The sequence below is a fragment of the Massilia sp. Root133 genome (genome assembly GCF_001426525.1).
Taxonomy (GTDB): domain Bacteria; phylum Pseudomonadota; class Gammaproteobacteria; order Burkholderiales; family Burkholderiaceae_D; genus Telluria; species Telluria orientalis.
The window spans coordinates 57,672-282,180 of record NZ_LMEW01000001.1 but is presented as its reverse complement, the minus strand read 5'-3'; the positions used below and the strand labels follow the sequence as shown (position 1 = coordinate 282,180).

General features: G+C 66.5%; 215 protein-coding genes, 1 other RNA gene and 1 pseudogene (2 of these 217 only partly in view). 88 read left to right on the top strand and 129 right to left on the bottom strand.

Annotation, left to right across the window (positions count from 1 at the left end; genetic code table 11):
• Positions 1-293, top strand: partial view of a HipA domain-containing protein gene (locus ASD28_RS01320; RefSeq protein WP_056122770.1) — the end only. The gene continues 553 nt to the left of window position 1, outside the view; 293 of the gene's 846 nt are visible here — the last part of the coding sequence; its start codon lies off the left edge, out of view; it ends in the stop codon at positions 291-293.
• A gap of 2 nt (positions 294-295) precedes the next feature.
• Here the strand turns inward: ASD28_RS01320 and ASD28_RS01315 are convergent, their stop codons facing one another.
• From ASD28_RS01315 to rnpB, 3 genes are all read right to left on the bottom strand, one after another.
• Positions 296-799, bottom strand: a complete 504-nt coding sequence (locus ASD28_RS01315; protein WP_056122767.1) for a hypothetical protein — start codon at positions 797-799, stop codon at positions 296-298.
• An 81-nt stretch (positions 800-880) separates the two neighbouring features.
• Positions 881-2,374 (bottom strand): glycerol kinase GlpK, encoded by a 1,494-nt coding sequence (glpK, locus tag ASD28_RS01310; protein ID WP_056122764.1) that lies wholly within the window; start codon positions 2,372-2,374, stop codon positions 881-883.
• A gap of 30 nt (positions 2,375-2,404) precedes the next feature.
• Positions 2,405-2,744: RNase P RNA component class A (rnpB, locus tag ASD28_RS02760), an RNA gene on the bottom strand.
• 124 nt (positions 2,745-2,868) lie between these two features.
• On the opposite strand from rnpB, the gene ASD28_RS01305 reads away from it, so the two are divergent.
• Positions 2,869-4,569: a thiamine pyrophosphate-binding protein gene (locus tag ASD28_RS01305; protein ID WP_056122761.1), complete on the top strand. Its 1,701-nt coding sequence runs from the start codon at positions 2,869-2,871 to the stop codon at positions 4,567-4,569.
• Positions 4,570-4,622: 53 nt separating this feature from the next.
• Here ASD28_RS01305 and ASD28_RS01300 read toward each other — a convergent pair whose 3' ends face one another.
• Positions 4,623-5,324, bottom strand: a complete 702-nt coding sequence (locus ASD28_RS01300; protein WP_056122758.1) for a YjjG family noncanonical pyrimidine nucleotidase — start codon at positions 5,322-5,324, stop codon at positions 4,623-4,625.
• 54 nt (positions 5,325-5,378) lie between these two features.
• Positions 5,379-5,585, bottom strand: coding sequence for a hypothetical protein (locus ASD28_RS01295; protein ID WP_156403648.1), 207 nt, complete (start codon positions 5,583-5,585; stop codon positions 5,379-5,381).
• Positions 5,586-5,791: 206 nt separating this feature from the next.
• Here ASD28_RS01295 and ftsY point away from each other — a divergent pair, with 206 nt between their 5' ends.
• The 5 genes from ftsY to rpoH all read left to right on the top strand — a co-directional run bounded on the left by ftsY (position 5,792) and on the right by rpoH (position 10,720).
• A complete protein-coding gene (gene ftsY / locus ASD28_RS01290) occupies positions 5,792-6,946 on the top strand; it encodes a signal recognition particle-docking protein FtsY (protein WP_056122754.1) in 1,155 nt (384 codons plus the stop codon).
• Positions 6,947-6,954: 8 nt separating this feature from the next.
• Positions 6,955-7,620 carry a cell division ATP-binding protein FtsE gene (locus ASD28_RS01285; protein WP_056122752.1) on the top strand — a complete coding sequence of 222 codons (666 nt, stop codon included), beginning with the start codon at positions 6,955-6,957 and terminating at the stop codon, positions 7,618-7,620.
• Positions 7,617-8,537 carry a permease-like cell division protein FtsX gene (ftsX, locus tag ASD28_RS01280; protein ID WP_056122749.1) on the top strand — a complete coding sequence of 307 codons (921 nt, stop codon included), beginning with the start codon at positions 7,617-7,619 and terminating at the stop codon, positions 8,535-8,537. Before ASD28_RS01285 ends, ftsX begins: the two co-directional genes overlap by 4 nt.
• Before the next feature lie 299 nt (positions 8,538-8,836).
• Positions 8,837-9,409, top strand: coding sequence for a hypothetical protein (locus tag ASD28_RS30800; protein ID WP_200948754.1), 573 nt, complete (start codon positions 8,837-8,839; stop codon positions 9,407-9,409).
• 420 nt (positions 9,410-9,829) lie between these two features.
• Positions 9,830-10,720, top strand: coding sequence for an RNA polymerase sigma factor RpoH (gene rpoH / locus ASD28_RS01275; protein WP_056122746.1), 891 nt, complete (start codon positions 9,830-9,832; stop codon positions 10,718-10,720).
• A 47-nt stretch (positions 10,721-10,767) separates the two neighbouring features.
• Here rpoH and ASD28_RS01270 read toward each other — a convergent pair whose 3' ends face one another.
• Positions 10,768-11,373, bottom strand: a complete 606-nt coding sequence (locus ASD28_RS01270) for a UbiX family flavin prenyltransferase (RefSeq protein ID WP_056122743.1) — start codon at positions 11,371-11,373, stop codon at positions 10,768-10,770.
• Between the two features lie 182 nt (positions 11,374-11,555).
• Here ASD28_RS01270 and ASD28_RS01265 point away from each other — a divergent pair, with 182 nt between their 5' ends.
• Complete coding sequence (locus ASD28_RS01265; protein WP_056122741.1) at positions 11,556-13,127, top strand: UbiD family decarboxylase; 1,572 nt, start codon at positions 11,556-11,558, stop codon at positions 13,125-13,127.
• Positions 13,128-13,244: 117 nt separating this feature from the next.
• Here the strand turns inward: ASD28_RS01265 and ASD28_RS01260 are convergent, their stop codons facing one another.
• The 14 genes from ASD28_RS01260 to ASD28_RS01195 all read right to left on the bottom strand — a co-directional run bounded on the left by ASD28_RS01260 (position 13,245) and on the right by ASD28_RS01195 (position 27,758).
• Positions 13,245-13,973 carry an enoyl-CoA hydratase/isomerase family protein gene (locus ASD28_RS01260; protein WP_229411900.1) on the bottom strand — a complete coding sequence of 243 codons (729 nt, stop codon included), beginning with the start codon at positions 13,971-13,973 and terminating at the stop codon, positions 13,245-13,247.
• On the bottom strand, positions 13,960-16,281 hold the full coding sequence (locus ASD28_RS01255) for a xanthine dehydrogenase family protein molybdopterin-binding subunit (RefSeq protein ID WP_056122735.1): 2,322 nt from the start codon (positions 16,279-16,281) through the stop codon (positions 13,960-13,962). The genes ASD28_RS01260 and ASD28_RS01255 overlap by 14 nt, the downstream gene beginning before the upstream one ends.
• Positions 16,278-16,760 (bottom strand): (2Fe-2S)-binding protein, encoded by a 483-nt coding sequence (locus ASD28_RS01250; RefSeq protein WP_056122734.1) that lies wholly within the window; start codon positions 16,758-16,760, stop codon positions 16,278-16,280. The genes ASD28_RS01255 and ASD28_RS01250 overlap by 4 nt, the downstream gene beginning before the upstream one ends.
• 32 nt (positions 16,761-16,792) lie before the next feature.
• On the bottom strand, positions 16,793-17,302 hold the full coding sequence (locus tag ASD28_RS01245; protein WP_056122731.1) for a carbon monoxide dehydrogenase subunit G: 510 nt from the start codon (positions 17,300-17,302) through the stop codon (positions 16,793-16,795).
• Positions 17,303-17,327: 25 nt separating this feature from the next.
• A complete protein-coding gene (locus ASD28_RS01240) occupies positions 17,328-18,128 on the bottom strand; it encodes a xanthine dehydrogenase family protein subunit M (protein ID WP_056122728.1) in 801 nt (266 codons plus the stop codon).
• A gap of 10 nt (positions 18,129-18,138) precedes the next feature.
• On the bottom strand, positions 18,139-18,924 hold the full coding sequence (locus ASD28_RS01235) for an alpha/beta fold hydrolase (protein ID WP_056122725.1): 786 nt from the start codon (positions 18,922-18,924) through the stop codon (positions 18,139-18,141).
• Positions 18,921-20,261 carry a fumarylacetoacetase gene (gene fahA / locus ASD28_RS01230; RefSeq protein ID WP_056122722.1) on the bottom strand — a complete coding sequence of 447 codons (1,341 nt, stop codon included), beginning with the start codon at positions 20,259-20,261 and terminating at the stop codon, positions 18,921-18,923. The genes ASD28_RS01235 and fahA overlap by 4 nt, the downstream gene beginning before the upstream one ends.
• Position 20,262: 1 nt before the next feature.
• Positions 20,263-20,790: a VOC family protein gene (locus ASD28_RS01225; RefSeq protein ID WP_056122720.1), complete on the bottom strand. Its 528-nt coding sequence runs from the start codon at positions 20,788-20,790 to the stop codon at positions 20,263-20,265.
• A gap of 22 nt (positions 20,791-20,812) precedes the next feature.
• The gene (locus ASD28_RS01220) at positions 20,813-22,003 is read right to left on the bottom strand and encodes an FAD-dependent monooxygenase (protein ID WP_056122717.1); all 1,191 of its coding nucleotides are present in this window, start codon (positions 22,001-22,003) and stop codon (positions 20,813-20,815) included.
• 121 nt (positions 22,004-22,124) lie between these two features.
• The gene (locus ASD28_RS01215; protein ID WP_056122714.1) at positions 22,125-23,078 is read right to left on the bottom strand and encodes a LysR family transcriptional regulator; all 954 of its coding nucleotides are present in this window, start codon (positions 23,076-23,078) and stop codon (positions 22,125-22,127) included.
• 61 nt (positions 23,079-23,139) lie between these two features.
• A complete protein-coding gene (gene leuD, locus ASD28_RS01210; protein WP_056122711.1) occupies positions 23,140-23,790 on the bottom strand; it encodes a 3-isopropylmalate dehydratase small subunit in 651 nt (216 codons plus the stop codon).
• Positions 23,790-25,211 carry a 3-isopropylmalate dehydratase large subunit gene (leuC, locus tag ASD28_RS01205; protein ID WP_056123600.1) on the bottom strand — a complete coding sequence of 474 codons (1,422 nt, stop codon included), beginning with the start codon at positions 25,209-25,211 and terminating at the stop codon, positions 23,790-23,792. The genes leuD and leuC overlap by 1 nt, the downstream gene beginning before the upstream one ends.
• Positions 25,208-26,602 carry an MFS transporter gene (locus ASD28_RS01200; RefSeq protein WP_056122708.1) on the bottom strand — a complete coding sequence of 465 codons (1,395 nt, stop codon included), beginning with the start codon at positions 26,600-26,602 and terminating at the stop codon, positions 25,208-25,210. Before ASD28_RS01200 ends, leuC begins: the two co-directional genes overlap by 4 nt.
• A gap of 31 nt (positions 26,603-26,633) precedes the next feature.
• Positions 26,634-27,758 (bottom strand): porin, encoded by a 1,125-nt coding sequence (locus ASD28_RS01195; protein ID WP_371831805.1) that lies wholly within the window; start codon positions 27,756-27,758, stop codon positions 26,634-26,636.
• A gap of 399 nt (positions 27,759-28,157) precedes the next feature.
• On the opposite strand from ASD28_RS01195, the gene ASD28_RS01190 reads away from it, so the two are divergent.
• Positions 28,158-29,747, top strand: a complete 1,590-nt coding sequence (locus tag ASD28_RS01190; protein ID WP_056122706.1) for a methyl-accepting chemotaxis protein — start codon at positions 28,158-28,160, stop codon at positions 29,745-29,747.
• Positions 29,748-29,784: 37 nt separating this feature from the next.
• On the opposite strand, the gene ASD28_RS01185 is transcribed toward ASD28_RS01190, so the two are convergent.
• Complete coding sequence (locus tag ASD28_RS01185; RefSeq protein ID WP_056122703.1) at positions 29,785-30,669, bottom strand: dienelactone hydrolase family protein; 885 nt, start codon at positions 30,667-30,669, stop codon at positions 29,785-29,787.
• 38 nt (positions 30,670-30,707) lie between these two features.
• Entirely contained in the window at positions 30,708-31,847 is a 1,140-nt protein-coding gene (locus ASD28_RS01180; protein ID WP_056122700.1) for an acyltransferase family protein, read from the bottom strand.
• 133 nt (positions 31,848-31,980) lie between these two features.
• Between ASD28_RS01180 and ASD28_RS01175 the strand changes: the two genes are divergently transcribed.
• The 3 genes from ASD28_RS01175 to ggt all read left to right on the top strand — a co-directional run bounded on the left by ASD28_RS01175 (position 31,981) and on the right by ggt (position 34,821).
• The gene (locus ASD28_RS01175) at positions 31,981-32,577 is read left to right on the top strand and encodes a glutathione S-transferase (protein WP_056122697.1); all 597 of its coding nucleotides are present in this window, start codon (positions 31,981-31,983) and stop codon (positions 32,575-32,577) included.
• Positions 32,578-32,656: 79 nt separating this feature from the next.
• Positions 32,657-33,061, top strand: a complete 405-nt coding sequence (locus ASD28_RS01170) for a hypothetical protein (RefSeq protein ID WP_056122694.1) — start codon at positions 32,657-32,659, stop codon at positions 33,059-33,061.
• Positions 33,058-34,821: a gamma-glutamyltransferase gene (gene ggt / locus ASD28_RS01165; RefSeq protein WP_056122693.1), complete on the top strand. Its 1,764-nt coding sequence runs from the start codon at positions 33,058-33,060 to the stop codon at positions 34,819-34,821. The genes ASD28_RS01170 and ggt overlap by 4 nt, the downstream gene beginning before the upstream one ends.
• Positions 34,822-34,834: 13 nt before the next feature.
• Here the strand turns inward: ggt and ASD28_RS01160 are convergent, their stop codons facing one another.
• From ASD28_RS01160 to ASD28_RS01130, 7 genes are all read right to left on the bottom strand, one after another.
• Entirely contained in the window at positions 34,835-36,262 is a 1,428-nt protein-coding gene (locus ASD28_RS01160) for a hypothetical protein (protein WP_056122690.1), read from the bottom strand.
• Positions 36,259-37,131: an ABC transporter ATP-binding protein gene (locus ASD28_RS01155; RefSeq protein ID WP_056122687.1), complete on the bottom strand. Its 873-nt coding sequence runs from the start codon at positions 37,129-37,131 to the stop codon at positions 36,259-36,261. Before ASD28_RS01155 ends, ASD28_RS01160 begins: the two co-directional genes overlap by 4 nt.
• On the bottom strand, positions 37,128-37,520 hold the full coding sequence (locus ASD28_RS01150; protein ID WP_056122684.1) for a GntR family transcriptional regulator: 393 nt from the start codon (positions 37,518-37,520) through the stop codon (positions 37,128-37,130). The genes ASD28_RS01155 and ASD28_RS01150 overlap by 4 nt, the downstream gene beginning before the upstream one ends.
• A 174-nt stretch (positions 37,521-37,694) precedes the next feature.
• Positions 37,695-38,276 carry a TerD family protein gene (locus tag ASD28_RS01145; RefSeq protein ID WP_056122682.1) on the bottom strand — a complete coding sequence of 194 codons (582 nt, stop codon included), beginning with the start codon at positions 38,274-38,276 and terminating at the stop codon, positions 37,695-37,697.
• A gap of 20 nt (positions 38,277-38,296) precedes the next feature.
• Positions 38,297-38,992 carry a TIGR00266 family protein gene (locus tag ASD28_RS01140; RefSeq protein ID WP_056122679.1) on the bottom strand — a complete coding sequence of 232 codons (696 nt, stop codon included), beginning with the start codon at positions 38,990-38,992 and terminating at the stop codon, positions 38,297-38,299.
• A gap of 29 nt (positions 38,993-39,021) precedes the next feature.
• Positions 39,022-39,597 carry a TerD family protein gene (locus tag ASD28_RS01135; RefSeq protein ID WP_056122676.1) on the bottom strand — a complete coding sequence of 192 codons (576 nt, stop codon included), beginning with the start codon at positions 39,595-39,597 and terminating at the stop codon, positions 39,022-39,024.
• A 43-nt stretch (positions 39,598-39,640) separates the two neighbouring features.
• Positions 39,641-40,711 (bottom strand): DUF475 domain-containing protein, encoded by a 1,071-nt coding sequence (locus ASD28_RS01130; protein WP_056122673.1) that lies wholly within the window; start codon positions 40,709-40,711, stop codon positions 39,641-39,643.
• 122 nt (positions 40,712-40,833) lie between these two features.
• Between ASD28_RS01130 and ASD28_RS01125 the strand changes: the two genes are divergently transcribed.
• Both ASD28_RS01125 and ASD28_RS01120 read left to right on the top strand, forming a co-directional pair.
• Complete coding sequence (locus tag ASD28_RS01125; RefSeq protein ID WP_056122671.1) at positions 40,834-41,748, top strand: LysR family transcriptional regulator; 915 nt, start codon at positions 40,834-40,836, stop codon at positions 41,746-41,748.
• Between the two features lie 48 nt (positions 41,749-41,796).
• Positions 41,797-43,143: a hemolysin family protein gene (locus tag ASD28_RS01120; protein ID WP_056122668.1), complete on the top strand. Its 1,347-nt coding sequence runs from the start codon at positions 41,797-41,799 to the stop codon at positions 43,141-43,143.
• Between the two features lie 21 nt (positions 43,144-43,164).
• On the opposite strand, the gene ASD28_RS01115 is transcribed toward ASD28_RS01120, so the two are convergent.
• Complete coding sequence (locus tag ASD28_RS01115; RefSeq protein ID WP_156650874.1) at positions 43,165-43,557, bottom strand: hypothetical protein; 393 nt, start codon at positions 43,555-43,557, stop codon at positions 43,165-43,167.
• A 55-nt stretch (positions 43,558-43,612) separates the two neighbouring features.
• Complete coding sequence (locus ASD28_RS01110) at positions 43,613-44,437, bottom strand: AraC family transcriptional regulator (protein ID WP_056122663.1); 825 nt, start codon at positions 44,435-44,437, stop codon at positions 43,613-43,615.
• Positions 44,438-44,522: 85 nt separating this feature from the next.
• Between ASD28_RS01110 and ASD28_RS01105 the strand changes: the two genes are divergently transcribed.
• The gene (locus tag ASD28_RS01105; protein WP_056122659.1) at positions 44,523-45,140 is read left to right on the top strand and encodes a glutathione S-transferase family protein; all 618 of its coding nucleotides are present in this window, start codon (positions 44,523-44,525) and stop codon (positions 45,138-45,140) included.
• Here ASD28_RS01105 and ASD28_RS01100 read toward each other — a convergent pair.
• Together ASD28_RS01100 and ASD28_RS01095 are read right to left on the bottom strand one after the other, a co-directional pair.
• Positions 45,073-46,002, bottom strand: coding sequence for a DMT family transporter (locus ASD28_RS01100; RefSeq protein ID WP_307166723.1), 930 nt, complete (start codon positions 46,000-46,002; stop codon positions 45,073-45,075). The genes ASD28_RS01105 and ASD28_RS01100 overlap by 68 nt on opposite strands.
• Positions 45,999-47,042: a TlpA disulfide reductase family protein gene (locus tag ASD28_RS01095; protein ID WP_082579092.1), complete on the bottom strand. Its 1,044-nt coding sequence runs from the start codon at positions 47,040-47,042 to the stop codon at positions 45,999-46,001. Before ASD28_RS01095 ends, ASD28_RS01100 begins: the two co-directional genes overlap by 4 nt.
• A gap of 65 nt (positions 47,043-47,107) precedes the next feature.
• On the opposite strand from ASD28_RS01095, the gene ASD28_RS01090 reads away from it, so the two are divergent.
• The 5 genes from ASD28_RS01090 to ASD28_RS01070 all read left to right on the top strand — a co-directional run bounded on the left by ASD28_RS01090 (position 47,108) and on the right by ASD28_RS01070 (position 52,045).
• The gene (locus tag ASD28_RS01090) at positions 47,108-48,481 is read left to right on the top strand and encodes a PLP-dependent aminotransferase family protein (protein ID WP_056122653.1); all 1,374 of its coding nucleotides are present in this window, start codon (positions 47,108-47,110) and stop codon (positions 48,479-48,481) included.
• Between the two features lie 102 nt (positions 48,482-48,583).
• Entirely contained in the window at positions 48,584-49,054 is a 471-nt protein-coding gene (locus ASD28_RS01085; protein ID WP_056122650.1) for a nuclear transport factor 2 family protein, read from the top strand.
• An 11-nt stretch (positions 49,055-49,065) separates the two neighbouring features.
• The gene (locus ASD28_RS01080) at positions 49,066-50,145 is read left to right on the top strand and encodes a histidine kinase (protein WP_229412372.1); all 1,080 of its coding nucleotides are present in this window, start codon (positions 49,066-49,068) and stop codon (positions 50,143-50,145) included.
• On the top strand, positions 50,142-50,870 hold the full coding sequence (locus ASD28_RS01075; RefSeq protein ID WP_056122647.1) for a LytTR family DNA-binding domain-containing protein: 729 nt from the start codon (positions 50,142-50,144) through the stop codon (positions 50,868-50,870). The genes ASD28_RS01080 and ASD28_RS01075 overlap by 4 nt, the downstream gene beginning before the upstream one ends.
• Complete coding sequence (locus ASD28_RS01070; protein WP_056122645.1) at positions 50,867-52,045, top strand: acyltransferase; 1,179 nt, start codon at positions 50,867-50,869, stop codon at positions 52,043-52,045. The genes ASD28_RS01075 and ASD28_RS01070 overlap by 4 nt, the downstream gene beginning before the upstream one ends.
• Before the next feature lie 126 nt (positions 52,046-52,171).
• On the opposite strand, the gene ASD28_RS01065 is transcribed toward ASD28_RS01070, so the two are convergent.
• From ASD28_RS01065 to ASD28_RS01030, 8 genes are all read right to left on the bottom strand, one after another.
• Positions 52,172-52,792: a PEP-CTERM sorting domain-containing protein gene (locus ASD28_RS01065; RefSeq protein WP_056122642.1), complete on the bottom strand. Its 621-nt coding sequence runs from the start codon at positions 52,790-52,792 to the stop codon at positions 52,172-52,174.
• Between the two features lie 29 nt (positions 52,793-52,821).
• The gene (locus ASD28_RS01060) at positions 52,822-55,329 is read right to left on the bottom strand and encodes a cellulose binding domain-containing protein (RefSeq protein WP_082579091.1); all 2,508 of its coding nucleotides are present in this window, start codon (positions 55,327-55,329) and stop codon (positions 52,822-52,824) included.
• Between the two features lie 165 nt (positions 55,330-55,494).
• Positions 55,495-56,574 (bottom strand): AI-2E family transporter, encoded by a 1,080-nt coding sequence (locus tag ASD28_RS01055; RefSeq protein WP_056122637.1) that lies wholly within the window; start codon positions 56,572-56,574, stop codon positions 55,495-55,497.
• 30 nt (positions 56,575-56,604) lie between these two features.
• Positions 56,605-57,204 (bottom strand): SCO family protein, encoded by a 600-nt coding sequence (locus tag ASD28_RS01050; protein WP_056123588.1) that lies wholly within the window; start codon positions 57,202-57,204, stop codon positions 56,605-56,607.
• 8 nt (positions 57,205-57,212) lie between these two features.
• The gene (cyoE, locus tag ASD28_RS01045) at positions 57,213-58,112 is read right to left on the bottom strand and encodes a heme o synthase (protein WP_056122634.1); all 900 of its coding nucleotides are present in this window, start codon (positions 58,110-58,112) and stop codon (positions 57,213-57,215) included.
• The gene (locus ASD28_RS01040; RefSeq protein ID WP_056122631.1) at positions 58,109-59,266 is read right to left on the bottom strand and encodes a heme A synthase; all 1,158 of its coding nucleotides are present in this window, start codon (positions 59,264-59,266) and stop codon (positions 58,109-58,111) included. The genes cyoE and ASD28_RS01040 overlap by 4 nt, the downstream gene beginning before the upstream one ends.
• Before the next feature lie 6 nt (positions 59,267-59,272).
• A complete protein-coding gene (locus ASD28_RS01035) occupies positions 59,273-59,902 on the bottom strand; it encodes a redoxin domain-containing protein (RefSeq protein ID WP_056122628.1) in 630 nt (209 codons plus the stop codon).
• Positions 59,880-60,602 (bottom strand): SURF1 family protein, encoded by a 723-nt coding sequence (locus ASD28_RS01030; RefSeq protein ID WP_056122626.1) that lies wholly within the window; start codon positions 60,600-60,602, stop codon positions 59,880-59,882. The genes ASD28_RS01035 and ASD28_RS01030 overlap by 23 nt, the downstream gene beginning before the upstream one ends.
• Positions 60,603-60,642: 40 nt before the next feature.
• Here ASD28_RS01030 and ASD28_RS01025 point away from each other — a divergent pair, with 40 nt between their 5' ends.
• Positions 60,643-60,843: a twin transmembrane helix small protein gene (locus tag ASD28_RS01025; RefSeq protein WP_056122623.1), complete on the top strand. Its 201-nt coding sequence runs from the start codon at positions 60,643-60,645 to the stop codon at positions 60,841-60,843.
• 115 nt (positions 60,844-60,958) lie between these two features.
• On the opposite strand, the gene ASD28_RS01020 is transcribed toward ASD28_RS01025, so the two are convergent.
• From ASD28_RS01020 to ASD28_RS00995, 7 genes are all read right to left on the bottom strand, one after another.
• A complete protein-coding gene (locus ASD28_RS01020) occupies positions 60,959-61,816 on the bottom strand; it encodes a cytochrome c oxidase subunit 3 (protein WP_056122619.1) in 858 nt (285 codons plus the stop codon).
• 68 nt (positions 61,817-61,884) lie between these two features.
• The gene (locus tag ASD28_RS01015) at positions 61,885-62,106 is read right to left on the bottom strand and encodes a DUF2970 domain-containing protein (RefSeq protein WP_056122616.1); all 222 of its coding nucleotides are present in this window, start codon (positions 62,104-62,106) and stop codon (positions 61,885-61,887) included.
• Positions 62,106-62,699 carry a cytochrome c oxidase assembly protein gene (locus ASD28_RS01010; RefSeq protein ID WP_082577017.1) on the bottom strand — a complete coding sequence of 198 codons (594 nt, stop codon included), beginning with the start codon at positions 62,697-62,699 and terminating at the stop codon, positions 62,106-62,108. Before ASD28_RS01010 ends, ASD28_RS01015 begins: the two co-directional genes overlap by 1 nt.
• A gap of 7 nt (positions 62,700-62,706) precedes the next feature.
• Entirely contained in the window at positions 62,707-62,826 is a 120-nt protein-coding gene (locus ASD28_RS32585) for a cytochrome oxidase small assembly protein (protein ID WP_229411904.1), read from the bottom strand.
• Between the two features lie 7 nt (positions 62,827-62,833).
• On the bottom strand, positions 62,834-64,429 hold the full coding sequence (gene ctaD / locus ASD28_RS01005) for a cytochrome c oxidase subunit I (protein WP_056122613.1): 1,596 nt from the start codon (positions 64,427-64,429) through the stop codon (positions 62,834-62,836).
• Between the two features lie 96 nt (positions 64,430-64,525).
• On the bottom strand, positions 64,526-65,719 hold the full coding sequence (coxB, locus tag ASD28_RS01000; protein WP_056122610.1) for a cytochrome c oxidase subunit II: 1,194 nt from the start codon (positions 65,717-65,719) through the stop codon (positions 64,526-64,528).
• A gap of 402 nt (positions 65,720-66,121) precedes the next feature.
• Complete coding sequence (locus tag ASD28_RS00995) at positions 66,122-67,033, bottom strand: methyltransferase domain-containing protein (RefSeq protein WP_229411906.1); 912 nt, start codon at positions 67,031-67,033, stop codon at positions 66,122-66,124.
• A gap of 286 nt (positions 67,034-67,319) precedes the next feature.
• Here ASD28_RS00995 and ASD28_RS00990 point away from each other — a divergent pair, with 286 nt between their 5' ends.
• Both ASD28_RS00990 and trmL read left to right on the top strand, forming a co-directional pair.
• On the top strand, positions 67,320-67,898 hold the full coding sequence (locus ASD28_RS00990; RefSeq protein ID WP_307166707.1) for a ComF family protein: 579 nt from the start codon (positions 67,320-67,322) through the stop codon (positions 67,896-67,898).
• Positions 67,899-67,914: 16 nt separating this feature from the next.
• A complete protein-coding gene (trmL, locus tag ASD28_RS00985; RefSeq protein WP_056122601.1) occupies positions 67,915-68,385 on the top strand; it encodes a tRNA (uridine(34)/cytosine(34)/5-carboxymethylaminomethyluridine(34)-2'-O)-methyltransferase TrmL in 471 nt (156 codons plus the stop codon).
• A 3-nt stretch (positions 68,386-68,388) separates the two neighbouring features.
• On the opposite strand, the gene rfaE2 is transcribed toward trmL, so the two are convergent.
• Positions 68,389-68,868, bottom strand: a complete 480-nt coding sequence (gene rfaE2 / locus ASD28_RS00980) for a D-glycero-beta-D-manno-heptose 1-phosphate adenylyltransferase (RefSeq protein WP_056123581.1) — start codon at positions 68,866-68,868, stop codon at positions 68,389-68,391.
• 10 nt (positions 68,869-68,878) lie between these two features.
• Positions 68,879-70,069 carry a PilT/PilU family type 4a pilus ATPase gene (locus tag ASD28_RS00975; protein ID WP_056122598.1) on the bottom strand — a complete coding sequence of 397 codons (1,191 nt, stop codon included), beginning with the start codon at positions 70,067-70,069 and terminating at the stop codon, positions 68,879-68,881.
• 141 nt (positions 70,070-70,210) lie between these two features.
• Between ASD28_RS00975 and ASD28_RS00970 the strand changes: the two genes are divergently transcribed.
• Positions 70,211-71,155: a hydrogen peroxide-inducible genes activator gene (locus ASD28_RS00970; RefSeq protein WP_056122596.1), complete on the top strand. Its 945-nt coding sequence runs from the start codon at positions 70,211-70,213 to the stop codon at positions 71,153-71,155.
• Here the strand turns inward: ASD28_RS00970 and ASD28_RS00965 are convergent.
• Positions 71,133-71,654, bottom strand: coding sequence for a hypothetical protein (locus ASD28_RS00965; protein WP_056122593.1), 522 nt, complete (start codon positions 71,652-71,654; stop codon positions 71,133-71,135). The genes ASD28_RS00970 and ASD28_RS00965 overlap by 23 nt on opposite strands.
• Positions 71,655-71,821: 167 nt before the next feature.
• Between ASD28_RS00965 and ubiA the strand changes: the two genes are divergently transcribed.
• From ubiA to ASD28_RS00945, 4 genes are read left to right on the top strand one after another with little or no spacing between them, the layout of a single operon-like run.
• Entirely contained in the window at positions 71,822-72,676 is an 855-nt protein-coding gene (gene ubiA, locus ASD28_RS00960; protein ID WP_056122590.1) for a 4-hydroxybenzoate octaprenyltransferase, read from the top strand.
• 38 nt (positions 72,677-72,714) lie between these two features.
• Positions 72,715-73,035, top strand: coding sequence for a YqjD family protein (locus ASD28_RS00955; RefSeq protein WP_056122587.1), 321 nt, complete (start codon positions 72,715-72,717; stop codon positions 73,033-73,035).
• A complete protein-coding gene (locus ASD28_RS00950; RefSeq protein ID WP_056122584.1) occupies positions 73,035-73,436 on the top strand; it encodes a phage holin family protein in 402 nt (133 codons plus the stop codon). Before ASD28_RS00955 ends, ASD28_RS00950 begins: the two co-directional genes overlap by 1 nt.
• Positions 73,423-73,716, top strand: coding sequence for a hypothetical protein (locus ASD28_RS00945; protein WP_056122581.1), 294 nt, complete (start codon positions 73,423-73,425; stop codon positions 73,714-73,716). Before ASD28_RS00950 ends, ASD28_RS00945 begins: the two co-directional genes overlap by 14 nt.
• Here the strand turns inward: ASD28_RS00945 and ASD28_RS00940 are convergent.
• On the bottom strand, positions 73,713-74,348 hold the full coding sequence (locus ASD28_RS00940) for a hypothetical protein (RefSeq protein WP_082577018.1): 636 nt from the start codon (positions 74,346-74,348) through the stop codon (positions 73,713-73,715). The two genes, ASD28_RS00945 and ASD28_RS00940, sit on opposite strands and share 4 nt — an antisense overlap.
• 389 nt (positions 74,349-74,737) lie before the next feature.
• Positions 74,738-75,307: pseudogene (locus ASD28_RS32580) on the bottom strand (NUDIX domain-containing protein); the annotation flags it as partial.
• Between the two features lie 73 nt (positions 75,308-75,380).
• Between ASD28_RS32580 and ASD28_RS00930 the strand changes: the two are divergent.
• Complete coding sequence (locus ASD28_RS00930) at positions 75,381-76,142, top strand: DeoR/GlpR family DNA-binding transcription regulator (protein ID WP_056122571.1); 762 nt, start codon at positions 75,381-75,383, stop codon at positions 76,140-76,142.
• A 41-nt stretch (positions 76,143-76,183) separates the two neighbouring features.
• Here ASD28_RS00930 and ASD28_RS00925 read toward each other — a convergent pair whose 3' ends face one another.
• Together ASD28_RS00925 and ASD28_RS00920 are read right to left on the bottom strand one after the other, a co-directional pair.
• Positions 76,184-76,771, bottom strand: coding sequence for a DUF924 family protein (locus ASD28_RS00925; protein WP_056122568.1), 588 nt, complete (start codon positions 76,769-76,771; stop codon positions 76,184-76,186).
• A gap of 178 nt (positions 76,772-76,949) precedes the next feature.
• On the bottom strand, positions 76,950-77,357 hold the full coding sequence (locus ASD28_RS00920) for a hypothetical protein (protein ID WP_056122564.1): 408 nt from the start codon (positions 77,355-77,357) through the stop codon (positions 76,950-76,952).
• 136 nt (positions 77,358-77,493) lie between these two features.
• Between ASD28_RS00920 and ASD28_RS00915 the strand changes: the two genes are divergently transcribed.
• Positions 77,494-78,048 (top strand): DUF488 family protein, encoded by a 555-nt coding sequence (locus tag ASD28_RS00915; RefSeq protein WP_056122561.1) that lies wholly within the window; start codon positions 77,494-77,496, stop codon positions 78,046-78,048.
• On the opposite strand, the gene ASD28_RS00910 is transcribed toward ASD28_RS00915, so the two are convergent.
• Together ASD28_RS00910 and ASD28_RS00905 are read right to left on the bottom strand one after the other, a co-directional pair.
• A complete protein-coding gene (locus ASD28_RS00910; protein WP_056122558.1) occupies positions 77,999-79,378 on the bottom strand; it encodes an MBL fold metallo-hydrolase in 1,380 nt (459 codons plus the stop codon). The genes ASD28_RS00915 and ASD28_RS00910 overlap by 50 nt on opposite strands.
• On the bottom strand, positions 79,378-79,605 hold the full coding sequence (locus tag ASD28_RS00905) for a hypothetical protein (protein WP_036230067.1): 228 nt from the start codon (positions 79,603-79,605) through the stop codon (positions 79,378-79,380). The genes ASD28_RS00910 and ASD28_RS00905 overlap by 1 nt, the downstream gene beginning before the upstream one ends.
• Positions 79,606-79,663: 58 nt before the next feature.
• Between ASD28_RS00905 and ASD28_RS00900 the strand changes: the two genes are divergently transcribed.
• Entirely contained in the window at positions 79,664-80,047 is a 384-nt protein-coding gene (locus ASD28_RS00900; RefSeq protein WP_056122556.1) for a type II toxin-antitoxin system PemK/MazF family toxin, read from the top strand.
• Between the two features lie 9 nt (positions 80,048-80,056).
• Here the strand turns inward: ASD28_RS00900 and ASD28_RS00895 are convergent, their stop codons facing one another.
• Positions 80,057-80,947 (bottom strand): alpha/beta hydrolase, encoded by an 891-nt coding sequence (locus tag ASD28_RS00895; RefSeq protein ID WP_056122552.1) that lies wholly within the window; start codon positions 80,945-80,947, stop codon positions 80,057-80,059.
• A gap of 177 nt (positions 80,948-81,124) precedes the next feature.
• On the opposite strand from ASD28_RS00895, the gene ASD28_RS00890 reads away from it, so the two are divergent.
• The 3 genes from ASD28_RS00890 (at position 81,125) to ASD28_RS00880 (ending at position 85,501) form a co-directional block, all read left to right on the top strand.
• Positions 81,125-84,037: a TIM-barrel domain-containing protein gene (locus tag ASD28_RS00890; RefSeq protein ID WP_056122549.1), complete on the top strand. Its 2,913-nt coding sequence runs from the start codon at positions 81,125-81,127 to the stop codon at positions 84,035-84,037.
• 15 nt (positions 84,038-84,052) lie between these two features.
• Positions 84,053-85,054 (top strand): family 43 glycosylhydrolase, encoded by a 1,002-nt coding sequence (locus tag ASD28_RS00885; RefSeq protein ID WP_056122546.1) that lies wholly within the window; start codon positions 84,053-84,055, stop codon positions 85,052-85,054.
• Positions 85,055-85,123: 69 nt separating this feature from the next.
• Complete coding sequence (locus ASD28_RS00880) at positions 85,124-85,501, top strand: hypothetical protein (protein WP_056122543.1); 378 nt, start codon at positions 85,124-85,126, stop codon at positions 85,499-85,501.
• Here ASD28_RS00880 and ASD28_RS00875 read toward each other — a convergent pair.
• The 3 genes from ASD28_RS00875 to ASD28_RS00865 are packed head-to-tail and all read right to left on the bottom strand — an operon-like array spanning position 85,498 to position 87,553.
• Positions 85,498-85,989, bottom strand: a complete 492-nt coding sequence (locus tag ASD28_RS00875; protein ID WP_056122540.1) for a hypothetical protein — start codon at positions 85,987-85,989, stop codon at positions 85,498-85,500. The genes ASD28_RS00880 and ASD28_RS00875 overlap by 4 nt on opposite strands.
• 1 nt (position 85,990) lies before the next feature.
• The gene (gene proC / locus ASD28_RS00870; protein WP_056122535.1) at positions 85,991-86,809 is read right to left on the bottom strand and encodes a pyrroline-5-carboxylate reductase; all 819 of its coding nucleotides are present in this window, start codon (positions 86,807-86,809) and stop codon (positions 85,991-85,993) included.
• A gap of 42 nt (positions 86,810-86,851) precedes the next feature.
• Complete coding sequence (locus tag ASD28_RS00865; protein WP_056122532.1) at positions 86,852-87,553, bottom strand: YggS family pyridoxal phosphate-dependent enzyme; 702 nt, start codon at positions 87,551-87,553, stop codon at positions 86,852-86,854.
• A gap of 177 nt (positions 87,554-87,730) precedes the next feature.
• Here ASD28_RS00865 and ASD28_RS00860 point away from each other — a divergent pair, with 177 nt between their 5' ends.
• Complete coding sequence (locus ASD28_RS00860; RefSeq protein ID WP_056122528.1) at positions 87,731-88,774, top strand: type IV pilus twitching motility protein PilT; 1,044 nt, start codon at positions 87,731-87,733, stop codon at positions 88,772-88,774.
• A 15-nt stretch (positions 88,775-88,789) separates the two neighbouring features.
• Positions 88,790-89,926 carry a PilT/PilU family type 4a pilus ATPase gene (locus tag ASD28_RS00855; RefSeq protein WP_056122526.1) on the top strand — a complete coding sequence of 379 codons (1,137 nt, stop codon included), beginning with the start codon at positions 88,790-88,792 and terminating at the stop codon, positions 89,924-89,926.
• 10 nt (positions 89,927-89,936) lie between these two features.
• Here the strand turns inward: ASD28_RS00855 and ASD28_RS00850 are convergent, their stop codons facing one another.
• Entirely contained in the window at positions 89,937-90,368 is a 432-nt protein-coding gene (locus ASD28_RS00850) for a hypothetical protein (protein WP_056122523.1), read from the bottom strand.
• Between the two features lie 60 nt (positions 90,369-90,428).
• Between ASD28_RS00850 and ASD28_RS00845 the strand changes: the two genes are divergently transcribed.
• Positions 90,429-90,911: a glutathione peroxidase gene (locus tag ASD28_RS00845; RefSeq protein WP_056122518.1), complete on the top strand. Its 483-nt coding sequence runs from the start codon at positions 90,429-90,431 to the stop codon at positions 90,909-90,911.
• Positions 90,912-90,921: 10 nt separating this feature from the next.
• Here the strand turns inward: ASD28_RS00845 and ASD28_RS00840 are convergent, their stop codons facing one another.
• From ASD28_RS00840 to ASD28_RS00830, 3 genes are all read right to left on the bottom strand, one after another.
• The gene (locus tag ASD28_RS00840) at positions 90,922-91,929 is read right to left on the bottom strand and encodes a prolyl oligopeptidase family serine peptidase (RefSeq protein ID WP_229412371.1); all 1,008 of its coding nucleotides are present in this window, start codon (positions 91,927-91,929) and stop codon (positions 90,922-90,924) included.
• Positions 91,930-91,975: 46 nt separating this feature from the next.
• On the bottom strand, positions 91,976-94,018 hold the full coding sequence (locus tag ASD28_RS00835; RefSeq protein WP_056122512.1) for a glycoside hydrolase family 97 protein: 2,043 nt from the start codon (positions 94,016-94,018) through the stop codon (positions 91,976-91,978).
• Positions 94,019-94,081: 63 nt separating this feature from the next.
• The gene (locus ASD28_RS00830; RefSeq protein ID WP_229412370.1) at positions 94,082-95,011 is read right to left on the bottom strand and encodes a LysR family transcriptional regulator; all 930 of its coding nucleotides are present in this window, start codon (positions 95,009-95,011) and stop codon (positions 94,082-94,084) included.
• Between the two features lie 60 nt (positions 95,012-95,071).
• Between ASD28_RS00830 and ASD28_RS00825 the strand changes: the two genes are divergently transcribed.
• Genes ASD28_RS00825 through ASD28_RS00815 form a run of 3 tightly spaced genes read left to right on the top strand, consistent with a single transcriptional unit; the run spans position 95,072 to position 96,881 of the window.
• Positions 95,072-95,965, top strand: coding sequence for an NmrA family NAD(P)-binding protein (locus ASD28_RS00825; RefSeq protein ID WP_056122509.1), 894 nt, complete (start codon positions 95,072-95,074; stop codon positions 95,963-95,965).
• 8 nt (positions 95,966-95,973) lie between these two features.
• Entirely contained in the window at positions 95,974-96,210 is a 237-nt protein-coding gene (locus ASD28_RS00820) for a hypothetical protein (RefSeq protein ID WP_056122507.1), read from the top strand.
• Positions 96,207-96,881, top strand: a complete 675-nt coding sequence (locus tag ASD28_RS00815; protein WP_056122505.1) for a hypothetical protein — start codon at positions 96,207-96,209, stop codon at positions 96,879-96,881. Before ASD28_RS00820 ends, ASD28_RS00815 begins: the two co-directional genes overlap by 4 nt.
• Before the next feature lie 21 nt (positions 96,882-96,902).
• Here the strand turns inward: ASD28_RS00815 and ASD28_RS00810 are convergent, their stop codons facing one another.
• The 8 genes from ASD28_RS00810 to ASD28_RS00775 form a co-directional block, all read right to left on the bottom strand.
• Positions 96,903-97,592 carry a pentapeptide repeat-containing protein gene (locus ASD28_RS00810; RefSeq protein ID WP_056122500.1) on the bottom strand — a complete coding sequence of 230 codons (690 nt, stop codon included), beginning with the start codon at positions 97,590-97,592 and terminating at the stop codon, positions 96,903-96,905.
• Positions 97,593-97,596: 4 nt separating this feature from the next.
• Entirely contained in the window at positions 97,597-97,911 is a 315-nt protein-coding gene (locus ASD28_RS00805; RefSeq protein ID WP_229411912.1) for a hypothetical protein, read from the bottom strand.
• A 56-nt stretch (positions 97,912-97,967) separates the two neighbouring features.
• Complete coding sequence (locus ASD28_RS00800; RefSeq protein ID WP_056122494.1) at positions 97,968-98,768, bottom strand: STAS domain-containing protein; 801 nt, start codon at positions 98,766-98,768, stop codon at positions 97,968-97,970.
• 97 nt (positions 98,769-98,865) lie between these two features.
• Positions 98,866-100,521 carry an ATP-binding protein gene (locus ASD28_RS00795; RefSeq protein ID WP_056122491.1) on the bottom strand — a complete coding sequence of 552 codons (1,656 nt, stop codon included), beginning with the start codon at positions 100,519-100,521 and terminating at the stop codon, positions 98,866-98,868.
• Positions 100,508-102,022 (bottom strand): ATPase domain-containing protein, encoded by a 1,515-nt coding sequence (locus ASD28_RS00790; RefSeq protein WP_056122488.1) that lies wholly within the window; start codon positions 102,020-102,022, stop codon positions 100,508-100,510. Before ASD28_RS00790 ends, ASD28_RS00795 begins: the two co-directional genes overlap by 14 nt.
• Before the next feature lie 73 nt (positions 102,023-102,095).
• Positions 102,096-103,328: a glycolate oxidase subunit GlcF gene (glcF, locus tag ASD28_RS00785; RefSeq protein ID WP_056122485.1), complete on the bottom strand. Its 1,233-nt coding sequence runs from the start codon at positions 103,326-103,328 to the stop codon at positions 102,096-102,098.
• 6 nt (positions 103,329-103,334) lie between these two features.
• Positions 103,335-104,384, bottom strand: a complete 1,050-nt coding sequence (glcE, locus tag ASD28_RS00780) for a glycolate oxidase subunit GlcE (RefSeq protein WP_056122482.1) — start codon at positions 104,382-104,384, stop codon at positions 103,335-103,337.
• Positions 104,385-104,386: 2 nt separating this feature from the next.
• Positions 104,387-105,868, bottom strand: coding sequence for an FAD-linked oxidase C-terminal domain-containing protein (locus ASD28_RS00775; protein ID WP_056122479.1), 1,482 nt, complete (start codon positions 105,866-105,868; stop codon positions 104,387-104,389).
• Between the two features lie 74 nt (positions 105,869-105,942).
• Here ASD28_RS00775 and ASD28_RS00770 point away from each other — a divergent pair, with 74 nt between their 5' ends.
• The 3 genes from ASD28_RS00770 to ASD28_RS00760 are packed head-to-tail and all read left to right on the top strand — an operon-like array spanning position 105,943 to position 108,234.
• Entirely contained in the window at positions 105,943-106,497 is a 555-nt protein-coding gene (locus ASD28_RS00770; protein ID WP_056122476.1) for a cob(I)yrinic acid a,c-diamide adenosyltransferase, read from the top strand.
• A 10-nt stretch (positions 106,498-106,507) separates the two neighbouring features.
• Positions 106,508-107,542 carry a rhomboid family intramembrane serine protease gene (locus tag ASD28_RS00765; RefSeq protein ID WP_056122474.1) on the top strand — a complete coding sequence of 345 codons (1,035 nt, stop codon included), beginning with the start codon at positions 106,508-106,510 and terminating at the stop codon, positions 107,540-107,542.
• Complete coding sequence (locus ASD28_RS00760) at positions 107,539-108,234, top strand: 2OG-Fe(II) oxygenase (RefSeq protein WP_056122470.1); 696 nt, start codon at positions 107,539-107,541, stop codon at positions 108,232-108,234. Before ASD28_RS00765 ends, ASD28_RS00760 begins: the two co-directional genes overlap by 4 nt.
• Here the strand turns inward: ASD28_RS00760 and ASD28_RS00755 are convergent.
• The 4 genes from ASD28_RS00755 to ASD28_RS00740 form a co-directional block, all read right to left on the bottom strand.
• Entirely contained in the window at positions 108,227-110,149 is a 1,923-nt protein-coding gene (locus tag ASD28_RS00755) for an ATP-binding protein (protein WP_056122466.1), read from the bottom strand. The two genes, ASD28_RS00760 and ASD28_RS00755, sit on opposite strands and share 8 nt — an antisense overlap.
• Positions 110,150-110,286: 137 nt before the next feature.
• The gene (gene dxs / locus ASD28_RS00750; protein ID WP_056122462.1) at positions 110,287-112,155 is read right to left on the bottom strand and encodes a 1-deoxy-D-xylulose-5-phosphate synthase; all 1,869 of its coding nucleotides are present in this window, start codon (positions 112,153-112,155) and stop codon (positions 110,287-110,289) included.
• A complete protein-coding gene (locus ASD28_RS00745; RefSeq protein WP_056122459.1) occupies positions 112,156-113,052 on the bottom strand; it encodes a polyprenyl synthetase family protein in 897 nt (298 codons plus the stop codon).
• Positions 113,049-113,336: an exodeoxyribonuclease VII small subunit gene (locus ASD28_RS00740; protein ID WP_056123575.1), complete on the bottom strand. Its 288-nt coding sequence runs from the start codon at positions 113,334-113,336 to the stop codon at positions 113,049-113,051. The genes ASD28_RS00745 and ASD28_RS00740 overlap by 4 nt, the downstream gene beginning before the upstream one ends.
• Positions 113,337-113,805: 469 nt before the next feature.
• On the opposite strand from ASD28_RS00740, the gene ASD28_RS00735 reads away from it, so the two are divergent.
• From ASD28_RS00735 to ASD28_RS00725, 3 genes are read left to right on the top strand one after another with little or no spacing between them, the layout of a single operon-like run.
• Entirely contained in the window at positions 113,806-114,921 is a 1,116-nt protein-coding gene (locus tag ASD28_RS00735; RefSeq protein WP_056122456.1) for an aromatic ring-hydroxylating dioxygenase subunit alpha, read from the top strand.
• 13 nt (positions 114,922-114,934) lie between these two features.
• Positions 114,935-115,846 (top strand): DMT family transporter, encoded by a 912-nt coding sequence (locus ASD28_RS00730; protein WP_056122453.1) that lies wholly within the window; start codon positions 114,935-114,937, stop codon positions 115,844-115,846.
• A 9-nt stretch (positions 115,847-115,855) separates the two neighbouring features.
• On the top strand, positions 115,856-116,719 hold the full coding sequence (locus tag ASD28_RS00725) for a sulfurtransferase (protein ID WP_056122450.1): 864 nt from the start codon (positions 115,856-115,858) through the stop codon (positions 116,717-116,719).
• A gap of 117 nt (positions 116,720-116,836) precedes the next feature.
• Here ASD28_RS00725 and ASD28_RS31555 read toward each other — a convergent pair whose 3' ends face one another.
• The 4 genes from ASD28_RS31555 to ASD28_RS00710 all read right to left on the bottom strand — a co-directional run bounded on the left by ASD28_RS31555 (position 116,837) and on the right by ASD28_RS00710 (position 119,998).
• On the bottom strand, positions 116,837-116,980 hold the full coding sequence (locus ASD28_RS31555; protein ID WP_156403652.1) for a hypothetical protein: 144 nt from the start codon (positions 116,978-116,980) through the stop codon (positions 116,837-116,839).
• Positions 116,981-117,060: 80 nt separating this feature from the next.
• The gene (locus ASD28_RS00720; protein ID WP_229411932.1) at positions 117,061-117,762 is read right to left on the bottom strand and encodes a ZIP family metal transporter; all 702 of its coding nucleotides are present in this window, start codon (positions 117,760-117,762) and stop codon (positions 117,061-117,063) included.
• A gap of 159 nt (positions 117,763-117,921) precedes the next feature.
• Positions 117,922-118,728 carry a dienelactone hydrolase family protein gene (locus ASD28_RS00715; protein ID WP_056122447.1) on the bottom strand — a complete coding sequence of 269 codons (807 nt, stop codon included), beginning with the start codon at positions 118,726-118,728 and terminating at the stop codon, positions 117,922-117,924.
• Positions 118,729-118,792: 64 nt separating this feature from the next.
• Positions 118,793-119,998, bottom strand: coding sequence for a DUF4382 domain-containing protein (locus tag ASD28_RS00710; protein ID WP_056122444.1), 1,206 nt, complete (start codon positions 119,996-119,998; stop codon positions 118,793-118,795).
• A 214-nt stretch (positions 119,999-120,212) separates the two neighbouring features.
• On the opposite strand from ASD28_RS00710, the gene ASD28_RS00705 reads away from it, so the two are divergent.
• Positions 120,213-120,992, top strand: a complete 780-nt coding sequence (locus ASD28_RS00705; RefSeq protein ID WP_056122439.1) for an alpha/beta fold hydrolase — start codon at positions 120,213-120,215, stop codon at positions 120,990-120,992.
• Here ASD28_RS00705 and polA read toward each other — a convergent pair.
• Complete coding sequence (polA, locus tag ASD28_RS00700) at positions 120,986-123,748, bottom strand: DNA polymerase I (RefSeq protein WP_056122436.1); 2,763 nt, start codon at positions 123,746-123,748, stop codon at positions 120,986-120,988. The genes ASD28_RS00705 and polA overlap by 7 nt on opposite strands.
• A gap of 174 nt (positions 123,749-123,922) precedes the next feature.
• Here polA and ASD28_RS00695 point away from each other — a divergent pair, with 174 nt between their 5' ends.
• From ASD28_RS00695 to ASD28_RS00685, 3 genes are read left to right on the top strand one after another with little or no spacing between them, the layout of a single operon-like run.
• Positions 123,923-124,366 carry a DUF2782 domain-containing protein gene (locus tag ASD28_RS00695; protein ID WP_082577038.1) on the top strand — a complete coding sequence of 148 codons (444 nt, stop codon included), beginning with the start codon at positions 123,923-123,925 and terminating at the stop codon, positions 124,364-124,366.
• Positions 124,367-124,417: 51 nt separating this feature from the next.
• Entirely contained in the window at positions 124,418-125,377 is a 960-nt protein-coding gene (locus ASD28_RS00690; protein WP_056122429.1) for a homoserine kinase, read from the top strand.
• Complete coding sequence (locus tag ASD28_RS00685) at positions 125,374-126,141, top strand: BPSS1780 family membrane protein (protein ID WP_056122427.1); 768 nt, start codon at positions 125,374-125,376, stop codon at positions 126,139-126,141. The genes ASD28_RS00690 and ASD28_RS00685 overlap by 4 nt, the downstream gene beginning before the upstream one ends.
• A 47-nt stretch (positions 126,142-126,188) precedes the next feature.
• Here ASD28_RS00685 and ASD28_RS00680 read toward each other — a convergent pair whose 3' ends face one another.
• A complete protein-coding gene (locus ASD28_RS00680; RefSeq protein WP_056122416.1) occupies positions 126,189-128,507 on the bottom strand; it encodes a UvrD-helicase domain-containing protein in 2,319 nt (772 codons plus the stop codon).
• A gap of 237 nt (positions 128,508-128,744) precedes the next feature.
• Between ASD28_RS00680 and ASD28_RS00675 the strand changes: the two genes are divergently transcribed.
• Complete coding sequence (locus ASD28_RS00675; protein WP_082577021.1) at positions 128,745-129,287, top strand: SRPBCC family protein; 543 nt, start codon at positions 128,745-128,747, stop codon at positions 129,285-129,287.
• A 171-nt stretch (positions 129,288-129,458) separates the two neighbouring features.
• Entirely contained in the window at positions 129,459-129,971 is a 513-nt protein-coding gene (locus ASD28_RS00670; RefSeq protein WP_056122413.1) for a hemerythrin domain-containing protein, read from the top strand.
• Between the two features lie 110 nt (positions 129,972-130,081).
• Here the strand turns inward: ASD28_RS00670 and ASD28_RS00665 are convergent, their stop codons facing one another.
• On the bottom strand, positions 130,082-132,154 hold the full coding sequence (locus ASD28_RS00665; protein ID WP_056122411.1) for a M13 family metallopeptidase: 2,073 nt from the start codon (positions 132,152-132,154) through the stop codon (positions 130,082-130,084).
• A gap of 385 nt (positions 132,155-132,539) precedes the next feature.
• Between ASD28_RS00665 and ASD28_RS00660 the strand changes: the two genes are divergently transcribed.
• Entirely contained in the window at positions 132,540-134,147 is a 1,608-nt protein-coding gene (locus ASD28_RS00660; RefSeq protein WP_056122408.1) for an alpha-amylase family glycosyl hydrolase, read from the top strand.
• A gap of 4 nt (positions 134,148-134,151) precedes the next feature.
• Here ASD28_RS00660 and ASD28_RS00655 read toward each other — a convergent pair whose 3' ends face one another.
• From ASD28_RS00655 to ASD28_RS00645, 3 genes are all read right to left on the bottom strand, one after another.
• Positions 134,152-134,727, bottom strand: coding sequence for a hypothetical protein (locus ASD28_RS00655; protein ID WP_056122405.1), 576 nt, complete (start codon positions 134,725-134,727; stop codon positions 134,152-134,154).
• 147 nt (positions 134,728-134,874) lie between these two features.
• Positions 134,875-135,981 carry an S-(hydroxymethyl)glutathione dehydrogenase/class III alcohol dehydrogenase gene (locus ASD28_RS00650; RefSeq protein WP_056122403.1) on the bottom strand — a complete coding sequence of 369 codons (1,107 nt, stop codon included), beginning with the start codon at positions 135,979-135,981 and terminating at the stop codon, positions 134,875-134,877.
• 61 nt (positions 135,982-136,042) lie between these two features.
• Positions 136,043-136,681, bottom strand: a complete 639-nt coding sequence (locus ASD28_RS00645; protein WP_056122401.1) for an ANTAR domain-containing response regulator — start codon at positions 136,679-136,681, stop codon at positions 136,043-136,045.
• 315 nt (positions 136,682-136,996) lie between these two features.
• Here ASD28_RS00645 and ASD28_RS00640 point away from each other — a divergent pair, with 315 nt between their 5' ends.
• The 3 genes from ASD28_RS00640 (at position 136,997) to ASD28_RS00630 (ending at position 142,095) form a co-directional block, all read left to right on the top strand.
• Positions 136,997-138,571, top strand: a complete 1,575-nt coding sequence (locus ASD28_RS00640; protein ID WP_056122398.1) for a S8 family serine peptidase — start codon at positions 136,997-136,999, stop codon at positions 138,569-138,571.
• 121 nt (positions 138,572-138,692) lie between these two features.
• Entirely contained in the window at positions 138,693-141,491 is a 2,799-nt protein-coding gene (locus ASD28_RS00635) for a valine--tRNA ligase (protein ID WP_056122395.1), read from the top strand.
• Between the two features lie 70 nt (positions 141,492-141,561).
• A complete protein-coding gene (locus ASD28_RS00630) occupies positions 141,562-142,095 on the top strand; it encodes a DinB family protein (protein WP_056122392.1) in 534 nt (177 codons plus the stop codon).
• A 57-nt stretch (positions 142,096-142,152) separates the two neighbouring features.
• On the opposite strand, the gene ASD28_RS33130 is transcribed toward ASD28_RS00630, so the two are convergent.
• From ASD28_RS33130 to carA, 3 genes are read right to left on the bottom strand one after another with little or no spacing between them, the layout of a single operon-like run.
• Positions 142,153-143,889, bottom strand: coding sequence for a methyl-accepting chemotaxis protein (locus ASD28_RS33130; RefSeq protein WP_307166637.1), 1,737 nt, complete (start codon positions 143,887-143,889; stop codon positions 142,153-142,155).
• Positions 143,890-143,919: 30 nt separating this feature from the next.
• A complete protein-coding gene (gene carB, locus ASD28_RS00620; RefSeq protein WP_056122390.1) occupies positions 143,920-147,753 on the bottom strand; it encodes a carbamoyl-phosphate synthase large subunit in 3,834 nt (1,277 codons plus the stop codon).
• Complete coding sequence (gene carA / locus ASD28_RS00615; protein WP_056122387.1) at positions 147,746-148,915, bottom strand: glutamine-hydrolyzing carbamoyl-phosphate synthase small subunit; 1,170 nt, start codon at positions 148,913-148,915, stop codon at positions 147,746-147,748. The genes carB and carA overlap by 8 nt, the downstream gene beginning before the upstream one ends.
• Before the next feature lie 286 nt (positions 148,916-149,201).
• Here carA and ASD28_RS00610 point away from each other — a divergent pair, with 286 nt between their 5' ends.
• The 3 genes from ASD28_RS00610 (at position 149,202) to ASD28_RS00600 (ending at position 150,668) form a co-directional block, all read left to right on the top strand.
• Positions 149,202-149,633 (top strand): hypothetical protein, encoded by a 432-nt coding sequence (locus tag ASD28_RS00610; protein ID WP_056122384.1) that lies wholly within the window; start codon positions 149,202-149,204, stop codon positions 149,631-149,633.
• A gap of 81 nt (positions 149,634-149,714) precedes the next feature.
• A complete protein-coding gene (locus ASD28_RS00605) occupies positions 149,715-150,167 on the top strand; it encodes a DUF2147 domain-containing protein (protein WP_056122381.1) in 453 nt (150 codons plus the stop codon).
• Between the two features lie 96 nt (positions 150,168-150,263).
• Complete coding sequence (locus ASD28_RS00600; RefSeq protein WP_056122378.1) at positions 150,264-150,668, top strand: hypothetical protein; 405 nt, start codon at positions 150,264-150,266, stop codon at positions 150,666-150,668.
• A 6-nt stretch (positions 150,669-150,674) separates the two neighbouring features.
• On the opposite strand, the gene ruvB is transcribed toward ASD28_RS00600, so the two are convergent.
• The 10 genes from ruvB to tyrS form a co-directional block, all read right to left on the bottom strand.
• Entirely contained in the window at positions 150,675-151,742 is a 1,068-nt protein-coding gene (gene ruvB, locus ASD28_RS00595) for a Holliday junction branch migration DNA helicase RuvB (RefSeq protein ID WP_056122374.1), read from the bottom strand.
• Positions 151,743-151,757: 15 nt separating this feature from the next.
• Complete coding sequence (ruvA, locus tag ASD28_RS00590) at positions 151,758-152,336, bottom strand: Holliday junction branch migration protein RuvA (protein ID WP_036235449.1); 579 nt, start codon at positions 152,334-152,336, stop codon at positions 151,758-151,760.
• A 16-nt stretch (positions 152,337-152,352) separates the two neighbouring features.
• Entirely contained in the window at positions 152,353-152,898 is a 546-nt protein-coding gene (gene ruvC, locus ASD28_RS00585) for a crossover junction endodeoxyribonuclease RuvC (RefSeq protein WP_056122372.1), read from the bottom strand.
• Positions 152,899-152,991: 93 nt separating this feature from the next.
• Positions 152,992-154,578 (bottom strand): bifunctional phosphoribosylaminoimidazolecarboxamide formyltransferase/IMP cyclohydrolase, encoded by a 1,587-nt coding sequence (gene purH / locus ASD28_RS00580; RefSeq protein WP_056122369.1) that lies wholly within the window; start codon positions 154,576-154,578, stop codon positions 152,992-152,994.
• A 93-nt stretch (positions 154,579-154,671) separates the two neighbouring features.
• Entirely contained in the window at positions 154,672-154,905 is a 234-nt protein-coding gene (locus ASD28_RS00575; protein WP_036235444.1) for a helix-turn-helix domain-containing protein, read from the bottom strand.
• A gap of 194 nt (positions 154,906-155,099) precedes the next feature.
• A complete protein-coding gene (dusB, locus tag ASD28_RS00570; RefSeq protein WP_082577022.1) occupies positions 155,100-156,125 on the bottom strand; it encodes a tRNA dihydrouridine synthase DusB in 1,026 nt (341 codons plus the stop codon).
• A gap of 132 nt (positions 156,126-156,257) precedes the next feature.
• Positions 156,258-156,932: a histidine phosphatase family protein gene (locus ASD28_RS00565; RefSeq protein ID WP_056122362.1), complete on the bottom strand. Its 675-nt coding sequence runs from the start codon at positions 156,930-156,932 to the stop codon at positions 156,258-156,260.
• Positions 156,933-156,983: 51 nt separating this feature from the next.
• Positions 156,984-157,658 carry a YbhB/YbcL family Raf kinase inhibitor-like protein gene (locus tag ASD28_RS00560; protein ID WP_056122360.1) on the bottom strand — a complete coding sequence of 225 codons (675 nt, stop codon included), beginning with the start codon at positions 157,656-157,658 and terminating at the stop codon, positions 156,984-156,986.
• Between the two features lie 58 nt (positions 157,659-157,716).
• The gene (gene dtd / locus ASD28_RS00555) at positions 157,717-158,175 is read right to left on the bottom strand and encodes a D-aminoacyl-tRNA deacylase (protein WP_056122357.1); all 459 of its coding nucleotides are present in this window, start codon (positions 158,173-158,175) and stop codon (positions 157,717-157,719) included.
• Positions 158,172-159,446 (bottom strand): tyrosine--tRNA ligase, encoded by a 1,275-nt coding sequence (gene tyrS, locus ASD28_RS00550; protein ID WP_056122354.1) that lies wholly within the window; start codon positions 159,444-159,446, stop codon positions 158,172-158,174. The genes dtd and tyrS overlap by 4 nt, the downstream gene beginning before the upstream one ends.
• A gap of 168 nt (positions 159,447-159,614) precedes the next feature.
• On the opposite strand from tyrS, the gene ASD28_RS00545 reads away from it, so the two are divergent.
• Both ASD28_RS00545 and ASD28_RS00540 read left to right on the top strand, forming a co-directional pair.
• The gene (locus ASD28_RS00545; protein ID WP_056122351.1) at positions 159,615-160,973 is read left to right on the top strand and encodes a peptidoglycan DD-metalloendopeptidase family protein; all 1,359 of its coding nucleotides are present in this window, start codon (positions 159,615-159,617) and stop codon (positions 160,971-160,973) included.
• 71 nt (positions 160,974-161,044) lie between these two features.
• A complete protein-coding gene (locus tag ASD28_RS00540) occupies positions 161,045-162,136 on the top strand; it encodes an anhydro-N-acetylmuramic acid kinase (RefSeq protein WP_056122347.1) in 1,092 nt (363 codons plus the stop codon).
• Positions 162,137-162,140: 4 nt separating this feature from the next.
• On the opposite strand, the gene ASD28_RS00535 is transcribed toward ASD28_RS00540, so the two are convergent.
• Entirely contained in the window at positions 162,141-163,052 is a 912-nt protein-coding gene (locus ASD28_RS00535) for a LysR family transcriptional regulator (protein WP_056122345.1), read from the bottom strand.
• Positions 163,053-163,149: 97 nt separating this feature from the next.
• Between ASD28_RS00535 and ASD28_RS00530 the strand changes: the two genes are divergently transcribed.
• The 4 genes from ASD28_RS00530 (at position 163,150) to ASD28_RS00515 (ending at position 165,617) form a co-directional block, all read left to right on the top strand.
• The gene (locus ASD28_RS00530) at positions 163,150-163,785 is read left to right on the top strand and encodes an NAD(P)H-dependent oxidoreductase (RefSeq protein ID WP_056122342.1); all 636 of its coding nucleotides are present in this window, start codon (positions 163,150-163,152) and stop codon (positions 163,783-163,785) included.
• A 104-nt stretch (positions 163,786-163,889) separates the two neighbouring features.
• Positions 163,890-164,369: a hypothetical protein gene (locus tag ASD28_RS00525; protein WP_056122340.1), complete on the top strand. Its 480-nt coding sequence runs from the start codon at positions 163,890-163,892 to the stop codon at positions 164,367-164,369.
• Positions 164,369-165,268, top strand: coding sequence for a DUF2145 domain-containing protein (locus tag ASD28_RS00520; protein ID WP_056122334.1), 900 nt, complete (start codon positions 164,369-164,371; stop codon positions 165,266-165,268). The genes ASD28_RS00525 and ASD28_RS00520 overlap by 1 nt, the downstream gene beginning before the upstream one ends.
• A 37-nt stretch (positions 165,269-165,305) precedes the next feature.
• Entirely contained in the window at positions 165,306-165,617 is a 312-nt protein-coding gene (locus ASD28_RS00515) for a Dabb family protein (protein ID WP_056122332.1), read from the top strand.
• A gap of 9 nt (positions 165,618-165,626) precedes the next feature.
• On the opposite strand, the gene ASD28_RS00510 is transcribed toward ASD28_RS00515, so the two are convergent.
• The 7 genes from ASD28_RS00510 to rplM all read right to left on the bottom strand — a co-directional run bounded on the left by ASD28_RS00510 (position 165,627) and on the right by rplM (position 172,590).
• Complete coding sequence (locus ASD28_RS00510; RefSeq protein WP_056122329.1) at positions 165,627-167,858, bottom strand: beta-glucosidase; 2,232 nt, start codon at positions 167,856-167,858, stop codon at positions 165,627-165,629.
• Between the two features lie 13 nt (positions 167,859-167,871).
• Positions 167,872-169,326 carry a glycosyl hydrolase family 8 gene (locus tag ASD28_RS00505; RefSeq protein ID WP_082577023.1) on the bottom strand — a complete coding sequence of 485 codons (1,455 nt, stop codon included), beginning with the start codon at positions 169,324-169,326 and terminating at the stop codon, positions 167,872-167,874.
• A 193-nt stretch (positions 169,327-169,519) separates the two neighbouring features.
• Positions 169,520-169,891 (bottom strand): iron-sulfur cluster insertion protein ErpA, encoded by a 372-nt coding sequence (gene erpA / locus ASD28_RS00500; protein WP_056122323.1) that lies wholly within the window; start codon positions 169,889-169,891, stop codon positions 169,520-169,522.
• A 54-nt stretch (positions 169,892-169,945) separates the two neighbouring features.
• Complete coding sequence (locus tag ASD28_RS00495) at positions 169,946-170,359, bottom strand: polymer-forming cytoskeletal protein (protein ID WP_056122320.1); 414 nt, start codon at positions 170,357-170,359, stop codon at positions 169,946-169,948.
• A 108-nt stretch (positions 170,360-170,467) separates the two neighbouring features.
• Positions 170,468-171,505, bottom strand: a complete 1,038-nt coding sequence (argC, locus tag ASD28_RS00490; RefSeq protein ID WP_056122318.1) for an N-acetyl-gamma-glutamyl-phosphate reductase — start codon at positions 171,503-171,505, stop codon at positions 170,468-170,470.
• A 250-nt stretch (positions 171,506-171,755) separates the two neighbouring features.
• Positions 171,756-172,148 carry a 30S ribosomal protein S9 gene (rpsI, locus tag ASD28_RS00485; RefSeq protein ID WP_028102305.1) on the bottom strand — a complete coding sequence of 131 codons (393 nt, stop codon included), beginning with the start codon at positions 172,146-172,148 and terminating at the stop codon, positions 171,756-171,758.
• 13 nt (positions 172,149-172,161) lie between these two features.
• The gene (gene rplM / locus ASD28_RS00480; protein WP_036235400.1) at positions 172,162-172,590 is read right to left on the bottom strand and encodes a 50S ribosomal protein L13; all 429 of its coding nucleotides are present in this window, start codon (positions 172,588-172,590) and stop codon (positions 172,162-172,164) included.
• Between the two features lie 258 nt (positions 172,591-172,848).
• On the opposite strand from rplM, the gene ASD28_RS00475 reads away from it, so the two are divergent.
• The 4 genes from ASD28_RS00475 to ASD28_RS00460 all read left to right on the top strand — a co-directional run bounded on the left by ASD28_RS00475 (position 172,849) and on the right by ASD28_RS00460 (position 176,697).
• Positions 172,849-174,276 (top strand): alpha/beta hydrolase, encoded by a 1,428-nt coding sequence (locus ASD28_RS00475; RefSeq protein WP_229411914.1) that lies wholly within the window; start codon positions 172,849-172,851, stop codon positions 174,274-174,276.
• Between the two features lie 13 nt (positions 174,277-174,289).
• The gene (locus tag ASD28_RS00470) at positions 174,290-175,024 is read left to right on the top strand and encodes an ATP-binding cassette domain-containing protein (protein WP_056122311.1); all 735 of its coding nucleotides are present in this window, start codon (positions 174,290-174,292) and stop codon (positions 175,022-175,024) included.
• Positions 175,021-176,202: an ABC transporter permease gene (locus tag ASD28_RS00465; RefSeq protein WP_056122308.1), complete on the top strand. Its 1,182-nt coding sequence runs from the start codon at positions 175,021-175,023 to the stop codon at positions 176,200-176,202. The genes ASD28_RS00470 and ASD28_RS00465 overlap by 4 nt, the downstream gene beginning before the upstream one ends.
• Positions 176,203-176,274: 72 nt before the next feature.
• Positions 176,275-176,697 carry an OsmC family protein gene (locus ASD28_RS00460; protein ID WP_036235392.1) on the top strand — a complete coding sequence of 141 codons (423 nt, stop codon included), beginning with the start codon at positions 176,275-176,277 and terminating at the stop codon, positions 176,695-176,697.
• A gap of 9 nt (positions 176,698-176,706) precedes the next feature.
• On the opposite strand, the gene coq7 is transcribed toward ASD28_RS00460, so the two are convergent.
• Both coq7 and ASD28_RS00450 read right to left on the bottom strand, forming a co-directional pair.
• Positions 176,707-177,348, bottom strand: coding sequence for a 2-polyprenyl-3-methyl-6-methoxy-1,4-benzoquinone monooxygenase (gene coq7, locus ASD28_RS00455; RefSeq protein WP_056122305.1), 642 nt, complete (start codon positions 177,346-177,348; stop codon positions 176,707-176,709).
• A 38-nt stretch (positions 177,349-177,386) separates the two neighbouring features.
• On the bottom strand, positions 177,387-177,842 hold the full coding sequence (locus tag ASD28_RS00450; protein WP_056122302.1) for a hypothetical protein: 456 nt from the start codon (positions 177,840-177,842) through the stop codon (positions 177,387-177,389).
• Between the two features lie 226 nt (positions 177,843-178,068).
• On the opposite strand from ASD28_RS00450, the gene ASD28_RS00445 reads away from it, so the two are divergent.
• Genes ASD28_RS00445 through ASD28_RS00435 form a run of 3 tightly spaced genes read left to right on the top strand, consistent with a single transcriptional unit; the run spans position 178,069 to position 182,799 of the window.
• Positions 178,069-178,962, top strand: coding sequence for an ABC transporter ATP-binding protein (locus ASD28_RS00445; RefSeq protein ID WP_056122299.1), 894 nt, complete (start codon positions 178,069-178,071; stop codon positions 178,960-178,962).
• A gap of 3 nt (positions 178,963-178,965) precedes the next feature.
• The gene (locus ASD28_RS00440; protein WP_056122296.1) at positions 178,966-182,547 is read left to right on the top strand and encodes a M1 family aminopeptidase; all 3,582 of its coding nucleotides are present in this window, start codon (positions 178,966-178,968) and stop codon (positions 182,545-182,547) included.
• Positions 182,548-182,592: 45 nt separating this feature from the next.
• Positions 182,593-182,799 (top strand): addiction module protein, encoded by a 207-nt coding sequence (locus ASD28_RS00435; protein WP_056122293.1) that lies wholly within the window; start codon positions 182,593-182,595, stop codon positions 182,797-182,799.
• Positions 182,800-182,982: 183 nt separating this feature from the next.
• On the opposite strand, the gene ASD28_RS00430 is transcribed toward ASD28_RS00435, so the two are convergent.
• The 4 genes from ASD28_RS00430 to ASD28_RS00415 all read right to left on the bottom strand — a co-directional run bounded on the left by ASD28_RS00430 (position 182,983) and on the right by ASD28_RS00415 (position 188,782).
• Positions 182,983-185,658 carry a DNA topoisomerase III gene (locus tag ASD28_RS00430; protein WP_056122288.1) on the bottom strand — a complete coding sequence of 892 codons (2,676 nt, stop codon included), beginning with the start codon at positions 185,656-185,658 and terminating at the stop codon, positions 182,983-182,985.
• 232 nt (positions 185,659-185,890) lie between these two features.
• Positions 185,891-186,355 carry a DUF494 family protein gene (locus ASD28_RS00425; protein WP_036235377.1) on the bottom strand — a complete coding sequence of 155 codons (465 nt, stop codon included), beginning with the start codon at positions 186,353-186,355 and terminating at the stop codon, positions 185,891-185,893.
• Between the two features lie 122 nt (positions 186,356-186,477).
• Positions 186,478-187,659: a DNA-processing protein DprA gene (gene dprA, locus ASD28_RS00420; protein ID WP_056122285.1), complete on the bottom strand. Its 1,182-nt coding sequence runs from the start codon at positions 187,657-187,659 to the stop codon at positions 186,478-186,480.
• Between the two features lie 7 nt (positions 187,660-187,666).
• Positions 187,667-188,782, bottom strand: coding sequence for a LysM peptidoglycan-binding domain-containing protein (locus ASD28_RS00415; protein WP_056122282.1), 1,116 nt, complete (start codon positions 188,780-188,782; stop codon positions 187,667-187,669).
• Positions 188,783-189,034: 252 nt separating this feature from the next.
• Between ASD28_RS00415 and def the strand changes: the two genes are divergently transcribed.
• Both def and fmt read left to right on the top strand, forming a co-directional pair.
• Complete coding sequence (gene def / locus ASD28_RS00410; protein WP_056122281.1) at positions 189,035-189,562, top strand: peptide deformylase; 528 nt, start codon at positions 189,035-189,037, stop codon at positions 189,560-189,562.
• A gap of 11 nt (positions 189,563-189,573) precedes the next feature.
• A complete protein-coding gene (gene fmt / locus ASD28_RS00405; RefSeq protein ID WP_056122278.1) occupies positions 189,574-190,521 on the top strand; it encodes a methionyl-tRNA formyltransferase in 948 nt (315 codons plus the stop codon).
• Positions 190,522-190,666: 145 nt separating this feature from the next.
• Here the strand turns inward: fmt and ASD28_RS00400 are convergent, their stop codons facing one another.
• Positions 190,667-190,900, bottom strand: coding sequence for a BrnA antitoxin family protein (locus ASD28_RS00400; RefSeq protein WP_056122273.1), 234 nt, complete (start codon positions 190,898-190,900; stop codon positions 190,667-190,669).
• A gap of 350 nt (positions 190,901-191,250) precedes the next feature.
• Between ASD28_RS00400 and metH the strand changes: the two genes are divergently transcribed.
• The 6 genes from metH (at position 191,251) to crtB (ending at position 200,987) form a co-directional block, all read left to right on the top strand.
• A complete protein-coding gene (gene metH / locus ASD28_RS00395; protein ID WP_056123566.1) occupies positions 191,251-195,006 on the top strand; it encodes a methionine synthase in 3,756 nt (1,251 codons plus the stop codon).
• Positions 195,007-195,178: 172 nt separating this feature from the next.
• Complete coding sequence (locus ASD28_RS00390) at positions 195,179-196,135, top strand: polyprenyl synthetase family protein (RefSeq protein ID WP_082577024.1); 957 nt, start codon at positions 195,179-195,181, stop codon at positions 196,133-196,135.
• 1 nt (position 196,136) lies between these two features.
• Positions 196,137-197,393 (top strand): glycosyltransferase, encoded by a 1,257-nt coding sequence (locus ASD28_RS00385; protein WP_056122270.1) that lies wholly within the window; start codon positions 196,137-196,139, stop codon positions 197,391-197,393.
• On the top strand, positions 197,390-198,559 hold the full coding sequence (gene crtY, locus ASD28_RS00380) for a lycopene beta-cyclase CrtY (RefSeq protein ID WP_056122266.1): 1,170 nt from the start codon (positions 197,390-197,392) through the stop codon (positions 198,557-198,559). The genes ASD28_RS00385 and crtY overlap by 4 nt, the downstream gene beginning before the upstream one ends.
• Positions 198,556-200,043, top strand: coding sequence for a phytoene desaturase (locus ASD28_RS00375; protein ID WP_056122263.1), 1,488 nt, complete (start codon positions 198,556-198,558; stop codon positions 200,041-200,043). The genes crtY and ASD28_RS00375 overlap by 4 nt, the downstream gene beginning before the upstream one ends.
• Positions 200,040-200,987, top strand: a complete 948-nt coding sequence (gene crtB, locus ASD28_RS00370) for a 15-cis-phytoene synthase CrtB (protein WP_056122262.1) — start codon at positions 200,040-200,042, stop codon at positions 200,985-200,987. Before ASD28_RS00375 ends, crtB begins: the two co-directional genes overlap by 4 nt.
• Here the strand turns inward: crtB and ASD28_RS00365 are convergent.
• Positions 200,911-201,417 (bottom strand): sterol desaturase family protein, encoded by a 507-nt coding sequence (locus ASD28_RS00365; RefSeq protein WP_056122259.1) that lies wholly within the window; start codon positions 201,415-201,417, stop codon positions 200,911-200,913. The genes crtB and ASD28_RS00365 overlap by 77 nt on opposite strands.
• Positions 201,418-201,472: 55 nt before the next feature.
• On the opposite strand from ASD28_RS00365, the gene ASD28_RS00360 reads away from it, so the two are divergent.
• Positions 201,473-201,892 carry a DUF2141 domain-containing protein gene (locus ASD28_RS00360; RefSeq protein ID WP_056122256.1) on the top strand — a complete coding sequence of 140 codons (420 nt, stop codon included), beginning with the start codon at positions 201,473-201,475 and terminating at the stop codon, positions 201,890-201,892.
• 6 nt (positions 201,893-201,898) lie between these two features.
• Here ASD28_RS00360 and ASD28_RS00355 read toward each other — a convergent pair whose 3' ends face one another.
• From ASD28_RS00355 to rsmB, 8 genes are all read right to left on the bottom strand, one after another.
• A complete protein-coding gene (locus ASD28_RS00355) occupies positions 201,899-203,179 on the bottom strand; it encodes an EAL and HDOD domain-containing protein (protein WP_056123560.1) in 1,281 nt (426 codons plus the stop codon).
• 90 nt (positions 203,180-203,269) lie between these two features.
• Complete coding sequence (locus ASD28_RS00350; RefSeq protein WP_056122253.1) at positions 203,270-204,037, bottom strand: class II glutamine amidotransferase; 768 nt, start codon at positions 204,035-204,037, stop codon at positions 203,270-203,272.
• 152 nt (positions 204,038-204,189) lie between these two features.
• A complete protein-coding gene (locus ASD28_RS00345) occupies positions 204,190-204,447 on the bottom strand; it encodes a DUF3567 domain-containing protein (RefSeq protein ID WP_036235350.1) in 258 nt (85 codons plus the stop codon).
• A gap of 169 nt (positions 204,448-204,616) precedes the next feature.
• A complete protein-coding gene (locus tag ASD28_RS00340) occupies positions 204,617-205,024 on the bottom strand; it encodes a hypothetical protein (RefSeq protein ID WP_056122249.1) in 408 nt (135 codons plus the stop codon).
• Positions 205,014-205,766 (bottom strand): response regulator, encoded by a 753-nt coding sequence (locus ASD28_RS00335; RefSeq protein WP_056122245.1) that lies wholly within the window; start codon positions 205,764-205,766, stop codon positions 205,014-205,016. Before ASD28_RS00335 ends, ASD28_RS00340 begins: the two co-directional genes overlap by 11 nt.
• A 178-nt stretch (positions 205,767-205,944) precedes the next feature.
• The gene (locus ASD28_RS00330) at positions 205,945-208,233 is read right to left on the bottom strand and encodes an ATP-binding protein (RefSeq protein ID WP_056122242.1); all 2,289 of its coding nucleotides are present in this window, start codon (positions 208,231-208,233) and stop codon (positions 205,945-205,947) included.
• Positions 208,234-208,236: 3 nt separating this feature from the next.
• Positions 208,237-208,800 carry a DUF4390 domain-containing protein gene (locus ASD28_RS00325; RefSeq protein WP_056122239.1) on the bottom strand — a complete coding sequence of 188 codons (564 nt, stop codon included), beginning with the start codon at positions 208,798-208,800 and terminating at the stop codon, positions 208,237-208,239.
• 36 nt (positions 208,801-208,836) lie between these two features.
• Entirely contained in the window at positions 208,837-210,405 is a 1,569-nt protein-coding gene (gene rsmB, locus ASD28_RS00320) for a 16S rRNA (cytosine(967)-C(5))-methyltransferase RsmB (RefSeq protein WP_082577025.1), read from the bottom strand.
• A 197-nt stretch (positions 210,406-210,602) separates the two neighbouring features.
• Here rsmB and argS point away from each other — a divergent pair, with 197 nt between their 5' ends.
• Genes argS through ASD28_RS00285 form a run of 7 tightly spaced genes read left to right on the top strand, consistent with a single transcriptional unit; the run spans position 210,603 to position 216,819 of the window.
• On the top strand, positions 210,603-212,315 hold the full coding sequence (gene argS / locus ASD28_RS00315) for an arginine--tRNA ligase (protein ID WP_056122236.1): 1,713 nt from the start codon (positions 210,603-210,605) through the stop codon (positions 212,313-212,315).
• A 23-nt stretch (positions 212,316-212,338) separates the two neighbouring features.
• On the top strand, positions 212,339-213,049 hold the full coding sequence (locus ASD28_RS00310) for an SPOR domain-containing protein (protein WP_056122233.1): 711 nt from the start codon (positions 212,339-212,341) through the stop codon (positions 213,047-213,049).
• Between the two features lie 9 nt (positions 213,050-213,058).
• Positions 213,059-213,736 (top strand): thiol:disulfide interchange protein DsbA/DsbL, encoded by a 678-nt coding sequence (locus ASD28_RS00305; protein ID WP_056122230.1) that lies wholly within the window; start codon positions 213,059-213,061, stop codon positions 213,734-213,736.
• Positions 213,733-214,527: an SDR family oxidoreductase gene (locus ASD28_RS00300; RefSeq protein ID WP_056122227.1), complete on the top strand. Its 795-nt coding sequence runs from the start codon at positions 213,733-213,735 to the stop codon at positions 214,525-214,527. The genes ASD28_RS00305 and ASD28_RS00300 overlap by 4 nt, the downstream gene beginning before the upstream one ends.
• Complete coding sequence (locus ASD28_RS00295) at positions 214,524-215,288, top strand: biotin--[acetyl-CoA-carboxylase] ligase (protein WP_056122224.1); 765 nt, start codon at positions 214,524-214,526, stop codon at positions 215,286-215,288. The genes ASD28_RS00300 and ASD28_RS00295 overlap by 4 nt, the downstream gene beginning before the upstream one ends.
• Before the next feature lie 15 nt (positions 215,289-215,303).
• Positions 215,304-216,056: a type III pantothenate kinase gene (locus ASD28_RS00290; protein WP_056122221.1), complete on the top strand. Its 753-nt coding sequence runs from the start codon at positions 215,304-215,306 to the stop codon at positions 216,054-216,056.
• A 10-nt stretch (positions 216,057-216,066) separates the two neighbouring features.
• Entirely contained in the window at positions 216,067-216,819 is a 753-nt protein-coding gene (locus ASD28_RS00285) for an SPOR domain-containing protein (protein WP_056123553.1), read from the top strand.
• Here ASD28_RS00285 and lpxD read toward each other — a convergent pair.
• The 5 genes from lpxD to mrdA all read right to left on the bottom strand — a co-directional run.
• Positions 216,803-217,894 (bottom strand): UDP-3-O-(3-hydroxymyristoyl)glucosamine N-acyltransferase, encoded by a 1,092-nt coding sequence (gene lpxD, locus ASD28_RS00280; protein ID WP_056122218.1) that lies wholly within the window; start codon positions 217,892-217,894, stop codon positions 216,803-216,805. The genes ASD28_RS00285 and lpxD overlap by 17 nt on opposite strands.
• A gap of 188 nt (positions 217,895-218,082) precedes the next feature.
• Positions 218,083-221,160 carry a TonB-dependent receptor gene (locus ASD28_RS00275; RefSeq protein ID WP_056122215.1) on the bottom strand — a complete coding sequence of 1,026 codons (3,078 nt, stop codon included), beginning with the start codon at positions 221,158-221,160 and terminating at the stop codon, positions 218,083-218,085.
• Positions 221,161-221,583: 423 nt separating this feature from the next.
• Positions 221,584-222,588, bottom strand: a complete 1,005-nt coding sequence (locus tag ASD28_RS00265; protein ID WP_229411916.1) for a septal ring lytic transglycosylase RlpA family protein — start codon at positions 222,586-222,588, stop codon at positions 221,584-221,586.
• A gap of 52 nt (positions 222,589-222,640) precedes the next feature.
• Positions 222,641-223,756 carry a rod shape-determining protein RodA gene (gene rodA, locus ASD28_RS00260; RefSeq protein WP_056122207.1) on the bottom strand — a complete coding sequence of 372 codons (1,116 nt, stop codon included), beginning with the start codon at positions 223,754-223,756 and terminating at the stop codon, positions 222,641-222,643.
• A gap of 3 nt (positions 223,757-223,759) precedes the next feature.
• Positions 223,760-224,509, bottom strand: partial view of a penicillin-binding protein 2 gene (gene mrdA / locus ASD28_RS00255; RefSeq protein WP_056122204.1) — the 3' end only. It continues 1,230 nt past the right edge of the window; 750 of the gene's 1,980 nt are visible here — the last part of the coding sequence; its start codon lies off the right edge, out of view — the gene reads right to left on this strand; the stop codon is at positions 223,760-223,762.

The window sequence follows — 224,509 nt, the reverse complement described above, 5'->3', positions numbered from 1 at the left end:
AGGGCTGGCGCCTCGCACCGGCATTCGACGTCGTGCCGAATCCGGCAGAAACGCCGCGCCGCCTGGCCATGCAACTGTCCAGGGCGCGCTTCGACATCGCGCGGGACGCCGTCCTCGGCGACGCCGTCCGCTTCGGCTTCACAGCACGCGACGCCTGCGCGGCGTATCTCGACGCGCTGCTGGCGCGCATCGAGGCGGCGTTTCCGCTGGCCGCCGCGTGGCTCACGGACGACTGGCGCGCGACGCTGCACGCGCGGATGACGGCGAACCTCGCGATCCTGCGCGGCACGTAGCCCTACTCGTCCACCTTCGCATCCTCGCTCTTGGCCGCTTCCATCGCCTCCGGCTCGAGCACTTCCGCCGATTTGTTCATGCGGATGAACACGCCCCAGCCGGCCATCAGCAGCCCCGCCGCGACGAGCACCGACGCCGCGTGCGGCAGCAGTTCCGGTTCCTCGTGCAAGGCCTTGAACGTGCCGACCAGCCCTTCGATCGACAGTGCGACCACGACGACGACCATGAAGCGCGACAGGTAGCGGCGCACGCGCGTGGGTGCGCTGATGTGGGCGTCGCGCACGACTTCTTCCTCGGTGATGGTCTGGGCGATCTGCAGCGAGACGACGGCGATGGCCAGCAGGCCGATCGCCTCGATGGCCAATTCGGCGCTCTCTTCGGCCTCGACGCCGACCGCCTGCCAGCCGGTCTGCACGGCCAATACCGTGATCAGCACGGACACGAGCACGAACAGGAAGCCGAGCACCGCGTGCGCGGTCGAAAAGAAAAACTTCAGGAGTTTCAAGGACGCCTCCGGTCGCAACGCATCGATGACAATATTGCATCGATTGTGCCCGAACCGCGCCGGCGCGGCCGCACGCGAGCGTCAGTGGTGTTCCGGCACCGCCCACGCGCGCGCATGCGCGACCGCGCGCGACCAGCGCGCCATCATCTCGTCGCGCCGCGCGGCCGGCAGCTGCGGCTCGAAGCGGCGCTCGCTCTTCCACTGCGCCGCGATCTCGTCGCGCGACGACCAGAAGCCGACGGCGAGGCCCGCCAGGTAGGCGGCGCCGAGGGCCGTCGTCTCCGTCACCTGCGGCCGCACGACGGGCACGCCCAGCAGGTCGGCCTGGAACTGCATCAGGAGGTCGTTGCGCGCGGCGCCGCCGTCGGCGCGCACTTCGTGCACGACGCAGGCGGCGTCCTTCTGCATGGCGGCCAGCAGTTCCGCGCTCTGGTAGGCGATGGCTTCGACGGCGGCGCGCGCGATGTGCGCGGCCGTCGTCCCGCGCGTCATGCCGACGATGGTGCCGCGCGCGTACGCATCCCAGTGCGGCGCACCGAGGCCGACGAAGGCCGGCACGAGCATCACGCCGCCGCTGTCCGGCACCGACAGGGCGAGCGCCTCGACGTCGGCCGACTGCTTGATGATGCCGAGGCCGTCGCGCAGCCATTGCACGGTGGCGCCGCCCATGAACACGCTGCCTTCGAGCAGGTAGTCGGTGTGGTTGCCGACGGTCCAGCCGACGGTGGCGAGCAGGCGGTTGTGCGACTGCGGCGGCGTATCGCCCGCGTGCATCAGCATGAAGCAGCCGGTGCCATACGTGTTCTTGACCATGCCGCGCCGGTGGCAGGCCTGACCGAACGTGGCCGCCTGCTGGTCGCCCGCGATGCCCGCGATGGGGATCGCGCGGCCGAACCAGGCCGGGTCGGCGTCGGCGACGATGCCGGAACTGGGCACCACTTCCGGCAGCATCGATGCCGGCACCCCGAACAGGGACAGCAGTTCCGGGTCCCAGCGCAGGCTGTTGATATTGAAGAGCATCGTGCGCGCCGCGTTGCTCGCGTCCGTGACGTGGCGTCCCGTCAATTTATAAGTGAGCCAGCTGTCGACGGTGCCGAACGCGAGCTCGCCCCGCTCCGCGCGTGCGCGTGCGCCCGGCACGTGCGTGAGCAGCCATTGCAGCTTGGTCGCGGAAAAATAGGCATCCAGTTCGAGACCCGTCTTGCGCTGGATGAGCGGCGCCTTGCCTGCGGCCCTCAGGTCGTCGCAGAGCGCGGCCGTGCGCCGGTCCTGCCAGACGATGGCGTGGCACAGCGGTTCGGACGTGGCGCGGTCCCACACGACCGTCGTCTCTCTCTGGTTCGTGATGCCGATGGCGGCCACCTCGCACGCATCGATGCCGCCGTCCGCGAGGACGCGGCGCGCACACGCGAGCTGGCTGTTCCAGATGTCGAGCGGGTCGTGTTCGACCCAGCCGGGCTGCGGGAAATGCTGGGGATATTCCTGCTGGGCGATGCGCACCACCTGGCCCTGGCGGTCGAACAGGATGGCGCGCGAACTGGTGGTGCCCTGGTCGAGGGCGAGGATGTAACGCATCGTCGTCGAGCTCCCCGGGCCGTGAATCATGTGTAAAGCAGGCCGATAGGCCGGATTCTGTGTAACGTCCTTGCGGACGCTATGACAGCCATTCCTCTAGGCGCCGAATTACTCCGGCGCTCAAGCTTCCTACCCGCACGCTCCGCGAGCAACCTCAACGCGTGCCTATTTGGAATTGCTCCAGGTGGAGGTTACCGCGTTTCACCGTAACTTAATACGCTCGTCTCTGTGGCCCTATTCCTCGCCTTATACCCGGCTTGCGCCGGGCTTTCGGCGGACGGCCGTTAACCGTCACCCCGCTCTGTGGAGTCCGGACCTTCCTCCCGCCCACGACCTTGCGGCGTGGACCAGCGGCTGTCTGGCCTGCTTCACGGGCTGCATTGTACAGGATACGCCGCTGCCTTTTGTGAAAGGTCGTGTCGCTATTTGAAAAGCCAGCTCAGGGCGAGTTGCATAGAATGCCCGGATTCCATCGTGATAAGGATGACCTCACCATGACGCACCCCTCCCGCAGCGGCGGCCAGATCCTGGTCGATGCGCTCCAGGTCCACGGCGTGGACACCGCCTTCGGCGTGCCCGGCGAAAGCTATCTCGACGTGCTCGACGCGCTGCACGACTCGAACATCCGCTTCGTCATCAATCGCCAGGAAGGCGGCGCGGCGTTCATGGCCGAGGCCTACGGCAAGCTGACGGGCAAGCCCGGCATCTGCTTCGTCACGCGCGGCCCCGGCGCAACGAACGCCTCCATCGGCGTGCACACCGCGTACCAGGATTCCACGCCGATGATCCTGTTCATCGGCCAGGTCGGCACCGACTTCATGGACCGCGAAGCCTTCCAGGAAATCGACTACCGCCGCATGTACGGCCAGATGGCGAAGTGGGTCGCGCAGATCGACCGCGCCGAGCGCATCCCCGAATACATGGCGCGTGCGTTCCAGGTGGCGACGAGCGGCCGTCCCGGCCCCGTCGTCCTCGCGTTGCCGGAAGACATGCTCGTGGCCCGCGCGGAAGTGGCGGATACGCGCCGCTACCAGCCCACGCAGGGCGCGCCGTCGTCTGCGCAAATCGACCAGCTGCGCGCCATGCTGGCACAAGCGAAAAAGCCGCTGCTGCTGCTGGGCGGCGGCACGTGGACGGACCAAGCGTGCGCGGACGTGCAGAGGTTCGCGGAGGCGAACGCCCTGCCCGTCGCGTGCGCGTTCCGCTTCCAGGACCTGCTGGACAACGAGCACCCGCACTACGTGGGCGACGTCGGCATCGGCATCAATCCGAAGCTGGCCGCGCGCGTCAAGGAAGCCGACGTGCTGATCGCGTTCGGCCCGCGCCTGGGCGAGATGACGACGAGCGGCTACTCGCTGCTGGCAGCGCCCGTGCCGCGCCAGCGCCTCGTGCACATCCATCCGGATCCGGAAGAACTGGGCAGCGTCTACCAGGCCGAGTTGATGATCGCGAGCGGCGCGCCGCAGGCCGCATCGATGCTGGCGGCGATGGAACCGGTCGATGCATCGGCATGGCGCCACACGGTCGAGGAAGCGAAGGCCGAGCTGCGCGCGTGGCAGGAACAGCCGCCGATCTTCAAGGACGGCAGCGCGCCGCTCGATTTATGGCAGATGGTGCAGGACCTGCAGGCCGCCCTGCCGCGCGACACGATCATCACGAACGGCGCCGGCAACTACGCCACGTGGGCACACCGCTTCTGGCGCTACGGCGCCATGCGCACGCAGCTCGCCCCGACGAGCGGCGCGATGGGGTATGCGGTGCCGGCCGGCGTGGCAGCCAAGATCGTGCGGCCGGAGCGCACCGTCGTCACCTTCGCCGGCGACGGCGAATTCATGATGACGGGCCAGGAACTGGCGACCGCGGTGCAATACGGCGCCGGCGTCATCTTCCTGGTCTTCAACAACGGCATGTTCGGCACGATCCGCATGCACCAGGAACGCGAATATCCTGGCCGCGTGTCGGGCACGCAGCTGCACAATCCGGACTTCGCCGCGCTGGCGCAAGCGTACGGCGGCCACGGCGAGGCGGTCGAGACGACGGCCGATTTCGGCCCGGCGCTCGAGCGCGCCATCGCGTTCACGCGCACGCACAAGCTGCCGGCGCTGATCGAGCTGCGCTACGACGGCAACCTGATCACGCCGGGCGCCACCCTGGACACGATCCGCCGCAACGCCCAGGCGGCGAAAGGCGGCTGAAGCTCGGCGCGACGCGGGCGGGCTGCTCACATCGATATGTGACGGCCTGTTCCTCAGGCAATAGCGAGGCCGCGCAGCGCGGGGACGACGTCGTGCAGTCGCGCCACTTCGAAGGTGGGTAGCGCATGCGTGTCGTTGGCGAGGCCGCCGGGATTGAACCAGCAGCTTTCGATGCCGAAGCGGTTGGCGCCGAGGATGTCGGCATCGAGGCGGTCGCCCACGATGATCGTTTCCGCATGCGTGAACGCGCGCGCCATCCTGACAGTGTAGTCGAAGAAGCGGCTGTCCGGCTTCGCATGGCCGCACGCCTCCGACGTCGCCACGAACGACACATGGTCGCGCAGCCCGGCACTGACGATGCGGCGGTGCTGGATCTGCTCGACACCATTGGTGATGATGCCCACTTCGCCGATGGCGGCCAGCGTCGCGCAGAGTTCCTTCGCGCCGTCGATGAGGACGACCGTGTCCGACAGCGATTCGAGGTACAGGCGGCTGGCCGCTTCGGGATCGAGGTCGAGACCGCTGGCGGCGAAGGTCTGGCGGAAGCGGTCCACCTTCAGGAAATCCTTCGAGACAGTGCCCGTCTCGAAGCTTCGCCACAGTGCCGTATTGATGGCCTGGTAGCGGGCAAACAGCCCGTCGGGAAGCGCGGCCAGGCCCAGCGCGCGCATCGTGCGGTCGAACGATAATTGTTCGGAAGCTTTGAAGTCGAGCAGGGTGTCGTCGAGGTCGAAAAGAAAAAGTCTGTGTTTCATGGCGCTGCAACCGCAAGGTGTCCTTCGGAAATAACAGGATACCAGCAGCGCAGATTACATGCCGAGGTTGGTGTCGAGTCCCAGTTCGGCCGGCCACGGCACGGGCGCGTCGAAGGCGCTGGCGGGACTGGATGGATGGGTCAGGAACAGGGCGACAAGGGCGATGAAGAGCCAGACGATGACATTGCGCAGCGATGGCGCCGAGCTGCCCACCACGTGATCGCCGGCGATGAGCCTCTTGATAAACCTGGATACGTTCACGATCGTCCCTCGGTGACGCGTCTTCTTATCGATGCTCACAATCTACACCCGTTACGTACTAAATTCCAGCACGATGAGCGGATTGGCATTGTTGAGCTGTATTCTAGCCACAATATGGTCGAGCAGGCGCACCTCAGAAGTGTGTTCCCGCTCTGGTAGAATACGCGCGACCCTATCCGGCATTCCGCCGCCCTCCCGAATACACAATGTTTAGTTTCTTCAAAAAGAAAAAACCTGAAGCCGAGACGCCGGCTGCGGTCGAACCCGCAGTGCCCGTGGCCCCGGAGGCTGAAGCGCCGGGCGTCGCCACGCCAGCCGAGCAGCCGGGTTTCCTGCGCCGCCTGTTCGGCGGTGGCGATGACGCACCCGCCGCGCCCGAGGAAGTTGTTGCGGGCGCTTCGACGGCCTACGAAGGCCAGCTGTTCCCCGAAACCGCCGAACGTCCCGTCAGCGAAGCGGAAGCCAGGCGTTCCTGGATGTCGCGCCTGAAGGCCGGCCTGGCCAAGACGTCGAGCAACCTGTCGCTGCTGTTCGTCGGCGCGCGCATCGACGAAGACCTGTACGAGGAACTCGAATCCGCCCTGCTGATGTCCGACGCCGGCATGGACGCCACGCAATTCCTGCTGGACAACCTGCGCCGCAAGGTGAAGGAAGACAAGCTGCTCGACGCGGCCGCCGTCAAGGTGGCGCTGAAGGGCCTGCTGGTCGACCTGTTGCGTCCGCTGGAAAAGCCGCTCGAGCTGGGCCGCCATGAGCCGCTCGTGATGATGATCGCGGGCGTCAACGGCGCCGGCAAGACGACGACCATCGGCAAGCTGGCCAAGCACATGCAGCGCCATGAACAATCCGTGCTGCTGGCCGCCGGCGACACGTTCCGCGCCGCCGCGCGCGAGCAGCTGATGGTCTGGGGCCAGAGAAATAACGTCACCGTGATCTCGCAGCAGTCGGGCGATCCGGCCGCCGTCGCGTTCGACGCCGTCCAGTCGGGCAAGGCGCGCGGCGTCGACGTCGTCATGGTCGACACCGCCGGCCGCCTGCCCACGCAGCTGCACCTGATGGAAGAGCTCAAGAAGATCAGGCGCGTGATCGGCAAGGGCATGGAAGACGCGCCGCACGAAATCCTGCTCGTCATCGACGGCAACACGGGCCAGAACGCGCTGGCGCAAGTGAAGGCGTTCGACGACGCGCTGCAGCTGACCGGCCTCGTGATCACGAAGCTGGACGGCACGGCCAAGGGCGGCATCCTGGCCGCCATCGCACGCACCCGTCCGGTGCCGGTGTACTTCATCGGCGTGGGCGAAAAGCTGGAGGACCTGCAACCCTTCAGCGCCGACGAATTCGCCGAGGCGCTGCTGGGATAACACGCACGATGATCGAATTCCAGTCCGTCTCCAAGAAGTACTCGGATTCCGCCGACACGCTCGCGCTGTCCGACGTATCCCTGAACATCGCCAAGGGCGAGCTGGTGTACCTCGCCGGCCCGTCCGGCGCCGGCAAGTCCACGCTGATGAAGATGGTGGCCGCCATCGAGCGCCCGACGTCCGGCCGCGTGATCGTGAACGGGCAGGACGTCGGCCGCATCCGCAAGGCCGGCATCCCCTTCCTGCGCCGCAACCTCGGCCTGATCTTCCAGAACCAGCGCCTGCTGAACGACCGCCACCTGCTGTCCAATGTGATGCTGCCGCTGATCGTCACCGGTGCGCCCAGGGCGCAAGCCGAACAGCGTGCCCGCGCGGCGCTGGACAAGGTCGGCCTGCTCGACCGTGCCCTCGCCCTGCCGATGGAACTGTCCGGCGGCGAACAGCAGCGCGTGGCGATCGCCCGCGCCATCGTCAACCGCCCGCAGATCATCCTGGCCGACGAACCGACCGCGAACCTCGACCGCGCCGCGGCCGACAAGGTCATCGACGCGCTGCACGCATTCCACGCCGTGGGCGTCACGTGCGTCATCTCGACCCACGACGACCAGATCCTGGACAGCGCCGCCCGCGTGATCCGCCTCGAACACGGCCATGTGACGGGAGGTGGCGCATGAACGTCTGGTTCCGCCAGCACCGCTTCGCCTTCGGCGCCGCGCTGTCCCACGTGCGCAAGGCGCCGGGCAGTTTTTTGTTCAACGTGCTCGTCGTCGCCGTCGCGCTGGCCCTGCCCTTCGCGGGCGTCACCCTGCTCGACAACGCGCGCCCGTTATCGGAAGAACTGTCCGTCGATCCGGAAATCAGCCTGTTCCTCAAGACCGACACCCCGCGCGACCAGGCCCAGGCCCTCGCGCCGCAGCTGCAGCAGATCCTGCACGGCAGCCATGCGAAAGTCAGCTTCGTGCCGCGCGAACAGGCGCTGGCCAGCCTCAAGGAAAAGAGCGGTCTCACCGACGTGATCGAAACGCTGGGCGACAACCCGCTGCCGGACAGCTATGTGATGAAGCTGGAAGGCTTCGCCAGCGGCGCCGACGCCGCGCGCGTGGACGGCCTGGCCGAGCAGATGCGCGCCCTGCCGGATGTCGACTCCGTGCAGGTCGACTCGGCCTGGGTCAAGCGCCTCGCCGCCCTGCTGGGCGTGCTGCGCCTGGCGCTGCTGCTGCTCGCGATCACGCTGGGCGTCGTCGTGATCGCCGTCGTGTTCAACACGATCCGTTTGCAGGTGCTGACGCAGCGCGAGGAAATCGCCGTGTCGAAACTGCTGGGCGCGACCGACAACTTCATCCACCGCCCGTTCTACTACACGGGCGCCCTGCTGGGCCTGTGCGCGGGGGCGGTGGCGCTGGGGGCCGTTGCGCTGGCGCTGCGTCCGCTGAACACGGCCATCGCCGAGTTCGCCCGGCTGTATGCGTCGGAATTCCAGCTGACGCCCCTGCCGCCGCTGGGCATGGCGGCCTTGCTGGCGATCAGTGCCGGCCTGGGGCTGGTCGGGGCCATGTTGTCGGTGCAGAGGCATCTGGCGCGTCTGAAATAACTCCTCGACGCTGGGCCAAAAACAAAACCCGCCACGAAGGCGGGTTTTGTTTTGAATTCGGGGTGGTCCCGCGGAACGGGACCGAAAACTGACCTAGCGTCATCACCAGTATGGAGGCTGGGAGAGGACAAAACCTAGGGCTGCGTTCAGAGTATATCATCGTGAGCATGCCTGATCAAAAATGATGCGCGATGGACTAGAGCGACCTCGAAAAGCACTTTTCCGCAGCACGGTTGGGCCGTTATCGGGCCTCGTGCAATGGCGACGTCGCCAGGGCAGCAAAAGCATATGTGAACAACATGCTTCTGGCAGAAGCGACAATGCCGATGTTGAACGTGCTTGAAATCGCTCTGGAAAATGGCGTACATCAACGCCTGATTACCCTGTACAAACGATCCGACTGGTGGGACTCTTGGGTGAGCGACCCATCGTTTGCCTGGCAGGTTCGTGAGGTAGTCAGTGCGAAAGCAAAACTGCAACGCCGAGCCGAAGCGCTTACCCCGGACAAGATTATTGCCGAACTACCCTTCGGCTTCTGGAGTTCGTTATTCAACGTCCAGTTCCAGACCATCCTTTGGAAAGACCTGCGGCTGATTTTCCCGCGCTGCCCGAAGCCACAGCGTCAGCGCCATACTGTCTCGTCGGCACTTAACCAGATACGGGAACTGCGCAACCGTGTTTTCCATCACGAGCAATTACTTTGGCTAAGCCCTTCTCTCATTGACTTGCACGGTAAAGCTATCGAGGTCGTCGCGTGGATCGATCCAAAGCTACCGCCGTGGCTTGCCAGTTATGATCGTCTTCCCACTACCTGGGCCGCCATCCAGCCGATCCAAGTCAACCATTCAGGAATATCGAGGCCCGTTCCGTGAACCCGTCCGCTGCTGGCCAGTCAAATCCGGCAGCGGACGCGAGGCATTCACCTACATGGCAACGTGCGCCAGCCAACAGAAAGCGCAGCACGTGTCGCCTAACCTGTCTTCTACCGATTTCAAACGATACGAACGCCACATTTGAGCCGCATCAACTGAACCGCTCGTACCTGCTCTACAGTTGAATCGAACCCGTTTTTCTGATTCCTGCGGGCAATACTTTAATGAAACTTAAACCCATCGTAAGGGATATGGTGGCGCCTAGCACTCACCTCAAGAGAGTGCTAATATTACGTCAGACTATCGCGGGAAATGGTTTTGATAGCACCGTCAGCATCCCGACAACAAGCCAGCCAGCTGCGCCTTCGGGGCTCTGGAGATGGCGAGACGATGCAGCAGTTTATCTACGAGGGAGTGACTATGTCCGCACAATCCGCATTGGTTCCGGCCGGCAATCGTGCACTGGGACTGGGTTTCAGTGGCAATCTCGGTAATATCGACGCCTATATCTCGGCGGTGAACCGCCTGCCGATGCTGTCCCACGAGGAAGAAGTTTCCCTGGCTACGCGTTTGCAGGAAAAGAATGACCTGGACGCGGCCCAGAAACTGGTGCTGTCGCACCTGCGCCTGGTCGTGTCGATCGCGCGCGGCTACCTGGGCTATGGCCTGCCGCACGCCGACCTGATCCAGGAAGGCAATATCGGCCTGATGAAGGCAGTCAAGCGTTTCGACCCAAACCAGGGCGTCCGCCTGGTGTCTTACGCCATGCACTGGATCAAGGCCGAGATGCACGAATACATCTTGAAGAACTGGCGTCTGGTCAAGGTTGCAACGACCAAGGCGCAGCGCAAGCTGTTCTTCAATCTGCGCAGCAACAAGCAGGGCCTGGACGCCATGTCGCCGCAGCAAGTCGACGACCTGGCCAAGATGCTCGACGTGAAGCGCGAAGAAGTGATCGAGATGGAAACGCGCCTGTCCGGCCGCGACATCGCGCTGGAAGCGCCGACCGACGACGAAGACGACAAGTTCTCGCCGATCGCCTACCTGTCCTCGGACCAGCAGGAACCGACCAAGGTCCTGGAAGCCGAAGAAGTGGTGCGCCTGCAATCGGAAGGCCTGGAAACGGCCCTGTCGAAACTCGACCCGCGCTCGCGCCGCATCGTGGAAGCGCGCTGGCTGGCCAACGACGACGGCTCGGGCGCCACGCTGCACACGCTGGCCGAGGAATTCGGCGTGTCGGCCGAGCGCATCCGCCAGATCGAATCGGCCGCGCTGAAGAAGATGAAAACCGCACTGGCGGCTTACGTGTAAGCCATCCTGTCGGCTACCAACAAAGGCACCTTCGGGTGCCTTTTGTTTTATCGGTCACCCTCGCGGGCGGGATGGTTGCGCGGCGGGTTCCAGCGCGTCACCGTCTGCGTGTCGAGGCCGAACAGGTCGAGCACGCGTCCCAGGGTATGGTCGACCATCTGGTCGAGCGACTGCGGCCGCGCATAGAAGGCCGGCACCGGGGGATACACGATGGCGCCGGCTTCGGTGACCGTCGTCATGGTGCGCAAGTGACCAAGGTGCAGCGGGGTTTCGCGCAGCATCAGGACGAGGCGCTTGCGCTCCTTCAGCATCACGTCGGCCGCGCGCGCCAGCAGGCTGCCCGTCACGCCGGTGGCGATCTCCGACATCGTCTTGATCGAACAAGGCGCCACGATCATCCCTTGCACCTTGAACGAACCGCTGGAGATCGCCGCGCCGATGTCGGTGTTCGCGTGGGTGACGTCGGCGAGCGCCCGCACGTCGGCCACGCTCAGGTCCGATTCATAGGCCAGCGTGACCTGGGCCGACTTGCTCATCACGAGGTGTGTTTCGACGTCGAGTTCGCGCAACAACTGCAGCAGGCGGATGCCGTACACCACGCCAGAGGCGCCGCTGATGCCGACGATGAAACGGGGACGGGTTGACGCATGCATGATTGATGATCGCTGGTGAATAATCGATGGAAGCGCCGATGGTAGCAGACCGTTGCACACCACGGACGACCACCGAAATTAATTAGATTTTTCGATGAATCGATCATTTATTGTTGCTTCAGTTCTATGCGCGGGTGCATTAGATTCGCTGTGATAGCCACCATGACCCTCTGGAGACCACAGTGAATTCCCATTCCGATTTCAGCACGTCCGCTCAACGGCCGGCCGGCCCCGGTCCGGACCTCGAGCGCTTCGACCTGCGCCGCTTCGCCGCCTCGCTCGATGCGAGCGAGTTCGAGCGCCATGCCGGGCCGGTCGAGCTGGCCGACGTTGCCCGCCTCCTCGAAGGCAACCCGAAAGCCGTGCTGTTCGAACAACCCGGCGCCGACGCGATCCCGCTGTGCGGCAACCTCGCGGGCAGCCGGCAGCGCCTCGCCGCCGCCTTCGGCACGACCACCGACAAGCTGCTGGCGGAAGTGCTCGCACGCTTGCGCAAGAAAGCCGCCATCGAGCAGGTGTCGCGCACGGCGGCGCCGGTCCAGCAAGTGGTCCTGACCGGCGGCGACTGCGATTTCACGAAGCTGCCCGTCCACCTGCAGCACGGGCTCGACGGCGCCCCCTACATCTCCTCCTCGATCGACTTCACGGTCGACAGGACGACGGGCTGGACCAACGTCGGCGTGCGTCGCCTGATGCTGCGCGGCCGCCGCACCGCCGGCATCGACCTGATCGCACCGTCGGACCTGCGCGCGATCTACCTCGAGCACGCCGCGCGCGGGGAACCGCTGCCGATCGCCTTCGCCGTCGGCACGCACCCGATCGACCACGTCGCGGCGACGATGCGCTTGCCGACCGACGAACTCGAACTGCTGGCTTCCCTGCGCGGCGAGACGCTGGGCGTCGTCAAGTGCGTGACCAACGACCTGCTGGTACCGGCCGACGCGCAATTCATCCTCGAAGGCTACCTTGACCCGAACGGCCACGTCGAACCGGAAGGCCCGTACGGCGAGTTCCTGGGCTACTACGGCGGCGTCAAGCGCAACCCGCTCTTTCACCTGACCGCGATCACCCATCGCCGCGACGCCGTGTTCCAGACCTCCACGATCAGCGGCCGCGACATGGACACCACCGATACCGCCCAGCTGTGCGCCCTGCGCACCGAGGTGACCGTGTGGCGCGCGCTGGAAGTCGCCGTGCGCGAAGTGAAGGCGGTGTACGCCAGCGCCGCCAACGGCGGCATGTTCAACGTGCGCATCGCCATGCGGCAGCGCGTCCCGGGCGAGGCGCGCAACGCCATCGCCGCCGTGTTCGCATGCCTCGCCAACGTCAAGCACGTGTTCGTCGTGGATCCCGACATCGACGTCTTCTCGGACCGGCAAATGGACTGGGCGCTGGCCACGCGCTTCCAGGCCGACCGCGACCTGGTCGTGCAGGACCGCATGCGCGCGATGCCGCTCGACCCGTCGCTCGCCGGCACCCATCACACGGCGAAGGCCGGCTTCGACCTGACCCTGCCCTTCCTGCGCCCGGGCACGAGCCGCTCGATCGAGCACCGCGTGCCCGCTGCGCCGACCTTCGATGGCGCGCGCTTCGATTCGCTCGACGCGGCGCTGCGGCACGGTCCCAAGCTGTTCGCGGAACTGATGGCTGCCGTCGGCAGCCGCGACGGCCGCGAGATCGTGCGCTGGCTCGAAGACACGGGCGCGACCCGCGCCATCGGCCGCGACGACGAGGGCCGCTACCACTACGCCTGACCGCCACCGCCCGCCTCGGCCGTCCGGCAAAAACCGGACGGCTTTTTTGCGTCCGCACGGGACGAAAAAAGCCCCGTACGCTCGCGCGCACGGGGCTCAAGGCACTACCGGGGGAAGTTAGAACCGGATCGACAGCGCCGTCGCCGCCAGGTGACCGGCGAAGGCGCTGGCACTGGCCGGCGGCATGCCCGGCGCGACGGCCAGGAACTGTTTCACGGCGCGCAGGGTGACCGCGCTGTTGCCCAGCATGGTGTCGGCCAGCGCGGCGGCGGCGGCATCCAGCCGGGCCGCGGGGACCACGTGCGACACCAGCCCGGCCGTACGCGCATCCGCAGCGTCCAGCGGCGCGCGGCCATATACCATGTGCGCCAGCGTCTTGACGGGCACGCGGTCCACCAGCGCCGCCATCACCAGCGTCGGCGGAATGTCGCGCTCCATCTCGGAAATCTGGAAGACGGCGTCGTCCGCGCACACCACCAGGTCGGCCACGCAGGCCAGCGCGCAGCCCGCGCCCACGGCGCGCCCTCGCACGACGGCGATGACGGGCACCGGCACCGCCTTGATGGCGTCGTAGAGTTCGAGTGGCGGCAGCGCGACCTTCTGGCGCACCGTCTCGGCCGACGGCCTGGCGCCCAGCGTCGGGATCGGCGAATCGCGGCCGGTGCAGAAATCGGGGCCGGCCGCGCCGAGGCGGACGAGCTTGACGTCATCGTCGATGCCGCGCAGCGCGGCGACGATCGCCGCGCCCATCGGGGCGGTCAGCGCGTTGCCCTTGTCGGCGCGGTCGAGGAGGATGTCGAGGACGGCGCCGTCGCGCCGGATGTGGACGTGTTCACTCATGTGCATGACTTTCTCGGTGGATGGCATTCCAGATGACCGCCGGCGTGGCGGGCATCTCCAGTTCTTCGGGGGCATCCTCGCCGAGCGCGTCGGCCAGGGCGTTGAAGATGACTGCGGTGGCTGGCGTGATGCCGCTCTCCCCTCCCCCCTTCACGCGCAGCGGATTGCCGGCGGTCGGGTCCTCGGCGAATACGAGCGAGACCGGCGGCACGCGGCCGGCGCGCGGCACGCCGTAGTCCATGTACGAGCCGGACATCACCTGCCCGCTGTCGCGGTCGACGTAATACCCCTCCGACAGCGCCTGCCCGATACCCTGCGCCAGGCCGCCGTGCACCTGGCCCTCGACGATCAGCGGATTGATCGGCTGGCCCACGTCGTCCACGGACGCATAGTGCAACAGTTCGACCTCGCCCGTATCCGGGTCGATCTCCAGTTCCATCACCGCGGCGCCGGTCGGATGCGCCGCCATGCGGCCGTTGAACTCGGCGTCGGACGCGAGCGGGGGCTTGCCCGCGCTTTCCAGCCTGGCCGCCAGTTCGAACAGGCCCAGGCGCGTGTCGCCGGCAATGAACGTCCCGTCCTCGAAGCGGACGGTTGCCACGTCGACGCCGAGCAGGTCCGCCAGCGCCGCCTTGCCCTGCCCCACGACATGGGCCGCGTTCTGCACGATCAGGGTGCCGCCCAGGCGCATGCTGCGGTCCGAGTGCGTACCGCCGCCGACGCTCACGAAAGCGGTGTCGCCCGTGCGCAGCCGCACGGATTCGGGCGGTACGCCCAGCTGCGCCGCCACGACCTGGGCGAACGTGGTCGCGTGGCCCTGGCCCTGCGTCTGCGTGCCGGACACCAGGTCGACCACGCCCTCGGCGAGTACCCGCATCTCGATACGCTCGCGCGGCGCGCCGACGGGGGCCTCGACATAGTTGGCCAGGCCGATGCCGCGCAGCTTGCCGCGCGCGGCCGACGCGGCGCGGCGCGCCGCGAAGCCGTCCCAGTCGGCCAGTTCCAGCACGCGTTCCATGTTGCCGATGAAGTCGCCGCTGTCGTACGTCAGGCCCATCGCGCTGCGGTACGGCAACCGGCTGCGCGGCACCATGTTGCGGCGGCGGATCTCGACCCGGTCGATGCCGAGGCGGTGCGCGGCCAGGTCGAGCAGGCGCTCCATCATGTGGTGCGCTTCCGGCCGGCCGGCGCCGCGGTAGGGCGCCGTCGGCGCCGTGTTGCTGAGCGCCGCGCGGATGTGCACGGCCGCTACCGGCACGTGGTAGACGGTCGTCATGATGCGGGTGCCGTTCGACATCGGCACGTACGACACGGTGTGCGCACCCACGTTGCCCAGCCACTCGTGGTCGGTGGCGAGGATGCGGCCCTCGGCGTCGAAGGCCATGGCGGCGCGCAGCACGGCGTCGCGGCCCTGGTAATCCGCCAGGAACGCCTCGCTGCGGTCGCTCGTCCACTTGACCGCGCGGCCGCAGCGGCGCGCCGCCCAGACCACCGCCAGCTGCTCGACGTTGACCGAGCTGCGCGGGCCGAAGCCGCCGCCGACGTCCGGACAGATCACGCGCACCTTGTCGGCCGGTGCGCGCAGCGCGCCCACGAGCGACATCTTCTGGCGCACCGCGCCCTGGCTGCCCGAGATCAGCGTGTAACTGCCCTCGGCGGGATCGTACACGCCGATCGCGGCGCGCGGCTCCATCTGGCAATTCACCACGCGGCTGTTATGGAAATCGCGGCGCACGACGAGGTGGGCATCGGCGAACAGCCGCTGCGCGGCCGCGCGGTCGCCCAGCTGCACCTCGAAGCACAGGTTGCCCGGCGCATCGTCGTACAGCTGCGGCGCGCCGGGGGCCAGTGCGTCGTCGGCGCGCACGACGGCGTCGAGCACGTCGTAGTCGACCATGATCATCTCGGCGGCGTCGCGTGCGCGGGCCGCCGTGTCGGCGACCACCATCGCCACGGCCTCGCCGACGTGGCGCACGTTGTCCACGGGGAGCGGCAGGTGCAGGCGGCTGTAGGCCGGCACGTGCAGCGCATCGCGGAACGCCGGCGCCGTGGGGTCGATCGCGTCGAGCGGCATCGGCACGTGCTGCATGCCCTGGAAGCCGTCCGCGAGGTAGTCTGCGCCCGTCAGAACGGCGATCACGCCGGGTGCGGCCAGCGCGGCACCGATGTCGATGGAGACGATGCGCGCATGCGCGTGCGGCGAGCGCAGGAACGCGGCGTACGCCTGGCCCGGCACGTCGATGTCGTCCGTGTAGCGGCCGTTGCCCGTCACCAGGCGCCGGTCTTCCAGGCGCGGCAGGGGTTGGCCGATCATGCCGCCACCTCCGGATACAGCGCGCGCGCCGCGTGGCGCACCGCCTCGATGATGTTCACGTAGCCGGTGCAGCGGCAGATATTGCCTTCCAGCGCCGTGTGGATGGTCTCGTCGTCGAGCGCCGCCGGGCGCTCGCGCAGGAAGTACTCGATCGCCATGATCATGCCGGGCGTGCAGAAGCCGCACTGCAGGCCATGGCATTGCACGAAGGCCTGCTGGACGGCGCTCAACCGGCCGTCGCGCTCGAGATCCTCGACGGTGCGCACACTGCCGCCGTCGGCCTGCGCCGCCAGTACCGTGCACGACTTGACGGCCGCGCCGTCGAGGTGGACGGTGCACGCGCCGCACTGGGTCGTGTCGCAGCCGACGTGGGTGCCGGTCAGGCCCGCTTCGCGCCGGAGGAATTCGACCAGCAGCGTGCGGTCCTCGACCTCGCGCCCGACCTGCCGGCCATTGACTTGTATGTTTACTTGTACCACTTGTCACCTGCCTGTTCGTGTTCGATGCCGCGTCAGCCGCGCTGCCACCATTTCTTCGGTGCCGCTTCGGCCCCCTCTTCCGGCGCGGCCGCTTCGACGGGGGGCGCCAATTGTTCGCCGAAGCGCTTGAAGAACTCGTCCGCCATGCGGTTGGCCACCGACGCGACGAGGCGCGAGCCCACCTGGGCCAGCTTGCCGCCCACTTCGGCCGTGGCCGCATAGGTCAGTTCGGTGCCGCCGTCGGGCGCGTCGGCCAGCGTGACGACGGCCTGCATCTTGCCGAAGCCGGCGATGCCGCCCTCGCCCTTGCCGGCGATACGGTAGCCCTCGTCGGGGCGGCGTTCGGACAGCGTCAGGCTGCCCTTGAAACGCGCCTTGACGGGGCCCACCGCGGCCTGCACCACGGCTTCGTATTCGTCGTCGCTGCGCGCGCCGAACGATTCGCAGCCCGGCACGCAGGCCTGCAGCACCGCCGGGTCGTTGAGGGCTGCCCACACTTCGTGACGCGGCGCCGCGATCACCTGGGTTCCGTTGAATTCCATGCTTGTCTCCTTGTGGATGCCGGCGTCACGCGCCGGTCATGGCCGCGACCGCGCGGCGGGTGAATACCTCGACGAGGCTGGCGCGATAGCGCGCGGGAATGCGTTCGTCGTCGAGCATCCGGCCGGGATCCATCGCCACGCCGGCCAGCGCGTCCACCGCGCAGTCGCGCGCCAGCGCCTGCTCGGCCTCGTGCCAGCGGAACACCGACGGCGCCGCGCCCGTCACGGCGACCCGCACGCCGGCATCGCCGTCGGCGACGAACACGCCCGCGAGCGCATAGCCCGACGCCGGATGGCGGTACTTGCGGTAGGCCGCGCGGCGCGGCAGCGGGAATTCGATCGCGACGACGAGTTCGCCCGGGCCCAGCGCGGTCTCGAACATGTCGACGAAAAACGCGTCGGCCGGGATGCGGCGCGCGCTGGTCACGACCGTCGCGCCCAGGCCCAGCACGGCGGCCGGGTAATCGGCGGCAGGGTCGTTGTTGGCCACCGACCCGCCCATGGTGCCGCGGTTGCGCACCTGCGGATCGGCGATCAGCCCGGCCAGGCCGGCCAGCGCGGGAATCGCGCCGCGCACGACGCCGCTCGCGGCCACTTCGGCGTGGCGGGTGGCCGCGCCGATGCGCAACAGGTTTCCCTCCAGCGTGATGCCGCGCAGTTCGTCGAGGCGGGTCAGGTCGACCAGATAGGCCGGCGCGGCCAGCCGCTGTTTCAGGGTCGGCACGAGCGTCATGCCGCCGGACAGCGCCTTGGCATCGGGATGCTCGTCCAGGATGGCCAGCGCCTGCGCGAGCGTGGCCGGCCGGACATAGGAAAATGCGTACACGTTGTCTCTCTCAAGGCTGTTGCAAGAAATCGCCGACGGCGCGCGCCAGTGCCAGGGGCACCTCGAGCATCGGGTAATGGCCGCATCCGTCCAGCACCTCCAGCGTCGCGTTCGGGTACCAGGCGAGCCAGGTCCGCTCCATCAGCTCGCGCGTCAATGTCGGGTCGCAGGCGCCCGCCAGCACCATGACCGGCACCGGGTTGCCGCGCACGCGCTCGGAAAAGTCGACCGTGCCCCAGTCGCGCAGGTAGCCGGAAAACGCCTGCGGTGCCGTACACGCGGCCGAATCGAGCGCCTGGCGCCGCAGCCACACGGCGGGCAGCCGGCGGCCGGTCGAGAAATCGAGGATGAACTGGCGCTGCGCGACGTCGTGCGCGGCCTTGTCGAACATGGCGAGGCGCTGCGCGTCCATGCGCGATCCGCAGGCCGGCACCGCCGTGAGCGCGACCATGCGCTCGATCCGGCCCGGCGCCGCCGCCAGCAGCACGCGCTGGATCGCCACGCCGCCCATCGAATGGCCGACGAGAGAAAAGCGCCCCCACCCGAGCGCGGCGGCGAGTTCCAGCGCGTCCACGGCTGCTTCCTCGAAGGTATAGTTGCCGAGGGTGGCCCTGGCACGGCCGTAGCCGCGGTAGTCGAAGAACACCCAGGTGGCGGCATCCGGATCGAGCCCTTCGCAGAACGCGCGCCAGTCGCCGGAATGGCCGAAGGCGCCGCCGAACACCATTACCTTGCGCGGTCCGCGCCCGAATTCGTGGCCGAACTGCGCCAGCTGCGTCGTCGTCGGGGCGGTCATCGCGGCCTCCCCGCGGCGGCGACGGACAGCGCCGGCTCGATGCGGCCGCGGCATTCGCCAAACCCGATCGACACCGCACCCGGCCGTTGCGCACGGGCGCGCAGGACGATCTCGTCGCCATCCTCGAGCGCCGTGCGGAACTCGTCCGGCCCCACCTTCAGCGGATCGGCGCCGGCATTGGTCAGCTCCGTGATGCAGGCGCGCGCGGCATCGTCGGCGCCGGAAATCGTGCCGCTGCCGATCAGGTCTCCCGGCCGCAGGTTGCAGCCGTTGCTCGCATGGTGGGCCAGCATCTGGCCGAAGGTCCAGTACAGGTTCTGCAGGTGCGTGCTCGTGATGCGCAGCGGTCCCTCGCCGGCCGCGCGCCGGGACGGCGTCGACAGCCAGGCTTCCAGCGCGATGTCGATGCCGCCTTCGGCCCGGTCGCCCGCGTCGGTCAGATGCGGCAGCGGAGCCGGGTCGCCGTCCGGGCGCGCCGGCGCCGGCAGGCGGAACGGTGCCAGCGCTTCCTGGGTCACGATCCACGGCGAGATCGACGAGATGAAACTCTTGCCGAGGAAGGGGCCGAGCACCTGCTCCCACCACTGGATGCTCTTGGCCGACCAGTCGTTCAGCAGGCAGTAGCCGAAGATATGGTCGGCGGCCGCGCCGAGCGGGATCGGCTGGCCCAGCACGTTACCCTGGCCGACGAAGGCCGCGAGCTCCAGCTCGAAGTCGAGCATCGGCGCCGGGCCATATTCGACCGCGCCGTCCGGGTTGCGGTACTGGCCGAGCGGACGGCGCACGGGCGTCCCGCTGACGCGGATCGACGACGCGCGGCCGTGATAGGCGATCGGCAGCGACTTGAACGCCGGCGGCAGCGGGTCCTTCAGGCCCTTGTAGCGGCCGTGACGTTCCGTATGGTGCAGCGACGTGAGGAAGTCGCTGTAGTCGCCGATCGCGCACGGCAGCTGCATCGTGGCGCGCGCCATCGGCACCAGGATGTGTTCGCGCATGGCTTCGGCGCGGGCACGGCGTGCCCCGTCGCTGCGCAGCAGCTCGGACAGCGCGGCGCGCAGGGCCGATGCGTAATGCGGGCCGAGCGCCATCAGGCCGTTCAGGCGGCCGTCGGCGCAGGCACGCGCGGCCTTGGCGGCGTCGCCGTCGAGCAGGCCGGCGCCGAGCAGCGCATCGAGGTCGGCGATCTCGTCGCCGATCGCGACGCCGGCGCGCGTGCGGCGGGCGTCGGAGAACACGCCGAACGGCAGGTTCTGGATCGGGAACTCGGCGTCGGGCACGTTGGCGGACGCCACCCAGGCGCGGCGCGCGGGGTCGTGGGTCGGGTTCAGGTGCGCCATGTCAGTCCACCGCCCGGGCGGCGCGCGCCGCCTTTTCCGCGGTCCAGTCGTCGAGCTGGCCGCGCGCCTCGCTGCGGAACGCCGCGTGCTGCGCGGGCGTGCCGGTCGGCGTCGTGAACTCGAGGCGGAAGCCGTTCGGATCGAAGAAGTAGATCGACTTGACGAAGTGGTGGTCGACCGGCCCGATCACGTCCACGCCGGCGGCCTGCAGGCGCGCCTTCATGTCCTCCAGGCCGGCCAGGCTGTCCACGCGCAGCGCGATGTGGTTGACCCAGGCCGGGGTGTTGGCCGAGGGCTCGGCGCGGACGCCGTCGCCGAGGTCGAAGAAAGCGATGTTCGAACCGTCGCTCATCTCGAAGAACAGGTGAACGTACGGGCAGTACTCGCCGGTGCTGGGCACGCGGTCGAGGCGGATGACGTGCACCAGCGGCAGGCCGAGCAGGTCTTCGTAGAAGGCCCGGGTTTCCTCGGCGTCGCGGCAGCGCCAGGCGAAGTGATGCAGTCCGCGCACGGCGGGCGGCTTGGTCATGATGTCTCCTTGTACGGTTGGCTTACAGGGGAACGGCGTCGACGTCGTACTGGAACAGCCATTCGTAGCGTTCCTTGACGCGGTCCTCGCTCCATTCGGTGCCGACGTAGGCGGCGGCGCCCTCGGCATGGCCGAGCGCCGGGTTGTGGAAGCGCGCGGCGTTCGCCGCGGAGCCGCGCACGATGCGCGCGGTGCGCTCGTGGCGCGCGGCCTCGTAGCTGCGCAGCGCCTGGGGAACGTCACCGCGGTACTGGTCCAGCGCGCGCGCCAGGACATAGCCGTCCTCGAGGGCCATGCCCGCGCCCTGGGCCAGGAACGGCAGCGTGGGATGGCAGGCGTCGCCCAGCAGCGTCACGCTGCCCTGCGACCATTGCGGCATCGGATCGCGCACCATCAGGGCCCATTTGTACGGCACGTCGATGGCGCGGATCATCGCCTGCACATCCTCGTGCCAGCCGGCGAAGTCGCGCAGGCACTCCTCGTGCGTACCGCGCTCGGACCAGGACTCGACTTCCCAACCGCCGCCCTCGACGGCGCCGACGAAGTTCACGAGCTCGCCGCCGCGCAGCGGGTACTGGATCACGTGCGCGCCCGGCCCCACCCAGTTGCTGCCGTACGGTTCGCGCATGTGCGCCGGCAGGTCGGAGGCGCGGATCACGCCGCGCCATGCCATGATGCCGGAGAAGCGCGGCGCGTCCGGTCCGAACAGCGCTTCGCGGGTCCGCGAGTGAACGCCGTCCGCGCCGATCACGAGGTCCGCGACCACGGTCGTGCCGTCGGCCGCATGCACCGTCACGCGGCCGTCGTCGTGCTGGCGGTGGCCGTCGACCTTGACGCCGAGCCGGATCGCGTCCGGGCTGCGCCGGCGCACGCCGTCGGCCAGCACGGCGTGCAGGTCGGCGCGGTGCAGCGTGAAGTAAGGATAGCCATAGCGCTCACGCGACACGGCGCCGAGGTCGAACAGCGGCCAGGCCTGGCCGGTGTTCCACAGGCGCACGCGCTTTCCGGCCGGCTCGGAGGCGATGCGTTCCAGTGCCGGCCCGAGACCGAGCCGGTACAGCACGCCGGTGGCGTTCGCGCTGAGCTGGACGCCCGCGCCGATCTCCTTGAGTTGCGCGGCCTGTTCGAGGACGGTGACGTGGAAGCCCCGGTCGAGCAAGGCATTGGCGGCGGTCAGGCCGCCGAGGCCCGCCCCGATGATGACGATGTTCATGTGCTGTCTCGCTGAGTTCTTGTGCGACCCAATATAAAGAAAGGGCCAGGCGAGCGGAAGCAAAAAGAATTTATCGTTTAATCGGGAAAATCGAACAATATAAACAGTATGTATCGAAGCGTCAGGATGCCGGGGTGGCGCGCTTGCGGCTCTTCTTCAGCACGGGATTGCCACCGCTGAATTCTTGCGCGACCTGCTCGAACACGGCCGAGAGCTGGGACAGCGTCTCGTTGCTGGCGCGGCCGGCGCGCGTGATGCAGTAGAACGGCAGCTCGATGGCTGGACGGATCGGATGCAGGCGTACACGGTAGCGCTGGCACGCCGCCGCCGAGATAGACGGCACCACGGCCACGCCGAATCCCGCCTCCGCCATCGCGATCGCCGTCTCGAGGTGGCCGACGAACGTGCGTTTGCCGGTGGTGACGGCGGCCGCGCCGAGGCTTTCTTCGACCATGCGCTGGATCGGCGTGTCGCCGAGGAAGCAGATCAGCGGGACGCCCTGCAGCGCGCGCCAGGTTTCCTGCTCGGCGCTGAAGTCCGGCCAGTCGGTCTCCTGCAACCCGGTGGCGAGCATCAGCTGGGTGGGGAAGATCTGCAGCCGCTCGACGCCGGATTCCTTGCGGAAGAACGGGCCGAAGGCGGCGTCCAGCGCACCGTCTTCGACCATGCGCAACAGCTCGGACGGCGTGCTGTCGACGATTTCCACGCGCACCAGCGGGCACAGGGTGGCGAAGCGGCCGAGCACCGCCGGCATCAGGCTCACGGCGATGTGCGGCATCACGCCCACGCGCAGCAGGCGCTGTTCTTCGCGCCCGATCTTGCGCAGTTCGAGCGCCGCGTTCTCGATGGTCTCGACGATATGCGCCGCAGTGGGCAGGAACATGCGCCCCGCCTCGGTCAGGGCGACCGAGCGCGTCGTGCGGTCGAGCAGGCGGCACTGCAGCTGGGTTTCGAGTTCGCGGATGATGGCGGACAGCGCCGCCTGCGACAGGTGCAGGCGTTGCGCGGTCTTGGTGAAGCTGGCGGCCTGCGCAACGCCGAGGAAGACCTTGAGCTGCCTGAGGGAGAGGTTCATGACGCATACCGCCGGCCGCTGCCGGCAACGGATTCCGAAGCCCCCATTCTAGCAGCGCGGATCAGGTCTGGATCGACGCGGCCAGCCACGGGTAGCGGGCCAGCCGCTCGCGCTCGAACGCGGCGATGCGCTCGCGCCGGCGCAGGGTCAGGCCAATCTCGTCCTGGCCGCCCAGCAGGGCGTGACGCGCCGCGGGTGCGATGTCGAACGATGCCGCGAAACCGCCCGGCCCGGTCACGCGCTGGTGCTCGAGGTCGACGCGCAGGCGGCAGCCGCCCTCGCTTTCCGCCGCCGCGAACAATATGTCCAGCGCCGCGTCGCCCAGCTCGACCGGCAGCACCCCGTTCTTCGTGCAGTTCTGGCGGAAGATGTCGGCGAAGCCCACCGCGACGAGCACGCGAAAGCCGTACTGCAGCAGCGCCCAGGGCGCGTGTTCGCGCGAGCTGCCGCAGCCGAAATTGCGCCCGGCCAGCAGGATCGTCGCAGCGCGGTAGCGCGGCTGGTTCAGCACGAAATCCGGGTTCGGCCGGCGCATGGCCGGATCCTGGCCCGGTTCGCCCGGATCGAGGTAGCGCCAGCTGTCGAACAAATTGGGGCCGAAGCCCGTCCGCGCGACCGACTTCATGAACTGCTTGGGCAGGATCGCGTCGGTGTCGACGTTGTCGCGTCGCAGCGGCGCCGCCAACCCGTCGACGACGGTGAACGGTTCCATCACCGTCCTCCCCGCGCGAAGGCGCGCACGTCGACGAAGCGGCCGGCCAGCGCGGCCGCCGCCGCCATCGCCGGGCTGACGAGATGGCTGCGTCCCCCGGCGCCCTGGCGCCCTTCGAAATTGCGGTTCGACGTCGACGCGCAGCGTTCGCCCGGGGCGAGACGGTCGTCGTTCATCGCCAGGCACATCGAGCATCCCGGCTCGCGCCACTCGAAGCCGGCCGCCGTGAAGACGCGGTCCAGGCCCTCGCGTTGGGCCTGCTCGCGCACGAGTCCCGAACCCGGCACGACGAGCGCCTGGCGCACGTTCGGCGCGATGCGGCCACCCGCGGCCGCGAGCACGGCGGCGGCCGCGCGCAGGTCCTCGATGCGGCCGTTGGTGCAGGAGCCGATGAAGACCCTGTCGATCGGGATATCGGCGATGCGGGTGCCCGGCACGAGAGCCATGTAGTCGAGTGCCGCTTCCATCGCGCGGCGCCGCCCGGCGTCGCCCTCGTCGTCCGGGTCGGGCACGGCGGCGCCCACCGGCGCCACCATGTCGGGCGACGTGCCCCAGGTGACCTGCGGCGCCACCGCGGCGGCGTCGAACGCGAGCATGCGGTCGAAGCGCGCGCCGGGATCGGACACGAGGCCGCGCCAGACCTTCACCGCCGCGTCCCACTGCACACCGGCGGGTGCGTACGGCCGCCCGCGCAGGTAGTCGAGCGTCGTGTCGTCCACGCCGACCAGCGCCGTGCGTGCCCCCGCCTCGATCGCCATGTTACACAGCGTCATGCGGCCTTCCATCGACAGCGCGCGCACGGCAGCGCCGGTAAATTCGAGCGCGTGCCCGGTGGCGCCCGCGGTGCCGATGCGTCCGATCAGGTACAACGCGAGGTCTTTCGCGCTGCAGCCGGGTGCCAGGCCGCCGTCGATCCGCACGAGCATGGTGCGGCTCTTGCGGGTGGCCAGCGTCTGCGTCGCCAGCACGTGCTCGACCTCGGACGTGCCGATGCCGAACGCGAGCGCGGCCAGCGCGCCGTGCGTGCTCGTATGGGAATCGCCGCACACGACGACCATCCCCGGCAGGGTCAACCCCTGCTCCGGCGCGACCACGTGCACGATGCCCTGGCGCCGGTCCAGCATGCGGAATTGCGGGATCCCGTTGTCGTCGCAATTGCGCGCCAGCGTCTCCACCTGCAGCCGCGAGAGCGGATCGGCGATGCCGCCGGCACGGCCCGCGGTCGGCACGTTGTGGTCGCACACGCCGAACGTGGCGCCGGGGCGCCATACCGGGCGTGCCCCCGCGGCCAGGCCCGCGAACGCCTGCGGACTGGTGACTTCGTACACGAGGTGGCGGTCGACGTACAGCAGCGCGCCGCCGTCCTCGTCCAGGTCCACGAGGTGCTCGTCCCAGAGCTTGTCGTACAGGGTGCGCATCAGGGTGCGATTTCCTCGAGTGATTTCTGGCGTGTCTCCGTCATGCCGAGGGCCGCCAGCAGACCGAGCACGCAGACCCCGGCAAACATCAGGAACACGGGAGCGACGCCCTTGGTACCGAGCACCACGCCGACGATCGCAGGGCCGGCCGCCGATGCGGCGCGGAACCAGGACGTCGCCAGCGCCGTGCCGACGGCGCGCATCCGGGTCGGATAAATCTCCGGCGTGTAAAGGAACAGCAGGATGGTCGTCGTGCCGATCACGGCGTATGCGGTCGACCCCAGCAGCATCACGCCGTACGCCGACGGCGCGCCGGTAAAGTACAGTGCGGCGAGCAGCACGCCGGCGATCGAGAACGACGACATCACCCAGCGGCGGCGGCCCACGCGGTCGACGAGGAACGCGCACGCGAGGACGAAGATCACGCTGAGCACGTTCGACATCGACGCGAGGCGCAGCGCCTGGCCGAGCGGCAGGTGGTACACGGTCTTGTACAGGCTGGGCATCCAGTTGTTCAGGCCGTTTGCCACGAAGTAGGCGGTGCCCCACAGCGCCCACACGACGAACGTGCGCTTGCGGTAGAACGCGGAAAACAGTTCGCGCACGCCGGCCTTCCTGGCTGCCTGCGCGGGCACCCGCGGACGTGCCTTGACCTCGATGCGCTTGTCCGTGCTCGCCTCGATACGCTCGATGATGCGCTCGGCCTCGTCGAAACGGCCCTTGCCGATCAGCCAGCGCGGCGACTCGGGCAGGCACCAGATGAAGCCGACGATCAGCAGGCCGGGAATCCCGCCCACGAGGAACATCGACTGCCAGCCGACGTGGGGCACGAGCAGCGAGCCCGCCTGGGCGGCGGCCAGCAGGCCCAGCGGGAAGATCAGTTCGTACAGCAGGAAGAAGCGGCCGCGGTTGTGCGCCACCGACAACTCGTTGATGTAGACGGCCGCGACCGGATTGCCGCCGCCCACGCCGATACCCTGGATGAAGCGGCACACCATCAGTCCGTTGAAGTTGCCCGTCGCGGCGCACGCCAGGCTCATCACCGACATCAGGAGAATCGTCCAGAACTCGCTCTTGACCCTGCCGATGCGCTCGGCCAGCCAGCCGAAGAAGATAGCGCCGACCAGTTGGCCGATGTAGCCGGTGGCGATCAGCAAGCCGATTTGGCCGGGCGCCAAATGCCACATGCCGATCAACACCGGCAGCACGTAGGCCAGCGACAGCGCGTCAAAGGCGTCGAAGAACGTGGCGCTGCCCATGACGACACGGGCCCGGACGTGCCAGCGCGAGATCGGCACGCTTTCCATGCGGGCGATGAGGGCGGCGCCCCTGCCGTCCTGGTCGGCCGCTGCCGGGCTGGACGAAACCTTGACGTCGGTAATGCTGGATAACATGTGGCACCTTCTGTGATGAATACGAATCGGATCAGAACTGCACTTGTACGCCGGCGCGCGTCAGGGTCTGGGTGCGTCCGCTGGACGGCGTGTAGCCGAAGGCCGTCGCCCGGGCGCCGGGACCGGACGCGTGGACGTAAGCCGCGCCACAGTAGATCTGGACGGTCGGGCTCAGATACTGGCTCAGGAATGCGTTGTACTGGTTATACGTGATGGCTTCGAACGTGGAATGCGCCGTCGACAAGCCGAGGATGCGCGTCTTGCGTCCGCCGCTCAGGTCCGTGTTCACGCCAGCCTGCAGGTTACGCTGGATCACTTCGCCGCGCGCATTCTCGAGCTGGACCTGGGTAATGGTCGCGTGCGGGACGAAGATGCCGACCTGGTAACTGGCGCCCAGCACGCCGGTGCTGAAGCGGTCGGCATTGAACTGCGCGCCCGCCAGGCTCTGGCCGAGTACGTTCGTGACGCCGAAGATCGATTTCAGGTCGGCCGTCCGGTTGTGGAACATCGAGTACGAGCCGGCCAGCTTCAGGGCTGCGTTGTTGTAGCGGAAGCCGACCGAGTACGTACGCGACCGCGAGAAATTGGACGGATCCTCGCCGAAGCCGTTCATCACACCCACCTGCAGGCCCGCCATCACGGGCGTCTCGTAGCGGATGGCATTGTCCATGCCGAAGATGTTGGCCAGATTGTCGAGGTTGCCGGGCGAGTACGACCACGAGATGCCGGGCACACTGTTGTTCAGCACGCCCACGTAGTCGTAGGCGAAGTCGGGCATGTGGCCGAGGGTCAGCGTGCCGAAGCGCGTGCTGGACAGCCCGACCTGGGCGTAGCGGTTGAAGAACTTGTTCGGATTGGCCTGGTTGCCCAAGTCGGAATTGAAGCCGGTCTCGAGCTTGAAGAAAGCGTTCAGCCCGCCGCCCAGGTCTTCGGTGCCGCGAAAGCCGAAGCGGTCGGGCGAGCGCTTGCCCGCGTTGACGGCTTTCAGCGATTGGCCGCCGGCGTTGTTCACGTAATCCAGGCCTTCATCGACGCTGCCGTAGAGCTGGACATTGGTTTGAGCAAGCGCGGCGCCACAACTCAGGACACCCGCTACCAGTGCAAGGACGTTCGGTTTGATAATTTGTCTCCAGTATTTATAAACAACTGCGCACAATTTCATTGATTGTCGCGTTGGCCCGCCCACGCATTTCGTGTCGCTGCGCTCGTTGCAAGCGGGTCGTCGCCACGATTTCCCTCATGTGACGCCGAATCAATATAGGGCAAAAGTCAAGCAAGAATAAGCAAAAAGATTCTATTGATAAATCGAATAATTTTGACAATCGCTCCTATCAAATCAAAGACCTACCCTTTGGACTTATCCGAAAACCCGCATAATCACAATCTTTGTCTGCATCCCGTGCGCCACAGTTTTCACAAAATTTATACGAGGCATTTGCGTTTTCACCGCTCGCTGCGGCATCATTCATATTTCAAACAAGAAATTTTTTGTTGGATCGCGAAACAAGTTTTTTCTATTAATTGATAGATTTTTTCGATAAGTCGAGGTGGGGAAATGACGGGATGGTTGGCCAAGATGAACATTGCCGGACGGCTTGCCGTGGGCTTCGGGCTGGTGTTGGGCCTGGGCGTACTGACCACGGGCTTCAGCATTTGGCGCATGCACGACATCGCCCTGGCGGCGCAGGCGATAGCCGCGCCGCTGGCGAAGGAGCGCCTCATCGCCGAATGGAATATGCAAGTCTTCGGCGCGATCCGCCGCACCGGGGCCATCGTCAAGAGTAACGATCCCGGCGTCGCCGCATATTTCAAAGGTGAGATGGACGAGGCCATCAAGCGCTCGGCGGATCTCGCACGCCAGATCGAACCGCTGCTGACCACGCCCGACGAAACCGCCCTGCTGCGCCGCATCGACGCCCAGCGCCAGCGCTACCGCGCCATCACGGCCGCGGCGATGAAAGCCAAGGCCGCCGGCGACACCGCGCTGGCCGAGCGCCTCCTCAACGAATCCTTCGTGCCGACGGCGCGAGGCTACCAGGACTTGCTGGAGGCGCTGCTGGCCCTGCAGCATCGCCAAATGGATGCGCAAAACCATGACATCCTCGCCATCGAGGCCCGCAGCGCTCGCCTGTCCATGGCCCTGACGGCGGCTGGCGTGCTGGCGGGTGCCGCCTGCGCGTGGCTGCTGGCCGCCGGCATCGTGCGCCCGCTGCGCGCGGCCGTGGGAATCGCCCGTACGGTGGCGGCCGGCGACCTGACCCAGGCCATCGCCGTGCACGGCCGGGACGAGACCGCGGCCTTGCTGCGCGCGCTGCGCGACATGAACGACAGCCTGGCCGCGATCGTCGGCCGCGTACGCGACGGCACCGAGACGATCGCGACCGCGTCCAGAGAAATCTCCGCCGGCAACCTCGACCTGTCGAGCCGCACCGAACAGCAGGCCAGCGCCCTGGAGGAAACGGCGGCGTCGATGGAAGAGCTGACCTCGACCGTGCAGCGCAATGCCGGCCATGCGCAGGAAGCGAACCAGCTGTCACATGCCGCGTCGAAGGTGGCGGGCGAAGGCGGCGCCGTGGTCGGCCAGGTGATCGCGACCATGGCGGACATCGATGCGTCGGCGCGCAAGATCGCCGAGATCACAGCGGTCATCGACGGCATTGCCTTCCAGACGAATATCCTTGCCCTGAACGCCGCCGTCGAAGCGGCGCGTGCCGGCGAGCAAGGGCGCGGCTTTGCCGTGGTGGCGGGCGAGGTGCGCAACCTGGCCCAGCGTGCCGCGGCCGCCGCCAGGGAAATCAAGGACCTGATCGGGACATCGACAGCTCAGGTCGAAACCGGCACGCGGCTGGTCGGCCAGGCTGGCGCGACGATGGACCAGGTGGTCGCCAGCATCGGCCGCGTCAACGCCATCGTGAACGACATCGCCGCCGCGAGCCGGGAGCAAAGCAGCGGCATCGGGCAGGTCAGCCAGGCGGTGACGCAGCTGGACGCGGTCACGCAGCAGAACGCTGCCCTGGTCGAGCAGTCGGCCGCGGCGGCGGCGGCGATGCAGGAACAGGCGGCGCGGCTGGCGCAGGCGGTCCAGGTATTCCGGATCGGCGCGCCAATCGCCGCGCCATCGGGCACCGTCCGCCGCATTGCCTGAAGCCGAATGCCAACCTGACTGTTCGAAACAGGCTCCGCTACGCCAGCTTCGCCTTGAAGAACGCCATCGTCCGGCCCCATGCCAGTGTCGCGGCCGCTTCGTCGTAGCGCGGCGTCGTGTCGTTATTAAAGCCGTGCTCCACGCCCGGGTAGACGAAGTGTTGATAGTCGACGCGGTTCGCCTTCAGCGCGGCCTCGTACGCGGGCCAGCCGGCCAGGATGCGCTCGTCCTTGCCGGCGTCGTGGATCAGCAGGGGCGCGCGGATGCGGGCGACGTCGGCCGCGGGCGGCTGCATGCCGTAGAACGGCACGGCGGCGGCCAGGTCCGGCAGCTGCGTCGCGAGGTAGTTGGCGATGCCGCCGCCGTAGCAGAAGCCCACCACGCCCACCTTGCCCGTACCCTGCGGCAGCGCGGCCAGCGCATGAAAGGCGGCGATGAAGTCCGCGCGCGTCTTGGCCTGGTCGAGCTTGGGGAAGAGTTCGCGGGCCTTGTCCTCGTCGCCCGGATAGCCGCCCAGCGGGTACAGCGCGTCCGGGGCGAAGGCGACATAGCCGTCGAGCGCGACGCGGCGGGTAACGTCCTCGATGTGCGGATTCAGGCCGCGGTTTTCGTGCACGACGAGGATCGTCGGCAGCTTTCCTTTCGCGTGCGCCGGCTCGGCCAGGTAGCCGTGCACCTTGCCATAGCCCTGCGGCGACGGGAAGTCGACATACCGCGTCTTCAGGCGCGCGTCCGCCGGGGCAACGAGCGGCGCGGCGAACGACGGCGACAACTGCGCCAGCAACGCGGCGGCCGTCGTGCCGCCGGCGGCATAACGGCTGGCACGCGACAGGAAATCGCGGCGCGACACGCGGCCGTGCACATAGCCATCGAACAGTTTCAGTACCTCGGGGTCGAAATCCGCTGCGGTCAAACGTGTCATGTCCAGCCTCCTGTCGGGTCCAAGAGCGCCAGCATACTTCAGATCCGGATGACGATGCGCCGCTTGAACAGCTGCCATAGCCCCGCCCCCAGCACGAGCAGCAGCAACGCCGAATACGCGGCCGAGGCCACCCGCGCTTCGGGAATCGCCTGCGCCAGCCACGCGGCCAGCAGGTCGTGCAAGCTGCCCGCCCCGAGCGGCAGCTGCATCGCCGTATCGATCAGCGTGATGCCGACGAAGGCCAGCGTCGCATTGGTGCCGAAGGCGAGCACCGGCCGGGTCCACGCGGGCGCTTCCTGGCCGGGCGGCACGACGCGCATCAGCACGAGCAGCGACAGCAGCGTGAACCCGCCGGACGCCAGCGCAAAGCTGGGCGTCCACAGTTTTTTCACCATGGGCACGAGCGGATCGAGCAGGAAGCCGGCCAGCAGGCAGGCCACGCCGGCGATGGCGAGGGCCGTCAGCGTGGCGCGCTTGTGCGACCGCATCAACAGCAGCGACGCCGCCACGCCGAACAGCACGTTGACGAGCGCGCCCAGGGTGGACACGAGACCTTCCGGATCGAAGGTGACGACGGCGCCGGTCGTGCCCCACGGCCACAGGTGCGGGACGCCGAACACGGCGCGGTCGACGACGGCCGGCAGCGCGTGCATCGAGTCGAAACACGCGCGCCCGCAACCGGGCGCATCCCACGCGAGCAGCAGCGCGGCATAGCCGGCCAGCAGCGCCACGCTGGCCGCCACCGGCACCGAGACGCGCAGGCCGTCGCGCCGCAACGCCAGCACGCAGCCCGTGCCCACGATCGCATAGCACAGTCCGATGCGCTGCAGGATGCCCGGCAGGCGGACGTGGGCGAAGTCGAAGCCCGGCAGCAGGTTCAGCACGACGCCGAGCGCGACGAGCACGGCCGAGCGGCGCAGCACGTGGCCGACGAGGGCCGTCCTGCCCTGCCCCGCGCGCCGCGCGAGCGCATGCGGCAGCGCGGCGCCCGCGCAGAACAGGAAGGCGGGAAAGATCATGTCGGCGATGGCGAAGCCGCGCCAGTCGGCATGCGTCAGGAACGTGAAGCGCCGGTCCCAGCCGCCCGCGTACGCGACCATGATCATGCCCATCACGGCCAGGCCGCGCAGCAGGTCGATGGCAATCACACGCGGCGTGGAAAGTGCCGGCTTTTCCATCCTGTTCCCCATGTATGAAATCGATTTCAAATATGCGCCGGCGGACGCGCATCGTCAAGTCATGATGCATAACGCACATCACTATCCAGAAGGAAATAGAATGGAAGACCACCGCAACCCACCAGGAGATCCCATGCAACTCATCGGCATGCTCGATTCACCGTTCGTCCGCCGCGTCGCCATCTCGTTCGATCTGCAGGACATTCCGTTCGAACACAAGGCGCTGTCCGTGTTCCGCAACTTCGACGAATTCTCCGCCATCAATCCGACAGTCAAGGCGCCGACGCTCGTGCTGGACGACGGTTCCTTCTTGATCGATTCCACGCTGATGCTCGAATACGGCGACGCGCTGGCGGGCAACTCCCTGCTGCCCACCGCCCCGGCCGCGCGGGCCAGGGCGCTGCGTGCCATCGGCCCGGCGCTGGCGGCGTGCGAAAAGACGGCGCAGATCGTCTACGAGTATTCGCTGCGTCCGCAGGAAAAACAGCACCAGCCGTGGCTCGACCGCGTGCAGCAGCAATTGTTCGCCGCGCTCAGGCTGCTGGAAGCGGAGACGGACGCGTTCGACATCGCCGCACTCGACCAGGCCGCGGTCACGGCCGCCGTCACGTGGTCGTTCGTCCAGTTGAACGTGGCGCAGATCGTGAAGCCCGATGACTTCCCGCACCTGGCCGCCTGGACCGCGCGCGCGGAAGCACTGCCGGTCTTCCAGCGCTACCCGCTCGTTTGAGCGCCACCGAGCGGCAAGCGCGCCGGCCTCGACTGGCGATTTTGCTATGATTGGTTTCACACCAACAACCGGACGCTCCATGAAACTGCCGTCCCTGGCCGCCCTCGCGGCGGCCGTGTCGATGCCGATCCTGGCCGGCTGCGCCGCCCCTCCGCCGCAAGACGCCGTGTACCCGCTCCGGCCCGAGCAAAGCGTCGTCCTCGCGCGCGGCACCGTGCTCACGTACGACAGTTACAGCGACAGCCGCTGTCCCGCGAACACGCGCTGCGTCTGGGCCGGCCGGCTGATCTTCCGCTTCCTCATCGACGGCCCGAACGGCGCCGAAGAATTCACGCTCGGTCCCGACCAGCCGACGGCCACGCCCGCGTCGCTGCACGGGGCTCGCATCACGCTCGACACGTCCGCGATCCCGCCCGCGCGCGCGGCCGGCACGCTGCGCCCCAGCGACATCATTCCCGTCACGCTCAAGATCTCCACCAAATGACCACGTCGACCACTTCCGCCAAAACCCTCGCCTGCGGCCTGATCCTCTCCATCGTCCTGGCACCGCCGCTCGCGCTGGGCAAGACCCCGGTCACGACAGGCACCGGCGGCGCCGTCGCCACGATCAGCGAAAAGGCGTCGGCCTCCGCGCTCGCGATCCTCAACAAGGGCGGCAACGCCATCGACGCGGCCGTCGCGGCGGCGGCCACGCTGGGCGTCACCGATCCGTTCAGCTGCGGCATCGGCGGCGGCGGCTTCATGGTCGTGTACCTTGCGAAAGACAAGCGCGTCGTCACCATCGACCACCGCGAGACGGCGCCCGCGTCGTTCAGCCCATCCGTCTTCCAGGAAAACGGCAAGGCGATCGATTTCGACACGGCCGTCGCCAGCGGCGCATCGGTCGGCGTGCCGGGCACCGTGCGCGGCTGGCACGAGGCGCTGGAGCGCTACGGCACGATGTCGTTCAAGCAGGTGCTGGCGCCCGCGATCCAGGTCGCGACGAAAGGCTTCCCCGTCAGCGACACCATGCACGGCCTGATCGTCGAGAACGAGAAGAAATTCGGCATGTTCGAGACGACGAGCAAGCTGTATCTCAAGAACGGCAAGGCCCTGCCGGCCGGCACCGTCGTGAAAAATCCGGACCTCGCCAAGGCCTACCGCGAGCTGGCGGCGAAAGGCTACAAGGTGTTCTACGAAGGCCCGCTGGCGCAGGCCGTCGTCGCGGCCGTCAACCGCCCGCCCGTCACGGCCGGCGTCCAGGTCCGCCCCGGCACGATGAGCCTCGCGGACATGGCCAATTACGAGGCGCGCATCCGCCAGCCGATCCGCTCCACCTACCGCGGCTACGACATCTACGGCATGCCGCCGCCCAGCAGCGGCGGCGTGACGGTCGCCGAAGCGCTCAACATCCTGGAAGGCTTCGACCTGAAGGCGATGCCGCGCGTGAACGTCGAACACCTGTACCTGGAAGCAAGCCGCCTCGCCTTCGCCGACCGCAACGCCTTCCTCGGCGACCCGGAATACGTCGACGCGCCGATCGAAGGCGTGCTGTCGAAGCAGTTCGCGGCGCAGCGCCGGTCGCTGATCCGGCCGGACCGCGCGGCCGGCGTCGTCCCCGCCGGCGACGCCTTCCTGTACGAGAACGACCAGAGCTTTCCGCTGCGCCCGCAGCAGAACCTGATCATGAAAGAAGGCACGCACACGACGCACCTGACGGTGTCGGACAAATGGGGCAACGTCGTGGCCTACACCTTCACGATCGAGTCGTGGGGCGGCAGCGGCATCGTCGTGCCGGGCTACGGCTTCCTGCTGAATAACGAGATGACCGACTTCGATTTCACCGGTCCGGCGCCGAACGTCCCCGAAGCGGGCAAGCGCCCGCGCAGCAGCATGGCGCCGACGCTCGCCTTCAAGGACGGCAAGCCCGCCTTCACCATCGGCAGCCCGGGCGGCGCGACGATCATCACGACGGTGCTGCAGACGATCGTCAACTACATCGACCTCGGCATGACGATGGACCAGGCCATCGACGCGCCGCGGCTATCGCAGCGCAACGCGAAAGAGACCTCGGTCGAACCGGGTTTTACCGGCACCCCGCAGGCCCAGGCGCTGGAACAGTTCGGCCACAAGTGGGAAGCGAAGCCCGAAGAGATCGGCGCCGCGAACGCGATCGTGTTCAATCCCGACGGCACCGTGACGGCGGTCAGCGAAGGCCACCGCCACGGCATCGGCACGGCGCTCGTGCAGAAGCGCGCGCACTGAATCCACACCTTGATCAACCCAGCCGGCCGGCGGGAAAGGCCGGCGGCGCGGCGAGCATGCGGCGCCAGTCGAGCCGCAATTGCACGAGGCAGACGGCCAGCGAGATTTCGATCAGCCACGGCCACGCCGTGGTGCCGGTCAGCTTGCCGAGGGCCACGGCCGCGAGCGCCTGCACGAGCGCATACGCGCCGGCGCGCAGGCCCAGCGCCAGGTTCCAGCCGCCGCGGACGCTCGCGTAATCGCCCAGCAGCCCCATCATCGCCACCTGGCCGGCCAGGCTGCACAGGCCGAGCTGGCGCAGCAGCCCATCCGGTCCCGTGCCCAGGACGAACGACGCGCCCGTCAAGGCTGCCGTCAACAACACCCACACCGAGAGCGCCTGACGCAGCAGCCGCGTGGCGAGGCGGCGGTTCAGCAGCGCGGCGTTGCCGGCCAGCGGCGTCAGGCGCAGCAACGCCTGCTCGCCCTGCGTGCGGCGCAGCTGCTGGCCATACTGGGCCGTGCTGAATGCGACGACGAGCGCCATCATGCCCGGCCCGGCGTCCAGTAACACGCCGGCGAACGATTGCGCCGCCGCGCCGCGCGGCACGGCCAGCACGATGTGCACGATGACGCTGACGACCACGACCACGACGATGGCGCCGCCCCAGGAAGTCCAGTGCGCCATCGGTCCCAGCGCATGCATCAGCATCGTGCCCGGATCGGCGCGCCGGCGCTCGCAACGCAGCGCGACGCGGTACAACGACAAGTTGCCTTGCCACACCATACCGTCGGGCATGGGCTGTTGTTGTTCCTTGCGGAAAGCGAAGTGGTTCAGGCGCCTGATCTGGTCGCCGCGCCGCGCCAGGAAGGCGTCGCCGCCGGCCGGATACATCCAGCGCAGGCCCCACACCGCGGCGGGCAGGACCAGGATGCTCATGACCCAGAAGGCGGCATTGCCCGTCATCCGTTCGACCCACGCGGGCGGCAGCATGAAGTGCACCAGCCACGGTCCGTTGCCGCCCAACACGAGCAGGACCACGACGTACTTGTTCCCCGCCATCATCAACGCCATGCACAGCGTGCCGAGCGCGACGATCGGCAGCACGGCCCAGTTGCCGAGGCCGTACGCGATGCCGAGCGTGGCGATGCACAAGTACGCGGCCGTCATCTGCAGGAGGCGGCGGCGCTGGCGCGGCAGCAGCCATGCGTTCATTGGCGAATTCAGGCGGATGGAACCGGGCACGAAGAGGAAAGTCCAGATGAACGCCAGCGCCATGAAGACGACGGCGATGGCAAAGCGCAGCGCCTGCAAGGGAGACAGGTTGCCCAGCACGGCCACGATGATGCCGCATGAGGCGATAGCGCCGGCCACCAGGTAAACGCCGCGCAGCGAGCCCGGTTCGCGCTGCGCCGCGGCCGCGCGCCAGATCGTCCGAAAATCCTGCAGCGCGGCGTTCATTGCGTCACCTCGATGAACAGGTCTTCCAGCGTCAACGGTTCCACGCGCACGCCCGGCTCGCGCGCGAGGCGCGCGACGTCGTCGCCCGGCGCCTGCACGATCACGCTCGTCATGGCCCCCTCCTGGCGCCGCCGCACCTCGCCCGCCAGCGGCGCGCCGGGCAGCGTGGCGGCGGGCACGACGACGCGGCGCGCGCCTTCCAGCAGCGCGTCCGTCTGGCCCTGCAGCGCGATGCGGCCATCTTTCAAGAACGCGAGGTCGAACGCGACGCGCTCCAGGTCGGACAGGATGTGCGTGGAGAACACGACGGTCGTCCCCCACTCGATCACCTGGTCGACGAGCTCGCGCAGGAAGGCGCGCCGGCCGACCGGATCGAGCGCGGACACGGGTTCGTCGAGGATCAGCAGTTCCGGCTCGTGCGCCAGCGCGCGGATGATGGCCAGTTTCTGCTGCTCGCCGCCGGACAGGCGCTTGATCGGCTTGTTGCGCAGCTCCGGGCCGAAGTCCCAGCGCGACAGCAGGCCGTCGACCTTGCCGGTGTTCCAGCGCGGGTACATCGCGCGGAAATAGTCGAACATCTGCACGGGCGTCAGCCAGTCGAACAAATCGGTGCGCTGCGGGACATAGCCGATGCGGCCCCGCGCGTCGTCCGACAGCCCGGCCACGTCTTCGCCGAACAGCGTCACCGCGCCGCCGTCGGCCTCGCGCAACCCGAGCATGCATTCGAGCAGCGTGGACTTGCCGGCGCCATTGCGGCCCAGCAGGCCGACGACCTGGCCGGGCGCGATTTGCCAGTCGAGATCGGCAAGCACCCGCTGGCTGCCGAAGTACTTGCTGACCGAGGACATGCGAACGATGGCGGCACTCATTTTGTTTCCTTCAGAATGGTTGCGAACAGGGACAGGACGGTTTCTGGATCGAGCTCGAGCTGGCGCGCCTCGACGGCGGCGCGCTCGAGCGTGGGACGGAGCAGGCCGGCGCGGTCGGCCGGCTGCGTGGATGCAGACTCGGCGACCACCATGCCGAGGCCGCGCCGGCGCGCCAGCACGCCTTCCATCTCCAGCAGGCTGTAGGCCTTGGAGACGGTCATGGGATTGAGCGCCAGCGCCTGCGCGATCTCGCGCACGGACGGCATCTCGTCGCCGGGGCGGAGCTGGCCGCTCGCGGACAGGCGGCGCACCTGCTCGACGAGCTGGCGGTAGATCGGTTCGGACGAGCCGGTCGCGATCGAAAACAGGCTGGCAGTGTGTGTGGGCATGGTGTCTACTGTATTAATTGAGTAATACAGTACGCCGGCGGTGTATCGTCGTCAAGCGATATTTACAAAAAAAGACGGCTCCGCGAGGGAGCCGTTAAAGGGCGTGGGCGCCAAGCCGCCCACGTTGGATCTGCGGACGGAGACTGGTCCGCAGGGACGACAAAAAACGTTACATCAGAGGTGCGGGACGATCAGCGGCATGAGGTCGTCGAAGGTACGGCCGGTGCCGTTCTCGCCGATCGCATGCATCTTCCACTCGCCGTTATGGCGGTACAGCTTGGCCATGATCTGGGCCGTGTGCGAGCCCTGCACCGACAGGTCGTAGCGCGCGATTTCCTTGCCGTTGCTGGTATCGAACAGGCGGCAGAACGCGTTCTGGACCGTCGAAAAATTCTGGCCCGTGAAGCTGTTGACGGTGAAGACGAGCGACCTCACGCTCTCCGGCACCGTGCGCAGGTCGACGACGATCTGTTCGTCGTCGCCGTCGCCGGCACCCGTGCGGTTGTCGCCGGTGTGCGTGATGCTGCCGTCGCGGCTTTTCAGCTGGCGGAACCAGACCACGTCGACCGGGCGGTTCGATTCGTCGAACATCACGACGGAGGCGTCCAGGTCGACCGCCTGGCTCTTCGCGCCGAAGCCGAAGAAACCGCCGGACTTCGCGACGTCCCAGCCGAGGCCCATCGTCACGCGGGACAGGGCGCCGCCGGCTTCCTTCTCCAGCGAGATCTTCTGGCCCTTCTGCAGATTGACTGCCATTTGAATTACTCCTTTGCTTGTCAGCGTCCGGGCGCCTGCACCCACGCCTTGAACGTGGCGCGGTTGCGCGAACAGACATAAATCTTGCCGCGACCGGAGAAGCGCAGGACGAGGCCCTCGCCGCTGGTCTGGCTGTTGATCAGGTTACCCAGGAAGCCGCCGCTGGTGCCGGTCGTGATCGAGACCTCGTAGTGCAGGGTGCTGTCCCAGGCGACGACGTGCGAGTTGTCGATGATCGCGTCCTTGCCCGGTTCCACATCGAGCACGTTCATCGAGCCGAAGCCGGAGACGACGACCTGGCCGCTGCCCGAGGTCTCGGTCACGAAAAAGCCGCCGCTCTGGGCGAACAGCGCGTTGCCGAGACTCTGGGTGCGCACGCGCAGGTCGACGCCGGAGCTGGCCGCCACGAACGCGCCGTCGCTGATGATGAACTGGTTCGGGCCGCAGTCGACCACCTGCATGGCGCCCGGCAGCGTGGGAGACAGCAGGCAGTCGCCGTCGCCGCGGGTCGCTTCGATGTGCTGCTGGAAGAACGACTCGCCGTTGGCGAAGGTGCGCATCAGCGCGCTGCCCAGGCCCCCCTTCATCTTGCCCTTGAGGTCGAGCGTCGATTCCATCATGACCATCGCATCCGATTCGCAGTAGATGGTCTCTCCGCGCTTCAGCGACACATGCAGGAAGGGATCGACGTCCCCGGTCACGGTAAACACTGGCATTTGGCTTCCTTTCAGGCCGGCGTTTTAAATTAGACGCTCACGCCATAGTTCTTGGCGAGGGGGCCGAGGCCGCCGTTGAAACCCTGGCCCACTGCGCGGAACTTCCAGTCCGCGCCGTTACGATACACCTCGCCGAAGATCATGGCCGATTCGGTCGAACCGTCTTCGGACAGGTCGTAGCGGGCGATCTCGCTGTCGTTGGCCGCGTTGATGCAGCGGATGAACGCCTTGCCGACCATGCCGAAATTCTGGCGGCGCGTATCGCCCTCGTGGATCGTCACGGCCAGCACGATGCGCTCGACGTCGGCCGGGACCTTCGTCAGGTCGATGCTGAGGGTCTCGTCATCGCCCTCGCCGGCGCCGGTGCGGTTGTCGCCCGAGTGCGTCACCGAGCCGTCGGACGACTTGGCGTTGTTGTAGAAGATGAAGTCGGCATCCGAGCGGACCTTGCCCGACTGGTTCAGCAGGAACGCGACGCCGTCCAGGTCGAACGCGGCGCCATCGGTGGCGCGCACGTCCCAGCCGAGGCCCAGTTTCAGGCTGGACAGGCCCGGTGCTTCCTTCGACAGGTTGACGTTACCGCCTTTTTGCAAGCTGATTGCCATGATGATTCTCCTTCAGGTTGATAAGTACTGCCTTTTTCACGCTTCATTCGACGTGGGCGAACTCTTTGCTGCCCACACCCAACGCTTCCTGCTTCTTGCGATACCGGATCGACGACCACACCGAGGCACCGATGAAGGCGACACCCGCCAGGCCCGTGACCAGTTCCGGCACGTGGAACTTCATACTCGCCAGCATGATCAGGGCCAGGATGCCGATCGCGTAGTGAGCGCCGTGCTCCAGGTACACGAACTGGTCGAGCGTGCCCTTTTCCACCAGGTACACCGTCAGCGAACGCACGAACATCGCACCGATCGCCAGGCCCAGCATGATGATCACGACGTCGTTGGTGATGGCGAACGCGCCGATCACGCCGTCGAAGCTGAACGATGCATCCAGCACTTCCAGGTACAGGAAGCCGCCGATACCGCCGCGCTTGACCATCTCGCCGACGTCGCCGCCGCCCTCTTCCGACTTCTCGAGCAGGTTCGACAGCACGTCCACGCCGACGTAGATCAGGATGCCCCACAGGCCCGAGATCAGCACGACCATCTTCTGGGCTTCCGGCACCAGCGACAGGCTGGCCATCAGCGCACCGATCGAGATCATCACGGCGATCGACGACACCTTGCCGAGCGAGCCGAGCTTGGCTTCGAAGTGGCCGAGCCAGTGGTGTTCCTTCTCTTCATCGAACAGGAAGTTCAGGAAGACCAGCAGCAGGAACATGCCGCCGAATGCCGCCACTTCCGCGTGGTGGTTCGTCAGGTGCATCGAGTACTGCTTCGGATCCTGCAAGGCCATGTTCCACACGTCCATCAGGCCCAGGTCGGCCGCCACCGCGACGATCACGAGCGGGAACAGCAGGCGCATGCCGAACACGGCGATGATGATGCCGACGCCCAGGAACAGCTTTTTCCAGAACGCGTCCCACGTTTTCAGTACGGAGGCGTTGACCACCGCGTTGTCGAACGACAGCGAGACTTCCATGACCGCGAGAATCGCGGCGATACCCATCGCCGTCAGCGCACCGGCCACGCCGGCATGCTCGTAGCCCCACCAGGCCGAGCCCAGCAGGCACAGCGCCGTGACGATGAATGACACCCTAAAATGCTTCATTCTTATGTCCCTTCTTGGGATATGTGTTGTTGACAAGGCGCAGTGTAGAGGCGATGATCCAATCAAAAAAGCGAAGATAACAAGAGAATCACTTCGAAAAAACCTGCGTTATTCACGTGATAATGAAATCCGACATCAATTTCCGCCACCTGTACTACTTCTGGGTCGTGGCCAACGAAGGCGGCATCACGCGTGCCGCCGAACGGCTCGGCCTCGCCGTGCAGACGGTCAGTTCGCAATTGACGCTGCTGGAGCAAGCGCTGGGCAAGACGCTGTTCGCGCAGCAGGGCCGGCGGCTCGTGCTGACGGAAGCGGGCCGGCTGGCGCTGGGCTATGCCGACCAGATCTTCTTGCTGGGCGAGCAGATGCAGGAAGCGCTGAACGAGTTCGACAGCGGCCGCACGCGCCTCACGGTGGGCATCTCGGACTCGCTGCCGAAGCTGTCGGCCTACCGCATGCTGGAAGCCGTCACGCGCATGGACCGCCCCGTACGCATCGTCTGCTACGAAGACCAGTTCGAGGCGCTGCTGGCCGATCTCGCGCTGCACAAGCTCGACGTCGTGCTGACCGACCGCGAAGTGCGCGCCGGCGCGACCCTGAAAGTGTTCAGCCACCAGCTGTTCGACAGCGAGATGGTGGTCGTGGGCACGCCCGTGCTCGCCCAGCGCTACGGCGGCGCGGACGATGCGTTTCCACAGAATCTGAACGGCGCGCCGTTCCTGCTGCCGGCGCGCAATAATGCCCTGCGGGGCAAGATTGACGAGTGGTTCGTGCAGCACCACGTGCGGCCGGACGTGGTCGGGGAGTTCGAAGACAACGCGCTGCTCAACACATTCGGCCGGCGCGGCCTGGGCCTGTTCTTCGCGCCGGCCGCGCTGGCGGACGACGTCGCCGAGCAGTTCGGCGCCGTGCGGGTCGGGCTTGTTCCGACGGTGCGCGAACAGTTCTACATGATCTCGAGCGACCGCAAGATCATGCACCCGGCGGTCGAGGCCATCCTGGCGGGATCGCGAAAAGCGACTCCCCCGGCGGCCTGACCGTTACAATGCAGCTCGGCTTTTGCCTTTCGAGTAAACATACCTTCTATGCAAAACGTATTGCTCGTCGTTCTCGCGCTGCTGCTGGTGGCGCTGAACGGCTTCTTCGTGGCGGCCGAATTCGGCATCGTCACCCTGCGCAAGACCCGTGTGCGCGCCATCGCCAAGACCGGCGGCCTGCGCGGACGTATTCTCTACAAAGTCCACAGCCAGCTCGACGCTTATCTGTCCGCCTGCCAGCTGGGCATCACGCTCGCGTCGCTGGGCCTGGGCTGGGTTGGCGAACCCGCGTTCGCGAACCTGCTGGAACCCGTGTTCTCGCTGGTCGGCGTCACGAGCCCGCAGATCATCCACGGCGTGTCGTTCGTCGTGGCGTTCAGCGTGATCTCGTTCCTGCACATCGTCGTGGGCGAGCTGGCGCCGAAGTCGCTGGCAATCCGCGTGCCGGAAGCGGTGGGCCTGTGGAGCGCCATGCCGCTGTACGGCTTCTACTGGGCGATGTACCCGGCCATCTGGCTCCTCAACGCGAGCGCCAACCTCGTGCTGCGCGTGGCGGGCCTCTCGGGCGTGGGCGGTCACGAGACGCATTACTCGAACGACGAACTCAAGCTGATCCTGCGCACGAACACGGGCACGCCGGGCGAGCGCTTCACGCACGACGAGCGCCACATCCTCGCGCAGTCGCTGGAGTTCGCCCAGCACACGGTGGCGGACCTCATGCGTCCGATTAACGAGGTGAGCGCGCTGTACGCGAGCCGCTCGCTCGAGCAGAACCTCGACACGATGCGCCGCAACCGCTTTTCGCGCTACCCGTATTTCGACGAGGACGGCGAGGAAGTGCTGGGCGTGATCCACCTGAAGGACCTGTTCTTCGCCGAGCAGTCGGGCAAGGACGTCGACGACCTGACGGATTACCTGCGTCCCGTCGAACTGATCTCGGCGCGCACGCCGGCAATCGAGCTGTTCCGCCGGTTCCGCGGCGGCGCCCCGCACTTCGCGCTGATCGGAGAGAAAGGCAAGCGTCCGGTCGGCTTCATCACGCTGGACAACCTGCTGGGCGCCATCGTCGGCGAGATCCGCGACGAGTTCCGCCTCAACGAAAACGACTGGCTGCCGCAGGGCGACGGCACCTACATCGGCAAGGCGAGCCTGCCGATCGTCTCGCTCGAACGCGTGCTCGGCATCGACATCAACAACGAAGAGATGGGGCTCGATGAAGTCGAATCCGTCGGCGGGCTGTTGATGGCCAAGCTGGGGGATATTCCCAAGCAGGGGCAGCGGATCGAGTTTCCCAGGTTCGACGTCGTGGTCAAGAAGACCAACGGGCCACGCATCCTGCTCGTGAAAGTGATTCCGCAGCTGGAGCGCGGGGCGGATGAGGATGATCTGGACTGAAGGTGTTCGATACAATCAAGTTCATGCAGGATCGACATAACGCGCGGCTTCCGCCGAAAAGGCAAACGCATACAGCCACCAGCATTCGGCGACGATGACCAGGGTAGCGCCGGCCGCGAGTGCGGCGTCCGTCGCGTTACCCGCCTTCATGCCATCGATAAGGAAGCACAGGGCGGCGAGGCTGATGAGGATCAGCAGCGCGATGTAGGCCCCACCGATCCAGCGAACGACGCCCATGCGACGGCGCGCAGTCATCATGATCGTCAGTGACCACATGGACAACGCGAAGAATACCGAGAAGACGACTTGACCCATTGTCCCGTCGCCTCTGGGCGTTTCTCGTTGAGCGTACGCTGCCAGGCGTAGGCCGCCAACAAGCAAAGACGGCACGGCAAACGTCGTGATGAGCTGCATGAGCTTCCAAGCGACGGGCTTGCGGTCGACGGCACGATCGGTTGCGTTGCCCAATTCAAGCCCCACCCGCCTGCCGCGCCTCTTCCCGATACCGCCCCGGCGACTTGCCCACGAGCCGCCGGAAATCCGACGTGAAGTGCGCCTGGTCGAAATACCCGAGCCCCTGCGCCAGCGCAGCCAGGTCGACGTCGCCTCCCTGCGCGAGACGATCCGCCGCCTCGTGCAGGCGAAACCGCCGGATCGCCCATTTCGGGCTCACGCCCACGTACTCGCTGAACAGCTGCTGCAGGCTGCGCACGCCCATCTGCGCGACCGCCGCCAGTTCCTCCACCTGCGTCAGCCCGGGCGTCGATTCCACCGCACGCAGGATGGCCGCGATCCGGTCGACCTGCGGATCGGGCGCCGGCAGCATGGTTCGCAGCAGCGCCCCCGCCGCCTCGATCATCGCGGCGTCGTCCGCCGTGTCCAGCACCGCATCCTGCGCGGCCGCCGCGTCCCACGGGAACACGTCGCCCAGCGCCAGCACCTTGTCCGTGATCGTGTGCAGCGGCCGGCCCAGCAAACCGCGGAAAGCGCCGGCCCGGAAGCGCAGGCCGCACACCTTGCCCGCGTCCTGCAATGTGTAATCGAACGAGCCCGTCGTCAGGCCCCAGATGCCCGTGCGGGCGCGGTCGAACACGATGTGCACGCACGGGTAAGGCAAGGTGCGCTGCGTGTGTGCCGGGCGGCCCTGCAAGTCCCACTCGACGATCCAGTAGTGGTCGAGGAACGGCGCCAGGTCCGGCGGCGGCAGGTAGCGGCCGAGCCGGAACATCTTGCCGGCGAGGGCAGGCGCGACGACGCCCTTGGCGCGGTCGGTGACGGTGGGGAGATGGCTCATCGGGGCATTCTAGCATTCGCGTTTTTCCTAGACCGCGGCGGCAGGCAAGCCTAATCTGTCGGCTCACCGCCATCCCGAGGACCCCATGAACCCGACCCTGTTCCACGCTCCGAATTCGCGCTCCGGCGCGGCCCGCATCCTGCTCGAAGAACTCGGCGCCCCCTACGACCTGCACGTGCTGAACCTCAAGAAGAACGAGCAGCGCGCGCCGGAGTACCTGGCCATCAACCCGATGGGCAAGGTCCCCGCCATCCGCCACGGCGATGCCCTCGTCACGGAGCAGCCGGCCGTCTTCATCTACCTGGCCGACCTGTTCCCGCAAGCGGGTCTCGCGCCCGCGCTGGACGATCCGCTGCGCGGTCCCTATCTGCGCTGGCTCGCGTTCTACGGTTCGTCGTTCGAGCCGGCGATCACAGACCTCGCGATGAAACGCGAGCCCGCGCCGCCGATGATGTGCCCGTACGGCGACTTCGACACGATGCTGGCCGCGTTGACTGCCCAATTGCGCGCGGGCCCGTACCTGCTGGGCGAACGCTTCTCCGCCGCCGACGTCCTGTGGGGCATCTCGCTCGGCTGGGCCACGATGTTCAAGCTGGTGCCGGAACTGCCCGAGATCATGGCCTACATCGACCGCGTCAGTTCGCGTCCGGCCGCGCGCCGGGCCGCGGAAGCGGATGCGCTGCTGGCCGCCGCGCAGGGTTGATCAGGCCAGTGGCCAGCGCCGTCCCCATCACGATCAGGGCGCTGCCGGCCGCCATCGCGGTCGTGAAAGTCTCGCCGAGGAACAGCACGCCCCACAGCACGCCGAACGCGGGTACGAGGAACGGCACGGCCATCGTCCGCGCCGCGCCCACGCGGGCGATCAGGCGGAAGAACAGCACGTACGCGAGCGCCGTGCACAGCGCGCCCAGGCACAGCAGCGCGCCCCACGCACGGGGCGACGGCGGCGTGGCCGGATGCAGGGCCAGTGCTGCCGGTGCCAGCATGAGCGCGGCGGCCAGCTGGCTGCCGGCGGCGACGGCCAGCGGCGGCACGGTCGCGAGATAGTGCTTGCTGAAGTGGGCGGAAAACGCGTACAGCATCGTGGCCGCGACGCATGCCAGCATGGCCCATCCGGTTGCGATTGCACCTGCGCCGGGCGTGAAGCCGGCGTTATCCGCGGCGAGCCACACCACGCCGCAAAAGCCGAGCGCCAGCCCGGCGGCACGCGTGCGGCCGATGGCCTCGCCCAGCCACACGCGCCCGATGACGGCCGCGTACAGCGGCGTGGCCGCGTTGAAGATCGCGGACAGGCTCGCGTTGATGCCCAGCGCCGCCAGCGCGAACAGCACGAACGGCAGCGCGGAATTCGTCAGGCCCACCAGCAGCACCGGTTTCCAGTGCCGGCGCAACGCACGCCAGTCGCCGCCGAGCAGCGGCAACAGCAACACGGCGGCGATGGCGGCGCGGGCACCGGCCAAGGTCATCGCGCCGAACTCGCCGGCGCACACGCGCATGAACAGATACGATGCGCCCCACAGCGCGGCCAGCGCCGTCAGGCAGGCAATGTCGCTCTTCTTCATCATTGCCCCCTCACCGCGCGCAGCGCCGCATCGAGGCCGCGTTCTTCTGGTCCCAGCACGCGCGCCACGCGGCCCTCCGCATCGACCAGCACGACGCTCGGGATCGCGCGGATGCCGAAGGCGGCGAAGGCGGCGCCGTCGCGGTCGAGCGCCACCCGCGGCGTGCCGGGATGGGCCTTGGCGTAGGCCGCCAGTTCGGCGGTCGACGTCCACAGCGGCGCGGCGACGGCAAGCCAGTCCACGCCGCCCCGTTTCATCAGGCGCGTCGCGTCCTCGCGCACGCGCCGGCAGGCCCGTGCGGTGGCGGGACGGGTCTCGCGCAGATATGTTTCGCACCACGGCGAAAAGAACACGAGCGCGCGCGGCTTGCCGGCCGCGCCGGCCGGGAGATCGAGGCCCGCCACCTTGTCGCCGACCCGGAACACACGCGCCGCCTGCGCTTGCGGTGCCAGCGCGACCGGTTGCGCCGCGACCCGGCCTTGCGCAGCGCGATCCAGCGCCGCATGCAGGGCCGCATCGTCGAGATGGCCTACGTAGGCGATGCGGCCGTCGGCGCCGATCAGCACGTGCTGCGGCGTCACGCGCAGGTTCAGGCGGCGCCCCAGGCTGCCGTCGTCGAGCGCGATCGGCATCGTGAGGCCGTGGCGGGCGCGGTAGGCGCGCACGTCGGCCTCCGTGTCGCTGAAACCCGCATTGACGGCGATGACGTCGATGCGCTTGCCGTACTGCCGGTGGATGCGTTCGAAGCCCGGCATCTGCTGCAGGCACGGCGCGCACCACGTGGCCCAGAACTTCAGGTAGACGGGCCGCCTGCCGTAGCGGGTGGCGAGGTCGATGGTGCCGCCGTCGAGCGTGCGCAGGACGGCGGCCGGCGCCGGCTGGCCGATCAGCGGCTGGCCGGCGTGCGCGGCGCGCGTGGCGCCGTCGTCCGCGGCCCCGCAGGTCGCGCAGGTCGCGCAGGCGAACAGCGCGCTGGCCAGGGCGGAGATGAAGTGGATGAGGGTCATGGGATCCTTCATGGTGACGGTGGATGAGGTTTTCATCGTAGTGACCACTTGGATCAGGGCAAAGACGCAAGAATTGCATGAATCCCTGTACCATTTACTGCATGGACCTTTCGATAAACATCGACCGCTTCGCGCGCACGCCCGTCGCCGGCCAGATCGCCGCCGCGATCGGTGCCGCCATCCACGACGGCCGCCTCTCTCCCGGCGCCCGGCTGCCGTCCTGGCACGACCTGGCCGTGCAGCTGGGCGTCGCGCGCGGCACCGTGCGCGCCGCCTACGACAGCCTGCGCGACCAGCAGCTCATCGTCACCGCCGGCGCGGCCGGGACGCGCGTCGCGCGGCAGGCGGTGCGTGCGGGGACGGCGCCGGAACGCCCGGCCGCCCCGCCGCCGCGCCTCGCCGCACCGGTCCCGTTCCAGGTCGGCGTGCCGGGCCAGGACGTGTTCCCGTTCAAGACGTGGTCACGCATCATGGGCCGTGCCGCGCGCACCGCGGCCGCGCAGCCGCTGGGGTATCCCGATCCGCGCGGCGAACCGGTGCTGCGCGCCGCCATCGCGGCCTACCTCGGCATCGCGCGCGGCATCGCGTGTCACCCGTCGCAGGTGTTCGTCGCGAACGGCCATGCCGCCGCGCTCGGCTTCGTCCTGCGCGCGCTGCGCCTGGAAGGACGCAGCGCATGGGTCGAGCATCCCGGCTACGCGTCGGCGCGTACCGTGCTCGCGCAATACGGCGTGACGCCTGTCCCGGTGCCCGTCGATGCGGAGGGGCTAGCCGTGGCGGCGGGCATCGCGTCCTCTCCGAAGGCGGCACTGGCGGTCGTCACGCCGGGGCAGCAGGCGCCGCTGGGCATGACGTTGTCGCTGGCGCGCCGGCATGCGCTGCTCGATTGGGCGGCCGCGCGCAACGCGTGGATCGTCGAGGACGACTACCTGGGCGAGCTGCAGCTGCAAGCCCGCGCCACGCCGGCGCTGGCGGCGCGCGACCATGCCGGCCGCGTGCTGCACATCGGGACCTTCAGCAAGACGATCGCCCCGGCGCTGCGCGTCGCCTTCCTCGTCGTGCCGCCCGCGCTGGCGCCCGCCGTCGCCGCCGTGGCCGATGTCGCCGCGGCCGCGCCGGCACCCGCGATCCAGTTCGCCATCGAGGAATTCCTGCGCGACGGCCACTACCTGCGCCACCTGCGCCGCATGAAGCGCGTGTACGCCGAGCGCCGCGCCGCGCTGTGCGCCTGCCTGCGCGATCTCGGCCTGGCGCATGCCGAGGCCGGCCTGTCCGTGCTCCTCCCGCTGGCGGATGGCGTCGACGATGCCGCGCTGGCCGCGCACGCACGCACGGTGGGTCTCGCGCCGTCCGCCCTGTCGTGGTGGCGCGCGCAAAAAGACGACGCGCCCGGCGGCCTGCTGCTGGGCGTGACGAACGTGCCGCCTGGGCGCGCGCAGGCCGCGTGTGCGGCGCTGGCCGCGCTGCTGCGCTGAGCCGCTACCGGTTCGCCGCATGGCCGGCACGGTCCGGCGCAGCGTGCTGGCCCGCACGCGCGAACGCTTCTATCGTGGTGTCTTTCCATATCGGGAGCCGCCATGCGCGCCTTGTTTTCTCTCTTCCTCGCCTTCTGCCTCGCCGGTCCGGCGCACGCGGCCAATGCCGAAGATGCCGCCATCCGCCAGCTCGTGCAGCAATTCCAGACCGCCATCGTCGCGCGCGACGGCAAGACGCTCGGCTCGCTGTTCGTGCAGGAAGGCGGCAGCTGGTGGTCCGTGCTGGACGAACCGACGTATGCGGCGGCCAAGGCGCGCAATCCGGCCGCGCAGCGCCTGGAGCCGTCGACATGGCAGGCGTTCGCCGAATTCGTTTCGCATAGCGCCAGGCCGATCGAGGAGCGCTTCTACGACGTACGCGTCCGCACGAACGGCACCGTCGCCTCCGTGTGGTTCGATTTCGACTTCCTCGCCGACGGCAAGGTGACGAATCGCGGCAGCGAAACGTGGCAGCTCGTGCGCACGGACGATGGCTGGAAAATTGTCGCGATGCTGTATTCCGTCCACCAGTGACGCGGGCTAGAATGGCCGATCCGTCCATACGCCACGCCGCCGTGAAAGAAGACACGCCCCTGCTCGTCCCCGTCCTCGCCGCCCTGCCGGTGTTCACCTGCATGGTGATCCTCGGCCTGCCTGCGCTGGGCCACGGTTACGCGCCCATGTTTCGCACGCTGTTCTTCGTCGCTTGCGCCGTCTGGACCGTGCCGCTGGTCCTGCTGCAGCGCGCGTTGTGGCGCCAGGGCCGCGCATGGTGGACGATGACGCTGATCCTGCTCGCGGCGTCGTATGCGATGGCGGTCGCGAACTCGCTGCTGGGCCAGTGGCTGTCGATCGCGCTCGGGCTGGAGACGGGCTACCACTGGGACGACCTCCTGCGCGGCCTGGACGGCTGCTGGCTCGCGCTGGTCGCGTTCTGCGCGATGCATGCGGTGGCCGTGTACTACCTGTCGCTGCAGCGCACCCGGCTGCGCCTCGCGCAGGCGCTCGCGGACGCGCGCGACGCGGAACTGCGCGCGCTGCGCCTGCAGGTCAATCCGCACTTCCTGTTCAACACGCTGAACGCGGTGTCGGCCCTCGTCGCGGCCGGCGCCAACCGCGACGCGAACCGCATGCTCGCCCGCGTGTCCGATTTTCTCCGTGCCACGCTGGCGCACGACGGCCGCCACGAGCACACGCTGGCCGAGGAACTGGCGCTGACGGAAGCCTATCTCGACATCGAAAAGGCGCGTCTCGGCGAGCGCCTGCAACTGGCGATGCATGCGGGGCCCGACCTGCTCGATGCCGCCGTGCCCTACCTGATGCTGCAGCCGCTCGTCGAGAACGCGGTCCGCCACGGCATCGCGCCCATGGCCGGGGTGTCCTCCGCTGCGGGGCGCATCGACATCCGCGTCGCGCGTGTGGACGACCACCTGCGCGTGGACGTGCGCAACGACGGCACGCAGCCGACGCAGGCCGGCGGCGGCATCGGCCTGGCCAACGTTGCGAACCGCCTGCGCCATTTGTACGGCGACGCCCAGCGGGTGGACGCGGGCTGGCGCGACGACGGCCGCTTCCACGTGTCGCTGACGTTGCCCCTCAGGGTGAACACTGAGGTGGCGGCATGATGCGCGTCGCGATCGTCGACGACGAACCGCTGGCCCGGCTCGCCGTGAAGGCGCGGCTGGCGCGCCACGCGGACCTGGAACTGGTGGCGGAATACGGCGACGGCGACACGGCCGCCGCCGGCCTCGCGGCGATCCGGCCCGATCTCGTGTTCGTCGACGTCGAGATGCCCGGCAAGAACGGCCTCGACATGCTGGCCGCCCTGCCCCGCGCCACGCGTCCGCTGGCGATCCTGCTCACGGCCCACGACACCTTCGCCGTGCGCGCCTTCGACCTGGCCGCCCTCGACTATCTGTTGAAACCCGTCGACGACGACCGCCTGGACGACGCACTGGACCGCGCCCGCACGGCCATGAGCCGCCTTCGTCCCGCGGCACCGCCCACATGGACGCGCAGCTTCACGGTGCGCGCCGGTACCCGCACGGTAATCGTCGACGCGGCCGCTGTGGAACGCATCGAGGCCGACGGCGACTACGCCACGCTGCACGCCGGCGGCAAGACCTACCTCGTGCGCGAACCGCTGCAGGAACTGGCCCGGCGCCTCGATCCGGCCCGGTTCCAGCGCGTGCACCGGTCCAGCATCGTGCGCCTGGACGTGGTCGCCGAACTGCGCGCGCTGACGAACCGCGACGCCATGCTGCGCCTGCGCGACGGCACCTTGCTGCGCGCGAGCCGTACCTACATGCCGGCGCTGACGCAGGCGCTGGCCTTGCATACACACCCATGACCCAATCTGCTTCCACTTACCGCCTGCGCGGCCTCGACCTGCTGCGCGCCGCCGCCATCCTGCTCGTCCTGACGAGCCACTACACGGGCTTCGTCAGCCACGCACCCACGTTCGGGGTCGTCGGCAAGGTCGGCTGGGCCGGCGTCGACCTGTTCTTCGTATTGAGCGGCTACCTGATCGGCAACCAGCTGCTCGCCCCTGCCGCGCGCGGAGAATCCCTGTCGCTGAAGACCTTCTTCGTGAGGCGCCTCCTGCGGACGCTGCCCAATTACTACGTCGTACTGGTGGTGTACTGGTTGTTCCCCGGCGCGCCGCTCGGCGGTTCGGGCATGGCGGCGCCGTGGCGCTTCCTGACGTTCACGCAGAACTTCGGGCTCGCCTACGGCCAGACGTTTACCCACTCCTGGTCGCTGTGCATCGAGGAGCAGTTTTATGTGCTGCTGCCCCTCGTCGTGCTGGCCCTCGCGTGCATTGGCTTTCCCGTGCGGCTCGCGTGGGGCCTGCTCGTGGGCGGCATCGTCGCGGGCATGGCCACGCGCGCCGCGGCGTATGCGCTGCACGGGCACGATGCGTTCATGGCCGAGGTTTATTATTCGAGCTTCTGCCGCGCCGACGAACTGCTGCCCGGCGTCGCCATCGCCCTGCTGCGCAACGTCCATCCGCACGCATTCACTCGCCTGCTGCGCCATGCGAACGCGCTGTGCGCGGCGGGCCTCGCGCTGAGCGTCGGCATCCTGACCTGCATCCACCTCGACTGGCCAACGACAGCCGTCACGTCGACGTTCGGCTTCTCGCTGCTGGCACTCGGCTTCGGACTGATGACGTGCGCGGCGCTGTCCCCCGCCTGCATCCTGAACCGCATCGACATCCCCGGCGCGTCGCAGCTCGCGCTGTGGTCGTACGCCGTCTACCTCGTGCACAAGCCCGTGTTCATGGCGCTGCGGCCGCACATCGAGCGCCTGCACATCGATGCGGGCGCACCGCTCACCGTCGTCGCCGTCATGGGCGCGGGCATCGCCGGCGGCTGGGTGCTGTACCGCTGCGTGGAGACGCCGTTCATGCGCCTGCGCGCACGCCTGACGACCGCTCGTACCGCTGAACACGCGTTCCATCGCACGGCAGATGATCGCGCACCGTCCTCGCACTGTTCCTGTTCGGGCTCTACGCGAGCGTGAGCGTGAACCGCGGCGCGTGGCGGACGTCGTGGCCTTCCGCGGCAATGCCACGATGGCGCCGTGCTCGGCGGGCATCTGTGGAACCGGCACGCCGTGCCGGCCCGACGATTCAATGCCGGACCGGCCTCACGCCGCCGAGCCAGGCGCCTTGCGGCGGCGCGCGCGGCCCAGGATCAGGGCGAACGCACCCAGGCCGAGCACCAGCGGGCTGGCCGGCTCGGGCACCGTGCCGCTGGGGGGAACGGAAGCGGCGGTGGTGAAGTCGTCCATGACGAACCAGCCGGTATCGCGCGTGATGGTCAGCGACGACACGTTGTCGAATGCCGCGGCCGCCCACGTGTAGCTGCTGCCGATCGCGACCTTACCGGTCGTGCCGATGAGGTGATTGGCGGCGTCATAGGCGGCGATGGCGATCCACGACGCCTTGTCGGCAGCACCGTCCGGCGCCGCGAACCACGCGCCGGCAAAATTGAACGGCGTGGCGCTGCCGATGGTGGCGCCATCGGAGCCAAAGCCGTTCACGGCGAAATGCGTGCCGCCGTGGGCGCCGTTGCCGTAGCCGTCGATGCCGGTGTCGCCGGCAAACCAGTCGTCGCTGAAGGTCAGGCCGGCGTACGGATTGATGTCGCCCAGGCCGGCGAAGTCACCGTCCGTGGCCACGTCCTCGAAGCCGAGGATACCGGCGTTGGCGGCGCCGGCCAGCATCAGGCTGGCGCTGGCAATCAATGCAAACAGAGTCTTTTTCATGGTGGGTATCTTTGCTGGGTCAGGGTTCGTTATTTGCAGATGTCGCCGGTCACTTTCGGGATCGTCGCGTTCAGCGCATCCTGGCCCGCGATGACGAAGCCGAGCGAGGCCGTGCCGCCCGGCGCGATGTCCTTGTTCCAGCCGCCGCCGTCCGACGCGGTGAATGTCGGCGCGCTGCCCGTCACGACCCCGTTCCACGCGCTGCCCGACACGAACGTGCCGTCGCTGTAGGTCCAGGACACTTCCCAGCCATGCAGCGTCTCCGTCCCCTGGTTGGTGATCGAGACAGTGGCGATGCCGCCGCCCCACCAGGTGCTGGAGAGTTCGTACGTGCACACGGCGGTGGGCGCCGGCTTGACGGGCACTTGCGGCACCACTTGCACGTCGCCGGTCGGATCGATCTTGCCGTAGGCGATGCCGCGGCCGTTGGTGCTCATGTAGACCAGGCCATACGTGTTCATGTCGCCGGTGACCCAGCGTCCCAGCGTGCCGCCGTATTGATGGGCGTCGTCGTTGACGCGGTCCCAGTGGGCGCCCATGTCGATCGAGCGCAACAGGCCTCGCGACGTGCCCACCATACCCCACATGTAGAGCGTCGGATAGCTGGCGCCAGGTGCTTCCTTGCCCAGGCCCATGGTGCCGCAGGAGCCGATCCCGCCGACGCTGGTGAACGTGGCGCCCGAATCGGTCGAATGGGAGATGCCCTTCGAACCTACGCAGGCCCACACGTCGCCCTCGATGCCGGGCGTGGCGCGCACGAGGCTGTTGCCGCCGGCCGGCAGGGTGGCCGTGGCGTTGAACGACACGCCGCCGTCGGTGCTGACCAGCATCTTGCCCATGCCGATGTCGTAGACGTAGAACTTGGCCGGGTTGACCCGGTCGGCGACCGGATAGGCGTCCTTCACGGACAGGCCTGCCACCGGCGCCCAGTTGGCGCCGAAATCGGTCGAGCGATACGTGGTGGTCGAGCCGTCCGGGCTGTGCAGCAGCACGGCGCCATCGGCCGACAGCGCCAGGTTCCCGAACTTGCCGTTCATGGTCGGCGCCTTTTGCCAGCTTGCGCCCGTATTGGTCGAGATGTACATGGCGTTCGAGCCGACCCGCGCCATCACGTGCGTCGCCTTCGGCGCCACGGCCAGGCCGGTCGTCGTGCCGACGCCTGGGGAATGGCGCAGGGCGTACTGGGACGGATCGGGCTGGGTGAAGCCGTCGTAGTCGCCGATGACCGACACGAACGGGCCGCCCGGGATGGCCTCGGCGGCGAACGAACCGGTCTCTTCCATGCCTTTCACGTCGAACTTCCAGACGCTCGTCGTTGCGTCGAGATCGGTGGTCCTGAACACGCCGTTACCCGAGATCACCCACGCGGTCTTCGAATCGAACGGGTCGAACTCGACGTCGCCGGCCCAGTGGATCGAGGATTCCTTGACCCAGTCGATACCGTTCGGGTCGATCTCCATGCCGCGTTGCATCAGGTCGACCCAGGAGCGGCCGGCGTCGTAGGAGGTGAAGATGTGGTCGCCGTACCCGTCCGGGTTCCTGTGCTGTAGCCAGTACATATTGGTGGTCGACGCGATCAGGTGCTTCGGATTGCCCGGGTCGACGCTGATGCCGGCGAACGCATTGGTCATGCCTGCCGGCGTGATGTTGGTCCAGGCGCCGCCGACCATGTTGTATTCCCAGACCTGGCCCGTGGTCATCGGTTCGCTGTCGCTCTGGCCGTGCGGTCCGGCGCCGTTGGCATAGGTCAGGTACAGGCGGCCCTTGTTCGTCAATGCCGCGCGCTGCGGCATCAGGTTCGCCGGCGCACCCGCGACCGGGGCGAAGGTGATGCCGCCGTCCTTGCTCATGTACAGGTTCGGCCCGACCGAGCCGTAACGCGATACGCCGACGACAATGCGCTTGGCCGTCCCGCCGCTGACGCTGGTCGGATCGAGCAGCACGAAGCTGATGCCGTTGCCGTTGGGCGTCGAGGCCACGTTCAGCCCGTTCACATGAGTCCAGGTCGCGCCTGAATCGACGCTCTTGAACAGGCCGTTGTCGCGCGTACCGACGAACAGGACGTTGCTCGAGCCCGGGTCGACCTGCAGTCGTTCGCCGTTCGAGCGGCCCATGCCATTGCCGTGGGCCTTGAACTGGGCCGTCACGTCGACCAGGTCGAAATGCTGGCCGTAGTCGGTGGAGCGCATGATCACGGTCTTGCCGTTGCTGAAGTAGCTGGTGCCGGCCAGCATGTAGACGGTGCCCGGGTTGCGCGGGTCGACCGCGATCGACTCGACGCCCATCAGGCCGGTATCGCTTTCGCTGATCCAGTCCGTCAGCGCGACCCAGCGTTCGTTATGGGCATCCCAACGGTAGGAACCGCCCACGTCGGTGCGGGCGTAGATCACGCCGCGCTCCAGTTTGCTGGGAACGACACCGCTGACAAAACCGCCGCTGCCCATGGCGACGTTATCCCAGCGGTATGTCTCAGCGTTCGCGCCCAGCGAGAACAGCAGACCCAGCGTCAGGGCCAGCGTGCTATTCAGTTGCATCATCGTCTCCGTTTTGTTCGAGAAGGTCCCGACGGCTTGCAGCGCCTGCGTGAACGCGGATCGGTAACCGTAGTAGGTCGAACAATTATGTATGTACGAGACGAGCGTTAATAGTCCATTAATCAACAGCGCGACTAACGAAATATCATATCATTTCCGCAAGGAAATTTACTTTGGCGAGACGCCGTTGCCGTTCTGCCTGACGATCGGATCCTTCGTATGGGTCCACCCGCTCATCAGCGAGTAGCCCACCGCGAGCAGCGTGGGCCCGATGAACATGCCGACGAAGCCGAACGCGATCACGCCGCCCAGCACGCCCAGTAAGGTGAGCAGGAACGGCAGGCTGGAACCGCGGCTGATCAGCATCGGGCGCACGACGTTGTCGACGCCGCTGATCAGGAAGAAGCCCCACACGAGCATGAAGATGGCCCATCCCGTCTCGCCCTGCGCGAACAGCCAGATGGCCGCCCCGCCCCACACGAGCGGCGGCCCGACGGGAATCAGCGACGACACGAACACGAGCACCGACAGCAGCGGCACCGCGGGCACGCCCGCGATGAAAAAGCCCAGCGCGGCGACGAGCGCCTGCGCCAGCGCCGTGCCGAGCAGGCCGTACATCACGCCGCGCACGGTCTGGCTGACGGTCTCCGCGACCGATTCCGCCTCCTCGTCCATGATGCGGTGCATGGCGGCCCTGATGACGGCCAACAGCGCTTCGCCGTCGCGATAGAAAAAGAAACTGACGAACGCGGCGAGGCTCATCTGCGCGACGCCCGCGCCCAGCATGATGCCGCCGGACAGCAGCGCGTGGCGTGCCGGTTCGACCATGCGCCGCGCGAGTTCCATCATGCGGTCGCGGCTGGCGACGAGCTGGCGCAGGTAGTTGTCGAGCTGGTCGCCGACGACCGGGATGTCGCGGATCCACTTGGGCGGCAGCAGTTCGCCGTGGTTCAAAGCGGCGCGGATCTGGTCGAACGACGACGCGACGTTGTCCGCGAGGTTGTACGCGACGAGCGCCAGCGGGATGATCACGAGCAGCGTGAGACTCAGCGTCATCGTCAGCGCGGTGAGCGTGCGCCGGCCGCGCAGGCGCAGCAGCAGGCGCTGGTACAGCGGCCAGGACGAGATGACGACGGCGGCCGCGAACAGGATCGCGGCCAGGAAGGGTTGCAGGACGTAGAGGCAGCCGAGCGTCAGTAAAATGACCACGCCGGCGCGCGTGTAGTTTCTACCTGGCCGTTTGTCCATGCAATCCCGATAATCGAATCGTTAAGATTATCAGGATAATAACGCACGCAGATCGTGCACGATAGGATCGGGGCCCTGGCCGTGGCGGATGAACAGGCGCAGGCGGCCGTCGCGGTCGAAGACGTAGCTGCCGGCCGTGTGGTCGATCGTGTAGCTGCCCGGGTCCGTGCCCGGCACCTTCGAATAGAACACCTTGAATTCCTTGGCCGTCTTCGCCGTCTGCTCGGGCGTGCCGCGCAGGCCGAGGAAGCGCTTGTCGAACGCGGGCACGTAGTTGGCCAGCAGTTCCTGCGTGTCGCGCTCGGGGTCGAGGGTGACGAACAGCACCTGCACCTGGTCGGCCAGCGGTCCCAGTTTCTGCATCACGGTGGCCATTTCCGCCATCGTGGTCGGGCACACGTCCGGGCATTGCGTGTAGCCGAAGAAGACGACGACGGCCTTGCCCTTGAAGTCGGCCAGCGTGCGCGGCTTGCCGGTGTGGTCGGTCAGCGTGAAGCCTTTTGCGTAATCGAGGCCGGTGACGTCCGTGTTCTGGAAGGATTCCTTCTGCTTGCCCGGCAGCTTGTCGCATGCGGCGAGGGAGACGGTCAGCGCGCAGGCGGCGACGAGGACGGACAGCAGTTTTTTCATCATCGGGTCTAGAGGTAGTGTTTCACGTAGTGGTCGACGAGCAGCGCGGCGAACAGCAGCGACAGGTAGACGATGGACCAGGCGAAGGCCTTGCGCGCGACCTGGTCGCTGTAGTGCTTGTGGACCATCCAGCCATGGCGCAGGAAGATCGCGTTCAGGACGATGGCGGCCGCCAGGTACACGATGCCGCTCATGCCGACGGCGAACGGGAACAGCGTGCAGGCCGCCAGCGCGACGGAATACAGCCACACCTGCTGGCCCGTGTACTGCATGCCGTGCGTGACGGGCAGCATCGGCAGGCCGGAACGCACGTAGTCGTCGCGGCGGTACATGGCCAGGGCCCAGAAGTGCGGCGGAGTCCAGACGAAGATGATGAGTACGAGCAGCCAGGCTTCCATCGGCACGGTATTCGCGACGGCGGCCCAGCCGAGGGCCGGCGGCATCGCGCCCGACAAGCCGCCGATGACGATGTTCTGCGGCGTGTTGGGTTTCAGCAGGACCGTGTAGATCAGCGCATAGCCGACGAAGGTGACGAACGTCAGCCACATCGTCAGCGGATTGACCATCGTGTACAGGATGCCCATGCCGGCACCGCCGATGATGGCGGAAAAGATCAGGACCTGCGTGGTCGACAGCTCGCCCATCGCGGTGGCGCGGCGCGCCGTGCGGGCCATGCGGGCATCGACTTCCGCCTCGATCAGGCAGTTGACGGCGAACGCGGCGCCGGCCAGCAGCCAGATGCCGATCGTGCCCCAGGCGAGCACGTGCCAGCCCGGAAAGCCGTCGGTGGCGAGGAACATGCCGATCACGGCGCAGAAGACGGCCAGCTGCGTGACGCGCGGCTTGGTCAGCGCCCAGTACTGCGCGACGCGGCTGGGCGGTTTGTGGATGGCGGTTTGCGTAATCATGGGTGGCTCGCGGACGTCGCCGCCTCACGTCGTGGACTGCGCAGCGCCAGCTCGAGTTGATACTGTACCTTGTAGTTTAGCATGGTCACCAGAAGGACGAGGCCAGCCGCCCCCGCGTTGTGGAGCACGGCGATCGGCAACGGGAAGTTCAGGAACACCGTCGCGATGCCCGTCGTTGCCTGGGCGATAAGCACCAACGCCAGGTTGCGCGCCGTCCCGTGCAGGCCCGGCAGACGCCACGCACGCCACGCCGTATAGCCCAGTACGAGGACGACGACGAGCGCGAAGTTGCGGTGCACCCAGTGGATCGCCGTCAGCGCGGAAAACGGCAGGTAGTGTCCGGCCGCCGTCTTGCCCAGCTCGCGCCACAAGGTGAAGCCATGTTGCCAGTCCATCTCTGGGACAATTTGTCCATTACAAAGCGGGAAATCGTTACATGCGAGTGTCGCGTAATTGGTACTCACCCACCCGCCCAATGCCAGTTGGACAAGCAGCACGGCGCCGGACAGCCAGGCCAGCGGACGCAGCTTGCGTAGCACGGTGGGCGGGGCAGCCGGCGGCGCGGCCAGCAGGTTGTCCTCGCGTCCACCCAGCCACACGGCCAGCGCCAGCAGGGTCAGGCCGAACAGCAGGTGCAGGGTGACGATGACCGGCTGCAGTTTCAGGGTGACGGTCCACGCGCCGAACGCGCCCTGCACGCACACCCACAGGAACAGCAGGGTCGGCAGCGCCGGGCCATGCGTGGGCCGCACACCGCGTGCCCGCGCCTTGCGCCATTCCAGCCACGACGCCACCATCAACCCGATGATCAGGAAGCCGATGCCCATCGCGAGGAAGCGGTGGATCATCTCGATCCACGCCTTCACCTTCGTCACGGGTCCGGTAGGCATCAGCGCCTCGGCCGCGGCGATGTGTTCGTGCGCGAGGAACGGGTTCGCTTCGCCGTAGCAGCCCGGCCAGTCGGGGCAGCCGAGGCCGGAGTCCGTCAGGCGCGTAAAACCGCCGAAGACGATCAGGTCGAACGTGAAGAACGCGATCACCCACGCCAGCTTGCGGTATTTATGGGTGCCCGTCGCCGTCCACACGAGCGCGAGCGGCACGCTGGCCGCCAGGATGCCGGTCAGGGCCAGCAGGATGAAATTCGAGACTTCCATTGCGCTTTACCCGACGGCCGACGCCTTCAACAGCTTGTTGATGTCCTTGTACACCTTGCGCACTTCCTGCAGCTGCGGATCCTTCGGGAAGCGCATCATCAGGTGGCCCAGCGGGTCGATCAGGTAGATGTGGTCGGCCGGTGTCGTACCCGTGTCGGCCGGCAGCCAGGACGCGACCGTCGCGCCATCCGCGCGCAGCATGTGCGTGCCGTCGTATTCGCGGATGATCAGCGTGTCCAGCGGTTCCCGGTCGGTGATGAGCCAGACGCGCTCGATGCGGTCGGCTTCCTTCCCTTGCATCAGGCGCAGCTGGCGCAGCGCGAAGAGCTGCTTCCGGCAAGAGTCGGGGCATGCGCCCGGCCCGACCATCAACATGACCCACTTGCCCTTGAACTGTTCCAGCGCCTGCGGACGGCCGTCCAGCGTGGTCGTCGCCATCGCGGGGACCGGATGGGCGCGCTGGTCGATCAGGGTGCCGTAGTTGTTGCGCTTTTCGGGCTTGATGACGTAATAGGTGAAATACGACGCGATCATCGGCGATGCGCACACGAGCAGCACCAGCCACAGCATCCAGCGGCCGCGCTTGCGAACGCTCTTCGGGTCGATTGCCGGTTCAGCCAGCTTGTTTGGTTCCACTTCGAAATCCTGTTATCACAAAAAATAGAAAGGCCATCGCCGCCAGCGCATACCACTGGAACGCGTAGCCCTTGTTGCGGTCCACGTCGACCGCGGGGGCGGGCCATTTGCGGGTGAGGTCGGAACCGTCCGCATTCGTCTGCTCCACCAGCACGGGCAGCGTGCGCAGGCTGCTCGCCTGGGCGAAGCCGGCCGGGTCGACATTCTGGACGATGGCGCCGGGCCGGGGCGGCGGCGCCTTGCCGAGTTCCATCACGCGCGCCGGATGCAGGATCGCCAGGCCTTCGATGGTCGTGCGGCCGCTTGGCGTCGCCACCTGCGGCACGCGATCGTGCACGGCCGGATCGCGCGGGACCCAGCCGCGCTCGACGAGGACGACGTCGTCGCTACCCGCTATTCTAAACGGCATCAGCAAAACGAATCCGGTACGGCCTTCGAGCGGCCGGTTGTCGAGGAACAGCGGCCAGTTGGAGACGAATTCCCCGGTCACAACGACACGGCGATATTCGACGGCGGCCGGATCGACCGGCGTCCCATCGAGCACGAGCGGCGGCAAGGCCGTACGCTGCGTGAGCCGGGCCTGCAGCATCGTCTTCTCGGCCGCGCGGCGCACCTGCCAGTTGCCGAGCAGGATGCCGACCGCGACCAGCACGAGCGTCGCGAGGAAAGGAATGGTTCTGAAACGGAAGCGCAGTCGCATACAATGATCGTACAACCCAAACAAACTCTACCGGCCGCCTATGAAAACCGTCGTCGCCATCGCCTTCGTGCTCATCATCGGCAGCCTCGCCTCCGCCCTGTTCTTCCTGATGCGCGACAAGGGCCGCAGCAACCGCACCGTGCAGGCGCTGGCGATGCGGGTCGGGCTGTCGATCACGTTGTTCCTGTTCGTGCTGTTCGCGTACAAGATGGGGTGGATTCAGCCGAAGGGACTGCACTAAAAAACAACGTCGTTCCCGCGCACGCGGGAACCCATGCTGACGTGCCGAAGTCGGTTGCTCAGTATGGATTCCCGCTTTCGCGGGAACGACGGTTTAACGCGATCGCAGGTAGTCCTTACAGCCAGTACACGACAACGTACAAGCCCAGCCACACGACGTCGACGAAGTGCCAGTACCACGCCGCACCTTCGAACGCGAAGTGATGTTCCGGCGTGAAGTGGCCGCGCAGTACGCGGTACAGCACGACCGACAGCATGATCGCACCCATCGTCACGTGAAAGCCGTGGAAGCCCGTGAGCATGAAGAAGGTCGAGCCGTAGATGCCCGAGGTCAGCTTCAGGTTCAGTTCGCTGTACGCGTGGTGGTATTCATACGCCTGGAAGCCCATGAAGATGGCGCCCAGCAGGATCGTCGCGAACAGGAACAGCGCGGTGCGGGCGCGGTGGCCGGCGCGCAGGGCGTGGTGGGCGATGGTCAGGGTCACGCCCGAGGTCAGCAGCAGTGCCGTGTTGATGGTCGGGATCGGGAACGGGCCCATGGTGCTGAACTGCTCCACGGTGCCGGCCGGGCCGATGTTGCCCCAGTGACCCGAATAGTCCGGCCAGATGACCTTGTGGTCGAGGTCGGACAGCCACGGCATCGAGATCGCTCGTGCGTAGAACAGCGCGCCGAAGAAGGCGCCGAAGAACATCACCTCGGAAAAGATGAACCAGCTCATCGACCAGCGGTAGGACAGGTCGACACGCTCGCCGTACTTGCCGGATTCCGACTCGCCGATGGCGTCGCCGAACCAGTTATAGAGCACGATCAGCATGGCGACGATGCCGGCGGTGCACACGCCCGGTCCCCAGGCGGTGCCGTTGACCCAGCCGGAAGCGCCGGCCATCGTGACCAGCATCGAGATGCCGGCTGCCATCGGCCAGCGCGATGGGCCGGGGATGAAATAGTACGGCGCGGAATGGGGCGAACTCATATATATCTCCTCAATCAAGCATTGTTTCGAATGTCGGGTACTTCCCCGCCTTCGTATTGCTGTGTGTTTTAACTTTTTGCCACGACCATGCGCACGACGAACACCAGGATGCCGATGAACAGCGCCACCCCGATCAGCCCGCCCACGATCACGTGGATCGGGTTCAGGTTGGCCGCGTCGTGCTCGTAGTCGCGGCGCTTGCGCACGCCGAAGAACGACCAGAACACGGCCTTCATCGTGGCGCCGAACGACGCGGTTTTTACAGGTTCACGTTGGTCGTCGTTGGCCATTATTTTTGCGCCGTCACGGCGCCACCGATTTCAAAGAACGTGTACGACAGCGTGATGTTCTTCACTTCGCGCGGCAGCTTCGGGTCGATGAAGAACACGACCGGCATCTGGCGCGCCTCGTGCGGTTTCAGCACCTGCTCCTTGAAGCAAAAGCACTCGACCTTTTTAAAATGCGGCGCCGCGGACTGCGGCGCGTAGCTCGGAATGGCCTGCGCCTTCACCGTACGGCCCTGCGTATTCACGACTTCGTAGACGACGGTCGCCATTTCGCCCGGGTGCACGTCGATGCTGCGCTGCGTCGGGCGGAAGCGCCACGGGCCCTGGGCGTTGCCGTCCAGTTCCACCGTGATCGTGCGCGCCAGGTCGACCTGGGTGTTGGCGGGCCGCGCCACCGTGCCGTCCTTCTGCGTGAGCACGTTGATGCCGAGCGCCTCGCACACCTGGCGGTAAATCGGCACCAGCGCATAGCCGAAGCCGAACATGATGCCGGCCACGACGATCAGCTTGATCAGCGTGGTGCGATTCAGCGCGTGCCGGCGAGGCCGCAGGCGGCCACTGTCCTCGTGGCGGCCTGCATTCGTTTCCGCTTGCATGACAGCCTCAGTTCAGCCACAGGCGCTTGACGAACAGCACGACGAAGAAGAACAGCGCGAGCCCGGCCAGCCACAGGGCCGTGCGCCGGTTGTTCTTCCTGATCTGCTGCGAACGATCATCGTTCATCGCGATCTCACTTCACCAGCGGCGGCGTTTCGAAGGTGTGGAACGGCGCCGGGCTCGGCACGGTCCACTCCAGGCCCTCGGCGCCTTCCCACGGCTTCGCTTCGGCCGGCTTGCCGCCACGGATGGTCGGCAGCACGACGAAGAACAGGAAGTACACCTGCGACAGGCCGAAGCCGAACGCGCCGATCGAGACGATCTGGTTGAAGTCCGTGAACTGCACGGCATAGTCGGCGTAACGGCGCGGCATGCCGGCCAGGCCCAGGAAGTGCATCGGGAAGAACGTCAGGTTAAACCAGAACAGCGAGTTCCAGAAGTGAATCTTGCCGCGCAGTTCCGGATACATGTGGCCGGTCCACTTCGGTGCCCAGTAGTAGAAGCCGGCGAACAGGGCGAACAGCGAGCCGGCGACCAGCACGTAGTGGAAGTGGGCGACGACGTAATACGTGTCCTGCACCTGGATGTCGATCGGGGTCACGGCCAGGATCAGGCCCGTGAAGCCGCCCATCGTGAACACGAAGATGAAGCCGACGGCAAACAGCATCGGGGTCTCGAACGTCATCGAGCCCTTCCACATCGTCGCGACCCAGTTGAACACTTTCACGCCGGTCGGCACCGCGATCAGCATGGTGGCGTACATGAAGAACAGCTGGCTCGTCACCGGCATGCCGGTGGTGAACATGTGGTGGGCCCACACGATGAACGACAGGATCGCGATGGAAGCCGTCGCGTACACCATCGATGCGTAGCCGAACAGCGGCTTGCGGGCGAAGGCCGGGATGATCTGCGAGACGATGCCGAAGGCCGGCAGGATCATGATGTAGACCTCGGGGTGGCCGAAGAACCAGAAGATGTGCTGGTACATGACCGGGTCGCCGCCGCCGGCCGCGTTGAAGAACGAGGTGCCGAAGTGACGGTCGGTCAGGGTCATCGTGATGGCGCCGGCCAGGACCGGCATCACGGCGATCAGCAGGTAGGCGGTGATCAGCCAGGTCCAGCAGAACATCGGCATCTTCATCAGCGTCAGGCCCGGTGCGCGCATGTTCAGGATCGTGACGATGATGTTGATGGAACCCATGATCGACGACGCGCCCATGATGTGCAGGGCGAAGATCGCCATGTCCATGCCCGGGCCCATCTGCGTCGACAGCGGCGCGTACAGTGTCCAGCCGGCGGCGGTGGCGCCGCCCGGGACGAAGAACGACGTCGCGAGCAGGATCGCGGCCGGCGGCAGCAGCCAGAACGAGAAGTTGTTCATGCGCGCGAACGCCATGTCGGATGCGCCGATCTGCAGCGGGATCATCCAGTTGGCGAAGCCGACGAACGCCGGCATGATCGCACCGAACACCATCACGATGCCGTGCATGGTGGTCAGCTGGTTGAAGAATTCGGGGCGGAAGAACTGCAGGCCGGGCTGGAACAGCTCGGTGCGGATCATCAGCGCCAGCACGCCGCCCGAGAGCAGCATGATGAACGCGAACCACATGTACAGCGTACCGATGTCCTTGTGGTTGGTGGCAAAGAGCCAGCGGCGCGCGCCGACCGGGTGGTCGTGCGCGTGGTCGTGGCCATGATCGTGCGTGTTATCGATAGTGCTGGAAGTCATGTCAGTATCCTAGTCGTGCGGGACAGCAAGGCCGTGGTGCGGTGACGCGGTGACGGCCCGGTCCCTGTAATCCAAACGCTTGTTGCTTGTCTTGTCTTATTTGCCGCGGGCAGCCAGGACTTCGGAAGGCTGGACGATGTTCTCGTCGGCCTTGTTGGTCCAGTTATTGCGGGTATAAGTGATGACGGAAGCGATCTCGGAATCCGACAGCTGCTTCCACGCCGGCATCGCCGACGGATACTTACCGCTGTGCTTGCCATTCAGCAGCACGGCGATCTGTTCGGCCTTGGGACCGAGTACGACCGGCGAACCGACCAGCGCGGCAAATGCGCTCGGCACGCCCTGGCCGTTGGCCTGGTGGCAGGCCACGCAATTGGCGGCGTAGACTTTCTCGCCCTTCGTCTTGAGCTCGTCGATGGTCCAGACCTTGTTCGGGTCGTCGGCCAGCGCGGCCATGCGTGTCTTCTCGCCGTTCACCCATGCAGTGTAGTCTTCAGCGGAGACGACTTTCACGACGATCGGCATGAACGCGTGTTCCTTGCCGCACAGCTCGACGCAGTTGCCGCGGTACGTGCCGATCTGCTCGGCCTTGAACCACGTGTCGCGCACGAAGCCGGGGATGGCATCCTGCTTGACGGCGAAGGCGGGAATCGTCCACGAGTGGATCACGTCGTTGGCGGTCAGCACGAGGCGGACCTTCTTGCCGACCGGGACGACGACGGGATTGTCGACCTCGAGCAGGTAGTTCTCGGTGCGCTTCTCGGTCGGTGCGATGCCCGGCTCGCCCACCTGCGTGCGCGGCGTGGCCAGGTTCGACAGGAACGAGATGCCTTCGCCCTCGCCCTTCAGGTAGTCATAGCCCCATTTCCATTGCATGCCGGTGACCTTGATGGTCAGGTCCGGGTTGGAAGTGTCCTTCATCTGCACGACGGCGTGCGTGGCCGGCAGGGCCATGCCGATGACGATCAGGAACGGTATGACGGTCCAGGCGATCTCGACCGTGGTGGATTCGTGGAAGGTGGCCGGTTTGTGGCCGAGGGACTTGCGGTGCTTGAACACCGAATAGAACATGACGCCGAACACGCCGATGAAGATGACCAGGCAGACCACCATCATCCAGTTATGCAGGCTGTAGATATAGGCCGCAATGCCCGTCACGGGCGCCTGCATGTTGAGCTGATGTTCCACTGGACGACCGGTAATGACGGGCTCGGTAGCCGCCATCGCCGGGATGCTGGCCGCTACTGCGAGACCGAGCATCAACGCTTTGAATCGTTTTGCATATGTCATGTTGTCCCCAACCACCTTTAGAAGAGAAATTTCTAGAACGGAAGCGGCCCTCCTCTGGCTCGCCATGGAGGAACCACGGAAGACAACTTCCGTTCTGAAATCCTTTTTAAACTAAACGCAACCACTTCCCGTCGCGCCGGCGGACGCTTCGGGACTCGACACCGTCCAGCCGGGAACCGTCTGGAACCCTCGTTGAACGATGCCTTCAAACCTTGCTTGCGGGGGATACCCGATACGCTGCCTTGTATCCCCGGGTGATGCTCCAACCCTCGACTTCACGCCTTTATGCTTAATTTTTTAGCGCTTTTTTGATCCAGTCGAAAAAAGTGTGTTTGATTATACTGAAAGCGGTAATTTTTATTCAAGGAAAATTACCGCGATCGTATACAGGATGCATGGGTCTTACCGCGGCTTGGGCGGCTGGAAGCGGACGATCGCCTCGCCCGCGGCCGTCGTCTTCGGTGCCGGCCGGAAAGCGTGGCCGTAGATGACCTCGAACGTCAGGCCCAGCTTGCCGTCCGCACGGCGGCCCGCTTCCAGCGCGTCGCGCATGCGCTGCCACGCCGCCCGGCCGACGAGGCCGCGGCGGCGCGTTGCCAGCGGGTTGCCGCCGAACGCGCGCACGTCGGCCAGCAGCTTGTCGGCCGAGTCGTACGTCACCGTGATCTGTTCCATGTCCATGACGGGCGTCGTGAACCCCGCTTCCACGAGCTGGTCGCCGAAGTCGTGCATGTCGACGAACGGCAGCGTGTGCGGGGTCTCGTCCATCGCCGCGAACGCGGCACGCAGTTCGCGGAACGTGTCCGGACCGAAATTCGAAAACATCAGCAAGCCATCCACGCGCAGCACGCGACGCCACTCGGCGAACACGCGGTCGGGCTGAGGATGCCAGTGCAATGCCAGGTTCGACCAGACCAGGTCGAGCGAGTTCGGGCCGAACGGCAGGTTGCCGAAGTCCGCGCAAACGAGATCGATGCCGGCTTTGGCGGGGAGCAAACGGCTCAACAGGGACCGGGGCGCCGACGTGGCGGCTCCGGCGGCCGCCAGCATGGCCGGCACGGCGTCCAGGCCGAGCACCTGCGCGGCCGGGTAGCGCTTCTGCAGCTCGGCGATGTCGACACCGGTGCCGCAGCCGGCGTCGAGCACCTGGCGCGGCGCGGTCTTGACGAGCGTCAGGCGGTCGAACATGCGGCTGGCGATCTCGCGCCGCAGGAAATCGGATGGCGCGACCCGGGCGGGGTCGGCGAACAGCTGGCGCACGCGGACCGGATCGATCGGGGCGCTCATCCTGGAGGGGGCTTGGGGTGAAACCATGATGGGGCTGCGGTGAATGGGATAATGGCGGGAGTGTACATGATGGGTGGAACTTACGATGACGGCCCGTTATTTGTCCCTGCGGCATTGGCTGCGCGTGCTGGTGCCGTCGATGTGCGCCCTGTGCGGGGGCGGGTGCGATGATGTCGTGTGCGCGGCGTGCCGGGAGGCATATGCGGGGGCGCGGCGGATGCGGTGCGGCCAATGCGCAAACCCGCTAGCCGAGATACCGTCGCTCCCGCGCAGGCGGGAGCCCAAGTTGGAGTTGCCGGGAACGCAAGCAAACTTGGATCCCCGCCTGCGCGGGGACGACGTCAGTGGCATTTGCGGCACCTGCCTGCGCGACCCACCCGCCTTCGACGCGACGGTCGCCGCCGTCGATTACGCGATTCCCCTCGACCAGCTCGTGCTTCAATTAAAATTCGGCGCCCGCCTCGCGCTCGCGCCGTGGTGCGCGCGCCAGATCCGCGATGCCGTGCTGGCCCGGCCCGGCCTGCCGCTGCCCGATCTGCTGTGCCCCGTCCCGCTGGGTCCGGGCCGGCTCGTCGAACGCGGCTTCAACCAGGCGCTGGAAATCGCGCGGCCCCTGGCGGCGGCGCTCGGGGTAGCATGTCATCCGGCGCTGGCGCTGCGCACGCTCGACACGCCGGCGCAGTCGGGCGTGGCCCCGAGCGTGCGGGCGCAAAACGTGCGCGGCGCGTTCGCCGTGGAGGCCCCGGACCTCGTGGAAGGCCGCCACGTCGGCCTCGTCGACGACGTCATGACGAGCGGCCACACGCTGGGCGAACTGGCCGCCACTTTTAAACGGTTCGGCGCGGTGCGCGTGACGAATTTTGTGTTCGCGCGCACGCCGCCCCACCCGTAACCCAAGGAGATTGATTTTGTTTCACGTCGTACTGGTCGAACCCGAAATCCCGCCCAACACGGGCAACATCATCCGCCTGTGCGCGAACACGGGGGCGCAACTGCACCTGGTCGAGCCGCTCGGCTTCCCGCTGGACGATGCCAAGATGCGCCGCGCCGGTCTCGACTACCACGATTACGCCACGATGAAGGTCCACAAGAACTGGGACGCCTTCCTGGCCGACACGCAGCCGGACCCCACCCGGATGTTCGCCATGACGACGCACGGCTCGTCGCCGTTCGCGGATGCCGCGTTCCGCCCAGGCGACGTGTTCGTATTCGGCGCCGAGTCGCGCGGCCTGGATCCGGCCTTGCGCGAATCGTTCCCGCCGGCCCAACGCATCCGCCTGCCGATGATGCCGGGCAACCGCAGCCTGAACCTGTCGAATACGGTGGCCGTCGTCGTCTACGAGGCGTGGCGCCAGAACGGGTACGCGGGCGGGGGCTGAGGATCAGCCGAACTGCCGGATCTTCGCAACGAGCTTCGTCGTCGAGCGGTCGTGCGCGAAATCGATCGCGACGGCCTTGCCGCCGTAGGCAATCACTTCCTTCCCTTCCGGGATGGCGCTCATGACGTAGTCGCCGCCCTTGGCATAGATGTCGGGGCGGGCTTCCTGGACGACTTCCAGCGCCGTGTCCTCGTCGAATTCCACGACGAGGCTGACGGATTCTAGCGCGGCCAGCACGGCCATGCGGTCGGCCAGCGTGTTCAGCGGGCGGTCGTCGCCCTTGCCCAGGCGTTTCACGGACGCGTCCGTGTTGACGGCGACGACGAGCGACGCGCCCAGTTCGCGGGCCTGGGCGAGATACGTCACGTGGCCGCGGTGCAGGATGTCGAACACGCCGTTCGTCAGCACGACGGGTTTCGGCAGGTCGGCGATGCGTTGCGGCAAGGTGGCGCGGGTGCAGAGTTTTTGTTCGAAGGTAGCCATGGCGTGCATTTTAACTTGCGGCCGGCGGTTCCTCTTCCGGCTCGTCGATCAGCATCGACAGCTCGGCCGGCTTCGCGGCACCGCCGCCCTCCCCCGGCGCTTTTCTCTCGCCCGACAGCTTGATCTGCAGGCGCAGGCCGTTCGCGGAATCGGCGTTGCGGATCGCTTCGTCGTAACTGATGTAACCCTTGTTGTAGAGCTCGAACAACGCCTGGTCGAACGTGCACATGCCCAGCTCGCGCGACTTGTGCATGATCTCCTTGATGCTCTGGAAGCTGCCTTTCAGGATCATCTCGCCGATCGTCGGCGTGTTCAGCAGGATCTCGATGGCCGCCTTGCGCCCCTTGCCGTCTTCCGTGCGAACCAGGCGCTGCGAGACGATGGCGCGCAGGTTCGACGACAAGTCCATCAGCAATTGATTCCTGCGCTCTTCCGGGAAGAAGTTGATGATGCGGTCCATCGTCTGGTTCGCATTGTTCGCGTGCAGCGTGCCGAGGCACAAATGACCCGTTTCGGCGAACGCAATCGCGTGTTCCATCGTTTCCGTGTCGCGGATCTCACCGATCAGGATCACGTCCGGCGCCTGGCGCAGCGTGTTCTTCAGCGCGTTGTGCCACGACAGCGTGTCGACGCCCACCTCGCGGTGCGTGATCAGGCAGCTCTTGTTCTTGTGAACGTATTCGACGGGATCCTCGACCGTGATGATGTGGCCGGCCGAGTTGCTGTTGCGGTAATCGATCATCGCCGCCAAGGTCGTCGACTTGCCGGAACCCGTGCCGCCGACGACGAGGACGAGGCCCCGCTTCGTCATCACGACATCTTTCAAGACCTCGGGCAGGTCGAGTTTTTCGAAGTTCGGGATTTCCGATGCAATGGTCCGCACGACCATGCCTACGCTCTGCTGCTGCACGAACACGTTCACGCGGAACCGGCATACGCCGGGCAGGGAAATCGCGAAGTTGCACTCCATCTCGGCTTCGAACTCGGTCCGCTGCCGCTCGTTCATGAGGGAGAGGGACAGCGCGCGCGTGATGTCGCCCGTCAGGCGCTGCTGGCTCAGGGGTTTCATCGCGCCCTGGTGCTTCATGCTGGGCGGGAAGTCCGCCGAGATGAACAGGTCGGAGCCGCCCTGCTGGTGCATGACCGTGAGCAGCTTGTGCATATAGGCCTGGGCTTCCGCCGGGCCGAAGGTCGAGGACATGGATGTCTTCCTATTAACGCAAGGCAACGTCGCCTGCCCGGCCATTATATCCATGGCTTTACCGGTAAAATAGTGACAGACTGCTTAAAAGGCAGGCAAACGTGTCTTCGAGAACACGGCCGTTCAATACACTCCGATCCCATGACACTGACCGAACTGAAATACATCGTCGCCGTCGCACGCGCCCGCCATTTCGGACATGCGGCCGAAGCCTGCTTCGTCGCCCAGCCCACGCTGTCCGTCGCCATCAAGAAACTCGAGGACGAACTCGGCGTCACGCTGTTCGAACGGGGCGGCTCGGAAGTGTCCGTGACGCCGCTGGGCGCGCAGATCGTAGCCCAGGCCGAGCGCGTGCTCGAGCAGACGGCCGCCATCAAGGAATTGGCCAAGCAGAACAAGGACCCGCTGTCCGGCCCGTTGCGCCTCGGTGTGATCTACACCATCGGCCCGTACCTGCTGCCGCCGCTCGTGAAAAATCTGATCGCGAACGTGCCGCAAATGCCGCTCGTGCTGCAGGAGAATTTCACGGTGAAACTGCTCGACCTGCTGCGCCAGGGCGAGCTGGACGCCGCGATCATGGCCCTGCCGCTGCCGGAACACGGCATGGCCGTGCAGGCGCTGTACGACGAACCGTTCGTCGTCGCGATGCCGAAGAACCACCCGTGGTCGACGCGCACCGAGATCGCGGCCGAGGACCTCAAGAGCGAGACGATGCTGCTGCTGGGCGCCGGCCACTGCTTCCGCGACCAGGTGCTCGAAGTCTGCCCGGAGATGGCGCGCTTCTCTTCATCGCCGGGCAACGGCATGCAGCGCACCTTCGAGGGCTCGTCGCTGGAGACGATCCGGCACATGGTCGCGAGCGGCATCGGCCTGACCGTGCTGCCGCGCGCCTCCGTGCCGGACATGAAGGATCCGAACGGCATGCTGACCTTCGTCCGGTTCCAGGATCCGGTCCCGTCGCGCCGCGTCGTGATCGTATGGCGCAAGAGTTTTACGCGCCGCGCGGCCATCGATGCCGTCGTCAAGGCCGTGGCCGACTGCGGGCTGCCCGGCGTCGAGATGGTCACGCTCCAGGCCGCGGCCTGACGCGCGCGGGCAGGACCGGCGCGGCCGCGGTGGGTGCCGCGTCCCCATCGTCCGTCCGGATGCCGATACCGCCGCAGGGTCCCGCCTGCTTTCCGGACAGCGCGCCGACCAGTTCCGTGCCCCGCTGCGGCACCGACACCAGCGGCGCGCATCGCACCGCGTCCCACGTGCTGCCTTCCTGTTTGAATTCGACGGCGCGCACGGCATAGACGCGGCCGCCCTGCTCCAGCGCGACCAGCGCCGTGCCGCCGTTCACGACCCCGAGCACGAAGCGGCGCCGCGGCATGCTGTCGTCGCTGGCGTCGGTCTCGCTGAAATCGCCGCCCCGGTCGGCGATGCCCGCGAGTCCGAGTCCCACGCCCAGCAGCGCCTGGATGCCGGCAGGGAGCTCGCGCAGCGACCGCGCCTCCATCCACGCGCCCTGCTCCTGCCCGCCGGCCTGCGCGAGCAGGCAGCTTCCAAGTCCGATTCCGGCCACCACCATGGTTACGAACCGCATATGCATTCTCCTTGATCCGAAGCCGGCATCGTAGAGCGCGCGCGTGCGCCATGCCTTGTGCATCGTCGACGTGCGCATGATCGCCGCGTATCGTCCTGCGCCGTACAGCCGGGCGCGCCCCGACAGGCTACAATCCTGACCTTGCAGATTTTCAATTCGAACGCACAATGAACAAGCTGGCGCTTTATTTCCGCCTGGTCCGGGGCCACAAGCCCATCGGCATCCTGCTGCTGCTGTGGCCCACGCTGTGGGCCTTGTGGATGGCATCGAACGGCCATCCCGATCCGATGATCCTCGCCATCTTCATCGTCGGCACGGCGCTGATGCGGTCAAGCGGCTGCGCGATCAACGACTACGCCGACCGCGACTTCGACCGCCACGTCAAGCGTACGGTCGACCGCCCGCTGACGAGCGGCCGCATCAAGGGTTGGGAAGCGCTGATGGTGGCGGCGGTGCTCGCGATCGTCTCGTTCCTGCTGATCCTGCCGCTGAACACGCTGACGAAGCAGCTCTCTGTCGTGGCCGTGATCGTCGCGGGCAGCTATCCGTATTTCAAGCGTTTCTTCGCGCTGCCGCAGGCCTACCTTGGCATCGCGTTCGGCTTCGGCATCCCGATGGCGTTCGCGGCCGTGCAGGACCACGTCCCGGCCGTCGCGTGGTGGCTGCTGGTCGCCAACGTGTTCTGGTCGCTGGCCTACGACACCGAGTATGCGATGGTCGACCGCGACGACGACCTGATCATCGGTATCCGCACGTCCGCCATCACGTTCGGCCGCTACGACGTCGCCGCGATCATGCTGTGCTACGCGGCGACGCTGGGCATCGACCTCGTGTGCGGCTGGTCGCTGGGCCTGCGCTGGTGGTTCGTGGCGGGCATCGCCGTCGCGGCCGGGATGGCCGTCTACCACTACACCCTGATCCGCGGCCGCGACCGCACGAAATGTTTTGCCGCGTTCAACCACAACAATTGGTTGGGTGCGGCCGTGTTTGCTGGCGTCGCGCTAGACTATGCATTAGGATAATATTGTCCGCAACGCAATCCATAACGAGAGGTTCCCCCATGATGGAAAAAATCCCGACCCAGTCCGGCGCCCGCGACCAGCTGCTGTCCGACCTGAAGACCGTCATCCAGGACGCGGAAGCGTGGCTGCGCCACAGCGGCCACCTGACCGGCGAAGAATTCAAGGCCGCCAAGGTCAAGTTCGAACGCACCCTGGTCAAGGCCAAGGAAGACATCGTCCGCCTGGAAGAAGCCGCGGTCGAAAAAGCCAAGGTCGCCGCCAAGGCCACCGACGAATACGTCAAGGAGAATCCGTGGAAGGCCGTCGGCCTGGGCACCGCCGTCGGTGTCGTGATCGGCATGCTGATCGCGCGTAAGTAATGGGAGTCGTCGCGACGGCAGGCCGGATCGGTGCGACGCTCGTCGCGATGGCGGGCACGCGGCTGGAGCTGGCCGCGGTCGAATTCCAGGAAGACGCACGCCGCCTGCTGGGCCACCTCGCGTGGACCCTGCTGGCCGTGTTCCTCGCGGCCGGCGCCCTCCTGCTGGCCGCGCTGTTCGTCATCGCCATCTTCTGGGACACGTACCGCCTGCAGGCCGTCGGCGGCATGGCCGTCCTGTTCGGCGTGCTGGCCGGCATCATCCTCATGAAAGTCCGCGCCAGCATGACCGCGGAAGCGCCGCTGCTCTCGGCCACGCTGGCCGAACTGCGCAACGACGTCGACTACCTGCGCCATGGCCTGGCCCAACATCATGCGGAGGCAACCGATGAACAAGCCTGATCTCGCCACCCGCCGCGCGGCCCTGATCGAACAATGCGCCGAACAGCGCGTGGGCCTCGCCTACGAGCTGAAGGCGCTGCGTCCGTCGAATGCACTGGCCGGGCATCCGGTCATGGGCTACGTCGCCGCCAACCGCAAGCTCGTGCTGGGTGCGGCCGGTGCCGTGCTGGGGCTCGTCCTCATGCGCCGCAAGCGCCTGGCCGGGCTCGTCACGTCGGCGCTGTCGGCGGTGAAGATGGCGCGCGGCGCGCTGGGCATCCTCGCGCAGCTGCGCCGCTAGTCGTTGAGGCCGAGCGCTTCCCAGCCATTCGGCGTCAGCTTGACGTACAGTTTTTCCTTCTGGGAGCGCTCGCCGTCGACGTTCCGTCCGACTTCGGGGAACGCTTCCTTGACCTGCGGCTTGCGGGCCCAGTCGGCCACGTTCGACAGCTGATAGGTGTAGATCACGCTGCTCTCCTCGTGGTCCCCCACCTTGGCCGGGTCCGCCCAGCGGAGCACCTTGCTCAGCGACTTGCGCCCCCAGCAGATGCGCGGCTGCTTCCCGGCGTTCGCGTGCAGGTAAGGCTTCGCGGCATCGGCCATCGTGTAGCGCTTGACCTTCACCCCGCTCGGCTTGCCATTGACGACGGCGCCGGGTAATTCCACGTCCTCGCTCCTGGCAAGGCCGACGGATTCCAGCGCCGACATCTGGCCGGCCACGCCGTCCGGGTACATCTTCTGCTGGCGGATGTCGGTTTCATACACGTCGACCGGCCATTTGATGGGATCCAGGCACAGGTCGCCCTTCTTGTCGAAATACTGGGAGACGGTGAGGCCGAAGTTCTTTTCGTTGGCCGACGTCTTGCTGCTGCAGGCGGACAGCGATGCGACCAGCGTCGCGCCCAGCATGAGGGAGATGGCAGTCTTGTTCATGGTGATGTGATTGTACCAAGGCTGGGCGCGGGTGGAATCTCTTCCATGGCCGCGTACACGCGCTTGCCCAGCTTCCGCGCCGTCGCCACCATCAGGTCGGCCCCTTCCGACGCGCCGCCGATGCGCAGGACGGCATCGCACCGCGCCAGCAGGCGCTGCGCATGCGGGTGGAACACGGCGTCGAACACCGCGTCCCCCGGCGCCTGCGATCCGGCCAGGCGCACCGTCGGCAACGCGAGCCATTCGCCCAGCACGGGTAGATGTCCGGCCTCGTACAGCGGCATCACGCACGCTTCCATCGCCGCGACGTTGGCCGCGACACGGTCCGGGTCCCCGTCCGTGCCGGACCGGTACGGGCCCGCGACCAGGATCATCATCCCGCGCGGCGCGAACAGGTGCAAGCGCGCGTACTGCAGCAGCATGATCGTCTTGCCGTCGACGATGCCCGTGCCGATCATGGCCAGCGCCGCGTCGATGTCCAGTTCCAGCACATCCAGCCGCTCGCCCTCCGCCGCCACCCCGCCGCCGGGTCCCACGCGGTCGCGCGCCTCGTACTCGGCCACGAAGAAGTGCAGGCGCTCCGTCACGCTGCCGGGGCTCATGAACGCATCCCACAGGCGGGTGACCTTGCCGACACGATAGCCCGTCTCCTCCTCGACCTCGGCACGGATGCGTTCTTCCGGACTGGCGCCGTCGAGCAGGCCGGCCGCGGCCTCGACGAGGAAGCCGTCGTGGCCGTTCACATAGGCCGGCAGGCGGAACTGGCGCGTCAGCACGACGGTGCGGCGCGCGCGATTGGCCAGCAGCAGCGTCGCGCCATTGCCGCGGTCATAGGTTTCCCGGGTCTGCACATCCCAGCCGCCTTCGGCCGTGCGCAGCGCGAACGTCGTCTTGTTCAGGATGCCCCAGTCGTCCGAGAGCAGCTCGACCTGCCTGATTTCCACATGATCCTGCACGATATTCTCCAGTCATTGAAGTTCGTGTAAACTATCGTGCAGTATCGTGCAATGTCAAGCACGACGAAAGGACGGCATGCTGACGAGCCAGCGAAAGCAGTATCTGATGGACGTGTTGCGGCGCGACGGCCAGATCGTCGCCACGAAGATGAGCGCGGAACTGGGCGTGTCGGAAGACACCGTCCGGCGCGACCTGCGCGAGCTCGCGAAGGAAGGCTTGCTGCAGCGGGTGCACGGCGGCGCCCTGCCCGCCAGCCCGGCGCTGGCGGACTTCGCGACGCGCCACGCTATCGCCACCGACGACAAGGCCGCCATCGGCCGCGCCGCCGCCGCGCTCGTGCAGCCGGGCCAGGTCGTGTTCGTCGACGGCGGCACGACGTGCGCGCAACTCGTGCGTGCGCTGCCGCGGCGCCTGGGAGCGACGGTCGTCACGCACAGCCCGTCCATCGCGATGGAGCTGATGGACCATCCGGACATCGACGTGATCATGCTCGGCGGCCGCCTGTTCCGCCACTCGGCCGTCGGCGTGGGCGCGGCGACCCTGGAAGCGATCGCCCGGATCCGCGCCGACACGTATTTCATGGGCGTGACGAGCGTGCATCCCGAGAGCGGGCTGTCGACCGGCGATTACGAGGAAGCGTGCATCAAGCGGGCGCTGTGCCATGCGGCGGCCGAGACCATCGTGCTGGCGTCGTCGGAAAAGCTGGCCACCGCATCCCCGTACCGGATCGTCGGGCTGGCCGAGATCAGCGGGATGGTGGTGCCGGCGGCGACCGGCGAGGAAGTGTTGCGGCCGTATCGGGAGATGGGGATTGCGCTGACGCTGGCGGCGCACTAGCGGCAGGTCGCACAAGCCGAAAGCTCGGCTTGTGGCAGGCCTCAGTGAGGCGACCCAGCGTATCCGAGCCGGCTCAGAAAGGCGATTTCCTCAGCGGTCGAAGTACGGCCGAGTATGCTGTTGCGAAACGGGAATCGGCCGAACCGGGCAATGACATCGCGATACTTTCGCACCCATCCGAGCACGTCGTCAAAACCCGGGCAGTCGTCCGCCAGTGTCGTGAACAGCGCAACTGAAATGTCTTGCATGGCCAAGTCCTCTGCGTGCTCGAACGGCATATATGCGAACCAGCGCTCAAGCGGCCTCAGATATAGATGAGCACCACTGGTCCGCAGCTGCTGAGCCGCCTCGAGAGCAAGACCGTCCCCACTGAACGATTTCGCGTTGCCACGGAAAACGTTGCGCGTGAATTGGTCGAGAACGATGATGCGGGCAAGTGTTCCGGAGGGCCCGTTGGTATCCCAGTGGCGCAGCCCTCCCGCGAGAGCCTGGTCGATCGTCTCGCCAAAGCGGGTAGCGATCACCGTATCGAAATCGGGGTCGGCGGTGAACCATGCGTCGCGCGGGGCGCCGTAGCCCTGGCTTGACGGGGTACCGTACCAAAAATCGAGAACGTCTTGATAGTCCATGTCTGCTTTCCTTGTATCACCATGATGGGTTCAGGGTACTGACGCGCGAACTCCGGCCAGCCGATGGATTCGGCTGACCGATGAGATCGCGGATCGAGGAAATCAGACAGTTACCATAGCGCGATTCTAGCGACTATTTTCGCCCAGCGCATCGCGCGCCACGCGCCGGGCAACCCATTTACCTCCGGCAGCTCAACCGCACCGACTCATTCTCGCGCGCAACGACGCGGACGGCCTCGCTGTCACCGCACCGGTACACGATGCGCAACCGCTTCGACTCCCCGCGCGCCGGATCGCCGCACAGCTGGTTGTCGGCACGGACGGTGCCGCGATTGCGCTCGACCTGATAACGCACGGCGCGGCGTGCGTCGCAGGAAGCGAAGTGCGTGCCGTATTCCGCGTCTTCGACGAAGATGCGCGAGCCGCGGCCTTCACCGCGGCCGCCGCCGGCTTCGCGCAGGCCGGCGGCATAACCGTCGTCATAGCCGCGGCGGTATTCGGCGCTCTGCGCGAACGCGGACGTGGTGGCGGCGCTCAAGGCCAGGATCGCGGCGATGCGCAGGAGGGGGCGATTATTGAGTGTCATTTTGTTCTCCCGATTGAAGTGGATGACTTCATCGTAGCGCGCGCGCTCGAAACGCTCTGTGCGGTCGGTGTAAGAGACGTTTCAGTCTGTAAGGAAGCGGGCGCCCCGCCCCGCGCGGCCGTGCCAGAATAAGGCCATGACACCCGCACCCGTCTGCACCATCGGGCATTCGAACCGTACGATCGAGGAGTTCATCGGGCTGCTCTGGCAGAACGGCATCGCCTGCCTGCTCGATATCCGGACCGTCCCCAAATCGCGCCACAATCCGCAATTCGGGCAGGATGAACTCGCGGCCTCGCTGCTTGATGCCGGCATCGAATACCGGTACATCAAAGGCCTCGGCGGCCTGCGCCGCCCGCTCAAGGATTCACCGAATGCCGCCTGGCGCAACACGTCGTTCCGCGGCTACGCGGACTACATGCAGACCGACGAATTCGCGGCCAACGTCGACGCGGTCATCGAACTCGCGCAGACCAGGACGTGCGCACTGATGTGCGCGGAAGCCGTGCCGTGGCGCTGCCACCGCTCGCTCGTCGCCGATGCGCTGCTGGTGCGCGGCGTGCCCGTCGACGACATCATCGATGCGCGCCAGCGCAAGCCGCACAAGCTGACGCCCTTCGCCCACGTCGAAGGCTTGCGCATCACGTATCCGCCGGAGCAATCGGAACTGGACCTGGGACCGCCGGGCTGAGCAACCGCCGCAACTGCGCCCGCTGGTAGGCGCCGAAGCCCTCCCTGAACAGGCAGCGGATCAGCGGATCCTCGACCACGTCGGCCTGCGCCACGTCACGCTCCGTGTCCGCGTCGAACACCGCATCGTTGATGCGCATGTACAGCGACGTCAGCGACTCGCCCAGTTCCAGCGCCGCGTACAGTTTCACGGCGGGGATCCCGGTGGTCCAGCCCAGTGGCCCATCATCGTCGACCAGGTCCGCGCTGCCCGGCGACAGCCGGTAGCAGAAGCGCGTCACCTCGCCCGCATGATCGTGGATCGACAACTGCCAGAGGCGCGGGCTGTCGAAATACTCGCTCTCGTCATCCAGCGCGGCGTAGCGGTCCGCCAGGCCGGTGCGGCAAAAGTCCAGCACGCGCGTCCACTGGTCCGCTGTCAGCGCGGGGAAATGGCGGGCGATGTCGGCCGTGGGCGGCGCGTCGGCATTGCCTTCATAGATGTAGTCGACGTCCTGTGCGCCGACGGGAATGACCCAGTCCAGCGGCGGCGCCGGATGCAACCCGTCCGCATCGAGCTGCATCGAGACCGACGGATCCATGCGCACGACGCGCGCCCGCGGCAGCACCGCCTGCACCTCGGCGGTGAAACGGGCATACGAGATCGGGAAGAACGCGCGGTTGTACCACGACCAGGGCTCGAGCCGGAACTGGCAGGAACTCGGCACGACGAAGCGCGGGTCCAGGGCCTGCAACTGCTCCAGCCATTCCTCCGGCAGCGCCGGCGGCGCGGGTTCGGCGCGCGTCGGGGCCAGCACCTCGATCTCGCGCATCGTCTGGAACGGAAACAGCACGAGGTCCCACGGTTTCTCGGCGACGAGACGTGCGAGCGCCGCATCGTCGATCCACGAGTCGACCACGTTCAGGACGTTCAGCCCGGCGGCACGGACCTGGAACATCGAGTCGACCTCGGCATCCATCGCTTCGCGCGGCACGACCTGGAACGGGCCGACGTCCACGGGCACGTCAAGCTGCAGCGCGTGGACGCGCGTAAAACCCAGTTCGCGCACCATGTCGAACAGCTCGTCGAACAGGCAGTAGATGTACAGCGGCGTCGCGCGGTCCAGCAGGTCCAGGCTCTCGAGCGAGCAGTGGTCGTCGTGGAAGTGGGAGATGAAGACGGCGTCGAAGCGCTGGCGCCGGATCAGCGCTTCGTCGAAACGCACGTCCGGGAACGCGTGGCAGTTGCGGCTGAACGGGTTTTCGAAGATGGTGTCGAAGGCGATGCGCGTACCCTCGCATGTGAACACGTAGCCCGCATGCAGGATCCGCGCGACCGTCAACGCGGCCATCAGTCCAACCGCTTCAAGCGCTGGCCCAGGATGCCCCAGCGGCAATCGACGCCGTCCAGCTGCGCGCACAGTGCCCAGCCGGTGCCGATCTTCTCGACCGTGACGGGCGTCTCGATTTCTTTGGCCAGCTTCTCGGCCCAGCCGCGCGCGGCGCCCTGGCCCTTGAACAGCTCCTTGCCTTCGTAGATGACGGTGGCGTCGAATACGGGCATGGCGAATATGGTCATGGCTTCCTCTGGATGGTGCGTAAAGCGCTATCCTATCATTCCACGGATTGGACACCACATGGACAACGACCACACGCCCGCGCGGCGCATCGACAAGGGGGAGCTCTACTGGGTAGCGCCGGACGGCACGCGCGGCTCGGTGCCCGGCTATCCCCATCCGCACCTCGTCGTGCAGGACGACCTGTTCAACCATTCGCGCATCGACACCGTGATCGTCTGCGCCCTGACGACGAACCTCAGGCGGGCAAGCGAGCCCGGTTGCGTGCCGCTGGAACCCGGCGAGGGCGGACTCGAGAAACGCAGCGTCGTCCTCCCTTCGCAGATCAGTGCGATCCCGAAAGCACGGCTGGGAGCACGCATCGGCCGGCTGTCCGGCGAACGCGTGGACCAGGTGCTCGCGGGCCTGCGCTTCCTGCAGGCATCGCACTTCCGCGGACGCTGAACGACGCTTCTATTCGCCCTGCTGCTGCATCGCCTTCGTCAGCCCGCTCGGTCCGGCCGGTTTCTTCGGCTTCCATACCCACATCAGGCCGCGCACGTAGCCGTCGCCTTTCACGGCCGTGTGATCGAGCCCTTCCATCGTCCACGTCTGCAGCGCCAGGCCCTGGTAGTTGCGGTTGCCCAGCTGCTTCTGGAACGCCACGATGGGCTGCTGGAATGCGGGATATTCGATGCTGCCGTGCGAGATGAACATGCGCGCGGGCAGCGCCTTGTGGTCGCGGGCGTAGGCGGCATCGAGCTTGCCGAGCGCGCCGTGGTCCCAGCCGGCCGCGGGGCTGATCGCGATGTGGCCCGCGAAGAAGCCGGGCGCCTTGTACGCGGCCGCGATGGCGAACAGGCCGCCCAGCGAGCTGCCGGAGATCACGCGGTCCGTCTTCTCGGCGCGGAAGCGGCTTTCGATCAGCGGCGCGACCTCCTTCGTGATGAAGCCGAGGAAGGCGTCGGCCCTGCCCGAATCCGCGTCCGTCGCGGTGATGGTGTAGTCGCGGCGGCGCTCGACGTCGTAGTTGGCGCCGGATGGATACGACAGGCCCACCATGATGAATTCGGGGACCTGGTTATCGTAGATCAGGTTGCCGTAGGTGGCGGTGAGGAGCGGCGTGTCCCAGTACGCGTCGAGGTAGTACAGGACGGGGTAGCGCTTTTCCGGATGCGCCGCGTAGCTGGACGGCAGCACGACGACCAGCTCGTGCGCCCTGCCCGTGGACTGCGACTGCACGGGGATGATCTGCGTGTTCTCCAGCACGAAATGGCGTTCGCCCGCCGGGGCGGCGGCCTGCTGCGCCGAGGCGGGGATGACGACGCCGAGCGCGACGGCGCATGCTGCCAACAGTGTCTTCATGAGGTCTCCTTTATTGTGATCACACGATGATAGCGCTATCTCGGCGCGCCGGGGTACGTACGCGGCCGTTGCGATATCGTTTTCGTTATCGATATCGTAAAAATTAGTATTATCGCCGAACAAATTATTCTGCTAACGTCCCGCGTTAATCCCAGCCATCCATCGACCAGGAATGTCATGAAACCACATACCGCGCTGCCGACGCTCACGCTGCTCGCAACTCTCGCCGCGAGCGCGCACGCGGCGCCGCTCGCCGGCCTCGACGCCAACGGCCACCTGCTGCCGGTCGCCGCCGCGACGGCGTCCTTCTCGTACGCGCCCATCGCGCACGGCGTGCAGGTCCGCGTCGGCGGCGTGACCAAGAACGTGATCTTCTACGGCCCGGCGACGGTGCGCGTGAACACGACGCTCGGCGAAAACTTCTGGCGCCATCCGAGCATCGTCGTGACGCACGCGCCCGCGGCCGTCGCGTTCACGACGCGCGACGGCGCCGATTCCCTCACGCTCGAGAGCAAGCTGCTGCGCATCGTCATCGACAAGTCGACCGGCGCCATCACGTTCCAGGATGCGCAGGGCAAGGTCTATACGCAGGAAAAACGCAGCGCACCGCAGACGCTGAAGAAAATCGAGCTGGCCGGCGCGCCGACCTATGAAGCGCGCAACACGTTCACCCTGAAGCCCGGCGAAGGCATCTACGGGTTCGGGTTCGTGGGCGAAGGCGACATCAACCGCCGCAACAAGGACCTGCTGCTGGTGCAGACGAATATCGGCATCATCATCCCCGTCATGATGTCGACGGAACGCTACGGCATCCTGTGGGACACGTATTCGAAGATGCGCTTCACGGATAACGCCGAGGGCGCGTCGCTGTGGGCGGAAAGCGCGCCGGGCGGCGTCGATTACTATTTCATGGCCGGCGCCACGCTGGACGACGTCGTGGCCGGCTACCGCGACCTCACCGGCGCTGCGCCGATGGTGCCGAAGCAGGCGTTTGGCCTGTTCATGAGCAAGGAGCGCTACCAGACGCAGGACCGCCTCGTCGAGGTGGCACGCACGTTCCGCAAGGAGCAGTTCCCGCTCGACTACATCGTGCAGGACTGGCAGTACTGGGGCAGCGACAAGGACGGTACCTGGAGCGGCATGACGTGGAACCGCGAGCGCTTCCCCGATCCGAAGGGCATGACGAAGGCCATCCACGACATGCACCTGAAGCTGATGGTGTCGATCTGGCCTTCGATCGGCAACGACACCGCGCTGGCGCATGAACTCGACCAGCACAAGCTGCGCTTCGAACCGCTGCACTGGATTTCGAAGAAGGCGCGCATCTACGACGCGTACAGCCCCGAAGGCCGCAAGATCTACTTCAAGCATGTCAAGCAGGGCCTGCTCGACGTGGGCGTGGACGCGCTGTGGATGGACGGGACCGAAGTCGAAGTCGGCACGGCCGCGCACAACGCCGCCGACAACGAGCGCGACATCAAGGGACTCGGCAACAACGCCATGGGCGACTTCGCCCGCTACCTCAATCCGTACTCGCTGATGACGACGCTCGGCACGTACGAGGGACAACGCGCCACCAGCAACCAGCGCGTGTTCACCCTGACACGCTCGGCCTGGGCCGGCGCGCAGCGGACGGCGGCGGCCTCGTGGTCGGGCGACACGCGGGCGAGCTGGAAAACCCTGCTCGAGCAGATCAACGGCGGCGTCAACGTCACCATCACCGGCAACCCGTACTGGACGCAGGACACCGCCGGCTTCTTCATCGGGGGTGGATTCCCGGGCGGCGAAAAGAATGCGTCGTACCGCGAACTGTACGCCCGCTGGCTGCAATACGCCGCCTTCAATCCGCTGATGCGCATCCACGGCACCGACATCGAGCGCGAGCCCTACCTCTTCAAGCAGTCGGATCCCGAGATGTACAAGGCGCTGTACGACGCCGTCCGCCTGCGCTACCGCCTGCTGCCTTATACCTACAGCCTGGCCGGCAAGGTCACCCGCGACGGCTATACGCTGATGCGCGCCCTGCCGATGGATTTCCCGGACGACCCGCGCGTGCGCGACATCAACGACGCGTTCCAGTTCGGCCCGTCCTTCCTCGTCCATCCGGTCACGCGCCAGATGTACCGCTTCCAGCCGCCGCCGCCCGCCACCATCCCGGCGACCGCGCTGCGCACGCCCGACGGCAAGCCCGGACTGGCTGGCCAGTACTTCGCGGGCACCAATTTCGAGACGCCGCACGGCAAGACCGTCGACGCCACCATCGACTTCCAGTGGCCCGGCCCGCCGCTGGCCGACATGCCTGCCGGCCTGGCGAGCCTCGACAACTTCTCCGCGCGCTGGACGGGCGCCGTCGTGGCGCCGGAAGACGGCGAATACGAGCTGGGCGCGGAAGGCGACGACGGCTACCGCCTGATCGTCGACGGCAAGCCCGCCGTCGAGGACTGGAAAAACGGCGGCAAGCGCTACGCCGGCACCAAGGTCGTCCTGAAAAAGGGCCAGAGCCTCCCCATCACCCTCGAGTATTACAACGCCACGTCGGAGCGGAGCCTGCGCCTGGCATGGCGCACGCCGTCGCAACTGGCCGCGCAGGCGCAAACGTCGGGCAAGCCGGACACGACGATGCAGACCTACCTGCCCGCCGGCACCGACTGGTACGACTTCTGGACGCACGAGCGCTTCAAAGGCGGCACCACGGTCGCCAGGGACGTGCCGCTCGACGTCTTCCCGCTGTACGTGCGCGCCGGCGCGATCGTGCCGATGGGCCCCGTCGTCCAGTACGCGACCGAGCGGCCGGATGCGCCGTACGAGATCCGCGTCTATCCGGGCGCCGACGGCAAGTTCACGGTCTATGAAGACGACAACGAAACGTACGACTACGAAAAGGGCAAGTACGCCACGTACGACCTGGCGTGGAACGACGCCGCGCGCACGCTGACCATCGGCGCCCGCAAGGGCACGTTCAAGGGCCTGGTCGGGACGCGCAAGCTGAATGTCGTCGTCGTCGGCCGGGACAACGCGACCGCCATCGAACCGGCGGGCGCGACGAAGTCGGTCACGTATGCCGGCAAACCGCTGTCGATCAAGTTCTGAGTCCAGGGAGACCCCATGAAATCGTTCCTCGCCACCCTGGCCCTGGTGCTGCCGCTGGCGGCCAGCGCGGCCGACGTCGCACCGAAACCGGTGTTCCGCGACCCCGTGTACGACGGCGCGGCGGATGTGTCGATCGTGTACGACCGCGCCGCCAAACTGTGGAAGATGTTTTATACCAATCGCCGGGCGACGATGAAGTTGCCCGACCCGAAGGACGTCGAATGGGTGCACGGCACGGCCATCGGCATCGCGACGTCCCCGGACGGCATGCACTGGCGCTACCAGGGCACGGCCGAGTTTCCCAAGGCGTGCACGGACGTGACGCTGTGGGCGCCCGAGATCTACTATGAAAACGGCACGTACCACATGTGGCTCACGATCGTGCCTGGCATCTTCCACCGGTGGGGCGGCCCCGGCGCGGATGGCCGCATCGAGCACCTGACCAGCACCGACCTGTCCACATGGCGGTGCGAAGGCACCGTGAAGCTGGACACGGGCCGCATGATCGACCCGACCGTCATCAAGCTCGGACAGGGTTACCGGATGTGGTACAAGGACGAGCGCGCCGGCAGCAAGATCCTGGCCGCCGACAGCCAGGACCTGCGCACGTGGAAGAAGGTGAGCGACGAGCCGGTCAATCCGACCACGGGCGAGGGACCGAAGGTGTTCCGCTTCAAGGGGTATTACTGGATGGTCGTCGACGTGTGGAAGGGCCTGATGGTGCTTCGGTCCGACGATGCGCGTACCTGGACGGAACAGAAAGGCTACATCCTCGGCGAACCGGGCCGCAAGGCCACCGACCGGGCCAAGGGACAGCACGCGGACGTCGTCGTCGATGGCGACCGCGCGTTCATCTACTACTTCGTCCACCAGGTGAACGAGGCGGAAGCGGACACGGACGCGCGCTGGAACCAGCGTACGGTCATCCAGGTGGCGGAGCTGGTGTTCAAGGACGGCCGGCTCGAGGTCGACCGCGACCGGGATGTCTCGTTCCGGTTGAAGGCGCCATCGCCCTGACGTGACTTTGTGCGTATTTATGCGAGGTAAAACCGGCATACACTATGCCGGTTTATCAACGGGAACCTCATGGACATCCACACTCGCATTACCGCTGCACTTCACATCGTCATCGGCGTACTGGGCGCCGGCATGATGCTGATCTTCGCGCTCGGCACCAACTGGATCGGCCACTTCATCGCCGACTCGGCCGGCGGCGACGGCGCCGTGGCGAACTTCTTCTTCGGCTTCGGCGCGGTGGTGGCCGGATTCTTCGCGCTGCTGCTGGCAGCGGAAGCCATCGCCGGGATCGCGCTGCTGAAAGGATCACCGACGGGGCGCGTGTTCACGATCATATTCAGCGTGCTCGGGCTGCTCAACTTCCCGTTCGGTACCGCGATCGGCGTCTATTCGCTTTGGGCCCTGCTGGGCAACCGGCCGGCATCGGCCGGGGCGCCAGGCCGTTAGCCGGCGTCGCTCGCCTCGCAATACTGGGGCTGACCGAGCATCGCCGACACCGTGTGCGGGCCGCCGCTGGCGCGCGGGTGCGCCACGTCGCAACGGAGACGCACCGCGACGGATTCATTCTGCATCACGAACAGCACGGCCCCGATCAGCACACCCTTCGCGGGATGGCGGATGCACAGGGCCGTGAGCGCGCCGCTCACCGAAGGCGGATCGAGCAGCGATGTCGTGCTCCGGCGTTCGTCGGCCGCCGTCCATGAAAAACGGCCATCGGACGCCACGGGGATGACTTCGCCCACGTCGGTGCAGGGATGATTCTTGCCGGGGAATTTGGCCAGGAAGAGCTCGACGCCGGCAGCCGGTTTCCCCTCATCGAGGACGATCCCGTCGACGGCCGGCCGCAGATGGGCCACGTGCGGGACCGGCGTGCACGCCGCCAGGCCCGCGGCAAGCATCGACATGACGGACAGGCGCACGGTGGCGGACAGCATGTCAGGCGTCCTTGCCCAGTTCCGCGCCGAGCTCCCGCCCGCGCGCCGCCGCCGCCTTCATCGCGTCGACGATCGCCTGCTTCACGCCGGCCGCTTCCATGCTCGTGATGGCCGCATGCGTGGTGCCGCCCTTCGAGGTCACGCGCTGGCGCAGCACGTCGACGGGTTCGTCCGACTGCGCCGCCAGCTGGGCCGCGCCGGTGAACGTGGCCAGCGCGAGCGCCTTGCCCTGCTCCGCCGACAGGCCCATTTCCGCGGCCGCCTGCTGCATCGCTTCGAGGAAGTAGAACACGTACGCCGGGCCGCTGCCCGACACCGCCGTCACCGGATCGATCAGGCTTTCTTCATCCAGCCAGACGGTCTGGCCGACGGCGCGCATGATGGTGTCGGCGGCATCCTTTTGCGCGGCGCTGACGCCGGCCATCGCCACCATGCCCGTGATGCCCTGCCCGATCAGCGCGGGCGTGTTCGGCATCGTGCGCACGATGGCGCCGTAGCCGCCGAGCCAGCGCGACAGGTCCGCGCCGCGGATGCCCGCCGCGATCGACAGCAGCAGGGGCTTGTTCGCGAGCTGCGATTGCAGGTGCACGGTCACGTCGCGCATCTGCTGCGGCTTCACCGCGAGCACGATGACGTCGCTGGCGGCGACGGCCGCGCCGATGTCGGGCGACGTCGTCACGCCATATTGCGTGCGCAGGCGCTCGAGCGCGTCCGCGTTCGGGTCGACGACGTGGATGTCCACCGCCTGCGCGACCTTGCCGGCCAGGCCGGCGATGAGGGCGGTGGCCATGTTGCCGCCGCCGATGAAACTGATTTTCATGAGAATCCCGGGGTTAGGCGCGCGTGATGCGCGCTTTTTCATTCACTCGTAATGGCGCGCGCCGAAGATGGCGCTGCCGATGCGTACGATGGTCGCGCCTTCCAGCACGGCCGATTGCAGGTCGCCGGACATGCCCATCGACAGCGTGTCGAGGTGGATGCCGGCTTTGATGAGGTCTCGCGCGAGTGCGCGCAGGCGTGCGAACGGCGCGCGTTGCAGGGCCGGGTCGGCCTGCGGTTCCGGGATCGCCATCAGCCCGCGCAGGCGCAGGTTCGGCAGCTGGACGACGGCCTTGGCCAGGCCTTCCAGCTCCTCCGGCTTGACGCCACTTTTGGTGGCCTCGCCGCTGATGTTCACTTGCAGGCAGATATCCAGCGGGCCCAGTTCGGCCGGGCGCTGTTCGGACAGGCGCTGCGCGATTTTCAATCGTTCGACCGTGTGCACCCATTGGAAGCTGGTTGCGATGGGCCGCGTCTTGTTGCTCTGGATCGGGCCGATGAAATGCCATTCGAGCATCAGGCCGGGTCGCGCTTTTGCCACAGCGGCGATCTTGTCGACGCCTTCCTGCACATAGTTTTCGCCGAACGCGCGCTGGCCCGCCTCGATCGCTTCCAGCACGGCTTCTGCCGGAAACGTCTTCGAAACGGCCAGCAACTGGACCGTGGAACGGGGCCGGTTCGCGGCCTCGCAAGCGGCCTGGATTGTCGCTTCGACAGCTTGCAAGTTGGCTGCGATTGTGGACATAATGGTTTTCTTCAGGAAATATTTTTCTAGCCTGGCGGTGCAATATCTCATCGTCATCCCCGCGCAGGCGGGGATCCAAGCTCAGCCTGCATGCCCGCAGCAATTGGGTTCCCGCCAAGGCGACCGGCCAGGTCGGGAACGACGGTTTTCTATCTCCGCGTCAAAGGATCATTATAAATGGACATCTCCGAACTGCTCGCTTTCTCGGTCAAGAACAAGGCCTCCGACCTGCACCTGTCGGCCGGCCTGCCGCCGATGATCCGCGTGCATGGCGACGTACGCCGTATCAACCTGCCGCCGCTGGAGCACAAGGACGTGCACGGCATGATCTATGACATCATGAACGACGGCCAGCGCAAGCAGTACGAAGAGATGCTGGAGTGCGACTTCTCGTTTGCGATCCCCGGCCTCGCGCGCTTCCGCGTCAACGCGTACAACCAGGAACGGGGTGCGTCCGCCGTGCTGCGGACGATTCCGTCCAAGATCCTGTCGCTGGAAGAACTGAACGCGCCGAAGATCTTCGCCGACCTCGCATTGAAGCCGCGCGGCCTCGTGCTCGTGACGGGTCCGACGGGCTCCGGCAAGTCGACGACCCTGGCCGCGATGGTCAACCACCTGAACGAGAACGAGTACGGTCACATCCTCACCATCGAGGACCCGATCGAGTTCGTGCACGACTCGAAGAAGTGCCTGATCAACCAGCGCGAAGTCGGTCCGCACACGCTGTCGTTCAACAACGCGCTGCGCTCGGCGCTGCGCGAAGACCCGGACGCGATCCTCGTCGGCGAGCTGCGCGACCTGGAGACGATCCGACTCGCACTGTCCGCCGCCGAGACGGGCCACCTCGTGTTCGGCACCCTGCACACGTCGTCGGCCGCGAAGACCATCGACCGTATCGTCGACGTGTTCCCGGCCGAGGAAAAGGAGATGGTGCGCGCGATGCTGTCGGAATCGCTGCAGGCCGTGATCTCGCAGACCCTGCTGAAAACGAAGGACGGCGCCGGCCGCGTGGCCGCGCACGAGATCATGATCGGTACGCCGGCCATCCGCAACCTGATCCGCGAAGCGAAGATCGCGCAGATGTATTCCGCGATCCAGACCGGTTCCAACGTCGGCATGCAGACGCTGGACCAGAACCTGACGGACCTCGTGCGCCGCAACGTGATCTCGTCGGCGGCCGCGCGCGCCGCCGCCAAGATTCCCGAAAACTTCCCGGGCTAAAGAAGGAGCACGACGATGGAACGCGACCAGGCCTCCAAATTCATGTTCGACCTGCTGCGCCTGATGGTCAGCAAGGGCGGTTCCGACCTGTTCATCACGTCCGGCTTCCCGCCCGCGATGAAGATCGACGGCCGCATGACGCCCGTGTCCAGCCAGGCCCTCACGGCCTCGCACACGGCCGACCTGGCGCGCGCCATCATGAACGACAAGCAGGCCGCCGGCTTCGAGCTCTCGAAGGAAGCCAACTTCGCCATCAGCCCCGGCGACCTGGGACGTTTCCGCGTCTCCGCCTTCATGCAGATGGGCGCCGTGGGCATGGTGCTGCGCGTGATCACGACGACGATCCCGAAGTTCGAGGACCTCGACCTGCCGGAGGTGCTGAAGGACGTGATCATGACCAAGCGCGGCCTCGTGATCATGGTCGGCGCCACGGGTTCCGGCAAGTCGACGACGCTCGCGACGATGGTCGGCTACCGCAACGAAAACAGCTACGGCCACATCATCACGATCGAGGATCCCGTCGAATTCGTCCACCCGCACAAGAACTGCGTGATCACGCAGCGCGAGGTCGGCGTCGACACGGACAGCTTCGAGGCAGCGCTGAAGAACTCCCTGCGCCAGGCGCCGGACGTGATCCAGATCGGAGAAATCCGCGACCGCGAGACGATGGAACACGCGATCGCGTTCGCCGAAACGGGCCACCTGTGCCTCGCCACCCTGCACGCGAACAGCTCCAACCAGGCGCTGGACCGCATCATCAACTTCTTCCCCGAAGAGCGCCGCCAGCAGCTGCTGATGGACCTGTCGCTGAACATGAAGGGACTGATCTCGCAGCGCCTCATTCCAAAGAAGGAAGCGAAGGGACGCGTGGTCGCGATGGAGATCATGCTGAATTCGCCGCTGATCTCGGACCTGATCTTCAAGGGCGAGGTCCACGAGATCAAGGAGATCATGAAGAAGTCGCGCGAGCTGGGCATGCAGACCTTCGACCAGGCCCTGTTCGACTTGTACGAGGCGGACAAGATCACCTACGAGGATGCGCTGCGCAACGCGGACTCCGTGAACGACCTGCGCCTGAACATCAAGCTCAATAGCAAGCACGCGAAGAACCGCGATTTCTCCGCGGGCACCGAGACGCTCGGTCTCCTCTGATCCGCGTCGGCTACAGCGCCGCCCAGCGCTGCACGAGGCCGACGAGGTGCACCACCCCGTAGCCGAAGCAGATCACCGAACTCCACACGACGAACGGCGTGATCGCGCCGCCCCTGGCGCGAACGAGCGGCGCGAACGCCACGCCGCGCACGAGATAGACGGCCGTGATGGCGACCAGCGCCGCCTTCAGGAACGGCAGAGGGCCAATGACACCGGCGCCCGCCAGCGCATACGCGGACCAGGTGAACAACACGGCGGCAATCCCCAGCGTGACGAGGGTCGGATACCAGCGCCCTTGCGCGGCCGCGCGCGCGAACCGTTCGCCCGCGCCGAAGAAGCGGTACCACGCGGGACCGCCCGCGACGATGCCCAGGTGGAGCAGCGCGGCGCCGGCGCTGAGCAGCGCGCCGGCGGCCAGGGGAATGTTCACGGTGGACTGCATCGATGTCTCCTTTGGCTTACACTGTTGCCTTCGAATCAATCAAGCTTACAGGAGCCCACGATGAACGTGTTCGACTTCCAGGCCACCTCCCTCGACGGCAAGCCGGTCGACCTGGCCCAGTACCGCGGCAAGGTCCTCCTCATCGTCAACACCGCCAGCAAATGCGGCTTCACGCCGCAATACCAGGGCCTCGAGACCGTGTACCGCGAACTGCACGCGCGCGGCCTGGAAGTGCTGGGCTTCCCCTGCAACCAGTTCGGCAGCCAGGAGCCGGGCACGGAATCCGAGATCGGCGCGTTCTGCGAAAAGAACTACGGCGTGTCGTTCCCGATGTTCGCCAAGGTCGACGTCAACGGCGACAGCGCCCACCCGCTGTGGAAATACCTGAAGAACGAGGCGCCGGGCGTGCTGGGCACCGAGGGCATCAAATGGAACTTCACCAAGTTCCTCGTCGGCCGCGACGGCACCGTGCTGCATCGCTACGCGCCGCAGACGAAGCCGGAAGAGATCGCGGGCGATATCGAGAAGGCGCTGCAGCCGTAAGCGCCAACGCTCAACGGCGGTCGAACCACGCCATGATGGCGTCGTATTCCTTCTGCACGTCCGCCATCGAGCCCCCTTCCGCCATCAGGTTGTGGCCGGCGCGCGGCAGGCGCCGGAACGTGACGTCGCGTCCGAGCGCGCGCAGGCGCGCGTACGCGACCTCGGTCGACAGGACCGGCACGCTGTCGTCGCGCATGCCGCTGGCCAGCCAGACCCGCGCCTTCGACTGGACCAGGTTCTCGCCGGGCGCCTGCGCGAAGAAGGAACTCCAGCGCAGATAGGTGTGGCCCCACGCGAATTTCACGCTGCTGCGCGGGTCCGCGTTGATCGCGTCGACGGTCGCGTCGATGTCGCGCAGGCGCGCGAGCGTGTCGTCGTCGCCGCTTCCCGCGCGATCTCCCGCTCGATAGGCGTTGGCAAAGAAGTCGAACAGCTGGCTCGTGCCGGTGCCGCCGATCAGCGCCACGTGCGTCACCTCGGGCAGCGCGCGCGCCAGGCCCGCGGCCATCACGGCGCCTTCCGACACGCCGAACACCAGCACGCGGCTGCCGTCGACCCACGGCAAGGCCAGAGCATGGCGCAGCGCGCCGCGCAGCGTGTCCAGCCAGGTGTCGTAGGAAAAGTTGGCGTTGAACGCGGCCGGACATCCCGTCGCCACGCCCGGCGGCGCTTGTGGCGGGGCGTCCGGCTGGTACGGCTTGTCGACCACCATCACGACGTAGTCGCCCCGCTGCGCCAGCGGCACGAAATTGAAAACGGTGGAATAACGGTTCGGCGTGCCCAGGCCGACGAAGGGCGGTGTGCAACCCGACCCCTGCACGAACAGCACGAGCGGCGCCTTGTGCGGGGGTTGCGAGATGACGTAGCGGATGTCGGGCGCGCCGTCGCGCTGCAGCGTGAAGCGCGTGGCGGCGGCCTTGCCGAGTTCCAGCGGTTCCTGCTTTGCGGCGGGCGCGGCGTGGACCGCCGAGGCGGCGAGCAGGATGCCGCCGACGAATGCGAGTAAGCGTTTGTTCATGGGCGCGATCATCCCACGAACGGCGCCCGCGCAGGCTATCGAAAAATCACTGCTTCGGCACGATCCGCACCGCCAGCCCGCCGCCCGGCGCCAGCCGCACGTCGAGTAGGTCCTTCGCCGTCACGGTCCTCGTCTCCGTCACGAGATCGAACCGGTGCTCGTTGCGGTAATCGGCCTGCTCGCCGTCGCGGTAGATCTCCGCCACGTACTGCCTGCCCGGGTCGAGGAAGGCCAGCGGCACGGCCACCGTGCGCGCCGTGCCGTCGGTGACGGCGCCCACGTACCAGGCGTCCGAACGGCGGTCCTTGCGCGCGATGGTCGCGTACTCGCCGACGGCGCCGTTCAGCACGCGCGTGTCGGCCCAGTCGGTCGGCACGTCGCGGATGAACTTGAAGGCGGCCGGATACTTCGCGTAGTTCTCCGGCAGGTCGGCCGCCATCGCGAGCGGCGAATAGATCACGACGTAGTCGGCGAGCTGCTTGGCCTGCGTCGAATTGAACGTCTTGCCGCCCGCGCCGACGAGGCTCAATACGCCGGGCGTGTAGTCCATCGGGCCGCTCAGCATGCGCGTGAACACGAGCTTCGCTTCGTGGTCGGCGGCGTTCGGCGGCTCGCCCCACGCGTTGTACTCGACGCCCCGTGCGCCCTCGCGCGCGAGCCAGTTCGGGTACGTCCTGCGCAGGCCCGTGTCCTTCACGGGTTCGTGCGTGTCGACGGCGATGCGGTAGCGCGCCGCCTCCGCCACGGCCTTCACGAAGTGGCGCACGCCTTCCTGCGAATCGTAGTTCCCGTAGTGGACCTTGCCGTCCGGGCCGGGGAACTGCATCGTGCCCGCTTCGTGCACATAGCCCGACTTGACGCTGTCCACGCCCAGCTTCGCATACAGCTTATAGGCCGCATCCATCTGCTTTTCGTAGGCCGCGACGTTGCCGCCCGTCTCGTGGTGGCCGATCAGGCGCACGCCCTTCCGTTTCGCGTACGCGGCGAGCGCGGGCAGGTCGAAGTCGGGGTAAGGCTGCGTAAAACTGAAGTCCGCGCCGCCGTGGCCCCAGTCGCTTTCCCAGCCGCGGTTCCAGCCTTCCACCAGCACGCCGCGGAAGCCGTTGGCGGCCGCGAAGTCGATGTAGCGCTTGACGTTGGCCGTGTTCGCGGCATGCTTCGGCCCTGCGTTCCACGTCCCTTTGTTCAAGTGCATTTCCCACCACACGCCGACGAATTTCGACGGGTGGACCCACGACACGTCGCCCAGCTTATTCGGCTCGTTCAGGTTCAGCTCGAGGTCCGACATGTACAGGCCGGGCGCATCGTCCGCGATGCGCAGGGTGCGCCACGGGGTCGTGAACGCGCCATGGCGCACGACGGCCGCCCCGGTCGTGGACGGCGCCAGCTGCGCGCGCAGCTTCTGGCCCGCGACCTTGCGCACCCACATCGTCGCGTAGTCGACCAGCGCCGCTTCGTGGAGGGCGATGTGCGTGCCGTCGTCCAGGCGCAGCGTCAGCGGCGTGTTGGCCATGCCGATCTCGGCCAGCGGCGCCTTCTCGACGATCTGCTCCAGCCCGGACAACTCGCCGGCCGGGATCCACCACGCCGTCGCAGGCCGGGCGACGACGAATTCCGTCAGCTCGTCCGTGATGGCGACGTCGCGCAGCTGCGGCTGGTCGGGGAATTCGTAGCGGAAGCCGATGCCGTCGTCGTAGATGCGGAAGACGATGGCGAGCCGGCGGTTCGAGCGGTTCGTCTGCTCGACGTCGACGCGCAGCTCGCGGTAATGGTTGCGCACGTAGCGGCGCTCGCCCCACGGCTGCTCCCACGTGTCGTCATGCTCGCTGACGCGCTTGTCCTTCACCGTGAAACCGTCGTCCATCTTGGGCGCGTTGGCGAGGTTGAAGCCGAGATGCGACGGGGCGATGATCTCCTTGCCCTTGCGCTTGATGTCATAGGCCAGCTTGCCCATGCCGTCGAGCTGGACGTCGACCGTCAGCACGCCGCCCGGCGAGCTGGCCGTGGCCACGACGGTTTGGGCCCAGACGGCCGGCGCCGCCATGTAGCTTGTAAACATCGCGGCAAGCGCGAGGGGACGGAGACGCATCTTTACACTCCCGAAGCGCCGGACGGCGCAGCGACCCGGCTGGATGATGGAGATGTAATATTACTACACGAACGCCGCCACGATGTCCGCAAGTTGTTGCCTGACCCAGACATGGGCGGGATCGCCGTGGCAGCGCTCATGCCAGATCATGGCCGGAGAGAAGGGGGCGACCTCCAGCGGCACATCCAGGAGCGCAATCGGGAGCTTGTCCGCCAGCCGGCGCGCGAGGCGGCCCGGCAGCGTGAGGATCATGTCGCTGTCCGCCACCAGCAGCGCAGCGGCGATGAAATGGGGGACGCGCAACGCGACGCGGCGCGTGAGGCCCAGTGCCGAGAGCGCGGCGTCGACCGCGCTTTCACCCAGGCCGGAAATGGTCACGGTCACGTGGCGCAGCGCCACATACTGTTCCAGACCGAGTCCCCGCGCCGCGCCGGGGTGGCCGGACCGCACTACGCATACGAAGCGGTCGGTGTACAGCCCGCGTCGATAAAGACTGCCCGGCAGGCTCTCGAACGTGCCCAGGGCCAGATCCGCCATCCCCTGCTCGACGAGCCGCACATTGTCCCCGGCAGGTTGTGCGATATGCAGACTCAATCCGGGCGCCTGTCGTTCAAAACGGGCGATCAATTCACCCAGGACCACCAGGCTCAGGTGATCGTGCGCGGCAATCGTGATCCGCCCCGTCGCTGCGGCGGGATCGAAGACGGCAGGCGCGACGATGCCACGGGCGTCGTCCAGCAATCGGGTCACCCGGCCTGCCAGGGCCTCGCCGCGCGGCGTCAATTCGAGCCCGGACGCGCCGCGGACGACGAGGCGATCGCCCAGCATCGTGCGCAATCGTCCCAGTGCGCGGCTGGCGGCCGGTTGGCTCAGGCCCAGCCGGAGACCCGCCCGGGTGACGCTGCGCTCCCGGACGAGTGCTTCGAACAGTTTCAACAGGTTGAGGTCGGCCCCGGTCAAATCCACTTGGCGCATTTTCACTATGCCTTTCATGTCATTGATGCATGTCCCGCAATCATGCACGCTTCCGGTTCAACTTCACAGGAGATTTCCATGACTGCTGCCCCCTCTCTTCCTTACGCCGTGTCCGGCGTGACCGGCCGAACCGGCGCCGCCGCGGCCGATGCGTTGTTGCGCGCCGGCCAGTTTGTTCGCGTCGTCGTGCGCGACCCGGCCCAGGGTCGCCACTGGGCCGAACGTGGTGCGGAAGTCGCGATCGCCGACCTGACGGATCTGGTCTCGCTGACCAGGGCGCTCAGTGGCGTCCGCGGCGCCTACGTCGTCAGTCCTCAACAATACGGCCGCGACGACCTGTTCGAGCACGCCGACCTGATTGCCGCCACCACGGCGCGCGCGGCGGCGGCCGCGCGCGTGCCCAGGCTCGTGGCCCTGTCCTCGGTGGGCGCCGACCGCGAGAACGGCACGGGCTGGATCGGCATGAACCGGATGTTCGAGCAGCGCCTGGGCGAATCCGGCGTGCCGGCCGCCTTCCTGCGCGCGGCCTATTTCATGGAAAACTGGATGCCCATGGTGGGCCAGGCCGTGCGCAGCGGCACCCTGCCGACGTTCCTGGCACCGCCGCAGCGCGCCATCCCGATGGTGGCCACCGCGGACGTCGGCAACGCCGCGGCCGCCTTGCTGCAGGAAGCATGGACGGGGCACCGCATCGTCACGCTCGCGGGGCCCGCGGACTACGCCCCGAACGACGTCGCCGCCAGCGTTGCGGCCACGCTCGGGAAGCCGGTCGACGTGGTGGTCCTGCCGGACGCTCAGTGGCCCGACGCGCTGGCCGATGCGGGCTTTTCACCGGCAGCGCTCGCCGGTTTCACGGAAATGACGCGGGGCCTCAATGGCCCGCACATCGACATCAGGAGCGATCCCGCCGCCGTCGAATGGGCGGGGACCACGCCGCTGCAGCACGTCATCGCCGGACTGGCAACGCGCTAGAATAAGGCATGGACCAGCCCTACATCCCGATCAATTGCGAGCGCCATGACGAACTCCTTGCGCTGGCCACCTTGCGCCGCCCGTGCACGCTGGACGTGGAGCGTCCCGATGGCACGCTCGACAACCTGGCGGGCGTGATCGAGGATGTCTACGCCGACACCGGCGTCGAATACCTGCGGCTGCGTGGCGGCCCGACCGTGCGGCTCGACTGGATTCGTACACTGAACGGCCGCCCCTTTCCATGATCAGGGACTATCCCTCCGCAGCAAGCGATCTATTTTCGAGATGGCCCGCCAGCAGTCCGGATTTTCAGGACCACTTCGTCGAGGACGGTATCATCGATCCAGCCCGGTGGATCCAGGCCGGCACGCAGATTCTTTTCGTACTCCGAGAAACCAACGGCTACCGCGGCAACATCGCAGCGCTGATTCATAAAGCGTGCACGACACATCCATCCAGCAAACTATGGGATCGCCCCACCTTCCACAATGTCGGGCGTTGGGCACATGGACTTCTCCACGCCGGGGACGCGAATTTTCCAACCTTCGAGGACGCGCACAAGAGCAGGAAGACTGCACTGCTCGCATGCGCCTTCATCAACCTGAAAAAGACAACGGGAGGTGCCAGGGCGACCAACGCCGTGGAGCACGCCGCTGCACGCGACGCCATCTTCCTGCGCGAACAGATCGAATTGGTTGATCCCCGGATCGTGGTGTGCGGTGGGACCTATCGAGCGATCAAACAACACGTTTATCCTGCAATCCGACGCGTTGGCCCACGCGTGCACGAAGCAGGCGGACGGATCTTCATCAACGCCAATCATCCGTCGTACTTGAAGAAGACTGCGGAAATGTATGATGATGTGGTGGGAAACTACCACCGATATCAGGCTAGATCGAAGGCGATGATAGACTGAATGACGTACCGGTCGTCCTGGCTAAGCCACGTTCAACCCCAACCCCCGTACCAGCTCCGCCGCCTGCCGCGTCGAAATCGTCGCGCCGGCAAACTGCTTCGCATTCGACAGCTTCAGGCCGCCGAGATCCGCCTCGCGCAGATCGGCGGCATCGAAGCGCGTGTCCTTGATGTGGGCCTCGCGCAGGCTGCAGCCTTCTTCGAACACGGCCTCGCGGAAGTCGCAGCCCGACAAGTCCGCATCGGCGAAATCCAGCCCGCGCAGCACCGCCTTGCGGAACGACATCCGGCGCAGGTCGGCGCCGACAAGCAGGCAGTCTTCGAACGAGAGCCCCAGCTGGCTCACCTCTTCGAAGCGCGCGCCCGTCAGCTTGCAGCCGCGGAACGCGACGGAGGCGAGCTTCGTGCGGCGCCAGCCCGCGTTGTTCAGGTCGCAGGCGTCGAACCGGGCATCGACCAGGTCGGCCGATTCGAAATCCGCATGGCCGCCGCGGCAGCGCTGCCAGCGCGTGCGCGCCAGGTTCGCGGCATAGAACGACGTCTCGGATACGGCACAGCGGATGAATGCGCAGTCCTGCAAGTTCAGGCGCGACAGGTCCGCGCCGGCGAGGTCGCAGTCTTCGAGGACGAGCAGCGTGTCTTCCGCCAGCAGCGCGTCGATGCGTGCGCGGTCGACTTGCTCGCCGCTCAGGGTAACGGTGGTCCGGGACATGGAATCAGCGCGTCTCGACACGCGCCGACGCGTGGATCGTGCAGCCGCGGTGCACGTTTTCCAGGAAGCGCAGCGCGTCCTCCTGGCGGCACGAGGACGGCAGCATGCGGCCTAGCGATTCGTCGGCGGCGATGCGGTCGATGCCGTACGCGATCGCGCGCGAGATGTCGCGGGCCTCGCGGCCGTCGCTGTTGTACAGGGCGTCGTACACGCCGACCTCTTCCCACAGCGGCACGTAGCCGGGACTGATGCTGTCCTGGAAGGCGACGGACGGCGCCGCATCCTCGTCCTGGGATATCAGCCGAAACACGAAACTCACCGGGTCCTCCATCGATCGCTGAAACAGGGCGCCGATGCTACCACGGCCCGCGTTTTTCAGCCGGCCGCCGTCCCGGTCGCGTGGAGAAACGCGTCGGCCAGCGTCGCTTTCGTGACGACGCCGGCGAGGTCCACGCCGAGATGCACGATGGTCTGGGCGATCTGCGGCCGGATGCCGCTGAGGATGCAGTCGGCGCCCATCAGGCGGGCCGCCGCGATGGTCTTCATCAGGTGTTGCGCGACCATCGTGTCCACGGTGGGGACGCCCGTGATGTCGATGATGGCCGTATGGACGTGGGTCGCGGCGATCCGGTCGAGCAGGCTTTCCATCACGACTTGCGCGCGGACGCTGTCGAGCGTGCCGATCAGGGGCAGGGCCAGCACGCCTTCCCACAGGCTGATGACCGGCGTCGACAGCTCCAGCAATTCCCGTTGCTGGCGCGCGATGATCTGTTCGCGGCTGCGCTGGAAGGCGTCGAGCGCATACATGCCCATCTGGTCCACCCACGTGTCGACGGCCCGCAGCGCCGCGGGCGCGGCGGCGTGGTGCGTGCGCAGCAGGTCGGCCAGCGGCTGCTTGACCGCGAACACGAAGGCCACGGTCGCAGCCGCCGTCGAGCCGCGGCCGGCCCGGGCCGTGGTGATGTCGTCGAGCGTGTCGCGCATGGCGCGCCAGGCGCGGCCTTCGATGTTGCCGGCCTGCGGATCGTCGGCCGCCTCGGCGAAGGCCTGCAGGACGCGTTCGCAGTGCGCAGGGACGGACGGCGCGCCGGCGTGTTCCAGCCACGCGGCGCACAACGCCGCATGGTGGTCGCGCACGAACTGGCCGAGCGGGACGGCATGGGATGGGGGAATCATCGGTGGCTCCTGGTCGGGTCGGGCTATGAAAGTCTTGCGCCGACCGAGAGGCATCGGAGGTTAACTGCGTGGTCGATGGACTATACCACCGATTGCGCTAGCCCAGGTTGGCCACGCGGGCGACGGCCGCGCCCAGCTCCGCGAGCTGGAACGGCTTGCGCAGCACGGCGTCGCTGCCGATCGCGTGTTCGATCGCACCCATGTCCGCGTACCCCGTCGCCACCAGCACGGGCAGGCTCGGGAACAGCGCGCGGGCGCGCACCGCCAGGTCGACGCCCGTCATGTCCGGCATCAGGTAGTCCGTCAGCAGCAGGCCGGGCCGGTCCCCCTCCAGCGCCGCCAACCCCTCCCCGCCGTCGCCCGCCTGCGACACGTGGCAGCCGAGGGCCAGCAGGGCATCGACGATCCCCGCGCGTACGGATTCGTCGTCCTCGACGACGAGCACGCGCAGGCCGGCCAGCTTGCGGCGATCGACCGCGGCGGGCCGTTCCGACGCCGTGGCGTCATGCGCGGCGGGCATCCAGATCTCGATCGTCGCGCCCTCGCCCGGGACGCTGTGCACGAACGCCGCGCCACCCGATTGCTGGGCCATGCCATACACCTGGCTGAGGCCCAGGCCCGTGCCCTTGCCCACGGCCTTGGTCGTGAAGAACGGCTCGAAGACTTTCGCCGCCACTTCGGACGACATGCCGGGACCGGTGTCGGTCACCGCGAGGCGGACATAGTCGCCGCCCGCCAGCGTCCCGGCGGGCGGCTGGGCGCGCGATGCCTGCAGGTGGATGTGCCCGCGCCCGCTCATCGCATCGCGCGCGTTGATCATCAGGTTGAGCAAGGCCATCTCGACCTGGCTGGCGTCGGCGAGCACGCTGTCCACGTCGGCGTCGATCGACAGCACGAGCTCGACGCCCGCGCCCAGCACCGGCCGCGCGAGCTCCTCGACGCTCTCGAACAGGGTCCGCACCGGCAACGGGCGCAGGTCGAGCGACTGGTCGCGCGCGAACGTCAGCAGCTGGCCCGTGAGCTTGGCGCCGCGCCGGCACGCGGCCTGCGCCTTGTCCACGCGGCCCTGCGTCGATTCCTCGCGCGTGAACATGCCGATGAGTTCCAGGTTGCCCTGGATGACGTTCAGCAGGTTGTTGAAGTCGTGCGCCACGCCGCCCGTGAAGCGCCCGAGGAATTCGAGTTTCTGCGCCTGCGCCACCGCCTGCTGCGCGCGTTCGCGTTCCATCACTTCGGCCGTGAGCCGGTCGTTGGCCTGCGCCAGTGCCCGCGTGCGCTCCTCGACGCGCGCCTCGAGGTTCGCATTCAGCGCCGCGAGCTGCGCCAGCACCTCGCGCGCCTCGTACTGGCGCCGGCGCGCGCGCAGCGCGGACCCTGCCGCCGTGGCCAGCGTGTCCGCGCTCAACGGCCGTTCGAGGAGGAGGACGTTGCCGAGGGCGGCGAACGTCGCCTTCAGTTGCGCCGGCGCGGCGCCGTAGCGCTTGGCCAGCAGGACGACGAACGGGAAATCCGACCACGGTTCCTGGTCCGCCAGCCACGCCGCGATGCGCGCCAGGGTAAGCGCCGACAGCGCCTCTTCCGCCACGATGGCCGCCGCCGCGCCCTGCCCGATCGCCTCGATGAGCGCGTCGGCACCGGCGACGACTTCGCACCCGACGCCGTCGCGCGTCACGACGCCGGCGATCACGTCGGCGTCGCGCCCGTGCGGAGCGAGCACCAGGACGCGCTCTTCCCGCTGGTCAGGCATCGGCATCGGATTCGATCATCATGGGCGTCGATCCGCGGTAGGTCGGCAAGCCCGTCAACACGCCTTCGAAGCCTTCGAGCGCGGCGCCCACTTCGACACCGCCGGCACCGAGCTGGAGCTCGTGGATCGTCAGCGCATGGTGCGCCGTCCTGCTCTTGGACACGGTGATCGCGCGGCGCAGCTTGCCGCCGGACTCGAAGTAACGCAGCAGCATCGTCGAATCGCTCAGGTAGCTGAGGTCGACGTCCCGGACAGCCTCGCCGACAACCCCGTGCTCGCCGAGGATCAGCGCCGTCGTGATGCCCTTCTGGTTGAGGTAGGCGAGCAGCTCGTGCATCTGCAGCAGCAGGAATTGTTCACCGGGCATTGCTTGCAGATAAGCATTGAGGCTGTCGATGGCGACGAAGACGGCGCCGTCGGTTTCCACGGCGTCGCGCAGCATCTGGGCGAACTGGCCGGGCGCCAGTTCGGCCGGGTCGATATGGCGCACCGTCAGCAGCCCGGACTCCAGGTGCGGCGACAGGTCCAGCCCGAGGGCGGCGGCGCGTGCGAAAAACGTCCCCATGCCTTCGTCGAACAGGTAATACGACGACCTCTCGCCCCGTTCCAGCGCCGCCAGCATGCAGCGCACCACGACGGTCGTCTTGCCGACGCCGGAAGGCCCGACGAACAGCGTATTGGTCCCGGCGACGAGGCCGCCGCCGAGCAGCATATCGAGTCCGTCGGATCCCGTGGAGCGCGTCACCGGGATGAACTTCGTGAGGTGTTCCGCCGCGACGAGCCGGGGGAAGATCCGGATGCCCCCGGTGTCGAGGATGTAGTCGTGGTAACCGCCCCGAAACTTGATGCCGCGCATCTTCATGATATTGACGCGGCGGCGCTCCTTGCCGAATTCCTTGGCGAGCTGTTCGAGGCTGATGACGCCGTGCGCGATGCTGTGCAGATGCTGGTCCGACTGGTTGGTCTTGTCGTCCAGCATCAGCACCGTGCAGGCGCGCGATGCAAAAAATTGTTTGAGTGCAAGGATCTGGCGGCGGTAGCGCAGCGGATTCTGGGCCAGCAGCCGCATTTCCGACAGGCTGTCGAAGACGACACGCGCCGGATTGATGCGGTCGACCTCTTCCATCACGCCCCGCGCCGTCTCGCCCAGCTCGATCTCGGCCGGATGCAGGATCGACTGCTGCGCCTCCGGATCGAGCGCCTCGTCGCTGGCCAGCTCGAAGATGGCCAGCCCGTCGAGCGACCAGCCATGGCTCTCCGCGACGGCATCGAGCTCATCGGCAGTTTCCGACAGGGTGATGTACAACCCGGTTTCCCCCTTGGCCACGCCGTCGAGCAGGAATTGCATGCCGAGGGTCGTCTTGCCCGTGCCGGGCGTTCCCTCGACGAGGTACACCCGCTCCGCGGTCAGGCCACCGCCGAGGATGTCGTCCAGCCCGGGTACCCCGGTCGAGATGCGATACGCGGGTTTGCGTGAAGTGCGGCGGGAGGCAAGCGGTTCGGCCATGCGGGAAACGTCCTGTAAAGATGGGCGCCATGCGCTGTGGGTGAACGCGACGGCAAGACCATTATAGGACGAATCAGCCGCTCGTCAGCGCGCGGTCGACGAGCTCGATCCAGTGCGTCACCGGCGTCGCCGTCCCCGACTGCAGGTGCGACATGCAGCCGACGTTGGCCGAGACGTATTCCTGCGCCCCCGTCGCTTCCAGGTTGGCCAGCTTGCGGTCGCGCAGCGCGTGCGCGAGCTCGGGATGCAGCACGGAATACGTGCCGGCCGAGCCGCAGCACAGATGGCTTTCCGCGCACAGCACGACGTCGACGCCGGCCGCGCGCAGCACGCCCTCGACCTTGCCGCGGATCTGCTGGCCGTGCTGCAGGGTGCACGGCGGGTGGAACGCGACGCGCTCATGGATACGGCCCGACAGGAGACGGGCAATCTCGCCCTCGAAGTCGCACATGATCTCGGACAGGTCCTTCGTCAGCGCGGCGATGCGCGCCGCCCTCGACGCATACGCCGCGTCGTGGGCGAGCAGGTGGCCGTAGTCCTTGACCGTCACGCCGCAGCCGGATGCCGTCATCACGATGGCGTCGACGCCGTCCTGCTCCACGTACGGCCACCACGCGTCGACGTTGCGGCGCATGTCGGCCAGGCCGCCGTCCTGGTCGTTCAGGTGGAAGCGCACGGCGCCGCAGCAGCCGGCTTGCGGCGCTTCGATGAGCTGGATGCCGAGCACGTCGAGCACGCGCGCCGTCGCGGCATTGACGTTCGGCGCCATCGCCGGCTGCACGCAGCCCGCCAGCACGAGCATCTTGCGCGCGTGGCCGCGCACGGGCCAGCGGCCGGGCGCGCGCGCCGGCTGCAGCTTGTCCTGCAACGCGGACGGCAAGAGCGGGCGCACCATCTGCCCCGCCCTGAACGCGGGCTTGAACAGGTTCGAACGCGGCAGGAATTCCTTCAAGGTCGTGCGTTTGACCCTGTCCGCGAACGGACGCGGCACGCGTTCCTCGACCACCTTGCGGCCGATGTCGACGAGGCGCCCGTACTTCACGCCGGACGGGCACGTGGTCTCGCAGTTGCGGCACGTGAGGCAGCGATCAAGGTGCAGCTGCGTCTTGCGCGTGGGCGTCTCACCTTCCAGCACCTGCTTGATCAGGTAGATGCGGCCGCGCGGGCCATCCAGCTCGTCGCCCAGCAGCTGATAGGTCGGACACGTGGCGGTGCAGAAGCCGCAGTGCACGCACGCGCGCAGGATCGCGTCGGCCTCGATGCCCTCGGGCGTGTCCTTGATGAAATCGGCGAGATTCGTTTGCATGGTCCCTCAATACATCCGGCCGGGATTGAAGATGCCGGCCGGGTCGAACCCGGCTTTCAGGCGTTCGTGGATGCGGGCGATGGCCGGCGCCAACGGCTGGAACACGCCGACGCTCTTGTCGCCGCCGCGGAACAGGGTCGCGTGGCCGCCGCACGCTGCCACGACCGCACGGATGCGTTCCGCCGTCGCCGCGTCACCCGGCGCACGCAGCCAGCGCTGCGCCCCGCCCCACTCGATCAGTTGCGGGCTGCCCGGCACGATGGCGCCGACCGTCGACGGCACGGACAGGCGCCACAGCGGCATGTCCCCAGCGAAGAACGGATGCTGCTGTTCGCGCAGGCTGGCCCAGAAGCGGGCGCAGTCCGGCATCACGTCGCCGCCGAGCGTACGGATCGCGTTGTCGACGGCAGCATTCGCACCGGACAGCCGCAGCGCCAGCACGCCGTCGTGCCAGCAACTGGCGGAGACGGGCAGCGGCTGGCCGCCCCATTCGTTCAGGTTGCGGATCGCATCGACCTCGTTCACGCCCTCGAACACGAGCGTCGCTTCGCGCGGCGCACGCGGCAGCACTTTTATCGAGACTTCCAGCAGCAGGCCCAGGGTGCCGAGCGAACCCGCCAGCAGGCGCGACACGTCGTAGCCGGCCACGTTCTTCATCACCTGGCCGCCGAACGACAGCACGTCGCCCTTGCCGTCCAGGAGTTTGCAGCCGAGGACGAAGTCGCGCACGGCGCCTGCGCTGACACGACGCGGTCCGGACAGGCCGGCGGCGATCGCGCCACCGAGCGTCGCGCCGGATCCGAAATGCGGCGGCTCGAACGCCAGCATCTGCCCCTGCTGCGCGAGCGCCGCTTCGATGTCGGCCAGCGGCGTGCCGCAGCGCGCCGTGATCACGAGTTCCGTGGGCTCGTAATCGACGATGCCCGTGTAGTCGCGCGTATCGAGGATGTCGCCTTCGAGCCGCTGCCCGTACCAGTCCTTGGTGCCGCCGCCGCGGATGCGCAAGGGGCGCCCGTTGCGCACAAGCTCCTGGAAGTGGTCGACGAGATTCTGCATGGTCAGAAGCGCGGCAGATCAGAAAACGGCAGCACGCCGCCGGTGACGCGCATGCGGCCAAGTTCCGCGCAACGCCGGAGTGTCGGAATGGCCTTGTTGGGATTGAGGAGCATGCCAGGATCGAACGCGCGCTTCACCGTGAAGAACGCGTCGAGCTCCCTGGCGCCGAACTGCACGCACATCGAATCGATCTTCTCGACGCCGACACCGTGTTCGCCCGTGATGGTGCCGCCCACTTCCACGCACAGCGCGAGGATCGCGGCGCCGAAGGCTTCCGCGCGATCGAGCTCGCCCGGCTGGTTGGCGTCGAACAGGATCAGCGGGTGCATGTTGCCGTCGCCCGCATGAAAGACGTTCGCGCAGCGCAGGCCGAACGTCGTCTCCATCTCCTCGATGCGCGCCAGCACGTGCGCGAGCTGCTTGCGCGGGATCGTCCCGTCCATGCAATAGTAGTCGGGCGAGATGCGGCCGGCGGCCGGGAACGCGTTCTTGCGGCCGGACCAGAAGCGCAGGCGTTCGGCCTCGGTCTGCGACACCGTGATCGCGCTGGCGCCGGCCTCGCGCAACACCTCCGTCATGCGCGCGATTTCTTCCGCCACTTCGAGCGCCGTGCCGTCCGCCTCGCACAGCAGGATGGCGGCCGCGTCGAGGTCGTAGCCCGCCTTCACGAACGGTTCGACCATGCGCGAGGACGTCCGGTCCATCATCTCCAGGCCGGCCGGGATGATGCCGGCCGCGATCACGCTGGCGACCGCATTGCCGCCCGTCGCCACGTCGTCGAACGAGGCCATGATCACCTGCGCCTGCGCCGGCTTCGGCACGAGTTTCACGATCACTTCCGTGACGATGCCCAGCATGCCTTCCGAACCGATGAACACGGCCAGCAGGTCGAGGCCGGGCGCATCCAGCGATTCGCCACCGAGCTCGATGACGTCGCCTTCGATCGTACAGACGCGCACGCGCAGCACGTTGTGCACGGTGAGGCCGTATTTGAGGCAGTGCACGCCGCCCGAGTTCTCGGCCACGTTGCCGCCGATGGTGCAGGCGATCTGCGACGACGGGTCGGGCGCGTAATACAGGTTGAACGGCGCGGCCGCTTCCGAAATCGCGAGATTGCGCACGCCCGGCTGCACGACGGCCGTGCGCGCATACGGTTCCACGCGCAGGATGCGGTTGAGCCGCGCCGTCGAGATCACGACGCCGTCCGCCAGCGGCTGCGCGCCGCCGGACAGGCCCGTGCCCGCGCCGCGCGGCACGATGGGCACGTCCAGGTCGCGGCAGACTTTCAATATCGCGAGCACCTGCGCCTCGTCGTCCGGCAGGGTCACGACCATCGGCAACTGGCGGTAGGCGGCCAGGCCATCGCATTCGTATGGACGGGTGTCTTCGGGATCGGCGAGGACGGCGCGCGCGGGAAGGACGGCGCGCAGTGCGGCGGCCACCTGCTGCCTGCGCTCGGGGTCGACTGGAATCGAGGGAATCATGGAACGATTGTAAGCACAATCCCAAGGATTTGGCGTATGCTCCGGCTATCTTTTTTCGTGGGCAGGATATAAGCATGGGCAATCGACTTTCGAAGATCGCGACCCGCACGGGCGACGACGGCAGCACCGGCCTCGGCGACGGCAGCCGCACCGGTAAAGACAGCGCGCGCATCGCGGCGCTGGGCGACGTCGACGAGCTGAATTCCTTCGTCGGCCTGCTGCTGTGCGAAGAAATGCCGGGCGACCTGCGCGAGGAGCTCGTCACGATCCAGCACGACCTGTTCGACCTGGGCGGCGAGCTGTGCATCCCCGGCTACCAGTTGATCAAGGACGAGCAGGTGGCGCGCCTGGACGCGCTGCTGGAGAAGTACAACGCCGACCTGCCGGTGCTGAAGGAATTCATCCTGCCGGCCGGCTCGCGCGCCGCGTCGCTCGCGCACGTGTGCCGCACCGTGTGCCGCCGCGCCGAGCGCGCCATCGTGACGCTGTCGAAGCTCGAAACGATCAACGCGCAGCCGCGCCAGTACGTGAACCGCCTGTCGGACCTGATGTTCGTGCTGGCGCGCGTGCTGAACCGCCATGCGGGCGGCAGCGACGTGCTGTGGCAGCACGAACGCAAGCGCACCTGACGGAGTGCGGATGACGGCAACCTTCGACGTCCGCTTCCACGCCGGCCGCGCCAACTGGCCGGCCAATCCGTTCCACTTCCAGGGCAAGGGCCAGGTCGTCGTCGAACCCGACTTCGTTGTCGTGCGCGGCAGCACCCACCGCTCGTTCCGTTTTCCGGCGCGCGCGGAACACCGGCTGCGCATGGTCGACATCGTCAACGCATACAGCGAAGGCGAGGACGTGTATTTCCACGTGCTGGGCGTGCGCGAGAACCTGGCCGTCGGCTTTTCCGCGCCGGACGCGGCGACGGCGCAACGGCTCCTCGCGCTGCTGCCCGCGCGCCAGACCGAAGCCTTCGCCGTGGCCCACGCGGAACGCAACGCCTTCCACGACCGGATCGATTACTGGAGCCCGTCGACGCCCGTGATCTGGACTCTGCTGGCGCTGAACATCGGCATCTACTTCCTCATGTGGCTCGTACGCCGCAGCCTGCCCGGCGGTGCGATGGGATCGATGCTGGGCTGGGGCTGGAACTCTGCCTACGACGCGATGCTGCGCTCGGCGCAACTCGTCATCTGGGGGTCGAACGTGGGCGACCGGACGCTGCACGGGGAATGGTGGCGTCTCCTCACGTCGCTGTTCCTGCACGGGAGCCTGCTGCACCTGGCATTCAACATGATCGCGCTGTGGCAGGTGGGCCAGTTGGTCGAGCGCCTGTTTGGCAGCCTGCGCTTCAGCGCGCTGTACCTGGTCGCCGGCCTGTGCGGCGGCATCGCCAGCGTGACGTGGAATCCGCACGTGAACAGCGTGGGCGCGTCCGGCGCCATCTTCGGCATCGTCGGCGGCCTGTTCGCGTTCATGCGGCGCGAGAACAGCGGCATCCCGCCCACCGTCGTCAACGACCTGCGCGGCACGCTGCTGCCGTTCCTGGCGTTCAACCTGGCGGCGGGCTTTTTGTATCCGCACACGGACAACGCGGCCCACATCGGGGGCCTCATCGGCGGCTGGCTGGCCGGCCACCTGCTGGCGCGCTCGCTGCACGTGCCGGCGGAGAGGACGACATGAGCGACGATTTCATCGGCATCTACGACGGCGCCCTCACGCCCGCGCAATGCGCCCACATCCTCGAACGGTTCGAGGCCAGCGACAAGCACCAGCGCGGCCGCACGGGCATGGGCGTGGACGTGGCAAAGAAGGACAGCTGGGACGTCACCATCAGCCAGCACAAGGAATGGCACGACGTGTGCAACCTGATGGCGACGGCCGTGCGGCGCCACCTGGTCGAGTACATGGACCGCTACCGCGCCCTGCTGCTGGGCGCCCTCGCGCCCACGGTGGCGCATCCGACGACGGGCCAGCCGGTGGCGCTCTCGCTGGACAACTTCGACGAATGCGGCCGCCCGCACCTCGATGCGCTGGTCCAGGCGCTGTACCGTCTCGGCGCCATCAACCTGCAGAAGTACCTGCGCGGCAGCGGCGGCTACCACCACTGGCATTCCGAGATCTATCCGCAGAACGCGAGCTGCGAGACCCTGCACCGCGTGCTGCTGTTCCAGTTCTACCTGAACGACGTGGCGGACGGCGGCGCGACGGAATTCCTGTACCAGGGCCGCAAGGTCGAGGCGCGCCAGGGCCGGCTGGTCATCGCCCCGGCCGGCTTTACCCACACGCACAAGGGCCACGTCGCGACGAGCGGCGACAAATACGTGGCCACGTCGTGGATCCTGTACCGCCGCGCCGAGGACCTGTTCAAGTAGTGCGGGACGCGCCAGCCAGCGCGTCCCGCAGCGTATCGAGATCGATCGGCTTGACGAGGTGCCTGTCGAAGCCTGCCTCCGCAGCGAGCCGGCGGTCGCTGTCCTGGCCGTAGCCGGTGATGGCGACAAGGAACGCGTGCGCGGTGGAAGGTTGCGCGCGCAGGCGCCGTGCCAGTTCGTAGCCGTCCATGCCCGGCAGGCCGATGTCGAGCAGGCACACCTGCGGCGCCTCCGTGCGCGACCGCTCCAGCGCGCGCAGCGGATCGTGCTCGACGCTCACGCGGTGCCCGGACGCTTCCAGCAGCAGGCCCAGCGTCTCGGCCGCGTCGACGTTGTCGTCCACCACCATGATCGACATGCTGCTTTCCTGCGCCGCCGCATGCGCGCCGTCGCGCCGCCCGGCCGGCTCGGCGCCTGCCGCGATGAGCGGCAGGGTCACCGTGAAACGGCTGCCCCGGCCCGGCCCCGCACTCTCGCACGCGACGGTGCCGCCGTGCAGCTCGACGAGGCTCCTCACGAGCGCCAGGCCCAGTCCCAGTCCGCCGGAGGCGCGGTCCGACGTGCGCTCGGCCTGGGCGAACAGGTCGAATGCGCGCGCCACCAGTTCCGGCGCCATGCCGATGCCGTTGTCGACGACATCGACAACCACCTCGTTGCCCCGCACCCTGGCCGCGAGCCGCAGCCGGCCGCCCTCCTGCGTGTACTTGGCGGCGTTGTTGAGCAGGTTGGCGAGGACTTGCACGAGGCGCTTCGCGTCGCCCATCACGGGCATGGGTTGCGCAGGGACGTCCACGTCCAGCTGCTGGTGCCGGGTACGGACGAGCGGCATGACCTGCTCCACCGCGTCGGCCACGATGGCGCGCATGTCCAGCGCAGCCTCGTCCAGCTCGACCTGGCCGCGGGTGACGCGCGAGACGTCCAGCAGGTCGTCGATGAGCTCCGTCATGTGGGCGACCTGGCGGCCGATGATCTCGCTCGTCTTGCGCACGAGGCCTTCGTCCAGCCGCGCGCGCTGCAGCAGCGCGGCCGCGGCGCCGATGGGCGCCAGCGGGTTCCTGAGCTCGTGCGCCAGCATCGCGAGGAACTCGTCCTTGCGGCGGTCGGATTCCCTCAGCTTTTCCTCGGCCAGCTTGCGTTCCGTGATGTCGCTGGCGGCGCCGATCCATTCCTCGATCTCGCCGCGCGCGTCGAGCATCGGCACGGCGCGCGAATAGGTCCAGCCCACGCTGCCGTCCAGGCGGCGCACGCGGTGTTCCAGCTGGAACGTCGACTTGGCGTGGATCGCCGCCGCAATCGCACGGTGGATGAGGGCCTGGTCTTCCACCGGGATGTAGTCGTCGATCCAGTAGCGGCTCGCGTCGGCCGTGTCCTTCAGATAGCCGCGCCCGTCGAGCTGGCGCAGCTGGCTCCAGTCGGGGCTCATGCGGTACAGGACGTCCGCCGTCGCATTCGCCAGGGCGCGGTAGCGCGACTCGCTCTCGGCCATCGCGGCGGTGGACCGCACCTGGTCGGTCACGTCGCTGGTCGTATGCGAGATGCACAGGAGGGTGCCGTCGGCACCGAAGATCGGCGTGTTGACGGCGCTCCAGAACCGCTCCTCGAAGCCCGTCGCGCCGTTTGGCAGGACGACGGCAATCGGATAGCGCTGGGCCACCAGCCGATCCGGCCGGCCCGTCGCGATGACGCGCGCGATGGAGCGGCGCAAGACCGTTTCACCCGTATCGGCGGGGTCGTCGGGGTTGCGCGGGAACGCCGCGAACAGGCTGACGCCCACCAGCTCCTCGCGCGTGCGCCCCGACGCTTGCAGGAACGCGTCGTTGACGGCGAGGATGGTGGCTTCCGGCGTGGGCGACAAGAGGTAATGCCCGCTCGGGGAGCGAGTGAAGACGGCTTCGAACAGGGCGGGGGAAAGCATGAACGGTGCTTTCGATAGTCGATGAGGCGGCATTATAGGGCTGTCGCGACAGACGCGTCGGCCGATTCGCCATAGCAAAAAACGCCACCGCCGGACGGGCCGGGATGGCGTTCTTCAAAGGGGCAAACTGCGCAGGGTCAGGTGTTGTTGACCACCAGGCGCGGTTCGCCGATGCCGAAGCGTTCGCGGATGGACTTCCCGATACCGTGCGCATCCAGGCCGACGGACGCCAGCAGCAGCGCCGGGTCGCCGTGGTCGATGAAACGGTCGGGCAGGCCCAGGATCAGCAGCGGTTTGGCGATGCCCGCCTCCGCCAGCGCCTCGGCCACGGCGGAACCGGCGCCGCCCATCGTGCAGCCCTCTTCCACCGTCACCAGGTAGTCGTGGTTCTGCGCCAGCTGCTTCACCAGTTCCACGTCCAGCGGCTTCACGAAGCGCATGTCGGCGACGGTCGCGTTCAGGCCGTCGGCCGCTTTGATGCTCGGCGCCACCATCGAACCGAAGGCCAGGATCGCGACGCCCTTGCCTTCGCGCTTGACGATGCCCTTGCCGATCTCGATGACGTCCAGCGCCGGCTCGATGACCGCGCCGATACCCGCACCGCGCGGATAGCGCACGGCGGCCGGGCCGTCGAAACGGTAGGCCGTCGTCAGCATCTTGCGGCACTCGTTCTCGTCCGACGGCGCCATCACGACCATGTTCGGGATGCAGCGCAGGTAGGCGATGTCGTAGTTGCCCGCGTGCGTGGCGCCGTCGGCGCCGACGAGGCCCGCGCGGTCCAGCGCGAACGTCACGTCCAGGTTCTGCAGCGCCACGTCGTGGATCAGCTGGTCGTAGGCGCGCTGCAGGAACGTCGAGTAGATCGCGACGACGGGCTTCATGCCTTCCGTTGCCAGGCCGCCCGCGAACGTCACCGAATGCTGCTCGGCGATGCCGACGTCGAAGTAGCGGTCCGGGTATTCCTGGTTGAAGCGGACCATGCCCGAGCCTTCGCGCATCGCCGGCGTGATGCCGACCAGGCGCTTGTCGACATGCGCCATGTCGCACAGCCAGTTGCCGAACACCTCGGTGTACGTGATCCTGGTCGCCTTGGCGGGCTTGATGCCTTCGCTCGGATTGAATTTACCCGTGCCGTGGTAGAGGATCGGCTCGGCCTCGGCCAGCTTGTAGCCCTGCCCCTTCTTCGTCACGACGTGCAGGAATTGCGGGCCCTTGAGCTTCTTGATGTTTTCCAGCGTCGGGATCAAGGAATCGAGGTCATGGCCGTCGATCGGGCCGATGTAATTGAAACCGAATTCCTCGAACATCGTGGCCGGGACGACCATCCCCTTCGCGTGTTCTTCCAGCTTCTTCGCCAGTTCCAGCATCGGCGCGGGCAGCATCGTCTTGCCGACGTTTTTCGCGGCCGCGTAGAACTGGCCCGACATCAGGCGCGCCAGGTAACGGTTCAATGCGCCGACCGGCGGCGAGATCGACATGTCGTTGTCGTTCAGGACGACGAGCAGGTCGACGTCGTCCTCGACGCCCGCGTTGTTCAGCGCCTCGAACGCCATGCCGGCGGTCATGGAGCCGTCGCCGATGACGGCGATCGCCTTGCGTTTCTCACCCTTGATCTTCGCGGCCGTCGCCATGCCCAGGGCCGCCGAGATCGACGTCGACGAGTGCGCGGTGCCGAACGTGTCGTACTCGCTTTCGTCGCGCTTGGGGAAGCCGGACAGGCCGTTCAGCTGGCGCAGGCTCGGCATGCGCTCGCGCCGGCCCGTGAGGATCTTGTGCGAATAGGTCTGGTGGCCGACGTCCCACACGATGCGGTCTTCCGGCGTGTTGAACACGTAGTGCAGCGCGATCGTCAGCTCGACGGTGCCGAGGTTGGACGACAGGTGGCCACCCGTCTTCGACACGGAATCGAGCAGGAACTGGCGCAGTTCATGGGCCAGCGGCGTGAGCTGGGTGCGCGGCAGCTTGCGCAGGTCGGCCGGGTCGTTGATGGTATCTAGCAGTTTCATTTATGCCTTCCGCTGCACGATCAGGTCCGCGATCTCGCGCAGCCGCAGTGCTTGTTCTCCGAACGGCGCGAGCGCGTCGTGCGCCTGCTGCCGCAATTGTTCCGCCAGCGCCTTCGACGGCTCCAGCCCAAGGATCGACACATAGGTCGGCTTGTTGTCGGCGGCATCCTTGCCGGCCGTCTTGCCCAGCGTGGCCGAGTCGGCGGTCGCGTCGAGGATATCGTCCACGACCTGGAACGCGAGGCCGATGGCGCGCGAGTACGCGCCCAGGGCTTCCTGCTCGTGCGATGCGAGGTCGCGGCCGGCCAGCGCGCCCAGCAGCACGGACACGCGCAGCATGGCGCCCGTCTTGAGCTGGTGCATGCGCTCCAGCTGTTCGAGCGTGAGGCTGATGCCGACGCTGTCCAGGTCGATCGCCTGGCCGCCGCACATGCCCTTGCTGCCGGCCGCTTCGGCCAGCAGGCGCAGCATCGTGACGGTGCGCGCGGCCGGGACGGTCGTCGTGCCGGCCAGCACCTCGAAGGCTTGCGCCTGCAGCGCGTCGCCCACGAGCAGCGCCGTCGCTTCGTCGTACGCCACGTGCACCGTCGGCTTGCCGCGGCGCAGGGCGTCGTCGTCCATGCACGGCATGTCGTCGTGCACGAGGGAATACACGTGGATCATCTCGACGGCGCTGGCGGCGCGCGCGAGCGCATCCGCATCCGCGCCGAACAGGGCGCCGCTCGCATGCACGAGCAGCGGTCGCACGCGCTTGCCGCCGCCCAGCGCCGTGTAGCGCATCGCTTCGTGCAGCCTGGCCGGCGCCTGGCTCCCAGCCGGCAGGAAGCGGTCGAGGGCAGACTCCGCGTCGGCCTGCACGGCCTTCATCCAGGCCGGGAACGCCTGCGGCGCGCTCATACGTCGTCCTCGCCGTCGGCGCTGAACGGCTTGAGCATCTCGCCTTCCAGGACCTTGACCTGGGACTCGACTTTTTCCAGCTGGGCCGCGCAATAGCGCACGAGCTCGGAACCGCGTGCATACGCGGCGACCGAGGCTTCCAGGGGCAATTGCCCACTTTCCATTTGCGTCACGAGTTGGGCCAGTTCGGCCATCGCCTGCTCGAAGGATTCGGGCGGTGCGGACGCCGCTGCGCTCGCGGCGGCCGGTGGTGCGGCGCTCTCCGCGTTTGTTTTATTTGGCATAATGAGTTTGATCGATTCGGGGCCGGGCGACGCCACGCGCAACCCGTGCGCGGCATGCCAGTCTAATCGCTTATTCTAAACAATCCTGTTTCGACATGAACGGTGCGCCTGTCGCCGCCAACTTGCAAGCAAGGATACATTTTATCGCAAAGCGCCCCGGGATTCATGAAAACGATGCCGTTTAGGCAATTTTTGAACACCCACGTACCACAACCACGAGCCGGTCCGGGACTGGAGGGCCTTTTACAGGCTATAATCTCCGGTTCTGTCTCCGAAATACCGTATTCCGCTCTTTAAAGGAGCGAGAACTCCGAATAAGCGGAAGCATTGTTGGTCGGGTTGCGACGCCTCGAGCGTGCGCGCTCGACCACGCTGCGCTGCACACCGGAGATCTCCATGCTCCCCTAAAAATACTGGTTCTCGGATTCTTTCTCTTCTTTGGCTGAAATCTGTGTAAAGGGGGGTTGGGATGTCCGATCTGGCTACCCACGCCAAGCTGGCGCGTTCGCTCGCCCAGCTTCCGGTAAATGTCTACTTCGACGACGCGCTGTTGCAGCGTGAATTGCAGCAATTGTTTCTCAAGGGCCCCCGCTATGTCGGGCACGAGTTGATGGTTCCCGAGAAGGGCGATTTCGCGACCCTGAAATCGGAGAACGAGGGTCGCATGCTGGTGCGCAACGCACAGGGCATCGAGTTGATGTCGAACGTCTGCCGCCACCGCCAGGCACTGATGTTCAATGGCCGGGGGAACGCCAAGAACATCGTCTGCCCGCTGCACCGCTGGACCTACGACCTGAAGGGCGAGCTGATCGGCGCACCGCATTTCGCGGACACGCCCTGCCTGAACCTGTCCAGGACGCCGCTGCAGAACTGGAACGGCCTGCTGTTCGAACAGAACGGCTACGACGTGATGGACAAGCTGAAGCACATGTCCGTCACGAAGGACCTGGATTTCTCGGGCTATATGTTCGACCACGTCGAGGTGCACGACTGCGACTACAACTGGAAGACCTTCATCGAGGTCTACCTGGAGGATTACCACGTCGAGCCCTTCCACCCGGGCCTGGGCAACTTCGTCAGCTGCGACGACCTGCGCTGGGAATTCGGTCCGGACTACAGCGTCCAGACCGTGGGCGTGCATCGCGGCCTGCAGAAGTCCGGCTCGCCGGCCTACAAGGCGTGGCAGGAACAGGTCCTGAAGTTCAACAACGGCCAGGCACCGAAATACGGCGCGATCTGGCTGACCCTGTATCCGAACATCATGGTCGAGTGGTATCCGAACGTGCTGGTCGTGTCGACCCTGTGGCCGCTGGGTCCGCAGAAGACGCGCAACGTCGTCGAGTTCTACTACCCGGAAGAATTCGTCCTGTTCGAGCGCGGCTTCGTCGACGCGGAACGCGCCGCCTACATGGAGACGTGCGTCGAGGACGACGAGATCGCCCTGCGCATGGACGCCGGCCGCAAGGCGCTGATGGCGCGCGGCGTGACCGAGGCGGGGCCGTACCAGTCGCCGATGGAAGACGGCATGCAGCACTTCCACGAGTGGTATCGCGGCAAACTCGACGATATTCCTCCGGGGATGTGATGGTTAGTCGCTGATGGCCCCACTCTGGATGTTGTTCGCCAGCTTCCTGTTCGCCGCCATGGGCGCGGCAGTGAAGCTGGCTTCCTCGCTCTACTCGACCTCGGAAATCGTGATGTACCGGGGTGTCATCGGCGCCCTGCTGTTGCTCCCGATGATCCGCCTGCAGGGCGGCAACTTCAAGACACCCTTCCCGAAAGAACACCTGTGGCGCAGCGTCGTCGGCGTGGTCTCGCTGTGGATGTGGTTCTACGCGATCGCCAAACTGCCGCTGGCGACCGCCGTGACCCTCAACTACATGGCGCCGATCTGGCTCGCCGCCTACATGTTCGTCACCGGCTGGTGGCGCGGCAAGGGCTTGCCCGAATGGCCGCTGGCCCTCGCCATCGCCATGAGCTTCGTCGGCGTGACGCTCGTGCTGCGGCCGGCCGTCGAGACGCATGAATGGGTCGGCGGCCTCGTCGCCATCGGCTCGTCCGTGATCGCCGCGATGGCCTATATGCAGGTGCGCCGCCTGGGCCAGATGGGCGAGCCGGAATACCGCGTCGTGTTCTATTTTTCCGTCACGATGGGCCTGGCGGGCCTCGTCGGCTCGCTGCTCGGCAACGGCATGAATACGTTCCGCCCGCAATCGTGGCACGGCATGGGCCTGCTGCTGGCGATCGCCGCCAGCGGCCTGGGCGCCCAGATCGCGATGACGCGCGCCTACCGCATCGGCAAGGTGCTCGTCGTCGCCAACCTGCAGTACACGGGCATCGTCTTTTCCAGCCTGTGGGGCATGATGCTGTGGGGCGACGTGTTCGACTGGCACGTCTGGCTGGGCATGGGCGTGATCCTGGCCTCCGGGATCGCCGCGACGTTCTACAATACGACGCGCACGGCGCGCGGCGCCGTCGTCAAGGAAACCGATCCCATCGCCAGCGAATAAAGGAGTGCCATGTCCAGCTTCACGACCCTGATCGAACCCGCCGCACTGGCCGCACACGTGAATGACCCCAAATGGGTCGTCGTCGACTGCCGCCACGACTTGATGAACCTCGCCGCCGGCCGGGACGCCTATGCGGCCGGCCACATCCCGGGCGCCGTCTTCGCCGACATGGAGACGGAACTGTCGGGCGCCAGGCGCGACGCCGCGGGCAACTTCCGCGGCCGCCATCCGCTGCCGGAGCAGGACGCGTTCATCGAGCTGCTGCGCGGCTGGGGCGTGGACGACGACACGCAAGTCGTCGCCTATGATGCGCACGGCGGCATGTACGCCGCGCGCCTGTGGTGGATGCTGCGCTGGGTCGGCCACGGCGCCGTCGCCGTGCTGGATGGCGGCCTGCCCGCCTGGCAGGCGGCGGGCCAGCCCGTCGTCACCGATACGCCGGCCCCGCGCGCACGCGGCACCATCGCTTCGCGCCCGGCCCTCGTGACGACGGTCGACGTGAACGCGATCCTGCACAACGTGGAACACGGCGGCAAGACCATCGTCGACGCGCGCGCGCCGGACCGCTTCCGCGGCGAGAACGAGACGATCGACCCGGTCGGCGGCCACATCCCGGGCGCGAAGAACCGCTTCTTCAAGGACAACCTGCAGGCCGACGGCCGCTTCAAGGCGCCGGATCAACTGAAGGCGGAATTGGGGGTGGCGGTGGGCGATCCGCAGGACGCCATCATGCAATGCGGTTCCGGCGTGACCGCGTGCCACAACCTGCTGGCGCTGGAAGTGGCCGGGATGCCGGGTGCGGCGCTGTATCCGGGATCGTGGAGCGAGTGGACGGCGGATCCGCAGCGCGCGGTGGCGACGGGGACGGCCTGAATGTTCAGCCAAGCCGTCGTTCCCGCGAAGGCGGGGATCCAGGTTTTACGCGCAGTGGCAGCGCTTGCAAAATCGGGCCCCTGCCTTCGCAGGGGCGACGTTCATGGGCCGCGTCGATTAATGACTGAAGTCGTACGGCGCCGGCAAAAAGTCCGCCAGCGTGAACAACACGACCGACAGCACGAGGGCCACGACCACGTAGGCGAAGCGCGACGGCTTGTCGCGCAATGCTGCAATCCATTCACTCAAGAGCTTCGCCATGCCGGCCTCCGTTCAGCTAACGGCCCAGCATAGGTCGCGAGGAATCGCCCTGTCAACCGCAGGGCGCAGCGTTTAGTATCTTAATGGCCGTGCGTCAGGACCAGCACGATGACGACGCCGAGGCCGATCAGCAGGACTTGCGGAATGGATTCGCGCACGGTGGCCCGGCGCTGCATCTGCGGCATCAGGTCGCTCACGGCGATGTAGATGAAGCCGGACGACGCGAACACCAGCACATAGGGAATCAGGTCGCTGGCGCGGTCCAGGGTCGCATACCCGAGTATCCCGCCCAGCACGGCCAGCAGGCTGCACAACAGGTTGAACACGTAGGCGCGCACGCGCGAGAAGCCGGCGTTCAGCAGCACGATGAAGTCGCCGATCTCCTGCGGGATCTCGTGGGCGATGATCGCCACGCCGGTGACGATGCCCAGTTGCGGATTGGCGAGGAAGGCGGCCGCGATCAGGATGCCGTCCGTGAAGTTGTGCATGCCGTCGCCGATCAGGATCATCCAGCCGGCGCGCCCGGCCTGGCGCGCGTCGTGGCCATGCGCGTGATGGTGCCCGTCGCCCTCGTGATGGTGCGAATGGCGCAGCAGCGCCACCTTCTCCAGCAGGAAGAACGCGAGCAGGCCGCCCAGCAGGGTGGCGAACAGCGCATGCGTGTCGGCCTTCGACTCGAACGCTTCCGGCAACGCATGCAGCAGCGACGTCGACAGCATGATGCCGACCGACAGGCTGACCATGCGTTCGACGACCTTCGACAGCAGCGTAAAGGAAAACACCGCGGCGGCCGTGATGCTGACCACGCCCGCCAGGCCGGTGGCCAGCAGGATGGAGATGAGAATCGGGTCGATCTGGAAGCCTCTTCTTTTTCTGGGGGCGTGCGGATGCACACGCCCCGGGCGCAAACCGTTGATTGTAACCCGACGGGCGTGCTGCCGTCAGCCGGCGCCGTGTTCGCGGAACCAGGCCAGCGCGCGCGCGAAGCCGTCGCGGGCATCCTTCGCGTTGTAGCTCGGGCGGTAGTCGGCGTAGAACGCGTGGCCGGCGTCGGGGTAGACGACGATCGCGGAATCGCTGGTCCCCTGGCCCAGCGCGGCCGTCATCCGTTCGACCGTGGCGACCGGGATGCCGGTGTCCTTCGCGCCATACAGGCCGAGCACGGGCACGGTGAGCGTGGACGCGACGTGGATCGGGTGCGCCGGCTGGCCCGGCGGATTCGGATCGGCCACCAGCTTGCCGTACCACGCCACGGCCGCCGTCACGCGCGGGTTGTGCGCCGCGTACAGCCACGTGATGCGGCCGCCCCAGCAAAAGCCGTTGACGCCGAGCCGGTCGATATCGCCGCCGTTCTCGCCGGCCCAGGCCACGCAGGCGTCGATGTCGCCCATCACCTGGGCGTCCGGCGCCTTGCGGACGATCTGCGCCATCAGCGTCGGGATGTCGGGGATCGTGGACGGGTCGCCCTGGCGGATGAAGAAATCGGGGGCCAGCGCGAGGTAGCCCTGTCTGGCGAAGCGGCGCGCCACGTCGGCGATGTGTTCGTGCAGGCCGAAGATCTCGGACACGACGATCATCACCGGGAGCTGGTCCTGCCCCGCCGGGCGGGCGACATACACGGGCACTTCCTGGCCGTCGATGGCCAGGCGGATGGTGCCGACGGCCAGGCCGTCGGACTCGGTGTGGATCACGGACTGCGCCGCGATGGGTAGCGCGGCCGCCGCGAAGCCGCTTGCGTTGTCGTTCATCGCCTTCCTTCGTTGGGTCTTGAAAGGCTTGCTATCTTAGCAGCGGCGGCGGCGGCGCGCTTGCTCAGGGTGCCAGCGTGAAATCGGCCTTGGTCGCGTTGGCCGTCGAAATATCGACGGCGTCGATGGCCTTGGTCGTGTAGCCCGTGCCGGCCGCCTCGACGCGGTACTTGCCCACGCCCGGCAGCACCGTCGTCGCTGCCGTGAAGGTCAGCGGCAGGGTCGCGCTGTAGACGGCGTACTGCGGCGCCGTCACCGGCAGGTTCGCGATCGCGTACGCACCGGTGGAAATATCGGCGCCGGCATACTTGACGGTCACCGTCGGACCGGCGGCGAACGTCTGCTTCGCCGACACATAGGCCGCCTCGGTGGCGTTCGCGGGCAGGGTCACGGTGCCCGCGATCGAGCCCGTCGCGCCGGCAGGCAGGTCGAGCGGCGCGCCCGTGGTGCTCAGCACCGTACTGCCGCTGGCCGCCACCGGCACGGCGCCGACCACGCCCGCCGCATGGCCGTCGGCCGTGATCACCACGTCGTAGTTACCGGTCGCCAGGTGCGACAGGAAGAATTCGCCCGTCGCCGCATTCGGCACGGTGGACGCGATCACGACGCCGTTCTGCTGCGCCGACACGGTCGCGTGGCTGCCCAGCAGCGACGCGGCGACGACGCCGGAGATACCGACGGCGGCCGTCGGCACGACCTTCACGACGGGTTTCAACAGGTAGCGGCCCTTCCCTTGCGTGACCACCGATTTGCAGGCGTCGAAGTCGAGCACGAGGTCGACCTGCTGGCCGGCCGCGACATCGAATTCCCTGGTCAGCTTGATGCCGCTCTGCGTGGCGCTCGGCGTCACTAGCGCCTGTTCGGTGCCGCCCGTTGGCACGACGGTATTCGCGTTCGCATCCAGCACGAGGCGCAGCTGCGAATAGTGGCCGGCGGGCAGCGGCGTCTGGCCCAGCGTGTCGAGCACGCCGTTGGTCAGGTTCAGCAGGTTGATCTTCCGGGCCGGGTTGAGGGTGATGTCGGTCCAGCCCGCGTCCGTCTCGCCCGCGCTGGCGCTGGCATTGACGCGGACCTTGCTGACCGTGACGTTGACGGCATCGAAACCGCAGGCCGGCGCATCGGTCAGCGCGACGCTCAGGGTACCCGTGGACGCGGTGGTCGCCGGTCCCGGCGTGCCCGAGCCTCCGCCGCCGCCGCCGCAGGCGACGAGAGTGGTTGCGATCAGAGCGCTGCCTGCCAGCAGCCCGGCTTGGTGGAATGTGTTGTTCATGGTGTGTGCCTTTTGTGGAAATGCCCGCCTCGTCACGGACGGTACATACAATCTACATTCCAGCTGGAAATTTTTATGTTAAGCAACGCACATTGAAACGTCTGCTTACACCTGAAGCATCTTGTAGCGGTTAGAACATACTGAACAAGATATGTTTGACAACATAATATGGCTGAGTATTCTGCGTGGCACTCACCCACTTGCGAGGACCATCATGACTACTTCCATCACCGTCAACGGCATGCAGATCCACGTCGAAGAACACGGCACCGGCAAGCCGCTCGTGCTGCTGCACGGCGGGATCATGGCCAGCGAAGCGTTCGGCCCGAACATCGCCGCGCTGGCCGCGGGTCGCCGCGTGATCGCCATCCACCTGCAAGGCCACGGCCACACGCCGGACGTGGACCGCCCGCTGCGCTTCGAAACGCTGGCGGACGATGTCGCGGGCGTGATCCGGGAACTCGGCCTGGGCAAGGCCGACCTGCTGGGGTATTCGTTCGGCGGCGGCGTCGCGCTGCAAACGGCGATCCGGCATCCGGACGTCGTCGACCGGCTGATCGTCGTGTCGGCGGCGGCCAGCCGGAACGGTTTTTATCCGGAAGTGCGCACGGCCTTCGACCACATGGACACGCAGGCCGCGCAGATCGGCGCCCACGTCGCGCAGTCGCCGCTGGGCAAGCTGTATCCGGCCGTGAACTGGGAAACGGCTTTCCGCAAGATGGGAGAATTACAGAGCCGCGACTACGACTGGATGCCGCAGGTGAGTGGCATCCAGGCGCCGACGATGCTGGTGTTCGCGGATGCGGATGCGATCACGCTGGACCACATCGCCGGGTTCTACAAGGCGCTCGGCGGCGGCCAGCGCGACGCGGGGCTGGATGGGTCATTGCGCGCCGCCGCCCGGCTGGCCATCGTGCCGGGGACGACGCATTACAACCTGCTGGCGACGACGGAAGTCGCGCGCTTGGCGGGGGCGTTCTTACAGGCTCAGTGAGCCTCCTCCCAGTTCGTTCCAACACCGGTTTCGGCCACCAGCGGCACCTTCAGCGTGGCCACGCCGCCCATCAGTTCCGGCAGCTTCTGCTTGACGAGTTCCAGTTCGTCCTGCGGCACTTCCAGCACCAGTTCGTCGTGCACCTGCATCACCATGCGGGTGCGCAGGGCATCCTTCTCGATCCAGTCCTGCACGGCGATCATGGCGAGCTTGATCAGGTCCGCCGCGGTGCCCTGCATCGGCGCGTTGATCGCGGCCCGTTCGGCGCCGGCGCGGCGCGGGCCGTTCGGCGAGTTGATCTCCGGGAGCCACAGGCGGCGGCCGAATACCGTTTCGACAAAGCCCCGCTCCTTCGCGAGCAAACGGGTCTCGTCCATGTAGCGCTTGACGCCCGCGAAGCGCTGGAAATAGCGCTCGATGTAGTTGCTCGCGGCGCCCCGTTCGATGCCCAGGTTCTGCGCGAGGCCGAACGCGCTCATGCCGTAGATGAGGCCGAAGTTGATGACCTTCGCGTAGCGCCGCTGCTCGCTCTGCACTTCTTCCGGCGGCAGGCCGAAGATCTCGGCGGCGGTGGCGCGGTGGATGTCCTCGCCGGCCGCGAACGCGCGCAGCATCGCCTCGTCTTCCGAGATATGGGCCATGATGCGCAGCTCGATCTGCGAATAGTCGGCCGACACGATCACGCTGCCCGCCGGCGCCACGAACGCTTCGCGGATGCGCCGGCCTTCGCTCGTGCGCACGGGGATGTTCTGCAGGTTCGGATCGTTCGACGCCAGGCGGCCCGTGATGGCGACGGCCTGCGCGTAGTTCGTGTGCACGCGGCCCGTCTTCGGGTTCACCATCTTCGGCAGCTTGTCGGTGTACGTCGACTTCAGCTTGGAGAGGCCGCGGTGCTCCAGCAGGATCTTCGGCAGCGGATAGTCTTCCGCCAGCTTTTGCAGGACCTCTTCATCGGTGGACGGCGCGCCGGTCGCCGTCTTCTTGATGACGGGGAGCTGCAGCTTGCCGAAGAAGATCTCGCCGATCTGCTTGGGCGAGCCGAGGTTGAACGGGCCGCCGGCCAGTTCATACGCCTGCTGCTCCAGTTCCATGATGCGCGCGGCCAGCTCGTTCGACTGCGCCGCCAGCTTGTCCGCGTCGACCAGCACGCCGTTGCGCTCGATCTTCTGCAGCACGACGGACGTCGGCAGCTCGATGCTGCGGTAGATATAGTCCAGGCCCTTGTCGCTTTCCACGTGGCCGATCATCGCGTGGTGCAGGCGCAGGGTGATGTCGGAGTCCTCGGCCGCGTACTCGGTCGCGCGGCCCAGTTCCACCTGGTCGAAGCAGATCTGGTTCACGCCCTTGCCGCACACGTCGACGAAGGGAATGGTCGTATAGCCCAGGTGGCGCAGCGCCATCGTGTCCATGTCGTGCGGTTTGTGCGATTCGAACACGTACGACTGCAGCAGGGTGTCGTGCACGATGCCGCGCAGTTTCACCCCGTGGTTTTCGAAGATGTGGCTGTCGTATTTCAGGTTCTGGCCCAGCTTCGGCTTGTCCGGATTTTCCAGCCACGGCTTCATGCGCTCGAGGACGTCCTCGCGGTTCAGCTGCTCCGGCACGCCGGCGTAGCGGTGCGCGAGGGGGATGTACGCGCCCTTGCCCGCCTCCACCGACAGCGAGATACCGACCATTTCGGCCGTCATCGGGTCGAGCGACGTCGTCTCCGTGTCGACGGAAGTCAGTGCCGCCTGGTCGATCAGCGCGAGCCAGCGCTCCAATTGCTCCTGCGTGGTGACGGTCTCGTACTCGCCCTTGATGATCGGCATGCCCGGTTGCGTACCCGCCGCGCCTTCCGGCGAATTCAGCGCCGGCGCACCGGGCGCGCCAGGCATGCCGTACTTGCCCGCGTTGCCGGGGCCGATCTCGCGCAGCATCGTTTTAAAGCCGTAGCGCTGGAAGAAATCGCGCAGCGCGTCCTTGTCCTCGGGGCGCCCGATGAGCGTCTCCTCGATCGACACGACGTGGCCCACGAGGTCGCAGTCCGTCTTCACGGTGATCAGTTCGCGGCCCTTCGGCAACCATTCCAGCGCGGCGCGCAGGTTCTCGCCGACGGCGCCCGTGATGCTGTGGGCGTTCTCGATCACGCCGTCCAGCGAGCCGTGCAGGGTCAGCCACTTGAGGGCCGTCTTCGGGCCGCACTTGGTGACGCCGGGGACGTTGTCGACGGTGTCGCCGATGAGGGTCAGGTAGTCGATGATGCGGTTCGGCGGCACGCCGAACTTGGCCAGCACGCCCGCTTCGTCGAGCTTTTCGTTGCTCATCGTGTTGATCAGCATGACCTTGTCGTTGACGAGCTGGGCGAGGTCCTTGTCTCCGGTCGAGACGACCGTGTTCAGGCCGCGCGCCGTCGCCTGCGCCGCGAGCGTGCCGATGACGTCGTCCGCTTCGACGCCCTCCACCATCAGGATCGGCCAGCCCATGTGACGCACGACTTCGTGGATCGGCTCGATCTGCCTCGCCAGGTCTTCCGGCATCGAGGCGCGCGTCGCCTTGTATTCGGGATACAGGTCGTCGCGGAAGGTCTTGCCCTTCGCGTCGAACACGCAGGCGATGTACGCGGCCGGGAAGTCCGCGCGCAGGCGGCGCAGCATGTTGACCATGCCGTGCATCGCGCCGGTCGGGTAGCCGTCCGGGCTGCGCAGGTCGGGCAGCGCATGGAAAGCGCGGTAGAGATAGCTGGAACCGTCGACGAGAAGCAGGGTGTTGTCCATAGGGCAGAGTAAAAAGTGGGCCGCGGCGGCACGGCAAAACGTGCGCCATTATCGCAGAATCGGAAATGGAGAAAAGCTGGGCAGGCAATGTCATCCAGATGGGGACGAAGCCACACTTTTCACAGAGAAGTGGCGCCCTTTGTTACAATGGACTAAACGACAAAGGTGATCATCATGCCGCGTACCCCTATCCGCCTCGCCACTTTCGCGCTGTTCCTGACTTGCCAGGCAGGATTGGCCGCGGCCCAGCAGCAGACCACGCAGCCGACCCCGAGCCCGGCACCGCCGAAACTCGAGCGTATCGAGCCGGGCAGCGACGTTCCCGCGACGACGATTCCGCCGAAGCGCGGCACCCAGATCAAGGAAACGCGCGACGGCGGCCAGGTCACCGAAGTCGAAGTCACCACGCCCGGTGGCAGCCATTACTACATGAAACCGAACACCCAGCCCGGCAACGCGCAGACGAATTCGATCCGCGCGCCGCAGTGGAAGGTGGGTGAGTTCGATCTGTCGGGCAAGCGGAAAGCCACGAGCGAATCCGGCACCAACGCCCCGACGACGGCCGACGTGCCGCCTCCTCCTCCCATGCCGGCTACCGCCGAGCCAGAGAAGAAGTAACAAGCCCGGTCGCCTGAGGCGACCGCTACCGCGACTTTTCTTTCCTACACAATGGCAGTCTTCACCCCGGTCACGCTGGATGACCTCTCCCAGTGGATCAAGCAATTTCCTCTTGGCAAAGCACTCGCGCTCAAGGGCATCGCGAGCGGTATCGAAAACAGTAATTTCTTTCTGACGACGGAACGCGGCGAGTACGTCCTCACCATCTTCGAAAACCTCAGCTTCGAGCAACTGCCCTTCTACGTGCAGCTGATGCGCCACCTGGCCGAGCGCGGCATTCCCGTGCCGGCGCCGGTGGCGAACGACGCCGGCGAGCTCGTCGTGGCATTGCACGGCAAGCCGGCCGCCATCGTCAGCAAGCTCGACGGCAGTTCGCAGATGGATCCGCAACCGGTCCACTGCGCCGAAGTGGGCACGATCCTCGCGAAGATGCACCTGGCCGGGCGCGACTTCCCGCTGCAGCAGCCGAACCTGCGCGGGCTGGACTGGTGGGTCGAGACGGTGCCGAAGGTCTTGCCGTTCCTCGATGCCGAGACGGCCGCGCTGCTGCAATCCGAACTGGCATTCCAGCGCGAGTTCGCGGCTGGTCCGACGTACGCCGAGCTGGAACGCGGCCCCGTCCACGCCGACCTGTTCCGCAACAACGTGATGTTCGTCGGCGAACGCCTGTCCGGCTGCTTCGACTTTTATTTTGCCGGCTGGGACACGTGGCTGTTCGACCTGGCCGTCACCGTCAACGACTGGTGCATCGACCTGGACACCGGCCGCCTCGACGAGGCACGCGTCGTGGCGCTGACGCGCGCCTACCACGCGGTGCGTCAATTTACGCCAGCCGACCAGGCGGCATGGCTGCCCATGCTGCGCGCAGCGGCGCTGCGCTTCTGGCTGTCGCGCCTGTATGATTATCACCGTCCGCGCGAAGCCGAAATGCTCACGCCGCACGATCCGACTCACTTCGAAAGAGTCCTGCGCGAGCGCATCGCACGGGGCGCCCCCAACTTGACAGCATGAACGATTTACCCGCACGTACCGGATGGGAGTGGCTGAAACAAGGCATGGGCCTGTTCCGCAAACAGCCTGCCGCCCTGACGACGCTCCTCTTCGCCAATATCCTGTTCAGCATCGGCCTGTCGGCCGTGCCGATCCTGGGTTCGGTACTTGCGGTCGTATTGATTCCGTCGTTCACGATGGCCTTCATGCAGGCGTGCCTGATGATCGAGAACGGCGACCGGGTCACCCCGGCCGTGCTGCTGACGGGCTTCCGCCAGCCGGCGCTGGTCGCGCTGTGCAAGCTGGGACTCGTCTACCTGGCCGTGTCGCTGCTGATGATGGTGATCACCCGGCTGGCGATTCCGCCCGAGGTGATCATGCAGATGATGCCGCGGCCGGACGCCAAGACGCCGCCCAACGTGCAGACGTCGCACATGCTGGCCCTGTTCGGCGTCTTCCTGCTGGACGTGGCCGTGCTGGTGACGCTGTGCTTCGCCGCCCCGCTCACCTACTGGAAGCACATGGGACCGGGCAAGGCCACGTTCTACAGCTTCTTCGCCGTCATCCGCACGGCGCGCCCGTTCCTCGTGCTGCTGGCGGCGTGGTTCGGCATCTTCTTCGGCGTATGCATCGTGGCCGCACTGGTGTTCGGCGACGCGGCGCTGGGCCGCGTCGTGCTGATGTGGCTGATCTTCCTGTTCATGCTGCTGCTGCAGTGCGCGATGTATGCGGGGTACCGCACCATCTTCGGCAAGCCGATGGAGAAGGCAGCGCAGCCGGTATGACGTCGGCGTCATGGTGGGCACAGGGCCCCACCATGACGCGTACATGCTCAGCGGCCGATCCGCTCCAGCTTGGCCACCGACAGGTCGAGCACCTTCATGCCCGCCGCGCCAAAATTGATCTGCGCGCGCGCGTTGCTGCCGCCGCCTTCGATGTTGACGATCACGCCCTCGCCGAAGCGCGCGTGACTCACCGATTCCCCGATGCGCCAGCCGGTGCCGTTGCCGCTGGTCGACTTTTGCGCGATCTGCTTGGCGATGTGGTTGTCGGTGCCGCCTTCGCGGAACGTAGCGTCGTCCCATGCCGTCGTCGACTTGCGGCCCGCGAACCAGTTCGTCTGCACGCGCGGCGTCAGCCATTTCAGCGCGTGCTCCGGCAGCTCGTCGAAGAAGCGCGACTTCATGTTGAAGCGCGTCTGGCCGTGCAGCATGCGCTGTTGCGTAAAGCTCATGTACAGGCGCCGGCGCGCGCGCGTGATCGCCACGTACATCAGGCGGCGTTCCTCGTCCACGCCGTCCATCTCGCGCGCGCTGCTCTCGTGCGGGAACAGGCCCTCTTCCAGGCCCGTGATGAACACGGCGTCGAATTCCAGGCCCTTCGCAGAGTGCACGGTCATCAACTGGATCGCTTCCTGGCCGGCCTGCGCCTGGGCGTCGCCCGCTTCCAGCGATGCGTGCGCGAGGAAGGCGGACAGCGGCGACATCACGGCCGCCAGCGGCGCGTCGCCATCGAGCACCTCGACGCCGTCGCCGTCGACGATCGCCGTGCCGCTCGCCGCGGCCGCCTGCGGGCCGAGGTGGGCCGGAGCATGCGTACCAAAACCTTCTTCCTGCACGAACTGGGTGGCCGCACCGACCATCTGCTGCAAGTTCTCGATGCGTTCCTGGCCCTCTTTCTCGTTGCCGTAGTGCGCGAGCAGCGTGCTGCGCTCGAGCACGACGCGCACCATTTCCGGCAGCGGCAATTGCTGGGTCTCGAAACGCGCGCTCTCGATCAGTTTCACGAAGTTGCCCAGCGCCGTGCCCGCCTTGCCCGTCATGTAGGGCACGGCCGCGTACAGCGACACGCGGTACGACTCCGCCGCCATCTGCAGCTGCTCGATCGAGCGGGCGCCGATGCCGCGCGTCGGGAAATTCACGACGCGCAGGAATGCCGAGTCGTTGTGCGGGTTGTCCATCAACTGCAGGTAGGCGATGGCGTGCTTGACCTCGGCGCGCTGGAAGTAGCGCAGGCCGCCGTACACGGTGTACGGCAGGCCGGCCGCGAACAGCGCGTGCTCGATCACGCGGCTCTGCGCGTTGGAGCGGTACAGCACGGCGATCTCGCTTTTCGACACGCCTTCGGCCATCAGGCTCTTCGCTTCGTCGATGATCCACTGCGCCTCTTCCAGGTCGGACGACGCTTCGTAGATGCGCACCGGCTCGCCCAGCCCCGCGTCCGTGCGCAGGTTCTTGCCGAGGCGTTTCGCGTTGTTCGAGATGAGGTGGTTGGCGCTGTCGAGGATATTGCCGTGCGAGCGGTAGTTCTGCTCCAGCTTGATCAGGTTCTTCACCTCGAAGTCGCGTTCGAACGCCTGCATATTGCCCACGTTCGCACCGCGGAACGCGTAGATGCTCTGGTCGTCGTCGCCGACGGCGAACAGGGCGCCGCCGCGCTGCTCGCCGTGGCCCGCCAGCAGCTTCAGCAGGTTGTATTGCAGGTCATTCGTGTCCTGGAACTCGTCGACGAGGATGTGGCGGAAGCGCATCTGGTAATGCTGGCGCAGCGGGTGATTACGCTGCAGCAGTTCGTAGGCGCGCAGCAGCAGCTCGGCGAAGTCGACGACGCCTTCGCGCTGGCATTGCTGGTCATACAGGTCGTACAGCTCGGCCATGCGCTTCTGCACGTGGTCGTACGCCTCGACCTCGTGCGCGCGCTGGCCCCGGTCCTTGGCGTTGTTGATGAAGTACATCAGGTCCTTGGCCGGGTACTTCTCGTCGTCCACGTTCAGCGCTTTCAGCATGCGCTTGATCATCGACAGCTGGTCTTGCGAATCGAGGATCTGGAACGTCTGCGGCAGCGCGGCGTCGCGGTGGTGCGTGCGCAGCAGGCGGTTGCACAGGCCGTGGAACGTGCCGATCCACATGCCGCGGGTATTCACCGGCAGCATCGCCGAGAGGCGCGTGAGCATCTCCTTCGCGGCCTTGTTGGTAAACGTCACGGCCATGATGCCGGCCGGGGACACCTGCCCGGTCTGGATCAGCCAGGCGATGCGGGTGGTCAGCACCCGCGTCTTGCCGGACCCGGCGCCCGCGAGAATGAGGGCGCTCTGGGACGGCAGCGTGACGGCCGCCAGTTGTTCGGGGTTCAGATTGTCGAGGAGATTCATGAGGGCATTATAAAACGTCGGGGCGCCCTCGGCATCGCCGCGGCAGGATTTTTACTGATGATATATACAGTATCACAACATTCGAACATGCCTTCGCAAATGTTTCCGCAAGGCTCGCGGGCGCCGGGTTGATCGCTTTTGACGTACTTTTGACGACAGATGCGGTCCAGCTCCTGATGCGGGCATGGACCGGTTTTGTGTAACGCAAGCGAACGCAATAGCATAAGGAGGTAACAAATGCTGAACCGTGTAGTGACGGTCGCCGCGCTGGCCGTGGGCGGCATGATGCTGTCCAAAAAACTCAAAGGCAATAAATCGGGCATGGACTCGTCGATCATCGAAACCATCGAGGTCAACGTCCCCGTGCGTACCGCCTATAACCAGTGGACCCAGTTCGAGGACTTCCCGCAGTTCATGGGCAGCGTCCATGAAATCCGCCAGCTGGACGACAAGCACCTGCACTGGAAGGCCAACGTGGCCGGCGAAGAGAAGGAATGGGATGCCGAGATCACGGAACAGATCCCGGACAAGCGCATCGCCTGGCGCAGCACGAGCGGCGTGCCGAACGGCGGCGTGGTGTCCTTCCACAAGATCTCGGACGACGTCACCCGCATCACCCTGCAGATGGATTACCAGCCGGAAGGCGCGATCGAGAAGATCGGCGACGCCCTCGGCGCCGTCCGCCTGGAAGCCCGCGGTAACCTGCAGAAGTTCAAGGACCTGCTCGAGAAGCGCGGCAAGGAAACGGGCGCATGGCGCGGCAGCATCTCGCAGCACTGAGCACGACGCCTCTCATGAGCGCCGCCCGCCGGGCGGCGTTTTTTTTGGCAGGCGGACGTTGCGGACACGACCGACGGTGCGTTACCTAACACGGTACATGGGCGACCGGGGAGTAGGATGAAACCCTGACGGCATATCGGAATATGCCGGGCAACCGTTGAGGAGAAACCCATGGCAACGACAGACGACTCCGTACGGTCGAGGACGCAGGACGCGTTCCCCGTCGACAATCCCGTCCAGGCCCTAAAGCGCGACCACGACCTGGTGCGCAAGCTCGCCGACGCGTACCGGAACACGCAAAGCGCCGACGTCCGGAAGCAGGCGGCGACCCAGCTGATCCAGGCGATCCACATGCACTCGCGCCTCGAGGAAGGCGTGTTCTATCCCGGCGTGCGCCGGGTGGACCCGAACCTGATCGCCCGCTTCGAGGAAGACCACCTCGCCGTCGACGACCTGCTGGCCACGCTGCAAGGCATGTCGCTGGACGAAGCCCGCACCGAGCCGCTGGTACGCGAACTCATCGATGCCGTCCTGAGCCATATCCGCCAGGAAGAAGAACAGCTATTCCCCGAACTCAAGCAGGCGGCGCTCGACCTGACGTCGATCGGGATGGAGATGCAGGCCTTCGAGGCCAATCTCGTGCATATGCAGGCGCAGCTGAGCGATCAGGCCTCGCGGCGCTGAACGCGCCCTCTATTCGCCGTCGTTCCCGCGCACGCGGGAACCCATGCTGAGCATCCCCTGTCAGCTCAGTATGGATCCCCGCTTCCGCGGGGATGACGGTCAAAATACCGTTACCACACGCGGCAGCGCTTTTCCTTCACCATCGGCTGCCCCGCCTTGCACTGGAACGCCTGCTGGAACTGCGGCATGTTCACCATCAGTCCATTGACGCGATAACGCCCCGGCGAGTGCGGGTCCGTCATCGCGCTCACGCGCAGGTTTTCCGGACGATTGTTTTCGCAAGCCCATTGCGCGTAGCCGACAAAGAACCGCTGCTCCGGCGTGAGGCCGTCGCGCAACGGCTGCGGTTGCGCCTTCTGCGGCATCGCCGCCATCTCCGTTTGCCACGCCATCCAGCCAAGGATCAGCCCGCCCAGGTCGGCGACATCCTCGCCCAGCGTGAGCTTGCTGTTGATCTTGATGTCGTCGACGACCGTGTACTGCGCGTACTGGTCGACGATGCACTGGGCCCGGTCCTCGAACGCCTTGGCATCCTTCTTCGTCCACCAATCCTTCAGGTTGCCGTCGGCGTCGAACTGGCGGCCTTCGTCGTCGAAGGCGTGCGTCAGTTCATGGCCGATGGTGCCGCCCGTGTTGCCGTAGTTCGGCGCGTCGTCCATCTTCGGATCGAACAGCGGCGGCTGCAGCACGCCCGCCGGAAAATTGATGTCGTTCATCTGCGGATCGAAGTACGCATTCACCGTCGGCGGCGTCATGCCCCACTCGGTGCGGTCGAGCGGCTGGCCGATCTTGGCCAGCTGGCGCCGTGCCTCGAACCGGTTGCCGCGCTCGACGTTGCCGGCGAAATCGCCCGCCTTCACGACGTAGGCGCTGTAGTCGCGCCACTTGTCCGGGTAGCCGATCTTGTTGACGATGGCGGCCAGCTTCGTTTGGGCCTGCTGCTTCGTCTCCGCGCTCATCCAGTCGAGTTCGTCGATGTCCTTCTTCATCGCGTCTTCGATCTGGCGCGTCATGTGCAGCGCCTTGTCCTTCAACTCGGGCGAGAATGCGCGGCCGACGAATTCCTGGCCCAGCGCTTCGCCGAGTTGATGGTCTACGAGCGCCACGCAGCGCTTCCAGCGCGGTTGCTGCTGCTGCACGCCGCGCAGCGTCTTGCTGAAGAAATCGAAGTGCTCGTTGTCGAAGTTCGACGCCAGCACCGGCGACATATTGCGCGCCACGTGCCAGCGCAGGTACGTGCGCGTGGCATCGAGGCCGTTCGTCGTCCACATCTTGCCGAGCGCCTTGAAGAACGCGGGTTCGGTGACGTTGAACGTGCCCAGGCCGCCCTCGCCCAGCTCGCCGAGGTAGGCGTGCCAGTCGAAGCCCGGCGTCAATGCCTGCAGGCCTTGCGCGTCGACCTTGTGGAACAGTTTATGCGGGTCGCGCTTGTCGACGGCCGACAGCGATGCCTTCGCCAGCGTCGTCTCCATCTGCATCACGCGTGCCGCGTTGCGCTGCGCGACCGCGGGCGTATCGCCCAGCAGCTTGAACGTGTTCGCAATGTGGGCGACGTATTTGGCGCGGATTTCCTTCGACCTGGCGTCAGTCTTGAGGTAAGCGTCGCGGTCCGGCAGGCCCAGGCCGCCCGCGACGGCGAACGCGATCACGCGCGAGGAATCCGCGAAATCCTGGCTCGACGAGAAGCCGAAGAACAGGCCCGGATCCGCGAGCGCCAGTTGCAGGCGCGCGAGCACGCGCGGCAGGTCGCGGTTCGAATGGATGGTTGCGATCTCGTCGAAGTACGGCGTCAGCGGCGCGGCGCCGCGCGCTTCGATCGCCTTTTCGTCCATGCAGGCGCCGAAGTAATCGCCGATCTTTTGCTGGTTCGCGTTGCGCCCGTCCTGGCGCTGCGCCAGGTCTTCGAGGATGCCCCACAGGTAGCGGCGGTTGTCCAACGCCAGCTTGCCGTACACGGACCAGCGCGCCTGGTCGGCGGGGATCGGATTGTTCTTGATCCAGCCGCCGCACGCGTACTGGTAAAAATCGACGCAGGGATCGGCGCTGCGGTCCATCGAGTTCACGTCCAGGCCCGGCGTGTACGGGAACGATGTGGCGGGACGCTCGGCCGGGGCCCGGGCGGTGGCGATGGAGGCGCATCCCGCCAGGACGGCAGAGACGGCAAGACGAAGAGACAATCGCATGAATATTCCTGGTAAGAATGGCAGAAAACGGGCCGCGTCGTGCGCGGCCCGTCATGCTGCCATGCTGTGGTCATTCATGCAATGCGATATCGCGGATCGCGTAACCCTCCGGCAAGGCGAACGTGGACGCCGGCACGTCGCCGAACTTGAGGTTGTCGACGCCGGTACAGGGTCTGGAATGCGGCCTCGTCGCCCTGTCGGATCGCGCGCAGCAGTTGTAAGTCGTCGGTCTCGTTCACGTCGGGTTCGTTCGTTCTTTACTTTTATTTGAACAGGATCGCCGAAAAGTACCCGAATATTTACAAAACAGGAAAATGTAGTATTGCTACTGTTTACTAAGCGATAATTTTGTAGTTCAATAACAAAAACAACACCAAGGAAGCCCATGCACATCGCCCGTGACGCCGACCCCGCCCTGCTCCCCGCTCTCGCCGCCGGCGGCGTGCGCTTCGTCTTCGATGGCCCGGCAGACTTGCGCACCGTCGCGCTGGCCGGCACCTTCAACAGCTGGGTTGGCGACGCCTGCATGCTCGAACGCGTGACACCGACCCGCTGGACCTGCACCCTGCCGCTGCCGCCCGGCCGCCACCTGTACAAATTCGTCCTCGACGACACGCACTGGATCGCCGATCCCGCCAACCCGTGGATGTCGGAGGATGGCCAGGGCAATTCCTGTGTCACCGTCTGCCTGGACGGCACCGTGTTCCTGCGCCGGCGCGGCCTGCGTGCGGAAGCGCCGGGCGTGCCGTACCGGAATCATCAAGCGTTGACGAGCCCCGCGTGGCTGCCCGACGCCGTGGTCTACCAGCTGTCGGTACGCGCGTTCGGCGGCGACTTCGACGGCGTGCGTGCGCGCCTCGGCCACCTTGCCGACCTGGGCGTGAACACGATCTGGATGATGCCGATCCACCCGATCGGCGTGGCCGGCCGGCGCGGCAGCCTGGGCGACCCGTATGCGGTGCGCGACTTCGAGGCCATCGACCCGGCGCTCGGCGACGAAGACGGCCTGCGGCGGCTGGTGGACGCGATCCACGCGCGCGGCATGCGCATCGTGTTCGACTGGACGCTGAACCGCAGCAGCGTCGACCATCCGCTGACGGTGACGCACCCCGACTGGTTCCAGCGCGACCGCGCAGGCAACGTGATGTACGCCGTGCCGCGCCGCGCGTATTTCGCCGGCTTCGATTTCAGCAATCCCGATCTGCGCCGCTACCTGGTCGATACGATGTGCCGCTGGGTCGAACGCTTCGGCCTGGACGGCATGCGCTTCGACGATTCCGACATCACGCCGACGGATTTCCTGGACGAGATCCGCGCGGCGCTGGCCGCGGTGCGGCCCGACATCGCGCTGATCTCGCAGGCCTACGACGAATTCCACCATGTCGCGGCCTGCGACCTCACCTACGAAGGCGGCACGCGCGAGATGCTGCGCCGCGTGGCGCACGGGGAAGCGGGCGCGCGCGAGTTCGCGCAATACTGGAACGAATCGATCTACAGCTTCCCGCGCGGCGCGCTGCGCCTGCGCTGGCTGGAAGAGAAGGAACAGCCGCGCGCCGACGCGGTGTTCGGCCACGACGCGCACCTGGCCGCGGCAAGCGTGCTGCTGACGATGGACGGCGTGCCGCACATCCTGATGGGCCAGGAATTCGGCGAGTCCGGCTGGCGCGACTGGACGGTGTTGTTCGACGACTGGCGCCTCGACTGGTCGAAGTTCGACCACGCCGCATTCGCCCACTTCAGCGCCCTGGTCAATCTGCGCCGGCGCCACCCTGCCCTGCGCCGCGGCGCGACCGTCTTCATCGACGGCTTGCCGGACGGCGTCATCGGGATGGTGCGCAGCCTGGACGGCGAGCGCATCGTGGTCTATGCGAACCTGGCGTCGACGACGGCCGCCCTGCCGGATGGCATGGGCGTGCCGCTGTACGCCCGCGGCTGGGACCAGGACGCCGGCAGCCTGGATGCCCACGGCTGCCTCATCGCGCCGCTGCGCTGACGTTTCAAACCTGCGGCGCCGGCTGCGCCAGGCCCTTGTCCAAAGCTTCGCGGATCAGGGCGCGCACGGTCTTGTCGGCCGTGCGGCTTTCCGCATCCATGCGCTTGCCGAGGGCGTCCATCTGCTTGCCCAGCGCATCCATCGGCTTGCCGGCATCGTTCATGCGGCGCTCGAGCGCGTGCATCTTCGCCTCGTCCGGCTTCGTACCTGCGGCAGCGCGTTCCATGTCCTTGCCGAGGGCGTCCATCACCTTGCCGTGCTTGTCCATTTCGCGGCCGCGGACGTCCATCTCCTTGCCGAGCTTGTCGACGGGTTCCCACGCCTTGCGTGCCCGCGCCAGCACGCCGGCATCCTGCACGATGTAAGGCTTGCCGCCGTCGCGGAACCATAAAAAGTCGCCGCTGATCCGCTTGCGCAGGGTCTTGATGGTCGACCAGTCGACGCTGTCGCCCGTCATGCTGGTGCCGCGCTCGCCGTCGCGCACGAGTGCATAGGGCTCGCCGCGGTCGGCGGCGTGGGTGGGGATGACGGTTGCCAGCGCGAGGCCGGCGACCGCGATGAGTTGCTTGAGGCTAGACATGGTTTTCCTCCGTGTGGACGCGCGTTGCGATGACAGCACGATAGCGGTGCGCGCGCTGTACCGCGACGCGCGTGCGACAGGCCGCAGGAAACGCGGAACAGACGGAGGAAATACGAGAAGGCGGCGCGGCCGGCGCCGCCGGGCCGGTCAAAACACCACAACCGAACGGATCGACTCGCCCTTCTTCATCAGGTCGAAGCCGTCGTTAATCTGGTCGAGCGTCAGATGGTGGGTGATGAGATCATCGATATTGATCTTGTTTTCCATGTACCAGTCGACGATCTTCGGCACGTCCGTACGGCCGCGCGCGCCGCCGAACGCGGAACCCTTCCACACGCGGCCCGTGACGAGCTGGAACGGACGCGTCGCGATTTCCTTGCCCGCTTCCGCCACGCCGATGATAATCGACTGGCCCCAGCCCTTGTGGCAGCACTCCAGCGCCTGGCGCATCGTCGTGACGTTGCCGATGCATTCGAACGAGTAATCCGCGCCGCCGTCCGTCAGCTGGACGATGGTGTCGACGACGTTCTCGACTTCCTTCGGATTGACGAAGTGCGTCATGCCGAACTTGCGCGCCATCTCTTCGCGGCCGGGGTTGAGGTCCACGCCGATGATTTTATCGGCGCCGACCATCCTGGCCGCCTGGATCACGTTCAGGCCGATGCCGCCCAGGCCGAACACGACGACGTTCGCGCCCGCCTCGACCTTCGCCGTGAAGATCACGGCGCCGATGCCCGTCGTGACGCCGCAGCCGATGTAGCAGATCTTGTCGAACGGCGCGTCCGAACGGACTTTCGCCAGCGCGATTTCCGGCACCACGATGTAGTTCGAAAAGGTGGACGTGCCCATGTAGTGGTAGATCGGCTTGCCGTCCAGCGAGAAGCGCGACGTCGCATCCGGCATCAGGCCGCGGCCCTGCGTCGAACGGATGGCCTGGCACAGGTTCGTCTTTTGCGACAGGCAGAATTTGCACTGGCGGCATTCCGGCGTGTACAGCGGGATGACGTGGTCGTCTTTACGGAGGCTCGTCACGCCCGGGCCGACGTCGACGACGACGCCGGCGCCCTCATGGCCCAGGATGGCCGGGAAGATGCCTTCCGGGTCGGCGCCGGACAGCGTGTAGTAGTCGGTATGGCAGATGCCCGTCGCCTTGACTTCGACGAGCACCTCGCCCGCCTTCGGGCCCTCGAGCTCGACCTCTTCGATCGTCAGCGGTTTCCCTGCCTGCCATGCAATCGCGGCCCTGGTTTTCATGTTGTCGGTCCCTGGAAGATGATGAAAGAAAGTTCGGCATGATACCAAGCCGGCGCAAAACCTACTTTGCCTTCAACCGTCCCGCGAACGCCCCGTGCAGGCTGTTGAGCAGTTCTTCCGCCGCCACGAGCTGCTCGGCCACTTCGTTGACCTTGCGCCGGCTCGAGCGCGCATGGTCGCGCAGCACCTCGAAGGCCGTGTTGCGGTCCGTCTGGTAGCGCGCCATCAGCAGCCCCACGGCCAGGCTCGTCTCGCGGCCCGCCGCCAGCGCCGCGTTCAGGTTCGCTTCGGTGCGGCGCAAGCGGCGGATCTCGTCGGCGCGGGCGAGCGCGGATTCGAACGCGGGCAACAGCCGCGCGGCGTCGACCGGCTTGACGACGAAGCCGACGGCGCCGTGGCTGGCGGCCTGGCGCGCCGTCTCGGCATCGTCGACCGACGACAGGAACATGAATGCGACCGACGTGTGCTCCTTGAGGCGGCGCGCCAGGTCGAGGCCGGACATGCCGGGCATGCTGATGTCGAGCAGGGCCAGCGCGATGTCGGCTTCGCGCTCGGCCACGCGCTGCAGCGCTTCGGCGGCGGATTCGGCCGTCATCGTCTCGTAACCGGAATGGTCCAGTACGGTTTTCAGGTAATCGAGCAGGAGGGGATCGTCGTCGACCAGCAGGATCAGCCGGCGGGGAGGCAGGTACGCGCTCATTGTGATGGTTCTCGCAGCGAAAGGTTGCACGCGACCGTTGCGGCGCGCAGTCGCATGGGCGCCTGCGGCGCGCCAAAAATATAACACGTTGACAAGCCGTCTCGTCAAAGAAATTCACAATCTCTGCGCTTACGCAACAACTGTTGCGCACGATTGAAATGCGATTGCATATGTATAACTTCTCAAAATAAACTGATTTCCGCTGCCCAAAGCGGGTAGCGAAGATGTATCGGTAGTTAGAGGAGTACGACCAATAAGCCGCGGCCCACAAGGCCAGCTGCGATAACGATATTTTCTTAGACGGAGAAAACACCGATGAATCAGAAATACACTCGCGCATCGAAGATAGTCCCGGCCCTCGGGCTGTGCGTGGCGGCCCTGGCCGTCGCGTTCTCGGGCAGTGTGTCGGCCGCGCCCGACACGACCCGCGTGATCGTCGCCTTCAAACCCGGCTCGGCTGCCAACATCAAGTCTGCCGTCGCGGCCGCCCGGGGCGCGGTCAAGCAGGAAATCTTCAACATGAACGCGATGGCCATCGAAGTGCCGACGGCCGCGCTGCAGGGCCTGCAGCACAATCCGAACGTCGAGTACGTCGAGGAAGACGTGATCCGCAAACCGTTCGCGCTGACGACGCCGTCGACCGGCGTACCGTACACGGCCGGCCAGCTGGTCCCGTACGGCATCAAGCAGGTGCAGGCCGACCAGTTGTCCGATGCGAACACGAGCAACCGCAAGATCTGCATCATCGACTCGGGCGTCGATTTCAGCCATGAAGACCTGAAGGACAACGGCGCCAACGTCACCGGCGAATACGATGCCGGCACCGGCTGGTGGTACACCGACGAAACCCACCACGGCACCCACGTGTTCGGCACCATCGCGGGCGTGAACAACGGCCTGGGTGTCGTCGGCGTGAACCCGAACAAGCAGCTCAAGCTGCACATCGTGAAAGTGTTCGGCAAGGACGGCGCGTGGACCTACTCGTCGACCCTGGCCAACGCCGCCAACAAGTGCGGCGCGGCGGGCGCGAACGTCATCACGATGTCGCTGGGCGGCGGCGCCAAGAGCATGACCGAACAGCGCGCCTTCGACAGCCTGCAGACCAAGGGCGTCCTCTCGATCGCGGCGGCGGGCAACGACGGCAATTCGACGACGTCGTACCCGGCCGGCTACGCCAGCGTGATGTCGGTGGCGGCCGTGGACGAAAACAAGGTCGTCGCCTCGTTCTCGCAATACAACAAGGACGTCGAGATCGCCGGTCCGGGCGTGGCCGTGCTGTCGACCGTCCCGATGGGCACCGGCGTCGATACCGCCCTGACGGTCGGCTCGACGAACTACGCCTCGTCGGCGATGGAAGGCTCGCCCGTCAAGACCGCGACGGCGCCGCTGGCCGACTTCGGCATCGGCGACACCGTCAACTCGTCCGTTTCCGGCAAGGTCTGCCTGATCCAGCGCGGCACCGTCGACTTCGCGACCAAGGTCGCCAACTGCCAGAACAGCGGCGGCGTCGGCGCGATCGTCTACAACAACGTGGCGGGCGCATTCGGCGGTACGCTGGGCACGACCGTCACGACGATCCCGTCGCTGACCGCCTCCGACACGGACGGCGCCGCGATGAAGGCCCAGCTGGGCCAGAGCGCGACGGTGGCCGTGAAGGCATCGAACTATGCCTACTTCGACGGCACCTCGATGGCCACGCCGCACGTGTCGGCCGTCGCCGCACTGGTGTGGAGCTACTTCCCGACCTGCACGGGCGCCCAGATCCGCACGTCGCTGGACAACAGCGCGCTCGACCTGGGCACGGCCGGCCGCGACACCAAGTACGGCTACGGTCTGGTGCAGGCCAAGGCGGCGTACGATCGCATCAAGTCGCTGGGCTGCGGTAAATAATCCGTCGTTTTGCGGCACGAGGAAGGGGCGCCACGAGCGCCCCTTTTCATTTACAGCCGCGTAAAGCATCTATAATGGTCGTTTTCGCATTTTCAGCCCATACAGCCTATACAGCCACATCATGGAATTAGCCAAGTCTTTCGAGCCAGTCGACATCGAACAATTCTGGCGCACGGAATGGGAACAGCGCGGTTACTTCGCCGCGTCGATGGACGACGGCAAGCCGTCGTTCAGCATCCAGCTGCCGCCGCCGAACGTGACGGGCACCCTGCACATGGGCCACGCCTTCAACCAGACCGTCATGGATGGCCTGACCCGCTACTACCGCATGCGTGGCTTCAACACGGCGTGGATCCCGGGCACCGACCACGCCGGCATCGCCACCCAGATCGTCGTGGAGCGCCAGCTCGACGCGCAAAAGATCTCGCGCCATGACCTGGGCCGCGAAGCCTTCGTCGAGAAGGTCTGGGAGTGGAAGGAAAAGTCGGGCAGCACGATCACGGGCCAGATGCGCCGCCTGGGCGCCTCGGCCGACTGGAACCGCGAATACTTCACGATGGACGAGCCGCGCTCGAAGACCGTCACCGAAGTGTTCGTGCGCCTGTTCGAACAGGGCCTGATCTACCGCGGCAAGCGCCTCGTCAACTGGGACCCGGTGCTGGGCACTGCGGTCTCCGACCTCGAAGTGGTATCGGAAGAAGAAGACGGCTCGATGTGGTACATCCAGTACCCGCTGGCGGACGGCAGCGGCCACCTGACGGTCGCGACGACGCGTCCGGAGACGATGCTGGGCGACGTCGCCGTCGCCGTCGACCCGACCGACGAACGCTACACGCACCTGCACGGCAAGATGCTCAAGCTGCCGCTCGTCGGCCGCGAGATCCCCGTCATCGCCGACAGCTACGTGGATAAAGCGTTCGGCACCGGCTGCGTGAAGATCACGCCGGCGCACGACTTCAACGACTACGCGGTCGGCCAGCGCCATAACCTGCCGATGCCGTCGATCATGACGCTCATTGCTACGATCACGGACGACGCGCCGGAAGCCTACCGCGGCCTGGACCGCTTCGAAGCGCGCAAGAAGATCGTCGCCGACCTCGAAGCGCAAGGCCTGCTGGAACAGGTCAAGCCGCACAAGCTGCAGGTGCCGCGCGGCGACCGCACGGGCGTCGTCATCGAGCCGATGCTGACGGACCAGTGGTTCGTCGCGATGAGCAAGCCGGCGCCGGAAGGCACGCACAATCCGGGCAAGTCGATCACCGACGTGGCGCTGGAAAAGGTCGCGAGCGGCGAGGTCAAGTTCGTCCCGGAGAACTGGACGACCACGTACAACCAGTGGCTGAACAACATCCAGGACTGGTGCATCTCGCGCCAGCTGTGGTGGGGCCACCGCATCCCGGCCTGGTACGGTCCGAACGGCGAAGTCGTCGTCGCCCGCAACGAGGAAGAAGCGCAGCAGAAGGCGGCGGCGGCCGGCGTCCAGGGCGAACTGAAACGCGACGACGACGTGCTGGACACGTGGTTCTCGTCCGCGCTCGTCCCGTTCTCGACGGTCGGCTGGCCGGAGCAGACGAAGGACATGGAGATGTTCCTGCCCTCCTCCGTGCTCGTCACCGGCTTCGACATCATCTTCTTCTGGGTCGCGCGCATGGTCATGATGACGGCGCACTTCACCGGCAAGGTCCCGTTCAAGACCGTGTACGTGCACGGCCTCGTGCGCGATTCGTCGGGCCAGAAGATGTCGAAATCGAAGGGCAACACGCTCGACCCGATCGACCTGATCGACGGCATCGACGTGGAATCGCTCGTCGCCAAGCGCACGACGGGCCTGATGAATCCGAAAGCCGCCGAGAAGATCGCCAAGGCGACGCGCAAGGAATTCCCGGACGGGATCCCTGCATTCGGCACGGACGCCGTGCGCTTCACGATGGCGAGCTACGCGTCCCTCGGCCGCAACATCAACTTCGACCTGGGCCGCTGCGAAGGCTACCGCAACTTCTGCAACAAGCTGTGGAACGCCACCCGCTTCGTGCTGATGAACACCGAGGGTAAAGACTGCGGCAAGCCGGACGCCGCCGACTACTCGCAGGCCGACCGCTGGATCATCTCGCGCCTGAACCGCGTCGAGCTGGACGTGGCGAAGGGCTTCGAGGATTACCGCTTCGACAACATCGCCAATTCGATTTACAGCTTCGTCTGGGACGAGTACTGCGACTGGTACCTGGAGCTGGCCAAGGTGCAGGTCCAGCAGGGCACGGAAGCGCAGCAGCGCGCCACCCGCCACACCCTGCTGCGCGTGCTGGAAGTCGTGCTGCGCCTCGCGCATCCGATCATCCCGTTCGTCACCGAAGCGCTGTGGCAGGCCGTCGCGCCGCTGGCCGGCAAAACCGGCGACACGATCATGCTGCAGCCGTACCCGATCGCCGACGAGTCGTTGATCGACGCGGATGCGGAAAGCTGGATGGACCAGTTCAAGAAGGTCACCGACGCGACCCGCAACCTGCGCGGCGAAATGAAGCTGTCGCCTTCCGTGCGCGTGCCGCTGATCGTCGAGCCGGCGAACGATGCCGACCGCGCGGCCGCACAAGGCTTCGCGCCTTACGTCGCGCTGCTGGCCAAGCTGTCGGAAGTGCAGATCGTCGATGCGCTGCCGGATTCGCCGGCCGCCGTCGCCATCGTCGGCACGACCAAGCTGATGCTGAAGGTGGAGATCGACGTCGCCGCCGAACGCGAGCGCCTGAAAAAGGAGATCGTGCGCATCGAAGGCGAGATCGCCAAGGCGAATGGCAAGCTGTCCAGCGAAAGCTTCGTCGCCCGCGCACCGGCGGCCGTCGTCGCGCAGGAACGCGAGCGCCTGGACAACTTCAGCGCCACGCTGGCCAAGCTGAACGAGCAGTTCGCCAAGCTGCCGCCGGCCTGATGCCGTAGACGCCCCAATGAACGACGCGCCGGCTCGACACCGGCGCGTTTTTTTTTATCGGATCACGCCCATGACGACTGCCCACTTCGCACAACTGGCCGCCTACAACGAATGGATGAACCGGAAGCTGTACGGCGCGGCCGCCGCGCTGCCGGCGGAGCGCCTGCATGAAGACCGGGGCGCGTTCTTCGGGTCGGTCTTCGGCACGCTGAACCACCTCGTGATCGCGGACCTCATCTGGTTCAAGCGCATCGCGGCCGGCGTGCCGGGCCTGGCATCGCTGCAGTGCCTGGACGAGCTGCCCCGTCCCACCTCGCTGGACCACCGGCTGTGCGCGACGCTGCCCGAGCTGGACGCGCTGCGCGTGCAGCTGGACGCGGCCATCAGCGCCTTCTGCGCGGAGGTGCGGGACGCGCGCCTGGACGGCGCGCTCACGTGGACCTCCATGAAAGGGATCGCCAGCACCAAGCGCCTGGGCGACGTGCTGCTGCACGTGTTCAACCACCAGACGCATCACCGGGGCCAGGCCACGACGCTGTTCTCGCAGATGGGCATCGACGTCGGTCCGACGGACATCCTCCTGCTGTTGCCGGACGTGGCTTGACGCGGTTACGCGGCGGCCTATTGAGGCTCGCCGCATGACCCGCGCTGGCCTACGCCATCAAAACGTTTCCCACGCCTCGTCCTCCACCGCGGTTGTCCGCTTCGCGGCGGATGGCGCACCCGCGCTCGCCGCGCCGGTCGCTCGCCGCGCGGGCGCGGACAGTGCGCGCACCGGGGCGTCCGGCTTCGTTCCCGGGCTCGTGACGGACGCACGATGACGTTGACGCTGGCCCGGCACCTCGTCCAGCACGAACACGTCCACGACGCCGCTCAGCGCACCGACCTGGTCCAGCAGCGACGTGGCGGCGGCAGTGGCTTCCTCGACCAGGGCCACGTTCTGCTGCGTGATCGAATCCATCTGTCCGATCGCCTCGTTGATCTGGTCGAGCCCGGAAGTCTGTTCCTGGCTCGCCTGGGTGATTTCGCCCATGATGTCCGTCACGCGCTGGATGCCGCTGACGATCTCTTTCATCGTGACACCGGCCTCGTCGACCAGGCGCGCGCCGCTGTCGACCTTGCTCACGGAATCGCCGATCAGTTGTTTGATTTCCTTCGCGGCGCCGGCCGAGCGCTGGGCCAGGTTGCGCACCTCGGACGCGACGACCGCGAAGCCACGGCCCTGCTCGCCGGCCCGGGCCGCCTCCACCGCCGCGTTCAGCGCGAGGATATTGGTCTGGAACGCGATCCCGTCGATGACGCCGATGATGTCCACGATCTTGCGCGAGGACTCGTTGATCGAACCCATCGTGTCCACCACTTGTGCCACGAGGCCGCCGCCGCGCACCGCCACCTCCGACGCCGATACCGCCAACTGATTGGCCTGGCGCGCGTTGTCGGCGTTCTGGCGTACCGTGCCGGTCAGCTCTTCCATCGACGCGGCGGTCTGTTCCAGCGAACTGGCCTGGCCGCAAGTACGTTCCGACAGGTCCATGTTGCCGGCCGCGATCTGGGTGGAGGCGCTGGAAATGGTGTGGGTACTGGTGCGCACTTCCGCCACGATACCGGCCAGGTTGGCTTTCATTTGGGACAGGGCCGCCAGCAGGGTGCCGATTTCGTTGTTGCCACGCGCCTCGATCCGTCCGGTCAGGTCGCCCGCGGCAACGCGGGACGCGATGGCGGTTGCTTCGCCAAGCGGCGCCGAGATCCCACGGATCATCGCCGCGCCCACGGCGACGCCGACCAGCGCGGCCAGCAACAGCACGCCGCCCGCCAGATACGCGGTGTGGCGCAGGCTGTCGGCGACGTCCGCCTCGTTGGTGGCCGCGCGCGCCTCGGACGCGTGCGTGAGCGCCGCCATGGCTTCGTCACCGATCCGGTACGACGGATTGATCTTCTTGATCAGGATTGTTTCCGCACCGTCCCAGTCACCCGCCCGGATCGCGTCGGACGCCGCCTTGATATGCGCCACGCCCAGATTATCGCTCTTGGCGAACCATTCCTCGGCCAGGCGCTTTTCCTCGCCATTGCGGATTGACCCACTGTACTTCGTCCACTTGTCGGTCGTGGCGTTCGACAGGGCATCGATCTGCGTGAAATGCACGGTCAGCGGGTGGTCATGCAGCTGCGACCAGGACAGCGTCGGGTTATGCTGCAAGGCCTGGAGGATCTGGCTGCGCGCCAGCTCCATGTCGAGGCGGATCGACTTTTGGTCGTAAGCGCTTTTCTGGTCCGCCAGGATCACGTGGCGGATCAGGCCTACCGACCGGTCCGCGCCGTACAAGCCCATGACGCCAATCACCAGCATCAGCGCGACGAGCAAGCTCAATGCCGTCACGACGAGCGTCTTAATCTTCATATTATTTAACATTTTCATTCCTCGGCGTTCTCAATCGTTTAGCGCGCGGCACGATACGCCATCGAAGCGGCGGCTGTTGAAAAACTGGTGGATGGACGAGCGCAGCTCCTCCACCTCGTCAAATTCGACGTACGTCACGTCGACCAGGTCCTCGAGTTCGCGGATCAGGGTCGTCTTGATCGGTGCGCCTTTCCACACAAGGAACAGCACCGGGGTGCGCCGTCCCTTGAAGATGTGGTAACTCAGTTCGAAGGCACTGCTTTCGCTCATGCCGACGCGGATGTTGATCATCACGTCTGCGTGGTCCAGCAATCCCAGGCGGTGGTTGCGGAAGTTCCGGGGCGTGAACGGCATGTGCTGCTCGCGTTCGAAGGAGTGCTTGAACGTGAGAGCGCTTTCGGCCTGCGTGCCGGTCAGGTAATCGAACGCATACGGTGCCCCGTTGGCGCTGTCGATCAGGTGCATGATGTCGCTGATCATGCGCTGCTGCCGCGCGTCCGATTCGGTGAACGGCTGGCGGATGAACACCTTCAGCGGCTCGGCACCCGTCACGCGCTTGCGCTCGTGCCGGCGGCGCTCGGGAATCGTGGCCGCCGCGGCCGCCAGGTCGGCCTCGGTCGGCGCCGGGCGGCCGCGCGCGGACGGCGTCGCGGGGGTCTCGCCGTGCAGCGTATGCAAGGAATACAGGCCATAGTTGTCGATGTGGCGGATTCCCTCCAGCGCCGCTTCGGCGCCGGCGATGGTCGTATAGCACGGTGCACCGCATGCCAGCGCGGCCACGCGCAGCGCGCTCGACGCGTAGATGGCGGCGCGCTTCTCGTCCACGGTCAACACGACCAGCGCGATCTCGCGGGCGTGCATCAGATCGAGCGCCTCGGCGTCGTCCACGGTCACGACTGGAATGTCGGCCGCCGCGATCACGGTCGCGGTGACGTGGCTGGCGCACAGCGTGAAACCGGCCGCGTGCAACTGACGGGCCAGCGCCGCGGCGCGCGCCTGGTCGCCGCGCTTGACGCGCATGAAGACCCGGCCTGCGCGCGGCAGGCGTACGTTGGCCGCCAGTTGCGCCTTGTAGAACGCTTCGCCGAACGTGGCCCCCACGCCCATCACTTCGCCGGTCGATTTCATTTCCGGGCCGAGGATGGTATCGACGCCGGGGAATTTCGCGAACGGGAACACGGATTCCTTGACGCAGAAGCGGGACGGGACGGCTTCCGCCGTCACGCCCTGGCTCGCCAGCGACTGCCCCGCCATGCAGCGCGCGGCGATCTTGGCCAGCTGCAGTCCCGTCGCCTTCGACACGAACGGCACCGTGCGCGAGGCGCGCGGGTTCACTTCCAGGACGTAGACATGGTCGCGCAGCCTGCCGTCCACCTTGACCTGCTGGATCGCGAACTGCACGTTCATCAAGCCGACGACGTTCAGGCCGCGCGCCATCCGGGAGGTCTGGCGCTTGAGTTCCGCGATCGTCTCCGGCGCCAGCGAATACGGCGGCAGCGAACAGGCCGAATCGCCGGAATGGATGCCCGCCTGCTCGATATGTTCCATCACGCCGCCGATCACGACGTCAGTGCCGTCCGCGACGCAGTCGACGTCGCACTCGATGGCGTCGTTCAGGAAGCGGTCCAGCAACACCGGCGAATCATGCGACACCTTGACGGCTTCGCGCATGTAGCGTTCGAGGTCGGCCTGCTCATGCACGATCTCCATCGCCCGCCCGCCCAACACGTACGATGGGCGCACCACCAGCGGATAGCCGATTTCCTCCGCCATGCGCACGGCCTCGAGCTCGGTACGCGCGGTCCGGTTCAGCGGCTGGCGCAGCTCCAGCCTGTTCAGCAGCTGCTGGAAGCGCTCGCGGTCTTCGGCCGCGTCGATCATGTCGGGCGACGTGCCGATGATCGGCACGCCGTTGGCCTCCAGCGCCAGTGCCAGCTTCAGCGGCGTCTGCCCGCCGTACTGGACGATCACGCCTTCCGGCTTTTCCAGAGCAACGATTTCCAGCACGTCTTCCAGGGTAAGCGATTCGAAGTACAGGCGATCCGACGTATCGTAGTCGGTCGAGACGGTCTCCGGATTGCAGTTGACCATGATGGTCTCGTAACCGTCTTCGCGCAGCGCCATGGCGGCATGGACGCAGCAGTAGTCGAATTCGATACCCTGGCCGATGCGGTTCGGGCCGCCGCCCAGCACCACGATCTTGCGCTTGTCGCTGGGTTCCGCTTCGCACTCGTCGTCGTAGGTCGAATACAGGTACGCGGTGCGGGTGGCGAATTCGGCGGCGCAGGTATCGACGCGCTTGTACACGGGGCGCACGCCCAACTGGTGGCGGCGCGCCCGGACCTCGTCCTCGTGGGTCTTCAGCAGCGCCGCCAGGCGGCGATCCGAGAAACCCTGTTGCTTCAACCTGCGCAGGATGGGTTCGTCCAGGGCGCCGAGGCGCTGGGTCTCCAGCCACAGTTCGACCTCGACCAGGTCCTGGATCTGCGCCAGGAACCACGGATCGATGCGCGACAGACGATGCACGTCGTCCAGCGAATACCCCTGGGCGAACGCGTCGCCCACGAACCAGATTCGCTCCGGACCGGGCGCCGCGAGTTCCGCCTCGATCACCTCGGGGTACGATCGCCTGCGCCGCAGCCCATCGACGCCGATATCCAGGCCGCGCAACGCCTTCTGGAACGACTCCTGGAAGGTACGGCCCATCGCCATCACTTCGCCCACGGATTTCATCTGTGTGGTCAGGCTTGTGTCGGCACCGGGGAATTTTTCGAAAGCGAAGCGCGGAATCTTGGTGACGACGTAATCGATAGCCGGCTCGAACGAGGCCGGGGTCGCGCCGCCGGTGATCTCGTTGCGCAGTTCATCGAGCGTGAAGCCGACGGCCAGCTTGGCCGCCACGCGGGCGATCGGAAAGCCGGTGGCCTTGGAAGCGAGCGCCGACGAACGCGACACGCGCGGATTCATCTCGATGACGATCATGCGGCCATCGGCCGGGTTGACCGCGAACTGCACGTTCGAGCCGCCCGTGTCGACGCCGATCTCGCGCAGCACGGCGAGCGACGCGTTGCGCATGATCTGGTATTCCTTGTCCGTCAAGGTCTGCGCCGGCGCGACGGTGATCGAGTCGCCCGTGTGCACGCCCATCGGGTCCAGGTTCTCGATCGAGCAGACGATGATGCAGTTGTCCTTCTTGTCGCGGACGACCTCCATCTCGTATTCCTTCCAGCCGACGAGCGATTCCTCGATCAGCAGTTCGGAGGTAGGCGACAGTTCCAGGCCGCGCGCGCAGATGGCGTTGAATTCGCGCGCGTCGTGCGCGATGCCGCCGCCGCTTCCTCCCATCGTGAACGACGGGCGGATGATGACGGGGAAGCCCAGCTTGGTCTGCTCGGCCCAGGCCTCGGCCATGTTGTGGGCCACGCCCGAACGGGCCGAGCCCAGGCCGATCTTCGTCATCGCCTCCTTGAACCGGGAGCGATCCTCGGCCTTGTCGATGGCGTCCGGCGTCGCGCCGATCAGTTCCACGCCGTGCTCGGCCAGCACGCCGTGGCGATGCAGGTCGAGCGCGCAGTTGAGCGCCGTCTGGCCGCCCATCGTGGGCAGGACGGCATCCGGTCTTTCGGTGGCGATGATGCGCGCCACGACTTCCCACTGGATCGGCTCGATGTACGTGACGTCGGCCATGTCCGGGTCGGTCATGATCGTGGCGGGATTGCTGTTGACCAGGATGACCTTGTAGCCCTCCTCGCGCAAGGCCTTGCAGGCCTGGGCGCCCGAGTAGTCGAATTCGCACGCCTGGCCGATCACGATCGGACCGGCGCCGATGATCAGGATGCTTTTGATATCGGTGCGCTTAGGCATGAGATGCCTCCATCAGCGAGATGAAACGATCGAAAAGAGTGCCCAGGTCGTGCGGACCGGGCGAGGCCTCGGGGTGGCCCTGGAAACAGAAGGCCGGCCTGTCGGTACGCTCGAAGCCCTGCAGCGAACCGTCGAACAGCGACACGTGGGTCACGCGGCAATTGGCCGGCAAGGTGGCCGCGTCGACCGCAAAACCATGGTTCTGCGACGTGATCATGACCCGGCCGCTGGCCAGGTCCTGCACGGGGTGATTGGCGCCGTGGTGGCCGAACTTCATCTTGACGGTCTGCGCGCCCGAAGCGAGCGCCATGATCTGGTGGCCGAGGCAGATGCCGAAGGTCGGCACGCCCCGCTCGATGATGTCGCGCGACGCGGCGATCGCATAGTCGCACGGGGCCGGATCGCCGGGGCCGTTCGACAGGAACACGCCGTCCGGAGCGAGCGCCAATACCTCCGCGGCACCGGTTTGCGCCGGCACCACCGTCACGCGGCAGCCGCGTTGGGCCAGCATGCGCAGGATGTTGGCCTTGATGCCGAAGTCGTACGCGACCACGTGGAAACGCGGCGCATCCTGGACGCCATGACCCGCGCCAAGGCGCCATTCCGTCGCGCGCCACTCGTAGCGCTCGCGGATACTGGCGAGCTTGGCCAGGTCCATGCCCCCCAGGCCTTCGAAGCCGCGGGCCAGCGCGACCGTTTCGTCGGCGGACAAGCCGACGGCGATGGCGCCGTTCTGCGCTCCCTTGCTGCGCAGGATGCGCGTGAGCTTGCGGGTATCGATGCCGGCGATGGCGACCACGCCCTGGGCCTTCAGGTAATCCGAGAGTGCCTGGGTTGCGCGAAAATTCGATGCCAGCAGCGGCAGATCCTTGATGACCAGGCCCGCGGCGTGAACCCGCGCCGCGGGACCATTGGACGATTCACCGTCTTCCGGATTGACGCCGGTGTTGCCGATGTGCGGATAGGTCAGCGTGACGACCTGGCGCATGTAGCTGGGATCGGTCAAGATTTCCTGGTAGCCAGTCATCGCGGTGTTGAAGACGACCTCGCCAGTGGTGTGACCGGTTGCGCCGATGCCATGTCCGGGAAAGATGCTGCCGTCCGCGAGGGCGAGTATCGCCCGGGTTTCCGTACCCGGCGCTCGGTCGAGAGGGTGTTTCATGGAGACTCCTCGCAATACGATGTAGTGAAGCGCGCAATGGAACACCCGCTGCGCATATGTAGCCTGATGCCAGTTTCCTGCTTTGCAGAAACGACGAGAATCGGAACAGTAGCGCACTTTTTTTAGTGCCGCACGGAAATTTTTTTGTGAAACGAAAAAAACGACACTTCGCCTATCGATTTACAAGTGTCATTACGGAACCGTCCGTGCCCGATGTGACAATGTGAGTCAATGCAGCGCACGCGCTTCGCTATACTCGTCCGGACTTCGTCCATCGAGAGGTCCCATGAAACGCCTGATTCCGCTGTTGTTCGCCTTTGCATGGCATGTGTCCGCCCATGCGGCCGATCCCCTGCCAGCCCACGTCGCCGGCAGCTGGGGCTCCGCGCAAACCGTCATGTACCTGCAGGCCGACGGCGATGGCCTGATGGCTGGCGCCGCACCGCCGGCCACGGGGGCAGACAACGCGCGCCCCATCATTGGCTTCCCGGTTCGCGCGGCGCTGGACGGCGACACGCTGCGGCTGCGGCCCTACCTGCCGAAAGGCGCGCCGGCGACGGACGTCGCGATGACCTGCCGCTACGACGCGTCCGCGCCCTCCTTCACGTGCACGGGCCCGGACAAGACGCCGTTCGTCCTGCACCGCCTCGGCGCGACACTGCCGCCCGAAGCCACCTCGACGATTGCCGGCCTGAAAGCCCGGCAAAACGGCTCCTGAGGCCAGGCTGTCGTTTACCGAACGACCGTGCAGTTTGTTACACTGGCAGAGCACGCAACCAATATTCCAACAGGAGACACAATGCGCCCTCTCGCCCACGCCGCCATCCTTACGTTTGCCGCCGCTCTTGCCGCCCCGCTCGCCTGGGCCCAGGACGCCTCGCCCGTCGGGCTGTGGAAGACCATCGACGATGCCTCCGGCAAGCCGACCGCCCTGATCCGCATCACGGAAACCCAGGGCGAACTGCAGGGCAAGATCGAAAAGCTGTTCCGCACGCCGGAAGAGGACCAGAACCCGAAATGCACGCTGTGCCAGGGCGCGCGCAAGGACCAGCCGATCGTCGGCATGACCATCGTGTCGGGCCTGCGCAAGAACGGCGACGAGTACACGGGCGGCGAGATCCTCGACCCGAAGAACGGCAAGGTCTACAAGAGCAAGCTGAGCATCCACGAAGGCGGCAAGAAGCTCGAAGTGCGTGGCTATGTGGGCGTGCCGATGTTCGGGCGGTCGCAGGTCTGGCTGCGCCAGGAATAACGACATTTGTATTTACAACAGTGCGTGTCCTGCGCGCCACGGCCGATGCCGGTATGCTAATCTGGTGAATGTTTCGTTCAACCAATTGGCATTCACATGATCTTCCTGCGGCTCCTGTCGTTCCTGATCGGCATTGTCATCCCCATGGCGCTGCCGCTCGTGCTCTCCGATGTCGGCACCCGCGGCATGCCCGGCTGGCCCGTGCTGGGCGGCCTGTTCGGCATGAGCCTCGTCTCCGGCAGCTTCCTGTACATCGCCCTGCTGGGGTCGCGCATGCGCCGGTCCATCATCCTGCGCATCCTGGGCGGCCTGCTGCTGCTGCTGCCGATGGCCGCCAGCGTTGCCGTCATGCTGACGCGTACCCAGGAAGAGATGCTGGTGGCCGGCGGCGCGCTGCTCGCGGCCTCCGTGCTGATGTTCATCAGCTTCGTCTTTCCGGGCTTCCCTGAAAGCCAGCGTCCCATGCGCAAGCGCGACCGCCAGGAGCCGGCGCTGCCCTGACGTGAACTAGGCAGGCGGGAGGTTGTCCCACAGGTCGCCGGTCGGGCTGATGCGCGGCGCGGCGACGCCGAAATGCCGGTAGGCCAGTGGCGTGGCGATGCGCCCGCGCGGTGTGCGCTGCAGATAACCCTGCTGGATCAGGAACGGTTCCAGCACGTCCTCGATTGTATCCGCCGCTTCGCCGATGGCGGCCGCCAGGTTGCCGATGCCCACCGGGCCGCCGGCGAACTTGAACAGCACCGCTTCCAGCAGCTTCCGGTCCATCACGTCGAAGCCCACCGTGTCCACGTCAAGCATGCGCAGCGCGCGGTCGGCCATCTCGCGCGTGATCTCGCCATTACCCTTCACTTCCGCATAATCGCGCACGCGGCGCAGCAGGCGGTTGGCGATACGGGGCGTGCCGCGGGCGCGCTTGGCGACTTCGCGCGCACCCTCCTCGTCGGTCGGCGCTTCCAGCAGCGCGGCGCTGCGGGCGACGATCTTCGTCAATTCCTCGACGTTGTAGAACTCCAGCCGGGCGACGATGCCGAAACGGTCGCGCAGCGGATTCGTCAGCATGCCCGCGCGCGTCGTGGCGCCGACGAGCGTGAACGGCTGCAGGTCGAGCTTCACGGAACGCGCGGCCGGGCCTTCGCCGATCATGATGTCGATCTGGTAGTCTTCCAGCGCCGGGTACAGGATCTCCTCGACCACGGGCGACAGGCGGTGGATCTCGTCGATGAACAGGACGTCGTTCGCTTCCAGGTTCGTCAGCAGCGCGGCCAGGTCACCGGGGCGCTCCAGCACGGGGCCGGACGTCTGGCGCAGGTTGACGCCCATCTCGCGCGCGATGATGTGCGCCAGCGTCGTCTTGCCGAGGCCCGGCGGGCCGAACAGCAGCGTGTGGTCGAGCGCCTCGCGGCGCTTGCGGGCCGCGTGGATGAAGATTTCGAGCTGGTCGCGGATCTTTTCCTGGCCGACATATTCGTCCAGATGCTTGGGGCGCAACGCGCGCTCGATCGCCTCCTCGTTGGGCGAGGCCGGCGCCGCGTCGATGATGCGCTGCTCGGTGAAATTGTCGGTCTGGATGCTCATCGTTGACTTCTAAAATTACGCCTTGGACAACGCCTTCAGCGCCAGCTTGATGCCGTCGGAGACGCTGGTCCCGGCCGGCATGTTCTTGATGGCGATGAGGGCTTCCTTGTCAGAATACCCCAAAGCCAGCAGCGCATTGAGCACGTCTGCCTGCGCATCGTCGTGCGGCGTGCCGGCCGCGACGCCGATGTCGGCGCCCAGCTTGCCCTTCAGTTCCAGCAGCAGGCGCTCGGCCGTCTTCTTGCCGATGCCCGGCACCTTGACCAGGCGCCCCGCTTCCTGCAACGTCACGGCCTGGGCGAGATCGTTCACAGTCATGCCGGACAGGATGGACAGTGCCGTGCGCGCGCCGACGCCGGTGATCTTGATCAGCTGGCGGAACACGGCGCGCTCGTTCGCCGACCCGAAGCCGAACAGCAGGTGCGCATCCTCGCGCACGACGTAGTGCGTGAACAGGGTGACCTTCTCGCCCGTGTGCGGCAGGTTGTAGAACGTGCTCATCGGTACGTCGACTTCATAACCGACGCCCTGGCAATCGACGAGCACTTGCGGCGGGTTCTTTTCCAGCAGGACTCCGGAGAGACGACCGATCATGGTGACCTTTCAATAATTAGACGAGGCGGCCGCGCTTCATGTGCAGCGTCGGCTTTTTCGGATTGGCCGGCGCGAGCGTGCCGATCAATGCCAGCGCATCCTGGCTGTTGGCATGGCAGATGGCGATGCCGAGCGCGTCGGCCGCATCCGTGCCCGGCAGCCCCGGCAGCTTGAGCAGGCGCGCGACCATGTCCTGCACCTGCGCCTTGACGGCCTTGCCGGTCCCGACAACAGCTTGCTTGACCTGCGTGGGCGTGTACTCCGCCACGTCGAGGTCGGCGCCGACGAGGGCCGTGATCGCGGCGCCGCGCGCCTGGCCGAGCAGCAGGGTCGACTGCGGATTGACGTTGACGAAGACTTTTTCGATGGCCGCGCAGGCCGGCTGGTAGGTGGCGACGATTTCGCTGACGCCCGTCAGGATGACTTTCAGCCGCGGCGGCAGCGCGCCTTCGGAGCCCGTCTTGATGGTGCCGGACGCGATGTAGCGCAACCGGCTGCCTTGCTTTTCAATGACGCCGAACCCTGTCGTACGCAGGCCCGGGTCGATGCCGAGAATAATCATTATCGAATGTTATACCGGCGCGGGTGTTTCGTGGGAAAAATACTGTGCAAAAACACAGGTCGAGGCAACAAGGTTGCCTCGACCATTCGCCAATTAATGGCGGAAGTGACGCGTACCAGTATAGAGCATGACCACGCCGCGTTCATCCGCCGCGTCGATCACTTCCTGGTCGCGCATCGAGCCGCCCGGGTGGATCACGCAGGTCGCGCCCGCATCGACGACGACGTCCAGGCCGTCGCGGAACGGGAAGAACGCATCCGACGCCACGGCCGAGCCCACCAGCGACAGGCCGGCGTTCTGCGCCTTGATCGAGGCGATGCGTGCGGAGTCGATGCGGCTCATCTGGCCGGCGCCCACGCCGAGGGTCATGCCGCCGGCGCAGAACACGATCGCGTTCGATTTCACGTACTTGGCCACGCGCCAGGCGAACATCAGGTCCTGCATCTGTTGCGGGGTCGGCTGCTTTTTCGACACGACGCGCAGGTCGCCCATGCCGACGTTCTTCGCGTCCGGCGACTGCACGAGCAGGCCGCCGCCCACGCGCTTGACGTCGTACACGTTCTGGCCGTCGCCGAGGGCGATTTCCAGCAGGCGCACGTTCTGCTTCGCGGACATGATCTGCAGCGCTTCCGCGGTGAATGCCGGGGCGATCAGGACTTCCACGAACAGCTTGGCGACGGCTTCCGCCGCCGGGCCGTCGACCGGCACGTTGAAGGCGATGATGCCGCCGAAGGCCGAGGTCGGGTCGGTCTTGAGGGCGCGCTGGTAGGCGTCCAGCGCGTCGGCGCCGATCGCGACGCCGCACGGGTTCGCGTGCTTGATGATCACGCAGCCGGCCGGCATGTTGAAGCCGCCCAGCGACTTGACGCATTCCCACGCGGCGTCCGCGTCGGCGATATTGTTGTACGACAGTTCCTTGCCCTGCAGCTGGCGGTAGTTGGCCAGGCTACCGGCGGCCGGCACGAGGTCGCGGTAGAACGCGGCCGTCTGGTGCGGGTTTTCGCCGTAGCGCATGTCCTGGACTTTTTCGAAGTGCAGGTTCAGCGTCTGCGGGTAGGCGGCGCGGTTCGTGTGTTCCTTGTCCGGGCCGAGGCTCGTCAGGTAGTTCGTGATGGCGGCGTCGTATTGCGCCGTGTGCGCGAAGACTTTCTTGGCGAGGCGGAATTTCGTCTCGTAGCCGACGCTGCCGGCCGCTTCGCCGGTACCTTTCATCTCGGCCAGCACCGGACCGTAGTCGGCCGGGTCGACGATCACGACCACGTCGCGGTGGTTCTTGGCCGCCGAGCGCAGCATGGTCGGGCCGCCGATGTCGATGTTCTCGATCGCGTCTTCCAGCGAGCATTGCTCCTTGGCGACGGTGGCCTGGAACGGGTACAGGTTGACCACCACCATGTCGATCTGCGGGATGCCGTGCTCTTCCAGCTTGGCGACGTGTTCCGGGAAATCGCGGCGGGCCAGGATGCCGCCGTGGACCTTCGGATGCAGCGTCTTCACGCGGCCATCGAGCATTTCCGGGAAGCCGGTGTAGTCGGCGACTTCGGTGACCGGCACGCCATTGTCCTGCAGCAGTTTGGCGGTACCGCCAGTGGACAGGATGTTCACGCCGAGGGCGGACAGCGCACGCGCGAAATCGAGGACGCCGGTTTTGTCGGAAACGGAGATGAGTGCTTGTTTGATCATGGGAGTGGCCTGTTGAAAAAAATCTGGACGGGCTCGCGCACGCCGGACAAAGGGCCGACGCACGCCTGCACGCCCCGGCCCCTCCGCCGGCGCTTACAGCAGCCCGTGCTCCTGCAACTTCTTGCGTAATGTATTGCGATTAATGCCCAGCATCTGCGCGGCATGCGACTGATTGCCCTCCGCCCGCGTCATCACCACTTGCAGGATCGGTTTTTCGACGGTCAGGAGCATCATGTCGTAGATATTCGTCGGTTTCTGCTCGCCCAGGTCGTTGAAATAGTCTTCGAGGCTTTTTTGAACGACTTCCTGGATACTTTCTTTGCTCATGGTTTACAGCTTCATCCTGGTTAAATGCTGCTTTTGGCAGCGTTTGTCTCCGACGTTCTTCTAATTGTTGTTTAAAGGAGTCTCGGAAACCGTCACGAGCGGCAGTAATTTTGTTCGAGAAGCACAGCTGTACGCTAGTACAGCGAGCATCGCAGGACAAAATTGCAACGCGCAGCAGGTTTACGGGCCTCCTTTTAGGCGGCAATCGCGTCATCGTCAGGATGCGCGGGCCGGTATTGTAACCGGTCGCCATACCGGTGTTGCGATTTAAAAAACGCATCGACGGCAGATAATTGTTCAGCGGTCGACTCCAGACGGTTCATGCGCTGACGGAATTCTTCGCCGCCGGGCAGGTCTTCGACATACCAGCCGATGTGCTTGCGCGCCGTGCGCACGCCCAGGTATTCGCCGTAAAAGGCGTAGTGGGCCGGCAGGTGTTCGTGCATCAGCTCGCGCACCTCGTCCACCAGCGGCGGCGGCATGTACTCGCCCGTGCGCAGGAAGTAATCGATTTCGCGACAGATCCAGGGACGGCCCTGGGCGGCGCGGCCGATCATGACCGCATCGGCGCCCGTGTAATCCAGCACGAACTTCGCCTTGTCCGGCGTCGTGATGTCGCCGTTGGCCACGACGGGAATGCCGACGGCGGCCTTGACGGCGGCGATGGTGTCGTACTCCGCGTCGCCCTTGTAGCCATCGGCGCGGGTGCGGCCGTGCAGGGTCAGCATCGCGATGCCGGCTTCCTCGGCCATGCGGGCGATCGTCAGCGCGTTCTTGTTTTGGCGATCCCAGCCGGTGCGGAATTTCAGGGTGACGGGCACGTCGACGGCGTTCACGACGGCGTCCAGGATGCGCTGCACGAGGTCTTCGTGCTGCAGCAGCGCCGAACCGCACCAGTTGTTGCACACCTTCTTGACCGGGCACCCCATATTGATGTCGATGATCTGGGCGCCGCGCTCGACGTTGAATTTGGCGCATTCGGCCAGGTCGTGCGGGTCGGCGCCGGCGATTTGCACGGCCTTCGGCTCCATCTCGCCCGCATGGTCCGTGCGCCGCGACGATTTCTCGCTGGCCCACAGGCGCGGATTCGACGCGGCCATCTCGGACACCGCGTAGCCCGCGCCCAGCTTCTTGCACAGCTGGCGGAACGGACGATCGGTCACCCCGGCCATCGGGGCGACGAAGACATTGTTACGCAGCGTATAAGGACCAATTTGCACGGCAGAAAATTTACGGGAAGCGACGGGAACTCGCTATTTTACCCGAAGCGCTGCTCAATTTATCAGCACATTTTTTTACGGGATTGTTGCGCACGCGCCAGAAATCGCTTGCCAATCCCGCCAGCATGACTTTTACGGAAGCTCGTCGAGCACGGCCGGACGCAGGTGATCGACCTCGCCCCAGCTGTCCAGGACGAGGCTGCGATCGGCCGGATCGAAGCGGAAACGGTTGATGCTGGCGTTGTAGACCTTGAAGTCGCGTGGCGTCTCCAGCGGCAGCCCGCGCGCGAGCCGGTAGGCGCATTCCAGCACGCCGCCATGCGCGACCAGCGCGATCGTCTTGCCCGGGTTGTCCGCCGCGAGCGCGAGGATGGCGCCGGTGGCGCGGTCGAAAAACGACCGGAAGCTCTCGCCCACGTTGCGGCCCGGCGGCAGTTGCGCATCGACGTCGCGCGCCTGCCAGGCGGCGAATTCACGTGGGAAACGTTCTTCGATTTCGCTGTACAGCAAGCCTTCGAAGCCGCCGTAGCCGCGCTCGCGCAGCGCCGGATCGATGGCCACCGTCAGTCCGCGGCGGTCGGCCACGGCCTGGGCGGTCTGGTGGGCCCGGCGCAAGTCGCTCGCGATGATGAGGTCGAGGGGCTCGCCCGCGAGCGCGCCCGCCAGCAGCGCGGCCTGGCGCTCGCCTTCGTCGTTCAGTGGAATGTCCAGGTGGCCTTGCAGGCGGCGTTCGGCGTTCCAGGCCGTTTCACCGTGGCGGATCAGGAGGAGCTCGGTGGGTGCTGCGGATGCGTTGGTTGTCGTCATGCGGATGCATCGCCCCGCACCGCGGAGCGATCGTGTCGGCTTATAAAAATATCAGGAAGGCTGGCCGATCAGGTTGCCCGTCACGTCCGGATTGAGCGAGTACACGCCGAAGATCTTCGCCTCGTCCAGGATGTGCCCCGTGATGGCCAGGCGCACTTCCTTGCCGGTGAACCGGCCCGCCAGCGGCAAACGTGGAATGTCGAGGGCGTACAGCGTAAAGACATAGGTGTGCACGCGTTCGTCGTTCCACGGCGGGCATGGGCCGTCGTAGCCATAGTATTCGCCGGCCATGTCGGGATCGTTCGCGAACCAGCCCGTGTAATCGTTGATGCCGTGGCGGAGCTGGTGTTCCGTGCCGTTCTTGATCGTGAACGGCACCAGCGGCCCGCTCTTGCCGCCCGGCGTGACCATGTCCGAGAACTTGCCCTCGGCGAAGGATTTCAGGCACACGGGAATGTCGACGAGGGACCAGTGATAGAAATCCGTGCGCGGCAGCGCATCGGGCACGGTCCGGCCCTCCTTGTTCACGTCGGTGCCGTCCGTCGGCACGTCGATGTCGTGCACGAGCAGGACCAGCGACTGCGTACCGGCCGGCACGTCGTCCCAGGCGATGTGCGGGCTGCGGTTGGTCGACAGCTTGATGTGGTTGCCGGGGTCCATCTCGGCGAACGCACATCTGGGCGGAATCATGTCGCCCTCGGTAAAGGAATCGCTCCAGATCTTCATGTTCTCTCTCCCTGCATCCTTAGCCTCAGACTCTCGCCGCGGCGCGCGGTTTCCGAATTCAGTTCGCGACACGGGGTGGATCAATGCGCAGCCAGAACGTCACCGGTCCGTCATTGATCAGCGCCACCTTCATGTCGGCGCCGAAACGACCCGTTTCGACGATACCGTGACGCCCGCGCGCCTGGCGCACGACATGGTCGAACAGCCGGCGTCCGTCCTCGGGCGCGGCGGCAGGAGAAAACGACGGGCGGGTGCCGGAGCGGGTGTCGGCCGCCAGCGTGAACTGCGGCACGAGCAGCAGGCCGCCCGCCACGTCCGTCACGCTGCGGTTCATCTTGCCGGCGTCGTCGGCGAACACGCGGTAGGTCAGCAGCTTCGCGAGCAGCGCGTCGGCTTCCCGCTCGGTGTCGCCCTTTTCCGCGCACACGAGCACCATCAGGCCGCGCCCGATCGCACCCGTGACCTCGCCGTCGACCGTGACGCTGGCCTCGCTGACCCGTTGCAGCAGGCCGATCATGCCGTGAGCGTCACGCGGGCGAACTTGCGCTTGCCGACCTGCAGCACGAACGTGCCGGCCTGCACCTGCAAGGCCTTGTCGGAGACGACCGTGCCGTCGATGCGCACGCCGCCCTGGTCGATCATGCGCATCGCTTCCGAGCTGGAGGCGCACAAGGCCGTCTGGCGCAGCAGTTGCGGCAGGCCCAGGGGCGCGCCGGCGATGGCCACTTCCGGCACGTCGTCCGGAATGCCGCCCTTGGAGCGGTTGACGAAGTCGGCCAGCGCATCCTCGGCCGCCTGCTGCGAGTGGAAGCGGGCCACGATTTCCTGGGCCAGCGCCACCTTCGCATCGCGCGGGTTGCGGCCGCCCTCGACTTCCGCCTTCAACGCCGCCAGGTCCTGGAGCGAACGGAACGACAGCAGCTCGTAGTACTTCCACATCATCACGTCCGAGATGCTCATCAGCTTGCCGAACATCGTGTTGGCCGGTTCCGTGATGCCGATGTAGTTGTTCTTGGACTTGGACATCTTTTCGACGCCGTCCAGGCCTTCCAGCAGCGGCATCGTCAGGATGCACTGCGGTTCCTGGCCATAATCTTTCTGCAGTTCACGGCCGACCAGCAGATTAAATTTCTGGTCCGTTCCACCCAGCTCAAGGTCCGATTTCAAAGCGACGGAATCATAGCCCTGCATCAAAGGATAGAGGAACTCATGGACGGAAATGGGAGTCCCACTCTTGTAGCGCTTGGTAAAGTCGTCGCGCTCCATCATGCGGGCCACGGTGTAGCGCGAGGCCAACTGGATCATGCCGCGCGCGCCGAGGGCGTCGCACCATTCGGAGTTGTAGCGGATTTCCGTGCGCGCCGGGTCGAGCACGAGCGACGCCTGCTTGAAATAGGTGGTGGCGTTCGCTTCGATCTGCTCGCGGGTCAGCGGCGGACGGGTCGCGTTGCGGCCCGACGGGTCGCCGATCATCGACGTGAAATCGCCGATCAGGAAGATCACCTGGTGGCCCAGGTCCTGCAGTTGGCGCAGCTTGTTCAGCACCACCGTGTGGCCCAGGTGCAGGTCGGGCGCCGTCGGGTCCAGGCCCAGCTTGATGCGCAGCGGCTTGCCGCTCTGTTCCGAACGGGCCAGTTTCTGGGCAAATTCGCTCTCGATCAGCAGTTCGTCCACACCGCGCTTGGTGATGGCGAGGGCTTCCTGGACGGCGTCGCTCAGGGGCAGAGGAGCCGGACCGGCTGCTGGCGTTGCAATTTTTGCATTACCAGAAATTTCTGGAGAAGTCATAAAAAATTTGTAGGAAAAGGACTAAAGCGGTTGTAAGACCCGGTATTTTGATATAATTCGCGATCCCATCAATCTTGCCGCACGAAAAGTTTCAACGACAACACTAATAACAACGACAAAAAATCACGGTGTCTTGGGCTGTTCAAGCGGTAAATTTTAACTGATTGCATGAACCCATTACAGAAAATCGCCGGCAAGCGCTGGTTTGGTCTGGCTGAAACGAGCCGCAAAACCCGCATCATAGCCGGGGGTACTGCAGCCCTGGCACTGTGCGCCTTCGGCGCCACCGCAGTCGCCCCGATCGCTCCGGACGCGTCGGACATGCCGGTCAAATCAGTCGCGCAAGACCTGCAACTGCCGAACCTGGCAGACCAGATCGCCGCCCTCCAGCAAGACCAGCAGCAGTTCATCCACGAAGAACGCATCCGTGCCGGCGACTCGCTCGGCACCGTGTTCAATCGCCTCGGCATCGAAGACCAGCAAGCGCAAGCCTTCGTCCGCAGCGACAAGACCGCCCGCTCCATCCTCTCGCTCAAGACCGGCAAGCGCATCCAGGCCGAGACCGACGAGAACGGGCTGCTGCTGACCCTGCACGCGACGATCGCCGACAAGGACCAGTTCAAGACCGTCACCATCACGCGCAAGGGCGACAAATTCGTATCGAATGCCGCGCCTGCACAGCTCGAGCGCCGCGTTGAGATGCGTTCGCGCAACATCAACAGCTCGCTGTACGCCGCCACCGACGATGCCGTCGACGGCAGCCAGATCCCCGATTCCGTCGTCAACCAGATCATCGAGATGTTCTCGACGAGCATCGACTTCCGCTCGGACCTGAAGCGCGGCGACCGTTTCAACGTCGTCTACGAAACCTTCTGGCTGGATGGCGAGATGGTGCGCACGGGCCGCATCCTGGCCGGCGAGTTCGTCAACCGCGGCGTCGCCTACCAGTCCGTCTGGTACGAAGACCCCGTCACCCACCAGGGCGGCTACTACAGCCTGGACGGCAAGTCGCTGAAGAAGGCATTCCTGAAGTCGCCGGTGGCGTTCAACCGCATCTCGTCGGGCTTCTCGATGCGCGTGCACCCGGTGTTCGGCACCTGGAAGAAGCACGAAGGCGTCGACATGGCCGCACCGATGGGCACCCCGATCAAGGCATCGGGCGACGGCGTCGTCGAATTCGTCGGCACCCAGAACGGCTACGGCAACTTCGTCGTGCTCAAGCACTGGTCCAACTACAGCACCGCGTACGGCCACATGAGCCGCTTCGCCAGCGGCCTGCACCGCGGCCAGAAGGTGTCGCAGGGCGACGTGATCGGCTACGTGGGCACGACGGGCTGGGCAACGGGTCCGCACCTGCACTACGAATTCCGCATCGGCGGCCGCGCCACCGACCCGATGGCAATGAAGAACCTGCAGCAGCAGCCGCTGACGCCGGGCGAAATGACCCGCTTCAAGATGGCCGCGGCCGAGATGTCGCACCGCTTCTCGCTGCTGTCGCCGGCCGGTAACGCGATGGCTGCGCGCTGATCCTTCAGCGTTGCACATATGGACGCCTTGCACGGCTTGCCTGCAAGGCGTTTTGCTTTTAGGAATCGATCATGGCATCCACTCTCTACATCGGGCTGATGTCCGGCACCAGCCTGGATGGCGTCGACGGCGTGCTGGCCGATTTTTCCGGCCGCGGCATCCGCACCCTGGACGCCGCGTTCACGCCCTTCCCGGCCGACCTGCGCGCCGAACTGATGGCCTTGCAGGCCGCCGGCGCCAACGAACTGGAGCGCGAAGCGCTGGCCGCCAACGCGCTGGCGCGCTGTTACGCCGAGTGCGTCAAGACGCTGGCTGCCGCGGCGCCGGGCCCGGTCCGCGCCGTCGCCGTGCACGGCCAGACGATCCGCCACCGCCCCGAACTGGGTTTTACCCGCCAGACCAATAATCCGGCGCTGCTGGCGGAACTGGCCGGCATCGACGTCATCGCCGACTTCCGCAGCCGCGACGTCGCCGCCGGCGGCCAGGGCGCCCCGCTCGTCCCCGCGTTCCACGAAGCCCGTTTCGGCAAGCGCAACCAGGTGCGCGTCGTCGTCAACATCGGCGGCATCGGCAACATCAGCGTGCTGCATGGCGACGGCCGCGTGACCGGCTACGACACCGGCCCCGGCAACGTGCTGATGGACCTGTGGATCGCGCGCCACCAGGGCAAGGCCTACGACCAGGACGGCGCCTGGGCCGCGGCGGGCACCGTCGACGCCCCCCTGCTCGACCTGCTGTTGGATGAACCCTATTTCCGCCAGCCGCCGCCCAAGAGCACGGGCCGCGACCTGTTCCACGCCGACTGGCTCGACGCGAAACTGGCGCAGCAGCCGGGCGTGTCTCCGGCCGACGTGCAGGCCACCCTGACGCGCCTGACCGCCGTGACGATCGCCCGCGCCATCCAGGCGGAGGCCGACGCGCAAGCCGTCTACGTGTGCGGCGGCGGCGCCTGTAACGGCGTGCTGCTGCGCGACCTCGCCGACGCGCTCGGCGGTACTATCCCGGTCGCGTCGACGGACACGCTGGGCGTCGCGCCGAACCGCGTGGAAGCCCTCGCCTTCGCATGGCTCGGCTACCGCTTCCTGCGGCGCCAGCCGGGCAACCTGCCGGCCGTGACGGGGGCCGCGGGGCCACGCATCCTCGGCGCGCTGTATCCGGCCTGATTCCTCAAGCCATCCCGGCGCGGCCGGCCACCAGCATGTCGATCAGCGCGCGCGAGGCGGCCGACAGGCTGCGGTGGGCCGGATAAATCAGGGAGAATGTCCGCGTGCGCCCGCCCAGGCCGGGCAACACCTCGGTCAGGCGGCCCGCGGCCAGGCTGTCCTCGGCAAAGATGCGCGGGCACAGCGCGATGCCCATCCCCTGCTCCGCGAACCACACGACGCCCATGACGTCCGTCGCCACCGTGACGGCGGCCGGCGGCATCCAGTCGATGTCGCGCCCGTCGTCGCGCAAATGCCAGGGGATCACGCGGCCGGTGCTGGGACGGATGAAGGCGATGCAGCGTTGGCGCGCCAGGTCGGCGAGGCCGCACAACGGTCCTGCCGCCTCCAGGTAGTCCGGCGCGGCGACCAGGCACAGCGGCGACACTTCGAGCGGACGCGCCACCATGCTGCTGCTCGGGAGCGGACCGGAACGGATGGCCAGGTCGAACCCTTCCGCCACCAGGTCGACGTTGCGGTTGCTGATGTCGACCTCCAGTTCGACCAGCGGATAGGCGCGCGCATAGGCGGCGAGCAGCGCGGGCAGGCGTTGCTTGCCGTAGCTGGTGGGCACGCTCATGCGCACCTTGCCGCTCAGCTGCACCGTCGTGCTGCGGATCGTGCGTTCCGCCCGCTCGATCTGCGCGAACGCGCCGCGCACCTCCTCGGCGTAGCGGCGTCCGGCATCGGTGAGGCTCAGGCTGCGCGTGCTGCGCCGCAACAACTGCGCGCCCAGGCGGGTTTCCAGCCGCGAGATCGCGCGGCTCAGCACCGACGCCGTGGTCGACAGCACCACGGCCGCCGCACTGAACGACCCGTGTTCGATCACGCTGAGCAACACCTCGACATCCGACAAGTGATCGAACTTGCGGGCCATCTTCACCTTTCACGAACAAATCATTTGCTGATCGCCTAGTTTATTGCACGGCGAGGAGAAAATACAATGTCACCACTCACCATTCATAAGGTCACCCATGGAATTACTGAATAAACTGCAATGGCGCTACGCCACCAAGGCAATGGATCCGACCCGCCCGGTCGCCCAGGACAAGATCGACCGCATCATCGAGGCGGCCCGCCTGGCGCCGACGTCGTCCGGCCTGCAGCCGTACGAGATCCTGGTCATCAAGAATCCGGCACTGCGCGCGCAGATCCGTGAAGTGGCGTGGAACCAGGCACAGGTCACGGATGCGTCGCACCTGCTGGTGTTCGCCGCCTGGGACGACTACACGCCGGAACGCATCAACCACATGTTCGACCTGACCAATGAAGTGCGCGGCTTCCGCAACGAAGGCTGGGAAGCGTACCGCCAGCAACTGCTGTCGACCTATCCGGGCCGCGGCGCGCAGGTGAACTTCGAGCATGCCGCACGCCAGGCCTACATCGGCTTCGGCGCGGCCGTCATCGCGGCCGCGTTCGAGGAAGTCGACGCGACGCCGATGGAAGGCTTCGACCCGGCGGCCGTCGACGGCATCCTGAAGCTGCGCGAGCAACACCTGCGCAGCGTCGTGATGCTGCCGCTGGGCTACCGCCAGGCCGAGCAGGACTGGCTGGTCAACCTGCCGAAGGTGCGCCGCCCGCTCGACCAGTTCGTCACCGAAGTCGACTGATCCCGCGGCGGCGGATCGTTTGTAACAAAACCACGTTCGCCTTCTCAGCGGCACACGGCACTTGTACCATTGCGCTATCCAATGTGCTTAAGAAAGATTTCGCAATGACCTACACGAATTTCACCCGCGCGCTCGCCCTGGCGCTGGCCGCCGCCGCCGTGGTGTCCGTACCCGCTCAAGCCGACAGCTTCGCGTCGTCCGCCTCCAGCGCGGGTTCCGCATCGTCGGGCAGCATTTCCGATTCGATCGGTGGCTCCAGCAACAGCTCGAGCGGCGACAACAAGCGCGCGGAGACCGGCCCGTACCGCGTGATCGACGTCGCCGTGGCGCCGGCCAAGGCGGGCAAGGAAGCAAAAACGCGCATCACGCTGCGCGCCGTCGCGGGCGATGCCGCCACCCAGTTCTGGGTCGACGTGCCCGACCGCGCGCTGGCCGACCGCCGCGTCGGCAAGGGCGAAGTCGTGCAAGTGAACGAGCGCGTGTACGGCTACGAATTCGCGTACGGCGACACGAAGCAGCCGTTCTTCCTCGCGCTGCAGGACGACTGGTACCGCGACCTCGCGTCGCGCAAAGTGACGATCTGATGTTCCGGCGGTTCCTCGCGGCCGCGCTGCTGCTGTGCGCGAGCGCGGGGGCATCGGCCGGCATCCCGACCTTCTGCGACCGCGCCGACAAGGTCACGGCCGCGGACCAGGACCGCGTGCTGCGCTTCGCCGCCGCGGTGAAGGATGAACTGGCGCGCTCCGGCAGCAATCTCGCCCTCGTCGCGCGCGCGGGCCTGGACCTCTCCCGTTTCGGCCTGCTGTATTCGCACGCGGGCATCGCGCTGAAGAACAATCCCGGTGGGCCGTGGGCCGTGCGCCAGTTGTATTACGCGTGCGACGAATCGCGTCCGCGCCTGTTCGACCAGGGCATGTCCGGCTTCGTGCTCGGCGCCGACGCGCCCACGCATGGCCACGTCGCCCTGCTGTTCCCACCCGAGCAGGACAGCGCGCTGCTGGAGAAGGCCGCGCTCGACAAGCCGCTGGCCCTCGCCCTGCTGGGCACGAGCTACAGCGCCAATGCGTACGCGTTCGGCACGCGCTACCAGAACTGCAACCAGTGGGTGGCGGAGCTGATCGCGTTCGCGTGGGGCCGGCTCGACCCGGCCGATCCCGCGCGTGCGCGTGCGCAGGCCTGGCTGCGCGCGCAAGGCTACGCGGCCTCGCCTGTCCGCATCCCGTCGCACTGGCTGATGTTCGCCGGCCAGTTCGTGCCCCTCGTGCACGTGGGCGACCATCCGCTCGACGACATCCACGCGCTCGCGCTGCACATCAGCGTGCCGACCGCGATCGAGGACTTCGTCAGGAAAGAAGCCCCGCGGACGCGCCGCGTGGAACTGTGCCACGACGAGCGCCACATCGTCGTGCACCGCGGCTGGGAACCGCTGGGACCGGGCTGCGAGCCGCTGCCCGGTGACGACGTGATCGCCCTTGCGCCCTGATGTAAGATGACGCCTCCGTCAACTTATCCAACCGTCCATGTCCAGCCAACTGCTCCGCCACGTCGTCCTGTTCTCGTTCAAGGATGACGCTTCGTACGACGACGTCGACGCCATCGTGACCGGCTTCGCCGCCCTGCCCGCGGCCATCCCCGGCATCACCGCCTACGAATGGGGCACGAACGTGAGCCCGGAAGGCCTGAACGACGGTTTCACGCACTGTTTTACCCTGACGTTCGCGCAAGCCGAAGACCGCGACGCCTACCTCGTGCACCCGGCGCACCGGCGCTTCGTCGAGACGCTCAAGCCTTCTCTCGCCAAATCGCTGGTGCTGGACTACTGGGCGAAATAACGCCCCGGCTTACTCTTTGTGGACGGCGCTCCAGACCATGTCCGGCAGCGTCACGTCCACGGACATGGGCAGGTCGTCCGCCGCCTGCCCGAACAGCACGCGGTACGTGCCGGCGCGGACGCGCCAGCTGTTGTCCGCGACCTCGTACGTCGCTAGCAGGCGCGGATCGACGGCCTGCGTGAACGTGTTCGCGCCGCCTGCCTGCAGATCGAGCTTTTGGAACGCGACGAGACGCTTCGGCGCTTCCCAGCCCGACGCCTTCAGGTCCGCCGGTGCCACGTACACCTGCACGACCCCCTTGCCCGCGAGCTTGCCCGTGTTGCGCAGCGCGGCGCCGACCGTCAGCGCGCCATTGGCGACGTTCGCCTTCGGCTCCGCGACGGCGAAGTTCGTATAGCTCAGGCCATGGCCGAACGCGAATAACGGTTTATACCCTTTCGCGTCGTACCACTTGTAGCCGATCGCCGCGCCTTCGTGATACGTGATGTGGACGGGGATGCCGTCCGGCTTGCCGAAGCCCGGGATCTCGGCATGCGCCAGCTGCGCGTTCGATGCGGGGAAGCTGATCGGCAGGTGCCCGGACGGATTCACTTTACCGGTCAGGATGCGCGCGATCGCCTGGCCGCCGCGGATGCCGGGATAGAACGCTTCCAGCACGGCCGGCACCTGCGGCAGCCACGGCATCAGGATCGCACCGCCGGATTCCACGACGACGATCGTCTTCGGATTCGCGCGCGCGACGGCGGCGACCAGCGCATCCTGGTTGCCGTCCAGTTCCAGTTTGCCGTCGAAGCCCTCGCCCATCCACTGCGTCACGAACACGACGGCGACCTCGGACTGCTTCGCCAGTGCGACGGCGGCGTCGATGTCCTTGCCGCTCGCGTACGCAACCTTCGCCTTCGGCAGTTCGGCTTTCAACGCCGCCAGCGGCGCCGACGGCATGTAGATGACGGGGCCCGGCCACTTCGTCGGCTCCAGGTTCGGCACGGCATTGCCGCCGACCGGCGTCACGCCGGACGAACCGCCGCCCGCCAGCACGCCCTTGTCCGCATGGCCGCCGATGACGGCCACCGACTTCACGTTCGCCAGCGGCAGCAGGTTGCCCTCGTTCTTCAGCAGAACCATGGATTCCTCGGCGGCGCGCTGCGCGACGTTCGCATGCGCGGCGAAATCGATCTTGCCCGGCTTGGCCGGATCGTCGAACACGCCGGTCTGGAACAGCGGCCACAGGATGCGCTGCGCCATGTCGTCGAGACGCCGCATCGACACCTCGCCCTTGTTCATCGCCTCCTTGAAATTCTTCGCCGAGTAGAACGGGCCGTGATGATTGCAGCACGGGTAGCCGGTGAACTGGTCGAGGCCATAGTTGGCGGCGTCCGCCGTCGAGTGGACGGCGCCCCAGTCGGCCATCACATAGCCCTTGAACTTCCAGTCCTGCTTCAGCGTCTTGTTCAACAGGTATTCGTTCTCGCACGCCCAGCGGCCGTTCACGAGGTTGTACGAGCACATGACGGAGCCCGGCTTCGACAGCTCGTCGACGAACTCGAACGCGAGCAGGTCCGACTGGCGCATCGCCTCGGGCGAGATCGTGACGTCGACCGTCGTGCGCTGGCTTTCGTGGTCGTTGACGGCGAAGTGCTTCATCGTCGACACCACGTGGCGCGCCTGGATGCCGTTGATGAGACCTGCCGCCATGCGGCCGGCCAGCAGCGGATCCTCGCCCACGTATTCGAAGTTGCGGCCATTGCGCGGCTCGCGCGCCAGGTTCGCGCCGCCGGCCAGGAACGTGTTGAAGCCGGAGGCGCGCGCCTCGTCCGCGATCATGCGGCCGCCCGCTTCGGAGACGGCCGGGTCGAAGCTGGCCGCCGTCGCCAGCGAGGACGGCAGCGCCGTGCGCTCCATGCCGCCCACGCGCACGCCGATCGACGCGTCGGTCTGCCACTGCGGCGGGATGCCGAGGCGCGCGATGCCCGGCACGTAGCCGGCCGAGCCCTCGATATGGTGCGCCGCGACGTCGGCCTTGATTGCCGGCGGCACGATATCGTCCGGCTGCTTCGCCAGGTCTTTTTTGTCCGTGTAGCTGACGATCAGCAGCAGCTTTTCGTCGAGCGTCATCGCGGCGACGGCGGCGCGGGCGCGTTCGTCGGCGGATTTCGATTTGTCGAGCCACGCGCGGTCCTGCGCCTGCGCGCCCATCGCCGCGCAGGCGAGAAGAACCGCTACGGTCGTCTGTTTCATCATGGTTGTCTCCTTGTTATTTGTTGTTTGCATTGATCACGCGGAATTCGCCGCCGACGTGCATCATGCTCATCAGGTACAGCATCCCGTCGAAATAGCGCTGCTCGCCGCTGGGCACGGGCGTGTCCCACAGCGCGCGCAGGAAGTCGTCGGACACCTGCCCCGGCCTGGCCGCCAGGCTGCCGACGGCGGCCGCCGCCAGCATGCCGGTCGAGTGGCGGTCGGACTGGGGCTTGCCGTCCAGCGTGTAACGGTCGGCGAAGCGGTCTATCCCTTGCGAAGACAGGAAGCGCTGGACGCGGTCGCTCAAAGCCTGCTGGCGCGGGTCCTTGTTCCACCAGCTGCTGTCGACGGACCAGTTGCTGATCGTGCGCCAGCTGTCGTAGCTGAACGAACCCGGGCTGCCGTCCCAGTTCTTCAGCGGCGTGCCGTCGAAATCGGCGCGGTCGGGGCCGAGGCCCGTCCCGGGGTCAGCCGTCTTCACGAAGAAGTCGCGGCTGACGCTCGCCGCGCGGGCCCAGAACGCGCGGTCTTCGCGCGGGCCCCAGCGCGCCCACAGCTCGTAGAACGCGGGCAGGTGGTACGACGGGTCGGTGCCGGGGATGAACGTCTCGGGCACGAAGCGGACCATCGCGTGGGCCTCGTCGACCATAGGCCCGACGGTGACGGCGCGCGGCGCGCGGTGCGGGCGCTGCGGCGGCCACGGCTTGCCGGCTTTCTGCGCCTGTTCCTGTGCGTGGCGGTTGTTGGGGCTGGGCCAGGGCGTGGCCGGCTCGACGAAGGGTTGATCGCCGGGGTGGATGCGGAACGGCGGCGTGGCCGTCACGACCGGATGGTGCCGCATGCCGCGCAGGATGGTATCGGCTTCCTTCTGGTAGTCGTAGATCCCCTTCCCGTTACCCCAGCGCCGCGCCGCGAAATACAGCGCCATCGCATAGTATTCCTCGCCGTCCGGCGCGGCCCCGGTGGCGCGCGGCGTGCCGTCCGTGCCCATCGACCACGCGAAATAGCCGCGCGACGGGTTGGCGGGATCGGTCGTGAGCATGGTCGTCTTCGACCAGTTCCACAGCGCGTCGAACTCGCGCTTCTTGCCGAGTTGGACGGCGATCATCATGCCGTAGCTCATGCCTTCCGTGCGGGCGTCGTTGTTGGCCCAGTCCGTGATGTACGCGAGCGTGCCGTTGGCGTTGGCGCCCGTTTCGAAATAGACGCGCTCCTCCTGGCCATCGCCATGGAACAACCGCTGGAAGGCTTGCTCGATCTTCGCGTGCGTCTCTTGCGGGCTGCGTCCCAGGCGTTCGACGAACAGGTTGCGGTAGCGCTGCGTGCGGTAGGCGCCGGCGCCGTCGTCGGTTGCCGCCGTGGTGGTGGTGGCAGCTTGATGAGTGGATGATACTTGCGCGTGGGCGGCACCGGCCCAGGCGAGGATGATAGCGGTAACACCGCAAAGTAAAGTTGGTGCCCTCGACATTGTTTTTCTCTCGTTATAGGGGTTGTTTGTCTCCTTGCCGCCACATACGTGGAGCGTGGTCAGTGTACTACGCGCGTGACTGTTAGCAATTGTTAATGACTTGTCATTACGGCGGCATCCAACACTTTGGACGGACGAAAAAAAAACCGCCCCGGCAATGCCGAGGCGGCTTTCGATGTGGAGGCTTTATCGATTACATCGAGAACGACGAACCGCAACCGCAGGTCGACTGGGCGTTCGGGTTCTTGATGACGAACTGGGCGCCTTCGAGGTCGTCCTTGTAGTCGATCTCGGCGCCGACCAGGTACTGGTAGCTCATCGAGTCGATCAACAGCTGAACACCGTTCTTTTCCATCGTCGTGTCGTCTTCGTTCACGATTTCGTCGAAGGTAAAGCCGTACTGGAAGCCCGAGCAACCGCCGCCCTGCACGAACACGCGCAGTTTCAGGTCGGGATTGCCTTCTTCCTCGATCAGTTGAGCAACCTTCTGGGCAGCGCTGTCGGTGAAATTGATGGGCGTGGGGATCGTGTCTTGTGCGTTTTGCACTTCGGCGACTGCATTCATGGATAAACTCCTGATTGGATTCGGATTTCGTCCATTATAGACCGTTGGCGCCAGTCATGCTGAAGCCCCTTCGGCCGCTACGCCGAGGTGGAAGACGGGTTCGGCGGCCGCCACCGACTCGGCGTGATGGGTCAGCTTGCCGGTGACGAGGGCGCCGCCGTGCATTTCCAGCAGGCGGTAATGAACATCTCCATGTATGCGGCCTTTCGGCTGCAATTCAAGGAGTTCGGACGAATACACCGTGCCCGCGATATACCCGTTGACGACGAGGTTGGAACAGCGCACCTCGCCTTCGATGCGCGCGTGTTCGGAGACGATCAGCACGCTGTCGTTGCCGTCCGCGGCCACCACGTTGCCGTGCACCTCGCCGTCGATGCGCAGGCCGCCGGTGAATACGAGATCCCCTTCGATGCGTGCGGAAATGCCGATCAGGCTATCGATTTCGCTTTTTGCGTTACGACCGAACATGATTGTCCCCTGTGCTTGACGTTGGTTCTGTCCAACAGTCAATGTACCGTTGCCAACACAGGTCGCCTTGATCTGTGTCTGCAGATCAAGGCTTGCCAGGAGACGCGATTACGGCAGCAGCGCGATCTGCTTCAGGCCGGTACTTTCCGGCAGGCCGAACATCAGATTCATGCACTGCACGGCCTGGCCAGACGCGCCCTTGACCAGGTTGTCCTGTACGACGAGGATGACGACGGTGTTGCCGTTGTCCGGACGGTGCAGCGCGATGCGCAGCATGTTCGAACCGCGCGTCGAGCGGGTTTCCGGGTGCGAGCCGAACGGCATGACGTCGACGAATTCCGCGTCCTTGTACTGCTCTACGAACAGGGCTTGCAGAGCGTCGTTCGTGATGTCCTGGGTGAGGCGCGCGTACAGCGTCGAATGCATGCCGCGGATCATCGGTACGAGATGCGGCGTGAAGATCAGGCCGACCTTCTGGTCCGTGTAGCGCTGCAGCTGAGCCGACGTCTCCGGCGTGTGGCGGTGGCCATGCACGCCATAGGCCTTGAAGTTGTCGCTCGCTTCCGAGAACAGCGTGCCGATCTCGGCCTTGCGGCCGGCGCCGGACACGCCCGACTTGGCATCGGCGATCAGGTTGCCGGCGTCGATGATGCCCGCCTTCAGCAGCGGATAAAAGCCCAGCTGCATCGTGGTCGGATAGCAGCCCGGGTTGGCGATCAGGCGCGCCTTCTTGATGTCTTCGTGGTTCAATTCCGGCAGGCCATACACGGCCTCTTCCAGCAGGTCCGGCGCGCTGTGCGGGATCTTGTACCACTTCTCGAACGTGGCCTGGTCCTTCAGGCGGAAGTCGGCCGCGAGGTCGATCACCTTCACGCCGGCGGCGATCAACTCGGGCGCCTGGGCCATGGCGACGCCGTGCGGGGTCGCGAAGAACACGACGTCGCACTGCTTCAGGTCGGCCTTGTCCGGGCTCGAGAACGCGATGTCGACGTGGCCGCGCAGCGAGGGAAACATGTCGGCGACGGGCAGGCCGTCTTCCTTGCGCGAAGTGATGGCGGTCAGCTGCGCCTCGGGGTGGGCAGCGAGCAGGCGCAGCAATTCCACGCCCGTATAGCCGGTGCCGCCAACGATGCCAACTTTGATCATGTCTGTTTCCCCTTGGTAAATAGGTAAGTTCTCGTAAGAACCCACAATTTTAGCAGGGTGCCCAATCACGTGCTGCATTGCCACATGGAATTGGCTCAAATTCGGGGTCAGAGCCCATTTTTGGGCAATTACCCAGTGTTCATTGCCAAAAACCGGGCTCTGACCCCGGTTTTTGGAAACAAAAAAGCCGCCGGCTTTGCAGCGGGCGGCTTTTCGGTCCGGCAGCAGCGCAAAAGCGCTGCGGATCCGATTAACGCTTCGAGAATTGCTTTGCGCGACGTGCTTTGCGCAGACCAACTTTCTTACGCTCGACTTCACGGGCGTCACGGGTGACGAAACCGGCACGTGCCAGGTCGCCCTTCAGGCCTGCGTCGTAGTCGATCAGTGCACGGGTGATGCCGTGGCGCACTGCACCTGCCTGGCCGGACTCGCCGCCGCCATGCACGTTGACCTTGATGTCGAAACGCTCGACGTTGCCGGTCAGTTCCAGCGGTTGACGGATGACCATCAGGCCGGTTTCGCGCGAGAAGTATTCGGCGGCCGGTTTGCCGTTCACGATGATCTGGCCGGTGCCAGCTTTGATGAACACACGGGCCACTGCACTCTTGCGACGGCCGGTGCCGTAGTTGTAGTTACCGATCATGTCAGTTCCTTACTTAGATTTCGAGTGCTTTGGGTTGCTGGGCAGCGTGCGGGTGCGTAGCTTCCGCATACACTTTCAGCTTCTTGATCATTGCGTAGCCCAGCGGGCCCTTCGGCAGCATGCCTTTGACGGCTTTTTCCAGGGCGCGGCCCGGGAAACGCTGTTGCATTTTCAGGAAGTTGGTTTCGTAGATACCGCCCGGGTAGCCCGAGTGACGGTAGTACTTCTTGTCGTTGGCTTTGGTGCCGGTCACGCGCAGTTTGCCTGCGTTGACGACGACGATGAAATCACCGGTATCGACGTGCGGAGTAAATTCCGGCTTGTGCTTGCCGCGCAGTCGGAGTGCCACTTCGCTGGCAACACGTCCGAGGACTTTGTCCGTCGCGTCAATCACGTACCAATCGCGCTGGACTTCATGGCCCTTAGCGGAAAAAGTTTTCATGTTGACTTCCTATGTATAGGGAATTAATGCTCGAATGGTGGTTCCGCGGGCGATGCTACATCGCGGACTCTGCCTTATTGTCTTTTCCCGAGCAAATGGAAAGCCCACGACTATAGCCGATTCCTCACCCGACAGTCAAGCCGCACCAGACTGGAGCCAACGCAAAGACATCCCCGCCGAATCATGCAATTTTGCAACTTTTGATTGACCGCGAAATCGATGACAAATTAGTATGACCCGCATCAAAGAGGAGACTGCTTGTTGAAATCCATCCTGCTCCTGGGCGCACTGCTGGCGGCCGCGGTGCCGGCGGTACAGGCTGCGCCCACCACGCCGGCGCAAACGCGCAGCTGCCACCTGCCCGGCGTCGAGGAAGCCCTGCGCTGCCTGACCTTGCCCGTCCCGCTCGAACCCGGCAAGCCCGCCACCCTGAACCTGCACGTGACGATCGCCCCCGCCCTGCGCCAGGGTGCGCGGCCGGATCCGCTGTTCGTGCTGGCAGGCGGTCCCGGTGAAGCGGGCAGCGACGTGCTCCCCCTGTTGTCCACCGCCTTCAAGCGCGTACGCGCCACGCGCGACATCGTGTTCGTCGACCAGCGCGGCACGGGGCTGTCCGGCAAGCTGGAATGCCCGTCCGACGCCGACGCGGATGCGCAGCTGAGCGATGCCGATGCCGACGCCGCCCTGCGCCGCTGCATCGCGGCCAGCAAGGCGCCGTTCGCCGCGTACACGACGGCCGCCGCGGCGCGCGACATCGAATCCGTGCGCCGCGCGCTGGGCTATGACAAGATCAACCTGTGGGGCGGCTCGTACGGGACGCGCCTCGCGCAGGCGTATGCGCGCGCCTACCCCGCGGGCACGCGCGCCCTGCTGCTCGACGCCGTCGCCGCGCCCGACCAGGTGATCCCGGCCGGGGGCCGCGACAGCCAGGCCGCGCTCGACCAGTTGTTTGCCCAGTGCGCCAAGGATGCCGCCTGCGCCCGCGCCTATCCGAACCTGCGCGGCGAATTCGACGCCCTCGTCGGCAAGCTCGATGCCGCGCCGTTGACACTCAACCTGCCCGACCCGCGCACGGCGCGCCAGGTCGACGTCACGATGACGAGCGCGCGCCTGCTCGACACCGTGCGCAACATGCTGTACGCGCCGGCCGACGCGCGCCGCCTGCCGTTCCTCGTGCACAGCGCGAGCGCGGGCCGCTGGCAGCCGTTCGTCGCGCGCCGCAACCTGGCCGCCGACTTTTCCCCCGACGGCTCGCCGGCCACGCTGCTGCACCTGGCCGTCGTCTGCGCCGAGGACATGCCGCGCTTTACGCCCGCGCTGGCCGCGAGCGATGCGAGTCCGCTGACGCGCACCTTGGCCGACCGCCTGCGCGGCCTGTGCCGCGCCATGAACGTGCCGGCCGTGCCGGAGACGCCCCCCACGCGTATCGCCGCACCCGTGCTGCTGCTGTCCGGCGCCCTGGACCCGGTCACGCCGCCGCGCCGCGCCCAGGACGCCGCCCGTTTCATGGACCATGCGCAGCTGCTGACGGCGCCGAACGCCGGCCACGGCGTGTCGCAACTGGGCTGCGCCCCGCGCCTGTTGCGCACCTTCCTCGACCGGCCCGACGCGAAAGTCGACGGCGCCTGCCTGAACGAGATCCCGGCCCCGACCTTCCAGCTCGGCAGCGCCGGACCGCAACCCTGAACACAGGCTATCCATGATCGAAGCACAAGAAGTCCGCAAGCACTTCGGCGCCGTGCAGGCGCTGGGAGGCGTCAGCTTCACGGCGCGCGACGGCCACATCACCGCGCTGCTGGGGCCCAACGGCGCCGGCAAGACGACCCTGCTGCGCACCCTCGTCGGGATGCTCAAGCGCGACCACGGAACCATCGCCATCGACGGCATCGACCCGGAACGCGACCCGCTCGCCGTGCGCGCCAACATCGGCTTCCTGACCGACCAGTTCGGGCTGTACGAGCGCCTGTCCACGCGCGAATACCTCACCTATTTCGGCGAGTTGAACGGCATGGACGGACGCGCACTCGCCGCGCGCATCGACGAGGTCTCGGAAATGCTCGCGATGGACGACATCCTGGAACGCCGTAGCAAAGGATTTTCTCAGGGCCAGCGCATCAAGGTGGCCCTCGCGCGCGCGCTGCTGCACCGTCCGCGCCACCTGCTGCTGGACGAGCCCACGCGCGGCCTGGACGTGATGAGCACGCGCGCCGTGCGCCATGCGCTGTCCACGCTGCGCAAGGAAGGATGCTGCGTCGTGATGGCCACGCACGTGATGCAAGAGGTGAGTCATCTGTGCGACGACGTGATCGTCATCGCCAAGGGCCATACGGTGGCCCAGGGCACGCCGGACGACCTGTGCCGCCGCACCGGCATCGCCAACCTGGAAGACGCGTTCGTCCGCCTGGTCGGCACCGACGAAGGGATCGTCTCATGACCTCGAAATTCCTCGTCGTCTTCAAAAAGGAGTTCCGCGAATCGCTGCGCGACAAGCGCTCGCTCGGCCTCCTCGCCCTGTTCACGCTGATGTACCCGGTGCTGCTGGGCGTCCTGCTGCACCAGTGGATCGACCGCGCGACGAAGCCCGAGCGCGAAGGCATCGTGCTGGTCGTGATCGGCGGCGCGCAGGCGCCCACGTTGATGGCCCAGCTGAAGCAGAAGAACGTCACCGTGCGCGACACGCCGCCCATGGACGAAGCCGCGATCGGTGACCTGCTGCGCGCCCACAAGGCGGCGGCCGTGCTGCGCCTGCCCGGCAAGTACGCGAGCGACTACGCCGCGATGCGGCCCGCGCGCATCGAGCTGTGGTTCGACTCGTCGACGGAGCAGGATGGCCGGCGCGACGTCGAGGACGTGCTGAACGCCTACGGCGCCAACATCGCCAGCGCCCGGCTGCTGGCGCACGGCGTGTCGCCGGCCGCGCTGTCGCCCGTGCAGGTGCAGCGCTACGACACGGGCACGACGGCCGCGCGTTCGGCCGGCGTCATCGGCGGCATCCTCGGCTTCCTGTTCTTCCCCGCGTTCATCTGCGGCCTGTCCGCGGCGGTGGATTCCACGGCGGGCGAACGGGAACGGCGCTCGCTCGAAGTGCTGATGGCGCAACCCGTGCGCACGTGGGAACTCGTCGCCGGCAAGTGGCTCGCGGCCGCGGCGCTGGCCGTCATCGGCATCACGCTGGAGCTGATGCTGGCGCATGCGATCCTGTCGTGGATGCCGCTGGAAGAAATCGGCATGAGCTGGCGCGTGGGCTGGGGACGGCTGCTGCTCGTCTGCCTCGCGTCCGTGCCGCTGTCGCTGTTCGCGGCGGCCATGCAGATCGCGGTGGCGATGAACGCGCGCTCGTTCAAGGAGGCGCAGAGCGTGCTGTCGATCGTGATGCTGGTGCCGATGCTGCCGGGGCTCGCCGTGTCGATGCTGGAACTCAAAACGGCGTCGTGGATGTACGTCGTGCCGATGCTGTCGAACCAGACCCTGCTCCGCGAGACGGCGAAGGGCGGCGACATCGGCTTCCTGCCGTTCGTGCTGACGTTCCTCTGCTCCGCCCTCGCGGCGTGGGCGGCCGTCGCATTCGCCGCGTGGCGCATGAAGAGCGAGCGTTACGTGCTGGCCGTCTGAGGCGTTATCAGCACGGTGCGTCGCGCTGGCTTAGAATGAACGTCTTTACCTGTCAACAAAGCGGAGAAATCGATGGAAGTCAAAGTCAGCTGGAACGGACCCTCCGGGATGAGCTTCCGGGCCGAAACCGGCTCCGGCCACCTGGTGAACATGGATGGCGCCCCCGAGGGCGGCGGCCACAACCTGGCACCGCGCCCGATGGAAATGGTGCTGCTGGGTACCGGCGGCTGCACCGCCTACGACGTCGTGCTGATCCTCAAGCGCAGCCGGGAAGACGTGCGCGGTTGCGACGTCACGCTGAAGGCCGAGCGCGCCGAGACGGATCCGAAGGTGTTCACGAAGATCCACTTCCACTTCACCGTCACGGGCCGCAACCTCAAGGAGGCGACCGTCGAACGCGCGGTCAACCTGTCGCACGACAAATACTGCTCGGCGTCGATCATGCTGGCCAAGACGGCCGAGATCACGCACTCGTTCGAGATCGTCGAAGGCTGAGCCTCGGGCTCAGATGTAGTACGCCGTCGTGGTCATCACCTTGGCCATGGCGCGCATCGCGGCCTTGACCGGCAACGGCATCTCGGCCGCGCCCATTTCCTGCGCCTTCGCACCGTGTTCGATCTCGTCGTCGCGCATCTGCGTGACGATCGCGCGCGACTTCGCGTCCTGCGGCGGCAACTGGTCGAGGTGGCTGTTCAGGTGCGCCTCGACCTGGCGCTCCGTCTCCACGACGAAGCCGAGGCTGACGGCGTCGCCCAGGCGCGACGCGACTGTCCCCAGCGCATAGGCGCCGGCATACCACAGCGGATTCAACAGGCTCGGCTGCGAACCCAGTTCGGCCAGGCGTTCGGCCGTCCAGGCCAGGTGGTCTTCTTCCTCGCGTCCGGATTTGGCGAACTGCGTGCGCATGGCCTGCGTCGACGCACGGCGGCCCTGGGCATCGTACAGCGCCTGGGCGCACACTTCACCCACGTGGTTCACGCGCATCAGGCCGGCGCTGTGACGCTGTTCCTGGGTATTCAATTCGCAGTCCGGGGCAGAGACGCCCGGATTCGGCCGTGCGGCCTTCGCCACGCCGCCCACGACGCGCAAGGCCTTGTCGAAGCCGACGATCAGGTGGTCAAGAGGGTTGATGGTGCGGGTTGTCATGAGGGACCTTCTTCCAGCTTGTTGTTCGATAACCCGAATTATATGCCCTCGCCCGCCGCCCCTTCCTCACGTGTCTCCCGGGCACGCTTCTGCGCCTCCAGCCAGTCGTGCACGGGCCCTTCCACCTCCAGCTTCGAGATGTTTTTCGCGACGCCCAGGTTCAGCTCCAGCAGGAACGGAATCGAATCCGGCGGCACGTCGGTGCACGTGCTCGTGAACGCGGTCATGAAGCGCTCGGATTGCACGACCGGCAACACGTCCTTGCCGCTCATGAATTGCAGGACGCTCGTGATCGTGTGCCCGCCGCCGATCGTGTGGTAGATGAACCGGTTGAACTCGCGGTCCACGGTCTTGAAATCGATGGTTTCCTTCGTCATCAGGTTGGCCAGGTAGTAAAGGCCGACGGCGACACGGAACCAGTCCGTCGACTCGGCACGGGTGCGGCCCTGGCGCATAACGGCCAGGATGTTGTCCTTGTTGATGAGAGTATCCATAAGGCCATTATGCATCTTCTTGCCGGGCCAGGATATCACCGGCAATGTTGCCAGAATAGACATGAGTCGTTCCGCGCTGTATGCTGGCCTGCATCCTGCTCCCGCTTTTCTGCACTCTGGACTTGTGAAAATGCCGTGTGTCGCACCGCTGCTGCCGGGTCGGCTCCTTTTTAATACAATGCAACAGTCATGAAATACGTGCATTGTCACGAGCAATGGAGTCTCCATGGAATTACAAATCCGCAACTTGTCCAAGACCTATGCCAATGGCGTGGTCGCGCTGGACAGGGTCTCGCTGAGCATCCCGCCCGGGATGTTCGGCCTGCTCGGCCCCAACGGCGCCGGCAAGTCGACCCTGATGCGGATCCTCGCCACCCTGCAGGAATGCGACAGCGGCTCCGTCTTCCTGGACGACATCGACGTACTGGACGAAAAGGATGAAGTGCGCCGCCTGCTGGGCTATCTGCCGCAGGATTTCGGCGTGTACCCGAAAGTGACTGCCTACGAACTGCTCGACCATTTCGCGCAACTGAAAGGCTTGGCGCAGCGCCACCGCCGGCGCGAAGTCGTCGACGCGCTGCTGCAGCAGACCAATCTGTTCGAGGTGCGCAACCAGAAGATGGGCACCTTCTCCGGCGGCATGCGCCAGCGCTTCGGCATCGCCCAGGCGCTGCTCGGCGACCCGCAACTGATCATCGTCGACGAGCCGACGGCCGGCCTCGACCCGCAGGAACGGGTGCGCTTCCACAACCTGCTGTCCGACATCGGCGAGGACAAGACCGTGATCCTGTCCACGCACATCGTGTCCGACGTGGCCGACCTGTGCGCCAACATGGCGATCATCAACAAGGGCCACGTGCTGCTGTGCGGCGAGCCGGTGCGCCTCATCGAAGGCATCGAGGGCAAGATCTGGGCGCGGGTCGTCGGCAAGGCCGACCTGCCCGCGTTCCAGAAGCGCCACACCGTCATCTCCACGCGCCTGCTGTCGGGCCGCACCCTGATCCACGTGTACGCGGACCGCTATCCCGGCGACGACTTCGAGCCGATCCACCCGACCCTGGAAGACGTCTACTTCGCCACCATCGCCGGCCGCCACAACGACATGGCCGGGAACTGCTGATTCATGGGTGCGCTCCTCGCCATCGCCGGCTTCGAGGCCCGGCAGCGCCTGAAGCTGCTGTCGACCTGGGTGTATTTCCTTGCCTTTTTCGCGCTGGCCCTGCTGTGGATGGCCGCCGCGGGCGGCGTCTTCAAGGAAGCCTTCGTCTCGTTCGGCGGCCGCGTGCTGATCAACGCGCCGCGCCAGATCGCGCTGAGTGCGGCGTTCCTCGGCTCCCTCGGCGTCATCGTCGTCGCCGCGATGATGGGCCGCTCGGTGCAGCAGGACTTCGAATACGAGATGCACCACTTCTTCTTCAGCGCCCCGATCCCGAAGTACGCGTACGTGTTCGGACGCTTCCTCGGCGCGCTGGCGACGCTCGCCGTCGTGTTCTCGGCCATCCTGTTCGGCACCCTGCTGGGGACCGCGCTGCCCGGCATCGATCCCGCCCGCCTGGGGCCGTATTCCGTCGCGGGCTACCTGCTGCCCTACTTCCTCACCCTGCTGCCGAACCTGTTCATCTTCGGCGCCATCTTCTTCGTGCTCGCGGCGCTCACGCGGCGCATGCTGCCCGTGTACGTCGCCAGCGTCGTCATGCTGATCGGGTACATCGTCGCGCCGTCGCTGGCGCGCGACCTCGATTACAAGACGCTCGCCGCGCTGATCGATCCGTTCGGCACGACGGCGCTGATCCGCCTCACCGAGTACTGGAACCTCACGGAGCGCAACACGCTGCAGGTCCCGTTCGCAGGCGTCTATCTGCTCAATCGCGCCATCTGGTCGCTGTTCTCGCTCGTCGTCCTGCTGCTCGGCTACTGGCGCTTCAGCTTCGTGTCCACGCCGGCCGGCCGGCGCGGCCAGGCGCGGCCCGAACCGGAAAGCGCGCCGCAAGCGCCGGCCGGCATGGCCGACCTGCACGAGCCGCCCGACTTCGCCGCGCGCAACCTCGCCGTGCTGCTGGCCAGGTCGAGCTGGATGAATCTGCGCGAGGCCGTCAAGAACGTCTACTTCGCCGTGATCGTCCTGGCCGGCATGCTGACCCTCATCGTCAGCTCGCTGGACCTGGGCGCGATCTACGGCACGAAAACGTACCCGGTCACCTACATGGTGCTGGAACTCATACGCGACGTGTTCGCGCTGTTCGTCCTCATCGTCACGACGTTCTATGCGGGCGAGATGGTGTGGCGCGAGCGCGAGGCGCGCATGGCGCAGATGATGGACGCGCTGCCCGTCCCGAGCTGGCTGCCGCTGGCCGCCAAGACCATCGCCCTCGTCGGCCTGCAGGTCCTGCTGCTGCTGGCCGCGATGGTGTGCGGGATGGGCATCCAGCTGGCGCACGGCTACCTGACCCTGGAACCGGGCCTGTACCTGGCGACGCTGTTCGGCATCCTGCTGCCCCGCTACGTGCTGCTGGCCGTGCTGGCGATCGCCGCGCAGGCCATCCTGAACCATAAATACCTCGCGTACTTCGCGCTGGTCACGTATTACGTCATCACGCTGTTCCTCGGCGGCTTCGGCCTCGACCACCCGATGCTCGTGTACGGCGCGCTGCCGGACATCACCTATTCCGCGATGAACGGCTTCGGCCACTACCTGCCGCTGCAGCGCACCCTGCAAATCTACTGGGGCGGCGCGGCGATCATCCTGTTCACCGCCGCGCTCGTGCTGTGGCCGCGCGGCGTGAGCGACAGCTTCGCCGAACGCCTGCAGCTGGCCCGCCGGCGCCTGACGCCGGGCGTGCTCGCCGGCTTCGCGGCCGGCATCCTCGTGTTCGCGGCCAGCGGCGGCCTGCTGTGGTACAACCTCGTCCACCTCGGCGCCTACCAGACGGCCTGGCACAAGGAACAGGTACGCGCCGACTATGAACTGCGCTACAAGCGCTATGCGAAGCTCCCGCAGCCGCGCATCACCGACGTCGGCCTGCAGGTCGACATCCATCCCGATACCCGCACGCTGAAGGTCCACGGCTTCTATCAACTGGAAAACCGGACGGCTTCTCCGATCCGCGACGTCATCCTGTTCCAGAAGCCCGGCCCCGACTTCCGTCCGCGCTTCGCGCAGGCGGCGCGGCTGCTGCGCGCCGATCCGCAGCACGGCTTTTATCACTACCTGCTGGCGTCTCCCCTGCAGCCGGGCGCGCGCACGGCGCTGGAATTCGACCTGCTGGACGCGCCGGGCGGCGTGCTGGGCCTGGGCCGCGACACGGCCGTCGTCGGCAACGGCACCTTCTTCAGCAATGAGGTGCTGCCGCACGTGGGCTACCAGCGCACGGTCGAGCTGGAGGACGACCGCGACCGCAAGCGCCACGGCCTCGCGCCGCGCGAACGCATGGCCGCGCACGAGAACGAAGCGGCGCGCGCGAACAGCTACATCGCCAACGACGCCGACTGGATCCGCTTCGACGCCGTCGTCAGCACGAGCCCGGACCAGACCGTGGTCGCGCCGGGCATGCTGGAGCAGGAATGGATGAGCGGCGGCCGGCGCTGGTTCCATTACAAGGCCGACAAACCCGTCCTGAATTTTTATACGTTCCAGTCGGCCCGCTACGAAGTGCGCCACGACCGCTGGCAGGACGTGACGATCGACGTCTACTACCACCCCGGCCACGAGTTCAATGTCGACCGCATGATCCGCGGCGCCAAGGCGGCCCTGGAATACGGCACGAAGCACTTCAGCCCCTACCAGAACCGCGAACTGCGCATCGCGGAATTCCCCCGCTACGCGTCGTACGCGCAGGCGGCGCCGGGCACGATCCCGTTCTCGGAAAGCGTCGGCTTCATCGCCAAGGTCGATCCGGACTCGCGCAAGGATATCGACTACCCGTACTACGTCAGCGCGCATGAGGTGGGCCACCAGTGGTGGGCGCACCAGATCGTCGGCGCCGACATGCGCGGCGCGACCGTGCTGTCGGAAAGCCTGGCCGAATACACGGCGCTGATGTCGATGAAGAACACGCTGGGCTCCGGCAAGATGCGGCGCTTCCTGCGCTACGACCTCGAGGAATACCTGATGGGCCGCGCGCGCGAGAACAAGAAGGAGCTGCCGCTCGCGCAGAACGAGAACCAGAGCTACATCCACTACCACAAGGGCAGCCTCGCGATGTATCTGCTGCAGGACCTGGTCGGCGAGGATGCCGTCAACGGCGTGCTGCACGGCCTGCTGCTGGAGTATGCGTACAAGGGGCCGCCGTATCCGACCGTCGCGACGCTCGTCGAGCGCCTGCGCGGCGTCACGCCACCGGACAAGGCCTACCTGATCGACGACCTGTTCGAATCCATCGTCCTGTACGAAAACCACGTCGACGGCGCGACGGCGCATCGCCGCCCGGACGGCAAATACGAGGTCGAGATCCGCGCCACCGCGGGCAAGGTGCGCGCCGGCGACCAGGGCGAGGAACAGCCGCAACAGCTGCGCGACTACATCGAATTCGGCGTGGATGACGAGGCGGGCAACCCGCTCGCGCGCGAGCGCAGGCTCGTGACGCAGGCCGACCAGCGGGTCGTCCTGGTGGTCGCCGGCCGCCCCGCACGGGCCGGTATCGACCCCGACAACAAGCTGATTGACAGGAAACCGACAGACAACATGCAGCCTGTCGACATGCACTGAACTTCACGTTATGATCTGGTCACAATATCCTGCTAGGAGACCTTCATGCCTATCGTCGCCGAACTGGCCGCCCAGATCCAGCAATTGTCCGCCCAGGACAGGCACGAGCTGTTACGGCTGCTGATGGTGGACAGCGACGACGGCGACCAGGATGCCGACGAAGCCTGGCGCAACGAAATCGTGCGCCGCGTGAAGGCGATCCGCAACGGCGAAGCGGCCATCCGCGCACTGCAGGACGACTGGCGCGAATAACGCCGGCGCTGAAGATAAAAAAAACCGCGATGCCGGATGGGTCGCGGTTTTTTTTATCGTCATTCCCGCGAAGGCGGGAATCCATACTGAGTTCCGGAACTCGATGCATGCGCAATCAAGCAGATGCTTCGAATTCTGTACGTCAGCATGGGTCCCCGCCTTCGCGGGGACGACGTGATGTGTTTATTCGCCCGCGACCGCCTTCTTGGACGCCGTCGCGCGCTTCGCCGGTGCCTTGCGGGCCGCGGCCGTCTTGGCCGGGGCCTTGGTCGCAGCAGCCTTGGCCGCCGGCTTTGCCGCTGCCTTGCGCGCGGCCGGCTTGGCGGCCGCCGTCTCCGCGCCGCTGTCGGCACCGTCACCCTCGTCCTTCGCTTTCGCGCCCGGCTTGGCCTTGCGCTCCTCGAACTCGAAGCTGATCTTGCCGTCCTTGCCACGCACGAGGAAGGCCTTGAACGAGCGGCGGGTACGCTGCGACACGAAGCCCGGCAGCAGATCGGTCTTGCCGTCGTTCAGCAGCTTGGCCATCTGCTCCGGCAGGATTTCCTGCTGGAGGATGATGCGGCTGCTGCGGAAGTCGCAGGTCTTCGGCTTGGCCACCGTGTGCTCGCAGACGTACGCGAGGCCCATCTCGTAGACGTTGCCGGTGCATTTCGGGCACGGGCCGAGCGGGGTCTGGCCGGTGAAGTCGACGCCCTCGCCGTCCTCGCCTTCGTCCTGGTCCTGGCCGAAGTCGAACTCCAGCTTGTAGTTGTGGATGTCCTCGTCGCGCACGATGCGCAGGATCGCGGCGAACGGGCGGCCCATCTTCGAGCGGAACCCCTGCAGCGGGCCGATCGTGCGGTTGGCCAGCAACTCCTCGACTTCCTCGATCTCGAACTGGCGGCCGCCCGGCACCTTGCTCATCGAGAAATCGCACTTGGTGCACGCGAAGCGGCGGTAGTTTTCCTTGACGACGCCGCCGCAGTTCGGGCACGGCGTGCGCAACGTCGCGTACTCGCCCGGGATCGTGTCGTTGTTGTATTCCTTGGCGCGCTTGACGATGATCTCGGTCATCTCGGCGATCTCGCGCATGAATTCTTCGCGCGAAATCTGGCCCTTTTCCATCTGCGACAGCTTGTGTTCCCACTCGCCCGTCAGTTCCGGCGCCGTCAATTCGTTCACGCCCAAGCCGCGCAGCAGAGTCATCAGCTGGAACGCCTTGGCCGTCGGGATCAGCTCGCGCCCTTCGCGCAGCAGGTATTTTTCCGTCAGCAGGCCTTCGATGATCGCCGCGCGCGTGGCCGGCGTGCCGAGGCCCTTGCCGGCCATCGCGTCGCGCAGTTCGTCGGAATCGACCAGCTTGCCGGCACCTTCCATCGCCGACAGCAGCGTCGCTTCGTTGTAGCGCGCGGGCGGTTTGGTGACGAGGCCGTTGGCGTTGACCTTTTCGGTGAGCACCTTCTCGCCCTTCGCCACCGGCACGAGGCTGGCGCCGTCCTTGTCGTCGCCCGTCGTGTCCTTGCCGTACACGGCCAGCCAGCCGGGGTTCGTCATGACCTTGCCTTCGGTCTTGAACTGGTGCCCTTCCACTTCCGTGTAGCGGGTCGTGACGAGGAATTCCGCGGCCGGGAAGAACACGGCCATGAAGCGGCGGGTGACGAGGTCGTACAGTTTCTGTTCCGGCTCGGACAGGTTCTTCGGCACGACGCCGGTCGGGATGATCGCGAAGTGGTCCGAGATCTTGCTGTTGTCGAAGATGCGCTTGTTCGGCTTGACCCAGCCCTTGTCCAGGATCTGCTTGGCGAACTGGTGGTAGTTCGAATTGCCTTTCAACACTTCCAAGGTCGACTTGACGGTGTCCAGGTAGTCTTCCGGCAGCGCGCGCGCATCGGTACGGGGATAGGTCAGCACCTTGTGCTTTTCGTACAGCGCCTGGGCCAGGCCCAGCGTGTTCTTGGCCGAGAAGCCGAAGCGGCCGTTGGCCTCGCGCTGCAGCGACGTCAGGTCGAACAGCGCGGGCGCCATCGACGTCGTCGGTTTCGATTCCTCGGTGACATTACCCTGCTTGCCCATGCAAGCGGCGACGATCGCTTCCGCGTCGACCTTGGCCCACAGGCGCTCGGCGCGTTTTTCCGGGTCGGCGTCGTCCTTCTTGAACTTCGTGTCGAGCCAGCGGCCTTCGTACATGCCGGCTCCGGCGCGGAATTCCGCGCGCACTTCCCAGTAATCGCGCGCAACGAATTTCTTGATCTTCTCTTCGCGCTCGACGACGATCGACAGCGTCGGCGTCTGCACGCGGCCCACGGTCGTCAGGTAGAAGCCGCCCTCTTTCGAGTTAAACGCGGTCATCGCACGGGTGCCGTTGATGCCGATCAGCCAGTCCGCTTCCGAGCGGCAACGTGCGGCATCGGCGAGCGGCAGCATTTCCTTGTCGCTGCGCAGGTGGGCGAAGCCGTCGCGGATCGCGGTCGGCGTCATCGACTGCAGCCACAGGCGCTTGACAGTCTGCTTGGCCTTGGCGTTCTGGGCGATCAGGCGGAAGATCAGTTCACCTTCGCGGCCCGCGTCGCATGCGTTGATCAGGGTGTCGACATCCTTGCGCTTGATCAGCTTGTTCAGCACTTTGAGGCGCGACTCGGTCTTCGCGATGGGATTCAGCGCGAAGTATGGCGGAATCATCGGCAGGTGCGTAAAACTCCATTTGCCGCGCTTGACGTCGTATTCCTCGGGCACCGCGATCTCGAGCAGGTGGCCGACGGCGGACGACAGGACGTATTCGTCGGATTCGAAATACTCATCGTGCTTGGTAAAGCCGCCGAGCGCCTTGGCGATGTCGTTCGCCACGGAGGGCTTTTCGGCAATGATGAGGGCTTTGGTCATAGGGTTCCTAAGTCGGGCGGCGATGTAAGCCGGCCGTTTGATAGCTTATTAGTAACAACTGGCAGATAGCGGCCAATGATAAGCGGGTTGCCGCGCAATCCGCAAGTAGACTCTGCCTGCGTGCGCCTTGATGCAACCCGGCCATGCTGCTTTGAAAAATACGCGTGATCTTGCTCTACCGCAAGAAAAAACGGGGCCGCAGCCCCGTTTCACTATGTAGATGATAGCACCGTCAATGCAGCAGGCGCGGCGCCGCATCTTCCTCGTCCGACCCGAACAGGTCGTCGAACATCAGCGCGTCCGGCTCCTTGCCTTGGCTCCACAGGAGCATCAGGACGATGATCTTCAGCTTGCCCAGCGTGACAGGCGATTCGTCCAGCGCCAGCGCGCGTTCGATGACGATTTCGCGCTGCGACGCGGTCAACAGGCCGGCCAATTCCAGGAACTGGATGAAGCCGACGGCGGCACTGCCGAGCGTATCGACTTCCTGGGCGATATAAAAGCGCGTACCGCTCGATTCGAGGGCCGGATTGGTAGTCCCGGCCATTTCCGTCAGGCCATTCAGCCAGTCCAGCGCCTCGGAAATTTCGACATCGTCGAAACCGACGGCAGACAGCTTGCGTGCCAGGGCAGCCGGCTCGGGGCAGGCATCGGGACGATAATACGTCTCGTAAAGATAGACTAGGATGTCGAACATGGTGACGCTACTGTAGCAGCTAAGCTCCGTGCGGCACAAGTGCGTCACGTGCTCCACTGCCGTGCGGAAACATCAGCGTTGTTTATCGGCCTTATCGCCTTCGCCACCCTATTTTCCGCTCATTATCCCTTCCATATCCTCTGGATGAGGCCTCCCGGCAGCCGTTCGAGACGCCCTGACAACTCCAGCACGAGCAGGCGCGCGGCCAGTTCTCCGGGGCTACAGCCGAGGCGCGCCAGCAATATGTCGGGTTCGACGGGGTCGTGGCCGAGGGCGTCCAGCAGCGCGGCGTCCGCCGGCATGCTGGAGTGCCTGGCGGCACTGTTATCGATCTTGGTATCTGTTAACGACATATCTGGCGGGAGTAGCCGGGCCGCTTGCTGCGCCACCAGCGGCGACAGCGCGAGCGCTTCCAGCACGTCCCGCGCCGTGTCGACGAGCTTCGCGCCTTCGCGGATCAGCATGTGGCAGCCCTTGGCCAGCGCGGCGTGGATGGAGCCGGGAATCGCGAACACGTCGCGCCCCTGCTCGGCCGCCTGGCGCGCCGTGATCAGCGAGCCGGACCGCACCGCCGCCTCCACGACGAGCACGCCGGCCGCGAGACCGCTGATGATCCTATTCCGCTTCGGGAAATTGCCCGGCAGGGGCGGCGTGCCGATCGGATATTCGCTGACGATGCAGCCTTCCAGCGCGATGCGCTCGCACAGGTCGCGGTTGCGGGCGGGATAGGCGAGGTCCGCTCCGGTGCCGACGACGGCGACCGTCCCGCCGCAACGGCGCAGCGCGCCCTCGTGCGCGGCCGCGTCGATGCCGAGCGCGAGACCGGACACGATGCACAGGCCGGCACCGGATAACGCTTCCGCGAACGCCAGCGCATTCGCCCTGCCTTGCGCGCTGGCATTGCGGCTGCCGACGACGGCCAGGCACGGGCCATCCAGCACATGGGGCAGTCCTCTAATATAAAGAAGCAAAGGCGGATCGGGGATCCGGGCCAGCAGGTCGGGATAGCCGGGCTCGCCCAGCGCAACGACGTGGTGGCCGGGCAGCGCAAGCCAGTCCAGCGTGGCATCGAGCAGTTTGCGGGTGGCATCGGACGGCGGTTGCAGCAGCGCGTGCGCCTGGGCCGGGTGCACGTGGGCGGCCAGCGCCGAATAGTCGGCGGCGAACACGGCGTCCGGGCTGCCGAACGCGTCCAGCAGTGCGGCGGCCGTGCGCGGTCCGATGCCGGCGGTGCGCTCCAGGCGGAGCCAGGCTGCCAGGGAAGAGGATCGTGCAGGCGCTGCGGAAAGGTCCGTGTCCTGCACGGTGGATTCACTCCGGTGATCGTGCGACGTCGCCGACCTGCACCGGCTGCGTCACCTGCATGACCAGTCCGTAAGAGACGTGGTCGAAAACCCGGAAGATGAACAGGTCGCCGTATTGCTCGTCCGGGAGCCTCAGTTTCGCCTTGCCGAACCCGAGGAAACCTTTGCTTTCCGGGTCCGTCACGGTCTGCCCGAGATGATAAAGCTGCAGCACGGCGCCGACATCGAGTCCGTCAAGCGTGCCCCGGTTGACAGTCACCACCTGGTTCTGCGACGCGTAATTCGATTCGGACGCGAGCGCCATCACGCGCGCCGCCACCGGCCGCGCGGGCGCGTGCGGGACATAGTTGCGCACGGGCGTGGGCGGCGTCGGCAACAGACGGTCGCCGACGCCCATTTCCTTCACGGAGCGGGTGACCGCGAACGTGTGGACGTCCGTGCCCGGCCCCGCTTCCTTCACGAGGCGGGCCGTGCCGACATACGCCGCTTCGTGGGCAACGACCTTGCCGGACTCCGGATCGACCAGTTCCTTGCCCGGCCGGAAGACCTGGAAACTGGTTGCGCCGTCGAGCGCGCCGCGCACATAGATGCGGTCGCCCTCGCCCAGGTACAGCCGGTCTTCCTGCGCGGCGACGATGCGCGCGGCATTCGCCAGTGCCTGCGCCTCGACGACGAGCGGCTGGGTCAGGAACGGTTCGATCACGCCGGCCGGAATCGCGGGCACGGCATTGTCCCGGCCGATATTTTCCGTGCGCAATTGCGGAGCGAGACGCACGAGGGGCGGCTCGCCGGCATCCGTGTCGCTGCCCGGCTTGTTCAGGGTCAGGCGGCCGCGGGCGCGATCGAAATAGACGACCTGGCCCGGATAGATCCAGTGCGGATTGCGGATCTCGTCGCGGTTCATGCCCCACACCTGGGGCCAGCACCACGGGTGCTCGAGGAAGGCGCCGGAAATGTCCCACAAGGTATCGCCCTTGACGACGACATGCTGGTCGGGGGCATTCGGGCGGAAGGCGCAGTTCGTGGCGGCCTGGGCGGAAACGGCGGCGCAGGAGGCGAAAAGGGCCGCGGCGGCGGCGCGGATCGCGAGCGACCGGGCAACGCCTGTGCTAAAATTTTTCATTGGAGAGTCCGTAAAGTGCCGTATCGACACGGGTGCTACGCCACCTCGGCCGGCAACAACGCAGGAACCAGACGACTCTTCGACCGCGCAGCGGATCATGAAGGGTCGCAATAGTTGCCTTACTGAATCAAATTCTGCCGAGAAATCCCTGAACTAGCAAGACAAACCGCACCCGGGAGCGGGGGCGGCGTGTTGCGTTTATGCCCGCGCGGCCCAATATACCGATTACTGATTGATTTCGAATACACAGCCATGGCCTTACTGAACATTCTCCGCTACCCCGACCCGCGCCTGCACAAGGTTGCCAAGCCGGTCACCGAATTCGGCGACCGCCTCCACACGCTGGTGGCGGACATGGCCGAGACCATGTACGACGCCCCGGGCGTGGGCCTGGCCGCCACGCAGGTGGACGTGCACGAGCGCATCGTCGTCATCGACGTGACCGAGACCAAGGACAACCTGCTGGTCTTCGTCAACCCGGAAATCGTCTGGTCCAGCCCGGACAAGCAGGTCTATGACGAAGGCTGCCTGTCCGTGCCGGGCATCTATGACGGCGTCGAGCGTCCTTCGCGCGTGAAAGTGCGTGCCGTCGACCAGTTCAACAAGCCGTTCGAGATCGAGGCCGACGGCCTGCTGGCCGTGTGCATCCAGCACGAGCTGGACCACTTGATGGGCAAGGTTTTCGTGGAATACCTGTCGCCGCTGAAGCGCAACCGCATCAAGACGAAGCTGCAGAAGGAAGAACGCGACATGCAGCGCTCGTCCGCCCGCCGCGCATGAGCAGGGAGAAAATGCGGGTCGTCTTCGCCGGCACGCCGGAATTCGCCGCCGTCGCCCTGCGCGCCCTGCTCGACGCGGGTTTCAATGTCCCGCTCGTGCTGACCCAGCCGGACCGCCCGGCCGGCCGCGGCATGCAGTTGCAGGCGTCCGCCGTGAAGCAGGTCGCCGTCGCGCACGGCATCGAGGTGCTGCAGCCGCTGTCGCTGCGCATGGATGCGAAGGATCCGCAGCGCGCGGCCGAGGCGAAGGCCGCGCACGAGCGCCTGCTGGCGACGGCGTATGACGTGATGGTCGTGGCGGCCTACGGCCTGATCCTGCCTCGCTCCACGCTGGACATCAAGCCGTGTATCAATATCCACGGTTCCATCCTGCCCCGCTGGCGCGGCGCCGCCCCGATCCACCGCGCGATCGAAGCGGGCGACGCCGAGACGGGCGTCACGATCATGGAAATGGAAGAAGGCCTGGACACGGGCCCGATGCTGCTGATCGAGCGCATCGCCATCGGCGACACGGACACGACCGGCAGCCTGCACGACAAGCTGGCTGCGCTCGGTGGCCGCATGATCGTCGAGGCTCTGCAAAAAATGGCGCAGGGACAACTGGAAGCCGTACCCCAGCCGGAAGACGGCGTGACCTATGCGGCCAAGATCGGCAAGGAAGAAGCGAAGCTGGACTGGACGCTGCCTGCCGTCGAGCTGGCGCGCAAGGTGCGTGCGTTCAACCCGTTCCCGGGTGCGCATGGCCAGGCGGGCGCGACCACGATCAAGATCTGGAACGCCCAACCGGCGGACGGTCACGGCCAGCCGGGCCAAGTGTTGCAGGCGGATGCGCAGGGTATTGTCGTCGCGTGCGGCACGGGCGCGCTCCGTGTGACGGAACTGCAAAAGCCGGGTAGCAAGCGCCTGGCGGCAGGCGAGTTCCTGAAAGGCTTTTCGTTCGACGGGCTCGCGTTCGTGTAACTACCTGCAGCAATCATGAAGAAGGGCATCAACCGGTTCGCGCCGGTGATGCCCTTTTTGCTTTCTGTCGGATGGCATGCCGTTCCGGCATCAGGTCTGCAAATCAGCGGGGCGCTGTGCCCCGACCATCAGGACATGAAAGGAATCAGTGCTGCTCGCCCTGAGCACGCACGCGATTCGCTTCCATGTATTCACGCAGGACCTGGTTGATGCGGGTCTGGTAGCCGGGGCCAGCCGACTTGAACCATTCCAGCATGTCCACATCCAGGCGAATGGTGACGATTTGTTTCACGCCAGCGACAGCGTGGGCCTTGGTCGGGGTGTTGTCTTCGTTGCGGACTGCCGGCTGGTCCCACTCAGGCTCGTACTCTTTATTCATTTGCAATTCTTCCCATTTTGGCGGCGGAGCGACGGTCCGCACTTTCCGTTGATTGGACTGATACAGATCAATGAAACCGCGCCAGCGGCGGTCTCAATGGGATTTATTGTCACCTCTGTATGTATCCGGGAAATTGCTAATATGGGGCAATTTGTATCTCAATGTAACAATACGACAGTTGAAACAATACGTTACAAACGTCTTTACACTCGCGTCCGATTTCGAGCGAACCGTGGTCCTTGGGCCGCATCGGGAACAAACTCGGCCAGTAACGGTATAATCACAGACCCGCCTCATATCTATCCAGCCGCTCTCAGGAAAGCCCTACGATGAACACCGCCGCCCACGCCATGTCCCCCGTCGAAGCCCAGCTGCGCGAAGCCCTCGCCCGCCGCATCATGATACTGGACGGCGCGATGGGCACGATCATCCAGCAATACAAGCTCGACGAGCAGGCCTACCGCGGCGGCCCGAACGGCCGCTTCATCGATTTCACGGCTCCTGCCGACAGCGGAGCACGTGAACTGTTCGTCAAGGGCAACAACGAATTGCTGAACCTGACGCAGCCGCAGATCATCCAGGAAATCCACGAACGCTACCTGGCCGCCGGCGCCGACATCATCGAGACGAACACGTTCGGCGCCACCGGCGTCGCCCAGGACGACTACCACATGGCGCATCTCGTACGCGAGATGAACGTGGCAGCCGCGCAGCTCGCCCGTGCCGCCTGCGTGAAATACTCGACGCCGGACAAGCCCCGCTACGCCGCCGGCGCCCTCGGCCCGACGCCGAAGACGGCCTCCATTTCGCCGGACGTGAACGACCCGGCCGCCCGCAACGTGACGTTCGACCAGCTCGTGACGGCGTATTACGAACAGGTCGATGCGCTCGTCGAGGGCGGCGTCGACCTGCTGCTCGTCGAGACCATCTTCGACACGCTGAACTGCAAGGCCGCGCTGTTCGCCATCGACCAGTACTTCACCGAGCATCCGGAAACGCCGCGCGTGCCGCTGATGATCTCCGGCACCGTCACCGACGCGTCGGGCCGCATCCTGTCCGGCCAGACCGTGTCCGCGTTCTGGAATTCCGTGCGCCACGCGAAGCCGCTGACGATCGGCCTGAACTGCGCACTCGGCGCCGCCCTGATGCGCCCGTACGCCGAGGAACTCTCGCAAATCGCCGATACGTTCGTCTGCATCTACCCGAACGCCGGCCTGCCCAACCCGATGAGCGACACGGGCTTCGACGAACTGCCGTCCGACACCTCGGCCCTGCTGCGCGAATTCGCCGACGCCGGCTTCGTCAACATCGCCGGCGGCTGCTGCGGCACGACGCCGGAACACATCCAGGCCATCGGCGAGCTGCTGAAAGACTGCCCGCCGCGCACCGTGCCCGAGATCCCCGTCGCGCTGCGCCTGTCCGGCCTGGAGCCGTTCGTCGTCGACGCCACCTCGCTGTTCGTCAACGTCGGCGAGCGCACCAACGTCACGGGCTCGAAGGCGTTCGCGCGCATGATCCTGAACGAACAGTTCGACGAGGCGCTGTCCGTCGCGCGCCAGCAGGTCGAGAACGGCGCCCAGGTCATCGACATCAACATGGACGAGGCGATGCTCGATTCGCAGGCCGCGATGACGCGCTTCCTGAACCTGATCGCGTCCGAACCGGACATCTCGCGCGTGCCGATCATGATCGACTCGTCGAAGTGGTCCGTGATCGAGGCCGGCCTGAAGTGCGTGCAGGGCAAGGCCATCGTCAACTCGATCTCGATGAAGGAAGGCGAAGAGGAATTCCTGCGCCAGGCCTCGCTGTGCCGCCGCTACGGCGCCGCCGTGATCGTGATGGCCTTCGACGAAAAGGGCCAGGCCGACACGTTCGAGCGCAAGATCGAGATCTGCAAGCGCGCCTACGACACCCTCGTGCAGAAGGTCGGCTTCCCGCCCGAAGACATCATCTTCGACCCGAACATCTTCGCGATCGCCACCGGCATCGAGGAGCACGACAACTACGCCGTCGACTTCATCAACGCCACGCGCTGGATCCGCGAGCACCTGCCGTACGCGAAGGTGTCGGGCGGGGTCTCCAACGTGTCGTTCTCGTTCCGCGGCAACGACCCGGCCCGTGAAGCGATCCACACCGTGTTCCTGTACCACGCCATCAAGGCCGGCATGACGATGGGTATCGTCAACGCGGGCATGGTCGGCGTGTACGACGACCTCGATCCGGAACTGCGCGAGCGCGTGGAAGACGTGGTGCTGAACCGCCGCGCCGACGCCACCGAGCGCATGATCGAATTCGCCGGCACCCTGAAGGCCGGCGGCGCGAAGCAGGAACAGAACCTCGAGTGGCGCAACGCGCCCGTCGGCAAGCGCCTGGCGCACGCGCTCGTGCACGGCATCACGCAGTGGATCGTCGAGGACACGGAAGAAGCGCGCCAGCAGATCGCCAATGAAGGCGGCCGCCCGATCCAGGTGATCGAAGGCCCGCTGATGGACGGCATGAACGTCGTCGGCGACCTGTTCGGCCAGGGCAAGATGTTCCTGCCGCAGGTCGTGAAATCGGCGCGCGTGATGAAGCAGGCCGTGGCCCACCTGATCCCGTTCATCGAGGAAGAAAAGGCGGCGGAAGAAGCGCGCACGGGCATCGTCGCGAAACCGAAGGGCAAGATGGTGATCGCCACGGTGAAGGGCGACGTGCACGACATCGGCAAGAACATCGTCTCCGTCGTCCTGCAATGTAATAACTTCGAGATCGTCAACATGGGCGTGATGGTGCCCGCATCCGAGATCCTCGCGAAAGCGAAGGCGGAGAACGCGGACATCATCGGCCTGTCCGGCCTGATCACGCCGTCGCTCGAAGAGATGGCCCACGTCGCGCGCGAGATGCAGCGCGACCCGTGGTTCCGCGACCGCCGCATTCCGCTCTTGATCGGCGGCGCGACGACGAGCCGCGCGCACACCGCGGTCAAGATCGCGCCGCATTACGAAGGCCCGGTCGTGTACGTGCCGGACGCGTCCCGCTCGGTCTCCGTCGGCCAGTCGCTCGTGACGGCGGAAACGCGCGACGGCTACGTCGCCGAGATCGCGGAAGACTACGTGCGCATCCGCGAACAGCACGCGAACAAGAAGGCGCTGCCGATGGTGAGCCTGGAGCAGGCGCGCGCGAATAAGGCGCAGCTGGCGTTCTCGCCTTTGAAACCGAAGTTCATCGGCCGCCGCGTCTTCAAGAACGTCGACCTCGGCACCCTCGCCCGCTACATCGACTGGGGCCCGTTCTTCCAGACCTGGGACCTGGCCGGCCCGTATCCCGCGATCCTGACCGATGAAGTCGTGGGCGAAGCGGCGGCGAAGGTGTTCGAGGAAGGCCAGGCGATGCTGAAGAAGATCATCGATGGGCGCTGGCTGACCGCCAACGGCGCCATCGCGCTGCTGCCCGCGAACAGCGTCAACGACGACGACATCGAGATCTACACGGACGACACCCGCAGCGAAGTCGCCTTCACGTACTACGGCCTGCGCCAGCAGGGCGTCAAGCCCGTCGTCGACGGCGTGCAGCGCCCGAACCAGTGCCTGGCCGACTTCATCGCGCCGAAATCGTCCGGCATCGCCGACTACATCGGCATGTTCGCCGTGACCGCGGGCATCGGCGCCGAAAAGATCGAGAAGCGCTTCGAGGCCGCGGGCGACGATTACTCGTCGATCATGGTCAAGGCCCTGGCCGACCGCCTGGCCGAAGCCTTCGCCGAATACATGCACGAGCGCGTCCGCACGGACCTGTGGGGTTACGTCGCGGACGAGAAGCTGTCGAACGAGGCCCTGATCAAGGAAGAATACGTCGGCATCCGTCCGGCGCCGGGCTATCCGGCGTGCCCGGAGCACACCGTCAAGGCGGACCTGTTCAAGACCCTGCAGGCCGACGAGATCGGGATGCAGCTGACGGAATCGTTCGCGATGTATCCAGGGGCCGCCGTGTCGGGCTTCTACTTCTCGCATCCGGAGTCGAAGTATTTCGTGGTCGGCAAGATCGGGCCGGACCAGCTCGAGGACATGGCCAAACGCCGCGGCATGGCCAAGGACGAGCTGGAACGCTATCTCGCGCCGAATCTCTGATCAGTCGGGGTCGGAGCACACCCGGGAACACCATGCTCCGACCCCGAAAGAATGAATGAACCGGGTTTGTCCCGCGCACGCTTGAAACACTTGGCGATTCGCCAAGGTTGTTCCGGTATGATCGGCTGAATTCGTCAATTCTGACGATTCAGCGCGCGCGGGAGGGGTGGGAATGTCCATACAAGCAAGGCGGCATGAGGACGTCGGCATTTTTGACGGATTCCCGGTACAGCCGCCTAACGAGCTCGACACGCTGCGCCAGGCGATCGAGCACCGCCTCGGCCACTGGCTGAACCCTGACGCCGCGCGCGCCGACCTCCTGAATGCCGACCTTCTAAACGCAGCCATGCGCGCGGCCGCCCTCGGCGCCGGCAAGCGCATGCGCCCCCTCCTCGTCATGCTCGTCGCACGCGACCTCGGTTGCACGTCGCCCGCGCTCGTCGACGTCGCGTGCGCCGTCGAGCTGGTGCACGCCGCCTCGCTGATCCTGGACGACATGCCGTGCATGGACAATGCGCTGCTGCGCCGCGGCCGGCCCACGGTCCACGTGCAGTTCGGCGAGGACGTGACGATCCTCGCCGCCATCGCCCTGCTCAGCCGCGCATTCGGCATCCTCGCCGCCGCCCAGGACGTCCCGCCGGCCGTGCGCGCCCGCCTCGTTGCGCGGCTGGCCGAGACGGTCGGCACGCAGGGCCTCGTGCAGGGCCAGTACCTCGACCTGCGCGGCAGCCGCGGCACGGAAAACGACATCGCCGTCACCAACGAACTCAAGACGGGCGTGCTGCTGGGCGTCGCCGTCGACATGGCCGCCATCGTCGCCCAGGCCGAGGATACCGTCGCCGCGTCGCTGCGCGCCTTCGCCCTCGCGGCCGGCCACGCGTTCCAGCTGCGCGACGACTTCCTCGACGTGGCGGGCAACGACAGCGCCGTCACCGGCAAGGACACCGGCAAGGATGCGCACAAGGCAACGCTCATCAACGCCGTCGGCCAGGACGAGGCGCGGCGCCGCCTCGCGCTGCACCTGCACGACGCCGAGCGCCACCTGGCCGACGCCCTCGGCCCCCGTCCCGACACGCGCCGCTTCGTCGACGGCCTGTTCGGCCGCGTGGCGGCGGGCGCGCCCAACTGACGTGGCCCACTTCGGCGTCGTCGCGCCTGCCTTCCTCAGCCACTTCACGACCCTGAGTGCGCTGGCGGGCGCGCTCGTCGACCGCGGCCACAAGGTGACGTTCATCCACCGGCCGGACGCGGCCATGTTCGTGCGCGACCCGCGCATCGGCTTCCACGCCGTCGGCACGGCCACGCATCCCCCGGGATCGCTGGCGGCGTCCATGCGCCTTGCGGCGAATCCCGGCGGCCCGCTGGGCGTCGCGCGCGTGATCCGCGACATGGCCCGCTCGACGACGATGCTGTGCGAGACGCTGCCGGCCGCCGTCGAGCGGCTCCGCATCGACGCCCTCCTCGCCGACCAGATGGAAGCGGCGGGTGGCCTCGTGGCGGAGGCGCTGGGCCTGCCCTTCATCTCCATCGCGTGCGCGCTGCCGGTGAACCGCGAGCCCGGCATCCCGCTGCCCGTCATGCCGTTCGGTCCCGGCACCGATGCGAAGTCGTTGAAGATCGTCGAAGAGAGCACGCGCGTGTACGACTGGATGATGCGGCCGCACCGGCGCGCCGTCGAAGCGCAGTCGCGCCGCCTCGGCGTGCCGGTGCGCGGGATGCTGCACGAGTTCCTGTCGCCGCGCGCGCAGATCAGCCAGACGGTGGAGGCCTTCGAATTCCCGCGCCGCGCGCTGCCGCCGCATTTCCACCACGTGGGGCCGCTGCGGCCGGTGGCGGACCGTCCGGATACGCGCACGCTGCCCGCCATCGCCGCCGATCGTCCGTTCGTGTTCGCCTCGCTGGGCACGATGCAGGGCGGGCGCTTCGGCCTGTTCCTGCGCATCGCGAAGGCCTGCCGCGAAGCCGGCGTGCAGCTGCTGCTCGCCCATTGCGGGGGCCTCGGCAAGCGCCACGAAACGGCATTGCTGAAGGCCGGCGCGACGTGGGTCACGGACTTCGCGCCGCAACAAGCCGCGCTCGCGCGGGCGGACGCCGTCATCTCGCACGCGGGCTGGAACACGGTGATGGACGCCGTCGCCGCAAAGACCCCGATGCTCGCGCTGCCCATCGCGTTCGACCACCCTGGCGGCGCCGCGCGCATGCGCCATGCGGGCGTGGGCATCCAGGCGTCGGCCCGTTTTACCGGCGCCGGCCAGCTCGCGCGCCACCTCGTCCGCCTGCTGGACGACCCGACGTTCACGCAGCGCCTGGAACCACTGGCCGCCAAGGTAGCGCTGGCCGGCGGCACGGCGCGCGCGGCCGACATCGTCGAAGCGGCGCTGTCATGAGCGCCTACGACCTGATCCTCGCGGGCGGCGGCCTCGCCAACGGGCTGATCGCGTGGCGCCTGCGCACGCACCGCCCCGACCTGCGGATCCTGCTGCTCGAACAGGACGCGCACATCGGCGGCAACCACACGTGGTCGTTCCATGCGAGCGACCTCGATGCGGAAGAACTGGACTGGATCGCGCCGCTGGTCACGCAGCGCTGGCCGCGCTACGACGTGCGCTTTCCCGACCATGCGCGCACGCTGGAGGGCGACTACTGCAGCATCGCATCGGCCGATTTCGCGCGCGTCATCGAAGCCGCACTGGGCCCCGCGCTGCGCACGCAGGCGCGCGTCGCGGCGCTGACGCCGACGCACGTGGAGCTGGACGGCGGCACGTTCCTGCACGCGCGCGCCGTGATCGACGGCCGCGGCCCGCTGCCGGATGCCGGCCTCGCGCTGGGCTGGCAGACGTTCCTCGGCCAGGAAGTGCGCCTCGCGGCGCCGCACGGGCTGGCGGCGCCCATCATCATGGACGCGAGTGTCGCGCAGCAGGGCGGCTACCGCTTCGTCTACGTGCTGCCGTTCGGGCCGGACCGGCTGCTGATCGAGGACACGCACTACGTCGACGCCGCCGCACGCGACGCGGACCACCTGCGCGCCAACATCGCTGCCTATGCATCGCAACGCGGCTGGCGCATCACGCAGGTCCTGCGCGAAGAACACGGCGCGCTGCCGATCGTGCTGGCGGGCGACGTCGAGCGCTACTGGCACCACCTGCACGGCCAGCCGTGCGCCGGCCTGCGCGCCGGGCTGTTCCACTTCACGACGGGCTACTCGCTGCCGCATGCGCTGCGGCTGGCACGGCGTCTCGCCGGACTGTCCGTCATGGACGCCCCCGCGCTGTTCGGTGCGATCCGCGCCGACGCGCGTGCCGCGTGGCGCGGGCAAGGCTTTTATCGCCTGCTGAACCGCATGCTGTTTTTGGCCGGCAGCCCGGACGCGCGCTGGCGCGTGATGCAGCGCTTCTATCGCCTGCCCGCCCCCCTGATCGCCCGCTTCTACGCGGGCCGCACGACCCTGTTTGACAAGGCGCGCATCCTGTCCGGCAAGCCGCCCGTCCCCGTGCTGCAGGCACTGGACGCGGCGCGCCGCATCCACCCTCACCAGATCGGGACATCCGCATGAACGCATCGAACACCGCCGTCGTCGTGGGCGCCGGCTTTGGCGGCCTGGCGCTGGCCATCCGCCTGCAGGCGCAGGGCGTGCAGACCACCTTGCTGGAAAAGCGCGACAAGCCGGGCGGCCGCGCCTACGTGTACGAGGACGAAGGCTTCGTGTTCGACGCGGGCCCCACCGTCATCACGGATCCGTCCGCGCTCGAAGAACTGTTCACGGCGGCCGGCCGGCGCATGGCCGACTACGTGGAGCTGCTGCCCGTCTCTCCGTTCTACCGCCTGTGCTGGGAAGACGGCAGTCATTTCGATTACGCGAACGACCAGGAGGCCCTGGACCGCCAGATCCACGCGCGCAACCCCGCCGACGTCGCCGGCTACCGGCGCTTCCTCGCTTATTCGCAGGCCGTGTTCGCGGAGGGTTACCTGAAACTGGGCGCGATGCCGTTCCTGTCGTTCCGCGACATGATCTCGGCCGGGCCGCAGCTCGCGCGCCTGCAGGCGTGGCGCAGCGTGTACGGCATCGTGTCCCGCTTCATCCAGGACGAACAACTGCGACAAGCATTCTCGTTCCACTCGCTGCTCGTGGGCGGCAATCCATTCGCCACGTCGTCGATCTATACGCTGATCCACGCGCTGGAACGCCAGTGGGGCGTATGGTTCCCGCGCGGCGGCACCGGCGCGCTGGTACGCGGGCTCGTCGAATTGTTCGAGGATCTGGGCGGGCGCATCGAACTCAATGCGCCCGTCGCCGCGATCGAGACGCAAGGCACGCGCGTGACCGGCGTGCGGCTGGACGACGGCCGCCTGTTCAAGGCGGATGCCGTCGCATCGAATGCGGACGTCGTGCACACGTACGCGCATCTCCTCGGCGCACACCCGCGCGGCGCGGCGCAGGCCGATGCGCTCCGTAAAAAGCGCTTTTCGAATTCGCTGTTCGTGCTGTACTTCGGCCTAGACCACCACCACGACCAGCTGCGCCACCACACCGTGTGCTTCGGCCCGCGCTACCGCGAGCTGATCACGGAGATCTTCGGCGGCAACGCCCTCGCCGACGACTTTTCGCTGTACCTGCACGCGCCCTGCATCACGGACGCGTCGCTGGCGCCGCCGGGCTGCGGCAGCCATTACGTGCTGGCACCGGTGCCGCACCTGGGCAATGCGCCGATCGACTGGACGGTCGAGGGACCGCGCTACCGCGACCGCATCTTCGACTATCTGGAGCAGCGCTACATGCCGGGCCTGCGCAGCCAGCTCGTCACGAGCCGCATCTTCACGCCGCTCGACTTCCGCGACGAACTCAACGCCCATCTCGGCTCCGCGTTCTCGCTCGAACCGATCCTCACGCAAAGCGCGTGGTTCCGGCCGCACAACCGCGATGCCGATTTGTCGAATCTGTACCTCGTGGGCGCGGGCACGCATCCGGGTGCGGGCGTGCCCGGCGTGATCGGGTCCGCGAAGGCGACGGCCGGCCTGATGCTGGAGGCACAGGCATGAGCGAAGCGTTATTGGATCACGCGACGGAGACCATCCGCGTCGGCTCGAAGAGCTTCGCGGCGGCCGCGAAACTGTTCGACAGGGACACCCGCCGCAGCGTGCTGATGCTGTACGCGTGGTGCCGCCATTGCGACGACGTCGTCGACGGCCAGGCGCTGGGCCACAACACGACTGCGCCGGCCGACGCCGCGGCCCAGGTCGAGCGCCTGCGCAACCAGACGCTCAGCGCCTACGCGGGCGAACCGCAATCCGCCCCGGCATTCGCGGCGTTCCAGGACGTCGCGCTGCGCCACGCGATCTCGCCGCACCACGCGTTCGACCACCTGGCCGGCTTCGCGATGGATGCGGCCGATGCGCGCTACGAGACGATCGACGACACCCTGCGCTATTGCTACCACGTGGCCGGCGTCGTCGGGCTGATGATGGCCTCGATCATGGGTGCGCGCGACGCGGCGGTACTGGACCGCGCGTGCGACCTCGGCCTCGCGTTCCAGCTGACGAACATCGCGCGCGACATCGTCGAGGATGCGCGCGTCGGCCGCGTCTACGTGCCCGCCGGGTGGCTGCGCGAGGCCGGCATCCCCACCGCCGACGTCGCGCACGAGCGGCACCGCGCGGCGCTCGCGCGCGTGGCCGCGCGCCTCGTCGACCATGCGGAGCCCTACTACGATTCGGCCATGGACGGCGTCGCCGCGCTGCCGCTGCGGTCGGCCTGGGCCATCGCGACGGCGCGCCGGGTGTATCGCGAGATCGGCATCGAAGTGAAGCGGCGCGGCGCGCGCGCCTGGGACACGCGCGCGGGCACGTCGCGCGCGACGAAACTGCGCCTGCTGGCGCTGGGCGGGGTCGACGCGCTCGCGTCGCGGTTCAGGAAGCCGGGTGCTCGTCCGACTGGACTCTGGCACGCGGCGCGCCACCGTGCAACGCATGCAGTTGGCGCTTGAGGGCGGCAATGGGCGGCGCGTACAGGAAGCCGAACGACACGGCGCCCTCCTTGCCCGCCACCGCGTGATGCATCCGGTGCGCCTGATAGAGCCGCTTCAGATAGCCCTGGCGCGGCACGTACCGGAAAGGCCAGCGCTGGTGCACGAGGCCGTCGTGCGCGATGAAGTACAGCGCACCGTAGGCCGTCATGCCGGCGCCGATCCATTCGAGCGGATGCCTTCCTTGCGTGCCCGCATGGATGAGCGCGATGGCGACACCCGCGAACACGACGGCGTACAGGTCGTTCTTCTCGAACCACCCCGTGCGGGGTTCGTGGTGCGAGCGGTGCCATCCCCAGCCGAAGCCGTGCATCACGTACTTGTGGGCGACGATAGCAAACACTTCCATCGCGATGACGGTCAGTACGACGATGACGGTATTCCACAGCATGGCGCGCACCTCATTGAAGATGCGCCGAGCCTAACATACTTCCCATGAGGTCCTCATGACGTTTCGTTTCACGATTTTTCTTAACTTCGCCCTGCTCTTCTCCCTGCCCACGATCGCCGGCGCCGCGACGATAGCCGTCCACGTCACCGACACGGTCGGCGGCAAGGGCAACGTCAACGTGGCCGTGTGCGACCGCGAGCGCTTCCTCAAGCAGTGCGCGTACACGGGCAGCGTGCCCGCGCGCGACGGCGAGACGGTCGTGACGATCAAGGGTGTGCCGCCGGGGACGTGGGCCGTGCTGGCCTACCAGGACGAGAACGCGAACGGAGAGCTGGACCGCAACCTGATCGGCATCCCGAGCGAGAACTATGGGTTCAGCCGCGACGCGCGCGGGCGCTTCGGCCCACCGTCGTTCGACGATGCCGCCATGCCCATCCACGCTGAGGCCGCGGCGGCGACGGTGCGGCTGCATTAAGCCGGTTCAGATGGCGTAACGAACCACGGAATCACTCCACTGGAATGCCGACATCTCCAGCTCGATCATGTCGTCGCCCGAGATCTGCAGCTCCTTCAAGGTGGGCAGCACGAGTTCCGTGTTCTCGTCGGCCTGCTCGATGCTCTCGGCGAGCTTGAGCAGCTCGCCGAAGAAGCCGGCGCGGCCCACGAGGGCTTGCCGCACTTCGTCGCTGACGGGGATTTGTTCGACGATGTCGGTCATCGGGATGCCGAACAGGACGTTCATCAGCGACATGATGCCGACCGTGAACGCGATGTCCGCGACGGCGCGCTGGCCGGGGCGCAGGCGCTGGGCCAGCAGCTCCATCAGGCGGCCGCGCGTCGTGGCCAGCATCAGCAACGGCGTCTGGTTGTGGCCGCGCGTGGCCGGCTCCGCATACAACATGATCTGCAGCCAGCGCTGCAGCTGGCGCCGGCCCAGCACGAGCAGGGCCTGGCTGACGGAATCGATGCGCTGCGTCGCGCCCACGGCCGGCGTGTTCACGAGGCGCAGCAGGTTCAGCGCGAGCGTCACGTCGCGCTTGACGGCCTTTTCGATGTCGGCATTGTCCGCGTCCGACATCACGAGGTTCATCAGGTCGACGACGGCCAGCTGCGACGGCGACAGCTTGCGGCCGCCCAGCACGGACGGACGCGCGAAATAATAGCCCTGGAAGTAGTCGAAGCCGAGGTTCATCGCGGCCTGGTAGGTGTCGCGCGTCTCGACCTTTTCCGCGACCACCGTCTTTTCCATGCCGTGCAGGCGGCGCACGAGGTTCGGCAATGCGCTTGGCGGCACGCTGCGCAGGTCCAGCTTGACGAAGGCGGCCAGCGGCAGCAGGCGTTGCAGGCGCAGGCTGTCGCCGTCGACGCCGTCCAGCGCGAAGCGGAAACCGTGGCCCTCGAGCGCGCGCATGCGCGCCAGCAGGCCGTCGTCCGGCACGACGTCGGACACGATCTCGAGGATCGTCCGGTCGCGCGGCAGGAAGGCGAAGATGTCGCTCGCGAGGACTTCGGCGTCCACGTTCAGGAAGCAGGTGGCATCGCCGATCGCGCGCGCGAGGCCCAGTTGCGCCGCATGGGCGATCACGGCGGCCGTCGCGGACAGGCCGGTCTCGTCGGCCTCGCCCTGGCGCGCGCTGCGGAACAGCAGCTCGTAGCCGTACAGGGCCTGGTTGCGGTCGAGCACCGGCTGGCGCCCCAGGTAGAAGTCACGCACGCGCAGAGGGTAGTTCGCGTGGTCCAGGCTCGCGGCGGTATCGGTCATCATGGACTCTTGTAGCAAGGGAACGTAGCTACTTTAACGCATTCCGCCGCCCGGTGACTATGTGAAAATGATTTCCTGTAAAAAACTTTGTCAGGATTGCGGCAGGCCGTCCACGAATACCTTCAATTCACCCGGCGCGAATTCCGTCCACGTCTCGTTGGTCGTGAGCGGCGTCGTGACGATGATGGCGACGCGGTCGTTCGGCGTCGTCACCTGGGAAAAATCGACGGACAGGTCTTCGTCGGCAAGGCACGCGGCCGTGAACGGATACTTGCGCACGACGTAGCACAGCTTCGTCGAGCAGTGCGCGAACAGCGCCGTGCCGTCGGACAGCATCATGTTGAACGTGCCGTGGCGCGCAATGATGGCGACGAGGTCGGCGATGGCGGCGCGCAGCACGGGCATGGCGGGGGGCGTGTCGCCGAAACGGTCGCGCAATTGCTGCAGCAGGAAGCAGAAAGCCCGCTCGCTGTCGGTATTGCCCACCGGGCGGTACGGCCCGTCGAGGACGGGCTCGAAGCCCTTGAGGTCGCCGTTGTGGGCGAACACCCAGTAGCGGCCCCACATCTCGCGCACGAACGGATGGCAGTTTTCCAGCGCCACCTGGCCTTGCGTGGCCTTGCGGATGTGGGCGATGACGTTCAGCGACTTGATCGGGTAATGCTTGATCAGTTCCGCGATCGGCGACGCGATGGCGGCCTGGTGATCGACGAAATGGCGCACGCCGGATCCCTCGAAGAACGCGATGCCCCAGCCGTCGTGGTGCGTGTCCGTGCGTCCGCCGCGATGGGCGAAGCCGGTGAAACTAAACACGATGTCCGTCGGGACATTGCAATTCATGGCGAGTAGCTGACACATGGGTCAAGCTTACCATGCGCGAACGCAAAGCCGTACGAGGAAAATGGGATTGGAAATGCGGTTGGTGCCCTGCGTCGCCGGCCCGAACGAGGCTGCGTAACGCAGGTGCGGCAGAGCAGTGGCCGGACGTCCTGTCCGGCCCGGGGGGAGACTCAGTGCAGGACGACGGGCTGGCTCATGAGGGTATCGTACGAGCCCAGGAAATCGTCGATTTCCTCCATGGTCGGCTCGCTCGCGATCAGGTTGTTGACATCACGCCGGAACGCTTGCGCCAGTTTGCCGCCGATGAACGCTTCGCGCCGGCCGGACTTGTCGACGATCTCGTAGCCGCCGAAGCGCAGGGCTTCGAGATTGTGATCGACGCCAAATTCGACAACGCTGTACTGTTCGCTGTTATAGATCATGTTCATGATGACTCCTTCACTCGATCAGATGGGTGCAAGGACCGCCCGGCGGCGGACGGCGCTTTGCTGGCCTTTCCACTTTCTTTCCACTTCAACTACGAGGTGGGGCCACGACGAACCGAATTCAAGAACCTCTACAACTTGTTACGAATGCCATCAACACGCTGCGGAAGATTCAGGCCTTCAGGTCGGAAGTCAGCCGTAACAGCTGATCGTATGGCTCGGACTGGAGCCACGATCGCAACTGATCAAGATGCCCGCTGTCCGCGACACCGATGAAGATACGGCGGGGTCGCTGGCGCAGCAGTCGATTCAATGTTACACGCAAAACGAGATTGCCGGTGCAGCACAGGCAACCGGGCGCGATCCGCGCAAGCGTCTGCCCGGGAGGAAGGTCGTCGAGGGGGGAGATGCCGGACGCGAGGCCTTCAAGGATGATGGCCTGCATGATGGGCGCCGGGCGGTCTTCATGCAGATCGGAAAGGTGGGCGGCGATGGCCGCTTCGCGCGCGGCGGCGCCCGGACCGGTGACGAGCGTCAGGACGGTGCGCGCATCGTCCCGGCCGCCGGGATTACTGTGCACTCTTCTTGCCCAGCTTGCCCGGTTCGACGCCGAGCTGCTTGAGCTTGCGGTACAGGTGGGTCCGTTCCAGGCCCGTCTTCTCGGCCACGCGCGTCATGGAGCCGCCTTCGCGGCCCAGGTGGTGTTCGAAGTACATACGTTCGAACGCGTCGCGCGCCTCGCGCAGCGGCAGGTCGAACGACAGCGTGTAGCCGTGCGCGTGCGCCTCGCCATTGCTGACGGGACGCACCATGCCCATCGACGCGCCCATCGAGCCGCCCTGCGGTTGCGGCGCATACATCGGCTGCGCGACGGCGCTCGGCTCCGGCACGGGCGCGGAGACGGAGGCGACGGTCGCCATCGGACGCGGCGCGATCGCCGGCGCGCGCGCCACTTCCTGGCCGCGCTGCAGGCCCTGCTGCACCGCTTTCAACAGTTTTTGCAGGGCGATCGGCTTTTCCAGGAAATTCAGGGCGCCGATACGGGTCGCTTCCACAGCGGTGTCGATGGTCGCGTGGCCGGACATCATGATGACCGGCATCGTCAACAGGCCGTCGCGCTGCCACTCCTTGAGCAGGGTGACGCCGTCGGTATCGGGCATCCAGATGTCGAGCAGCACCAGGTCGGGGGTGCCCTGCTGGCGCGCCTGGCGGGCCTGCTGCGCGTTTTCCGCCAGCTGGACCGCGTGTCCCTCGTCGCCAAGGATTTCCGAGAGCAGTTCGCGGATGCCCATTTCATCGTCAACTACGAGTATGTTCGCCATCTTGTTATGCCTTTTATGATCTGACTCTCTCCGGGCACGTCGAAAAACCTGCTGCGCGTTGCACTGCGGTCCTGCGATGCTCGCTGTACTTTCGTACAGCTGCGCTTCTCGAACCGCATTGCGGCCGCTCGCGACGGTTTTTCGAGGCGCCCGTTCCAGCCAAGATTTTATGCGCGATTCACGCTTCGGCCAAGTTCGCCTCTGGCGCTAACTTTAACAGCAAAATCGATACCGAAGCGCCACTTCCGTCGGCGCGGTTGGCGACGTCGATCCGGCCGCCATGTTCGTCGACGATCTTCTTGACCATCGGCAGGCCCAGGCCGGTGCCGCGCGCTTTCGACGTGACGTACGGTTCGAACGCCCGCGACAGGATCCTGGGCGCGAAGCCGGGCCCGTTGTCGACGATCGCCAGGCGCACCGCGGTGCCCGTGCCGCCGTCGGCGCCGACATAGTGGATGGCCTCCGTCACGATGTCGATACGGGGCGGGTCGTCCTGCGGCGGGCGGTCGGCCAGCGCGTCCTGCGCGTTCTGCAGCAGGTTGTGGATCACCTGGCGCAACTGGGTCGCGTCGCCCATCACGCGCGGCAGGCCGGGGGCGAGCGACGGGTGGATCACGTCCGAGCCATCCTCGGACAGGTACAGGTTCAGGATCTCGTCGATCAGGTCGTTCAGGTCCAGCGGGTGCAGCACGGCCGGCGGCGTGCGCGCGTAGTCGCGGAAGTCGTCGACCATGCGCTTCATCGCGGCCACCTGGCTCACGATGGTGTCGGTGGCCTTGTTGAGGAGTGCCGCCGCATCCGGGTCGACGCGGTCGGCCAGCTTCATCTGCAGGCGTTCGGCCGACAGCTGGATCGGCGTGAGCGGGTTCTTGATCTCGTGCGCGAGGCGGCGCGCGACCTCGCCCCAGGCGACCGAGCGCTGGGCCGAGATCACGTCGGAGATGTCGTCGAACACGACGATGAAGCCGCTGCCCGCCCCCACCGGCAGGCGCGAGCCGCGCGCGAGCAGGGTGAGGTCATGGTCGTCGTCGGTGCCGGGGCGGCGCGGGATCTCGATCTGCTGCTGCCAATGCGCCCGTCCGCGCCCGCGGCCCGCGGCCGATTGCGCGCTCTGCGCCGAGAAGGCGCGCGTGACGGCGCCCGCGAACACTTCCAGCCCCTCGATCGCGTCGAGCGGACGGCCGGCCAGCGACGCGACGTCGACCGCCAGGATGCGGTGCACGGCATCGTTCGAGTTGACGACGACGCCATCGGCATCCATCACGATCACGCCGGCCGACATGTTGGCGAGCACGGATTCCAGGTGGGCCTTGGCGCTTTCCAGCGCGGCGCGGTTGCGTTCGACGGCGGAGCGCGCTTCGAACAGCTGGCCCGTCATCGCATTGAACGATTGCGTCAGCGTGCCCAGTTCGTCGTTGGTCTCGACGATCGGGCGCGGCGACAAGTCGCCTTCCGCGACGGCGCGCGTGCCCTCGGCCAGCACGAGCAGCGGCTGCGCCAGGTTGCCGGCGATGAGGAACGAGGCGCCGATGGCGGAAAAGATCGCGAGCAGCAGGGTCAGCGTGAGTTCGCCGATGTACATCTTGTTCAGGCCCCGGCGCGCCGCGAAGCGTTCCTGGTATTCGCGGTAGGCGGTGCGCAGCACGGCGGCGTTCGATGCCAGGTTGACGGGCACGGACTGCGTCAATTGCAGGTAGCGCGCTTCCATCCCGGGCGGCTCGGGCACGGCCACGACCACGCGCAGGCGCAGGTCGGTGGCGGCGTCGAGGGCGCTGGGCGGCTCGTCGTGCGGCCCGCGGAAGTCGTCGTCGATACCGCCTTCGGGCCGGGCGTAACCGCCGGGCATCTTGGCCTGCTTGAGCATCTGCGGCGTGGGCAGGTCGGCGGACTCGACGGCACGGCGGTCCTCGGTGGCGCTGGCGACCGGCTTGCCGGCCGCATTCAAGAGCAGCGCGCTCTGCATGCCGTCGCTGTCGTCGAGCGCACGCATGAGGATCGTCTGGGCATCCTGTTCGCCCTGCCCCGCCAGCGTGGCGGCAACGGTACCCGCGTTGGCGCTCAGGTCGGCCAGCGCCTCGTCGAGGGCGGCGCGGGACAGGTTCAGGCCGGAGTCGAGCGCGGCCTCGATCTTGACGTCGAACCACGATTCGATCGAGTGCGAAACGAACTGCACCGACACCATGAACACGACGACCCCGGGCAGGATGCCGATCCCCCCGAACAGCACCATCAGGCGCACCATCAGCCGCGAGCCGAACTTGCCGGCCCTGTAGCGCGAATAGAGGCGCCAGAACGCGACCAGCACGAGCACGAACAGCGCGCCGGCGACGACGATGATCAGGCCGAACAGCCAGGCGAAATTGCGGGCGAAGAAGCCCGTGTTGCTGGATGCGGAGGCGAGGAGGAAAACGAGGATCGACGCGATCGCGCTGCCGATCACGAGGGCATAGCGCAAGGCCCGGATCACGGCTTACTCCGCACGGTAGGTGAAGGTCTTCTTGTGCGAGGCCAGGCGCCAGTCGGAATTGTTCAGGGCGTCGACCTGGAGCGGTTTCAACAGGTATTCGCGGTCCATGAACATGCGCACGGTAACGTTGTAGGTCTCGCCCGGCTTCAGCGACCCCGGCTTGGCGATCAGCCAGCGGGTCGGCCGGCGAATCGCGAGCAGCGCCTCGTCGAGCGTGTCGAAATTCTGCTGGATGCTGCCGGGGACGGATACGTGATAGACCCGGAACAGCACGTCGTAGTTCAGCTTGACCGTGCGGCGCGAGGACACGGCGTGGTCGTCGGTCCACCACCAGCGCGGCCGGGTCAGCTCGATCTCGGTGGTGAAGGACAGCGGCACGCCGTGCTGGATGGCCTGCTCGAGGCCGGGTGTCAGGTCGAACGAATAGGCGGCGGACAGCCGGTAGCCGTCGTCGGAAGCCTCGATACTGGCGCGGGTGATTTCGATCCCGTCGGCCGCCTGCGCCGTTGCGCATGCGAATGCCAGCAAGAACTGGCAGGCGAGGAGGCGGAAAAGTCGTACAGTCACTAGGGCCAGAGCCTTAAAAAGCGTTGTCGGGATTACTCACGCTCCGGCCTTCTGGAACAGGGCGTAGAACAGACCGTCATGATCCTGCCCGGCGCCACTTCGAGGAAGCAGTTGGCCCGGCGCGTCGAGACGGACCGCACCGTGGCGCGCCGCGAAGGCGGCGGCCTGCGCTTCCGATTCCTGCGGCCAGAGCGAACATGTCACGAACAGCAATTTACCATCGGGCCGCAGCATCTGCCAAAGATTGTCGAGTATTTTGCCGGAAAGTGTTGCAAGTTGGTGGGTGTCACTCTTGCGTCGTAACCAGCGAATATCCGGGTGGCGGCGGACGATGCCGGACGCCGTGCACGGCACGTCGGCGAGGATACGATCGTATTGACGACCATCCCACCAATCCACCGCTTCCGCCGCCCCCGCCTTGACGGTCGCGGACAGCCCCAGGCGCTGCAGGTTCTGGTCCACGCGCACGAGGCGGCGCGCGTCGGCATCCAGCGCCGTCAGGTCGACGTCGGCCGACTCCAGGATGTGTCCGCTCTTGCCGCCCGGCGCCGCGCAGGCGTCCAGCACGCGCATGCCGTCGTGCACGTCGAGCAGCGGCGCGGCCAGCTGGGCACCGGCATCCTGCACGGACACGAGGCCGTCGGCAAAGCCGGGGATCTGCGCCACGTTCACGGCCTGCGCCAGGCGCACGGCGCTCGGGCCCACCTGCTCCGCGCGCATGCCGGCCGCAGCCAGCGTATTCAGATACGTGTCGACGTCCGTCCTGCGGCGGTTGACGCGCAGGGTCAGCGGCGGCTGGCGGTTGCCCGCCTGGAGGATCGCCTGCCAGTCGTCCGGGTACGCCGTACGCACCGAGTCGATCCACCATTGCGGGTAATTCCACTGGGCGACCTGGTCGCGCAGCGCGGCGCCGAGCAGCTGCTCGCGCTCGCGCAGGAAGCGGCGCAGCACGGCGTTCACCATCGCCCTCGCGTGCGCGAAATCCGGGTGGGCGGAGCTGGCGAAGACGGCCTGGTCGACGACCGTGAAGGCTTCATAAGGCGGCTCGCTGCCTTCGGGCGGGTCGAGCAGCGCCAGCGCGCATTCCAGCAGGCCGGCCAGCATGGCGGGCTCGGGCGCCTTGCTCGTCATCAGGCCAAGCAGGATCTCGCTGCGCCCCAGCTGGCGCATGGCGCGGTAGGCGATGTCCTGGATGGCGCCGCGCGCCTGCGGCGGGGCGTCATACGCCTGGAACACCTCGGCCAGCGCCTGGGGGAGCGCCGTGCCGGCGCGCACGCGCGCGAGGCTGCTCGCCGCGCCCAGCAGGGCAAACGCGAGGGAATCCGTGCGCAGGTCGGGACTGTAATCGAGCTGGACGTGGGCCTTGACCTCATGGCTGTGACGCAGGCGCGCGCCCTCGTCCTTGGGGCGGGACGGCGCGTAGCCGGCGTCGCGCGGGGCCGGCTCGACCTGTTGCGTGCCGCGCGGCGGCGTGCCGCCGGGGCCGCGCGGGGCGGTCTGCCCTTTGCCGGATGCGCCACCCGGCCGGGCCGGGCCGGCCTTCTTGCCGCCGTTGCGGCCGCCGGCCTTGGGTTTGAGAGTGAGCGTCGGGCGCTTTTCGGTCATGGCAAATCGATCAATGCATAAAGACGCTCATTGTAACGGTTACGCGTTGCGCAGGCTTAAGCGAGGCTTGTGCCCGTGCCCCGGATGGTTTGCGCGTTGCGGCAAACCAGTATAATGATCGCTTAGCCTGCCAGTGGCACCGCCACCGCGCCGCACCGACCACGCTGCACCGACCATTACATTTTCGACCACAGTTCATGTTAGCCCAACAAAAACAAGAGATCGTTGCCCTGTTCCAGGCCGCATTGGCTCCCATTGTCGCCGGCAGCGACCTCAGCCCTAACGTCGTCCTGGAGCGCCCGCGCGATCCGTCGCACGGCGACATCGCCTGCAACATCGCCATGCAACTGGCCAAGCCGCTGAAAACGAACCCGCGCGAACTGGCCACCCGCCTCGTCGCCGCGCTGCTGGCCGATCCGAAGGCAGCGGGTCTCGTGGAATCGGCCGACGTGGCCGGCCCGGGCTTCATCAACCTGCGCGTGGCGGCAAGCGCCAAGCAGTCGGTCGTGAAGACCGTCCTGCAGCAGGGCGACGCCTTCGGCCGCGGCGACTCGGGCGACGGCCACCACGTGATCATCGAATTCGTGTCGGCCAACCCGACCGGGCCCCTGCACGTGGGCCACGGCCGCCAGGCGGCACTGGGTGACGCGCTGTCGTCGCTGTTCGCATCGCAGGGCCACCAGGTCACGCGCGAGTTCTATTACAACGACGCCGGCGTGCAGATCCTGACGCTGGCCAATTCGGTCCAGGCGCGCGCCCGCGGCTTCCGTCCGGGCGACATCGAATGGCCGGAATCGGCCTACAACGGCGACTACATCCAGGACATCGCCGACGACTTCCTCGCGAAGAAGACCGTGGCGGCCAGCGACGGCCAGCCGGCCACCGCCAGCGGTGACACGAACGACATCGAATCGATCCGCCGTTTCGCCGTCACCTACCTGCGCAACGAGCAGGACCAGGACCTGCAAGCGTTCGGGGTCAGGTTCGACAACTATTATCTCGAATCCTCGCTGTACACCGACGGCAAGGTCGAAGCGGCCGTGCAGGCCCTGGTCGACGCCGGCGTGACCTACGAACAGGACGGCGCGCTGTGGCTCAAGACGACGGATTACGGCGACGACAAGGACCGCGTGATGCGCAAGTCCGACGGCACCTACACGTATTTCGTGCCGGACGTGGCGTACCACATCCAGAAATTCAAGCGCGGCTTCGACCAGGCCATCAACATCCAGGGCAGCGACCACCACGGCACCATCGCCCGCGTGCGCGCCGGCCTGCAGGCCGTGAACATCGGCATCCCGCAGGGCTATCCCGACTACGTGCTGCACAAGATGGTCACCGTCATGAAGAACGGCGAGGAGGTCAAGATCTCCAAGCGCGCCGGTTCGTACGTGACGGTGCGCGACCTGATCGAATGGTCGGGCAACGGCGACGTGACCCGCGGCCGCGACGCCGTGCGCTTCTTCCTCATCTCGCGCAAGGCCGACACGGAATTCGTGTTCGACGTCGACGTCGCCCTCGCCACCAACGACGAGAACCCCGTCTACTACGTGCAGTACGCCCACGCGCGCATCTGCTCGGCCCTCGCGAACTGGGGCGGCGACGTGGCGCAACTGGCCGACGTCGATCTCTCTCCGCTGACGAATGCGCACGAATCCGGCCTGCTGGCCAAGCTGTCCGCGTACCCGGAGATGCTGCAGCGCGCGCTCGTCGAGCTGGGCCCGCACCAGGTCGCGTTCTACCTGCGCGACCTGGCCGGCGAACTGCACAGCTACTACTTCGCGCACAAGTGGCTGCTCGACGACGACGAGCCGACCAAGCTCGCGCGCCTCGCGCTGGCGGCCGCCATCCGCCAGGTGCTGCGCAACGGCCTGGCCCTGATCGGCGTTTCGGCGCCGGAGAAAATGTAAGCGTTTTAACCACACCGTACTACATGACCGCTTTCCGTAATCGCTCGCAATCCTCCTTCACGCGCCAGCGGGGCAGCACGCTCACTGGCCTTATCATCGGCCTGATCGTCGGTCTGGGCATCGCGGTCGCGGTCGCGCTGACGATCACCAAGGGCGCCTCGCCGTTCACCGACAAGACGGTCAAGGCGGGCCGCCCGGCCGATCCCGCGCCGGGCCAGGCCCAGGACCCGAACAAGCCGATGTACGCCAACCGCGACGCCGCGCGCGTGGCCAACAAGGAGATCACGGACAAGGCGGCCGCGCGTTCCGGCGGCAGCGATGCCGCACCGGCACCGAGCGCCAGGCCGGCCGACGCCGATCCGCTGGGCCAGGCGATCGCCGCGATGAAGGAGCCGGCACCGGCACCGGCCAGGGTCGAGCCGAAGCCGGAGACGCGCGTCGCGTCGGCGGCCCCCGCGGCACCGGCCGCCGCCCCTGCCGCTGCCGCCGCCGGCGGCGAGTACATCTACTATCTGCAGGCGGGCGCGTTCCGCGACCTGTCGGATGCGGAAGCGACCCGCGCCAAGCTCGCGCTGCTCGGCTTCGAAGCCGCGATCAGCGACCGCACGAGCGACAGCGGTGTGCTGCACCGCGTGCGCCTCGGCCCGTACAACCAGGTCGAAGCCATGAACAAGGCGCGTGCCAAGCTGCTCGACAGCGGCGTCGACGTCGCCATCGTGCGTAACCAACGATAAGGGGTCGCGATGTCTCTGACGCGCCGTCTGTTCTGCACCGCCCTCCTCGGCCTCGCGGCCGGATCCGCCACGCTGTCCGCATCGGCCGCCGATCCGCAGGCGGGCGCGCAATACCTCGTGCTGCCTTCCGTGCAGCCGACCGACGCGGGCAACAAGGTCGAAGTCATCGAGTTCTTCGCCTACTACTGCCCGCACTGCTACGCATTCGAGCCCGCGCTCGAAGCGTGGGTCAAAAAGCAGGGCGACAACATCGTGTTCAAGCGCGTCCACATCCAGGGCGGCGCCAGCGTGCTGCCGCAGCAGCGCCTGTTCTACACGCTCGACGCGATGGGCCTGCTGAACCAGTACCACCAGAAGGTGTTCGACGCCATGCACCAGCAGCACCTGCGCCTGTCCAGCGACGAGCAGGTGTTCGACTGGGTGGCGCAGAACGGTATCGACCGCGCGAAATTCGTCGACACGTACCGCTCGTTCGGCATCCAGGCGAAGCTGCGCCGCGCTGGCGCGATGATGGATTCGTACGGCGTGGACCGCTGGCCGCTCGTCGTCGTCGACGGCCGCTTTGTCACGTCGCCGTCGCACGCGGGCGCCGGCGCGCCCGAGGGCACGACGGAAGCGCAGCAACAGCAGACGGCCCTGCAAGTGATGGACTTCCTCGTCGCGAAAGCGAAAGCGGACAGGAAATGACCGCGGCGCGGCGCCGCCGGCTGCGCGTATTCATCACGGGCGCGTCCAGCGGCATCGGCGCCGCCCTGGCGCGCGAGTACGCGGCGCGCGGCGCCATCCTCGGCCTGCTGGGCCGCCGCGCGGATGCCCTGCACGCGCTGCCCTTCTCCACCGCTCACCACATCTACGCCGTCGACGTGACGGACCATGCGGCACTGGCTGCGGCCGCCGCCGACTTCATCGCGCGTGAAGGCGGCGCCGACATCGTCATCGCCAGCGCCGGGGTCTCGGCCGGGACGCTGACCGAACGGCCCGACGATTTGTCCCGGTTCGCCGAGATCTTCGCCATCAACGTGACGGCCACCGTCGCCACGTTCGCGCCGTTCGTCGAGACGATGAAACGCAGGGAAGTCAACGACCGCGGCCCGCGCCGCCTCGTCGCCATCGGCAGCGTGGCCGGCATCCGCGGCATGAAGGGCGCCGGCGCCTACTGCGCGTCGAAGTCCGCCGTGCACACCTATGCGGAATCGCTCCGCCTCGAATTGCAACCCCACGGTATCCGGGTCGTGACCATCGCGCCCGGCTACATCGACACACCGATGACCCGCCAGAACCGTTTTCCCATGCCCTTCCTGATGCCCGTGGACCGCTTCGCGGCCGCGGCCGCCCGCGCCATCGACGCCGGCACGAGCTACCGCGTGATCCCGTGGCCGATGGGCGTCGTCGCCAAGGTCCTGCGCCTACTGCCCAACGTCCTGTTCGACGCGCTATTCGCGCACGCGCCGACCAAATCCGGCAAGGTGGCGCCATGAACGCCGACCGCATCATGGCGCTGTCGCGCGCCGGCGTCGCCGTCGAGGTGGTGGCGGAAACGGGGTCGACGAATGCCGACCTGCTGGCGCGCGCGCCCCGGTTGACGGCACCCGTGCTGCTCGTCGCCGAACACCAGACGGCGGGCCGCGGCCGCGCGGGACGCAGCTGGCTGTCCGAACCGGGTCACTCGCTGACGTTCTCGCTGGCCTGGCCCTTCGCCGGCGGGCTGCGCGGCCTGGCCGGCCTGCCGCTCGCGATCGGTGTCGCGCTGGCGGAAACGCTCGGCCGACTCGGCCAGAGCGTGCAGCTGAAATGGCCGAACGACGTGCTCAAGGACGGCGACAAGCTGGCCGGCATCCTCGTCGAGACGCAGGTGGCGGCGGACGGCGCCGCGTGGACCATCGTCGGCATCGGCGTGAACCTCGTGATGCCGGACACACTCGAAGACAGGATCGGCCGCAGCGCCGCCGCGATGCCGTGGCTCGCGCGCATGGACCGCGACGAGCTGATGGCCACGCTGCTCGACGGCCTGGCCGAGGCGCTGGCGCTGTTCGCGCGCGACGGGTTCGCCGCCTTCGTCGCGCGCTGGAACACGCTGCACGCGTGGCAGGGCCGGCCGGTCGTCCTGCTCGACCGCGGCGAGGTGCAGCACGAGGGCCTCGCTGCCGGCGTGGACGACACGGGGCGGCTGATGCTCGACACCGCGGCCGGTCGTGTGACGATCGTGGCCGGCGACGTATCGCTGCGCACGAAGGATTGATGTCCGGGAGGTCAAATGCTGCTGCTCGTCGATGCTGGTAACACAAGGATCAAATGGGCCATCGCGGCCCCTGACGCCGCGCCGGGCGACTGGACCGCGCACGGCGCCGTGCCGCATGCGGAACTGGAGCGCCTGCAGGCCGCGTGGGCGGGCCAGGGGCTTGCGCGCGCGATCGTCTCGAACGTGGCGGGCCACGCGATGGAGGCCCAGCTGACGGCCCTGCTCGCCCCGCTGCTGCCGGCGCCGCCCACATGGTTCACGTCGCGCGCGGAATTGAAAGGCCTGCGCAACCGCTACCGCAATCCCACGCAACTGGGCAGCGACCGCTTCGCCGCCGCCCTCGGCGCACGCTGCGTCGCCCCCGGCAAGAACCTCGTCGTGGCCACGTGCGGCACGGCGACGACGGTGGATGCCGTCAGCGCCGCCGGCGACTTCCTCGGCGGGATGATCCTGCCGGGCCTGGGCCTGATGCTGGGCGCGCTGGCGCGCGGCACGGCCCAGTTGCCGCAGGTGGTGCCGGGCGCGACGCCGGCGACCTTTGCGGACCACACGAGCGACGCCATCCTGTCCGGCTGCCTGGCCGCGCAGGCGGGCGCGATCGAACGCGCCTGCGCGGCCCTGCCGGCCGACCTGTGCATCGTCTCCGGCGGCGCGGCGGCCAGCGTGGCCCCTCTCCTGTCCGTCCCGCACTGGATGCTGGATAATATTGTGCTGGTGGGCCTGCATGCGGCCGCACCCTTCCTTGCTTCCGACTCTGCTCCCGCTTGAGGACATGCTCGTGCTACGACTCGCCTTCTGGTCCCTGCTATTCCTGAACGCCGCCCTGTTCGCGTATGCCCAAGGCCTGCTCGGCACCGCCAGGAGCAACGAGCACGAACCGGCACGCCTGAAGCGCCAGTTCAACACGGCCAGGATGACCCTGCTGACGCGCGACCAGGCCGAGGCCGCCGCGAAGGCTGCCGCCCCGCCGGCGGGTGGCGATGCGGCGGACGTCACCGCGTCGGCAAGCGCTGCGGCAAGCGCGCCTGCACCTGCCAGCGCGCCGTCGGCCCCCGCTCCGGCCCCTGCCTATGCGTGCACGGAAATCGGCCCGTTCAATTCCACCGACGCCCGCCGCTTCGAAGCGCGCCTCGCCGCGCTGGACCTCGGCGACCGCCAGTCGCGCCAGACCATCCAGGCCCAGGACGTCAGCAGCTGGCTCGTGCACATCCCGACGCAAGGCAGCAAGGAAGCGGCCGACCGCAAGGCCGCCGAACTACGCAACCTGGGCGTGACCAATTTTTACGTCTTGCAGGGCGACTCTCCTTTAAAGTACGCGATCTCGCTGGGCGTGTTCAAGACCGAGAACGGCGCCCAGGCGATGCTCGCGCAACTGGGCAAGCAGGGCGTCCACTCGGCGCGCATCGCGCCGCGCGGGCCGCAGACGACGCACTACGTCTACCGCGTGCGCGGACTCGATGCGGCGACCCGCAAGCGCATCGAGGGCTTTGCCGAACGTTATGACGGGGCGGACGTCAAGAGCTGCGGGTAAGCGCGGACGCATCGCGGGATGACTGTCCCGTCTGCTCGCCACCCAGCACCTTCACCGCCCGCTCGAGCGCCTTGATCTTCTCGCGCATCGCCGACAGGTTGCGCAGCAGCGCCGCGTTGCGTTCCCACTCCGCATTCGGCGCCATCGGATAAAACCCCGTGTAGCGCCCCGGTGCCGTGATCGAGTTCGGCACCAGCGTGCCGGCCGTGACGTGGACGTTGTCGACGATGTCGATATGGCCGTTGATCATCGCGGCGCCGCCGAACGTGCAGTGCCGGCCGATGTTGGCGCTGCCCGCCACGCCCACGCAGCCGGCCATCGCCGTGTGCGCGCCGATGCGGCAGTTGTGGCCGATCTGGATCAGGTTGTCGAGTTTTACCCCGTCCTCGATCACCGTGTCGTCCAGCGCGCCGCGGTCGACCGCCGTGTTCGAGCCGATGTCGACGTCGTCGCCAATGACGACGCGGCCCGTCTGCGGGATCTTGATGTAGACGCCGCCATCCACCGCGAAGCCGAAGCCGTCGCCCCCGATCACGGCGCCGGAGTGGACGATGCCGCGCGCGCCGATGACGCAGCGCGCGTGGAAGGTCACGTTGGCGAAGAAATGCGTGTCCTCGCCCACGCTGGCATCGCGGCCGATGTAGCAGCCCGCGTCGATCACGGCGCCGGGCCCGATGGCCGCGCCCTCCTCGACCGTGACGTGCGGACCGAGGAAGGCAGTCGGGTCCACGCGTGCCCCCGGGTGCACGGCGGCTGTCGGGTGGATGCCCGGCGCGGGCGTATGTCCGGGCGCGCACAGGTATTGCGCCGTGCGCGCGAAATACGCGTACGGGTTGTTCGTGACGATGCGCGCGCCCGCGTACGTGGCCGCGACTTCAGGCTCGTCGAGCGGCGCCAGGATCAGGGCCGCCGCGCGGCTGTGCGCGGCCACGGCGCGCAGCCGGCTGTTACTGAGAAAGCTGATGTCCGTGGCGCCCGCGCGGTCCAGCGGGGCGATGCGCGCCACTTCGATGTCCGGGTCGCCTTCCAGCCGGCCGCCGAAGCGCGTGACCAGCTCCACGAGTCGTGCCCCCATCCCAGCCTCCTGTCGCGTCGTTGCGTCGATATGCGGTTCGACAGGGACGCCAGGCCGGCAGTTCCGGATCCCCGGGGGAAAACGGAAGCGGTGTGAGCTACCGCAAAAGAAAAAGCCCCGCTCGCAACCGGCGCGTTGCATGCCGGTCGAAAGCGGGGACAGGGGACGTAAAAGGTACTGCTAAGCGATCAGAACTTGCCGCGCACGCCCAGCTGGAAGGTGCGGCCCGGATCGAACGACGTGAACTGTGCGTTCGGGAACTGGAAGTAGCCTTCGCGCTTGGCCTTGTTCAGGTTGACGATGTCGAACGTGATCGTCGGCCAGTTGTCGCGGTTCAGCACTTCTTCCAGGTCCACGCTGGACGAGAAGTCGGCCTGCTTGTACGAGCGGCCGTACAGTGCCGCCAGCGTCACGCCGCTCTGGTTCGCGTTGGCGCTCTGGCTGCCCTGCTGGTACTGGTGCGAGATGCGCGCCATGTAGCCGTGGTTCTCGTAGTAGAAGCCGAAGTTGTTGCTCTTCTTCGGCACGTTCAGCGCCACGAAGCCGTTGGTGCCCTCGCCGCTCGCGCTCTGGTTGATCAGGGTCGCGGTCTCGCTGAAGCCGAAGCCCTTGATCGGCAGCAGCTTGTCGAGCGGCTGGACCCAGCCGATCTCGAGGCCGCGCACGGTCAGGATGCCGCCGGCGTTGCGTTCCTGGCTCATCACGACGGTGGCCACGTCCGGGCCGCCGCGCGAGTTGATCGCCACCTGCTGCGTCGGGATCAGGTTGTTGTACGTGATGCCGTAGGCGGCCAGGGCGGAGAACGGCATCGACAGGTTGTCGATGACGGTGAACCCCTTCACCTTCTTCTGGAACACGGTCAGGCTCACATAGCCTTCGCGGCCGGTGTACCAGTCGATGCCCAGGTCGATGTTGTTCGACAGGTAGGGCTTCAGTTCCGGGCTGCCGATCGTGCCGACGTCGGCCGACGTGCCGCTGAAGTTGATGCCCGGACGCAGCGAGTTCGGATTCGCACGGGTCATCGTCTTCGACGCCGCGATGCGGGCCACGATGTCGCTGCGCAGCGTGATGGCCGCGGTGGCCGACGGCAGCGTGTTGTTGTAGGTGGTGTCCTGATAGACCCACTCGGTCTGGTTCGGGTACTTCGAACCGTTCAGCGTCAGGCTGGCGTTGCGCGGATCGCTGAACGAGTTCAGGGAGCCCACTTCCTGCTTGGTGCGGACATAGCGTACGCCGGCGTTGTAGCGGACCGGGAAGCTGAACAGCTTGGTTTCGCCGTTGAGCTCGGTGTAGAAGCCGGTGGTGCGCTCACGCACATAGCCCGAGCTGGCGCCCGTCGACGAGCTCGTGGAATCCGGCGCGCTCGAGTTGTACGCGTCGTAGTTCGAATCCTTGCGGAAGCGGTCCCAGTCGACGACGAGGCGGTCGTGCGGGCCCTGCACCAGGTAGGAGGCCAGCTTGTTCAGCGGAATCAGCGAACCCTGGTAGGTGAGCGGTGCCGTCTGGCCGGCCGTGTAGCCGGTGCCGTAGCCCGGGTACAGCGCGGCGGCGCTGGCGCCCGGCGTGCTGGCGCCGTCGCACGGCGGCGCGCCGTTCGGACCCTGGATGAAGACGCTCGGGTTGTTGCCGCAGACGGCGGCCTGCCAGGCGGCCGAGTTGTCCTGGCCGCGGATGCGGCGGTCGATGTCGTCGTAGGCGAGACCGGCCTTGACGTTCAGCTTGGCATCGCCCCAGGTCAGGTCGGTGTGGAAGCCTTTCGTGCTCGTTTCGCGCAGCTCGTTCTGGATGTTGACGCGGCCGCCGGCCCAGACGAAGTTCGCCGGGTCGTTGACGTCCTTGTTGAACGAAATGCTCGGCACGCCGCCATTGTTCTGGAACGTGGTGACGAGGCCGCTGCCCGCTGCCGTGATCGGCATGATGGTCGGTGCTTCGTGCGAGAACGTCGACTTCGTGGCGTTGGCCTGGGCTTCCAGTTTCAGGGTCGGGGTGATCTTCCACTCCATGCCCGGGTTGATGCCCTTCAGGTCGGTACGGTCGCGGCGCGGGCCGAATTCGATGAAGTAGGTCGAGTTGGCGTACGTGCCGGACGTGACCGTGCAACCCGTGGTGCAGTCGCTCTTGTCCACCTGCATGTTCAGCGGGATCTCTGCATTGTTGCGCACCGCCCAGGTGTAGGCGATGCGCTGCATGTCGTCGTCCTTCTTGCTGTACAGCGTGTCGACGTAGAAGTGCAGGTTTTCCAGCGGACGCCATTCGGCGCTGAGGATGGCCGAGCCCTTGTCGCGCGTGCCGAAGTAATCCATGAAGCGGCCCAGGCGCGGCACGAGGGCGTTGTCGATCTGGTCGATCGTCAGGCCCGGGTTGTGCGCGAGCAGGAACGCCTGGTCGATCGGCGTGCCCGCCGCAAGGCCGGCGCCGGCGCCGGCCGGAACGGTGGACGGGATCGTCCAGTTGCCGCCGCCGGTGCTGTTGCGGGTCGGCGAGGAGCTCTGGGCTGCCGTCAGGTTCGGGTTCGTCAGGCCGACGGTCTCGTAACCGGTCGTGCGCGACTTCTGGCGGTTGACGGCGATGCCGGCCAGGATACCGAACGTGTCGCCCCAGGTCTTGCTGGCCACGATGGAGCCGCGGCCGCCGACGCCGTCGGCGATCTGCTGTTTCTGCGCCGTGCCGCTGTACGACACGTGGGTGCCCGGGTTGTCGAACGGGCGCGCGCTGCGCATGTTGACGACGCCGGCGGCGCCGCCTTCGATCAGGCCGGCCGTCGGGCTCTTGCTGACGGTCAGCTTGGTGAACAGGTCGGTCGGCAGCAGGTCGAGGTCGACTTCGCGGTTGGTGCTCGCGCCGTCGATCGGGCCGGACGACGCCACGGCGATCTGCGCATTGTTCAGCAGGATCTTGGTAAAGCTCGACCCCAGGCCGCGGATCTGGATGTTCATGCCCTCGCCCGTCACGTCGCGGGCGATTTGCACGCCCGGCACACGGCTCAGCGATTCAGCGATATTCTTGTCGGGGAATTTACCGATGTCTTCGGCGCTGATGGTGTCCGTGAAACCGACGGACTCCTTTTTATCCTTCGCCGACGAAAGCAGACTGGCGCGGTAGCCGGTCACCTTGACGACGTTGGTATCGGCCTGGACGACCGGCGCGGGCTGGGCCGGCGCTGCGGTATCTTGCGCATATGCTTGCTGGATAAGGCCTGCGAGCACGCTCAGGCCAAGCACGACTTGCCGACGCTGGCGGCGCCGTTGTATGGACTTCTCGATCATTGCTGTCTCCTGTGTTTTTCTATGCCTGGGACGTCCCGACGGGTCGTCTTTATGGCTGGCAAAATCAGTGTAGGAGCACAATGTTAACGGTGTCAATCCCGCAAACATAAATGTTATGCGCAAACATCGACGGTAACTTTGCGTTTATCAGGCTGTTTTCGACGAAGTCCCTTTTTATGTTTGGAAGAATCGCGAATTGCTTGCGCAAAAAATGGTAGCGTATAGCAAATCCAAAAACGTTGTAGATGTCTGACATCTGATGATAAAACATGCAGAAAGCATCGTTTTAGGACATTCCCGCACGAAAATACAGCATGTGACACGGGAAATTGTCGGGATTACGGGAAGAACTGCCATGAACATTGATCAGACGTCTGATGTCTATGGAAGCTGGGTAGTAGACGCGCAGGCCTGCCCTGCCGCTCAGCGCCGTACGACGATGGGTTTCAAGCCAAGTCCGCCCGGCAGCGCACGCGCCGCTTCCTGCGCGAGTGCGCGGGATTCGAAGGGGCCGCCGTACAGGCGGTTGACGCTGCCCGAACGGACGACTTCGACCGCCAGGTCGACGCCGGCCTGCTTGAGCTTTTCGCCCAGTTCCTCGGCCTTGCCGTCGCGTCCGTAAGCGCCCAGTTGCAGATAGAAGCCCGGCGCCAACGCGGCCTTGTCGGCCGAGGCCGAAGCCGATGTCGAGGCGACGGGCGCCTGTGGGCGCGCGACGGCGGCGCTGTCCATGTCGACACGGTCTTCCAGCATGAGGGCGGCGATGGCGGGCGGTGCCGGCAAGGCCTGCGCCTCGGAGGCGGCGGCGCGGCGCGCGGACGCGAGCTGCATCACGTCGCCCGGGAACAGGCGCTCGACCTGGACCTGGTGGCTGCCCTTCCCCAGCAGCCCCAGCTTGAGGGCGGCCGTGTACGAGACGTCGATCACGCGGTCGGAGTGGAACGGTCCGCGGTCGTTGATGCGCACGACGACGGACTTGCCGCTCTCCAGGCTCGTGACGCGCGCGTACGAGGGAATCGGCAGGGTCGGGTGCGCGGCCGTCATCTTGTACATGTCGTAGGCTTCGCCCGAGGACGTGCGCTGGCCGTGGAACTTGACGCCATACCAGCTGGCCACGCCGCGCTGGCTGAACGGTTCGTCGTTGATGAGCGGCGTGTATGTCTGGCCGAACACGGCGTACGGCTTGTTGGCGAACTTGGCGTAGGGCTCGTACTTGACGACGGCGTCGGGGGTGTCCAGCAGGCCCGGCGGCGGATTCGCGCCGGGGCCGTCGTCCTGGTAGTAGCCGCCGCGGCCGGAACCGGCCGGCGGCAAATTCGGAAGCTTCGGATCCACGCGGGTGACCTTGTGCTTCCACGGCAGGGGGATCAGGCTTTTGTGTTCGCCGTTCTGGTCCGTGGTACTGCACCCCGCCATCATTGCCAACATCGCAATGACCGCTGGGAGCGACCTCGGAACGGCCTTCGCGTTCTCTTGCATATCAGGTCTGCACCAGTTTGCGGTGTCGTTGAATACTCATCAATATACCACTGCAGAGGCCCAAAGTAATCAGCGCGGTTCCGCCATAGCTCATGAAAGGAAGCGGAACTCCGACCACGGGCAGGATGCCGCTGACCATGCCCATGTTGACAAAGGCATACACAAAAAACATCATTGCGACCGATCCGCCCAACAGGCGCGTGAACAGGTTCGGTGCATTGGCCGCGATCATCATCGCGCGCCCGATCAGCAGCAGGTACAGGAACAGCAACACGAGATTGCCGACCAGACCAAACTCTTCGGAATATACCGAAAAAATGAAGTCGGTGGTACGTTCCGGAATGAATTCCAGATACGCCTGTGTCCCTTTCATATAGCCTTTGCCGGTCACGCCGCCCGAGCCGATCGCGATGGTCGACTGGATGATGTGGAAGCCCTTGCCGAGCGGATCGGACGTGGGATCGATCAGCGTCATCACGCGTTCGCGCTGGTAGTCGTGCATCATCGACCACGCCACCGGCAGGCCCGCGCAGCCGGCCGCGAACAGCGCGCCGAGCGCCTTCCACGACAGGCCGGCCAGGAAGATCACGAAGAAGCCGGAGCCGCCCACGAGCAGCGCCGTGCCGAGGTCGGGCTGCTTGGCGATGAGGCCGAAGGGTATCAGGAGCAGCAGGGCCGCCACCGCGAATGACTTCCAGTTGAGGATGCCCGCCCGGGTCTGGAAATACCAGGCCAGCATCAGCGGCGTGGCGATCTTCATGATTTCGGACGGCTGGATGTCCACGCCCACGTGCAGCCAGCGCCGCGCGCCCTTCTTGATGATGCCGACGGTCGCCACCGCGAGCAGCAGCGCGACGCCGAACGTATAGATCGGCACGGCGAGCCGCAGCAGGGTCTGCGGGGGGACGATGGCGGCCGCCCACATGAACACGAAGGCGGCGATGATGTTGCGGATCTGGCCTTCCAGGCGGCCGGGGAAGTCGTGGCCGGCCGAGGACAGCGTGACGAGGCCCGTGCACAGCAGCAGGAACAGGATCAGCGACAGCGCCGGATCGAAGACGGTGAAATACGGTTTGAGGCGCCGGCTGAGCGAGCGGCGTTCGGGAAAATGCGCCATGGTTCAGTCCTTGTTGCCGGGGGTCTCGCCGCCCGGCCTGAAATCGGCGCCGGCCGTGGGCGCCACCTGGTCTTCGTCGGCCGGGACCGGGTCGACGGGTTTCGGCGCCGGCTTGTCCGCGTCGCCCGGACGCTTGCCGAGCAGGTAGTAATCGAGTGCCTTGCGTGCGATCGGTGCCGCCACCGCCGCGCCGAAGCCGGCGTTTTCCACGACCAGCGCGATCGCGATGCGCGGATGGTCGGCCGGCGCGTAGGCGATGAACAGCGCGTTGTCGCGCAGGCGTTCCGGGGTCGCGGCGGCATTGTACTTCTGGCCCTTCAGGCCCACGACCTGCGCGGTACCCGTCTTGCCGGCCACGGTGTACTGCACGTTGCGGAACGGGATGAAGGCGGTGCCGCTCTGGTCGGCCGTCACGCCGACCATGGCGCGCTTGACGACGTCGATATTCTGCTGCTTGAGCGGGATGCGGCCGGATTCCTTCGCCACCGTCGGCGTGCGCGCATGGTTGCCGCCGTCCTCGAGCAGCTTGACGAGGTGCGGGCGCATGATGACGCCGTCGTTGGCGAGCGTCGCCACCGCGTGCGCCATCTGCAGCGGCGTATAGCTGTTGAAGCCGTTGCCGATCGAGATCGAGATCGTGTCGCCGCCGACCCACTTCTGCGCCGCGCGGTTGCGCTTGAAGCGCTCGCGCTTCCATTGCTGCGACGGCAGCACGCCCGTCTTCTCGTGTTCGAGGTCGATGCCGGTCTTTTC

Excerpts from the sequence above, each read along its gene's own strand:
- glpK (WP_056122764.1), bottom strand. The coding sequence starts at position 2,374 with ATGCGTTACATCCTCGCCCTCGACCAGGGCACCACCAGTTCGCGCGCC.
- ASD28_RS01305 (WP_056122761.1), top strand. The coding sequence starts at position 2,869 with ATGACGCACCCCTCCCGCAGCGGCGGCCAGATCCTGGTCGATGCGCTC.
- ASD28_RS01300 (WP_056122758.1), bottom strand. The coding sequence starts at position 5,324 with ATGAAACACAGACTTTTTCTTTTCGACCTCGACGACACCCTGCTCGAC.
- ftsY (WP_056122754.1), top strand. The coding sequence starts at position 5,792 with ATGTTTAGTTTCTTCAAAAAGAAAAAACCTGAAGCCGAGACGCCGGCT.
- ASD28_RS01285 (WP_056122752.1), top strand. The coding sequence starts at position 6,955 with ATGATCGAATTCCAGTCCGTCTCCAAGAAGTACTCGGATTCCGCCGAC.
- ftsX (WP_056122749.1), top strand. The coding sequence starts at position 7,617 with ATGAACGTCTGGTTCCGCCAGCACCGCTTCGCCTTCGGCGCCGCGCTG.
- ASD28_RS30800 (WP_200948754.1), top strand. The coding sequence starts at position 8,837 with ATGCTTCTGGCAGAAGCGACAATGCCGATGTTGAACGTGCTTGAAATC.
- rpoH (WP_056122746.1), top strand. The coding sequence starts at position 9,830 with ATGTCCGCACAATCCGCATTGGTTCCGGCCGGCAATCGTGCACTGGGA.
- ASD28_RS01270 (WP_056122743.1), bottom strand. The coding sequence starts at position 11,373 with ATGCATGCGTCAACCCGTCCCCGTTTCATCGTCGGCATCAGCGGCGCC.
- ASD28_RS01260 (WP_229411900.1), bottom strand. The coding sequence starts at position 13,973 with ATGCACATGAGTGAACACGTCCACATCCGGCGCGACGGCGCCGTCCTC.
- ASD28_RS01255 (WP_056122735.1), bottom strand. The coding sequence starts at position 16,281 with ATGATCGGCCAACCCCTGCCGCGCCTGGAAGACCGGCGCCTGGTGACG.
- ASD28_RS01245 (WP_056122731.1), bottom strand. The coding sequence starts at position 17,302 with ATGGAATTCAACGGAACCCAGGTGATCGCGGCGCCGCGTCACGAAGTG.
- ASD28_RS01235 (WP_056122725.1), bottom strand. The coding sequence starts at position 18,924 with ATGACCGCCCCGACGACGACGCAGCTGGCGCAGTTCGGCCACGAATTC.
- fahA (WP_056122722.1), bottom strand. The coding sequence starts at position 20,261 with ATGGCGCACCTGAACCCGACCCACGACCCCGCGCGCCGCGCCTGGGTG.
- ASD28_RS01225 (WP_056122720.1), bottom strand. The coding sequence starts at position 20,790 with ATGACCAAGCCGCCCGCCGTGCGCGGACTGCATCACTTCGCCTGGCGC.
- ASD28_RS01220 (WP_056122717.1), bottom strand. The coding sequence starts at position 22,003 with ATGAACATCGTCATCATCGGGGCGGGCCTCGGCGGCCTGACCGCCGCC.
- ASD28_RS01215 (WP_056122714.1), bottom strand. The coding sequence starts at position 23,078 with ATGAACCTCTCCCTCAGGCAGCTCAAGGTCTTCCTCGGCGTTGCGCAG.
- leuD (WP_056122711.1), bottom strand. The coding sequence starts at position 23,790 with ATGGAACCGTTCACCGTCGTCGACGGGTTGGCGGCGCCGCTGCGACGC.
- ASD28_RS01200 (WP_056122708.1), bottom strand. The coding sequence starts at position 26,602 with ATGTTATCCAGCATTACCGACGTCAAGGTTTCGTCCAGCCCGGCAGCG.
- ASD28_RS01190 (WP_056122706.1), top strand. The coding sequence starts at position 28,158 with ATGACGGGATGGTTGGCCAAGATGAACATTGCCGGACGGCTTGCCGTG.
- ASD28_RS01185 (WP_056122703.1), bottom strand. The coding sequence starts at position 30,669 with ATGACACGTTTGACCGCAGCGGATTTCGACCCCGAGGTACTGAAACTG.
- ASD28_RS01180 (WP_056122700.1), bottom strand. The coding sequence starts at position 31,847 with ATGGAAAAGCCGGCACTTTCCACGCCGCGTGTGATTGCCATCGACCTG.
- ASD28_RS01175 (WP_056122697.1), top strand. The coding sequence starts at position 31,981 with ATGCAACTCATCGGCATGCTCGATTCACCGTTCGTCCGCCGCGTCGCC.
- ASD28_RS01170 (WP_056122694.1), top strand. The coding sequence starts at position 32,657 with ATGAAACTGCCGTCCCTGGCCGCCCTCGCGGCGGCCGTGTCGATGCCG.
- ggt (WP_056122693.1), top strand. The coding sequence starts at position 33,058 with ATGACCACGTCGACCACTTCCGCCAAAACCCTCGCCTGCGGCCTGATC.
- ASD28_RS01160 (WP_056122690.1), bottom strand. The coding sequence starts at position 36,262 with ATGAACGCCGCGCTGCAGGATTTTCGGACGATCTGGCGCGCGGCCGCG.
- ASD28_RS01155 (WP_056122687.1), bottom strand. The coding sequence starts at position 37,131 with ATGAGTGCCGCCATCGTTCGCATGTCCTCGGTCAGCAAGTACTTCGGC.
- ASD28_RS01150 (WP_056122684.1), bottom strand. The coding sequence starts at position 37,520 with ATGCCCACACACACTGCCAGCCTGTTTTCGATCGCGACCGGCTCGTCC.
- ASD28_RS01145 (WP_056122682.1), bottom strand. The coding sequence starts at position 38,276 with ATGGCAGTCAATCTGCAGAAGGGCCAGAAGATCTCGCTGGAGAAGGAA.
- ASD28_RS01140 (WP_056122679.1), bottom strand. The coding sequence starts at position 38,992 with ATGCCAGTGTTTACCGTGACCGGGGACGTCGATCCCTTCCTGCATGTG.
- ASD28_RS01135 (WP_056122676.1), bottom strand. The coding sequence starts at position 39,597 with ATGGCAATCAGCTTGCAAAAAGGCGGTAACGTCAACCTGTCGAAGGAA.
- ASD28_RS01130 (WP_056122673.1), bottom strand. The coding sequence starts at position 40,711 with ATGAAGCATTTTAGGGTGTCATTCATCGTCACGGCGCTGTGCCTGCTG.
- ASD28_RS01125 (WP_056122671.1), top strand. The coding sequence starts at position 40,834 with ATGAAATCCGACATCAATTTCCGCCACCTGTACTACTTCTGGGTCGTG.
- ASD28_RS01120 (WP_056122668.1), top strand. The coding sequence starts at position 41,797 with ATGCAAAACGTATTGCTCGTCGTTCTCGCGCTGCTGCTGGTGGCGCTG.
- ASD28_RS01115 (WP_156650874.1), bottom strand. The coding sequence starts at position 43,557 with ATGCAGCTCATCACGACGTTTGCCGTGCCGTCTTTGCTTGTTGGCGGC.
- ASD28_RS01110 (WP_056122663.1), bottom strand. The coding sequence starts at position 44,437 with ATGAGCCATCTCCCCACCGTCACCGACCGCGCCAAGGGCGTCGTCGCG.
- ASD28_RS01105 (WP_056122659.1), top strand. The coding sequence starts at position 44,523 with ATGAACCCGACCCTGTTCCACGCTCCGAATTCGCGCTCCGGCGCGGCC.
- ASD28_RS01100 (WP_307166723.1), bottom strand. The coding sequence starts at position 46,002 with ATGATGAAGAAGAGCGACATTGCCTGCCTGACGGCGCTGGCCGCGCTG.
- ASD28_RS01095 (WP_082579092.1), bottom strand. The coding sequence starts at position 47,042 with ATGAAAACCTCATCCACCGTCACCATGAAGGATCCCATGACCCTCATC.
- ASD28_RS01090 (WP_056122653.1), top strand. The coding sequence starts at position 47,108 with ATGGACCTTTCGATAAACATCGACCGCTTCGCGCGCACGCCCGTCGCC.
- ASD28_RS01085 (WP_056122650.1), top strand. The coding sequence starts at position 48,584 with ATGCGCGCCTTGTTTTCTCTCTTCCTCGCCTTCTGCCTCGCCGGTCCG.
- ASD28_RS01080 (WP_229412372.1), top strand. The coding sequence starts at position 49,066 with ATGGCCGATCCGTCCATACGCCACGCCGCCGTGAAAGAAGACACGCCC.
- ASD28_RS01075 (WP_056122647.1), top strand. The coding sequence starts at position 50,142 with ATGATGCGCGTCGCGATCGTCGACGACGAACCGCTGGCCCGGCTCGCC.
- ASD28_RS01070 (WP_056122645.1), top strand. The coding sequence starts at position 50,867 with ATGACCCAATCTGCTTCCACTTACCGCCTGCGCGGCCTCGACCTGCTG.
- ASD28_RS01065 (WP_056122642.1), bottom strand. The coding sequence starts at position 52,792 with ATGAAAAAGACTCTGTTTGCATTGATTGCCAGCGCCAGCCTGATGCTG.
- ASD28_RS01060 (WP_082579091.1), bottom strand. The coding sequence starts at position 55,329 with ATGATGCAACTGAATAGCACGCTGGCCCTGACGCTGGGTCTGCTGTTC.
- ASD28_RS01055 (WP_056122637.1), bottom strand. The coding sequence starts at position 56,574 with ATGGACAAACGGCCAGGTAGAAACTACACGCGCGCCGGCGTGGTCATT.
- ASD28_RS01050 (WP_056123588.1), bottom strand. The coding sequence starts at position 57,204 with ATGAAAAAACTGCTGTCCGTCCTCGTCGCCGCCTGCGCGCTGACCGTC.
- cyoE (WP_056122634.1), bottom strand. The coding sequence starts at position 58,112 with ATGATTACGCAAACCGCCATCCACAAACCGCCCAGCCGCGTCGCGCAG.
- ASD28_RS01040 (WP_056122631.1), bottom strand. The coding sequence starts at position 59,266 with ATGGAAGTCTCGAATTTCATCCTGCTGGCCCTGACCGGCATCCTGGCG.
- ASD28_RS01030 (WP_056122626.1), bottom strand. The coding sequence starts at position 60,602 with ATGCGACTGCGCTTCCGTTTCAGAACCATTCCTTTCCTCGCGACGCTC.
- ASD28_RS01025 (WP_056122623.1), top strand. The coding sequence starts at position 60,643 with ATGAAAACCGTCGTCGCCATCGCCTTCGTGCTCATCATCGGCAGCCTC.
- ASD28_RS01020 (WP_056122619.1), bottom strand. The coding sequence starts at position 61,816 with ATGAGTTCGCCCCATTCCGCGCCGTACTATTTCATCCCCGGCCCATCG.
- ASD28_RS01015 (WP_056122616.1), bottom strand. The coding sequence starts at position 62,106 with ATGGCCAACGACGACCAACGTGAACCTGTAAAAACCGCGTCGTTCGGC.
- ASD28_RS01010 (WP_082577017.1), bottom strand. The coding sequence starts at position 62,699 with ATGCAAGCGGAAACGAATGCAGGCCGCCACGAGGACAGTGGCCGCCTG.
- ASD28_RS32585 (WP_229411904.1), bottom strand. The coding sequence starts at position 62,826 with ATGAACGATGATCGTTCGCAGCAGATCAGGAAGAACAACCGGCGCACG.
- ctaD (WP_056122613.1), bottom strand. The coding sequence starts at position 64,429 with ATGACTTCCAGCACTATCGATAACACGCACGATCATGGCCACGACCAC.
- coxB (WP_056122610.1), bottom strand. The coding sequence starts at position 65,719 with ATGACATATGCAAAACGATTCAAAGCGTTGATGCTCGGTCTCGCAGTA.
- ASD28_RS00995 (WP_229411906.1), bottom strand. The coding sequence starts at position 67,033 with ATGGTTTCACCCCAAGCCCCCTCCAGGATGAGCGCCCCGATCGATCCG.
- rfaE2 (WP_056123581.1), bottom strand. The coding sequence starts at position 68,868 with ATGGCTACCTTCGAACAAAAACTCTGCACCCGCGCCACCTTGCCGCAA.
- ASD28_RS00975 (WP_056122598.1), bottom strand. The coding sequence starts at position 70,069 with ATGTCCTCGACCTTCGGCCCGGCGGAAGCCCAGGCCTATATGCACAAG.
- ASD28_RS00970 (WP_056122596.1), top strand. The coding sequence starts at position 70,211 with ATGACACTGACCGAACTGAAATACATCGTCGCCGTCGCACGCGCCCGC.
- ASD28_RS00965 (WP_056122593.1), bottom strand. The coding sequence starts at position 71,654 with ATGCGGTTCGTAACCATGGTGGTGGCCGGAATCGGACTTGGAAGCTGC.
- ubiA (WP_056122590.1), top strand. The coding sequence starts at position 71,822 with ATGAACAAGCTGGCGCTTTATTTCCGCCTGGTCCGGGGCCACAAGCCC.
- ASD28_RS00955 (WP_056122587.1), top strand. The coding sequence starts at position 72,715 with ATGATGGAAAAAATCCCGACCCAGTCCGGCGCCCGCGACCAGCTGCTG.
- ASD28_RS00950 (WP_056122584.1), top strand. The coding sequence starts at position 73,035 with ATGGGAGTCGTCGCGACGGCAGGCCGGATCGGTGCGACGCTCGTCGCG.
- ASD28_RS00945 (WP_056122581.1), top strand. The coding sequence starts at position 73,423 with ATGAACAAGCCTGATCTCGCCACCCGCCGCGCGGCCCTGATCGAACAA.
- ASD28_RS00940 (WP_082577018.1), bottom strand. The coding sequence starts at position 74,348 with ATGAACAAGACTGCCATCTCCCTCATGCTGGGCGCGACGCTGGTCGCA.
- ASD28_RS00930 (WP_056122571.1), top strand. The coding sequence starts at position 75,381 with ATGCTGACGAGCCAGCGAAAGCAGTATCTGATGGACGTGTTGCGGCGC.
- ASD28_RS00925 (WP_056122568.1), bottom strand. The coding sequence starts at position 76,771 with ATGGACTATCAAGACGTTCTCGATTTTTGGTACGGTACCCCGTCAAGC.
- ASD28_RS00920 (WP_056122564.1), bottom strand. The coding sequence starts at position 77,357 with ATGACACTCAATAATCGCCCCCTCCTGCGCATCGCCGCGATCCTGGCC.
- ASD28_RS00915 (WP_056122561.1), top strand. The coding sequence starts at position 77,494 with ATGACACCCGCACCCGTCTGCACCATCGGGCATTCGAACCGTACGATC.
- ASD28_RS00910 (WP_056122558.1), bottom strand. The coding sequence starts at position 79,378 with ATGGCCGCGTTGACGGTCGCGCGGATCCTGCATGCGGGCTACGTGTTC.
- ASD28_RS00905 (WP_036230067.1), bottom strand. The coding sequence starts at position 79,605 with ATGACCATATTCGCCATGCCCGTATTCGACGCCACCGTCATCTACGAA.
- ASD28_RS00900 (WP_056122556.1), top strand. The coding sequence starts at position 79,664 with ATGGACAACGACCACACGCCCGCGCGGCGCATCGACAAGGGGGAGCTC.
- ASD28_RS00895 (WP_056122552.1), bottom strand. The coding sequence starts at position 80,947 with ATGAAGACACTGTTGGCAGCATGCGCCGTCGCGCTCGGCGTCGTCATC.
- ASD28_RS00890 (WP_056122549.1), top strand. The coding sequence starts at position 81,125 with ATGAAACCACATACCGCGCTGCCGACGCTCACGCTGCTCGCAACTCTC.
- ASD28_RS00885 (WP_056122546.1), top strand. The coding sequence starts at position 84,053 with ATGAAATCGTTCCTCGCCACCCTGGCCCTGGTGCTGCCGCTGGCGGCC.
- ASD28_RS00880 (WP_056122543.1), top strand. The coding sequence starts at position 85,124 with ATGGACATCCACACTCGCATTACCGCTGCACTTCACATCGTCATCGGC.
- ASD28_RS00875 (WP_056122540.1), bottom strand. The coding sequence starts at position 85,989 with ATGCTGTCCGCCACCGTGCGCCTGTCCGTCATGTCGATGCTTGCCGCG.
- proC (WP_056122535.1), bottom strand. The coding sequence starts at position 86,809 with ATGAAAATCAGTTTCATCGGCGGCGGCAACATGGCCACCGCCCTCATC.
- ASD28_RS00865 (WP_056122532.1), bottom strand. The coding sequence starts at position 87,553 with ATGTCCACAATCGCAGCCAACTTGCAAGCTGTCGAAGCGACAATCCAG.
- ASD28_RS00860 (WP_056122528.1), top strand. The coding sequence starts at position 87,731 with ATGGACATCTCCGAACTGCTCGCTTTCTCGGTCAAGAACAAGGCCTCC.
- ASD28_RS00855 (WP_056122526.1), top strand. The coding sequence starts at position 88,790 with ATGGAACGCGACCAGGCCTCCAAATTCATGTTCGACCTGCTGCGCCTG.
- ASD28_RS00850 (WP_056122523.1), bottom strand. The coding sequence starts at position 90,368 with ATGCAGTCCACCGTGAACATTCCCCTGGCCGCCGGCGCGCTGCTCAGC.
- ASD28_RS00845 (WP_056122518.1), top strand. The coding sequence starts at position 90,429 with ATGAACGTGTTCGACTTCCAGGCCACCTCCCTCGACGGCAAGCCGGTC.
- ASD28_RS00840 (WP_229412371.1), bottom strand. The coding sequence starts at position 91,929 with ATGAACAAACGCTTACTCGCATTCGTCGGCGGCATCCTGCTCGCCGCC.
- ASD28_RS00835 (WP_056122512.1), bottom strand. The coding sequence starts at position 94,018 with ATGCGTCTCCGTCCCCTCGCGCTTGCCGCGATGTTTACAAGCTACATG.
- ASD28_RS00830 (WP_229412370.1), bottom strand. The coding sequence starts at position 95,011 with ATGAAAGGCATAGTGAAAATGCGCCAAGTGGATTTGACCGGGGCCGAC.
- ASD28_RS00825 (WP_056122509.1), top strand. The coding sequence starts at position 95,072 with ATGACTGCTGCCCCCTCTCTTCCTTACGCCGTGTCCGGCGTGACCGGC.
- ASD28_RS00820 (WP_056122507.1), top strand. The coding sequence starts at position 95,974 with ATGGACCAGCCCTACATCCCGATCAATTGCGAGCGCCATGACGAACTC.
- ASD28_RS00815 (WP_056122505.1), top strand. The coding sequence starts at position 96,207 with ATGATCAGGGACTATCCCTCCGCAGCAAGCGATCTATTTTCGAGATGG.
- ASD28_RS00810 (WP_056122500.1), bottom strand. The coding sequence starts at position 97,592 with ATGTCCCGGACCACCGTTACCCTGAGCGGCGAGCAAGTCGACCGCGCA.
- ASD28_RS00800 (WP_056122494.1), bottom strand. The coding sequence starts at position 98,768 with ATGATTCCCCCATCCCATGCCGTCCCGCTCGGCCAGTTCGTGCGCGAC.
- ASD28_RS00795 (WP_056122491.1), bottom strand. The coding sequence starts at position 100,521 with ATGCCGATGCCTGACCAGCGGGAAGAGCGCGTCCTGGTGCTCGCTCCG.
- ASD28_RS00790 (WP_056122488.1), bottom strand. The coding sequence starts at position 102,022 with ATGGCCGAACCGCTTGCCTCCCGCCGCACTTCACGCAAACCCGCGTAT.
- glcF (WP_056122485.1), bottom strand. The coding sequence starts at position 103,328 with ATGCAAACGAATCTCGCCGATTTCATCAAGGACACGCCCGAGGGCATC.
- glcE (WP_056122482.1), bottom strand. The coding sequence starts at position 104,384 with ATGCAGAATCTCGTCGACCACTTCCAGGAGCTTGTGCGCAACGGGCGC.
- ASD28_RS00775 (WP_056122479.1), bottom strand. The coding sequence starts at position 105,868 with ATGATTCCCTCGATTCCAGTCGACCCCGAGCGCAGGCAGCAGGTGGCC.
- ASD28_RS00770 (WP_056122476.1), top strand. The coding sequence starts at position 105,943 with ATGGGCAATCGACTTTCGAAGATCGCGACCCGCACGGGCGACGACGGC.
- ASD28_RS00765 (WP_056122474.1), top strand. The coding sequence starts at position 106,508 with ATGACGGCAACCTTCGACGTCCGCTTCCACGCCGGCCGCGCCAACTGG.
- ASD28_RS00760 (WP_056122470.1), top strand. The coding sequence starts at position 107,539 with ATGAGCGACGATTTCATCGGCATCTACGACGGCGCCCTCACGCCCGCG.
- ASD28_RS00755 (WP_056122466.1), bottom strand. The coding sequence starts at position 110,149 with ATGCTTTCCCCCGCCCTGTTCGAAGCCGTCTTCACTCGCTCCCCGAGC.
- dxs (WP_056122462.1), bottom strand. The coding sequence starts at position 112,155 with ATGAAACTGCTAGATACCATCAACGACCCGGCCGACCTGCGCAAGCTG.
- ASD28_RS00745 (WP_056122459.1), bottom strand. The coding sequence starts at position 113,052 with ATGAGCGCGCCGCAGGCGTTCCCGGCCTGGATGAAGGCCGTGCAGGCC.
- ASD28_RS00740 (WP_056123575.1), bottom strand. The coding sequence starts at position 113,336 with ATGCCAAATAAAACAAACGCGGAGAGCGCCGCACCACCGGCCGCCGCG.
- ASD28_RS00735 (WP_056122456.1), top strand. The coding sequence starts at position 113,806 with ATGTCCGATCTGGCTACCCACGCCAAGCTGGCGCGTTCGCTCGCCCAG.
- ASD28_RS00730 (WP_056122453.1), top strand. The coding sequence starts at position 114,935 with ATGGCCCCACTCTGGATGTTGTTCGCCAGCTTCCTGTTCGCCGCCATG.
- ASD28_RS00725 (WP_056122450.1), top strand. The coding sequence starts at position 115,856 with ATGTCCAGCTTCACGACCCTGATCGAACCCGCCGCACTGGCCGCACAC.
- ASD28_RS31555 (WP_156403652.1), bottom strand. The coding sequence starts at position 116,980 with ATGGCGAAGCTCTTGAGTGAATGGATTGCAGCATTGCGCGACAAGCCG.
- ASD28_RS00715 (WP_056122447.1), bottom strand. The coding sequence starts at position 118,728 with ATGAACGACAACGCAAGCGGCTTCGCGGCGGCCGCGCTACCCATCGCG.
- ASD28_RS00710 (WP_056122444.1), bottom strand. The coding sequence starts at position 119,998 with ATGAACAACACATTCCACCAAGCCGGGCTGCTGGCAGGCAGCGCTCTG.
- ASD28_RS00705 (WP_056122439.1), top strand. The coding sequence starts at position 120,213 with ATGACTACTTCCATCACCGTCAACGGCATGCAGATCCACGTCGAAGAA.
- polA (WP_056122436.1), bottom strand. The coding sequence starts at position 123,748 with ATGGACAACACCCTGCTTCTCGTCGACGGTTCCAGCTATCTCTACCGC.
- ASD28_RS00695 (WP_082577038.1), top strand. The coding sequence starts at position 123,923 with ATGCCGCGTACCCCTATCCGCCTCGCCACTTTCGCGCTGTTCCTGACT.
- ASD28_RS00690 (WP_056122429.1), top strand. The coding sequence starts at position 124,418 with ATGGCAGTCTTCACCCCGGTCACGCTGGATGACCTCTCCCAGTGGATC.
- ASD28_RS00685 (WP_056122427.1), top strand. The coding sequence starts at position 125,374 with ATGAACGATTTACCCGCACGTACCGGATGGGAGTGGCTGAAACAAGGC.
- ASD28_RS00680 (WP_056122416.1), bottom strand. The coding sequence starts at position 128,507 with ATGAATCTCCTCGACAATCTGAACCCCGAACAACTGGCGGCCGTCACG.
- ASD28_RS00675 (WP_082577021.1), top strand. The coding sequence starts at position 128,745 with ATGCTGAACCGTGTAGTGACGGTCGCCGCGCTGGCCGTGGGCGGCATG.
- ASD28_RS00670 (WP_056122413.1), top strand. The coding sequence starts at position 129,459 with ATGGCAACGACAGACGACTCCGTACGGTCGAGGACGCAGGACGCGTTC.
- ASD28_RS00665 (WP_056122411.1), bottom strand. The coding sequence starts at position 132,154 with ATGCGATTGTCTCTTCGTCTTGCCGTCTCTGCCGTCCTGGCGGGATGC.
- ASD28_RS00660 (WP_056122408.1), top strand. The coding sequence starts at position 132,540 with ATGCACATCGCCCGTGACGCCGACCCCGCCCTGCTCCCCGCTCTCGCC.
- ASD28_RS00655 (WP_056122405.1), bottom strand. The coding sequence starts at position 134,727 with ATGTCTAGCCTCAAGCAACTCATCGCGGTCGCCGGCCTCGCGCTGGCA.
- ASD28_RS00650 (WP_056122403.1), bottom strand. The coding sequence starts at position 135,981 with ATGAAAACCAGGGCCGCGATTGCATGGCAGGCAGGGAAACCGCTGACG.
- ASD28_RS00645 (WP_056122401.1), bottom strand. The coding sequence starts at position 136,681 with ATGAGCGCGTACCTGCCTCCCCGCCGGCTGATCCTGCTGGTCGACGAC.
- ASD28_RS00640 (WP_056122398.1), top strand. The coding sequence starts at position 136,997 with ATGAATCAGAAATACACTCGCGCATCGAAGATAGTCCCGGCCCTCGGG.
- ASD28_RS00635 (WP_056122395.1), top strand. The coding sequence starts at position 138,693 with ATGGAATTAGCCAAGTCTTTCGAGCCAGTCGACATCGAACAATTCTGG.
- ASD28_RS00630 (WP_056122392.1), top strand. The coding sequence starts at position 141,562 with ATGACGACTGCCCACTTCGCACAACTGGCCGCCTACAACGAATGGATG.
- ASD28_RS33130 (WP_307166637.1), bottom strand. The coding sequence starts at position 143,889 with ATGAAGATTAAGACGCTCGTCGTGACGGCATTGAGCTTGCTCGTCGCG.
- carB (WP_056122390.1), bottom strand. The coding sequence starts at position 147,753 with ATGCCTAAGCGCACCGATATCAAAAGCATCCTGATCATCGGCGCCGGT.
- carA (WP_056122387.1), bottom strand. The coding sequence starts at position 148,915 with ATGAAACACCCTCTCGACCGAGCGCCGGGTACGGAAACCCGGGCGATA.
- ASD28_RS00610 (WP_056122384.1), top strand. The coding sequence starts at position 149,202 with ATGAAACGCCTGATTCCGCTGTTGTTCGCCTTTGCATGGCATGTGTCC.
- ASD28_RS00605 (WP_056122381.1), top strand. The coding sequence starts at position 149,715 with ATGCGCCCTCTCGCCCACGCCGCCATCCTTACGTTTGCCGCCGCTCTT.
- ASD28_RS00600 (WP_056122378.1), top strand. The coding sequence starts at position 150,264 with ATGATCTTCCTGCGGCTCCTGTCGTTCCTGATCGGCATTGTCATCCCC.
- ruvB (WP_056122374.1), bottom strand. The coding sequence starts at position 151,742 with ATGAGCATCCAGACCGACAATTTCACCGAGCAGCGCATCATCGACGCG.
- ruvA (WP_036235449.1), bottom strand. The coding sequence starts at position 152,336 with ATGATCGGTCGTCTCTCCGGAGTCCTGCTGGAAAAGAACCCGCCGCAA.
- ruvC (WP_056122372.1), bottom strand. The coding sequence starts at position 152,898 with ATGATTATTCTCGGCATCGACCCGGGCCTGCGTACGACAGGGTTCGGC.
- purH (WP_056122369.1), bottom strand. The coding sequence starts at position 154,578 with ATGATCAAACAAGCACTCATCTCCGTTTCCGACAAAACCGGCGTCCTC.
- ASD28_RS00575 (WP_036235444.1), bottom strand. The coding sequence starts at position 154,905 with ATGAGCAAAGAAAGTATCCAGGAAGTCGTTCAAAAAAGCCTCGAAGAC.
- ASD28_RS00565 (WP_056122362.1), bottom strand. The coding sequence starts at position 156,932 with ATGACGACAACCAACGCATCCGCAGCACCCACCGAGCTCCTCCTGATC.
- ASD28_RS00560 (WP_056122360.1), bottom strand. The coding sequence starts at position 157,658 with ATGAAGATCTGGAGCGATTCCTTTACCGAGGGCGACATGATTCCGCCC.
- dtd (WP_056122357.1), bottom strand. The coding sequence starts at position 158,175 with ATGATCGGCCTGCTGCAACGGGTCAGCGAGGCCAGCGTCACGGTCGAC.
- tyrS (WP_056122354.1), bottom strand. The coding sequence starts at position 159,446 with ATGACTTCTCCAGAAATTTCTGGTAATGCAAAAATTGCAACGCCAGCA.
- ASD28_RS00545 (WP_056122351.1), top strand. The coding sequence starts at position 159,615 with ATGAACCCATTACAGAAAATCGCCGGCAAGCGCTGGTTTGGTCTGGCT.
- ASD28_RS00540 (WP_056122347.1), top strand. The coding sequence starts at position 161,045 with ATGGCATCCACTCTCTACATCGGGCTGATGTCCGGCACCAGCCTGGAT.
- ASD28_RS00535 (WP_056122345.1), bottom strand. The coding sequence starts at position 163,052 with ATGGCCCGCAAGTTCGATCACTTGTCGGATGTCGAGGTGTTGCTCAGC.
- ASD28_RS00530 (WP_056122342.1), top strand. The coding sequence starts at position 163,150 with ATGGAATTACTGAATAAACTGCAATGGCGCTACGCCACCAAGGCAATG.
- ASD28_RS00525 (WP_056122340.1), top strand. The coding sequence starts at position 163,890 with ATGACCTACACGAATTTCACCCGCGCGCTCGCCCTGGCGCTGGCCGCC.
- ASD28_RS00520 (WP_056122334.1), top strand. The coding sequence starts at position 164,369 with ATGTTCCGGCGGTTCCTCGCGGCCGCGCTGCTGCTGTGCGCGAGCGCG.
- ASD28_RS00515 (WP_056122332.1), top strand. The coding sequence starts at position 165,306 with ATGTCCAGCCAACTGCTCCGCCACGTCGTCCTGTTCTCGTTCAAGGAT.
- ASD28_RS00510 (WP_056122329.1), bottom strand. The coding sequence starts at position 167,858 with ATGATGAAACAGACGACCGTAGCGGTTCTTCTCGCCTGCGCGGCGATG.
- ASD28_RS00505 (WP_082577023.1), bottom strand. The coding sequence starts at position 169,326 with ATGTCGAGGGCACCAACTTTACTTTGCGGTGTTACCGCTATCATCCTC.
- erpA (WP_056122323.1), bottom strand. The coding sequence starts at position 169,891 with ATGAATGCAGTCGCCGAAGTGCAAAACGCACAAGACACGATCCCCACG.
- ASD28_RS00495 (WP_056122320.1), bottom strand. The coding sequence starts at position 170,359 with ATGTTCGGTCGTAACGCAAAAAGCGAAATCGATAGCCTGATCGGCATT.
- argC (WP_056122318.1), bottom strand. The coding sequence starts at position 171,505 with ATGATCAAAGTTGGCATCGTTGGCGGCACCGGCTATACGGGCGTGGAA.
- rpsI (WP_028102305.1), bottom strand. The coding sequence starts at position 172,148 with ATGATCGGTAACTACAACTACGGCACCGGCCGTCGCAAGAGTGCAGTG.
- rplM (WP_036235400.1), bottom strand. The coding sequence starts at position 172,590 with ATGAAAACTTTTTCCGCTAAGGGCCATGAAGTCCAGCGCGATTGGTAC.
- ASD28_RS00470 (WP_056122311.1), top strand. The coding sequence starts at position 174,290 with ATGATCGAAGCACAAGAAGTCCGCAAGCACTTCGGCGCCGTGCAGGCG.
- ASD28_RS00465 (WP_056122308.1), top strand. The coding sequence starts at position 175,021 with ATGACCTCGAAATTCCTCGTCGTCTTCAAAAAGGAGTTCCGCGAATCG.
- ASD28_RS00460 (WP_036235392.1), top strand. The coding sequence starts at position 176,275 with ATGGAAGTCAAAGTCAGCTGGAACGGACCCTCCGGGATGAGCTTCCGG.
- coq7 (WP_056122305.1), bottom strand. The coding sequence starts at position 177,348 with ATGACAACCCGCACCATCAACCCTCTTGACCACCTGATCGTCGGCTTC.
- ASD28_RS00450 (WP_056122302.1), bottom strand. The coding sequence starts at position 177,842 with ATGGATACTCTCATCAACAAGGACAACATCCTGGCCGTTATGCGCCAG.
- ASD28_RS00445 (WP_056122299.1), top strand. The coding sequence starts at position 178,069 with ATGGAATTACAAATCCGCAACTTGTCCAAGACCTATGCCAATGGCGTG.
- ASD28_RS00440 (WP_056122296.1), top strand. The coding sequence starts at position 178,966 with ATGGGTGCGCTCCTCGCCATCGCCGGCTTCGAGGCCCGGCAGCGCCTG.
- ASD28_RS00435 (WP_056122293.1), top strand. The coding sequence starts at position 182,593 with ATGCCTATCGTCGCCGAACTGGCCGCCCAGATCCAGCAATTGTCCGCC.
- ASD28_RS00430 (WP_056122288.1), bottom strand. The coding sequence starts at position 185,658 with ATGACCAAAGCCCTCATCATTGCCGAAAAGCCCTCCGTGGCGAACGAC.
- ASD28_RS00425 (WP_036235377.1), bottom strand. The coding sequence starts at position 186,355 with ATGTTCGACATCCTAGTCTATCTTTACGAGACGTATTATCGTCCCGAT.
- ASD28_RS00415 (WP_056122282.1), bottom strand. The coding sequence starts at position 188,782 with ATGAAAAATTTTAGCACAGGCGTTGCCCGGTCGCTCGCGATCCGCGCC.
- def (WP_056122281.1), top strand. The coding sequence starts at position 189,035 with ATGGCCTTACTGAACATTCTCCGCTACCCCGACCCGCGCCTGCACAAG.
- fmt (WP_056122278.1), top strand. The coding sequence starts at position 189,574 with ATGCGGGTCGTCTTCGCCGGCACGCCGGAATTCGCCGCCGTCGCCCTG.
- ASD28_RS00400 (WP_056122273.1), bottom strand. The coding sequence starts at position 190,900 with ATGAATAAAGAGTACGAGCCTGAGTGGGACCAGCCGGCAGTCCGCAAC.
- metH (WP_056123566.1), top strand. The coding sequence starts at position 191,251 with ATGTCCCCCGTCGAAGCCCAGCTGCGCGAAGCCCTCGCCCGCCGCATC.
- ASD28_RS00390 (WP_082577024.1), top strand. The coding sequence starts at position 195,179 with ATGTCCATACAAGCAAGGCGGCATGAGGACGTCGGCATTTTTGACGGA.
- crtY (WP_056122266.1), top strand. The coding sequence starts at position 197,390 with ATGAGCGCCTACGACCTGATCCTCGCGGGCGGCGGCCTCGCCAACGGG.
- ASD28_RS00375 (WP_056122263.1), top strand. The coding sequence starts at position 198,556 with ATGAACGCATCGAACACCGCCGTCGTCGTGGGCGCCGGCTTTGGCGGC.
- crtB (WP_056122262.1), top strand. The coding sequence starts at position 200,040 with ATGAGCGAAGCGTTATTGGATCACGCGACGGAGACCATCCGCGTCGGC.
- ASD28_RS00365 (WP_056122259.1), bottom strand. The coding sequence starts at position 201,417 with ATGCTGTGGAATACCGTCATCGTCGTACTGACCGTCATCGCGATGGAA.
- ASD28_RS00360 (WP_056122256.1), top strand. The coding sequence starts at position 201,473 with ATGACGTTTCGTTTCACGATTTTTCTTAACTTCGCCCTGCTCTTCTCC.
- ASD28_RS00355 (WP_056123560.1), bottom strand. The coding sequence starts at position 203,179 with ATGACCGATACCGCCGCGAGCCTGGACCACGCGAACTACCCTCTGCGC.
- ASD28_RS00350 (WP_056122253.1), bottom strand. The coding sequence starts at position 204,037 with ATGTGTCAGCTACTCGCCATGAATTGCAATGTCCCGACGGACATCGTG.
- ASD28_RS00345 (WP_036235350.1), bottom strand. The coding sequence starts at position 204,447 with ATGAACATGATCTATAACAGCGAACAGTACAGCGTTGTCGAATTTGGC.
- ASD28_RS00335 (WP_056122245.1), bottom strand. The coding sequence starts at position 205,766 with ATGGCGAACATACTCGTAGTTGACGATGAAATGGGCATCCGCGAACTG.
- rsmB (WP_082577025.1), bottom strand. The coding sequence starts at position 210,405 with ATGACCGAAAAGCGCCCGACGCTCACTCTCAAACCCAAGGCCGGCGGC.
- argS (WP_056122236.1), top strand. The coding sequence starts at position 210,603 with ATGTTAGCCCAACAAAAACAAGAGATCGTTGCCCTGTTCCAGGCCGCA.
- ASD28_RS00310 (WP_056122233.1), top strand. The coding sequence starts at position 212,339 with ATGACCGCTTTCCGTAATCGCTCGCAATCCTCCTTCACGCGCCAGCGG.
- ASD28_RS00305 (WP_056122230.1), top strand. The coding sequence starts at position 213,059 with ATGTCTCTGACGCGCCGTCTGTTCTGCACCGCCCTCCTCGGCCTCGCG.
- ASD28_RS00300 (WP_056122227.1), top strand. The coding sequence starts at position 213,733 with ATGACCGCGGCGCGGCGCCGCCGGCTGCGCGTATTCATCACGGGCGCG.
- ASD28_RS00295 (WP_056122224.1), top strand. The coding sequence starts at position 214,524 with ATGAACGCCGACCGCATCATGGCGCTGTCGCGCGCCGGCGTCGCCGTC.
- ASD28_RS00290 (WP_056122221.1), top strand. The coding sequence starts at position 215,304 with ATGCTGCTGCTCGTCGATGCTGGTAACACAAGGATCAAATGGGCCATC.
- lpxD (WP_056122218.1), bottom strand. The coding sequence starts at position 217,894 with ATGGGGGCACGACTCGTGGAGCTGGTCACGCGCTTCGGCGGCCGGCTG.
- ASD28_RS00275 (WP_056122215.1), bottom strand. The coding sequence starts at position 221,160 with ATGATCGAGAAGTCCATACAACGGCGCCGCCAGCGTCGGCAAGTCGTG.
- ASD28_RS00265 (WP_229411916.1), bottom strand. The coding sequence starts at position 222,588 with ATGTTGGCAATGATGGCGGGGTGCAGTACCACGGACCAGAACGGCGAA.
- rodA (WP_056122207.1), bottom strand. The coding sequence starts at position 223,756 with ATGGCGCATTTTCCCGAACGCCGCTCGCTCAGCCGGCGCCTCAAACCG.